Genomic DNA, 230,686 nt, shown 5'->3' on the forward strand with positions numbered 1-230,686 from the left:
CCCGAACAGAGTAGTTAAGCCCGCCTGCGCAGATGGTACTGCAGTTATGTGGGAGAGTATGTCGTCGCCTTTCTTTTAAAAACCCTATCCAATTCGGATAGGGTTTTTTGCGTTATATAAGTTTTTGTTTTATTAATAGAAATACTTACTTGGGCAATTGGTAATTGAGTATAAATCTTTTCTCTTGGATTTGATAGATAATGAAACTATCTTAGATGCAACTAGTCTGACAGGGATAGTATTTATTAGAATCGAGTAAGCAGTAGAGTATAAAATTGTAAATAAATTACGATCCATGATTATCGAAATTTTAGATAAGAGTAAAAACATTACTAAGATAAAAAGTATTAAGGAATTGCCTGAAGACTTAAGTACTATAAATAGTATTCAAATTGTTAATTATAATAAAGAGGATATCATAGCCCTTGAAAAGCTGTTTGGTATTGATGCGACGATATTGAATAATAGTGATGATATTGAAATAAGTTCACACTATCTTGAAAAAGAGGATCAATTAGCATTTAATTTTTCGTTTCCTTATTTAACTCCTCAAAATAAAATTGAAGAAATTATAGTTTCATTTATTCTGACCAAAACAATAATGTTCGCTTTTATGGATATAAATTTTGAGAGTTTTATAACTGAAAGTAAAAGGCAGGAACATTTTGATAGAACAAAGGATTTACCCTTTAACCTAAACACATTTTTGTTAATGATGGTTGGGATTATTCCTGATTATTTTGCGGACTTGACAGAAATCATAGCGAAGAATATCAAAACAATTTTTTTGAATTTGCAGAAACAGAATCATTTTTCTGAACATGGATTGAATGAAATTACAGCATTAAAATTCAATAATCTAATTGTTAAGGAATCTCTTAATGAATTTAGACGAATTATGCACTTACTTCGGAAAAGCAATAAATTAACTCCTGAAATTAAAGAAGAAATTTTATTGGAATTAAGTGATTTAGGAGTTATAAATGAATATGTTCAGAACAATTTTGAACGTTTAGACGACCTAAAGGATTATGTTTCTACTAAAATAGACTTAGAGCAAAACCGAATTTTTAAAACATTGACTATTATAACTATGTGTATTTCGTTACCCATGCTTGTGGCCGGAGTATATGGTATGAATTTTAAAAATATGCCTGAGCTAGTGTGGGAATATGGATATATTTATGCAATAGCGTTGATATTGATTTGTTTCATTGCTCCTTTGATTTGGTTTAAACGAAAAAAATGGCTGAATTAAGTTCTTAATAAATATAAAAAAATGCTCTGATCAAGTTTAAAGGAGTTGTTTTTAAAAATTGTATTTCATGCTTTTATTTAATTTATTAAGCATATTTTAAAAAAATGTCTGCTTTATCAATTTACTCCATTATGGGCATTCAAAGAATGTAATGTATTTGTCGTCTGTGGATAGAATATGTGTTCCTTTGTTAGTACACAGCCGGAGATTTTTGGGTTATATAGAGCCACTTTCATCTTTATTACTAACTTCCTAATATAAAGATCGTATTTGTAATAAGTCATCGACACAAGGTCTAATTCTACGTTCTTTCATCAGATTAGACCTTTGTAGTGGAATGCATATACTTCATTTTGATTAAAATTATGCAAAAGTGCATTGCAATTTGGATTAAAGGTTGATTTTTTGTGATAGAAAAGAATCAACTCTAAAATCCATTCTACAATTAAAATGAAATAATGGAAAAAAAGGATCAACAAATTTTAGAACGTTGATAAAAGTCTTGAGTGAAAATAAAAATAATAGTATTTTTTAATTTGAAGAATTTAGAATTCTTTGTTTTACGTGATCCATATATGATCTGCCAATTACGTATCGAATACCTTCAATTTCAACGCTGTTTCCTTCAACAGCATCAATTTTATCAATGGCTACAGTAAAAGATCTGTGTATTCTTAAAAAGTTTCGTTCAGGCAACAAATCCGTGAAATCAGATAAGGTACTGTGAATGATGTATTTGCCAGTTAAAGTGCTTATTTTTAAATAATCCTTAAGGCTTTCGATAACCAAAATTTCATTTAAGAAAATCTTCTTCATTCTTTTTTTGTCAATTTTCAAAAAGATAAAAGGACTTTCTGTACTGCTTTCCTGAAGCGGATTGTTTTTGTTTTCAAGTCTTTTACCAGCCTTGTTTAGTGCTTTCATTAACCTGGGAAATTCGACAGGTTTTACTAAAAAGTCTAAGACATCGAGTTCGTAAGTTTCTATAGCAAATTCACTGTAGGCACTTGTAATAATTACCAATGGAGGGTTTTCCAGACTTTTCAGAAAATTAATTCCATCTAGAACAGGCATATTAATATCCAGAAATAGGACATCGACGTTATTATTTTTTAGAAAATTCAAGCCCTCGATTGGGTTCGTAAAAGTGTTTATCACATCATAATTTTCAATTGGCTCCAAATAGTTTTTGATAACATTAATTGCTAATGGTTCATCATCTATAATCAAACAATTTATTTTCATTTTTGCAATTATTATTTTTTTTGAGCGAAAAAATTAAGGTAATAAAATTTAAATTCAAGTTAAGTAACTTTAATTATAAGCTTAACAACAAAAATATTCTTTTTATTCTTAAAAGAAAGATTGTAGTCCTTTTTATTATAATCTAATTCCAGTCTTTTTTTGACATTTTCAATACCTATACCACTTGACTTGTTAAAGTTATCTTTATGATGAGTAATTTCTGGCATTGGATTAGCAATTGTAAAATGCAAAAAATCACCTTTTACTTTAAAGCTAATATTGATAATTACTTTTCCAGTATTCTTATTTACACCATGTTTAAATGCATTTTCAATAAAGGTCAATAATATTATGGGAGATATTGTTTTATCATGAATATCACCGGAAATTGACATGTTTATTTCTAAGCGATCGTCATTTCTAATTCTCTCAAGATCCAAATAATTCTGAATACAAAGTATTTCGTTCTCTAAAGTTTGCTTTTTGCTTTTTGTATCGTACAGCATATAACGCATTAGTTCTGATAGCTTAAGAACAACTTTTGGAGTTTTGTTTGATTTCTCGACAGATAAAGAATATATATTATTTAAGGTATTGAACAGAAAGTGCGGAGAGATTTGAGATTTCAGGAAAAGCAATTCTGTTTCTAATTGAGATTTTTCAAGATCGGCAACTCTTTTTTGTTCTTTAAGAAAATCCAGCGTAATCTTAATTGCTGTCACAAATGTGATAACGTAGAGCTCACCAATCATCATATCGATAGTATAGTTGAGTGTTAGTTTATCAATTGTTTGAGGTCCTTCTGGCCATACGTTATGATTTATCAATAAATAAGTAAGATTAAATTTAATGATGACCATTATAAATATAGACGATAAGATGGTCAGTACGTAGAGAAGATATTTTTTTCGATAAACTAAATAAGGCATGAAAATTAAAATATTCAAATAACATAATGTCATATGAATTGGAAAGCCTAATAAATTAGTTTTGAATGAGTACCAATAATCATTAAAATAAATTCCCCAGCGAAATGTGTTGAATAAAAAGTAAGTAAGCCAAAAAAGGATATGATAATGTAATGGTACACGATAAAGTTTGCCAGAATTGAAATTCATAATAGTAGTATATTTTGTGACTTTTTTTGGTGTTTGTCTAAGTTTATATGTTGTCTGTCTAAAATAGTGTTAATAAAATTCAAATTTGTTTAAGTTTAAAGCTTAATTAAGAATGTTTTATAGTGGTTTTTTTTGCGGTTAAATTTTACTAGTAATTCTGATTGCAAGTTGTAAAATAAAAAGGTATAAAAATAATAGTCAATAAGATTTTTTATCCACTAGAAACTTCTCACAATAAATTTTCATTCAAATCAAAAATAGCTATGTTAACAAAAAAGCAATATCATATAATCAACAAGTTTTTCTTGAAAATTTTAAAATCGCTGTAGCATTAACCACTTCACAAATTAATCGTTTCCTTGAATATTCATAAAAAAATGAGAGGATTTTTGGCTTTGCTGCTAACCGAAGAAAAGTACTAAAAGCATAAATTACTATTTAACTAACTAATAAACAAATATTAAAATTAATGGATATCATTGACGTATCAATCATCGTAGCCTATATTGTGCTATCAGTAGGAATAGGAATTTGGATTTCAAGAAAAGCATCAAAAGGCTTAGATGATTATTTCCTTGGCGGAAAAACAATCAAATGGTATTTTTTAGGATTGAGCAACGGATCAGGAATGTTTGACGTTTCAGGAACTTCATGGATGATTGGAGTATTGTTTTTATATGGAGTAAAAAGTTTCATGTTTATGTGGCTTTGGCCCATTTGGAACCAGATTTTTGTAATGATGTTCCTCGCAGTTTGGATTAGAAGATCTAAAGTGATGACGGGTTCTGAGTGGATTTTAACCCGATTTGGAAACGACAAAGCCGGAAAAGCATCACATATTATTGTGGCTATTTTTGCTATCATTTCTACAATTGGTTTCATCGCTTACTTTTTTGAAGGAATCGGGAAATTTATAACCATTATTCTTCCTTGGGATTTGGCCCTTCATTACGGAGATTTAGTTGTACTTACCTCAGAGCGATCTTACGCTTTAATAATCATATTTTTAACTACAATTTATACTGTAAAAGGCGGAATGTTTTCTGTAGTTGCTACAGAAGTTGTGCAATATTTAATTATGATTGTTGCCAGTGTCCTGATTGCAGGTTATGCTTTTATTAATTATACAGATATTCAGATCAATTCAGTTATTACCGAAGAATGGAAAAATGTTTTTTTCGGATGGCAATTCGAAACACAATGGAGCGAAAAATTTCAGACCTTCAATGCCTTAATCGATTCTGAAGGATATAAAATGTTTGGCGCTTTTATCGGAATGACATTGTTTAAAGGTTTCTTTGCCAGCGTTGCGGGACCAACACCAAGTTACGATTTACAACGAATTCTATCTACAAAATCTGTAAAAGAAGCTGCTTACATGAGTGGTTTTACCAACCTGATCTTATTTATTCCTAGATATTTATTAATAACAGGAATTGTGGTAATTGCGTTGATAAATTTAGCACCAGAGTTAAACGCAAACACAGGTTTAACCGGAGCTGATTTGGAATTATTAATGCCTAAAGTGGTTAATTTATACCTTCCTGTTGGAATAAAAGGACTTTTACTAGCAGGTTTATTAGCTGCTTTTATGTCCGGGTTTTCAGCTTTTGTAAATGCAGGACCCGCTTATATTGTAAATGATATTTATAAAAAATATTTTAAACCCGTTGCAACAAATGCACACTATATAAAAGTGAGCCAAATTTCTTCGTTCATAGTTGTTGGTTTAGGTGTTTTTATGGGATTCTTTGCAGACTCAATAAACTCGTTAACCTTATGGATTACAAGTGCTTTATATGGTGGTTATGTAGCGGCCAATTTCTTAAAATGGATTTGGTGGCGTTTTAACGGATGGGGCTATTTCTGGGGAATGTTTGCCGGATTAATCGTTGCTTCTTTGCAATTTGCTTTAGGTCAAGCCAAAGGAAGTTTAGCCGAAGGATCATTTTTATATGAGTTAGCACAAGTACAGGCAATTTACCTGTTTCCGGTAATATTTGGTTTTTCAATATTGGGCTGTCTTTTAGGAACTTTCTTAAGCAAACCAACAGATATGGAAGTTTTAAAATCTTTCTACGCGAACGTAAGACCTTGGGGTTGGTGGAAACCAGTTTCTAATTTATTAAAAGCAGAAGATCCTACATTCGAAAAAAATAATGATTTCTGGAAAGACATGCTAAATTGTGTGATTGGGATCGTATGGCAGTCAAGTATGATATTGCTTCCAATTTATTTTGTTATCAGAGATTATCCAAAAGCCTTTATAGCATTATTGGTATTCTTAGTAACAATGATAATTTTAAAATTCACTTGGCTGGATAAAGTTAGAAGAATTGAAGATTAATTAAAGCATTAAACGCATAGAAACATAGATTTTTACAATTAGAAAAGAAGAATTACAAAAGAAAGTTTCCACACATAGCTATATCTTTTGAACTAACCAAAACCCCTTTTTTAAATTTTAAAAACTATGTTTCTGTGTGTTAATAATGACACAGAAAAAATAAAAAACAATAAACAAAAAATAAAAAAAATGAGCAGTATTCCTTGGCAAGACAGACCCGAAAACAGTAATGATGTAATGTGGAGATACACTGAAAATCCAATTATTGAAAGATATGCAATACCATCATCAAACAGTATTTTTAATAGTGCTGTAGTTCCTTTTGGAGATGGATTTGCGGGTGTTTTTAGATGCGATAACAAAGCCGTTCAAATGAATATTTTTGCCGGTTTTAGTAAAAACGGGATCGATTGGGACATCAATCACGAACCAATTGTAATGCAGTCAGGAAATACTGAGATGATCGAATCGGCTTATAAATATGATCCTCGTGTTGTTTTTATAGAAGATCGTTACTGGATTACCTGGTGTAACGGGTACAACGGACCAACAATTGGTATTGGATATACATTTGACTTTAAAGAATTTTTTCAATGCGAAAATGCTTTTTTACCCTTCAATAGAAATGGAGTTTTGTTTCCGCAGAAAATAAACGGAAAATACGCTATGTTAAGCCGTCCAAGTGATAACGGACATACGCCTTTTGGAGATATTTGGATTAGTTACAGTCCGGATATGAAATATTGGGGAGAACACCGTTTAGTAATGAAACCAACACCTTTTGAAGATAGTGCCTGGCAATGTACAAAAGTTGGAGCAGGACCAATTCCTATTTTAACAAATGAAGGATGGTTGATGATCTATCATGGAGTTATCAATACCTGCAACGGTTTCCGTTATGCAATGGGTTCAGCACTTTTAGATGTTGATGCGCCAGATCAGGTAAAATACAGAACACAACCTTATTTACTAGGTCCAGCAGAACTTTATGAAATGGTTGGAGATGTGCCAAACGTAGTTTTCCCATGTGCAGCATTGCATGATACAGAAGAAGATAAATTGGCAGTTTATTATGGTGCAGCAGATACAGTTGTTGCTATAGCATTTGGTAAATTAAGCGAAGTAATTCAGTTTACAAAAGATAACAGTTTATAGAAAAAAGATGGTTTTAAAACTTAAATGGTTTACAGTTGCTTTAGGGTTAATTTCGATAATTGGATATTCGCAGTCAAAAAAAACAGTTGTGCCCAAAACATATGTGGCCGCAAAAACGAAAACGCCAATTGTAATTGACGGAGACGAATCTGATGTTTCGTGGAGTAAAGCAGATTGGACAGACCTTTTTGAAGATATCGAAAACGGTGTAAAACCAAAGTATGCTACAAAAGTAAAAATGCTTTGGGACGAAACCAATTTCTATATATTAGCAAAAATGGAAGAACCGCACGTTTGGGCAAACTTAAAGCAACGCGATACCATTATTTTTTACAACAACGATTTTGAAGTTTTTGTCGATCCGGACAACGATACCTTCAACTATTACGAATTAGAAATAAACGCCCTAAATACTGCTTGGGATTTGTTCCTGACAAAACCATATCGTGAAAGCGATATTGTAGTAGCAAACGATTGGAATATTCCAGGATTAAAATCAGCTGTAAAGGTTAACGGAACACTTAACAATCCAAATGATACAGATGAAGGTTGGGTTCTGGAAATGGCAATTCCGTGGGCAGCTTACAGAACCACATTTTTCGATCAAAATGTTCCTGTAGATAAATTTTGGAGAGTCAATTTTTCAAGAGTAAACTGGCAGCATAGTATTAAAAATGGAACTTACGAGCGAAAGAAAGACGCCCAAGGAAAGTTTTTACCAGAGTACAATTGGGTTTGGTCGCCAATGGGTGTAATCAATATGCATGAACCCGAAAAATGGGGTTATGTTTATTTCTCTTCCAAAGAGGAGAAAGACACCTTTACAATTCCACAGGACGAAAAAGTAAAATGGGAATTATATACTTTATATCGTGCCCAAAAAGGATATTTTGAAAAACACAAAACCTGGGCGAAGTCTATTGCAGATCTTACCAAAACAAGCATAATTGTCGATGGTAAAATTTTAAAACCAACAATAGAAAACCATTCATCAGGATATAATATTTTAGTAAAAAGTCCATTCTCTAACACAACCTATGTAATAAGGCAGGATGGGAAAATAACCACAAAATAAACCACTATGAAACTACCAAAATTATTACTTTTTTTATTAGCATTGACTATTTTTTCATGTACTAAAAAAGAAGAACAAACCACTTTTAAATTTGGAGTATGGACAACAGCCGATGCCAAAAAATCAGATGCAGATTATACAAAAGAATTTAAAAAATACAAAGACGGAGGAATTGATGAAGTGCTTATAAATACCTCAACAGATCCAAAACTTTTAAAAAGACTAGTACCATTAGCCACAAAAGAAGGACTAAAAGTACATGCATGGATTATGGCAATGAACAGGCCCGGCGATTCAATTGCATTGCAACATCCAGAATGGTATCAGGTAAGCAAAGAAGGGAAATCCTGCTTTGATACCCGTCCATATGTAGATTATTACCAATGGTTATGTCCAACCAGAAAAGAATCCAGAGAGCACGTTTTAAAATTAGTTGAAGAATTGGCAAAAGTAGACGGAATCGAAAGTGTACACTTAGATTATATTCGTTTTCCGGACATCTTTTTACCAATTAGCTTATTGCCAAAATACAACTTAGTTCAAGATGTAGAATTACCTCAATTCGACTTTTGTTACTGCGATGAATGTGTGAAAGCATTTGAAAAAATCCATCATAAAAACCCAAAAGAAAGTCACAACACTTCGATCGATATGGAGTGGAAAAACTTTAGATTAAATGCCATTCAGGCAGTGGTTAATGATGCTTATGAAATTGCTCATAAACACAATAAAAACTTAACAGCTGCTGTATTTCCATATCCTGAAATGGCAGATCATATGGTACGTCAGCGTTGGGACAAATGGAATATTGACCAAGTGTATCCAATGATTTACAATAGTTTTTATGATGAAGAAATTGACTGGGTTGGATACGCAACTAAACAAGGTGTAGCCGATTTAAAAGACAAGAAAACTAAAATCAATACTGGAATTTACGTTCCGGGTTTAAAGAATGATAAAGAACTAAAAGAAGCTATTTTGTATGCCAAAGAAAATGGAGCAGTAGGAGTTTCATTCTTTGATGGAAATGCTTTATCTGAAAGTAATTTTAAAACTATAAAAGAAACAAAAGCCAGTTTAAAATAACAGTGTATTTTTACTTTAAAGAGATATAGATTTTGTTTTTTAACTTACTATAAGAAAGCTATGTGTTTTATAGTAAGTGAAACGCCTTTTTTTAAGTTTTAAAATCTATGTCTCTATGTGTTTAAAAAACAAGAGAGAGTGTAAACCAACCAAGAATGAAAAAATCAATATCCATATTATCATTATTAGCAACCTCGATTTTAACTGTAAATGCGCAGGAAAAAGTTCCGTTTTGGCAAAACGAAAAAATCAATGAAGATAATCGTGAACCCATGCACGCCGCTTATTATGTTTTTGAAAATGAAACATTAGCAGGCAAAAACGAATGGAGGCAATCGAAAAATTATCTGGATATTAATGGAGCGTGGAAATTTAAATATGTTGACAATCCAACCTTACTTCCAAAAGATTTCGAGAAAACCAATTTTGATGATAAAGCGTGGGATAATTTTAAAATTCCAGCAAGTTGGGATGTAAATGGTTATGGATATCCGGTATATGTCAATACAACCTACGATTTTGATTATTTAATGGCGCCAAATCCGCCGTTTGTACCCACAAAATACAATCCAACCGGAGTTTATAGAAGAGAAATAACAATCGATAAATCGTGGGAAGGAAAAGATATTTTGCTGCATATTGGTACAGCAAAATCAAACCTTACCGTTTGGGTAAATGGTGTTTACGTAGGTTATGGTGAAGATGGAAAATTACCGTCAGAATTCAATCTGAATAAATATGTAAAAACCGGTAAAAACACGATTGTACTGCAAGTAATGAAATGGAATGACGGTTCGTATTTAGAATGTCAGGACATGTGGAGAATGAGCGGAATTACCAGAGATTCTTATTTGGTTGCCCGAAATAAAGCCCATTTAAACGACTTTGAAATTATTCCGGATTTAGATGCAAATTATGTAAACGGAACACTAAAAATTTCAACTCAATTTTCCAATTTAGATAAAAAAGACAATTATACCTTAGACGTTCAGCTAAAGGATGGTGACAAGATTATTGCCTCAAAAGTTATTTCCGCTTTAAGCGAAAAACAAATATTTGAATTTGCAGTAAACAACCCAAAAAAGTGGAGTGCCGAAATTCCGAATTTATATCAGGTAAGTTTTGTTTTAAAAGATAAAAAAGGAAATGTTGTCGAAGTAATTAATCACAATACTGGTTTTAGAAAAGTAGAAATAAAAGACGGACAGCTTTTAGTAAATGGAAAAGCAATTTACATAAAAGGTGTAAACCGTCATGAAGTTGATCCAATAACCGGACAAACAATTTCGAGAGAAAGAATGGAAGAAGATATTAAATTGATGAAACAATTTAATATCAATGCTGTAAGAATGTCGCATTATCCAAATGATGAATATTTCTACGAATTATGTGATAAATACGGAATTTATGTTGTCGACGAAGCCAATATAGAATCGCACGGAATGGGTTACGATATTACCAAAACACTGGGCAATAAACCAGATTGGGAGTTGGCACACCTTCAGCGTATGCAGCGAATGATCGAAAGAGATAAAAATCATACCTCAATCATTATTTGGAGTATGGGGAACGAAGCCGGAAACGGTTACAATTTTTATAGAGGATATTTGTGGATAAAAAACCGCGATAAATCAAGACCAATTCAGTACGAAAGAGCAACTGCGGGAGCTTGGGACGGAAAAGATTTAAAATTTGAATGGGATTCTGATATTATCGATCCAATGTACAGTTCGCCCAATAAAATGGAAGAATATATCTTGGCAAATCCAAATCCGTCAAGACCTTACATTCAGTGTGAATATGCACATGCAATGGGAAATTCGATGGGAAATTTTAAAGATTATTGGGATGTGTATCGTAAATATCCAAACTTTCAAGGCGGATTTATCTGGGATATGATCGATCAATCAGTTTATAAAAAACTAAATAACGGAACTACAATTTTAGCATACGGAGGAGATTTTGGACCAAAAGATGTTAAAAGCGACAACAACTTTGTAAACAACGGAGTATTTACAGTAGACAGAAAACCAAATCCGCATGCATTTGAAGTAAAAAATGTACAACAAAATATTCTAACATCTTGGGAAAATCAAGAAACAGCAACGATTAAAGTATACAATGAATTCTCGTTTAAAGATTTGAGTAATGTAACCTTAAACTGGAAATTAATTTTAGACGGAGTTGTACAAGAAACAGGAACTATCCAAGATTTAGCAATCATTGCAAATAAGTCTAAAACATATACTTTACCAATTAAATTAGGCGATAAAAATTTTCAGGAAGCTTTTATAAACATCAGTTATCAGCTAAAAGAAGATGAACCATTTTTACCAAAAGGTTTCGAAATCGCAACAGAACAATTGGCGTATAAAGGAACTTGGAAAAACGATGTAAAAATCGAAGGTTCTGGAAAAATGTCGGTAGAGAAAAAAGCGAATAGTACCGTTTTTAAAAGTGATAAAGCCGAAATTACTTTCGACAAAAAAACAGGATTTATTAGTGGTTATTCATTCAATAATCTACCAATTATAAAAGACGGATATCAATTGCGTCCCAATTTTTGGAGAGCACCAAATGATAATGATTTTGGAGCTAATTTTCAGAAAAACTTAATAGCGTGGAAAGCAGCTACAGAAAATCCAGTGCTTATAGATTGGAGTTATACTGCTACGAAAGACAATAAAATTCAAATAAAAGCGACCTATAGTTTACCACAGGTTTTTGCAAAATTAGGATTGAATTATGAAATTAATAGCAACGGAGAATTGCTTGTAAAAGAAGAATTAAATATTGATAAAGCAATTGAAACGCCAATGTTACCAAGATTTGGTATGGAAGTAATTGTTCCAAAAGATTTTAGCAATATGAAATATTATGGACGTGGCCCGCATGAAAACTATGTCGACAGAAATTACAGTTCGAAAGTGGGACTTTACACGCAAACAGTTTCAGAGCAATACTATCCATACATTCGTCCGCAGGAAACAGGAAATAAAACAGAGGTACGTTTCTTAGAATTATCTGGAAATCAATTGAAATTAACCGTAATATCCGATAGTTTATTAGCAATTACTGCCCTTCATTTTTTTAATGAAGATTTAGACGACGGACTCGAAAAAGACCAAAGACACGCAGCCGAATTGAAAGAAAGAGATTTAACCAGTTTAAAAATCGATTCTAAACAAATGGGAGTTGGCGGAATAGACAGTTGGCAAGCTTGGCCAATGGAAAAATATCTATTAAAAGATAAAAATTATCAATATCAATTTAAAATAACACCATCTTTAAAATAATAATTATGAGAACATTAAAACCCTTATTCGTCTTAATCTTCTTAGCAGTTTTAAGTTCGGGTTATAGTCAGAAGAAAGTTTTTACAGACAAAGACATTCAGATAATCCCAAAACCAAATCAATTATTGATTCAAACAGGAAGTTTTGAGTTTTCTAAAAATACCGTTTTTGTTGCTACTACAGATTTTCAGAAATATATCTCGAACGCCTTAATTAACAAGTTTGGTGCAGCTGCAGGCTGGCGCCCGATTTTAGGAGCAAAAGTGCCACAACGCAATTATATTCAATTTAAAGTCGATTCAAATCTTCATAAAGAAGCTTATAAATTAGAAGTAAACAACAATAGTATTACCGTTACAGCAAACGGAAATGCAGGTTTTATCTACGGTTTAGAAACCATTAGACAATTACTTCCTGAGGCTATTGAAAGTAAAACTACTCAAACAGTAGCAAAATGGGAAATTCCGAATGTGACCATTACAGATGAACCACGTTTTCAATGGAGAGGATTAATGTTAGATTTATCGCGTCATTTTTTTGATAAAAGCTACGTAATTCAAACCATCGATCGTTTGGCAATGTTAAAGATGAATGTGTTGCATTTGCATTTAGTAGACGACCAAGGTTGGAGAATTGAGATTAAAAAATATCCAAAATTAACCGAAGTTGGAGCTTGGAGAGTCGATCAGGAAAATGCTGCCTGGAACGCAAGGCTTGTTACAAATCCTGATGAAAAAGGAACTTACGGAGGCTTTTTGACACAAGAAGAATTAAAAGAAATTGTAAAATACGCAGCCGCAAAAAACATCGAAATCATTCCGGAGATTGAAATGCCGGCACACGTAAGCTCTGCAATAGCGGCTTATCCAGAATTAGCATGTTTTAATCAAAGAATTGGAGTTCCATCAGGCGGATTATGGCCCATTACAGATATTTATTGTGCAGGAAAAGAAACAACATTCGAGTTTTTAGAAAATGTAATTGATGAAGTTATAAATATTTTTCCATCAAAATACATTCATATTGGTGGTGATGAAGCAACCAAAACCAATTGGGAGAAATGTCCGCATTGTCAAAAAAGAATGAAAGAACATGGCTTAAAAAATGTTCATGAATTGCAGAGCTATTTTGTAAAAAGAATGGAAAAATACATCAATTCTAAAGGCAAAAAAATAATTGGCTGGGACGAAATATTAGAAGGTGGTTTAGCTCCAGAAGCAACAGTAATGAGTTGGAGAGGAACAAAAGGAGGAACCGAAGCAGCAAAGCAAGGTCACGACGTAATTATGTCGCCGGAGTCACCTTGTTATTTTAACTTTTATCAAGGACCTCAAAACGAAGAACCTTTGGCTTTTGATGCCTATAATCCGCTAAATAAAGTGTACGAATTCGATCCCGTTGTTGAGGCAATGACACCACAAGAAGCCAGCCATGTTTTAGGCGGACAGGCCAATTTATGGGCAGAATTTCTAACAAGTCCACAAGCTTCAGAGTACATGATTTTCCCAAGATTAGCAGCTTTGTCAGAGGTTTTATGGAGTTCAAAAGAAAATCGCAATTGGAATAGTTTTACCTCCAGATTACCTTCTTTATTAAAAAGATATGATTATTTAGGAATCAATTATTCAAAAAGTGCTTATTTAGTTTCGGCTTCATCTACAGCAGATTTAGCTAAAAAAGTGATTAATGTTACCTTAAAAAACGAGTTCCCAAATCCGGATATTCGTTATGTTCTGGGAGATAAAAGTATAGATAATAATGCTGTAAAATATACAAACCCAATTCAGTTTACAGGAACAACAGTTCTAAAAGCATCGTTGTTTCAAAATGATAAACCAGTTGGAAAAACATTTACAGATACAATCGTGTTTCATAAAGCCGTGGGTCATAAAGTAAAATATCTAACGCCATATAATGACAATTATAAAGGAGATGGACTTTTTGGAATGGTAAACACTATTCGAGGATCAAAAAACTTTCACGATGGTCAATGGCAAGCTTGGTTAGTCAATGATATGGAAGTTGTAATTGACCTTGAAAAAGAGCAAGGTATATCGCAAGTAGCCATTGGAACTTTAGAAAGTCAAGGAGCAGGAATTAACTTTCCAACACAAGTAAAAGTTTTAGTGTCAAACGACAGTATTCATTATAAGGAAGTTGGCAAAATAATACGTCCGTATGCGAAGAATGTAAATTCTGAGTTGAAAGATTTTAAAATCAACTTCGAAAAGCAAAATGTAAGATTTGTAAAAGTAATTGCAACCAACTTAAAAAAGAGCCCAAAAGGCGAAAGTTCATGGTTGTTTGTCGATGAGATTTTAGTGAATTAAAATTGTTGAGTGTATTTATTTTAAACACATAGAGACATAGATTTATATTTAGTAATGAATAAGAAAAATATAAAAAGAAACTAGTTTCTCACACATAGTCCTGATTCCGAATCGTTAGCATGTGTTGTACTTATTTAGATAAAACGCATTTTTTGTCATTCCTCGTTCCCTGAGATGACAAAAAAAAGTATCTATGTGCATTAAGACAAGTGAAACGCCTTTTTTTAAGCCATAAAAAACTATGTCTCTATGTGTTTTAAAAAAAAACAAAAACCAAAATCAAAAACCAAAAAATAAACTAACTATGAAAAGAGGAATATTCATAATTGCAATTTTATTTTCAGTTCAAATGTTTTCGCAAGCCATTTATGAAGATGAACGGTATGTGCCGGAAACAGATCCGGTCGTATTGAAAAACTTAGACGAGTGGCAAGGCAAAAAGTTTGGATTATTGATGCACTGGGGAACTTACAGCCAATGGGGAATCGTAGAATCGTGGTCGATTTGTCCAGAAGATTACGGATGGTGCGAACGTAAAAAAGGAAGTAATCCTAATAATTACAACCAATACGTAAAAGAGTATGAAGGTTTGAAAAAATCATTCAATCCCGTGAAATTTGATCCTGAAAAATGGGCAAAAGCAGCAAAAACCGCCGGAATGAAGTACATGGTTTTTACGACAAAACATCATGACGGATTTTCGATGTTCGATTCAAAATATACAGATTATAAAGTAACAGACGCAGCATGTGCTTTTAGCAGTAATCCAAAATCAAATATTGCAAAAGAAGTTTTTAATGCTTTTAGAAAAGAAAATTTATCAGTTGGTGCCTATTTTTCTAAACCAGATTGGCATAACGAGAACTATTGGGATCCTTATTTTCCACCTTTTGACAGAAACGTAAATTATGATCCGTCGCTTTATCCTGAAAAATGGCAAAAGTATGTTGACTTTACGCACAACCAAATTTTAGAATTATTGACTGATTACGGCAAAGTTGATATTTTATGGTTAGACGGTGGATGGGTTAAAAAAAGAGACCAACAAAATATCGATGAAAATTATAAAGAGAAGTTTGCAGAAAATACTTCTAAAAATGGATTTATAAAACACAGAGTTGTTGACCAAGATGTAAAAATGGACGAATTGGTTGTAAAAGCACGCCAAAAACAACCAGGATTAATTGTGGTAGACCGAGCAGTTCACGGAAAAAACCAGAACTATTTAACTCCTGAAAACCGTGTTCCCGAAAAAACGTTACCTTATCCTTGGGAGTCTTGCATTACATCAGGCGGTGGATGGTCGTATACTCCTGATGCTAAATATTTAACAGGCAGAGAAGGAATTCATATGCTTATTGATGTAGTAGCAAAAGGCGGAAATTTATTGTTGAATGTTGCTCCAAGTCCGGAAGGTGAATGGCAACAAGGCGCTTATGATTTATTGGCAGCTTACGGAGATTGGATGAAAGTAAATAGTACTGCAATTTATAATACAAAACCAATTGCGCCATATAAAGAAAACAATATTTGCATGACTCAAAATAAGGCAGGAAACGTGTTCTTGTTTTATTTGGCTAAAGACGGAGAACAGAAAATTCCTTCAGAAGTTGTTGTAAAATCAATCAATCCAAAAAAAGGAACAAAAATATCGATGTTAGGTTTTAATAAACCATTAAAATGGACGAAATTAGCCGAAGGATTTAAAGTTGCAATTCCGGAAAGTTTAGTAAATAATTTACCTTGTAAAGAAGCGTGGACTTTAAAGATTGAAGCCATTAACAGATAGAAGATTAAAAATGATTTTTAGTAACAGAATAACAATACAAGCAGCATGTTTTTTGAGCATGCTGTTTTTTAGCATAATTACTTTTGCACAACAGCCGGCTGATTTTGTAAATCCGCTTATTGGAACTTCCAATTACGGAGCTACTTTTCCGGGGCCAATTGCACCAAGAGGAATGGCAAGTATTAGTCCGTTTAATGTGGCGGGACCTCAAAATCCGTTAGAAAAAGACAGCCAATGGTTGTCAAATCCTTATGTCAATGAAAATAAATTTTTAACCGGATTCAGTCAGGTAAATTTAAGTGGCGTTGGTTGTCCGGATTTAGGTGTTATTTTGTTAATGCCAACAACAGGAGCAGTTGAAATCGATCATTTAAAATATGGATCTACTTATTCTAAAGAAGTTGCTAAAACGGCTTATTATAGTGTAGATCTTGATAAATATAAGGTTAAAGGAGAATTTACAGCTTCAAAAAGAGTGGGAGTAAGTAGATTTACTTTCCCAAAAGGGCAATCTAATATTTTATTGAATCTTGGTTTAGGATTAACAAATGAAGAAGGTGCAATGGTAAAAGTAGTTTCGTCTACAGAAATAGAAGGAATGCGTTCTGTTGGATCATTTTGTTACAATAGTCCAGAAGATGCTTATCCGGTTTATTTCGTTGCTAAATTTTCAAGACCGGCAGACCATTTTGGCGTATGGAAAAATACAACAAAATATAAAGGTGTTGAAGCACAATGGATGGGCTATAATGGTAAAACCCGAATAATGAAAAATACAGTTAAAACCGTTGTTGGAGACAGCATTGGAACTTATTTTTCGTATAATTTTGATAAAAAAGAAACAGTCGAAGTTAAAATTGGAATCTCGTATGTAAGTATCGAAAATGCCCGCGAGAATCTGGAAAAAGAAACAGGTTATAAATCATTTGATGATGTTTACAAAGAAACATTTAACGAATGGAACGAAGAGCTGTCTAAAATTTTGGTAGAAGGTGGGTCGTATCAGGATAAGGTTATTTTTTATACGGCGTTGTATCACACTTTAATTCACCCAAATACATTAAATGATTTAAATGGCGAATACCCCAAAATAAAAAGAACCAAGATTGGACGAACCTATGATACGCGTTATACAGTATTTTCGTTATGGGATACCTATCGAAATATGCATCCTTTAACATCTTTAGTGTATCCTAAACAGCAATCTGATATGATAAAAAGCATGTTAGAAATGTACGATGAAAACGGCTGGTTGCCAAAATGGGAATTAAATTCAACCGAAACATTTACAATGGTTGGAGATCCGGCAAGTATAGTTATAGTAGACGCGTGCTTAAAAGGAATTCAGGATTTTGATATTTACAAAGCTTACCATGCAATGTTAAAAGGTGCAGATCAAATTGAAGATAATCCGTTGCGTCCCGGGCTTAAAGAATACATTCAAAAAGGGTATTTATCAACCAATTATCATGGTTCAGTTTCGACTACAGAAGAGTATAATGCATCAGATTATGCGATTTCACTTTTGGCAAAAGCCTTAGGTGAAAAAGAAGATTTTAAGCGTTTTTCTAAACGATCATTATCGTATCAAAAATTATTTGATAAAGATTTAAAATTACTTCGACCACGAACAGCAGACGGAAAGTGGTATGAACCTTTTGATCCTAATGCAGGAGCTAATTTTCAGGAAAATGTTGGTTTTATAGAAGGAAATGCTTGGCAATATGCTTTTATGGTACCGCATGATATGAAAGGATTGATAAAATTAATGGGAGGCGATAAACCTTTTTCAGATCAATTGCAAAAAGTTTTTGACATCAAACAATTTGATATGGCAAACGAGCCGGATATTGCCTATCCTTATTTGTTTAATTACATAAAAGGAGAAGAATGGAAAAGTCAGGAAATGGTGAAGAAATTGGTGAGAGAATATTTTAAAAATGAACCAAAAGGATTACCCGGAAATGACGATACAGGAACCATGTCGGCTTGGTTAGTATATTCTATGATGGGAATTTATCCAATATCTCCAGGAGAACCAATCTATACTATTACAACACCAATGTTTGATAAAGTAACGATTAAATTAGATTCCAGATATTATAAAAAAGACAATATTGTAATTGAACGAGAAGTAAATACAGATGGAAAAATCAGAGAAATTCAAATAAACGGAAAACCTTTGAATAGTTTCTTTATCTCGCATGATAGTTTTGTAAATGGAACAACATTAAAAGTGATTCAAAATTAGAATCAAAGAATAGGTTATAAAAAAAGGAGTTAATTCGATTGAATTAACTCCTTTTTTTGTGGGATTAAAGCTGTGTTTTATCTTTACCTTATAGAAAACCCGACAGGTTTCAAAAACTTGTCGGGTTTCGTTATAAGCGATAAAAACTAAACCCTATCCTCTTATTTTACAGTTTTTACACCCAATTCGGCAACAGAAACATAATTTCCTTCTATACTGCTTTTACCAATAAACTTGATATATCTCGCTTTTGTTGCTGTTTTTAATGTAATGTTTTGCTCAACAGGATTACTTTTGATATTTGCAAATTCACCCTCGGCAACAGTTATCCAATTTTGATTATCTGTACTTACTTGCCATTCGTAATTTTTTACAATTCCACCCGTTCCGTTTTTACGAGGTAAATAAGATACGGAAGCAATAGTCATTTCCTGATTCATATCAATTGTTATGGATTGAGGAAAAGCTATTGCAAGAGAACTATCTATAGTGCTCCAAACGGTTTCGGCATTTTCATCGATTGCATTTAATGATATTCCTTTTTCTGGATTCTCAAAAGTAACAGCAGCTATTTTCCAGTCTTTTTTTGAAACATTAAATGATTGTATGGCAGTTTCACTCGATTTCATATCAGCACCAAATGATTTCGCTTTTATTTCACCAGAATTTAAGAAGGTAAAAGGCGCTTGATAAACAGGAGATTTTAAGGTTGGTTCAGTTCCGTCAGTTGTATAATGAATTTGATTTACAGCTGATTCGGTTACAATCGAAACCATTCCGTCTTTGCTTCTTTTAATTTTTGGTACAGCCAATTGTTCCGGTTCTTTAAATACACCAATATCACTTAAAGCAATAGAAACAGGCGATTCTACGATACGAATTCTCAATTTTGAAGTTGAGATATAATTTGGTAAGCGCACCAGTCTGTTGGCACCAATACTGGTAGCCTCGCTTATTTTTTTCCATTTTCCATTCATAAAAGCATCAATTTCGACTTTTTCAATACGTTGTCCCAATTTGATATTTTCTCTAAGGCGAATGATGTTAAACGTATGCTCTTTGTCCCATTCTAAAATTACTGAAGCTTTTTTTACCTCATCGCTTGTGGCCCAATAGGAGTAACGATCGTTATCAGTTAGATTTTTAGTTCCGTAAAATATTTGATTTTCACCTCGAATTTCCGAAGCAGTAATCACAGCAGATTCTGCAAGGTTATTAGAGAACGTTTGTTTTAGGAAATCTCCAAAATCTTTCAACGCTTTAACGTCATTATTGTGTAATAAACCATCCGTATTTGGTGCAATACCGATATCCATACAAGCTCCTCTTCCTACAGATTTGCAATAGATTTCAAATAACTCCGAAACTGATTTTACTTTATCATCCTGATCTGCATGATAGAACCAACCGTCTCTAAGCGGAACATCACACTCTGCAGGCTTCCAGTATTTGCCATTTCGGGTTCCGCCTTGTGCTTTTTCGTAATTAGTTTCTCCGGGAACAGCAACCGTTTTTCCGGCAATTGGTTCAGGAGTAAAAGTAGCCCAAGAAGTTTCGTCAGCAAAACCTCTTTCGTTACCCACCCAGCGTACTTCGCCATTATCTGAGAAAATAACAGCTTCGGGTTGTAATTCTTTAGAAATCGCCCACGTTTTATCCCAATCATAATAAGTAGCACGATCTATATTTCTATTTTCTCGTTTACCGCCATAATAGCCATCGCCACCATTGGCACCATCAAACCAGGTAATAAATAATTTCCCATAGTTGGTGTACAATTCTCTTAACTGATTTCGGTATTTTTCTACATATTCTGGTTTACCATAATCTTCATTATTTCGATCCCAAGGCGAGCAATAAAGACCAAATTTCAGTCCCGCTTTGCGTACTGCAACTTCAAATTCTTTTACCATATCACCTTTTCCATCACGAAACGGGCTTGCGCTAATGTTGTAAGCCGTTGTTTTGGTTGGCCATAAACAAAATCCATCGTGGTGTTTGGCAACAAAAATGACACCTTTAAATCCACCAGCTTTTGCAGCGTTTACAATTTGATTGGCGTCGAATTTTTTTGGATTAAAAATTTTAGGATCAGCATCGCCATATCCCCATTCTTTGTTTTGAAATGTTGTTGGTGTAAAATGAACTAAAACATACTGTTCTGTTTCCTGCCAGCGCAATTGTGCTTCAGTTGGCAAGGCTCCGTAAGGTGCAGGAGCGCTTACTTTTTGAGCGGTCACCGAGAAAAAGGTCAAACATCCCAAAATTGTTATTAATTGCTTTTTCATTTTTCTTATTTTAATATCTTCTTTCTTCGTATTACTAACTCACTTTAATTACGACAGCTTCCTGACTTGCTAAAGTAGTTCTTAGTTCTTGCGGAATCGTAACGATAATTCCTCCATCGACTTTTTTACTGGTCAATTTTTGTTTTGTCCCCAATAAGGAAGCTTTTAAACTGCCTTTTTTATCCGTTTTAATTGTGATTGTTGCCGGTAGTTCTTTTTCGTCTTTTCCAGGCATATAAATACCGTAAATAGCATTTGCTTTTTGAGTGTAACCTACTTTTCCATCTAAGTAAGGAGCAACTGGTTTAGTATCATAAATCGCTTCTCCATTTGCTGTTAACCATTTACCAACGCCGGCCAAAGTTGTTTCAATTTTTGGATCAAATTCTCCTTTGGCATCAGGACCTACACCAAGCAGTAAATTTCCTCCTTTTACTACAATGCTCGTCATTAATTGTACCACTTCTTTAGATGATTTGTAGTGATCATTTGCAACCCATCCCCACGCACCGCCAAGAGTAATACAGCTTTCCCAAGGCACCGTTAAAGGTTTCTCTGGAGTTTTTTGCTCAGGTGTTAAATAGTTCTCGTATTCGCTAGGAACCCAACGATCGACAACAAGCATTCCAGGTTGCTTTTTACGAGCAGTTTCAGAGATTAATTTCATATCAATATCCATGTCATATGGATATTTACAAAACTCTTCTACCTTTTTATTAATGCTTGAAAGTGGTCGAACCCAGCAACCGTCAAGCCATAGAATATCAACCTTACCATAATTTGTAGTCAATTCATTTAACTGATTTTGAGTATATTCGACATAACTTTTCCATCTTGCAGGATATTTAGTAATGTCATAAGTTGGATTTCTGTCCTTTGGAGGATAATATGACCACCAAAAGTTTTGAGTAGTCCAGTCCGGTTTAGAGTAATAAACTCCTACAGCCAATCCTTCTTTTCTGGAAGCATCGAGAACATCTTTTAAAACGTCGGCTTTTGCATTTTTAGCGTAAGGCAATTCAGGATTTGTAATTTTAAAATCGGTAAATTTTGAATCATACATACAAAAACCATCATGATGTTTAGAGGTAAATATCATGTATTTTGCACCTGCATTCTTGAACATTTTCGCCCACTTTTCTGAATTTAGATTCATAGGGTTCAATTTGTATTTGGTATTTCTGTAATCAGTCGCGTATTTGTAATAATCGTCATAACCATCTCTGGTAACCCAGTCTTCAGGAGCCAATCCCCAGGATTCTACTGTTCCTAATTGGGTATAAAGTCCCATATGAATTAATACACCAAATTTGTAGCCTTGCCATTTCTCTAAATTTGCTTTTACTAACGGATCTTTTGGAGCGATATATCCTGCTTCTTCAGATTTGTTGGCTTCCATGCTAAAATCGCCTTGAGCATGCAGCGAAAATGCACTGGCACAAACCAATGCTGTAAACAGTAACTGGATTTTATTTTTCATTTTGGTTTCTTGTTAAGTCTTTTTTTTTGGTTTTGATAGTTCATTATTTGATATAAAAATCGGGATCGATTAAACGATTTCCGGTTTCGTCATACACTGCGTAGTTAAAACCGCTCTGAACGCAATAAGAACCGTAATCGCCTTTTTTATTCAGTGCAATAAACCCAACTTGAATATCTTTTAAGTCTTTTTTTCTGTTTTTCATCAGTTTTACCACTCTTAAAACAGCTTCTTCACAAGCTTTTTGAGGCGATCTTCCTTGACGCATTAATTCAACAACCAAATGGCAGCCGGCAATTCTAATTACTTCTTCGCCATGACCTGTTGCGGTTGCAGCTCCAATTTCGTTATCAACATATAAACCAGCTCCAATAATAGGAGAGTCGCCTAAACGTCCGTGCATTTTAAAAGCCATTCCGCTAGTTGTGCAGGCACCCGATAGATTTCCTGCTGCATCCAGAGCAATCATTCCAATCGTATCGTGGTTTTCGATATTAGCAATTGGTTTATATTCAGATGTTTTTAGCCATTCTTTCCATTCTCTTTCAGAATCTGGAACCAATAAATTTTCTTTAGGAAAACCTTGCGATAACGCAAATTGCAACGCTCCATCGCCTACAAGCATAACGTGAGGTGTTTTTTCCATCACGGCGCGCGCAACAGAAATAGGGTGTTTTATAAATTCCAGACAACCTACAGAACCAATATTAGACATTTCGTCCATGATGCAAGCGTCTAATGTTACTCGTCCGTCTCTGTCAGGTCTTCCGCCATAACCAACACTTCTTTCCTTTGGGTCAGCCTCAGGAACTTTTACACCCGCTTCTACAGCGTCTAAAGCACGACCGCCATTTTTTAATACTTCCCAGGCAGCTTCATTAGCTTGCAAGCCAAAACGCCATGTCGAAAGTACAATTGGTTTGCGCACCTTTCCGTCAGGAAGTTCGTTTTGTTCTTTAAGTTCTTCTGCTCGTCCTGCAAAAGAACCAAAAGCAACAGCAGCTGATGCCATTGCTGTTTTTTTTAGAAAATTTCTACGATTTGTCATATCATTTATTTTAAGCCTCATAAAGTAAACTTGCAGCTCCTAATAAAGCAGTAGTTTCATTATCTGTTGAGAGTATTAGTTCAATTTCAATTCCTGATTGTTTTGCTTTTTCTCTAAAAGAATTCAAAAATAAATCTCCGGCATTCGCTACTTTTCCTCCAATAACAAGCATATTAGCATTAAAGCTTTTTAACCACGGAAGAATAATCTCTGCCAAATCTTCTCCAAATAAATTAAAAGCTTCTAAGGCTTTTTTGTTCCCGTTTATAGCTAAAATGTATAATTCGAGTCCATTATTTGCTTGAATGCCGCTTAGGCTTTTATAATTAGAGAGCAAACCTCTCAATGAAACAGCATCTTCAGCCATGCCATTTTTGTATGGAAGATCCCATATTTCACCATTTTTTGGAACGGTAATACCTGTACTTACAATTTTTCCGTTTTCGATAAAGCAGGCACCAAGTCCCGTACCCAAAGTAATAGCCATTACATTTTTCGGAAGATTTTCCATGTTTTTATAAACTTCACCTTTTCCGAAACTTTTAGCATCATTTTCAAAAACAATTGGAAAATCCAGATCAAAATCAAAACGTTCTCTCAATAAATCTTTGATATTAAGTCCGTAGAAATTATCGTATTTGTCCTGATCTTTAATCCAACAAGTTCCATCTTCATAATCAAAAGGTCCCGGCACAGCCATTGCTATTCCGGATAATTTACCAACTTCTGATTTTTCTAATAAAGTCCGAATGGCATTTTCCCAAAAATCCATTACTTCTGCGGTTGGTAAATTAGAATTAAAAGAAACCTTAAAAACGGATTCTTTAAAGACTTTCATTTCACTTAGATCAACAATTGCAGAAGTAATATGAGAACCGCCAACATCCATAGCTATTGCAAATCTTTTTTCCATCTTTTACTTTTATTCTTTTATTATTGGTTGTTAAAAGCTTGATTTTTTGTTTGTAAACCAATATTGTTTGTTTGAATTTCGATCTTTTTGTGTTAAAAGTAATTGTTTTTTGTTGAAGTGCTAAATCGTATTAGTAAATTAATGTTAAACACTCTGTTTGGAGTATTAAATTACGATTTTACCATTTTTAGGGCCTTATTTTTTATTATTACAGATTGAATTCTAATGTTTTAGGAGACCAGTTGTTATCAAAGAAGCCACTTACTTTCATATTTGGCAAACCATTCAAAAGTAAATCGGCTTTAAAAATCATGACATCAGGAAAACCAGTAATTCCTGAAATGTAATTGTTAGCCCAAGTTGCTTTCATTCCTTTTTCAGAAGTTCCGGCCACAACACCCACAAGAGCTGTTTTACTGTCTTTTCTTGGTAAAATAAAATAGGCAGCCAGATCATTTCCTTTTAATACTTTGTCGCCAACTTTTATTTGTTGATTATCAATTTGAATAGGAGCGTTTTCTAATAATAATTTCCATGCACGATTGTTAGACGCATTTCCGTAAAGCACCACATTTCGATCTTTATATTTGTCTAATGAAAATTCAGTGTCGGCAATCACATCGATACTTCCGTTTCCTTTATATAAAAAAGTTTCGGCATCAAAACGGGCTCTGTTCAAATACCATTCGCGCTCTGAAGCCGAACCTGCTGTAGCGTAAACAAAAACAACATTATTGTTAAAAGCAAACTTAAATCCGCCTTGACGTTCTGCGTATTTTTCGGTTGTATTTATAGCATCAATGAATCCCCATTTTCCTTCTTTTAGAGCCAAAATAGCTTTCTTGTCAGAAGTCGTTTTTAAGGTTTGATCGTTGATAATGATGGTAACTTCTCCTTTAAGATCTAATGAAGGCAAATCAATTTCCATAATCGAAACATTTTCTGTTTTAACGGTAATTTGCTGTTTATCCAGTTTTGCATTAATGTTAGAAAAGTCAAATGGACGAATTTGCTGTTGTAATTTTAACCAATAATCGGTTGCAGAAACTGCGGGAGTAGCGGTATGAAAATCGATTTCTTTGACTTGTTTATTCGCAGGAATGGTTTGACGTTTGAAGAATTCGAAAATAGGGAACCAATCTACAGAGTGATCTCCATACCAATGTTCTCCGCCCGGATATTCGTAATAACAAAAGTTAGGATGAAAAGTACCTAGAATTTGACGCATTTCTCTTACTTGCGAAATTGGCACAGTCGAATCGGCATCACCGTGAAGTATATAAACGCCAGATTGCTTTAGGTTTTGTACCAAGCTTTTAACTCGGCCAGAATTAGCCGAACGCTTGATAGATGCATAAGCTTTAAAAATATCGTGCATTTCGTCGCCTTTGTCAGAGCCATAAGTTGAGATATCCGGATAAGAGGCGCAAGGAGCAATTGCAGCAAATTTATCAGGATAAGTGGTTCCTAAAAACCAGGTTCCGTGACCGCCCATCGAATGACCAGTTAAGTACGTTTGTTCCGGAATGGTATTGAATACTTTTTTGGCCTCGGCAAGAACTTCGAGTGCATCAATTCGTCCCCAATCTTCCCAATTAAATCCAAAAGGACGACGATTTGTAGCGGCAACAATATGCGCCCAGTCTTTTTGTTTGTAAGCTCTTGCTTGGTTACGTGCCTCTACAGAAGCACCATGAACCGAAAGAATTAAAGCTTTTTGTCCAGTTCCTAATGCGGGAGCAATGCTATAATATTGCACACTATTATCGACCTTACTTAAAAAAGTGCGTTCATGATGAATGGTTGCTGAGCGTTGCTGAATTGGGAATTTTGTTTTGTCAATTACTTTTCCGCTTTTATCAGTAAGCGTAAGTTCTATTGTTAGTTCGCCTGAATAGTTTGCTTTTGCTGCCGGAACTTTAAATTTTACCTTTCTAACAAACAGCGGCATGATGTCATCTGTTGTATAAGTTGTCGCTTCTCCACTAGATAATTTTGCTGTGATTACAAGGTTTTTCAGGTCTTTTTCGGTTGCATTGATAACACGAATCGAAGCCCATTTTTCGTCTTTTTCACCATTAATTACATCCGGAAGAGTTAAATCGCGTTTGGTAAACTGAATGCTTTTTGAAGGCACTATAATTTTCGATTTCACGCGACCAAAGCGCCCTTTTGTATAAACAAATTCGTTGATGCCTTTGTGAAGCTTAAACGGAATCAGAGTATATCCAAAATCATAATGATCGCCTTCGTGCGGAAAACCGTTTATGTATGTTCGCGTTCCGCCAGTGGTTTCCAAAAGTACAATTTGTCCTTTTGAAGCCTTGTATTCGGTAAATAAAAAAGCCGATTTCATTTCTTTTCCGCTGAAAACCCCAACCGAATCTACTTTTATAGGTTGCCAATCTCCTTTTTGTTTATTCGGATTTACGAATTTTCCAACGGCGTATTGCCACGCAACCGCATCTTGTCCGTTAAAAAGTGTGCCGGATCTTTTGTCGGTTGCAAGAGTATAACCGGTAATAAAATTGTGCAAAACTGTACCCTCAGCAGTTGTAGTAATTTTTTCTTTTCCAAAATATTCGACTACATTTCCGGTAGTTTTGGTTTGAGAAATTGACTTTGTGCACAAAGCAATGAAGAAAATTAGAAGGCCTTTTTTCATGTTTTTAGTTTTAGTTTTTTCAATTTTATCTCATTATTTTAATTGAAACTTTATTGGCAATTAAAATATTAGAAGTAAAAAATGACGAATTGCATGGTATTAATGAAAGGTTTCATTTTAAAAAAATGGCCCTTCTTTATTTTATTTGCAATTATTTTAAATTGTTTTTTGAGAAATCTCTGCCTAATTAACGACAGTTATTTTTTTAGATAAATACTTCAATTTTATCCTGATTTTTTTGTGTACTTAGCCAATAAATCAAGGCAAAGCATAGAAAAAAAACGAGTCTTTTTTTAGGAAAAATTGAAAATTAATCATTCGTTTTTGTATTTGTTTTTAGTTTTTTCAAACTTAGTAAAACGATTTAGTATTGTCATATGAATTTTTTGTTATTTTTGTTTTTTGGGAAATTTAAAATTATATCTAAAAAAAATAAGCGATTAATTCGATTTTATCCTTATTTAATTATTAATTATCATTACTATTCTTAAAATGAAAATTGTAAAGACTAACATTGCTTCTTATACGAATACATCGCTTTCTGTATTCTCGCGTGAAGAATCTTTTTTTCAGTCGCCTTTTCATTCGCATCCGGAATTTGAGCTGGTTTACATTTTAGAAAGTCACGGGAAAAGAATTATCGGAAATGCCGTAGAATCATTCGAATCTGGTGATATGGTTTTTCTGGGCGATGATATCCCGCACGTTTGGCTTAATGATGAAATTTTTTATAAAGGAATTAATAGTTTAAAGGCAAAAGCGATTGTAATTTATTTTAGCAGAGACCTCTTTGGAAACTCGTTTTATGAATTACCGGAAGCGCAAGATGTTAAAAAGTTTTTTTCTCAAGCCATAAAAGGAGTGTCTATATCGGGGCAAACCAATGCTATGGTTTCTAAAAAAATGGAAAAATTACTCAAAAAGAAAGGATTCGAAGTCGTTTTGGGATTGATTGAAATTTTATTTCTCTTGTCGAAAAGTAAAGATCTAAGGTATATCAATGATAATTCTTATGTGTCAGCTAGTGACGAAAATAAAAACGACCGACTTGCCGAAGTTTTTCAATACGTCAAATCGAATTATAAAGAGGATATATCTCTTGATGAAATTTCAAAAATTGCTAATTTAACTCCTACCTCTTTTTGTAGAATGTTTAAAGCAAAAACTAAAAAACCCTTTGTAGAATATCTAAATGAAATACGAGTTTCAAATGCGTGCAAGTATTTAATAGAAACTGATTTAGGGATTTCTGAAATTGCCTACGAATGTGGCTATAAAACGGCCTCAAACTTCAATAAGTTGTTCAAGAAACTAATAGGAACAACTCCTAAGGAATATCGAAAAAAAGCCTTTGTTTAAAGAATTTTCTTCATTATAATATTTCAATACAAATAGTTGCTATTGTCTTTTAAGTTCTTTTTTGATTAAAAATAATTCGTAAGATCCGGAAAGCTAAAATCTTTTTTTTAATCTATATATATTTAAAAAAGCCAATTAGTTTTTTGAGCTGATAGGTCTAGAATAGTTTATGTTTTTTTTGAATTAGTGCACGATATAGAAAATGCTATATATTATGTGTTTTTTTATGAAATTAATTATTAAGATAATAAAAGCTTAATTAATGATAATTTTGAAGTAAAATATAAGGTATTTATGCAATAATTTTATTTTTTTGAAATTGTAGTAAAATGCCGTTTCAGGAAATATAAAACGATTTAGTTGATTTGCTCGTTTTTGCCGAACTTAAGAGATAATATTGTGCTATTAACGTTGTGAGTATAATTCATTAAAGAAATATTAAACACATAGAAACATAGGTTTTATGTCTCAAAAAAAGAAGTAAAATAGAAATACATTTCTAGCACATAGAAGTCTATGTGTATTTTAAATAAGTGAAGCGCCTTTTTTAAAGCAACAAAGCTATGTTTCTATGTGTTAAATATAATTATGCGCACCGAATTCTAGTTAATTAAATTTCAAGACAAATAGTTTTTTATCAATAATCATAGTTTTAGGTTTTTTAACCTTCAATTTTAACCACAATAATATGGTGACTCAAAAATATTGTCTTGCATTAGATTTAAATGAAGACCCGACATTAATGGCTGAATACAAAAAGTATCATGAAAAAATTTGGCCGGAGATTACAGAAAGCATCGTTAATTCCGGAATTGAAAATCTTGAAATCTATTGTGTAGGCAACAGATTGTTTATGATTATTGAGGCTAATGAAACTTTTACTTTTGAAAGAAAAGGCGAAATGGATGCCAATAATCCTGTGGTTCAGAAATGGGAAGAACTAATGTGGAAATACCAAAAGGCATTACCTGGGGCAAAAGAGGGCGAAAAATGGCTGATGATGGATAAAATATTCGATTTGCATGAAAATAGATAGTCATCAACATTTTTGGAAATACAATCCAGTAAAAGACGCCTGGATCACCGAAGAAATGAAAGTGATACAAAAGGATTTTTTACCTACAGATTTAAAACCTTTATTGATAGAAAATCAAGTCGATGGTTGTGTGGCAGTACAGGCCGACCAAAGTGAAAAAGAAACACGTTTTCTGCTAGATCTTGCCAAAGACAATGATTTTATTAAAGGAATAGTAGGTTGGGTTGATTTATGTGCCGAAAATATTGATGAACGTTTAGAATATTTCTATAAATACAAAAAACTAAAAGGATTCAGACACATTATCCAGGCTGAAGAAGATCTTGATTTTATGTTGTCTGAGAAGTTTTTAAAAGGAATTTCGAAATTAGAAAAATACAAGTTTACCTACGACATTTTGATTTTTCCAAAACATTTGGAAAATGCAGCAAAACTTGTCGAAAGGTTTCCGAACCAAAATTTTGTTATAGATCATCTGGCGAAACCGGATTTTAAAAATAAAGAATTTAATGAATGGGAAAAGGGTATAAAAGCTATTGCAAAATATCCAAATGTAATGTGTAAAGTTTCTGGTTTAGTAACTGAAGCCGATTGGAACAATTGGACAGTAACAGATTTTACGTATTGTTTAGATGTCGTGACAGAAGCATTTGGAATTGATCGCCTAATGTTTGGCAGTGATTGGCCTGTGAGTTTATTGGCAGCTTCTTATGCCGATTCTTGTGACATTGCCGAACAGTATTTTTCAAAATTCTCTAAAGGAGATCAGGATAAATTTTGGAGCAGGAATGCTATTAACTTTTACCAGTTGCATGAATAATTTGAAACTTGGATAAAATATATAAAACACATAGAAACATAGAATTTAAAAGTCAAAAAGAATACAAAAAAGAAACTTGTTTCTTCAACATAGTGATTACGTAAGAGTCTATGTGTTTTTTTTAAAAGTGAAACGCCTTTTGTTAAGAGTTCAAAAACTATGTTTCTATGTATTTAAATTGAAATTGAAATTAACAGATTTCGCAAAAAACTAACTACCTAATTAACCAAAATAAAGAATAAATGAACCTTAATCTTAAAGACAAAATAATTATTGTAACCGGCGGAGCGAAAGGAATTGGACTCGGAATCTGCAAAGTTTTGGCTGCCGAAGGCGCTGTTCCTGTAATAATTGGAAGAGACGATACTGACAATCAAGCTGCTATTAGAGAAATTGAAGCCGAGAACGGAAAAGCTTTGTCTCTTGTGGCCGAATTAACGAAACCTGAAGCTTGTAAGACTGCCATAGATCAAATTATTGCTTTATACGGACGCATTGACGGATTGGTAAATAATGCCGGTGTAAATGATGGTGTTGGTTTAGAAAGTGGAGATTATGAGAAATTTATAGCATCAGTTCATAAAAATTTAGTGCATTATTATTTAATGGCGCAATACGCTTTGCCAGAGCTTAAAAAAACAAAAGGTGCAATTGTCAATATTGGTTCAAAAACTGCCGATACCGGACAAGGAAATACTTCTGCTTATGCGGCTTCAAATGGTGGGCGCAATGCTTTAACCCGCGAATGGGCTGTAGAATTGCTGAAATACGGAATCCGTGTAAACTCAGTTATTGTGGCCGAATGTTACACGCCGTTGTATGATAAATGGATAAAAACACTTGAAAATCCGGAGGGAAAGTTAAAAGAAATCACAGCTAAAATTCCGTTTGAAAATAGAATGACAACTGCCGAAGAAATCGCTAATATGACCGTTTTCTTATTGTCAGACAAATCGAGTCATACCACAGGGCAATTAATATATGTTGATGGCGGATATACGCATTTAGACCGTTCCTTGTAACGCAAGAAAGAGGCTTTAAAAATACCAAACCAAACCAGAATAACTAAATAAACCAAACATGAAGAAAAAGATATCTTCACTAAATACAAGTCTTACTGTACTATTTTTTTTATTGATAGGATCGTCTGCATTTTCGCAGAATACTGCAATAAAAAGAATGGGTTCGACAGATACGCAGTCTTTTGATGATAATTGGCTTTTTTCAAGATACGGATCTCAACCTGACGGATTGGTAAAAGAAGAACCAAAAAACTTAGAAGCTGTAACTACAAATGAAACCAATTGGGAAAAACTAAATCTACCACACGATTGGGCGATTAAAGGACCTTTTAGAATTGAATTAAGAGGCGAAACAGGAAAATTACCTTGGAAAGGAATTGGATGGTATCGCAAACATTTTACAGTTCCAAATTCAGATTCAGGAAAACAAATTTTTGTTGATTTTGATGGTGCAATGGCAAATGCCAAAATTTATTTAAATGGAAAGTATGTTGGAACGTGGCCTTTTGGTTATAATTCATTCCGCATGAATTTGACTCCATTTTTAAAATTTGGACAAGAAAATATTTTAGCCGTTCGTTTGGACACTGAAAATTGGGATTCGCGCTGGTATCCCGGAGCAGGAATCTACCGTCATGTTTGGTTAGTAAAAACCAATCCGGTACATGTTGGACATTGGGGAACTTATGTAACAACACCAAATATTACCAAAGAAGCTGCCAATGTCAGAGTATTGGTAAACGTAGACAATGCTACAAACAAAGCGGTTAAAGCGGTTGTTACAACAGATTTATACGAACTGGATAGTAATGATATTCCTAAAGTAAAAGTAGGATCGTTAATTACGGCAACGCTTGAAATTAAACCCAATAGTACAGAGGAAGCCGAAACACATTCGATTATAAACAATCCTAAATTATGGGATTTAAAAACACCAAATCGTTATGTAGCGCAAACCAAAGTTAGCGTTGACGGAAAAGTTGTCGATACTTACAACACGCCTTTTGGTATTCGAACTATAGAATTTACACCAAGAAACGGATTCCTTTTGAATGGAAAAAGAGTAGAAATCTTCGGAACTTGTAATCACCATGATTTAGGTGCTTTGGGAGCTGCTATAAATACATCGGCATTAAAAAGACAATTGGTTATGCTAAAAGATATGGGATGTAATTCTTTACGTACTTCTCATAATCCGCCAGCGCCTGAATTGCTGGAATTGGCTGATAAGATGGGATTCTTAGTTTGGGATGAAGCTTTTGACGCCTGGAAAATTGGAAAGAAAAAATTAGATTACAATACCATTTTCGATGAATGGCACGAAAAAGATTTAGTGGCATTAGTTCGAAGAGACAGAAATAATCCGTCGGTTTTTATTTGGTCAATTGGAAATGAAGTTCCAGATCAGCAAAACGTAAAATTGACAAAAGAGCTGGCGGATATAGTTCGCCGAGAAGATCCAACGCGTCCAGTGTCAAACGGATATAATGATCCCGATGGAGGAAGAGGTTCTGGAGCAGCCGTTGCGCTTGACGTTATGGGAGTAAACTACTTTTTTGACCAACAGCCAAAATGGGATGTTGATCCAAGATATAAGAATAAACCAACATTGGGCAGTGAAACTGCTTCGACCGTAAGTTCGCGTGGAGAATATTTTTTTGATGATAAATTCGATAAAGCTTCTTGGCAGATTTCATCTTATGATGATGCATTTCCGGGCTGGGGCTGTTCGCCTGACACGCAATTTCGTACCAACGCAAAATATCCTCATTTGTTAGGCGAATACGTTTGGACAGGTTTTGATTATTTGGGTGAACCAACACCTTACAATTCTGATGAAACAAACTTGTTGAACTTTAGAACAGATCCTTCTAAGCAAAAAGAACTAGAAGCAAAATTGGCAGAATTACAAAAAAGCAATCCACCTTCCAGAAGTAGTTATTTTGGAATTATCGATTTGGCAGGATTCCCAAAAGATCGTTATTACAGCTACAAATCGCATTGGAGACCAGATGTTCCAACGGCTCACATATTACCGCACTGGAATTGGCATGAAAGAGTTGGAAAAGTTGTTCCTGTACACGTTTACACATCAGGAACCGAAGGCGAATTGTTCCTTAACGGAAAAAGCCTTGGAAGAAAGAAGATGGAAGCAGGAAAAGATTTCCGTCTTACTTGGAATGATGTTGTTTATGCACCGGGCGAACTAAGAGTAGTTTGCTATAAAAACGGTAAAATTTGGGCAATAGATATTGTTAAAACCACAGGAAAAGAAACAAAACTAAAAATGTCAGCAGATCGAACAGAAGCTTTGGCAGACGATGTTGACTTGGTTTTTGTAACAGTTGATGTAACCGATAATAATGGTTTGGTAGTGCCTCGTTCAAAACCTTTAGTGAAGTTTTCAATAGAAGGAGCGGGAGAAATTGTGGCGACAGATAATGGAGACGCTACTAGTTTTGTGCCTTTTCAAAGTACCGAAAGACCTGCTTATAACGGAAAAGTTTTAGTAATTGTTAAAGCGAAGAAAGATCAAAAGGGACAGTTTACGGTAAAAGCCGAAAGTGCAGGATTACAAGGAGCATCAATACCGATTAGAATAAAATAATAAACAACCCGTTGGGGTGAAAAAAAATTTTAACACATAGAAACATAGATTTTGTTTTAAAAAGAATGCAAAAAAAGAAACTTGTTTCTTTCACATAGGTAAAACTATGTGTGTTTAAAAAAGTGAAATGCCTTCTTTCGAGCTTCTAAAAACTATGTCACTATGTGTTTAAATTAATAGCAAACAGCATAATAAACAGTAAAAAAAAAATAGAAATGATTAAAAAAATAATTTTAGCAGCCTTATTCGCAGGAACTACTTTTACAAGTGTTGCGCAGAACAAAATTGCTGCAAAAGATATTGCCGAAAAAATGAAATGGTTTGAAGATGCCAAATTAGGAATCTTTATTCACGCCGGAATTTATTCAGTTGCCGATGTTTCTGAATCATGGAGTTTTCACAACGGAAAAATTTCTGTAGAAGATTATATGAAACAGCAAAAAAGCTACACGCTAAGTAAATACGATCCTGCGGCTTGGGCTGATATGATTGAAGATTCCGGAGCAAAATATGCCGTGATTACTACAAAACACCACGATGGTGTGGCAATGTATGATACCAAACTAGGTAAATTGAGTTCGGTAAAAACTACTCCTGCCAAAAAAGACATGATAAAACCATTCTTTGAAGAACTACGCAAAAGAGATATAAAATGCGGCGCTTATTTTTCTTTAATCGATTGGACACACGACGACTATCCGGGATTCTTGAAAGATAAATCTCGTTATGATATTAAAAAAGAACCAGCTCGTTGGGCGCGTTTTCAAAAGTTTTTTCAAGGACAAATCAAAGAAATTTCAGATTGGTACAATCCGGATTTATGGTGGTTTGATGGAGATTGGGAACATAGTGCAGATGAATGGCAAGCTGAAAAAACGCGTAAAATGATGTTAGACAGAAATCCTAACACAATTATCAACGGACGTTTACAAGGTTATGGAGATTATGATACACCAGAACAAAACTTCCCAGTGGTTCGTCCAGCATTTAAATGGTGGGAATTGTGTATGACGATGAACGAAAATTGGGGATACCGTGTGAGCGATAACAATTGGAAAACGCCTTATGAAATCATCACTATTTTTGTAGATGCAGTTTCAAACGGAGGAAACTTATTGTTAGACATTGGACCAAAACCTGACGGAACATATCCGGAAACTGTTGTTTCGACTTTAAAAGAATTAGGAGATTGGAACAGAAGAAACGGAGAAGGTATTTTTGGAACAGTTCCAGGAATTCCGTTAGGACATTTTTACGGACCAACTACACTTTCTAAAGATTCAAAAACACTTTATTTATTTGTACACGGAAAAACTTCGGGACAATTAATGTTAAAAGGGCTTGACAATAAAATTCAGGACATTACAGTTTTGGGTTCAAATGTAAAATTGACACACAAAATAGTAGGTAAAATTTCATGGAGTGCAGTTCCGGGATTAGTGTATATCGATCTTCCGGAAAATACTTCAGATAAATATGTAACCTGTATCAAAGTTACATTAGACGCACCAATAAAATTATACAGAGGTCAGGGAGGTTTCCTTACCAACTAATAGAATATAAAATGTCATCTTCAATTTTGGAGATGATATTTTTTTATCATTCTATTTAAACGATTTAGTAAAAAATCTAGAGAATAGAATTAATACAATAATTTAAGCTTAAGTGGCAATTCAAAAGCACAATCATGAATAAAAAGGCACTTTTAATCGGTTTATTTCTTGGAACACAACTATTGTTTTCGCAAAATATTCCAAAGTATAAAAATTCAAAACTTCCCGTTGAAGAACGCGTTCAGGATTTATTATCCAGAATGACGGTGGAGGAAAAATTTTGGCAGATGTTCATGATTCCCGGTGATTTGTCTGATGGCGCAGAAAATTATAAAAACGGAATTTTTGGATTTCAGGTAAGTGCTAAAGGAAGCACCGATGCAAGTAACCAAATTTTAGATTACAGTGCAGCAAGTAACGCTAAAGAAACCGTAAAATTAATCAACAAAATGCAAAAGTATTTTGTCGAAAAAACACGTTTGGGAATTCCTATTATTGCTTTTGATGAAGCATTGCACGGATTAGTAAGAGATGGAGCAACAGCATTTCCGCAGTCAATTTCGTTGGCAGCAACATTTGATCCCGGTTTAATGAAAAGAGTTTCAACGGCGATTGCATTAGAATCTAAAAGTCGCGGAATTCGTCAAATTTTATCGCCAGTTGTCAATATCGCTTCAGATGTTCGATGGGGAAGAGTAGAAGAAACCTATGGAGAAGATCCTTTTCTTTCTTCAAAAATGGGAGTCGCTTATGTGTCGTCTTTTGAAGAAAGAGGAGTCATCACAACTCCAAAACATTTCCTGGCAAATAGCGGAGACGGTGGACGTGACAGTTACCCGATCGATTATAATGAGCGTTATTTAGAAGAATATCAGTTTCCTCCATTTCGCGCCTGCTTTAACGAAGGCGGAAGCCGAAGCGTGATGACTTCTTACAATACTATAAACGGAAGTCCTTGCACGGCAAACGATTGGTTGTTGAATAAAAAACTGAAAGGTGAAATGAATTTTAAAGGATTCATTATCTCAGATGCTAATGCTGTTGGTGGAGGAAATGTATTGCACTATACCGCAAAAGATTATCCGGAGTCGAGTGCAAATGCGATCAATAATGGTTTAGATGTTATTTTTCAAACTGCTTACGATCACTACAAATTGTTTCAACCGCCTTTCTTAGACGGAAGAATTGATATGAAAAATATCGACGAAGCCGTAACGAGAGTTTTGAGATTGAAATTTGAATTGGGATTGTTCGAGAATCCTTATGCCGATGAGAAAGAAACAAATAAATGGAACGGAAATCCGGCTCATAAATTACTATCAAGAGAAGCTGCCGAAAAAGGAATGGTTTTATTAAAAAACGATAACAATGTTTTGCCTCTTAAAAAATCAATACAATCAATTGCCTTAATAGGAAATGATATTACCGAAGCCAGACTAGGTGGTTACAGTGGTCCCGGAAACGGAAAAGTAAGTATGCTTGACGGGATAAAAGCGAAGTTAGGTAAGTCGGTTGTTATTAATTTGGCTGAAGGCTGTGCAAGAAGAAATAAAGAATATACCACTGTTCCATCGGCTAATTTATTCAGCGTTGACAAAGGAAAATCGGTAAACGGATTGTCTGCTGAATATTTCAATAATGTGCAATTAAGCGGAACTCCTGTTGTAACAAGATTAGACAATGCCATAAATTTTGATTGGACATTATATTCTCCAGATCAGGAAAAAATTAATTATGATTTTTATTCAGCAAAATGGACTGGGAAAATCAAATCGCCGGTTACAGGAACTTACAAAATTGGTTTTGAAGGCAATGATGGTTACCGTTTGTACTTGAACGGAAAACTAATAATAGACAATTGGAAAAGCCAAACCTATTCAACAAAACTGGTTGATTTTAATTTTGAGAAAGACAAAGAATACGATATTAAAATAGAATTTTTTGAATCGCAAGGTTATGCTAAATTCAAATTAGTTTGGAATATTGGAGTAAACAACGATTGGCAAAAGAAAATTGAAGAAGCTGTTGCAGCTGCAAAGAAATCTGATGTTGCTGTAATTGCTGCCGGAATCGAAGAAGGAGAATTTAACGATAGAGCTTATTTGGGTTTATTAGGACATCAGGAAGAATTAATTAATGCTGTTGCTGCAACAGGAAAACCAGTTGTCGTAGTTCTTGTTGGAGGTAGCGCCATTACAATGGACAAATGGATTAATAATGTGCCTTCGATTTTGGATGTTTGGTATCCTGGAGAAGATGGCGGACATGCTGTTGCCAATATTTTATTTGGAGATAAAAATCCGGCAGGACGTTTGCCAATTACTTTTCCGGTTTTTGAAGGACAGTTGCCATTAATCTACAACCATAAACCAACAGGCCGTTCAGATGATTATACAAATTTAAACGGAGCGCCTTTATTTCCGTTTGGTTACGGATTAAGTTATTCGACTTTTGAATACAGCAATTTACGATTTGACAAAAAACAACTTAGAAAATCTGAAACGACAAAAGTGTATTGCACTATAAAAAATACCAGTAAAGTCGATGGTGATGAAGTGGTTCAGTTGTATGTGAGAGACCTTTTATCGTCTATTGCACAGCCCATAAAACAAATGAAAGGCTTTCAGAGAATTTCGCTTAAAGCAGGAGAATCAAAAGAAATTTCGTTTGAGATTAACAAAGAAACCCTACAAATGTTAAACGAAGATATGAAATGGGTGGTAGAACCTGGCGATTTCAGAATTATGATCGGAGCATCTTCAAGAGATATTCGACTAAGAGAAATTATTACAGTTACAGAATAATTTAGAGTTTTAATAAAAAAGATACAAAAGAAATTTATAGCATATGAGAAAAATAATTTTTGCAATACTGTTGAATACGTTACTGTTTAGTAATCACATTACAGCGCAAAAAGTTGAAATTTTTAATCAGGTTAGAGTGCAGCACGACGAAAAATGTAAAGACTTTTCGACGGATGTTAGTGGGAATGTTTTTTATGGCGGTGGGCAATACGTTTTCAAAAAAGTAACGCTTCCAAAGCAAAAAATAAATACAAAATATGAAATCAATGTAAGCGTCGTTTCAGGTGGAGACCGCTATGACAGAGCGGGATCTATTTTTGTACTTCCGGTAGATAAAAACAATTCGTTGGAAGATGTTGTAAAAGGAAAAAAGTTTGCCTCGAATGAATTTACAAAAATAAAATCGATAGTTCCGGAAGGTAATTTTGCGCCAACGGTAGAATTAATGCGCTTTATGACGACTTTTGGGATTGGTTTTTTTAGTAATGATTCGTTACAACGTAAGCCAGTTTATATTCCGTATTGGGAAAAAGAAGTGCGCTGGAAAGAAGATATTTCTCAATTTTCAACCGTTTTGCAAGGTGAAGTTTGGATAGGTGTTCATATTGGCAATTATACCAAAGGCGGACATATCGTTAATGCAACAATTAATTTGACTCCGAGCGAATTGAGCTGCGATCTTCCAAAAAACAAAATTATAGTTCCTATTTTAAACACAGAACCTTTTGGAACCAATCAAGGAAATGATGAATTGTTTGCTTATAAGGATTTTCAAGTAGAATTCAATTTACCAAAAGGGGCAAAGAATCCAAAATTATATTACATCACAACAGGTCACGGAGGTCATGGTGAAGGTGATGAATTTGTTAAAAAGCAGAATATTGTCAAAATTGATGGTAAAAAAGTAATCGATTTTATTCCATGGAGAGATGATTGTGCGAGCTTTCGCCGATTTAATCCGGGTACCGGAGTTTGGTTAAAGAAAAGAAAAGCACCTTATATTCAGGATGACAAAGGAACTTATGCCGTAAAAGAAATTGAAGAACCGATAGCAAGCAGTGATTTAAGTAGATCTAATTGGTGTCCGGGAAGTAACGTTCCGCCAATGATCGTTCCCGTAGAATTGAATGAAGGAAAACATATGGTAATTTTTAGTATTCCTGAAGCGCAAAAAAATGCCAACGGAACTTCAAATCACTGGATGGTAAGCGCCTATATCGTGTACGAACTTTAAAAAAAATAAGCATTTGAAATGGAAAATGAAACGAATTGGTGATTAAGGATTCAATTGAGTGTATTATTTTAAAAATTAGTAAGGATAATTATTACGTAATGCATATAAAAGGAGCTATTTAAGCGAAAATTTTGTAGGATTTAAGTATCTGTAAAAAGCATATATAAAAAAAAGCTTACAACTTTTAAAAAGCAGGAAAAAAACAAGAAATTGAGATCAGAATTTATTACATAATTGATCTCAAATTAGAAGAAAAAAATAGAAATGATTTTCGAAGAGAATTGTGAAACAGGAGAAAATGATAATTTGTTTAATTTATTAATGTTAACATATATTTATGTTAAATACTTTGCAATTTTATAGGTTTTTTGATGCTTTTATTTGAGATTTTAATTTTTTTTAAATTTAAGTAAAAAATTACCGTTTGTCAGAAAAATAACATCAGTTTTTATTGGTGTATTTGTTTTATTTATAGGCTATTGGGATTATATTTTTGGATAATTCTTTTTAAATGTTAAAATGTATAATTTGGTTTAAAAAAAAATACTAAAACGTTTTTGTAAATCGTTTTATTAAATATATATTTGCTTATAACATATTAACTTAGATTTAAGATAAACTTAACGTTTCATGAGTAAAAAGATCACTATTAAAGATATCGCCAAAGCTGCAAATGTATCTGTCACTACAGTTTCATTTGTTCTTAATAATAAAGGTGAGAAGATGGGGATCAGCAAAGAAGTGATTAAGAAAGTTTTTAAGGTTACTGAGGAAATGAAGTTCAGACTCAATATGATTGCAAGTAGTTTGAGAACTGGTAAAACAAGATCTATCGGACTTATTGTAGAGGATATTTCGAATCAGTTTTTTTCTGATTTGGCAAGAGTAATTGAGAGAGAAGCGATAGACTTAAATTATAGAGTTTTTTATTGCAGTACCGGCGGAAATGATGAGCGTGCAATAGAGTTGGTTAATAGTTTATTGCAGGCAAATGTTGATGGTTTTATCATCACGCCTACCAAGAACATGAAGGCAACCATTGATCGATTGATGGAACTTCAATGTCCGGTAGTTTTAGTTGATAGATATTTTGAAGAACAAAATGTAAGTCATGTGGTGCTGGATAATTTTGAAGGAGCAAAAACAGCGACTAATTATCTTTTGGAAAAAGGATTTAAAAAAATTGCTTTTGTGACCAATTCTTCAGAATTGATTCAGATGAATTTGAGAAAACAAGGATATATAAATGCACTTAAAGAAGCGGATTTATATGATGAATCTAAAATACTGGATCTTGAATACCATATTAGTGAAGATGAACGAATAGAAAAGATCTCTGACTTTTTGAGTAATACAACTGAAATTGATGCTGTTTTATTTGGAGCAAATTATTTGCTGCTGGCAGGTTTGCAGTCCTTTAGAAAATTGGGATTAAAAATTCCAACAGATAAAGCAGTCATAAGTTTTGACGATCACGATAGTTTTAGATTGCATTCGCCTTCTATTACAGTTTTATCGCAGCCAATCGAAGAAATGGGAAAAAAAACGGTACGCTTATTAATGAAGCATATGAATGAAGGAAACAATTATGAAATTGAGAAAGAAAAGAAAAAAGGGAGTCTAACTATAAGGGAATCAGTTTAGAAATTGTGTTCCTTTTTTTTAAAACAAAACACTAAAACGATATAGTGAATCAGAAGATAAAACAAGTGAAATATAGACCAATTATTAAACAAAAAAAGTGCTTATGATGTAAAAGAAGTAAAGATGTGTTAAACAAGAAACTTAATTATTATTAAATTCTTTTGAAGAGAATAATAATAAAAAATTAAAGGTTTTAGTGCTCATTTTTAGGAAATCAGAACCCTTAATTAAAAAAATTAAAAACCAAACCAAACCAATATTAATTATGAGAAAACTGTTATACGAATCACTATTAGTCTTTCTAATGGTAATGTGCTTCCAAGGGGCGAAAGCACAAGACAAAACAATCTCCGGAGTAATTACAGACAATGCAAATCTTCCTGTGCCTATGGCTATAGTTAGAGAAAAAGGTACAAAACAAGAAACGGCTACAGATGAAAATGGAGTGTTTAAAATTTCGGTAAAAGAAGGAGCAACTCTAGTTGTTAGTTCGATAGGGTTCAAAACAACAGAGTTAAAAGCTGTTGATGGTATGAAAGCGAAATTAGCAAGTGCTACAAATGAACTTGATGGTGTTACAGTTACCGCTTTAGGTCAAACAAAAAAGAACAAATCAATTGGATATGCTACAAGTATAATTAAAGCAGATGCGATTACAAAAACGGCTTCGCCAACAATCGCAAACTCTTTGTATGGTAAAGCGCCAGGTGTACGTATTAGTTCTACGCCGGGTGGGGCAGGAGCAATCAATATCCAAATTCGCGGTATAAACTCTATTACAGGTAGAAATCAGCCACTTATCATTTTAGATGGTGTGCCTATTCGTGACGGAGAGGTTAATAACAATGATTATTGGAATCAGCAACGTGTTAAAAATAATGGTCTAGCAGATATTAACCCTGAGGATATCGAAAACATTTCGATTCTTAAAGGAGCTTCTGCAGCTGCATTATACGGTTCTGAGGCTGTAAACGGAGTTGTATTAATTACATCTAAATCTGGTAAAGGAAAAAAAGGTCTAGGTGTTGATTTTAGTACTAGTTATTCTGGGAACGAAATTGCATACATGCCAAGATTTCAGTATGAAAGAGGTCCGGGTTGGACAAATGCAAATTATACTACAGGATTTTTAGCGCCAGACGGGTTTGCTCATTATGACACGAATGGTGATGGAGTTGCTGATACAAGAGGAGTTTCGAATAGTACTAATAACTTTGGTCCTTGGTTTGATGGTAAACCTGTTATGACTTGGGATGGAGTTATACGTCCGTATTCTGCTCAAAGAGATGGATACAAAAACATGTTCCAACAAGCTTGGGATGGAACAACAAACTTTGCACTTACCAATAGTACTGAAAACAGTAATATACGTTTTTCTTATACACATATAGAATCTGAAGGATTAAGTATGGGGAACAACAACAAAAAGAACAATTTTAACGTAAATGCATCTTTCAAAACTGGAAAACTGAAAACAGATGTTATTGTAAGTTATATGAACCAAAATATACATAATCGTACATTTGCTATGGATCGTTTGGTAAATAACTTTACAGGTATGCTAAGCCCATTTGATAATGGTGATTGGTACAAAGAAAAATACAAAACTAGTTTAGGATACAAATACGTTACAGGTCAAGGTACACAGAGTTTAACGCCAAATGAAAATATTTATCGTAATGGTTTTAGATCAGATATTGCAGATTATTTCTGGAATATAAATGCTAAGCAACAAGACGAAATTACAAATCGTTTAATTGCCAGTGTTGCTGAAACACTTACAATTACAAAAGATTTAACGTTACGTGGTCGTGCTTCTACTGATTTAACTTCGGTAAACACAGAAAGTAAAAGCCCTGTAGAGATACCTTTAGTGTACCAATTTGGAGGAAATGGTGATACTTCTGGTTCTTTCATGATGGAATCTCAGGATTACAATATTCTTTATGGTGATTTATTATTGACTTACAATAAAAAAATTAACGAAGATTTTGGTGTAAATGCGCTTCTTGGTTATCAAGGTTCGCAAGAAACTGGTAGTTTCTTATCTCGTTCTACAAATGGTGGTTTAAGTGTTGAAGGATGGTATGATATGAATTCATCTATTGGTTTAGCGACTAGTACTTCTACAAGATATAAAACTGTTAAAGATGCCGTATATGGTACTTTAAGCGGAAGCTTTAGAAACTATTTGTTCATTGAAGGAACAATCAGAAAAGACCGTACGTCTACAATGAATCCAAATAGTAATAGCTTTACTTATCCTTCTGTAAATACAAGTTTTGTTTTATCAGATGCGGTTAAATTGCCAGAGGTTATTAATTATGCAAAATTGCGTGGTTCTTGGGGTAAAGTGGGTAACTATCCGGATCGTTACAGAGCAAACGTAGCATTTATTCAAACTACTTTGGGAACTCAAGGAACAGCAAATCCGGTTTTAATTACAAATTCTCAGGATTTATACGGAAACGAAGGAATTAAACCTGAAATGAAAACAGAATTTGAAGTTGGTTTCGAAACAAAATTCTTTGACAGAAGATTAGGTTTAGATTTCTCATACTATAATGCAGATATTAAAGATCAAATTCTTGATTTAAGTTTGGCACCAACAACAGGAGCAAGTAAAATATTAGCTAACGTAGGGGAGCTTAATAATAAAGGATTTGAGATCGCATTGACTGCTTCTCCTTTTAGAACAGAAAATTTTTCTTGGGATCTTACTTTAAACTGGGCAAAAAATACCAACAAAATTGTAAAATTAGCTAACGGTGCAAGTGAATTATTGCATATGGACTATGATGGATCTGCAGCTCAATTAAAATCAGTAGTAGGTGACCCAATGGGAGGTATTTATGCTCATCCTGTTAAAACAGATGACAAAGGAAATAATATGGTTGACTCTGATGGATATTTAATGATCGACGGAGACAAATGGGTTAAATACGGAAGTGCTATGCCAAAAGGAGTGGGAGGTTTGTTAAACACATTTACCTACAAAAATTTCACATTAGATGTAAATATCGATTATTCTTACGGTGGTTATTTAATGCCGACAGGTATTAACTGGATGATATCAAGAGGTTTAACTGAGGAGTCATTGAAGTATAGTACAAATGAGCGTGGTGGTTTGACTTACTACATGGACAATAATGGTAAAGGTGTTCAGGTTCCTAATAGTTCAACAGCCGGACCGGGCGGACAAACATTATTCCGTGATGGTATGTTGATGACTGGAGTTACTGCAGATGGTGCAAACAACACAAATGTAATCTCTCAGGCAGGTTATTACAACATGACTTACAACTGGGGAGGGCCACAATATAGTAGTTCTCGTTATGAATTATACATTCAAAAGAATGACTATGTTAAATTAAGAGAGTTATCTCTAGGGTTTAATGTGCCAGCATCTTATGCTAGTAAAATTGGAGCAACTAAATTAAGTTTTTCTTTCTTCGGACGTAATTTATTTTACATCTACAGAACAATTAAAGATATGGATGCTGAAGCAACAACTGCTGGTTCAAGATGGGAAAAAAACGTAAACAATGCAGGATTGACTCCGTCAACAAGAAGTTATGGAGTAATGTTGAGAGCATCTTTCTAATTGGATAAATTATAATTAAAAAAATACAACATGAGAAAATTATTATATATATCACTAGTATCGGCGTCAGTTCTTTTGAACTCTTGTTCGAAGGACGATTTTGCAGAGGCATACAGAGATCCGTCTACAGTTACAGAGACAACCGTGCCTAAACAATTTGCCGGGTTCATGAAAATTAACTTCGAGGATGTAATCCCATCTTATTGGAATTATTTTACAGTAATAAGAACAACTTCACTTAGTTTTACTCAGGCTCACGGTTTTCTTAACTCATCAGGTCGTTATGTTACGGGAGCAACTATTAATGACAGATGGGTTAGGTATTACAAATTTGTTACTCAATTTAGAGAGTTAGAAAAAGTATACGCATCTTTACCTGCAGCTGATCAGGCAGCAAATAGAATCTATATGATCACTGCAACTATTTACTTGTACGATCATACAGCAAAAATGATCGATAATGTAGGAGATATTCCATTCTCTCAGGCTGGTAAAATTAGTATGACAGGAGGAGATTATTCAAAAGCAACGGCTAAGTACGATAATCAAACAGAGCTTTATATTAAGATGTTAGATGAGTTGAAAGCTTTTTCAACAGAATTGAATTCAGTTACTTTGAATGCTGGAGTAGAAACAGTATTTAAAAATCAGGATTTAATTAATAAAGGAAGTCTTGTTAGCTGGAAAATCTATTGTAATTCTCTACGTTTAAAGTTATTAAACAGAGTTTCTGCAGTTCCTGCTCTTACAGCAAGAGCAAATTCTGAAATGGCAGAAATTATTGCTGAAGGAAAAATCGTTGACGAAAGTACTGAGAATATTGCATTTAGAGTATATACTCAGGATGTTGATTTGGATACTTCAGGATTTTTTGACGCTTTAGAGTCAGGAAACAACAACATTGCCCCAAAACCAATGATTGACCACATGAATGCTAATAGCGATCCTCGTGAGCCTTGGTTGTTTGAAAAAGGAGCAAATGCAACTGCTTATGTAGGACTTGACCCAACATTGTTATCAGGAGCTCAGGAGCAATTAATTGCTGATACTAAAATTGCAATTTATAACAGATCAGTAATTAGTAAAAACAAATGGTTGCCAGGTACATTAATAAATGCTGCCGAAGTAAACTTGATTCTTGCAGAGTACTATTCTAGAAATGGTAATGGAGCTTTGGCAAAAACATATTTCGAGAAAGCCATCAGACAATCTATTGAATATTATGTAAGATTAGGTGATAAAGCAGATGTTTTAACTTGGAAACCAACTGCAGAACCAACTGTTGCAGAAGTGAATGCTTATATCACTAAAATTAATTTTGCAGGAGCTACAACAGCAGCAGATCAATTGAAGTTAATTGCTTTTCAAAAGTACATTCACTACAATATCATGCAGGCTGATGAATCTTGGGCAGAACAAAGAAGATTAAAACTTCCTGTGTTCACTTTCATGGAAGATGAAACAAGTACAATTAGAAAAACTCCACCAACTCGTTTCACGTACCCAAATTCTGAAAGAGTTTATAATACAGATAATTATAATACGGTTAAAGATAAAGATAACCTAAGTACTAAAATTTTCTGGGACGTAAAATAATTTCATTTTTAAATGTTTTGTTAGTAATTGGTAGACCCCGGATTCAGGATATTTCTTGAATCTGGGGTTTTCCATTTACAGACGTTTTTTATCAAATGAAAAGAAGCGTCAGTCTGGGTTGTATAAGTAAACCCAAAAAAAATCGGCAAACTAGCAGTTAATTACACTGTAGTTCGCCGATTTTTGTTTTGTTAGACTTCGTCTTTAGTTTCTTTTAATCATATCGTAAAGAAGCTATAAAAGAGAATTTTAAATCATTTTAATTTTGTTTAATAAAAGTTAACGGCTGTTCGTAATTGGCAATAGAAACTAAAGCATTATAAATGTATTTAGAAACTAAAGCACCGCCTTCGCTGTTAATTAAAGCAGTATCATCTTCGGGAGTGTGATATTGCGGATGTCCGCCCGTATGCAAACCAATTGCCGAAATATCATTTTTATAAAAAGTAACATGATCAGAACCGCCCACATCACCAGCAAAAACAACCGGATTAAGTCCGCTACCTTCACCTAACTTTTTCATCAGTTCTACTCCGTCAGGAAAAGTTCCCGCTCCGCCCATATAAAGTTCTTTTTTATCATTTAATCTTCCTACCATATCCATATTGATCATTACTTTTACAGCATTCTTAGCTACAGGTAAGTGATTCACAAAGTATTTAGAACCCAATAAACCTTCTTCTTCGGCACTGAACGAAATAAAAATAATACTTCTTTTAGGAGCAATTTTATTATGATGAAGTTCTTCTAATATCGACAAAAGCGCTGAAACTCCTGAAGCATTATCATCGGCTCCATTATGAATAGCAATCGCTTCTTTTTTCTTGCTGCCTGAACCTTTTCCACCCCATCCCCAATGATCGTAGTGCGCGCCAATAACGATGAATTCCTTCTTTAAATTTTCATCAGAACCTTCAATATAACCAACAACATTTTGTGTGGATACACTGTCTGATTTAATTTTATTAATATCAGGTTTCATGAATATTTTGAAAGGCTGATAGTAGCTATCATTGAATTTTTTTAACCCAAATTTTTTAAAATATTTTTTAATGTAAGCCGCAGCTTCATTATTGCCTTTTGTTCCCGCAAGACGACCTTCCAGTTTATCTGAAGCTAGGTAAGTGTCGTGCTTAAGGAATTTCTCAGCAGAAATCGTGGTTTGTGCAGTTCCTTTTTCAGCTGCAATAAAGGCAACTGCAGAAAAGAGAATAACTTTTTTTAACATTTTTGTAATAATTAATTTTTAGGATATTGAATATTAGCTCACAACATTTATTGATTTTGTGAGCTAATAGAATTACTGGATTTGCATTTCGATTATGGTATCAATTGCATCTATTTTTACGCCATTCAAATACACGAATGTTCCCTCAGGCTGTTGTTTGAATTTCAGTTCTTTTTTGCCGTTCATCAAATAACATTTTTTAATTTTTTGCTTCATTTCGGGAATAAAAATATAATCATTCTGATTTGGAGTCTTGATAATGTGTGCAAACAAGGTTTTATCTTTAGCAGTAAATACACCCCAATCCTGCGGTTTCATTACATTGCCTCTAGTTCCGTAAATTGTATTTCCGTTTTTATCCATCCAAACACCAATTTCTATTAAAGTTTCTTCAAACTCCGGCTGAATAGTTCCGTCTGCCATTGGTCCCACGTTCAAAAGGAAATTAGCATTTAAACTTGCTGCATTAATTAAGTAATGAATTAAATCTTTAGTCGATTTGTATTTTCGGTCGTTGATATTAAAACCCCAGGAATTGTTCATTGTTTCGCAAGTTTCCAAAGGCAATTGCGAAATAGATTGTCCACCAAATCCTGTAGAATTTCCGCCTGGTAAATCTTTCTCAAAAGCTTGAAAATCTTCTCCTTGAATTGGAGTCAGATGATGATTATTTGAAATCAAACAATTAGGCTGCAAAGTATGAATCAACTTGTAAATTTCATCATAATGCCAATTAACTTTAGATTGCAATGTTTTGTCAGTATCATTGTCCAATTGATCCCAATGACCGTCAAACCAAATCCCTTCAATTTCTCCATAATTCGTTAGTAATTCAGTCAATTGACCTTTCATAAAACGAATGTAGCTTTCCCAGTCGCTTTTTTGAGTTCGGCCGGTTCCTCTACCTGTTTTACCTGTTTCGTATTGATAATCAGATCTCGTCCAGTCTAAAAGCGAATAATAGCAAAATAATTTAATCCCTTCTTTATGACATTCGTCAGACAGTTCTTTTAATAAATCTCTTTTGAAATGCGTATTAGTAATTTTCCAATCAGACAATTTAGTGTCAAAATTGCTAAAACCATCATGATGGCGTGTGGTAAAAGTGATATATTTCATGCCAGCCGCTTTAGCAATGCCAACCCATTTTTTAGCATCAAAATCCTGTGGATTAAAAACAGTAAGCAATCTTCCGTATTCAGTTACTTTAATGTTTTGGTTGTTCATAATCCATTCGCCATTGCCCAGAACACTATAAGGACCAAAGTGAATGAACATTCCAAATTTGTCATCCTGAAATTCTTTTCTGTTTTTCAGATTTCCTTCAGTAGGAGTGTAGTTTTGAGCCATTATTGCTGTCCAGCTCATCGAGAAAAACAGCAGACAAAGTGTGATTTTTTTCATGTTTTTTGAAGTTAGGTGGTTTGAGAGTAAAGTCTTAAATAGTAAAGAATAGAATTAACTTGTTTGGCGTAATTGTTTTAACACATAGAAACATAGTTTTGGAGTACTTAAAAAAGGCGTTTCACTTATTTAAAATGCATATAGTTGTTCTATGTGAAAGAAATGTATTTCTTTTTTGTCACCTTTTTTAGATGTAAAATCTATGTTTCTATGTGTTTAATTTTTTTAGGAGTTACATCCAATGAGTTAATTTTACTTTTTTTTTGAAACTTAAATATATAAAGACTTCCGTTTAATCAATAAGTCGATATTATCTAAATTTAATTATCAATTACCTTTCTCCAATTAAAAATCCTGAAACATTCCATGCGCTGCTGCTCGTTCCTTCTGGTTTTCCCATTGGGATAGAAACGCGAATAGTATGTTTTCCTGGCGCAAGACTTCCTAAATCTATTAAATTAGGATTAGTAGTTGTTCCCGGGCACCAGTTTGAGCGGCTTAAATCTGATGAGGATAAACCATTGCCAAAATTACCCGAAGCAGGATTGCTCAATCGGTATGAGCCACAATCGGTACGCCAGGGAGTAAATCCAAAAACTTCTTTACCATCAATAAAAATAGTGTTCTTTTTCTGCAAAAATTCATCGCCGTTTTCCCAGCCGCCATGGCCAGTTGTAGTATAGCTCAACTTGAAGTTTTTGTATCCTTGCGGAACTTCAAATGACATTTCCAGACCTTTTTCATTATCAAACATTGTTGCATAATCTTGTCCGGCCATTTCCATTACATTAAGCGTGTTGAATAATGGTAAAATAAAATCGCCTTTCTCATTGTTATCTTCACCTTCATGAATCGAAATATTCAAGCTCGCTTTGTGTCCGCCCGCGTCATAATTGCCAATAAACATCCCAATGTAAACTTCCTGATTACTCAATTTTGGCTGTAAAAGTGAAATGTCCTGACGATAAAAAACACTATCCTGCCAAACCTTGTTTTTAAGCTGTAAATAGTTGAAATGTTTTACGCCAAAAGGAGTAAAAAAGCGCATCAATTCTAATAAAGGAGTATATTCATTCGTTGCCACAACACCTTGGTATTTTTTACCATTTCCGTTTTCATAAACAGGTAATGTTTTCACACCAGATTTTAATCCGTCAAGGAAAGAGCTTTTTTTATCCATTGGAATCATAAAAACAGAGCCGGTTCTGTCGTAAGCATCACCATTAGATTGCTGAGTTACATCTACAAAAATGGCACTTCCGTTTTTTATTTCAGGAAATTTTACTTTTCGAACAATAATAGTACCGCTTGCAAAACGGAGAATGCTGTCATTTGATTTTGAATCAGATGAAAAGTTAATTTGCTCTTTGTTGAAAACAGGAATGTTCGTGAAACGACTTTTCCATAGTAAATCTTTATAAGTTAACTGATCAACAGATTGTACAGCCGGTATTTTTAAAATGGAAGGAATCGTTTTTAAAATTTCAATTTTTGAAGCCGTAACAATAGAATTACCATTACGATTGGTCTCTAAAACCAAGCCTAAATCCTGTCCAAGAACACTTGGTCCGCCTTTTAATCCTAATTCATTCGTATACCAAATTTCAATTTTATTGGAGTTTACAGATGTAGTGGCTTTTTTGCAGGTATAATTCAGAATTTTTTTTGTTTCGTTGCTAAATTCAAATTTTTGCTTTGACAAAGCTTCGTTATCCTGACCAACAATAGATTTATTTGTTTTAAGCTGTGCCCATTGTAAAATAGTTTTAGTATTAAAATCGACAAAAGTCTGCTCGAAAGGCAAATTTGCTTTTTGCTGAATGATTTTGTCAGATGTTATTAAACTCAATTCTTTAGAAGCAAATAAGAGTAAAGGATCTTGGTTTTCGCTAATTTTTCCATTGTAACTTCTTTGGTAAGTAATTTTAATTGCCTTTGGTGCTTTTTGTGCAAAAGAAAGGGAGATTATACAAAAGGCTAAGAATACAAAAAGTTTTTTTTTCATGTTGAGGTATTGTTTGGTTTGGCAGTCCTTCGAATTTCATTTTGAAGGAACAGAGAGGTTAATTATGAAAAATTCAAAAAAAACGAATTAATTTACTAAATCGATTTTGTTAAAAGCAAATATAAAAAAAAATAACTGTAAATTTGAAAATGCCGGAGAGCAATAAAGTAGTGGAAATTAATAGAGTAATTATCATTTGTTTGTAAAAAAGGAGATCGTTTTTAGAATTTAGTGAAAGGTAATTGATAATTAAATTTAGATAATATCGAATTATAATATAAACGATAGTAGTTATATATTTCAATTTCTAAAAGAATTGGAATTTAATAGAAAATCTACAAGAATAACTCTTTGTCTCTGAGGGAAAGGAGTTGTTTTTATGGGGGTGCTATTTTTAATTTTTACAGTAAATTATCTCGCTTTTATATAATTAAAATACATCAATAATGAATTGTTCAGTAAGTTGCAGATTTGTAATGTTTTTTTGTTTCTGTATCGGAATTACTTCTGCACAGCAAAAAACATATCCCTATAAAAATCAAAATTTATCGATAGATAAAAGAGTAGACGATTTATTGAAAGAACTAACGATTGAAGAAAAAATCTCTTTATTAGGATTCGAAAGCAAAGCCGTAAAACGATTGGATATTCCGCAGTACAATTGGTGGAATGAATCGCTGCACGGAGTAGCAAGAGCAGGAAAAGCAACCGTTTTTCCACAAGCTTTAGGAATGGCTGCATCTTTTAATGATAACTTATTGAATGAGGTTGCAAATGCCATTTCAACAGAAGCGAGAGCCAAAAATAATATGGCTGTAGCTAAGGATCGTCGTTTGCAATATATGGGATTAAATTTCTGGTCACCAAATATCAATATTTTCAGAGACCCACGTTGGGGAAGAGGACAGGAAACCTATGGCGAAGATCCATTCTTAACTGGAAAAATGGGAACTGCCTATGTAAAAGGTTTGCAAGGAACAGATCCAAAATACATGAAAGCGGCAGCTTGCGCCAAACATTTTGCAGTACATAGCGGTCCTGAAAAAAACAGACATTCTATTGATGTTATTGTAGACGAAAAAGATTTGAGAGAAACTTATTTATACGCTTTCAAAAAATTAGTCGATGCAAAAGTAGAAACCGTAATGTGTGCTTATAATCGCGTAAATTCAGAACCTTGCTGTACAGGTAAAACATTATTAAAAGATATTTTACGTAACGAATGGAAATTTGGTGGTCACGTCGTTACCGATTGTTGGGCGTTGCAGGATATTTATGATAGTCACAAAACTTTACCAAATAGTGTGACCGTCGCAGCAGCGGCAATCAAAGCTGGAGTAAATATGGATTGTAGCGGATTATTGCAAAAAGATGCGATCAATGCGTTGAATCAAAAAATGATTACCCAAAAAGATATTGATGATGCATTGGCGCCAACTTTGCGAACGCAATTCAAATTAGGATTTTACGACAAAGCTGAAGATAATCCGTATAGAAAATATGGTATCGACAGTATTGCAAATACGTATCACAGAAATCTAAGCCGAAAAATGGCAGAACAAAGCATGGTTTTGTTGAAGAATGGTGAAGTAGGAGAAACGAAAGCAAAATTGCTTCCGCTGAAAAAAGAAGATTATAAATCGATGGTTGTGGTTGGACCAAATGCAGCTTCACTAGATGCTCTATTAGGCAATTATCACGGAATCACAGATAAAGCCGTAAATTTTGTAGAAGGAATTGCAGGAGCTGTAGATCCTGATACCCGTGTAGAATATGATATGGGTTGTGATTTTACCGATACCAAAAATTTTGGTGGAGTTTGGGCAGCTTCTATGGCCGATTTGACGATTGCCGTAATTGGTTTTACGCCAGTTTATGAAGGTGAAGAAGGCGATGCTTTTCTAGCCGATGGAAAGGGAGACAGAAAAAACATGGATTTACCGGCTTCGCATATCGCATACATAAAAGCACTTCGTAAAGGAACGAAATCGCCACTTGTAGCAGTAGTAACAGGCGGAAGCGCAGTAGATATTTCGGCAATTGAACCTTATGTTGATGCGATTGTTTTTGCTTGGTATCCAGGAGAACAAGGCGGAACAGCTTTGGCTAATCTTCTTTTTGGGAAAGTTTCTCCATCAGGACATTTACCGGTTAGTTTTTACAAATCTTTCAGCGATTTACCGGATTATAACAGTTATGCAATGGCAGGCAGAACCTATCGTTATTTTGATAAAGAAGTGCAATATCCTTTTGGTTTTGGATTAAGTTACAGCACTTTTGGCTACAATTGGGTTCGACGACCTAAGACTGTGAAAATGAGTTCAGACAAAATTTCAATGCAAATCGAAATTTTTAATACAGGTCAATATGATGCAGATGAAGTTGCTCAGGTGTATGTCGAATATCCAACTGTGGATAGAATGCCGTTGAAAGAACTGAAGGCTTTTAAACGTGTTTCGTTGGCTAAAGGAAAATCAAAAACAATCACACTGGAAATTCCATTGGAAGAGCTTCAAAAATGGGATGATACTACAAAACAATTTAGAATCTATGAGGGAAACTACACATTGAAAATTGGTTCGAATTCTAGAGATGCAATGTTGGAAGGTAGTTTTGAGATTGAGAAGTAGAAGAGAGAGATTATAGAAGCAAGATTATAGAGTAAAGATTAAAGATTATAGAAGCAAGATTAAAGAGTAAAGTGCTCAAGTTTGCTCCGCTTGAAATTAGTGCAATTCGTGGCAAAAAACTTTTTAAGATGTTACCACAGATAGATCAAATCAAAAAAATATGAATAAAAATTTAAAATCAACATTTTTTGCAATTTTAGGCCTTTGTTGCCTGCAAATGCAAGGGCAGACTAATAAGCAAAATTTAACGCAATATGTAGATCCTTTTATTGGGACAGGATTTCACGGACACGTTTTTATGGGTGCAAATGTTCCTTTTGGAGGAGTGCAGTTAGGACCTGTAAATATTTCACAAGGTTGGGATTGGTGTTCGGGTTATCATTATTCTGATCCGACTATTATTGGATTTTCGCACACGCATTTAAGCGGAACCGGAATTGGAGATCTTGGAGATCTGCTTTTTATGCCAGCGGTTGGTAAAATCAACTTGAAAAAAGGAACTGCCAAAGACATGGATAACGGATATATTTCAGGTTTCGATCATAAAGATGAGGTTGCAAAACCAGGATATTATTCGGTTATTTTAAAGAAAAACGGAATCAAAGCCGAAATGACAGCTTCAGAAAGAGTTGGTTTTCAAAAATATACTTTTCCTGCTTCAGACAAATCACATATCGTTTTAGATCTGGTAGAAGGAATTGGATGGGATAAAGCGGTTGATACTTATATCAGAGTAAAAAATGATACTTTGATCGAAGGATACCGTTTCTCGAAAGGCTGGGCGCCAGATCAACGCATTTATTTTGCAGCAATTTTATCAAAACCAGCTAAAAAAATCCAATTGTATAACAATACAAGAGAGATGATTAACAAAGTGGTTTTGGGAGATAGTGCCAAAGCAGTACTTCAGTTTTCGACTTTAAAAGATGAGGTGATTAAAATTAAAGTGGGAATTTCGGCAGTAAGTACGGAAAATGCTTTAATGAATATAAAAAAAGAAATTGCGGGCTGGAACTTTGAAAAAGTTGCTGCTCAGGCAGATGAAAAATGGAACAAAGAGTTGAATAAAATACAGGTAAAATCGAAAGATATTGCCAAAATGAGAACATTCTACACCGCTTTATATCATACCATGATTGCACCGTCGACTTACAATGACAGCAATGGCGATTATTACGGATCAGACAAACAAGTGCATAGAGCAGCAGGATTTACCAATTTAACCACATTTTCGTTGTGGGATACTTACAGAGGAGCAAATCCATTACTTACCTTAACACAAACAGATAAAGTATCGGATATCGTTAATTCGATGTTGGCGATTTACAAAGAAACAGGTCATCTTCCGGTTTGGCATTTAATGGGGAATGAAACCTACTGTATGCCTGGAAACAGTGCTATTCAAATTGTTGCCGATGCGTATTTAAAAGGCATTAAAGGCATTGACGGAGAATTAGCTTTTGAAGCGGTAAAAGCAACCGCAATGCAGGATGATCGCGGGGTTAATTTTGTAAAAAAGTTGGGGTATATTCCGGGAGATAGTTTGAGGGAATCAGTATCTTATGGTATGGAATATGCAATTTCTGATGGCGCTATTGCAATGATGGCAAAAAAAATGGGAAAGACAGAAGACTATAATTACTTCTTTAACCGTTCAAAAGCGTATAAAAAATATTACGATCCTTCAGTTGGTTTTGTACGTGCAAAGCTAAGCGATACAGAATGGAGAACACCATTCGATCCCTTTAAGTCGATACATGAAAAAGGTGATTTCTCTGAAGGAAATGCATGGCAGTATACCTGGTTAGTACCTCAGGATGTCGAAGGGCTTATTGCAATGCTTGGTGGAGAAAAAACATTCACAAAAAAGCTTGATACTTTGTTTAAAATCACGGGTGATATGGGAGCAGAAGCTTCAAGTGATATCACGGGTTTAATTGGTCAATATGCACACGGAAACGAGCCAAGCCACCACATTACATATTTGTATAATTTCGTAGGACAACCTTGGAAAACAGCAGAGAAAGTACGTTACATTGTGGATAATTTATACAGCGATAAACATGATGGATTGTGCGGAAATGAAGATGTTGGACAAATGTCGGCTTGGTATATTTGGAGCGCAATGGGAATGTATTCTGTAAATCCGTTCAACGGAATTTATGTTTTTGGAAGCCCAAGTATGGATGAATCCACATTGAATTTAGCGGATGGAAAAAGCTTTACTGTAAAAGCTTTAAACAACAATTCGAAGAATATTTACATTCAAAAAGCAACTTTAAACGGAAAACCTTATACGCAAAGTTATATTCTTCATTCGGACATTATGAAAGGTGGAGAATTAATTTTTACTATGGGAGATAAGCCTTCTAAAATTTGGGGAGTTGCTGCAAAAGACAGACCTTATTCAGTCAAATAAATATTGAATCGCTAGGTGTAAATAATTTTAACACATAGTCCCGACGCTTCGGGATAGATTAAGAGTTCTTGAAAAAGGCGTTTCACTTTTTTAAAGTATACATAGGTTGCTATGTGTATGAATAGCGTCCAGCTTCAGCTGGATGTAAATAGTAAAAATGATATTTAGGGCTTTAGCCAAAATTTAAAAGTTTGGCTAAAGTCCTTTTTGTTGCCAATTTATTCCTCCAGTTAAAACAGGAGGCTATTTAATCACACAAAAAAATAGATTTTAAAATAAAATCTGCTCAATCTGCTAGAGAAATTATAACACACAAACTACAAAATGAAAAGAAGAGATTTATTAAAATACATTGGATTAACAGCCGGTACTGTAGCTTTAACTGGTTCAACTTCTATTATTTCTGCAGCAGAAAAAAACAATAAATCCAAAAGAGTTTTACGCATTGCACATATTACCGATGTACATATTCGTCCGGAAGAAAATGCACAAGATCGATTTGAGAAATGCTTAGAAGAAATCAAGAAACACAAAGTCGATTTTTTTCTCAACGGTGGAGATTCCATTTTTGCAGCAGATTATGATAATATTACTCGCGAAAGAGTAAATGAATTATGGAAAATTTGGAATCATACAACCAAGGGAATTAGCGGTTTTGAAATGCACAGTTGCCTCGGGAATCATGATATGTGGTGGGTTGCCCCAAACAAGCAAGATAAAATGTATGGGAAAGATTATGTTGTAAAGCAATTAGGAATCCCAAATCGTTACTATAGTTTTGATAAAAAAGGATGGCATTTTGTAATCTTAGACAGTAATAATGGCGGAGGTTCATTAGACGATGAGCAGCGTTTATGGCTAGAGAAAGATTTACAAAGTATTCCTGTAGGCACGCCGGTTGTTTGCATGAGCCATTATCCTATTCTTGCGGTATGCACACATGTTGATGGAGGAAACCATACCGATTCGAAATACATCAGTGATCTTTTTTACAAGCACAAAGACAAAAAAATAACCTGTTTGAGCGGACACATTCATTTACTGGATGAAGCCATTTACAACAATGTACATTATTACTGCAATGGTGCTTTGAGCGGTTTTTGGTGGGAACCGGGAGATAAAGACTCAGCAGGAAAAACATATTACAAACAAACACCTCCAGGTTACGCTATTATAGATCTGTTTGAAGATGGATCAGTTGTAAACCAATACTTTCCACATTCTTTTTAAATGTACCTTTTTTGTTTAAAATTATCATAATAGACAATTAATAATTAAACAAGGGTAATATTGAATTAATAATTATACTTTAAGTATTATATTTTTATAATCGCAAAAAAGTATAATTTTAATAAAAAGCATATGGCATTAATAACGCAGTTGGATGTTCAAAAAGAGGCTGGTACGAAAGAAAATAAGAAATGGCTTTTTCCTTTTATATTAGTTACCAGTTTATTCTTTTTCTGGGGATTTGTACACAATCTAGATCCAATACTTATTCCACATTTACGAAAAGCATTTAATCTTACAGACTTAGAATCGTCTTTAATAGATTCTTCTGTGTTTATAGCCTATTTCGTCATGGCGTTGCCAGCGGGTTACATCATGCGAAAATACGGTTATAAATCTGGAATAATGATTGGGTTAATACTGTTTGGTATTGGTTCAATTTTGTTTGTTCCAGCCGCCAACTCACTACAATATATTTACTTTTTGGGAGCTTTGTTTGTTATAGCCTGTGGGCTTACTTTTTTGGAAACGGCAGCCAATCCTTATGTAACGATTTTGGGGCCGTCTGAAACAGCTACCAAAAGATTGAATTTTTCGCAATCGTTTAACGGATTGGCTGCTTTTATTGCTCCAGCTTATATTGGACCAATGATTTTATCCGGAAAAAATCTAACTCAGACTCAAATGGATGCCATGGCACCTGCAGAATTACATGCTTATGTTTTAGAAGAAGCAGCGAGTGTAAAAATGCCATATTTAATTTTAGGACTAATTATTTTGACAGTAGCAGTTTTGTTTTATTTTACCAATATGCCAGATGTAAAAGACGAAGATAAAGAAGGAGCAGATGGAGCAAGTTTTGCAGGAGCTTTAAAATCAATGCGTTTAAGATGGGGAATATTAGCACAGTTTTTTTATGTAGGAGCACAAGTTTGCGTTGCAAGTTTTTTTATTAAAATGGCAACCACTTCAGCAGGTCTTGAAGAAGGTGTTGCAGCCAAATATTTAGGCTTTTTTGGATTAGCATTTATGCTGGGACGTTTCGCAGGAACATTCTTTATGCAATACATTCAGCCTAGAAAATTATTAATCATTTATGCCATAATTAATATTTGCTTATCAATTCTTGCCATCGTAGGAACAGGAATGATTGTAGTTTATACTTTAATTGCAATAGCATTTTTCATGAGTATCATGTTTCCAACTATTTTTTCAATGGGAATTGATGGACTTGGACACAACACAAAAATTGGTTCTTCATTGATCGTAATGTCAATTGTTGGTGGAGCATTGCTTCCTCCGGTTTTAGGATTGATTTCGGATATTACAGGAAGTATTCAGTACGGTTACATAGTTCCGTTAACCTGTTTCTCAGTAATTCTATTGTTTGCATTTAACGGACATAAAACAAATAAAGCATAAATTCTATTTATATAATATGTTAGAAAACGGAAGTAAAAGATTGGTTATAAAAATGCACCCAGATGATAATGTACTGGTGGCTTTAACAGATTTGTCTAAAGGAGAAAGCGTAGTTTTTGAAAACGAAACTTATATACTGCAAGACAATATAAAGGCAAAGCATAAATTTTATACAACCAATTTGAGAGCGGGAGATGAAATTATTATGTACGGCGTTTTGGTTGGAAAAGTACAATGTGATGTTGCAAAAGGAAGTTTAATGACAACCGAAAATCTTAAACATGCAGCAGAACCGTATAAGTATCGTCATGTAGATTTTGAATGGCAGGCACCAGATGTTTCTAAGTATAAAGACAGAACTTTTAACGGATATAAAAGAAATGACGGTCGTGTAGGAACTGCCAATTACTGGTTATTTGTACCAACAGTATTTTGCGAAAACAGAAATCTGGATGTCATACGCGAAGCTTTACACAACGAGTTAGGATATTCCGTAACCGATAAATATACGCAATATACACACGCTTTACTTGAAGCTTATAAAAACGGAAAAAGTTTGGACGCAATTGATGTTCAATTAACTCCAGAGCCTTATACAAACAAAGTTTTTAAGAATGTAGACGGTATAAAATTTTTAAATCATCAGGGAGGCTGCGGAGGTACACGCCAAGATTCGGCTACATTAAGTGCCTTACTAGCATCATATGCAAACCATCCAAATGTAGCAGGAATAACCGTGCTTAGTTTAGGATGTCAGCATTTACAAGTACAGGATTTTACAAACGATGTCAAAAAACAAAATCCATCTTTTGATAAACCTTTATATATTTTTGAACAACAACAATCAAAAAGCGAAGAGCAATTAATTGCAGATGCCATTAAAAAAACATTCGAAGGATTAATCGAAATAAACAAACAAGAACGAACTCCGGCACCATTAAGCGAATTATGTTTAGGAGTTAAATGTGGAGGAAGTGATGGTTTTAGCGGCGTTTCAGCTAACCCGGCTGTAGGTTACACATCAGATTTATTGGTCGCTTTAGGCGGTAAAGTATTACTGGCAGAATTTCCGGAATTGTGTGGAGTAGAGCAAAATTTAATTGATCGTTGTACATCCGAAGAAACAGCAAAAAAATTCATTGATTTAATGCAATCATATGATGCATTGGCACATAAAGTAGGTTCAGGATTTCATATGAATCCGTCACCGGGAAATATCAAAGACGGTTTAATAACCGATGCGATAAAAAGTGCCGGTGCAGCCAAAAAAGGAGGAACTGCACCAGTAATTGATGTATTAGATTATACAGAACAAGCTACAAAAGCAGGTTTAAGTTTAGTTTGTACACCAGGAAACGATGTAGAAGCCACAACAGGAAAAGCAGCATCGGGAGCAACACTAATATTGTTTACGACAGGATTAGGAACTCCAACCGGAAACCCAGTTTGTCCAGTAATCAAAGTAGCTACAAATTCGGTTTTAGCAAAAAAAATGAGCGATATAATAGATATTGATTGTGGTCCAATTATCAGTGGAGAGAAAACCATAGAAGAAATGGGCGAGGATATTTTAGAATATTGTATCAGAGCTGCCAGCGGTGAAATAATTCCAAAAGCAGTACTATTAAATCAAGACGATTTTATTCCGTGGAAACGTGGAGTATCATTGTAGTAATTATGAGTTGTAAATAATAACTCTGAACACCTAAAAGTCTAATAATCTAAAGATCTAAAAATCTAATAATATGTTTTCATTACAAAATAAAAAAGCAGTTGTTACAGGAGGCGGAAGCGGGATTGGAAAAGCCATTTCGGTTTTATTTGCAAAACAGGGAGCTGAAGTTCATATTGTCGAATTAACAGAAGAAAGTGCAAAAAGCGCTGTTGATGAAATAAAAGCAAATGGAGGAAAAGTATTTTCGCATGCTTGTAATGTTGCGAACCAACAAGAAGTAACAGCAACATTCGAGAAAATCGGAAACATCAATATTCTGGTAAACAATGCCGGAATCGCTAACGTGGGTAAAGTAGATACGACACCCGAAGCCGATTTTGACCGAGTGATGAGCGTGAATGTAAAAGGAGTTTACAATTGCTTACATGCTGCAATACCACAATTTAGAAGTTCTGGCGGAGGTGTTATTGTAAATATGGCTTCTATTGCTGCATGGGTAGGAATCTCTGATCGATTTGCTTATTCTACAGCCAAAGGAGCTGTAATGGCAATGACCTTATCAATAGCGAGAGATTATATGAGCGAGAATATTCGTTGTAATTCTATTTCTCCTGCTCGCGTGCATACGCCATTTGTAGACGGATTTATTGCTAAAAATTATCCTGGTCAGGAAGCAGAAATGTTCGAAAAATTATCAAAGTCACAGCCTATCGGGCGTATGGCAAAACCAGATGAAGTTGCAGCTTTAGCTTTGTTTTTATGCAGCGATGAATCTGGTTTTGTTACCGGTTGCGATTATCCTATAGACGGAGGTTTTATAAAACTAAATAATTAAATTAGAATGAAAGTTGCCTTATTCATACCCTGCTATATAGATCAGTTTTATCCCAATGTGGGTATTGCTACGCTGCAATTATTAGAAAAGCTGGGGTGTGATGTTGCTTTTCCTTTAGAGCAAACCTGTTGCGGTCAGCCAATGGCCAATAGCGGTTTTGCCAGTTTAAGCAAAGGCTGCGATAAAAATTTCGTTAAAAATTTTGCAGGATTCGATTATATAGTAGCTCCATCCGGAAGTTGCGTTTTACACGTAAAAGAGCATTTACATGATGAAGAAAATCCGCAAGAGGTATTACAGATTCGTAACTCAGTTTATGAACTTACAGAGTTTTTAACAGATGTTTTAAAAGTAGAAAGTATTAATGCCAATTTTCCTTTTAAAGTAGGATTGCACAATAGCTGTCACGGACAAAGAGGTCTACATCTTTCGTCAATGACAGAAAGAATGCTGCCTGAATTTTCAAAACCAGAACAATTACTGAAAATGGTAAAAGGCATTACGTTAAGCAAACCAAAACGAAATGACGAATGTTGTGGTTTTGGCGGTACTTTTTGTGTATTTGAAGAAGCGGTAAGCGTAAAAATGGGTAAAGACAGAGTAAAAGAGCACCAAGATAATGAGGTTGATTATATTACCGGAGGAGACACCAGTTGTCTGATGCATCTCGAAGGTATATTAAAACGACAAGGAAGTAAGACCAAAACGATTCATATTGCCGAAATATTGAATGGTTTTTTATAAAAAAAGAATAAAACTGTTGATTGTAGTTTGAACAGATTTTTTTTAACCTGTGTTTCTATGTGTTTTAAATCATAGCCACAGATTAAAGAGAGAAAAAAAAAATCTGCTCAATCTGCAAAATCTGCGTGAAAAAATATCTCATAGATTTAATTTGGAAAGCAACACAGAATCTATGCGTTAAAATAATTATACTCAACAGGGTAGAATAAATATAAAAGTATGACGGTAAAACATGCTGCATTAGCGGAAAAGTTTATAGCAGACGAGCCTAGAACCAATTGGCACGACGAAACCTTGTGGTTTGTTCGTGAAAAAAGGGACAAGGCAGCGCATGGTTTACCGGAATGGGAACAATTAAGAGAGTGGGGTTCGCAGATTAAAAATGCGACACTTTCTAATCTTTCTAATTATTTAAAAGAATTTGAAGAGAAAGCTACAGCCAATGGTATAAAAGTTCATTGGGCTTCAGACGCCAAAGAACACAATGAAATTGTTCATAAAATCATCAAAAAACACGGTATTCAAAAAATTGTGAAGAGCAAGAGCATGCTTACCGAAGAATGTCATTTGAATGAATATTTACAGCAAAATGGTATAGAAGTGGTCGATACTGATCTTGGAGAACGCATTGTTCAATTTCGAAAAGAACCTCCAAGTCATATTGTGTTACCGGCAATTCACTTAAAAAAAGAAGATGTAAGTGCCACTTTTCATGAGCATTTACAAACAGAAAAAGGAAATAATGATCCGCAATATTTAACCGAGGCGGCGAGACAACACTTACGAAATAAGTTTATAGAATCGGATTTAGCGATTACCGGAGTCAATTTTGCCATTGCAGAAACTGGTGGATTTGTAGTTTGTACCAATGAAGGAAATGCCGATATGGGAGCACACACAGCACCTGTACATATTGCGTGTATGGGTTTTGAAAAATTAATTCCAAAAGCAGAACATTTAGCTGTGTTTTTGAGATTATTAGCGAGAAGTGCCACAGGACAGCCAATTACAACCTATTCAAGTCATTTTCATAAACCGAGACCCAATCAGGAAATGCACATTGTGATTGTAGATAATGGTCGCAGTAAACAATTGGGAAGAGAAGATTTTAGAAATTCGTTAAAATGTATTCGTTGTGCAGCCTGTTTTAATACTTGTCCGGTATACCGCAGAAGTGGTGGACATAGTTATCATACCGCCGTTGCAGGACCAATTGGTTCTATTTTAAATCCAAATTTAGATATGAAAGCCAATGCCGATTTGCCTTTTGCATCAACATTATGTGGTAGTTGTACTAACGTATGTCCCGTAAAAATCAATATTCATGAGCAATTATGGAAATGGAGACAAGTAATTGTCTCAGAAGGTTATGTTGCAGGAAGTAAAAAAATAAGTATGAAAGGAATGGATTTTCTGTTCTCGAATCCTAAAATCTATCGTTTGATGGGAAAAATGGGAAGAAAGAGTATGCAGCTATTCCCTTTTATGGTCAACAATAAATTTAATGTTTGGTTCAAACAAAGAGAAATGCCAGTTCCTCCAAAAGAATCTTTTAGAGATTGGTATTTAAAAAATAAGAAAAGCCAAAATTAAAACTATGGATAACTCGTTAAGTTTAATTCGTGAAAAAATATTAAACACATAGAAACATAGATTTTATTTGTAAAAAAGAAGATAAAAAGAAATATATTTCTTGCACATAGATAGCTATGTGTTTTTAAAAAAGTGAAACGCCTTTTTAAGTAAACAAAATCTATGTTTCTATGTGTTAAACAATTTTACCTAACAGGTTAGCAGATAACAATAAAAAATGAATGCAAGAGAAAATATATTGAATGCCATAGCAATGAATCAGCCTGAATTGGTTGAACTTCCTGTTATTGATGTTGCGGCAGTTATTCATTATGAAGATGCTTATGCACAGTTTAAAACGGTGTTGGAAAGCATTGGTGGTAAAGTAGAATTGATTTCGGATTTAGCGGTGCTTAAAAATCAATTAATTGCTGATAAAACAAACGGTAATTTTGTTGTAAATACGATAGCTTCACTAGGAAATGTTGATGAACAAGTAACTTCTTTATCGGCTTTAGAATTAGAAAAAGTAGAAAAAGCCTACGTTGAAGGAACAATTGGAGTAGCCGAAAATGGTGCTGTTTGGGTTTATGAAAGTCAAATGATAAACAGACTTATTCCTTTTATATGCCAGCATTTGGTTTTAGTAATAGAGAAAAAGAACATTGTGAACACTTTGCATCTGGCTTATGAAAAATTAGATGTTTCAAAAGAAGGATTTGGTGCTTTTATAGCTGGGCCATCTAAAACAGCCGACATAGAACAATCATTAGTAATTGGGGCTCATGGAGCGAGAAGCGCAGTGATTTATGTAATTGAATAAGTGATAAAATAATTAATTGAAGAAAGAAGACGAAGTATAATATATTAAATAAGAATAAAATGAAACTAATACGATTTGGAGAAGCCGGTAAAGAAAAACCAGGTATTTTAATTGACGAAAAAAGATTTGACGTATCATCAATTGTTACAGATTACAATGAAGCTTTTTTTGAAGAAAACGGATTAGAGAAATTAAAAAAAGCATTAGAAAGTAATCCAGAATTGCCAGAAGTTGATGCAAATGTACGTTTAGGTTCTCCGGTGGCACGACCTTCAAAAATAATTTGCATTGGTTTAAACTATGTAGATCATTGTTTAGAAACCAATGCGCCAATTCCGGCTGAGCCAATTATCTTTTTTAAGTCAACAACTTCCTTATGTGGACCAAATGATAATTTGATTATTCCGAAGAACAGCGAAAAAACAGACTGGGAAATTGAGTTGGCTTTTGTAGTAGGAAAAAAAGCAAGTTATGTCGAAGAAGCTGAGGCATTAGATTATGTTGCCGGTTATGCTTTGCTTAATGATTACAGTGAAAGAGCTTTTCAGATTGAGCGTGGCGGACAATGGGCAAAAGGAAAAGGATGCGACACATTTGCTCCACTTGGACCATTTTTGGCAACTCAGGACGAAATTGCAGATGTCAATAATATACCAATGTGGTTAACTGTAAACGGGAAAAAGTTCCAAAACAGTAATACCTCAAATCTGGTATTCAAAATTCCATTTTTAGTACATTATTTAAGCCAGTTTATGACATTACTTCCGGGTGATATCATTAGTACAGGAACTCCTCCTGGTGTCGGTTTAGGAATTAAGCCAGAGCCAATTTACATAAAAGCAGGAGATGTAATCGAATTAGGAATGGATGGTTTAGGCAGCAGTAAACAACACGCTGTCGCTTATACAAAATAGATTTAAGTAACTCGTAATTATAGCACTTAGTCCCGAAGTCCAAGACTTCGGGAACAAAGTTTAAACACAATAGTGTCATTTCGACGAAGGAGAAATCACACTAGTAATTCGACATAGATTAATAATATTAGGCGTAGAGTTTCGTATGTGATTTGCTTCGCCTGTTCGCTATCACTCGAGTCTCCTTCGTCGAAATGACAAAAAATGAGCAGACCAATTTTGGTCTAAAATTTATCCCGTCCCTATTTTTCGGGATCGGGATTAAAATATTAGGTAAATTTATTATGCTTTGTTTTTAAGGTGTTATCGTACACACGGCAGGATTTATAGTTTTAACAATAATTAATTCAATAGAAAATATGGTGAAGTCATTTCTCTTTTCGCTTCTATTATGCAGCACATTGTCGTTTGCACAAGAAGTAAATATCATTCCGCAACCGGTTAAAGTGGTTAAAAATGTGGGAAATTTTGTGATTAATGCACAAACTAGCTTAGTGGTGACCAATAAAGAAGATAATGCTTCGGCTACTTTTTTAAATGGTTATTTGTCCGATTATTATGGTTTTGTATTGCCAGTTGTTAAAAAAGCAAGTAAGAACTATATTAAACTAGGAAGCCTTAAAAATATTGCAGGACTTAAAGGCGAAGGTTATAGCTTAGTATCAGATAAAAATGGTGTAGAAATTATTGGAAACTCGGCAATAGGAACTTTCTACGGAATGCAAACACTTATTCAGTTATTGCCTGCAGAAAAAAGTAATAGCCTAGCTATTGCATCAGTAACAGTTAAAGATGAACCTCGTTTTGCTTACAGAGGAGCTATGCTGGATGTTGGACGTCATTTTTTCTCAGTAGCATTCGTTAAAAAGTACATCGATTATTTAGCATTACATAAATTGAATTACTTTCATTGGCATCTAACCGAAGATCAAGGCTGGAGAATTGAAATAAAAAAGTATCCTAAACTTACAGAAATTGGATCTAAAAGAAACGGAAGTATCATAGGCAGATATCCGGGTAAAGGAAGCGATAATACACCAGAAGGTGGTTTTTATACACAAGAAGAAGTAAAAGATATTGTAAAATATGCTTCTGACAGATTTATTACTGTAATTCCAGAAATCGAAATGCCGGGACACAGTGGTGCTGCAATTGCTGCTTATCCTGAGTTAAGCTGTTTTCCTAACGAGAAAACCAATCTTCCGGATAATATGATTTCTAATAAAAGTAAGCAAGAAATGGCAAACGGAAGAAATAAGATCGTTCAGGAAACTTGGGGCGTACATGCAGATGTTTTTGTTCCGACGGAGAATACATTTAAATTTCTAGAAGATGTTTTGGATGAAGTGATTGCTTTATTTCCGTCAAAATACATTCACATTGGAGGAGATGAAGCTCCAAAAGACGCTTGGAAAAAAAGTGAATTTTGCCAAAAAATGATAAAAGAAAAAGGCTTAAAAGATGAACACGGTTTACAAAGTTATTTTATTCAACGCATCGAAAAATATGTGAACGGAAAAGGAAGAACCATAATAGGTTGGGATGAAATTTTAGAAGGAGGTTTGGCACCAAATGCAATCGTAATGAGCTGGCAGGGAGAAGCGGGAGGAATAGCTGCTGCAAAAGAAAACCATCAGGTGATTATGACGCCGGGAAGCCACGTTTATTTAGATCATTCGCAAACCAAAAACGAAAAAGAAGTTACCATTGGCGGTTTCTTGCCATTAGAAAAAGTGTACAGTTACGAGCCAATTCCTAAAGAGTTGAATGAGCAACAAGCAAAATATGTTTTGGGAGCTCAAGGTAATGTATGGACAGAATATATGGCAAATCCTGCGAAAGTAGAGTATATGATATTCCCACGTTTGAGTGCTTTAAGCGAAGTATTGTGGTCGCCAAAAGAAAGCAAAGATTGGTCTCAATTTCAAACAAAAATTGAAATTATGAAAAAACGTTACATCATGTGGGGAGCCAATTATTTTAAAGAGTAATAATACCGCGAAATAATAAAGGCAGTTCAATTTGGGCTGTCTTTCATTATTTGTTTAATTCAAAAATTCACTTTTGTAAGTTGATTGCAATTCGTAAAAAAATATAAAACACATAGAAACATAGATTTTCTGTGTAATAATTAGAGAGGTGAAAAGAAACTAGTTTCTCAAACATAGAACTATGTGTTTTTAACGAAGTGAAACGCCTTTTTATGGCAAACAAAATCTATGATTTTATGTGTTTACAAAATAACCACAAAGTTTTAACTTTTAGCTAATTATATCAAATAATGAAAACCAAAAAAATAACCACAAACTTAATTTTAGCTGTTGCATTAGTATTTTCGATGCATTTGCAAGCACAAAAATCGGTTCATATAATACCAAAGCCCGTAAGTTTAGAAATCAGAGAAGGCAGTTTTTCTTTTGATAATTCTACCGTTATAAAAGTAGATAAGAAAGACAAAGAGGCTGAGAAAGTTGTACATTTTTTTAAAGAATACGTAAAACGAGTTACAGGATTTGAATTAAACAATACAAAAGCAAGCGGAAAAGAGATTGTATTTAGTATCGAAAAAATCAATGAAATTGGAGACGAGGGATATTTACTTTCTGTAAATCCAAAAGCAATTCATATCAAAGCTAATACATCAAAAGGATTGTTCTACGGTGTACAATCGTTGTTGCAGACATTGCCTTTTAGCCGTACAAACGATTTGGTTGAAATTCCTAGCATGGAAATAAAAGATTATCCACGTTTTCGGTGGAGAGGAATGATGCTTGATGTGAGCCGTCATTTTGCTTCTCCGGAATTGGTAAAAGAATTTATTGATTTACTGGCAGCTTATAAAATGAATGTTTTTCATTGGCATTTAGTGGATGGAGCAGGATGGCGTTTAGAAATTAAAAAATATCCTAAACTTACCCAACAAGCGGCTTGGAGAGTTAATGATTGGGGAAAATCGTGGAATTGGGCTGAAATAGAATTTAACGCCGACAGGAGTAAATCGACTTACGGCGGATATTACACTCAGGAACAAGCCAAAGAAATTGTGGCTTATGCCAAAGCAAGAAACATTACAGTTGTACCAGAGATAGAAATGCCAGGGCACTCAGAAGCTGCAATGGCGGCTTATCCGGAACTATCTTGTAATTCTAAAAATAATTTCGCACAATCTGGAAATTTCTTAGCCAGTAAAGTCGAAAGTAATTATTGTGCTGGAAACGATCAGGCCTTTACATTCTTGCAAGATGTATTAACAGAAGTGATGGCAATTTTTCCTTCAAAATATATTCATATTGGAGGAGATGAAGTAGACAAAACAAGCTGGAAACATTGTGCTAAATGTCAAGCTAGAATGAAAACTGAACAATTAAAAGATGAGAAAGAATTGCAAAGCTATTTCATTCGCAGAATGGAAAAATTCTTGGTCGCGAATAACAGAAAAATGATTGGTTGGGATGAAATTCTAGAAGGTGGATTGGCACCGGAAGCAACTGTTATGAGCTGGCGTGGTGAAGCTGGCGGAATCGAAGCGGCCAAGATGGGACATGATGTAGTGATGACGCCTGGTTCGCCCTATTATTTTGACCATTATCAAGGTGATCCTGAAACGGAACCTCTTGCGATTGGAGGATTTAATACCCTGAAAAAAGTATACAATTATGACCCAATTCCGGTAGAATTAACCTCTGAGGAAGCTAAACGAGTTTTGGGTGCGCAAGCCAATTTATGGACAGAATATATCACTACAGCAGAACATGTAAAATATATGATTCTCCCTCGAATGCTGGCATTAGCAGAAGTATTGTGGTCTAAAAAAGAACAGCGTGATTGGAACAATTTTGCCGAACGCTTACAGCCACATTTAGTAGGTTTTGAGCAAAGAGGAATTCGTTATTCAAAAGGGAATTTCAAAGTTGATATTAAGCCAGTAGTCGAAAACAATAAACTTTTTATTGAACTTGATACAGACCAAGTAGGTGCCGTAATTTATTATACAACTGATGGAAGTGCTCCGTCGATAAACAGTATTAAATATGAAAAACCATTTGTAGTAAATAGTTCTATGACAGTAAAAGCAATCACGGTTTTAAATAACAAAATACTGAGTGCAAAACCAGCAGAGCAATCCTTTACTTTTAATAAAGCTACGGGAAAAACAATAAGTTATACAAATGCCAGCAGTACTCATTATCGCGCTAATGGAGTTAATACCTTAATTGATGGTTTTAGAGGCACAAAAGACATAGGCAAACAGTGGCACGGATTTAATGAGAATGATTTAATTGCCACTATAGATTTGGGCGCAAGCACATCAATAAGCAGTATTACTTTGGGCTGTATTCAAAATTGGAGCCAATGGATATTTTTACCGCAATATGTAAAATTCGAAATATCTCAAGATGGCATTACTTTTAAAGAAGTAAAAACAGTTACAAACGCTATTGCAGCTTCTGAAAAAGATATTCAAATAAAAGACTTCACAGCTCAGTTTACAGAGCAAAAAGCCAAGTTTGTGCGTGTTACAGCCAAGAATTTAGGTCAGTGTCCAAAAGGTCATCCTGGAGAAGGACAATCGGCATGGTTGTTTGTGGATGAGATTATGGTGGAATAAATTAATCATAATTTAGTATTCATTTTTAGATAAACTTCGGCACTTAGTAGATTTTGATACCTGGTTATTAATTGCATTAATTTTTGAAATTTATCATTTAAAATTGATCAAGGCACTTAGATTTATCAATTATATTTTATTTTCTTAATAAGAAAACCTCGCAATTGCGAGGTTTTTTGTTTATATTCTTTAGCGGTTATCGTTGTGGTTGAGAAATTATTTCTTTATGAATTTATAATTTTTGTTTACCCTATTTATCTTTAAAATATAGGTGCCACTAGGTAAAGTACCTACATAAATTGCACCTGTTACATTCTTGAATTCCCGAACAATTTTTCCCGTTAGATTTAAGATAAGAATGTCTAGTTTCTCATTTTGTTTGGGAGTTAAAATATTCAAATAATCGGTTGTTGGATTTGGATACAAACTAATTTCTTCGATGTCAAGTTCCGATATCAAATCAGTTTCTTTATTTTTATTTTTTGCAGGTTTACCAGTTATTTTTAATGCTTGTGCAACAGGTAGAGCCATATCATATATGTTATTACCCAGTTGTGAAGCAGTAATTATACAGGTTCCTTTGTCAAGAATAATTACCGTATTACCATTTATTGTAACCATATCAATGTTGGAACTGGTGTAAGTTATAGGTAAACCAGATGAAGTTGTGGCCATTAAGTTAAATGGCGAATCATCAGTTTTTTTCTTTGGTATTTCATTAAATACAATAGTTTGTGCAATGGGCTGTACTGTTAATGTTTTTGTTATTTGTTCGGCAATGTCATACCTGTTATTACCCAACTGCGAAGCCATAATTGTACTTGTACCTTTTCCTGTAATAGTTACTGTGTTGTCAATTATAGTGGCTACGTCAGTATTAGAACTCGTATAACTAACAGATAAACCAGATGAAGCTGTAGCGGTTAAATCAAATGGAGAATCCGATGTTATTTTTGTTGGTAATGCAGTAAAATTTATAGTTTGTGGAGTAAGATCAACTGTTAATTTTTGTTCAGCATCTGTAGCAGCATCATATATATCGTCACCAAGCTGCGAAGCTGTAATTGTACTTGTACCTTTCCCGATAATAGTTACAGTACTTCCGCTAATTGTAGCCACAGCAGTATTAGAACTGGTGTAACTAACCGGTAAAAATGAAGTGGCTGTAGCATTTAAATCAAATGAGGAATCACTGGTTGTTTTTGTCGGGATTGCATTAAAGGTTATGGTTTGTGGTGTAAGTACTCGTGATAATAGAATTTCTACAGGTAGTCCATCAACCACTGTAAATTGTACGGTGGTTTGGCCGTTTGCTGTGCCTGTAATACTCGCATTAGTATTAGGTTGTGAAATTTGCCAATTTGTTCCCTTTATGGTGATGTTTATTTGTTTGCTTACAGATGGAGTAAATTCTCTATATTTAAATCCTAAATCTGGATTATTTACGGCTATTTTAAGATTCTTTTGCACCGAATCATATTGTGACATAACCAAACAAGGGTAATCAACAGCGGTCAAATATCCTGTGTTGTTCATTCCTGAAAGTGCTTCAAAGAAAGCATATCCAAAAATAGAATTTGACGCAGGGGTAGGTTTGTATTCTAAGATGTGAGCAATATTATCTTTTTGAAGAACTGTATATGGTTTGTTTCCGGTAGTAATCTGACTGTCTAAATTGGTCATGTCAGTACTTGTGGCTTGCGGTATACACACATATTCGTATCCTTTGTTTGACGGAGCAGTTCCATGATCAATGTAGCCTATAGCGTAATTCCCGGTTGGATTGGCGGAAATATTTTGAGCAGCGATTGGTATGTTGTGCTGTGGAGTTTGTTGATCGGCCCTTGTCAATTTAATCGTACCGCTTCCTGCTAATACATAAAAACCGGTGCTGAAGTTGTCCACAATCCAGTGATTATTAGTATCAGTATAAGAATTGTCATAAGAGCTTCCCTGCAGCAAATTGCTGTCCACGCTTACGTCCTCTTTTCCTGTTGTAGCCTTGCGTTGATACAATGTTGTTAATGTATTATTTGTCGCATCGTTGTTGCCGATATTAGACCCAAGACAAATTAACATATTGTCAAATGTAAAAACGGATTTTTTGAAAACAAATGTTGCGTTATGATTATCTACAGCAGAATAAGTGTTGGATCCCCAAGCTCTTCCCTGTGCCTCCTGAAAGTCCATGGCAAACATTCCGTAAGTACCGTGAATTGCTTTTAGATAATTGCTATTTTTATTTATGAAACTCAAAGAGCCCGCAAATTTTTTCTGTTGTCTTTCATCAATACTGGTTTTCTCTGCATGAAGTTTATCCCATGGAAGTCTTATAACCGTGGTACCAGGGTTGTAATTCCAGTTCCAGGTAGTTACATCATATCCGTTTCCTGTGAGGGCATCTCCAGGATAAACGATATTAACGGCACCGTAACTTTGATAACGTCCAAAACGGTTCGCATCTGCATAAGTCTCTGTGCCAAACATATTATCATTAAATCCTTTGCATATTGCCAGCCATCCGTTTTTACGATAAACGCCTGCTATACTATGATTGAACTGAAAATATCCCTCGTTGAAAGAAGCTTTTGTACCATCAGCAAATGGTGCATAACCGCCCCATAGACGAACATACATATTGGCCATAACAGGATCAGAAGCTCCGGTACCAAGAATGCTTCCACCAGCGACGGCCATATTACGGAAATCATATCTGCTTATGTTAGTAGCGACTTCTTCGGGTTTCCTTCCTGCCATGGTCAGGAATCGGGTAGTGGCATCATTGGTAAACATTAGTTGAGCCATGATTGCATCTCTATAACGCAGATAGCCAGAGGTACTTATCTCGAAAGAAGTTTCTTTTAAGTCATATATTATATTTGCTGCATAACTTAGATCATACATATAAGATGGATAGGATGCCCAATGATGAAATCCGGAACCGTCTGGTTTTATTCCATCATAAGTTCCTGGAGTATAAGAGGTAAAATGATCCATCATACGCTTAAATGCAGTCATGTAGCGAAAACGTTCATCAGCAGCGTCTATCCATTTTACGTAGGCCATAGTAACAACTCCTGAATTTCCTATATGATCTATATTGATCCCTCCAACATAATTTGTTTCCCATATATGGTCAAAATTATTTTGTTGATATAGTACATTATCAAACAAGCTTTTTACATATGAGTTCTCTTTAATACTTGGTATAAGTATGGCAGGTTGTGCAAAATTTCTATAGGAATATTGGTTGTAGTCCAGAGGTAATGTTCCTTTACATACACGGTCTGATACTAACCATACTGTGTAAAGGGCTTTTATGTATATGTTAGTAGTGTCCTCGGGATGGAATTTTAGATATTGGGCAAAGGTTTTTAAAAACGATACCTGATTATAGTCGGTAACATTTGTTGTTGCGGTAATGTTGTATCCGTTTACTGTAATGCCAAGTGCATTGTAACTTGCGATGGCACTATTTAAAGCTGCGGTTGTTGGTTCGGTAGTGCCTAAATAAGAATCGGAAAAACGCTGATATATTGTCTCTATTTCTGCTTCGACCGTTGTGTTAGAGGCTACCAATGGTAAGTCAGGTGTTTGAGTGTAGGAGCAGGCTGGAATTGGTGGTGGCGATGTTAATACCTGATAGCGTACTTTTCCAGCAGGATAGCTTACAGCGTTGGTATAGCCAGTTGTAGATTGAATTGTTCCAAAGCTTCCCGTGATGGCTCCAGTTGATTGTACGAAATCAAATTGTGATCCGGCTTGAGTTGAATTAATGAAATTAACGTTTAGTGTTGTCGGAGTTCCTATATTAGTGGCTCCTGTCACGTTTAATTGATCATAATCAGTGCCGGGAGTTGATGATCCTTTAACTTGCACGCGAATACTGCCATTATTGTTTAAAGTAAAATTACCGCTTACCTGTAGAATTCTAGTATTGTTTATGCCGGTGCTGGTGCCAAATTGCAATGAATTTAACGTTAAATTCCCGTTTATAAATACATTTCCTGCTGCTGTTGCTAAGAAAGTGTTGTCAATATTAAGTTGATTAAGTACTGCTCCGCTAGGATCAAAATTAATTACAGTAGTATTGTTTCCATCCGTAGAAAGTAATCCTGTTGTTGCAGAGATTGTAAGGTTAGATGTGGCAGAACCTTTTATTAAATTGTATGGACTAACGCCTCCTTGTTTGATCGAGGATACCTGTAAGTTAAAGCCAGCCAGATCAAGTATAACAGGATTGGCTTGGGTGGCGTTAACAAATAAAACAGGACTATATAGTTTACAGTTGCCTGATAATAAGCGATTTTTTGTAAGTATAAGACCAATACTTTGACTGGCTTTATTGATAACGCCTGTATTGAGCTGGACGAGATTAATGGTTTTTCCAATACCGCCCAAATAGACGCCCCTGTTGCTGGCATTATCATGAATGGCTGTACTTCCGGTGACATCTCCATTAGCATTGAAAAAATTACTACCGGATGTTGCGGTCAGTGTTTTAATGGTTCCGTTCCAGGTTAAAAGCCCCGTAATATTAAATGAAGCTCCAGTAGCGTTATTATTATGGATGATTTTTCCTCCCTGATTAATAGTCAGAGCTGTAATAGACATTGCAGTTGTGGCGGTAATACTGACTGTACCACCATTCAAAATAATCAGATTGTCTGTTGCGGTAATCGTAACTGTGGTTAATCCTGTAAATCCATCCGGATTGGTAGTCCAGTTGGTATTAACCGTTCCGGTATTTCCTGCTAGTGTTGCAGATGCAGATGCTGTGTAAAAATCCGTAGCAAGAGCTTTAGGTACGAAGCTGCAGAAAATCAGCAACATATAAAAGAGGTGTAGTTTTGCTTTCATGTTTTTTGGTTAGATTGTTAATACTGGTTTCAAACAAAGTTATTTTGATATGAATTTTTAAAAGGGAATAATCTTCCTTATTAAGGTTAAAAACCTCCTTATTTGGTTGGTTTGTAGATTTAAATTTCCCGATTTAATTATTTTTGTGAAGCTTCCTTCTGATAAAAACGAAGGCTAAATTTTAAACCGTATTACATTTTTCTTGTAATTTTTTTGCAGGTGATACAATTTGTTTTTTTAATTGAAGATGTAATATGTTTGATTTAGTCTCTTACCATAAGAGGCAGATTTCCAATAATTTTAACCATAAAAAATGAAAAAAAATATCCTTTCTCTATTTTTTGGATGCAGTAGCGCTGTAATGTTGGCTTCGTCTTTATCGTTTATGCCATGTTCAACTTCAAAAGTTTGGACTGATTCGACATTTGTGAATAAAAATCCCAATATGAAGCAAGTCTATAAAACAATCACAGACCGACTAGTTGAGGATTTGACCCTAGGATATTCTAGTAATAAGGTAACAATCAAAAATATTAGCAATATAGAATCAGACGGAAGCTGGCCAGAGATAGATTATGCCAGTAAAGCCATTACCGTTTGGCCTCCAACCGAACATTTGGAAAAGCTGGAAACTTTGGTTAAAGCATACATCACAAAAGAGAGTGGCTTTTATGGTGATGATAAAGTATTTGAACAGATTAATAATGCATTTCAGTATTGGTGTAAACTTGATCCCAAAAGTGATAATTGGTGGTTTAATGAAATTGGAACTCCTCAAACTTTAGGCGAATTGCTTATCATGATGAGTCATGGCAACAAAAAACTTGATAAAGATTTACAACTGCAGCTTATTGAAAGGATGAAAAGAGGTGTTGTCGAAAAACAGGCAGGAGCCAATAAAACAGATATTGCGCTTCATTATTTTTACAGAGCCTTGTTAACAGAAGATGATGGCTTGCTGGCGTTATCTGTTAAGGAAATTTTTAGTCCAGTTCGTTTGGTTTATAACGAAGAAGGTTTGCAGTATGACAACTCATATATGCAGCACGGGCCCCATTTGTATATAGGTGGTTATGGGGATGTATTTATTAACGGAGTTTTTAAAATGGCGAGTTATTTAAGAGAAACTCCTTATGCTTTGGCTCCTGAAAAATTAATGCTTTTGTCGAACTATTACGAGAATAGTTATCTTAAAACAATTCGTGGAAAATACAGTGACTTTAATGTTTATGGTCGCGGAATAAGCAGGCCTAATAAATTAAACGCTCAGGGAGTAACAAAACAATTGCTAATTGCTAAGATGATTGATCCTGAAAAATCTGCTGATTGGGACAACGCTATTGCCCGAATTGATAGTACAGTTACACCTTCCTATAATATCGCGCCAACGCACACTCAATATTTTAAGGCCGATTATACGCTACATATAAGACCAAACTATTCGTTTAATGTGCGTATGGTAAGCAAACGTACCAAGCGTTGTGAAGCAGGTAATAATGAGAATGTCTTAGGACGATATTTATCAGACGGAGCGACTAATATTCAGGTAAATGGTCCCGAATACTATAACATTATGCCCATTTGGGAGTGGGATAAAATTCCGGGTACAACCAGTAGAGATTATGTAACCGATAAACCAATGACAGTATTTTGGGGTGAACAGGGAACTAATGATTTTGCAGGAGGAGTAAGCGATGGCGTATATGGAGCAAGTGCCTATGCGCTTGATTATGACAATCTTCAGGCAAAAAAAGCATGGTTCTTTTTTGATGATGAAATAGTGTGCTTAGGTACAGATATTAAGAGTGATACACCAGAAAATATTACCACTACTATTAACCAGAGTTGGTTTAGAGGAAATGTTATGAATTCGCTGGAAAAAAATGCAATTGTAAATGATGTGACGATCACAGGTAAAAGAAAATTTAATACATGGTTTTTGCATGATAATGTTGGTTACTATTTTCCACAAGGAGGCGATATTACATTGAGTACAAGTCAGCAAAAAGGAAATTGGTATCATATTAATGATTCTTATTCTAAAGATGAGATTACTGGGAATGTATTTAAACTATGGCTTAATCATGGTGCAAAACCAATAAATGCCAATTATGCTTATATCGTGCTTCCAGATGCAAAAAGCGCGGCTGATATGAAAAAGGTTAAAGCTAAAAAAATACAAATAGCCGCTAATAATTCAAATGTACAAGCAGTTTACCATAAACCATTAGAAATAATACAGGCTGTTTTTTACCAACCTGGTTCTCTAAAGATTTCATCATTAGAAATTAAAGTCGATAAAGCCTGCATAGTGATGATAAAGAATTTTAAGGGAGAACCTATAGTTTCTGTAGCAGATCCTTTATACAAAGAAAAAAACGCAACCTTAACTATTACAAAAACTAGCAGCAGTAAGGTAAAAACCTTTAACATTGATTTTCCTCAAAACGAATATGCAGGATCAACCGTTGAGGTAAAGGAATCAAAATAATGAAAAAAAGATTGTAAACAAAAAGGCCGAACAAAAGTTTTGTTCGGCTTTTTTTATTTCCTTTTATAAGATATTAATCTTCATTTGATGGTTTTCCAATAGTTGCAAGTATCCCACCATCAACATACAGAATATGTCCGTTTACAAAATCACTTGCTCTTGAAGACAAGAAAATTGCAGCACCTTGTAAATCATTAGGATCACCCCAACGATTTGCTGGAGTTCGACTAATGATGAAATCGTTGAACGGATGCCCGTCTACTCTAATGGGAGCTGTTTGGCTGGTTGCAAAATATCCTGGTCCAATTCCATTAATCTGTATGTTGAATTTGGCCCATTCAGTAGCCATATTTTTTGTTAGCATTTTCAAACCTCCTTTTGCAGCAGCATAAGCACTTACAGAATCTCTGCCTAATTCACTCATCATAGAGCAGATATTTATAATTTTTCCTCCACCACGCTGAATCATTCCTTTGGCAACATTTTTCGAAACAATAAAAGGACTGATTAAATCTACATTTATTACGGCTGCAAAATCTTTGACTTCCATTTCAATAATTGGAGTTCTTTTTATAATTCCGGCGTTGTTAATCAAAATATCGATTGGGCCAACTTCGGCTTCGATTTTTTTTATGTTTTCGATTACAGCTGCTTCATCGGTTACATCAAAAATATATCCGTAAGCTTCAATTCCTTCAGCTTTATATTCTGCAACAGCATTGGCAACCGCCTCTGTTGATGAAAGATCATTTACTACAATTTTAGCACCTGCATGTCCAAGCCCTTTTGCCATTGCCATTCCAAGCCCATGAACTCCGCCTGTAACAAGCGCTGTTTTTCCAGTTAAATCAAACAAGTTTACTGACATTTTTTTGGTTTTTTTTATTAATAGTTATTCTAGTTTTTTTAATCGCTTTATTTCTCGCAAGTATTCTAAGTTTTTAATGAGGCGTGTTATTTTACACTTACAATTAAAGGCTCGTTTATCTGCTGATAAAAATTATTCAGATAGTTTTGCCATTGTTTGGCATTGGTAATTTTTCCTGCTTTGTCCCAGGCTGCTCCTGCATAGTAAATAACAGGAACATTATTTTTCACTTCTGTTTTAGCTAAAATTTGCTTTTTAGTAACCATCATATTGCTTACAGGCGTGGTTAACAAAGTTCCAACACCAGTTGTACCATCTTGACCATGAATAGGCTCCCAGTATCCCATAATACCTTGTTGTTCGTTTAATGTTATGGTACCAGTTTCAGGTCTTTTGATTATTCCCACCACTACAGGTAATGGTTTTTCACTGTCAAAAGAATACACATTTTCGATTCTGTTAAGCTGAGAACCCGCATCAAGCGAAATAGTTTTTGTGGCTTTAACGTTTATTCCGTTAACATTCCAGGTATCGTATGTCAATTGAAATGTACTTCGTAAAGGACCGTTATCCAGTACTTTCCATTGATGATAATTTGCCGAATAATAAATAGAATCGTTTACGTACGGTGCCATATTTCCTGCGCCTAATGAAAAACCTACATGATAATAATCCATTCCGTCGCCGTGATCTATATGATATTCATTTCGCTTATATCTTTCATTGATTACAAGTTTATCAGTACGTTTAACCCACACATCCAAACCATAAGCATCTTCTTTTGATTTTTCTATTGCTTTACCGTAAGTGCGAAAAGCGATTTTGTCATTTTCCCATGCAAAATCATCTTTGCGTTCCGGTACATAACGGCAATAGGTTTTTGCAACGAAAGTTTCCGGTTTTCCTTTTTGTATCAGAATATTGAACGATGATTTGGCTTTAACATCTACTTGTACCAGCAAATTTTGAATTGCCGGTAATCCGCGATGCTCTAATTGAAATGGAACTTGCTTTTTGGTAACCGAATTAAGAACAACAAAATTAGCCGTATCTATTTGAGGGTAATTTGAAATGACAGTTTTCCATGGTATCGAAACAACAGTTTCTTTTCTTTCCAAATCTGAATTGTTTTGGACGGAAACAGTTACTTTGTTTTGTGCTAAAATGGTTAAAGGCAAAAGAATAAAAGTAAAGCCTAAAAATATTTTTATAGTTTTCATTCGTAAATTTATTTGTTATTTGTCATATGTGTTATGCTTTGCCTGCTCTATAAGTAGGCTTCGAAATTGGAATAGAATACAGGTAGTCTGAAAGATCTTTAAAATAAGTAAAACAATATCGATCCTATTGTTTCTCTACTACAAATGCATCTCCGGTTTTTTGTAGCCATTGATTTAAAACAGGCTCAAGTTTTTTGACCATTTTATGGTTGGGGTCATAAATGTTATTCATTTCAAAAGGATCGGCTTTCAAATCAAATAAAACAAATTCTGCTTTTGCTTTTTTTCTTACATAGGCGAATTTGTAATCAGCGGTGCGAATGCCTCTAAAACCTGAATTTATCTTTGCGTTATTACTTAAAATTGCTCCAAGTATATATTGTTCAGATGGTTTTGTCCCAGTCCCGTTGAGGTAATATTGGGCGTAACTTTTGCCGTCTATTTCTTTAGGAGTTTTGTTTTTTAGCCCCATTAAGTCCAAAAGAGTAGGGTAGATGTCAGGAATGCTTCCTAAAAATTGATTGTCTTTTCGTGGCAAAATATGACCTTTCCAATACATTATAAACGGGATTCTTAATGACTCTTCATAAATATTATTTTTCGAAACTTCATTGTGTTTGCCTAAGCAGTTTCCATGATCAGACATGATAAGTACGATAGTGTTATCGTCTATTTTTTGATCTTTTAATCCTTGAATGATTCGGCCTATTTGTTCGTCGATTCCAGTAATATTAGCATAATAATAGCGAACATCTTTTCGGTATTCATCACCGCTTTTTGTTCCTGCTGCTGGAATGTTTGGATCTTTTACTAACGAGTCTAAAGGCACGTCTTTGTATAAATCGTAATAATTTTGGGGAACCAATTGGTATTCTGAGTGCGGTGGATTCATTGAAACAACTAATGAAAAAGGAGCACCTGCTTCGCGAAGTTTTCCATCTTCATTTTTCAAATAAGCCAAAGCTTTGTCGGCTTCATGAATAGGCCCCCATTGGTTCACGTATTGAAAATTATCTCTTGTGGCATTCGTATCCCAATACATTGGTTTATTGTGCACATCGTAGGTTCCATAGGCGTACCAATAGTCAAAACCATGTCTTCTGTCCGGTGAGGTCCACTCATTCCATGCTACATTTCCTATGTTATTTGAAGTTGGGACATAAGGCTTATACGGAGAATCCAAATGCCATTTTCCAATATAACCATTCGAATATCCGTTGGCTTTTAAAACATCCGACCAACAAATTGCGTCCTTTTTCAATTCGATACCGTCTGGTGCTGAGCTTGAATTTACATTGCTGTAAACATGGTTCTTAATTGGGTATTGTCCGGTCATAAGCATAGCTCTGGCCGGAGAACACACAGGATAATTACTGACCATTTGCTCCATTACCAGGCTCTCTTTGGCAAATTTATCCAGCTGAGGTGTTTTTACAGGTTCTTTTCCCTCAAAACCAACTGCCTGACCTCGCCATTGATCTGCTATAATAATCAATAAATTGGGTTTTGTTTTTTGCTTAAGCGCAGTTTGGGCATTGGTTAGAGTACCTGCTATTAGTACTCCTAACACCATTATTGAGCGTTTAATCATAGTTTTTAGTTTAATGGTTTTATCTATTTAAAATTTACGTTCAAGTGTTTTAAGCCACTCGGGTATTTTTTTTAGTCTTAACTTTAATTGAGCTTCATAAAGAGAAGCCGGTTCAACAGGTTTACCAAACGATTCTGACTGACCTAATTGCTCCATTTTAAAAGTTGTACCTTCACTTGTATAGCCCACAATTATTGGATTTGGTATTTTAAACCATTCATATACTTTTGATGGAGGCCAAAACTCAAAGTCTTTTCGAGGTTTATTGGTTTGCTTGTAATTCCAAAGTACTAAACCCTGCATATGATTGGGCATATTTTCTAATGCTCCACCCGCACGATCATTCAGTAAACCGCCTTGAACGCCATCAAGCAATGTATTTCTTGGCTGGCTGGAATGTGATTCAAAACAGGAAGTAGCAGGATAAGTACATTTCCAAATTACAGTATTCATAGAGCCGTGTGAAGAACCAAACGAATGCCATTGTGAGGCTTCATCGACACAATTCGCAATCAATACATTGGTAGATCCATTAGCGTTTATAGCCTGATGTCCTGCGTTGCCGTCAATTTTACAGTTTAAGACTGATATATTAGCACTTTGCGCGATTGTTGCTGCAACACTGCAATCTGTAAAACGGCAATTTTTCATCCATGAATTGGTACTTCTCCTAAAATTAAACATACTAAAACCACTATCGTCTTGCCACGAACGATGATGCACAAATTTCTCTTTCCAGTTACCCACAAATGCGATGTCTTCTATTCCAATTTCTTCACTGTTGGCAAATTTATAAACATCCCAATTGTATTTTGGATCAACATTATAAGAGATTGGTGCATAAAGCGTTAGTGTATTGTTTTTTATGTTTTTAATTTGATAAAAAACCTTAACATCTATTCCTTTCTCAATAAGATAAGTCCATTCAGGTTCAACTTTATTATCTTTTAATTCTGATGCGATTAAGTCTTTATCGTTGTTTAATACTCTTAAAATTATCCAGTCTCCTTCTTTTAATCCTTCAGTTGTATTTAATTTTAAAGCAAATTCACCAACAGCTGCTGCTGCGGTGACTTGTCCTATTTTTTTATCAGTACCGCCGCTGCCAAAAATAAATAATGGTGGAACAGTCCACATTTTAGCGGGATCAGCTGGCGGAAGAACATTTTTCATAAATAGCTCAGTACCTTCAGTACCAGAACCGCTTCCTCTGAAAATAATGTGCCCCTTTTTTGAAATTATAGAAGTAGGGGCATCATCATTTTCATTCACCAAAAACCTCCCTTTAGGAAAAAAAACAATTCCCGAACCATTTTTATTTGCAGCTTCAATAGCTTTTTGTATGGCTATTTTATCTGAAATAGTATCATTAGGTTTTGCGCCAAAAGAAGTGACGTCAAAAACTTTGTAATCAGTAACATTAGGAATTCCCTTTTCTCCCTGATGGTACCCAACGTATGAGAAATCAGGCAGCACTTTCCTGTCTTTTTTATAATCCTGAAATATTTTGGATTCATTTTGAGCAGATACCGATATTATAGCAAACAGATTCAAAATAGTAATGAGCCTTTTTTGAAGCTGTATTTTATTGTAATTGTTCATTTTAATATATTTTAATTAAGATATCAAACATTACTTTTTCTTGTAGTATAAAAATATTTTGAACATAGAAACCTAAATTTAGAAAATAGGTCTCTATGTATTAAAAATAGTTGTGCTACAAGTTTATAAATACCATTTTTTGTATCGTAATAATGCCTCTAAAAAATAATAATCAGCATAAGTAAGCGGTACATCTATCTCGCTGTCATGCGGAATTGATCCCACACTATGCATTAAAATATAGCCGCCATTAGTTCCTAACTCAGCTCTGTATTTAGGAGTTGATAATGATTTTAGAATAGTTTCGGCTACATTTACATACTCCGTTTTTTCTTTACCTGTTGTATATTGACCAAGTTCTAAAAATGCCGATGCATATACCGAAGCTGCTGAAACATCTCGCAATGCATTTGGAATTTCAGGCGCGTCAAAGTCCCAATATGGAATCTTGTCACTTGGTAAATTTGGATTATTCAATATAAATTTAGCAATACCACGTGCTTGTTTTAGATAAGCTGGGTTTTTAGTAAATCTGTACATCATTGTATAACCATATAAAGCCCATCCTTGCCCGCGACTCCAGGCGCTTTCATCTGCAGCTCCCTGAGCAGTAACTTTTTTAAGAACTTCTCCTGTATTGAGATTGTAATCTAGTACATGATAGCTGCTGTAATCAGGGCGAAAGTGATTTTTTATAGTAGTATTGGCATGGGTTTCTGCAATAGTAGCAAAGGATTTATCATTGCTGTTTTTACTGGACCATTCCAACATTTCGAGATTCATCATGTTGTCAATGATAACTGGTCCCATGAACTTTTTCTTTTTTAATCCTCCATCCGTAACATCCCATGATTGAATTACTTTAGCATTTGGACGATAACGGGTAGATAATGATTTGGCCGATGTCAGGATTACATCTTTGTAGACAGGATCATTTAAAAGGCGGTAAGCATTTCCATAACTGCAATACATCATAAAACCCAAATCATGGTTTTTAGTGAATGTTTTAACCGGTTCCAAAATGGCAAGACGTTTTTTTGCAGTGGTTAAAACAGTTGGGTTTTTGGTATATTCATAAATATATAATAATGTTCCTGGATAAAAACCACTACACCACCAGTAAACATCACTGTTAACATTATGTTTTTTTTCATATGTTCGAGGCATAGAATCCTGAGGAGTATTTTTTTCCAAAAGCTTATATTGCTTTTCCGCAAATTCAAAGTTTTCTGAAATTAAATTTTTCATGGCCGTATTATTTTTTGTTTTTTGAGCCAAAGCACAAAGGCTGGAAAAGCATAGGAAGATAAGAATGAGTTTTTTCATTTTTTAAGGCATTAGATTGTATTTCGCCGAAAATATTGTTTCGAGCGAGACAGTAAAAAAAATTATAAATAACCTGAGACGATATTCTCTGGGCTTTTTTTGATGGTTACCAACCTTTATTTTGTGTCATCAGGGTATTTGATGATATTTCTAAAGAGGGAATAGGGAACAATAAGTGTTTTTCAACAACATTTTTTCCACCTAAACCGCCATACTGTTGGTTTCCAGAAGTTAATGTGCCTGTTGTTGGAGCGGCTGCCATATCTGCACCCACTGTATTCATGGTAGTAACAAATTTGTTCCATCGAATTAAGTCTGAACGGCGTGTTCCTTCAAAACATAATTCACGCATACGTTCATCTTCAATAAACAACTGAAAAGAAGGTTTAGAAGAAGCTGCTACGGTTGTTGCCGCATCTGATAATGCATAAGCTGCTGAAACATTCGTTTGTCCATAACCTCTGCGACGTACTTTGTTGACAGCTTCAATAGCACTGGCACTTGGTCCGTTTACCTGATTTTCGGCTTCAGCATACATTAAAAGTACATCGGCATATCTCAAGATTGGATAATTGATTGGCGTATAATTTTTATTTTTTGGAGTAAGCGTTTCATATTCTCTTCTCCATTTCCCACAGTCTCTGCCATATTGAATTGTTTTGGCAAGATTGGCTCTGGCTCCGGTACTATTATTTAGAGTGTAAGTTGTTAACACCCAGTCACGACGCAAGTCATTTCCTGCTGGATCATAGCTTCTGAATAATTTTCCTGTTCCTTTTAAGAAACCATAACAATGTCCCATAGAAGCTACCAAAGGACTAGTTGCTGCTGGCGAAAATGTAATACCGATATTATTTCCTAAACGGCCACCTTCAACATAAGAATCCGAAGCACGATTTCCTGTAAACTCAATTTCCCACATAGACTCATTTGTATCATAAGCGTCTTCACCGGCATTTATAAATATTTGACGGTAGGCATTATTTGGAGTATTAGCAGCAATTGATGGATTAAAAGTATTATAATAAGTTGCAGGTTGTCCAGTGGGTGCAATGGTCTTAAAACTAATGTTTAATTGATGTTGTCCTGAATCTATTACTTTTTTAGACCAAGCCAATGCATCTGCATATTTTGTATTATCCATTAAAGGATATCCTGCCATTTGTAAACAAACCCTTGCCAGAATTCCCTGAACGACTGTTTTATAAACACGGCTTGCCGTTAATGGTTTAGTTGCGCTAACTTTTGCTTCGGCTTCTGTCATATCTTTCAATATTTGAGCATAAATCTCAGTCGAAGGTGTTTTGGCTAACGCAGCCTGATTTGGGCTTGTGGTTGGTGTCAATCTTAAAGGCACATCACCAAATTTGCTTACCAATAAAAAGTAATAATATCCTCTTAAAAACAGGGCTTCACCTAATATAACTTTTCGCTTATCTTCGTCCATTGTTGGTAAATCGATATGTGCGATCAAATCATTGGCTCTGTTAATTCCGTTATAAAGTTCATACCACATATTTGAAACGTTTACATCAGTAGCATCAAAGCTATTAACAGACGGTCCTGATATTTGTGTGTTTCGGGCATAGTATCCTTCATCTGTACAAATTTCTAAGTTAAAAAACAGCTGGTTGCCATATAAAGTTTCCTGACCTAACGGATCATATACTCCGGCTAAAGCAGAAGTTAAACCTGCTTCATTAGTATAATATTGCTCAATAGCAATTTTCTGAACAGGTTCGGTATCTAAAAAATTCTCACAAGAACTGGTGGTAAAGGCCGCCAATACTAATATTATATATATCTTTTTCATTTTTTAAGTATTTTAATGTTGTTAAAATGTAATGTTAGTAGCAAAGAATACTGTACGTGCACGAGGGTAAGCAGAGAAATCAAACCCTGGAGTTAATGCAGAGTTATATGTGTTTACCTCTGGATCTGTACCTGAATATTTTGTCCAAGTGAATATATTCTGTGCCGAAAGTGCAAATCTTAATGATTTAAGGTGCATTTTTTTAACAAACTTTTGATCGAAAGTATAACCTATTGCTGCTGACTTTAATCTCAAATAAGAGCCATCCTCAACATAAAAAGAAGAATATCCAACTGCTGATCCTACTAAACCTTTTGTTCTGAAAACATCAGAATTTGGATTTGCTGCTGACCAACGATCTTCATAGCTCGCAAATTGATTTAAACCTTCCTGTCCTTTTTGATTTCCTTCAAATAGAATACGATTTGCATTTAAAATATCGTTACCATACGACCATTGAAAAAAGACATTTAAGTCAAAATTTTTGTAAGTGAAATTATTGCTAAATCCGCCTGTATGAACCGGTAAGCCATTTCCAATTTTAGTATAATCGCTTTTATTTATAGTCCCGTCACCATTTAGATCTTTATATTTAACATCACCAGGCTGAATATTTGCTCTCGTGTTTCCGTTAGTAGCAATTTCCGGTTTTAAAGTATATACCGTTACACCACTACCATTAACGGAAGTATTAAAATCATTGTATTTATAAGTTCCTTGATATTCAAAACCATACATGTCACCTAAAGATTCTCCTTTTTTAGCCACATAAGTACTTACGGTACTCCAGTTAAAATCCCAAGGAATAATAGTTTCTAACTTGTCTTGTCCTTCGGCTAAGGCTAACAGTTCGTTTTTATTGAAAGCGATATTAAAACTGCTGGTCCAAGTAAAATTATCAGTAATAATATTTTTTGTTACCAAACTTAATTCTAAACCTCTATTTCGTACACTACCAATGTTTTTATATGCTGTGGTGAATCCTGTAGATAAGGGAAGTTGCGCTTTAAGTAATAAATCTTTAGTTGTTTTTTGATAGACATCTGCAGTGAAAGTAATTCTTTGATTAAAGAAACCTAAATCAATACCTGCATCAACCTGTTCTGTCGTTTCCCACTTTAGGTCAGAGTTTCCAAGTTTTGTAGCCGCAACTCCAACAACATAATTCTTGTCAAAAGTATAGGTTCCAAATAAAGGATTTGCCGGATTGTAATAGGTGGTAAGATAATCAAAATCTCCTACACGATTGTTACCGGTTTGTCCATAGCTCAATCGTATTTTACCTTCAGATAGTTTTTTAAAATTTTTCAGAAAATTTTCTTCATTAAATTTCCATGAAACAGCACCCGACGGGAAATATCCCCAATGGTTTTTTGAAGGAAATTTAGAAGATCCATCTGCTCTGAAAGAAGCGGTAACCATATATTTAGAATTGTAATTATAGTTTACTCTTCCTAAAAAAGAACTCATTGTCCAAAGTGATTCACTTGGATCTATCCTTACCTGAGTTCCTTGATCAAAGCCGTCAAACATTATGTCTTCGTTTGGCAACTGATTTGCAGCTCTACCGCTAGACCAAGTTTTTTGTTTTTGAACAGTAAAACCTCCTAAAGCACTAAATTTTGATTTTGCTCCTAACTGTTTATCCCAAGTAAGGGTATTTTCATTCAGCCAATTGTTATAATTGTTTTGCATCATTCTTCCGTTTACCCCATTTGGATTCCCCGGACGTCCATAAGATGTTTTGGTATTATAGAACTCATCTCTATCAGAATGATTTTCAATAAAGCCATAAGTAGTTCTGAATTTTAAATCTTTGGTAAACAAGTATTCAAGATATCCATTTATAGCAATATTTTTAGTAGTCGTTACATTGTAAGTATTCTCAAGATTTAGAACAGGATTTACTCTGTAATCATTTGCTGAATCAATATTTGGGTCCATAAAAAGATCCTCAGGATTTTCAACATCAGGAGTATACGGACGAGATCCCCAAACAGAAGTCATAAGATTTGTGGTACCGCTGCCGCTAGTAGTCGACTGTGTAGGATCAAGACCTGTTTGTTTCAAATAGCTATAATTTGAATTAACTCCGATTTTTAACTTATTAGTGATTTTATAATCAACATTTGCACGACCTTGATATCTTAAATAATTTGAGTTTAATAATATACCATCCTGGTCAGTATATGATCCAGATAATGAGTATTTTATTTTTTTAGTTCCGCCGGAAATAGAAAGATTATTGTTTTGAAACAAAGCAGTTCGGGTAACTAAATCCTGCCAATCTGTGCTTCCCACATTTCTATAATCTTCAAGTGTTTTTCCCGGACCGGTAAGATAAATTTCCGTTGGAGTTTTTGATTGCCCTTGCGCACTAGTTAAATTAGTATTGTTTTCTAATTGATATTTTACGAATTCGTAAGTGCTCATTACATCCATTTTGTTGGCGATTTGCTGAATACCAATAGAGCTTGAAAAAGCAAAAACAGTTTTCCCTTCTTTACCTTTTTTGGTTTGAATTACAATAACACCATTTGCTCCTCTGGAACCATAAATAGCGGTAGCCGATGCATCTTTTAAAACCTCAATAGACTCTATATCACTTGGATTGATTATATTATTATTTGGATCCTCAATCAAGAAACCATCAATCACATACAATGGGCTATTTGATTGTGTAACCGAGTTGTTCCCTCTAATTACGATATTGGTCCCAGAACCTGGTCTACCATCTGATGAGGTTACCTGAACTCCGGCAACACGACCTGCTAAAGCTTCATCGAAAGAACGAACAGGAGATTTATTAAAATCTGACATTGATACACTTGAAACTGATCCTGTTAAATCTTTTCTTTTTACAGATCCGTATCCAATAACAACAATCTCATCCAGATTACTGGTTGTAGACTTTAGAACAACATTTAGTGAAGTTTTATTTCCCACTGCAACTGTAGCAGTTTCAAAACCCATATAAGAAAAAATTAATTGATCTTTTGAATCGGCCTTGATTTTATATTGACCACTATAATCCGTTACTGTGGCATCTTTAGTTCCTTTTACAAGGATAGAAACACCGGGAAGAGGATCTTTCTTTTCATCCTGTACTGTACCAGATATTATGTTGCTTTGTGCCTGAGCAAAAACCGGTGTCATTAATACGAACATACCAACAAATAAATGTATTAGCGTTTTATTAAACGGATGGTATTTCAAATTCAGTTTTTTCATAGTTAATTCTTGGTTATTAGTTAAATGTTGGTTTCGTTTACATAAAATAAAATATCAATTCGTAAAGAGCACACTATTTAAACACAGGCTATAGAAACAAGCATTCAAGTTATTTAAAAAAATGTCAACTTTAGTGTTTTTTTATTCCTTATGATTTGTACTGTTTGTTGGTTTCAAAATTATTTCGAAATCGTTTTCTTTGAGTAGAAAATCATCCTTTTCGGGAGGAAAATATTCCTTTTAGTTCTGTTTTTTGTATTAAAGGTTATTATTGTTTGATTTGAATGTCCTTAATTTGAGGGTTATATGTATTATTTCGAGCTATTCCGGGGCCATTTCATTATTTTTAATAATTGTGCCGCTAATGCTTTGGTTTTTTCAGGCATTTCTGCTGCTAAATTCTTTTCTTCTTTTGGATCTTTACTTAAATCATAAAGCTGAGGTGATTTTTGCAGGCCTGATGCGACATTTTTATTCATCAGCCAATCCGGAGTAGTTTTGCTTTGTGCCGCAATATATTTCCAGTTATCTTCTCTAATACTCATGGTAAAAGCTTCTTCGATCAGATATTTTCGTCCTTTATTGCTTTTTCCCATTAATACATCAAGCATATCGAAACTATCTGTTGCAGTTTCTTTATTTTGTATTTTGACCCCGATTAATTTTGCAAATGAAGCTAGTAAATCTACCTGACTGAATAATGCATCACTTTTAGAGGGTTTAATTTTATGTGGCCAATATATAATTGTTGGCACGCGTGTGCCTGCTTCATAAGCACTGTATTTCCCTCCTCTAAATTGTCCGGAAGGTTTATGGTTTCCTATGTTTGTTAACGATTTATCGGCATAACCATCATTTAAAACGGGACCATTATCACTACTAAAAAAGATAATGGTATTGTTTTCTATTCCTAACTCTTTCAGCTTTTTAACAATTTGACCAGTCATCCAATCCATTTGTACAATTGCATCGCCACGAGGCCCCAAATTTGTTTTACCTACAAATTTTGGATTTGGTGCTCTGGGTACATGAATATCAGGTATTGAAAAATACAGGAAAAACGACTTACCTTTATTATCTGTAATAAAATCAGCTGCTTTTTTGGTGAGAACATTAGGAAACTCTTCGTCTTTCCAATATGCTTTATGGCCACCGCTCATATAACCAATTCGGCTTATTCCATTGACTAAAGTGCCGCTATGTTGAGGATCTGCGTATAGTTTTAAAATTTCTTCATTTTCTAAACCAACAGGATCTGTTCCAATTCTCTTATCATAACTAACTGTTATAGGGTCATTCGGATCCAAATTAGCAACTTTATGGTTTTCAACAAATACGGTAGGAACTCTGTCTGGTGTTGCCGGAATTATGAAACTATAATCGAAGCCAAGTTCTAGTGGTCCGGGCTTAATTTCACGATTCCAATTCAGGTTGCCATTTCCTAAACCTAAATTCCATTTGCCTATTACTGCAGTGGTATAACCACCTTTTTTAAATATATCTGCAATGGTTTCTTGCTCCGGCTTTATAATTAATGGTGTATCTCCACTTAGCATATTCACATTATTTCTAAAAGGATAACTTCCTGTAAGCAGGGCAAATCTTGATGATGTACAGGTGGCAGCAGCACAATGTCCATCAGTAAATTGTATACCTCTGGCAGCCAAATCGTCTACATTTGGAGTTTTTACTGCTTTTGCTCCATAACAGCTTACATCGCCATAACCTAAATCATCAACATAAATAAAAATGACGTTAGGCTTTTTAGCAGTTTCATTTTTCTGTACGTGCGAACATGAGGCTATTGCCATTACTGAAAAGGTATAATATATAAGATATATTTTTTTCATAAGGTGCTACATAATCGGAATGCTTAATATTCAAAAAATAGTTTTTGATCACTTTTCCGATTTCAAATCTAATTCGACATCATTTTCAAAAGTGGTATTATCTTCCTTTTTTAGGTTAAAATCTTCCTGTTGCAGTGATTTTGTGCATTTTGAACTGTTTTTCATGAATTCTATAATCTAATTGTGTCACGATTCAAGACAATGAGTAAACTTAAACTTGTTAAAATTCACTATTTATCAAAAAATGTTGCGAATATCATATTTATAAAGTCTTAAAGAGGTATAAAAATTAGTATATTACAGATTTAAATGAATTTATTATTTTCAGACTTATGAATTTTCTATTACATTTGACAACCCTTTGTAATCTATTTAGAGCGTGTTATTGAACTGTTACTTTATACTTCGTACTTGTAAGTTTGATTACTGCATTGTATTTTAATTGATTACCTCATTTTATAAACCTTAAAAATCATTTTAATGACTTTTAAAAATCATAGCCTGATATTTCTGTTTTTTTGGATTTGTTTCCTAAGCTTGTTTTCTGTTTCAAAGGGTTTTTCGCAATCTAAGCCGATATCATTTAATCGCTTAGATGTTACGAATGGTCTTTCCAATAACTCGGTTTTGTCTATTAATCAGGATTCAACTGGATATATTTGGTTGGGTACAAAATATGGTTTAAACCGTTTTGATGGCCGAACGTTTAAAATTTTCAAAAAGGATCCTGAAAGCAAAACAAGTATATCGTCAAATGGTTTTATCAGAAAGTTAGAGCTTGATAATCATAATAATATGTGGGTAGCGTCTAGCGGATTGGATTTGTACCATCCTGAAGATAATTCCTTTGAATCTTTTATACCGCAAGGAGAAGATATTTTAAAGGTATTACAAGATGTTAAGGGCAATTTATGGGTAGGTTCATTGTCACAGCTTAAATTTAAAGCTGTAAACAGTAAAAAAATTATTCCTATTCAAATTGCAAAAGAGAACTTACAAGTTTCGGAACTTTTTGAAGATAATGAAAAACATATTTGGGTTGGAACCTCTGCTGGTTTATTTGAATTATTCTTCGCACACAAAAAACTTGTTGTAAAAAGACATTTTGGTTCGCTATTTAAAAGCGGGGCTACTGTCGATCAAATTACCAGTATTGTACAAGACGAAAGTTTAAAATACTGGATTGGTACAAAAAGCAACGGTATTTATCTTTTTGATAAAAAAACAGGAGAGCTGCGTCATTTTATAAAAAATAGTAGTGACAAAAATACATTGGTAAATAATAATGTTCGTAAAATTATACGTCATAAAAATGGAAGTCTCTGGATTGGAACTCAGGACGGTCTGTCTATTTTGAATCCCTACACGCATCTCTTTATCAATTACCAACACGATTCTACAAACCCGCACAGTTTAAGTCAAAATTCTATTCATGAAATTTTTCAGGATAAAAATGGTTCTGTTTGGATAGGTACTTTTTTTGGAGGAGTAAATGTCGTTTATTCAGTAAATACGCCTTTCACTATTTATCAAAACAATACCGAAAAAAATAGTATCAGCAGCAATGTAATTAGTGCAATTCTTGAAGACAATAAAAATAATTTATGGATAGGCACTGAAGCTGGAGGATTAAATTATTTTAATAGAAGCAGCCAACAATTTATCTCCTATAAAAACAGTATTACCAATAAAAATAGTTTAAGCTCTAATTTAGTCAAAGCGATTGCTATTGATAAGGACCAGAATTTATGGATAGGTACAGCTTTAGGAGGCTTGAATTTTTTTAATCCCAAAACTTCCGATTTTACGGTATATAAACGGAGTGCCAAAAACGGCAATAGTATCGCTTCAGATAATGTTAACTGCTTATTGCTTAGTAAACAAAATAAATTATTTATTGGAACAGAAATAGGACTTAATATTTATGATATTGCACAACAAAAGTTTAGTTTTTATGCCACTAGTGCCAATAAAGTGTTTCTCGAAAAACAAGTTACGGCATTATTTGAGGATAAAAAAGGTGCTGTTTGGATAGGTACTCCTATTGGAATTCATGTTTATAAAGATTCAAAACTGCTGTACAAAAAAATCAAAGACAGCGCAAACAAGCCATTTAACTACAATGTTAACTGCTTTCATGAGGATAGTCAGGGTAATATGTGGGTTGGCACTTACCATAACGGTTTAGCACTACTCAATCTAAAAAAAAACACCTTTAAAATTTTCAGTATTAGCGACGGTTTACCCAGCGATAATATATTGGGTATTACAGAAGATAACGATACCAATTTATGGATCAGCACTGATAATGGTCTGGTAAAATACAATCGGAATTTAAATACTTTCAGAAGTTTTAATATTGTAGATGGACTACCGGATATTCAATTTAATACCAATTCTTTTTTAAAAGACAGTCAGGGAAGAATGTTTTTTGGAACTTATAATGGCTTAGTTAGTTTTTTGCCTAATAACATAGAGAGAAATACGGTAGCACCGGATGTTGTGCTGTCAAATCTTAAATTGTTTAATATACCTGTTAGAATTAATGATGAAACAGGGCTTTTAAACGAAGATATTAATGTTACCAATACTTTAACTTTTGATCATAATCAAAATATTTTCTCTATTGAATTTTCGGCATTAAACTTTATAAAATCAAGTAAGAATAAGTATGCATACAAACTTGATGGTTTTGAAAAAAACTGGAATTATGTCGATATTCCAACGGCAACCTATACGAATTTACCTGCGGGGAAATATCAATTTATGATCAAAGCCGCAAATAATGATGGTATTTGGAACAAGAATTCAAAGAATATTAATATAGAGGTACTTCCGCCGCTCTGGAAGACCTGGTGGGCATATTTAATCTATTTTATAACAGCTTGTGTAGTAGCATACTATATTATTCAGTTTTTTAATGCCAGAGCAACGCTTAAGCAAGAGCTTTATTTTGAGCAATTAGAAGCTGAACATCAGCAAAAAAGCTATCAAATGAAGTTGGATTTTTTTACCAATATTTCGCATGAAATCAGAACACCATTAACGCTTATTCTTGGGCCAATTGAAAAATTAGAGCAATTAACTACGGCAAACACAACAGCAAATAAATATGCGCTCAGTATAAAAAAGAATACAGAACGACTGTATCGATTGGTGAATGAGTTATTAGATTTCAGAAAAGCAGATTCGGGGAATTTACGTATGTATTTCTTCGAAGAAAATATTGTGAGTTCGTTAAAAGAAATCTTTGATTATTTTCAAACGCTTGCCGAATCAAAAAATATTCAATACACTTTTAAAAGCAGCCATCCTCAAATTTTGGTGTATTTTGATAAGGATCAAATGGAAAAAGTTTTTTTTAACTTGCTTTCGAACGCTTTCAAGTTTACGCAAAACCAAGGTAAAATATCCTTAGAAATTATATTAAAAAATCAGCAGGTAAAGATTACTGTATCAGATAACGGCAAAGGAATTGCAATTGATAACATTGACGATATTTTCAATAACTTTTATCAGGCAGATCAAAGTATGGGTACAGGAATTGGCTTGGCACTTTCAAAAAATTTGATAGAACTTCATAAAGGTAAAATAAAAGTAAAAAGCAAACCAAGTAAGGCGAACAAAACAGGAAAAACCACTTTTACAGTAGTATTGCCACTGGGGAAAAAACATTTAAACGAGATTGATATTGTTTCTGCGTCAGAGATTGAAAGCGCAATTTATGAGGAAGTTGATCATTATACATCAGAAGACTTAATTGACAGTCCTGAAGTTATGGATAATAAAAACAAAGAAGCTCATATTTTAATTGTAGAAGATAACGATGAAGTAAGAGATTTTATCAAACAATCGTTAGAAAATCAGTATCATGTTCATGTAAGTGAAAATGGGCTGGAAGGCTGGAAAAATGCTATTCAGACTCTTCCGGATTTAATTATTAGTGATGTAATGATGCCGATCATGGATGGTTTGGAGCTTTGCAGAAAATTAAAAACAGATGCACGAACTTCTCACATACCTGTGATTATGCTGACAGCAAAGTCGGCTCCGATACATCAGATACATGGTTTGCAACATGGTGCGGATGCGTATGTTACAAAACCTTTTAGTGATCAGATTTTGCAATTGAATATACGTAATCTCTTGTCTTTAAAAGGATCGATGCAAAAGAAATACAGCGAACAATTATTAAAATTGCCAATTATAGAAAGTATAGAATCGTCGCAGGATGAAAAGTTTTTACAGAAACTACATCAGATTATCGAAAATAATATTGCCAATACTAATTTAGACCTCGCTTTTATTACTTCAGAAATCGGGATGAGTAAATCTGTTTTGTACAAGAAATTTAGTGCACTTACCAACTTATCACTAAATGAATTTATTAAAACACAGCGCCTAAAGCACGCAGTCGAGTTTTTTCAAAAAGGAGAAACTTCTATTGTGTCAGTTGCGATGCAAGTTGGTTTTAATGATGCAAAATATTTTAGCCGTGAATTCAAAAAAATATACGGTATTACGCCTAATGATTATATAAAAAAAGGGGAGGGCCTGACTTAATTTTTTTTCATGCAATGACAGTTTTGTCGTAAAAATTAAATCGTTAAAGTTTTAGAACATTTTATTTAGTTTCTATAATTCCTAATTTAAATCAAAAACTCGCACTGCTGTGCGAGTTTTGAAATGGTTTGTTCCATAATTTTATGTTAGTCACAAGATTGTAAAAACCTTCTAAACTTGAAGTAATTTGAATTATACGAAGTTATTTTTATATCATCATTTAAAACTTATTTTCAACTTCTGCAGCCTGCAGCATTAAGTAGTGCAAGTCTGTGTTTTTTACAAAAGGTTTTAAAAGTTCACTTCCAGGACCAAACATTGCGAGTTCTACATAGTCGGCAGAATGATCCATACTGATCCAGCCAACAGAATTTATTTTCCCCTGCATTTCTGCAAAAGCTTTGTAGGGAAGTTTTTTGTAATTATATAAACCATCCTCTTTATGAAGGTCTCCATAATACTCTAAGACTATTTTTGCATCGGCATCGGAAACAGAGTGTCCATTTGCTTTTTCAATAATTTCCTTTACCTGCGAAATGGAGGATTCAGGTTTTATTTGATTCAGAATCCATTCGTTTGTTTGGGTATATTTCTGAATGCTATCAAAGTTATCATTGGCATATTTCCCGTAAATAATCCCAGGATTTGCATTTCCGTGATCTGTAGTGATAATCACTAATGTTTCTTTGTCTTTTTCTGCAAAGTCTATAGCGATTTTTACTGCTTCATCAAATTCAATCTGATCGTTAATCAAGCCTGCAATATCGTTACCATGTGCTGCCCAATCTACTTTTCCGCTCTCAATTTGCAAAACAAAACCATTTTTATGGCTCTTCATTCTGTCAATTGCTTTTTGTGCCATTTCACCTAGACTAGGAACAGTATTCTTTAAATCTTCATCACTGTTTCTATCTACATAGTACGGAAGCCCGTCTTCTGCAAACACGCCTAAAATAGGTTGCGTAGTAGAAGCAGCCTCCATTTCAGATCGTGTTTTTACAACCTGATATCCTTTAGCTTTAAAAGCAGCAAACATGTCTTTTTTATCTTTTCTAGCTTCTGGACTGAAATAATTGGCTCCGCCACCCATCATAATATCAAAACCCAATTCTAAGTACTGTTCAGCAATGTCATCCTGCGCATTTCTGCTTTTGCTGTTAACACAAAAACCAGCGGGAGTAGCATGTGTTATTGGGACTGTTGTCACACAACCTGCCATTTTTCCAGCTTTCTTGAACTTCTGCCAAATAGGTAAATTGGGTTTCCCGTCCGGACTTACATTCAGTACTCCGTTATTTACACGAAAACCTCCTCCCCAAGAAGAACTCGCTGCCGATGAATCGGTTACTATAGAATTTGCTGAGGCCGTGTCCATTAATGCTCTGGAAACCCTGTTGTCTTTGTATAATTGTATCCAGTTAGAACCTTTACCAGTTTTTCTGTTCAGAAACAAATCAGTCATGTTTAATGTTCCTGTACTCATCCCGTCACTAACCAATAAAATAATATTTTTTGCTTTCTTATTTTTATTAACTGATTGTAAATCTAAAATATTAGCAGAACCCTGAAAAGGATTCATAACTACTGCTCCTAATGTAAATAAAGAGCCATTTCTAAAGAACTTTCTTCTATTCATTATTATATTATTTATTAGTATTTTTAAAGATAATCAGAAACCCGAAAATTACAAAAACTAAAAACATTGTAAAGTAAACACAGTTCCTTTCAGTTTAAGGTTACATTAAATTTTAATTCCGGAAATCCGTAAGAAGTACTGTGGTTTCATAAAACACACACAATACATTAGTGTTGCTTTATATCAAAAGTAAACTTTTATAATAAGTTTCTACATCTTTCCAATGGTAATAAGGGGCAATATCTGTTTGAATTGTTGGAACCAAAACTTCTTTTTCGTGAAGAAGGAATTTGACAAGTACATCATCTGATTTAGGCTTTCTAAAAAATACAATTTGAATATTTCCGGCCATTGGTGCTATTTTGAAATTACTCCAAACTTCGTAAAACTTCGCCGGATCTGAAATACTGTTATAGCTTCCTTCTAAATGTAGCAGCATTGCAAGCGGAACTAAATTTCCATCATGAGCAAAACGAAGTGTAGCTCCATTGCCTTTTGATGCAATTACTTTATTGGCATTTTCCAGGATATTTTTTAATGTTGGCTTTTGATTTTCAAACATAATTCCGTTGTTAAGAGCAGAGTTTGCATCGTTCACATACACACGATAGTTTCCGCATTGCCACAAGTCGAAAAGTTCTTGTTTTTCGAATAAATCGTAAAGAGATTGCTTTGTTTCTGTATTTTGCATTCCTCCAGCAATGGAGAACAAGTGTTCCATAAACTCTGATGGGTTTACTTTTTTGACAATATAACTGCTATCAGAAAAAAGAGAATTAACCAAACGATCCGGATTGGTATGTTTTGCTTCAAATTTAAGATATTCTTCTTTCCAGGTATCCTTTGCTGATCTAAAAACGATTGCTTCTGGTGTATGATGGTTTAGGTATCGCTGCCATTTTATACCTGAATTTCTAGTAAGCTGTAAACTCGGATTTAGCTCTTTAAGGCGTTCACAAAAAGCATCCATACTTAAAACCACACGCACTACTGTTGTAGCACTTGCATCTACTTTTGCCTCTTTTGTAAAAACATTTGGATACTGTTTAAACATACGTTCTGCAATACCTCTTTGTTCTCTTTCTCCCAAAGGGGCAAGATCTCCTCCACGAAATTCAACTTCTTTCCATAATTGTTGTAATCGCTTTAAGACATCTTTGCCTAAATCAGAAAGTGCTCCGTTTTTATTGGCATCTTCCAATTGATCTATTACAACTTTATAATCATTGTCACTTATTAGATAACGAGAACCATGACGCCCAAAATGACTTATATAAAACGCTTCATATCCTTTTGGAATGGCCGTGGTAGCAACAATATCTTTGGCAGGATAAGCATAATTAACTCCAGCTGTTTTCTCTGGAGTATCAAACATTTCTTGTTGGGTTGTTTGAGCTAAAATAATCGACAAATTAGCTAGTACAAACAATAGTGATAAACGGATTTTTTTCATCTTTTTTATTTAATTTTTGCAAAAAAAATATTCTAAACACCAACAAATATATGCTGGTATTTAGAATATAAATAATTAATACCTTATTTGAAATTAGGATTTTGTGTTAGATTAGGATTCACCGTAAATTCATCTTGAGGTATTGGGAATAGTTTGTATTTGTCATCTACATCTTTTCCGATATAATTACCCGCAGATCCGTCACTTCCTTTCCAGTCCCAATTATATCCTTTTGTGAATTTATTAAAACGGATAAGATCTGTACGACGCACTGATTCTGTATGCAATTCACGAGAGCGTTCATCTAATATAAAATCCAGCGTTAATTCGCTATCGTTTATTTTTCCGGAAACTCCTGTACCATATGCTCCGGACATGTAAGCTCTGTCTCTAATCTCATTAACATAAGCTAAAGCTTCGCCACGTCCACCGCTGGCACCTCTTAAAATAGCTTCGGCAGCCATTAAATAAGCATCGGCAGTACGAAACATTGGATAATCAATAGAGGCGTAAACGGTACCATCTTTTGCAATGTCTTTTCTGTCTTTGGTTTTATTACGCCATTTTATAGTAGCGTAACCGTTTTTAAAATCATTAAGAAACGCTTTTCCATTTGTCCAGGTTTCTTTGGTATGACCAATGGTATAAAACTGAGCGCGTTTGTCTTTTTTATTATCTCCCCAAGGATCATTTATGTCAAAAAGCTGGTCGGTAGGATCAAATTTATTTACCAATTGCGTTTTAAGTCGCGCATTTCCCCATCCGCCACCTGCAATACCAATTAAAGATGCCATAGAACCATCTGTGAGTGCTTTTATGGTGAAATTTGTTCCTGCACTATTTATCGTATTCTGACTGTCTTGTGGCAATGGCCAAATGATTTCTTTGCAAGTATTATTATCTGCCAGAAAAATATAACGATAATCTGGCGCTAATGGATATTTCCTTGAATCGATTATTTTCTTTGCATTTTGATACGCATTTTCATATTCATTTTTACCAGCCCATACCTGAGCATTTAAATAAACACGAGACAATAAAAACCATGCTGCCGCTTGATCAACACGCGCATATTCATTTTCTCCCGGGGCTTTTAGTTTATCTTTAAGATCTTCTGTTTCTGAAACTACAAAAGCATAAATTTCCTGACGTGTTTTTTGATGTGGAATAGTTCCTACTGGCATTGTTTCATCAACAAAAGGACCTGATCCGTAAAGATCACAAATCATACTATAACAATACGCACGAATAAAACGAGTTTCTGCACGATAATATGGCATTTCGTTTTTTAATTCATCGTACAAATTTCTCTCTTTCAACTTACTATCTGTTGATTCGCGTAAAAATTCGTTACAATAACTTATAGTCATGTAAAGACGATAGTAAGAATACATATTAATTGAAGTTGATTGATTCCACGACACAAACAAAAGATCTCTTGAACCTTGCGAACTACCGGAATGCAACGCTATTTCGTCTGTTGTACATTCTTGCTGATAAAATATAGCTCTTGTATATCCGCTATAGCCTGTATCGTAACCACTAAGATCTCCGTCTTTATCAGGACCAGATTGACCATTAAGTATTAGCGATCCGTAACATTTGGCTAGAACTGCTTTATAACCTTCTGAGGTATTATAAACTTTATCACTCGTTAAAACATTTTTGTTTAGAGGCAATGTGTTCAAATCGTCTACACAAGAACTAAAACTGAAAAGCAAAAGAGTAATTGTTATATATTGAAATAATTTCGTTTTCATAAATTATTTTGTTTTAAAAATTAGCATTTAGTGATAGGGTATAAATTCTTGGTCTTTGATATGTGTTACTGTCCAAACCATTAAATACTTCAGGATCGATACCCTTATATTTGGTTATTGTTGCAACATTTTGCATACTAAAAGCCAATCGAAGCGATTTTAAAGCTGTACTTATTTTATCTAATGTAAAACCGGCAGTTATATTATCGAATTTAAAGAATGCTCCGTTTTCTAAATAAATATCAGAAAAATATTGCGCCTGTGTAAATCCTTTGTCCAGAGCTGCCTCAGAAATATTGCTCGAAATACCACTTGCACCATAAAGAGAACTAAGAGATTGTTGTGCTTCCTGATAGTTAAATACATAATTTCCAAAACTTCCGTGACCATTGATACCAAAATCCCATTTTTTGTATAATAATCTCGTTGATAAACCGTAATAATACGGTGTTCTTGAACTTTTTCCTGTGATGTATTTATTGGTATCTGTAGTGCTTGTTGTAACAGAACCATCTTTTCCGATGTATTTACCATCTAATGGTTTTCCGTTGTCATCATAAGCTTGGTGTAACAAGAAAAATGTGTTTGGAAGTTCTCCAACTTTATTTATTTGAAAATCATTTCTACTAACAGAACCCGTTTTTACATAAGAATCCTCTCTGTCGATAATGTTTAATTTTGTGATCTCAGACATACTGTAGGTAAAGTTTCCGCTAAAGGTCCATTCCAAATCCTTCGTTTTTACCGGAATCACATTTAAACCAAACTCCATTCCTTTCCCTTTCATATTACCAATATTGGTTTGTATTAAATTGGTAAAATTACTTCCGGCAGGTACCGCAATGTTATTTAACAAATCTGAAGTATATCGCTTATAAACATCAATAGTACCTGAAACGCGATTATTAAAAAAACCGTAATCTAAACCAATATTATAAGTAGTTGTAGTTTCCCATTTAATGTTGGGATCGTATCCGTTTGGTCGGTACATGTTTACCCAATCGCTTCCAAATTGATAACGAGCCTGATCTTGAGAAACGGTGTAAGTGGCTAAATAGGGATGATATCCTCCAATATCCTGTTGACCGGTTTGTCCATAACTCAAACGAAGTTTAAGATTCGATATTGATTCGATATTTTTAAAAAAACTTTCTTCTGATAATTTATATCCAACCGCAACTGATGGAAAATATCCCCATTGATTTTCAGGAGCAAATCGAGACGAACCGTCGGCTCTTAAAGTTGCTGTTACCAATAACTTTTGATCGAAAGAATAATTTACACGTCCAAAAAAAGAAAGCAGATACAATGCATCTTCATCTTGATAAGCCGGCGTAGGATATCCTTTGATAGTCTGGTCATGATTTTCATATCCAAATTTCTGCCACTCATATCCAGCCATCGCATTGATATTGTGTTTTTCGGTAATATCTTTTGTGTAGTTGGCATACGACGAAAAGATATAATTCTTATTATTATCCTGCTTTTGATATTCTCTTCCTGTACCGTCATTGTTGTTAGAGGTATACATAGACGGTGCTTTATCTGGAGTAAACTCACTATAATCTTTCTTTAAAACGTCGTAACCTAAATTCAGATTTAAGTGAAGATCTTCAAATCCGTGAATTTTATAATCCAAAATTATATTTCCTATCGAGCGTTTTGTTTTATTTAGTTTGTCTGTTAAAACCAAATTTGACACAGGATTAATTGAAGATAACGGGATTGCTTTTCCGTTACTATCAAGCCACATATAATATCCTAAACCCATATCATTTGGATAATTGGCATGTACAGGACGCGTTGGGTCAAATGAAATGGCTCCTCCAATTTCGCCAGTCGATGCCGGATCTTCATTTTCAACGCTGGCTTTTACATTCACATCAACAGATAAATGTTTGTCTAAAAATTTTGGAGATAAACCAACTCCTACTGTGTAACGCTCGTAGTTATTTTCTCGTAAAACGCCTTCCTGATTAAGATATCCTCCGGATATGCGATAAGGGATTTCTTTTATCGAACCTGTAAAAGACAAATTATGATCCATACCAAAAGCCGTTCTGTAGATTTCTTTTTGCCAGTTTGTATTACTATTCCCTAATTTGAAACTAGCCGGAACACCAATAGCGTGAGTAGAAAATGCATCGCGATACTGATCTCCGCTAAGGTTTTTATAATAACCGCGTACTTCACTTTGTGTAAAATTAGAGTTATAAGCAATTCTCATTCCTCCATTCTTACTTCCTTTTTTAGTTGTAATAATAATCACTCCATTTGATGCTCTGGAACCGTAAATTGCGGTTGCCGATGCATCTTTCAATACGGTATAAGTCTCAATATCGTTTGGATTAATAAAACTCAACGAGGCACTTTCGACAGGAACGCCATCAATAACCACTAACGGATCATTATTTGCCGATAAAGAAGCTCCCATACGAATACGAATCGTACCCACACTTCCCGGAGCACCGCTACCTGGAACAATATTTACGCCCGAAACTTTACCTACTAATGCGTCAAGAACCGTAGCCTGCAGCCCTTTGTTTAAAGCATCTGGTTTAACGGTAGTAAAGGAGCCTGTACCATCTTTCTTTTTAGTAGTACCGTAACCAATTATGACAACTTCTTCCATTTTTTGTCCTTGCTGCTGTAATACAACCACAAGATCACTGCCGGTAATTTTAACTTCCTGAGATTCCATTCCAATAAAACTCACGATTAATGTGGTAATATCGTCAGATAATTTTAATGTAAAATTTCCCCCTGCATCCGTTTGTGTAGAAATATTACTTCCTTTAGCTTTTATATTTGCTCCTTCAACGGGTTGGCCTTGGTCATTGATTACCGTTCCTGAAACACTTCTTTGAGCCTTAATTAAGTACAATTCGGTTTGCTTAGCTGGCGCAATAGTTTGATTCTTCTGCTCTTTAAGAGTCAGAATAATGTGTCTGTTTTCATACAGTTCAAATTCTATTTTGGTATCTTTAAATAATCGCTTCAGAACATCTTTTACAGTTTCTTTTTTTACATCAAAAGAGATTTTTCGATCAAGATCAATTTCTTTATTACTGTATATAAATCTATAGTCTGTTTTTGATTCAACTTCTTTTAGAACAGTTTCTACACTAACATTCTTCAAATTCATAGAAATTTTGGCGTTCTGAGAATAGCCGCTGGCATGCATTTCAAAAAGAGAAACTACCAACAATAATGTTGTAAATTTCATTTTTAAGCTAATTTTAGAAAGGATTGGACACACCAAACCCGGTTTGGTTATTTTTTTCATATTTTTGTTTCGTTATTTAATTTAGCGATTAGATTTTAGTTGAATTAATATCAATTCTATTCAGGGGATGTACCAGATTCCCTGAATTTTGATAAAATTCTTTTTTTGTTTTGGTTGATATTTTTTTTCTTTTTTTACTTCATATTTTTTTCTTTTTGAATTAATTAATAATAATTGTATTGTCTTTTATGATGTAAGTAAAATGATAGATTTTACTTAAGTAAAGCATTATGTTTTCGATTTTATCAATATCCTGATTAAAAGAGGCGCTAAACACCTCATTATCCAAGTCTTTATTATTGTTGACAATTGACACATTATAAGTTCTCTCTAATTTTTGAGCAATTTTCTTAAATGACATTCCTTTAAAAATCAATTGCCCATTCATCCAGGCGGTATAATCACTAACATCAACTTTTTTGATCGTAACCTGATTATTTGATTTTGTCCAAGATGCTTTTTCTCCGGGAACCAGAATAGATTTTTGATTTGTAATATTCTTTTCAAAGACCTGAACAGATCCTTCCACTAAAACCGTATTAATGTTTAGGTCTTCTTTATAAGCCGAAACATTAAATTTAGTTCCTAATACTTTTACATTCATGTCGTTGGACTGTACAATAAAGGGATGAGATTTGTCTTTTGTAACTTCAAAAAAGGCTTCTCCGGTTAAGTACACTTTTCTATAATGTCCTTTTATAAAGGTGATAGGGAATTTTAAAGATGAACCCGAATTAAGATGAATTTTGGTCCCATCAGACAATATAACCTGGAATTTTTGGCCAAACGGAATCTTTAATTCATTGTAAGCAAGCTGGTCTGATTCTGAGTTTTTTTCGCAAACCAGAACATTGTTTTTTTGCACATTCATCAAATTTCCGTTAGCGGTTTTTATTTCCTGATCTTTGTGTAAAACAAGTGTTTTGGTTTCTCCATTTGCTAAACGAAGGGTAATAATATTTTGATTAGAAATTGGTTTCGGAGAATCAAACATATTAAAATGATCTGAAACAAAATACGTAAGACTCAATAAACAAACCAAGATAGCTGCATACCTAAAAACAGACTGATTTCTCTTATAGAAAGACTTTTCACTTTTCTGTTCTATCTTTTCTAATACAGACTGCCATGCTTTATCAGCGTCAATAGTATTATAACTTTCTATGTTCTTATTTATGTACTCAAAGTCTACCTTTTTTGCAAAAGGATATTTAGTCTTTAATTTTTTTAGTTGTAGCTTTTCAGACTCTGATAGAAACTTTAATTTCTTCTTTATAATTAGTCTTGAAATAGTGAAAATTGCTTTCATTACAAGTTGTTTTCTTTATAGAACAACTAAAAATATAAACGGTACTATTGAAAAGTGATTTTTTTTAAAATTTAATTTATCCGTTATGGATGCACAAATAAATAAGGTGACTGATATCTTTAAATTTCGTTCTTAAAATGGCATAAGATTGCGATTTTAAAGTTTTTACGGTTTGTAGCTTTATATTTAGAATTTCAGCTATTTCAGCATTTTTAATTCCTTTTAAACTCAGTTTAATAATTTCTTTTTTTCTTTCGGGAAGAATTTCTATCGCTTGATGTAATTCTCTTACAATCTCTTCTTCTAGTACTTGTTTCAAAAATAAATTATCATCTTCTAGCGATTGCAGAGCGTTAAAAGCATAATCCTGTTCTACTTTTTTATGCTTAATACTATTGTAACATTTGTTACGAGTCGATTTATACAAGTATATTTTTAAGGAAATTGCATCTGGAAAAGTAGTTTTATTTTCCCAAATAGAAATAAAGATATCCTGAATCAAATCTTCACATTCAGCTAATGAAGGTAAAAATCGATTGGCATACATTAAAAGCGATTTGTAATACAAATCAAATACTGCTTTTAAATCCTTTTCATTAAGAATGGTATTATACTGGTTCACTTTATTTATATTCAATTAACAGTCGGAGAGATTTTTAATTGATTTGGGGAAAATTAATTAATTTATATATTTATCAATTACTGAATTAACTAAAAGCTAGTTATAATTTTGAGCAATATATAAAAATTATGCTAACTCTTTGGGTATAATAAAAAAAAATACTGAGCTATAATCTGTTTAAGAGTTATGAAGATTCCAAAAACTATATAATTTTATCCAAACAATAATTTAAAGTCAATAAAGAGTTCACAGAACTAACAATATCATATTTTTGAAACTAACTTGATTTTTTTAATGTTTTTATACTGTTATTTTCTACGCTTTGCATTTAAGGTTTTAATTGTAAAATTGATTGTTTTGATTATTGTAAATAATTACCCTACAAGTTTCTAAAGTACACACATTAACTTTTTATGTCAAAAAAGATATAATGTTCATGATCTGACGTATTTTTTTGCAATACTCCACTCAGTCCTATCGAATTCCAAATCAAATTACTACTATACCAATTGGCCATACTTTATGCCACGATCTATCCTTACATTGCTTATTAAATTGAGATTAGAATACTATTTTATTATTTGAAACTAATTAATAAAACAGAAAGAATTTCATGTTTAAAATTTGAGCGATGGCAGATAAAAGGAACTATTTTTCAAAAGAAGATAATTTAAAAATGACGGAGGCTTATGAACAAGCGCAAAGCACATTCAAATATTTTTGGAGAGAAGTATCTTGGGATTATCGCAGAATAGTACCAGCCTTAGATCTGTCGTGTGTGAAAGTTGCGTTTTCTGAAAGTTTTGAAGACAGCGATGAAACAGTCGTTGAACATATGTGGATTACAGATGTTGAATTTGATGGAGACGTGATAAAAGGGATTTTGATTAATACTCCAAATGATCTAAAAAATATTAGTAACGGAGATATAGTTAAGATTGAACTGAATCAAGTTAGTGACTGGCTATTTTCTATAGCAGGCGAAACTTATGGAGGTTTTACCATTCATGCGATGAAAACTGAAATGAATGACGAGGAAAAGGCGGAATATTACGATGCCTGGGGATTAGATTTTGATGATTGTAGTACTATAAAAATTGCTCATAAACAGGGGGAAAAACCGGAGAATATTATAGAACACCCGATGAGTATAAATATGAAGGAAAGCTTGATTGATTTTTTAACTCAAAACCCAAATGAACTATTAAGTGATCAGGCTGGTTATAATTTTCTTCATAGAGAAACAATTGCGGGTAATTTAACCTTAGTTAAAGTTTTGCTGAATTTAGGAATAGATAAAAATATACGAACCAAACACGGAAAAACAGCCCTGGATTTTGCAAAACAACTTAATTGGGAGCATATTATTCCAGTACTTGAAAGTTAAAAAAAACTTTTCGTATGCTTTTAAAATCTCTTTGGATATTTAAAAGAATGGATCGATTTTGTAGCACCTAAATGTATTTTAAAAATTGAAAAGTTTTATTTGAACCTGAAAGACTACAAGTTTATTCACTTATCAAACAATGACTTATTGATAAGAAGGCAGTAAACCGGCGGAAGCAAAAAAACTGGTATTAGGTGCAATCGAATATTACTATAATAGAGGCATTGTCTCTGCTATTTCTTTAGTAGCAACCATTGATGAAGATTTTAGAGAAAGATTACGCTCTTTAAAATTCAACTTTTTTAATATTGAAATTTTTTACCAAAAAACAGTACAAGAACAATTTGCAAGTTTTAGAGGTTTGCGATTTCATTTTAATATGGATAGCATTTTCAGGCTTTAAAAGTACGGACACATCTATTTTTTAATAATCTTCAAAAATAAAATGATATGAGAGAAAACGCAGAATTTATTTATGAGTTAATCTATTCTCAAGTTAGAATGGGATTTTTTACTGCGGATGAAATAAAAGAAAATATTCTTCAGGAAATTGAAGCTAACGAATTTAATGAAGAAATTTCAGAAGAATGGGTAAATGAAATAGTGGATGAGGAATATCAGCAATTATTAATAGAAAGCTTGTTTTGGGATAAGCCAACAGATACAGAAAGATTAATAAATGCTTTTGATGAATTATGCAGGATGAATATTATTGCCTTACATAATGTAGGTTATACTAGTAGAGAAGGCAAATATGAGGTAATAGATGTTGAAGCAGAACTAAACAACTACAATAAATTTTCAGATGGATATTGTTTTTATCATGAACGTGATTTATTACGAGTAATTGCTTTAGAAAATTCAGGTCTGCAAATTTCCTTTCAAAAAATTGATAATTACCAGGATATTGTCACGATCAATGTTGGTAGGAAAATTGTCGAAGTTTTAAACAAAAATAATTTTACGGTTGTTTGGGATGAGAGTTCAACATCAAAAATTGAAATTCAAAATTTTAAATGGCAGTATATCTTCGGCATGAACAACAGAGACTTGCAGGATTATGGGGCAGTTGTTGATTTGATTTTGAAAGGTTAGCTAAAAAAGTGGAATTAATAAAATACAATATTTTTTTGATGAAACGAATTTAGAAGGGGATAATTAATTTCCAAAAAAAATATTTATATGAAATTATTAAAGCTAATAAAATGAGATTTTTTAAAAGATTATTCGAAGAAAACGATAAAATCTATCAAAATAATGCGACAAAATTGAGACGTAATTTAAGACCCTATAAAACTAAAAATGAATTAATAGAAAGATATGGAGGAGAGGGATTGGATAAACAGATTGATTTTGTTGGGATTATTGGTGTTAAGAGCTGGTGTACTAATTTAGAAAAAGCAGAAATTTGTTTTGGAGAGAATCTTGTTTTTCCAATTCAGGTTATTGGAACATTTTCGCATTCTACAAGTACTTGGTTGTGGGCCTGGGCGGATAAAGAGTTTGAATTTTTGACTAATATAAAACAACATGCGCTGGAACTTAAAAAATACGGAGAAGAAAATGAAATTGATTTATTGATTGATGGTAAGTTTGATGTTCAAAAATCAGATATACATTTAATTGGTCTTATAGCTTCAGGAATATTCACTTCAAGTGGTTATTATATTGCTAATTCGGGAGACAGAAGTATGGTTGTAACGATTAAAAGCAAAAAAATAGACAGGGCTCGTAAAGACAATCATCAGAGAATATTTACTGTTTTTCCGCAGTTAATTTCTCTTTTTGAAATGAATCATAATATTGCTTTCATAAATTATTTGATAGCGAGAGGTTATACAGTATCCGAAAGTAAAAATAAGCTGACAGGTACAAAAAATGGCAATGTAATTATTGCAAAATTCGATGAACAATCACGATTAATAAAATTGGAAGGATCTAAAAATGAAAAGTAAGATTAATTTTAAATTTAGATAAAAAATCTCCGCTTACCATTTCATACTTATAAAAAGAGCGTATTCAATGTTATTTTTTTGAGCGAATACAAACTAAAAAGGGGTGAATACAAATTGATATTCAGCGACATTTTTTTTAATCAATAGTATTGTAGTCTTATTTAATTCAAAAAAAAATAAACCTACGATGAAAAAAAAAATAATATTATCAGCTTTTATCTTAATACTTAGCTTCTTTACCAATATTGCAACAGCACAATCTGATGAAACCCGCAATCAGATACAAGTCACAATTAATTTTGAAGGAAAAGTAATCAATACTGAATTAAGGACTTTTTCAATATCAGCATCGCGAGACAACGATTCTGATCCCAAGAAGCAAAAGAAAGAAGAAACTAGATTTTATTTGTATTTTGAATTGAAAAAAAATGATACTGAATTTCTGCGTATTTTTTCTAAAAAACAAACAAAGGTTGATGGGACAGTAGTTCTGGCAGATAACTATGGAAAGAATTTGCCAAGAATCATTGGATTCAGTAAAGCTTCACTTACTACCTATAATGATCAGTTGAATTCATCCAGTTACAATGAAAGTTCCGGTTTGATATCAATAGCATTGATATGCAGTGAATTAATTGTTGATGGTATTCAGATAGAGTAGTACTTTATTTTATATCTTAGTCTTTCAGATTAGATTTAAAATTATTCAAAACAGTATGAAACTACAGAATTGTATTCCTGAAAAAATAGTAGTGATTATCTGGTTTTTCTTTTTTTCTTTTTTTTCAATTAAAAGTTATAGTCAAAAAACAGTTGCAGAGCATCTAATTGAACAGAGTACTTACGCATACAATCTTCGATTTGCAGATACAACAGCTAGTATAACACTACAGCAAAATATTATAAAAAAAGCTAAGGAGGAAAAACTAGGTGAAGTTCAGGTTGTTGGTTATGCTAATCTTGCCCTTACGTACAGAAGACTTTTGCATGTTAAGGAATTTGCTTCTAATGCTGAAATTAGCTTCGAACTTTCTAAAAAAATAAAAACTTTAAGGTCTGTTGCATATGGTAATATGGCAAAAGGGATGCTTCATAGTTATTTTGATGAAAATACAAAAGCGCTTAATTATATGTTAATAGCATATGATGCTTTTGAAAAAATCAATAACAATGAATATTGTGCGAGAATTGCTTCTGAAGTATCCTATATGTTTGCCGATCATTTACAAGAGAAAGCGCATCAATATGCTTTGATGGCGTACAATCATGCATTAAAAACAAAAAGAGCGGAGAGTATATTATTTGCTCGTTTGGCCTTAGGAAGTCAGATGGTTCATAATATGGAATCTGATAAAATTTATAAAAAGAAGTCTTTAGTTAATTTTTTTAAGCAGACTGTTAGTTTAGCTGAAAAAAATGAAAATGAAATTATAACTAAAAGCAATATTGGTGTTGCTTATATTAATCTTGCAGAACTATATCTTGATAATGATCTTCCGAATAATGAAACTGCTTTTTTAGAATGTATCGATAAAGCATTAAGAATTGGAAAAAAATACAATATAAAAAATGTTTATAGAAGTTCGTTAGGTCTAAAAGGTCTTTTTTACACGCAAAAAAAAGAATATACTAAAGCTAAAGATCTCTTTGATGAGGGTATTGCTTACCAAAAATCATTACCATATGCAGATAATAGTATGTTGGCCATCTTTTACGACTCATTAAAAGAGCTTGCAGTGCTTCAGGGTAATTACAAAGATTATTATAGATACGATACTATTTTTACCAGATACAATAAAATAAAATATGACGAAGCTGCATTACGAATACTACAAAATGCTGATGCTAAATTCGAATCAACAAAAAAAGCAGTAATGATTAAACAATTGGAGCAGGAAAATGAGCTTCAACGTAAAAACAAAATTATGGGTTACGGAATTGCCGCTTTATTATTTATGGGATTAATTTTTATGTTCTATTCGTATTATTATCGTCAAAAATTTTATTTGCAGCGCGAAGCTATTCTAAAAGAGAAACAGTATAGCGGTGAACTGAAGATGCAGCTTTTGGAGCAGGAAACACTTGAAAGTCTTGCTCAAAAATTAGCTTTAGAAAGAAGACTCCTGCAGTCACAAATGGATCCGCATTTTATTTTTAATGCACTTGGGAATATACAAAGCATGGTTTTGCAAAAAGATACTGACTTAGCTGCCACTTATCTAAGTCAATTTGCGAAACTTACCCGTCAGATTTTAGAACAATCCCGTAAGGAATTAATTGATATAGATGAAGAAATAGATACATTAAAAAACTATATTTCATTGCAGCAACTGCGGCTTAATAATAGTTTTAAGACCGTATTTCATCTTGATCCGGATCTTGACCATACGATTCAGATACCACCATTATTAATTCAGCCTTTTATTGAAAATGCAATTGAACATGGCTTAAAAGATTTGCCTTCAGATCAGGAAGGAAAGCTAGATATTTATTTTAGAGAAGATAAAGATAAAAACTGCCTGATATGCACTATTATTGATAATGGAGTAGGGATTGAAGAATCATCGATTAAGGGGCAAAATAAACAGCACCAATCAATGGCAACAAAAATTACAAATGAACGAATAGAACGCATGCTAAAAGATAATGTTTTTGCAGGTTTTGAAATATCAAAACCAGATACAGATGTTATTGGTAAGGAGGGCGGCTGTCAGGTAATAATTAGTATTCCAATATCTTAAAAAAAAAATATTATGTACAGAGCGGTAATTATCGAAGATGAAAGCAGATTAAGAGAGGCTCTTTTTTTAATGCTTCAAAAAGCAGTTCCGGATCGGGTAAATATTGTAGGTTTTTCAGATAATGTTGAAGAAGCATTGGAGGTAATCGAGACAATGAAGCCAAACCTGGTTTTTATGGATATTCAGCTTAAAGGAGGTACAGGATTTGAAATATTGGAACGGCTTAACTATAAAAATTTCCATCTTATTTTTACAACTGCGTACGAAGAGCATGCTATAAAAGCATTTAAATACAATGCTTTAGATTATCTTTTAAAACCAATAGATTCTTTAGATTTAAAAACTGCTATAGTTCGAATAGAAACATTGCAGAATAGTTTTCTGCAGGATGTACAGATTGAAGGTTTAACAGAACATTTGGCAAGCAAGCAGGAACGTGTTATTTTGCCAACACAGGAAGCAATACATGTTGTTAAACTCACGGATATTATAAGATGTGAAACTTCAGGATCTTATACCACTTTTCACGTTGTGGATGGCAGAAAAATTATGGTATCAAAATCGCTCAAAGATTATGATGACCTGCTCTCGCCTCCAAATTTTGTACGTGTTCATCAATCACACACAGTAAATTTAAGTTTTGTCCTCAACTATTCAAAAGAAGGGTATCTGCAGCTTAAAGATAAAACGACCATTCCGATCTCCCAACGAAAAAAAGAGGAGTTTATAAAATGGCTAAAATGATTTGATTAACAGCTACTTTACGTAGAATTTTTAGTCTGGATTGCGAATACCAATTCAAATCATGCAGTTACAAATTGAAAGCTAATATCTTTTTATTCTGTTTCTACTTTTGCTCAAAATATATATAACTATGAGCAATAAAACACTTTCTATCTTATCTTATGTCACCATCATTGGTTGGTTAATTGCATTTGTATTAAATAATGACAATAAACCTTCAGACAGTCTGGTTCGTTATCACTTAAAACAAGGTTTTGGCGTTTTTATCGTCTCCTTGTTAATTAATGTTCCTCTAACAATAATCTCGTACATTATGCCATCGTTGTCTTTCTTAGGATTGATTGGTTATGTATTTATTATTCTATGGGTATTTGGAATTATCAATGCGATCAACGAACAGGAAAAACCACTTCCTATAATTGGTAAATTCTTTGAGGATAAATTTGCCTTTATAAAATAGAGATTACAAAGTTTTAAGGTCTTTATAAAAATCAGATAAAGTAATATCGTGATTACTACGATGAGTAATAAAGGTATAAAAACGGAATCATTTTAGGACAGAGACACATTGTTCATGCTGTAAAAATGAAAATCAACTTGTGGTAATTTTAGGTATAACCTTAGATTTTAAATCTGAGGTTATACATATTTAAAGAAAATACGTCTTAAATAAATTATTGTTATTACAGCAAATAAAACGTTAACATGTCATTTGGTAAGTCAAATGTATCTAGATGTTGTAGCTGTAGAACGTTATAAAATAATAAATGACAAAGATTTTCCAAACGACAGAAGACTAGTTTTTTTATGTTCTGGACATAAGATATTGTTAAGGTGTTTACAGTCAGAGCGTAAGCTAGTAGTCTGCTTTCCTGAAAATACTAGATGCTTAAAAGATATAGAAAGCATCAAGCTATAAATTCATTTAAAAATCGCACTTCGAAAATTGAAAAGATTGAAATGGCTAATTAAAGAATAAGAAACACGAATTATGATTTCTTGCAGCCTTTCTTTTCTTGTAAATATCCATGTTGTGTTTTAAGCAAAAAAAACAGCAATATAGCATCAGTTTGATGTAGAAATAATTCTACAAAAACAGCGGTTTGTGTTCTACGGTTTGTTTGCGCTGTTAAATATATTTTTGCTAAAACTATTCATAGAGGATTATACGATGAATCTAGAATTGAAATCATTACGCAGGATTCCCCAAATTCTAACTTAAGATTATTACACTACTAATTGAAATGGTATTATTTCTAAAATTTGAAATGATCCAAAAAAGAAATCAATAAAAAGGGCAAAATGTGAGAAGCTTTTTTTGTTTTAATTATTGGATTGCATTTTCGCCTTTTTGTACAAACATCTCGCTATTTAAAAGTGACAATTAAATAAATCGAGAATTAAGAACGTAACACAAATACCAAACAATGAAAGCAAAAATTACTTTATTACTCCTATTTCTTTTAGGATGTGTAAATGTTGACGCACAATCTTTTCTTGTTAGTTTTCCTAACCATGCAACTGCACCTGTGCAGAATCCAAGGAATCTAACAGTTTGCAACTCGTCATCTTCTCTGCAAGTTCGATTAGATGTTGCAACAGCTTCTACAACAGGAGCAAATGTAACTATTCAATTACCTCCGGGTATTGAGTATTTACCCGGGACTATTTTAAAAACATCCGGAACAGCAGCTCTTGTCATTACCGAGAATGGTGGGACAGCAAATGCGCCGCAATTTAAACTAGGGCCAAGTACACTTACAGCTGGTGATTATATTGTTTTTACAATAGATCGAAAAGCAACTTGTAATGCAAGAACAAGTGCAATATCAGGAACAGCCTTTAAGGATGTAGTTACCGGAACAATTACAGGACAAACCGCAAGTTCAGGAACTTCTTCTCCTTATCAGGTTTCGTATCCTGTATTTGCTTTTACACAGCCTGCAACACAAAATAATGCTGTTGTCGGCCAAACTTATTCAAGAACTTTTACGATTACCAATGGTGGTAACGGATGTACAAATGAAGTTTATTTTAGTATTGATTATCCTTCAAATGGAATTAAACAAACAAGTCTTACTCTTGGTGGTGTGGCCATTACGCCAGCATCTACTGTAGGTACTACTTCTTATTATACTATTGATGCATCAAAATTGCCTGGTGGTGATTTTTGTTTTGGCGAATCTTTAACTTTTACAGAAACTTATGTTGTTAAAGCATGCAATGGTGCAACAAATTATGCTGCAGGTTGGGGATGTGGGTCAACTCCGGCTGCTTGGTGCCAAACGGTATCGGGGAGTGGCGGTGTTACTATGAATGACGGTTCAGCTTCTTTAGCTTCGTTTACTGTTGCTAAATTAAATTATGTAAATGATTGTACACCTTTTCAATATACTTTTAAATTTGTGACAGCAGGTGCTAATACATCAAATGCTTCTGCTATGTTTGATGCCGTTTTTAGAGTGGGAGGTTCTAGCTCAACCATAATGGGAAATGCTCAAATTTTATTTAATGATCTTTTTAAACTGAGTAATCTTAATTATAATGGTAAATCAATACCGGTTGTGTATGCTAGTCCGGGTAACCATTTGCGTATAGTGGTAAAAGATCTTTTTACTTCTGATCCTGATGGTGCAGGGGTAGGTTTTGAAGATTTAGATGGTGATGGTTTTTATGATGATTTGCTGCCAAATTCTACTATCATTTTTACTACAGATGTAAATGTAGTCTTAACCAAAAGTTGTCCAATAGCACTTTCCGGATATTGGGGATATAAAGGTGATCTATTATATGCGAACATGTGTAAAGAAGCTAAAGCTACCAGTATTGTTTCAGACACACATAGAGGGTTAGACGCAAACACTTTAGCTTCAACTACCGTTTCTGAAATTCTTCAACAAGCAGATAATAGCTACTCACCTGCAAATGTTTATGGTGGAGTGCCTTTCCGTATGCGTTTTGCTGAGAGTTGGTATTCAATGGGAACAATGAATTACAATCCAAAACAGCGATATGAATGGCAGGTAGTATTGCCTGTTGGTGTGGAGCTATCAGGGACTGGTAATGTTAAATGGGCAAACGGTAAAGATGTTGCAGTAACCCCTACATTAACAGCAACCTATTCTTTCAATCCTGCAACCAGAGTTTTAACAGTATTATCACCAGGAGTTGATATGGGGATGTTTTATTTAGACTTGGTATATGATTGCGCCACAGGACCAAGTGGTGTGGTAAATATTCCTTATACCATTCATTATATAAATGATTATTCAGCGAATTGCCGTACGTACTCACCTATGTTTTGTGGTACTACACAATTGGCAAATGTAATGTGTACAGCTGTTTGTCCAGATGGTGGAGTTAGTGCTTCTTTTGTAAAAGTAGAGCGAGAAGACAATTCTCTGGGGTGGACAAATAGTTCGTTAACGACACACCAATTAAGAGCAAACATATCAAGTTCTGATTTGTCAAAAGCACTTTATTTGGATGACTTTTTTATTCAGGCAAATGGTGTTCAACAAACTTTTGCTTCAGATAATCTCTATTTAAGAACAACTATTAAAAAGGTGGTAAGCCAATCTACAGATATTGTCTCCATTAAAACAATGGATGTGGTTATAAAAAGAGGTACTACTACTGTTTCTTCAGGTGTACTTTCATCTTCTTTTGCCTCAGGTACTGGTAGTTCTAATGCTATTCAGTCAATTACATGGAATTTAACTTCTTTAATTCCATCTGGAGGAATGTTACCTGGAGATATAATTGAAACTAAATCTCATTATAGTGTTATTGCAAGTGATGGAAAGCTTCCAACCACTGATATTCAAACAGGAGAGTCTTTAAAAATGTACAATCTTGTAGCGGGAGTAGAGAAAAGTTGTAATGCGCTGGTTCCGGAAATGTATTTAGTTGGAACGTTTTATAACTATTATCCTCCTTCAGGTTCAACAGTGAATGGTTGTACTCAATTTGGTTTTAGTTTATCAGCTTATAGAAATTTTGCTGCAGCCGGAAATAAGTATATTAATGAGTATCGTCCTGCGTTTTCATATACAGGTTTAGATATTACATTGCCAACCTCACTAACACTTGTTAGTTATGGAACACTTACACCTACATCAGTTACTCCAGTGGCTGGTGGTACGTTATATCATTTTGATTATCCATCTGCTAGAACAACTGAAATTTTCACAGGTCTAGGTAATAATGGAATAACAGGTTCTCTTGTTATCGCAGGAAGTTGTAATCTTGAAGCAACTAATGCAATTCAATTTAAGGCTTACGGTCAAGATTATTTATATCATTATAAAGATTTATCAGGTACTAATGTACATACAAACTCTTTTGTAAATGGTACTGCTACAGCTACTAGTGATACAGTACTTAAAGCGGCTATTAGTATCAGTAATCAAACAGGAACTATTCAAGCGAGTAAGCCAACTGAAAGTGCTATAGTGAGAATATCATCTACGGGAGGTTCAACTGCACCATACATATGGTTAAAGGTACCTACTCAAAGTGGTGTTACTGTTACCCAGGTTGTGAATGTTGCAACTAATGCAGTTTCGACACCAATACCGTATTCAGGAGGAGTTTGGTTTAAAATGTCAAACCTTGGTATTGCACCGGGTAATAATGCTGATTATCGTTTAGATTTTACTTACACGACTTGTACATCATCTGCTATACATGTAGAAGCTGGCTGGAATTGCACAGGATATCCTGTTACACCAGACCAATACATTTGTACGCCTGTAGCTGTTGATTTACCATTTATTCCGCAAACTGCTGAGGTGCAAATTATCACTGTAAAACAGCCAACAGCACCTGTAGATTTATGTACACCAATCCCGTTTGAGTACAGAATGAATTCTGCAGGAGCAGGAAATACGGTTAACAACAAGTTTATAGTCGATTTGCCTGTCGGAATGTTATATGAAAGTGGTTCACTTCAAGCAGAGTATCCTGCAGGTTCAGGTAACTGGAGTCCGGTTACATCCTCAACTTCAGGAACAAGAACGACTATCGATTTGAGTTCTCATCCAAATTACCCGGTTCAGGGGTTACCTGGAACATTAAATGATGGAGGAAACAATAACCTGCGATTAATAGGACTTCGTTTTTCATTAAATACAAATTGTGATTTCGTAGCAGGTTCAAATATCAATATATTCGCTAATGCCAATCGTTCATGCGGTGCAGCGGCAACAGGAGATGGAGTAGGTTCAGCCTCATTATCTATCAATGCTAATGGAGTAGCACCAGGTTACTTTGTAGTAAGTACCTTAACTCCGGTATCTGGATCATTCAATAATTGTAATAGTCCGGTAACTTTTAGTGCAAGCCATACAATTGTTTCTTCTGTTGCTACAGGTTCAACAGGGTCAGCACATATTATTTTGCCTCCGGGATATGGATACGTAGCAAATTCATTTGCTTGTATCGGTTCTCCATGTGCAACATTCAAAGGAATTGCAACCAATGGAGCAGGTCAGAGTTATATCGACTTAGGAATTCCAGCAGGAATGAATTCAGGAGATAAACTGAACTATACATTTGCGGTTGAAAAAACAAGTCATGTGGCATGTTCAAACTACAGAGTGATTTTGCAAACTGTTGACAATATTGCAGGTATAGGTTGTAGCTCAGCTCCGGGAGGAGTTTGTTCGAATATTGCTATCCAAACAGGAAGTACTTCTTACGAATACACAATTTCCAATCCAACGTTAGGAATTAGCAGTTTCAAAGGCACTTATAATGCAGGAAATTATTCAGGTTCAATATCAGTTAATAATACAAGCGCATTAAATCAAACGAATGCAAGTCCGGCCAATCCGGTTAAAATAGGATTTTATTGTGCTGATGCATCAGGAAATCCAACAGGATCATTGCTAGGATCATATACAATGACAGGTTCAATTGCTGCAGGAGCAACAGTTACGGAGAACTATACTTTATCTGGAGCAAGTGCGTGTGGACTTGGAAAAATTGTAGCTGTAATTTCTACAGATGATAACTGTATATGTGAAACAGTTACTAAAAGATTAGATTTATTGCCAGTTGCAACAAATGATTCAGCTTGTTATACGCAGGGAGCAACTTCTACTGTAATCAATGTACTTTTAAATGACACAACCGGAGATACAATAGTTCCAACTTCAGTAAGTTTAATTGCACCATCCGGAGCAACTGGAATTATTACAGACGGTAATGGGGATATTGTAAGTATGACTATTGCTTTAGAAGGAACTTGGGGTGTTAATCCAACAACTGGAGAAATTACTTTTGTTCCGTTATCAAACACAATAATGAATCCAACACCAATACAGTATACAGGTCGTGATAACGAAGGAAATGTATCTAACGTTGGAACTGTAACTGCTAAAACATCTGTTATAAAAGTTGGAACAGAATCAACTACTTGTGCTGCCAATGGATCAGGATATACTTTAAATTTAGAAGTAAAAGGACTGGCTCCATATACTGTCACCGGAACAGGAGCACCTGGAACATGGTCAGGAAATATTTGGACTTCAGGCTCGATTGCCAAAGGAACAAATTATAATGTAAGTATTCAGGACGCTAATGCTTGTAACAGTGTAGTAGTTTCAGGTACAGCACCATTGTGTTGTTTATTTGAAGTGACCAATCCAACATTTGCTTCGACTAGTATTTCTTGTTATGCGCAATTGCCAACTGCAACAACATTAACTAAAACAGAATTTGAAGCTTTAGGAAATGCAAATGGATTTATTGGAGCTAACCCTTGCGGAGTAATTGTAGTCACAGCTTCAAACGGACCAAATCCGGTTTGTAACGGAAACGTTATCAGAACCTATACGGTAACAGAATATGTCGATACAAATAGTAATAAAGTACGTGATGCGGGAGAAAATGCAGTTTTAAATACTTTAAATTTTACTCAAACATTTACAATAGATCAAGCAGATTTCACAATGCCAGCCAATCAAGGTTCGACTGTAGCTTGTGCATCAGCTATTGTAGCGCCAACAGTTCCGGTTGTGAAAGACAATTGCGGAAATACTTTAACGGCAAGTGCGCCAGTTATTTCTGCAGCGCCAACTTGCGAAGGAGATGTAACTTATACATACACATTTAAAGATTGTGAAGGAAATACACACAATTGGGTTTACACCTATACAATTGAAAGTGCAGATTTCGTAATGCCAGCCAATCAAGGTTCGACTGTTGCTTGTGCATCAGCTATTGTAGCGCCAACAGTTCCGGTTGCAAAAGACAATTGTGGAAATACTTTAACGGCAAGTGCGCCAGTTATTTCTGCAGCACCAATTTGCGAAGGAGATGTAACTTATACGTATACATTTAAAGATTGTGAAGGAAATACACACAATTGGGTTTACACTTACACAATTGAAAGTGCAGATTTCACAATGCCAGCCAATCAAGGTTCAACCGTTGCTTGTGCATCAGCTATTGTAGCGCCAACAGTTCCGGTTGTGAAAGACAATTGTGGAAATACTTTAACGGCAAGTGCGCCAGTTATTTCTGCAACACCAACTTGCGAAGGAGATGTAACTTATACGTACACATTTAAAGATTGTGAAGGAAATACACACAATTGGGTTTATACTTATACAATTGATGATACGATTGCTCCGACAGGAACAGCTCCTGCTGATGTAACGTTAGAATGTATCTCGGAAATTCCTGTGGCAGATGTAAATCTGATAAAAGATGAAGCAGATAATTGTAACGGAACTGTAGCTGTAACAGTTACAGAGACTAATAACGGCGGATCTGGCGGAATCAATAAGCCATACATTGTAACGAGAACCTATACTTTAACAGATTGTAGTGGACTTACAACTAATTTGGTTCAAACCATTACAGTTAAAGATACTCAGGCTCCACAAACACCAGTTTTGGCTGATGTAACAATTGGAGAATGTAGTGGAACACCTGTTGCACCAACAACAACTGATAATTGTTCAGGAACAATAACAGGAACGACAACAACAGTTTTCCCAATTACAAAACAAGGAACAACAGTAGTAACCTGGACTTTTGATGATGGTCACGGAAATACAACCACAGCGAATCAAAATGTAATTGTAAAAGATACAAAAGCTCCGGTAATACCTGTTTTAGCAGATGTAACAGTTGGAGAGTGTAGTGGAACACCGGTTGTTCCTACTACAATTGATACCTGTTCAGGATTGATAACAGGTGCTACAACAACAGTTTTCCCAATTACAAAACAAGGAACTACTGTAGTAACCTGGACTTTTGATGATGGTAATGGAAACATAAGCAAAGCCAATCAGAATGTAATCGTAAAAGATAGAACAGCTCCGATTGCGCCTACTTTAGCCGATGTCACTTTAGAAGGATGCAGCGGAACACCTGAAATTCCAACAGCAAACGATGCTTGCTCAGGAACAATAATAGGAACAACAACAACTGTTTTCCCATTAGTTAAACAAGGAACTACTGTGATAATCTGGACTTTTGATGATAAAAATGGTAATGTAACCACTGTGAATCAGAATGTGATCATGAAAAACACAATTGTGGCTCCTGTAAGTGCAGGTGATCAAACAGCATGTGCGGCAGACCAGGTACAAACATTAACTGCAAAGGCAAGTACACCAGAGGGAACAAAAGTAGTTTGGTACAATTCAGCTACCGCGGGAAGTATTGTGTCATCGCCAACATTAAATGCAGTAGGAACGATTACTTATTATGCTGAAACTGTAAATACAACTTCTGGATGCAGCAGTTTAACCAGAACACCGGTAACCTTGACATTATACAATTGTTCAATTGGAATCATCAAAACAGTAGTTTTTGATGATAATAATGGCGATGGCTTTGCACAAGCAGGCGAAACATTAAGCTACAGTTTCGAAATTGAAAACTTAGGAAATGTACCGTTAACTAATGTAAGCGTAAGCGATATCAAAGAAGGATTGGTTTTAAATGGAGATCCAATAAACTTAGGAGTAGGAGAAACCAATACAACAGGATTTACAGGAATCTACAAATTGACACAATCAGATATTAATTTAGGAAAAGTTAGCAATCAGGCGACTGTAACAGGAACGACACCTTTAAATACACTTGTTAGTGATATTTCTGATGACAGTTCATTTTTAGAAGATAAACCGACAGTATTAGATGTAACAGGATGTGTAATCGAGGTATTTAATGCGGTTTCACCAAATGAAGACGGAAAAAATGATGCCTTCTATATCCGCGGACTTGAGTGTTATACCGATAATACTGTAGAAATCTACAATCGTTGGGGAGTTTTAGTATTCGAACGTGATCATTATAATAATGTCGACAGAGTGTTTAAAGGAATATCTGAAGGACGAACTACTATAAACCAGTCAAGTGAATTACCTGCAGGAACCTATTTCTATATTCTAAAATATAAAGATTCTGATAACGGTATGCATGAAAAATCAGGCTATTTGTATATAACAAGATAAATTTAAATTCCGGGAGAGCGATCTCCCGGAATCTTAAAACTAAAACACATGAAAACAAAAATAATAATCTTGGTATTGATTTTCACATCTATTACTAATTATGCACAACAAGATGCACAGTTTACGCAATACATGTATAATACCATTAGTATAAACCCCGCTTATGCCGGTTCAAGAGGAGCGATGAGCATTTTTGGTTTATATCGTACCCAATGGGTAGGTCTTGACGGAGCTCCTGAAACGAGCAGTTTTTCATTAAATACGCCCTTAAACAATAGTAATTTAGGATTGGGAGTGTCGCTTTTAAATGACAAAATCGGACCAACAAACGAGAACACATTATCAGCCGATTTGTCCTATACTGTTCCTACTTCAGAAACTTTCAAACTCTCTTTTGGAATCAAGGCAACTGCTAATTTGTTTAATCTGGATATCAATAAACTAAATCCGGAACATCAGGGAGATCCACAGTTTCAGGATTTAAACAGTAAATTTTCACCCAATATTGGAGCAGGGGTATATTGGCATTCAGACAAAGCTTATATCGGTTTATCAGTTCCGAACTTTATCGAAACCAATCGTTATAGTGACAATGATATTGCCATTTACAAAGACAAAATCAATTATTATTTAATTGCGGGATATGTTTTTGATCTAGATAAATATCAATACATAAAATTCAAACCTGCTATACTTACTAAAATGGTCGAAGGTGCACCCTTACAGGTTGATGTTTCGGGTAACTTTATGTTCAATGATAAATTTGTAGTAGGGGTTGCCTACAGATGGAGCGCAGCTGTAAGTGCTATGGTAGGATTTCAAGTCACAAAAGGTTTGTATTTAGGTTATGGATACGATCATGAAACAACGAGCTTAAATAGATATAATTCAGGATCACATGAAATATTCCTTCGTTATGAATTCCTAAAAAACTACAGCCGAATAACTTCACCTAGATTCTTTTAATACTACAATCATGAAAATAAGAAAAATAGTTTATAGTGTTCTTTTAGTGTTTTTCGCAATCAAAGCAGGTGCACAGACAGGCAGAATATCCAGTGCTGATAAAGATTACGATAAGTTCGCGTATATCGATGCTATTGAAACCTACGAAAGAGTAGCTGAAAAAGGTTATAAGGACGAAAAAATGTTTCAAAAGTTAGGGAATGCATATTATTTTAATGGATTATTGTCTAAGGCAGCAAAATGGTATGATGAGTTATTCGCAATGAATGAAAATCAAGACCCGGAATACTATTACAGATATGGACAGGCTTTAAAATCGGTCGGCGATTATAAAAAAGCAGATCAGATAATGGACAAATTCTATAAAAAATTAAGCAATGACCAAAGAGGTGTACTGTTTGAAAAAAACAGAAATTACCTGGACCAGATTAAGGCAAATTCAGGACGATTTGAAATTGCCGATGCCGGAATTAATTCAAAATATTCAGACTACGGAAGTGCTTTTTTAGATAATAAATTAGTATTTGCTTCAGCCAGAGATACAGGAGGAGTTGCAAAAAAAGTATTTAAATGGACCAACCAATCTTTTACTAATTTATATGCAGCAGAATTAAAATCTGATGGAACTATAGGGAAGCCAGAGCGATTTGAGAAAAAAATAAATTCAAGATTTCACGAATCAACACCAGTCTTCACCAGAGATGGTAAGACGATGTATTTTACCAGAAATAATTTTTTGGATGGTAAAAAGGGAAAAAGTGATCAGAAAATCACCTTGCTTAAATTATACAAAGCGAGTTTAATTGATGGTAAATGGGACAACGTTAGCGAACTTCCTTTTAATAGTAATAATTACAATACGGCGCACCCTGCTTTAAGTGTAGACGAGAAGACTTTGTATTTTGCCTCAGACATGTCCGGAGGTTTCGGACAATCAGATTTGTACAGTGTAGCTGTTAATGATGGAAACTTTGGCACTCCCAAAAATTTAGGGACTGCAATAAACACCCCAGGGCGCGAAACATTTCCTTTTGTATCGGCAGACAACGAGCTTTATTTTGCAAGTGACGGTCAGCCGGGTTTAGGCGGACTTGATGTATTTGTAACCAAAATTAACGGTCAGGACAGTTTTGGAAGAATTCAAAATGTTGGAGAACCAATTAACAGTAAAGAAGACGATTTTGCTTATATACTGAACAGTGCAAACAGAAATGGTTTTTTTACCTCTAATCGTGACGGAGGAATTGGATACGATGATATTTATCGTTTTAACGAAACCAAAAAACTGGATTGTAAACAGCTATTAGTAGGTACAATTGTAGACATCGATACTAAGGCAATACTTGATAATGCAAAAGTTAATCTGTTAGATGACCATTTTAAGATCATAGGTGAGATGATTACCAATGAAGACGGAACTTATCATTTTGATGTAGAGTGTGGTAAAAGTTATTATGTAAGAGCTGCTAAGGAAAAATATCAAACCAAAGAAACGCCAATTACTATAGAACAGTCTACAGGAAAAACGGAATTGACCATAGGATTGGAGCAGCGTATTAAAACTGCTACAGTAGATACTGACTTGGCTAAAATAATGGATATATCGATTATTTATTTTGATTTAGATAAATCGAATATCACCAAAAAAGCAGCATTTGAGCTTGCTAAAATTTATGAAGTTATGCAACAATATCCAAAAATAAAAGTAGATGTTCGCTCGCATACTGACAGCCGCCAGACAGCCAAATACAATATGGCGTTATCAGATAGAAGAGCAAAATCTACTATTGCATGGCTGGTAAAAAATGGTATTGCAGCAAATAGATTAACCGGAAGAGGATACGGCGAGAGTCAGTTGGTAAACAGATGTTCCGATGGTGTAGAATGTACCGAAGAGGAACATCAGGCCAATAGAAGAAGCGAATTTATAATTGTTTCGATGGAGTAAACATTAAATCAATTAAAAGAAAACAGAGATCGTTTTTATTTATAATAGAAATGTTTCTGCGACTACTAACTAACCAATTATATTTAACTTGAAGCGAAAAAGCTAATTCAATATGAATTAGCTTTTTTTTTATAAATAGGGAATTGTAGGATGATTGTTTTTAAATTACTGTATCAAGTAGTGAAATAAATCATTTTTGCAGAATAGGATTTAAAGTATTTGTTTGTCCAAATTTCTTTATCTTAAACTAGTTGCCCTCATCAGAAAATAACTGAAAAAGTTCGATTAAACTTGCTAGATTGTCTATTTGTAATTTTTCGAAAATTCTGTATTTATAGGTACTTACGGTTGTTTTTTTGACATTTAAAGTTTCTAGAATATGTAAGTTTCCATATCCTTTTATCAATAAGCGGGCGACTTCAAGTTCTCGATTCGACAAAAGATCTAAAGGATTTAATGGTTTTTTTGAGATGTACGAATCTAAAATTCTGTCTTTTACATTTGATGTTATGTATTTTCCGGACAAAATCATAGAGCCTATTGCATTTTTCATTTCACTCTCTGAACTTTCCTTACTTAGGTATCCGGACGCCCCTGCATTTAAATAACGCATGGCATAAATACTTTCATCATAGCCGGAAAACATTAAAATTTTCACTTTTGGCTGAATAGATCTAATTTCTTTTAAAATATTTAAACTGTTACCATCTGGAAAATGGATATCTAGAATTAGTAAATCAATTTTAGTGTCTCTAAGTACTTTAAAAGTGTCTTTGAAGTTTCCTGCATGATGAACGGTGGCATTCAAAAATAGCTCTTTTATAATTAGAGAGACACCCTGTCTTAATATGCTATGATCGTCGGCAATTAAAAATTGATAGTTATCTGATGATTTCATAGTGGTTAATTTTAATTAAATTGGCAAATGGTAATAACAATAAAAGGAAGCGGTTTTGATGAATTTAACTTTTATATTTGGCTCAATATCAGATTAAACGTGACCGTTGTGCCAGATCCTTCGACACTGAAAACATTGATGTCTCCATCATATAATTCAACTATTTCTTTGCAAAGATTTAATCCTAAACCAGCTCCCAGATCTTTAAGTTTTCGAGAAGACGTTCCTTGATAATAGGATTCAAATATTTTTTTCAAGTCATTATCATCAATTCCAATTCCATTATCATGAATTTCTACACTTAAATTCCTTTCATAGTCAGAAATGTCTTGTAAGTTAATGGTAATAGAAATGATACCTTTCTCTGTAAATTTATTGGCGTTCCCAATTAAATTATAAAACAGCTGATGAATTTTTGTGACATCAGAATAGACATCGCAATTTGAATCTATGTTGGAATTAATTTCTATTTTATTTCTTTTGAGTTCAAGCAATGGCGACATTGACGAAATAATTTGATGTATTTCGTTTTTTAAATTGAATTTTTTGCATTTTAAAGTAGGCTGATAATTTTGGCCTTTAGAATATTCTAAGATTTGATTGGCTAACAGAACTAACGAATTTGTTGTAAAGTGGATGGATTTAAATGTTTCTTTTAACTCCGGATCTTTCATAGAATAACTGATCTTTTTACTGTAAATAGAAATTATATTTAAAGGAGATCTGATTTCATGACTGATCATTCCCATAATCTTGTTTTTAAAATTTAAGCTCTGACGGATTCGCTCTTTCGCTTTTGTTATTTTTTTGTCATAATCAGAAGCCATTTGGGTGAAATTTGAAATCACGAGTGTTATAATGAACATTAAGAGTATCATCATTACAGCAGTATAATTTCTAAGTTTTACGCTCGATTTGTACTCATCGCGCATTTTGTTTTTTGTGTCAAGCTGTAAATTATTTAGTGTCACACTATAAGGAATCAATATCCCGGCAACTAATTTTAATAGCTTATTATTCAATTTGACGATTTCTTGATTTTGGCTTCGTAAGGTAAAAGAGCTTCTTTTAAGAGTATTGAATTCCGGCATCTTTTGAATGTCGATTTTTCCACCAATTGCATCGGTTAGTCTGGAAAAGAGACTTTTTTTAGAAATACTGTCAGCCAAAATAAAGAAATCATTTTTTTGGTTGTTCAGCGTTTTTTTAAATTCCACTTTTTGGAATTTTGAGCTTTCTGTTTTTTGATTTTTAGAAGGTTCTATTTGTAGCGCAATGATAGAATCAATAGTGGTCTCTACTGATGCAATTTTGTATTCTGATTCCTTTTTCTCACCCAATACATTTCCGAGAGCATGATCGTCCTGATACATCTTATTAACACGATTTATGGTGTTTTTAATATCAATTAAAGACGAAGTATATTCCTTTAATGAAATTTGTCGCTGATAGTTAATATAATCATTGAAAGATGTTTGTGAGCTAATAAATGAGTTATTCGCCTTATTAGTCATTTGTGATAATTCATTAATAGCATCTAAATTTTCAAAAGCCAATGAAACTTCGGTTTCCTTTATTGATTCAGTATACCAGAGAGCTGTAATGCTGATTTCTAATAATATAACAGTTGCTACTAATGTGTAATATATTTTCTTTCTATGTTTAAAGTTTAGCTTTTTTAAACGTGAAATGTTTCCTTTAAAATACCTTCTGTTCAAAATATAATTGTTTGATAAAATCATGGGCTTAGAAAATTCTATGCTCATACAATGTTATTAATAACGAAATAAAAGTAGTACAAATACTACACTTAAAATAAACGTAATTTTAGAATTTTATTTTTTTCGATATTATTTAAAATTTTCATTAATTTAATTACAGCAGCAATAAATATCAAAAAAATATTCTTTTTTTGATAAAAATCAATGTTGATCAAGCCAGCGCAAACATTAAAAGAGTTTAGGGAGGTCTTTTAGATTGCATAAAACAATTATACAGTTAAGTTGTAACTATAAAAAATTGATTTATTTAAAATACACTTGCTTTGTTTAGAATAATTTTAAGCAAATATAATGCGCATAAACTAGGCGGTGTGTAGAACATTAAGAACTTGAATTGTAGAACGTGTTCTACTAAAATAATGTTTTTTTGCTTTCTTAAAAACGATAGTAGACGTTTTTAATTGAATTGTCTTTCAGTAAATCCTGTAAACCAACTGAGTGTAATTTTAACATAAAAATATTTAATCAATATTCTGCATTAATTTTAGAGAGCACTATTTTTAAAATTTAAGTGTAGATGATTTAAATAGTGCGTTAATGATTCTTTTTTAGCTTCAATTTTTGTTTTTTTTTCAATTCTACCAAGGTATCTGCCAAGTAAAAAATGACTGAAGCAACATTTTGTTCAGACAATCTCTAAGGATTTTTTTACCCTGCATTTAAAAATGTAAATATAATTTACTTCAATCTTCTTATAAGCGTAAATAGAAATTTGTAACCCTTATAGAAGCATAGTGTAGAATGATTACTACGATTTGTCATTTACGGTACTACGATTTATTGATTTTAGCAAAATTACTTTTGTGATATTAAGTGAATTTTAAAATTATCGTTGCTAAAAATGAAAAAGAAAATATGTTATATGATATTCTTGCTGCTGTTTGCATTTACACTTCAGGGACAATCTCTTTACGGGGGAATTGAAATTGGAAGCAAAGGGGTGAAAATGTCTGTAATCGATGTTCAAAACGTTAAGAAGGGAATTTATGAAGTAAAAGAATTCTGGACAGAAAATACTGGTATAGTTGCAGGAATCTCTATCAATGGGAATTTATTTGAAAAAGACATCGATAGTACCAGTCAAGTTGTTTTAAAAAATTACAAAAAATTATTAGTTGACTATAAAGTGCCAAATGACAATATTTTTATAGTGGCTTCATCTGGAGTTGGAATGGCAAAAAATACAGATGTTTTAGTAAATAAAATCAAAGTATTAACAAATAAAGATTTAGATGTTATTTCGGCTTCATTAGAAGTGAAGCTGCTTTTAAAAGGTTGTATTCCTCCAAAGAGTTATAAAAATTCGATACTGCTTGATATTGGCGGAGGAAATACGAAAGGAGGTTACGTAGACGTCGTAAATGGGGGAAATATCTTTTTTCCGTTTTCTTTAGATATCGGAACAGTTACATTAACTGAAAAGATAATCAGGAAAAATAAAATCAAACCGTTATATGATTTTAACGAAATCAGTTTCGATTATCTGACAACTTTAAGGAATGATTTTGCTGCAATGTATGCCATGCGACCGGAATCCATGAAAAAAGATAATATTTATTTATCAGGAGGTGCAGCTTGGGCTTTGTATACTATTTTTAATGGAAAAGCGGCTGAAAATAATCTTAATGAAATTAAATATGAGGATGTGCTTTATACAAAATTTGTTATTGAAAATAATTTTGGCAAAGTTGTAAATGCAGCCATAACCAATAAAGACGTGCAAAAAGTACTGGAAACATATTCTCCAAAAAATCTTGTTTCGGCCGGTAATTTATTGGTCATAGCGCTGGAGGATATTCCGGATATAAAAAATAAAAAAATATTTTTTGCTAAGCAAGGGCAAATCGCCTGGCTGGTAAGTTACATTGTGGACAATTCAAAGGGAGTAAAACCTGTATATTAAAATTGTTCATGAGTTTTAGTAATTTTTATAGTTGATAGTCGTAGGTAGTTATTATCGAAATTCGAATCAAAGCATCAAGAATATAGTTTATTCAAAATAATAAGAATGTATAGAACAATAATTATAGATGGTGATCAAAAGTTAAGAGAGACACTGTTTTTAATGTTACAGAAAATGGTTCCATTTGAAGTAAATGTAGTTGGCTTTTCAGAAGGCATAAAAGATTCTATTGAATTAATCGAAAGTGTAAAGCCTGATTTAATCTTTATGGATATTTATCTTAAAGGAGGTACCAGTTTTGAAATACTGGAACAAATTAGTTTTAAAAAATTCCGCCTTATTTTTACAACAGCCTGCCAGCTTAATGCTATAAAGGCATTTAAATACAATGCATTAGATTATCTGTTAAAACCAATTAATCCATTAGATTTAAAAACTGCTGTAGATAGAATTATGGTTATGCAAAATAAATTTTTGGATCATTTCGTGACAAATGAGCAGAATGATCCTTTAATTAAACATACTGAACGTTTAATACTTCCTACACAGGAAATAACACATGTGGTAAAATTAACAGAAATAATACGTTGTGAAACATCGGGATCTTATACCACTTTTCACATAGCAGATGACAGGAGAATTATGGTTTCAAAACCACTTAAAGATTATGATGATATTCTTACACCACCAAACTTTGTCAGAGTGCATCAATCTCATACAGTAAATTTGAATTTTATCGTAAATTATTCTAAAGAAGGATATTTACAGCTGAAGGATAAGACTGTGATTCCGATTTCACAACGAAAAAAAGAAATTTTTCTTAAATGGATTAAGTTAAGGTAAAGAAGATTTTAAAAAAAAAACAGACGAATTCCAGCCTTAGTTTTCGAATACCAATTAAAAGTTGGCAGATACCAATTAGTGGTCAGTGTTCTTAAAGGTTTTTATTAGATTTACTTAAATGTTATTAGTATCAGTAATAGGTTTTATTAGTTATGCTTACACTTAGTTAATGCTAGATTGTTTTGAATTGGCTAAGAAAATCATGTTGTTAAAATGGATTAAATTGCTCATGGGTTTTAAATGTTATGAAGAAAATTTCAAGACCCATTTCAATTTGTGTGTGCTTATTACTGTTTTTGTGTTGCATCAGGCAGTTGATTCTTTGTTTTTAGGGAAACAAACATGAAGGTAGATTTTGGGATTTATCAACTGTCTGAGCAACATGAATTATTTTAAAAAAAGTATTATGACAGCTGCTCAAAAATTTGCCAGAGAATGGATAGAATCCTGGAATTCTCATGATTTAGAACTTATCATGAGTCATTATACCGAAGATATTGAAATTAGCACGCCAATGCTAAAGCTGACGACTGGAATCGAAAATGATTCTCTGAAAGGAAAACAGGCGGTAGCAAATTATTGGGAGAAAGCTTTAGCGAAATTTCCGGATTTGCATTTTGAACTCGTAGATGTTACACAAGGAGTTAGCTCAGTCGCTTTGTATTACAAATCTGTTATGGGTAAAAGGGCTGTTGAAGTTATGTTCTTCAACGATGAACATTTGGTAAATAAGATGATTACACTTTATACTGATTTATGATTAAAAACAGGCCTTAATTAAGGCTGTACAAGTTATTTATTTCAAATTAATTATAAAGCAATATGATAAGTTTTTCAATTTGAAAAACTCAGATTTAGTGCAGAATCAAAAGCCTTTATAGAATAAAGCTACATGTGTTTTCTATCTACTTCATGTCAAAAAAAAGCTTTATTAAACACATACAATTATTATGAATAGGTATAATTCGACTTCTATAGTAGATTAGAATATAAAGTCGCTTGCAATTTTGTCGGATTAAAGGACTTTTGCTTGTATTTACACTTCTTTTTTGATTGAGATTATTTGAATTTACATTGTCAATTTATTGGTTTTTAGTTGCTTATATAAGTGATTAAGTCTGAAGTTTACTTCCCATTTTTTTTACAAATAATTGTAATTTAACTTTAAGAGAAATTAAATTAATAATCTAAAAACCAAGACTGCACTAGAAAGAAAATTGCAGAGATACCTAATATTAAACTTTGATATCCTAATCAGATAAAATTGACTCAAAGAAATCATTCACCCGAATTAAAATTAAAAAGAACAAAATGAAAGCGGATCATTTATAGAAATGAGTCTGCTGGGAATATATAAAACTTTACAACCTAATAACCAAGAAAATGAAATTTAAAAAGAAAAATGTCGTTGCTATTATTTTAGGAGGAGGGCAGGGTTCCCGTTTATACCCATTAACTGAAACCAGATCAAAACCAGCCGTACCGATTGGAGGAAAATATCGATTAGTTGATATTCCTATTTCGAATTGTATTAATTCAGATATTTTTAAAATTTTTGTTCTGACGCAGTTTAATTCAGCATCTCTGAATGCGCATATCAAGAACACTTTCAATTTTAGTATTTTCAGTGAATCATTTGTTGATATTCTGGCAGCCGAACAGACGCCTGATAATCCAACTTGGTTTCAGGGAACTGCAGATGCTGTAAGGCAATGCATGTCGCATTTTCTAAAACATGAGTTCGACCATGCTTTAATTTTGTCAGGAGATCAATTGTATCAAATGGATTTTAACGAAATGTTAGAAGCTCATATTGCTGCTGATGCTGCTATTTCGATCGCAACTTTACCGGTAAACGCTAAAGACGCGCCTGAATTCGGAATTCTTAAAACCAATCATGAAAGCTGTATTGAAGCTTTTATTGAGAAACCTGATGCATCACTTTTGCCACAATGGGAATCTGAGGTTAGCGCACAAATGCAGGAAAAAGGTAAAAAGTATTTGGCTTCAATGGGAATTTATATTTTCAACAGACAATTATTAGAAGATTTAATGGCTAATCCGGATACAAAAGATTTCGGAAAAGAAATTATTCCTCAGGCAGTTGGAAAACATAAAATTCTGAGTTATCAATATGAAGGTTATTGGACGGATATTGGAAATATTGAATCATTTTTCGAAGCAAATATTGGATTAACTGCTGATATTCCTGAGTTTAATTTATTTGATAATGAGAATAAAATTTTTACAAGACCAAGATTATTGCCTCCATCAAAATTTAGGAATTCAAATGTAAATCAATCCTTAATTTCTGAAGGCTCAATTATCAATGCCAAAGAAATTAAAAATTCTGTAATTGGTATTCGCTCCAGAATTGGTGAAGGAACTGTTCTTGAAAACTGTTATGTAATTGGGAACGATTTTTATCAGGATTTAGAAGAATTGAATCATGAAGCAAGTATTAATAAAATTCATGTTGGAATAGGTGAAAACTGTTTTATTAAAAATGCTCTGGTTGATAAAAATGTACGAATTGGAAACAATGTACATATCAACGGAGGAAAGCATCTTGAGAATTTCACTAACGAATTATACAGTATAAAAGACGGTATTGTTGTGATTAAAAAAGGGGTTCTTTTATCTGATAATTTCAGAATTGAATAAACTAAAAAATATTTTTTACCATAAAAAGCGAATATGTCTAAAGTAATCACGCATTCCCTATTTACTGATTTTGATATTGATTTATTCAAAGCGGGAAAACATTTCAAATTATACGAAAAATTAGGAGCGCATTTAGTTGAAGTTAACGGAATAAAAGGTGTTTATTTTGCGGTTTGGGCTCCAACTGCAAAGTCAGTTTCTGTTGTAGGCGATTTTAATTATTGGACACAAGGAGAGCATCAATTAGAAGTTCGTTGGGATTCTTCGGGCATTTGGGAAGGTTTTCTTCCGGGTCTTGAAAAAGGAGCATTGTATAAATATACAATAGCGTCTAATATTGATGGGATTGTAACTGAAAAAGCAGATCCATTTGCTTTGTATTGTGAAAATCCGCCACATACAGCCTCTGTAGTTTGGGATTTAGATTATAAGTGGAAAGACAAGAAATGGATGCAAAAGCGTCAGGGTCATAATGCTTTAGACAAGCCTTATTCCGTTTACGAAGTGCATTTGGGTTCCTGGAAACGAGGTGAAAACAATCGTTTTTTGACTTATTTGGAATTAGCAGATGACTTAGTAAATTATGTAAAAGAAACCGGTTTTACGCATGTAGAATTTATGCCTGTCATGGAATATCCTTATGATCCTTCATGGGGATATCAATTGACAGGCTATTTTGCGCCAACTTCTCGTTTTGGAAAACCGCAAGATTTTATGGTTTTAGTTGATAAACTGCATCAGGCTGGTATTGGAGTAATTTTAGACTGGGTTCCATCACATTTTCCTGATGACGCGCACGGTTTAGGCTATTTTGATGGTTCACATTTGTATGAACATCCAGATCGCAGAAAAGGTTATCATCCGGACTGGAAAAGTTTGGTTTTTAATTATGGACGTAATGAAGTTCGAGCTTTCCTGATCAGTAATGCTGTTTTTTGGCTTCAGCATTATCACGTCGACGGATTAAGAGTTGATGCCGTAGCTTCGATGTTATATCTCGATTATTCGAGAGAAGAAGGCGAGTGGGAACCTAATATTTATGGCGGAAGAGAAAATCTGGATACCATAAGTTTTCTTAAAGAATTCAATGAAGTTATTTATGCTAGTTTTGAAGGAGTTCAGACTATTGCTGAAGAGAGTACTTCATTTCCAATGGTTTCAAGACCTACTTTTACAGGTGGTTTAGGATTTGGAATGAAATGGATGATGGGCTGGATGCACGACACTTTAAAATACTTTCATAGAGAAACCGTTTATCGCAAGCACCATCAAAATGATTTGACTTTTTCAATGACTTATGCCTTTACGGAAAATTTTATGCTTCCGATTTCGCATGATGAAGTCGTTTATGGAAAAAAATCAATTGCCAATAAAATGCCCGGTGACGAATGGCAGAAATTTGCAAATTTGAGATTGTTGTACGGTTATATGTTTACACACCCGGGAACAAAACTCTTATTTATGGGGTCTGAATTTGGACAAAGTGATGAATGGAATTTTGACAAAAGTTTAGATTGGCATTTATTGCAATACGATTATCATTCCGGAGTAAAAAAACTAATTACAGATCTGAACCATTTGTATAGATCACGTCCGGCATTGCACGAAAAACAATTTACAGATGAAGGTTTCGAATGGATTAACTATTCGGATCATCAAAATGCTGTTTTATCTTATATCCGAAAAGGGAGTAACCCGAAGAAGAACCTTGTAATTGTCTGTAATTTTACTCAGATAGTAAGAGAAAACTATCGAATTGGCCTACCTCAAAAAGGAAAATTACAAGAAATTTTTAATAGTGACGCAAAGGTTTATGGAGGTAGTGGAATTGGAAATTTTAAACTAATTAAAATTGAATCTACACCTTATGACGGCAGAGAATATTCTGCCGAATTAATTTTAGCTCCATTGAGTGTCGCCATTTTTTCTTTTGGCTAAAATTGAAATTTTAATTTATTCAGCACCATTTTATTAGAAGTATATATAAACTATTTTCAATATTAAATCCATTTGTATTGAAATACATTAAGAGTTAAAATAATTAATATTACAACATGATTACAAACACATCATTAGAATATAAAGGCAATTTATATCCATCAAAAATCGTCAAACATGAGCAAGCAGGCGATTCTATTTTTTTTCACACTGACAACAATGTAATTTTAAAAGTTACTGTTTTAAGAGATAGTTTAATCCGATTTCGTTTTACTGCAAAAGGGTATTTTAGCAATGACTTTTCATATGCAATTGATAAAAAGCAGCTTCACGGCTATAATTTTTTAGAACTTACTGAAGAAGATACTTATTTCCTTATTAGAACAAGTAAAGTAAAATGTAAAATTCAAAAAGCTGATCTTCGTTTGTCGATTTACGATTTAAATGATCTTTTAATTCTTGAAGATGAACTTGGATTTCATTGGGAAGAAAGTTATGAATTTGGGGGGAATATTGTAAAAATGAGTAAATCCTCTAAAGATGGAGAATGTTTTTACGGTTTAGGCGATAAGGCTACCCAAATGAATTTAAAAGGCAAAAGGGTAGAGAATTTTGCTACCGACCAATATGCGTTTCAAAAAGATCAGGAACCTTTGTATAAAGTTGTTCCTTTTTATATTGGTTTGCACAACAAACAATCCTATGGGATTTTCTTTGATAATACGTTCAGAAATTTCTTTGACTTTTGTCAGGAAAGAAGAAACGTTACCAGTTTTTGGGCAGAAGGTGGCGAAATGAATTATTACTTCATTTACGGCCCACAAATGCAGGATGTGGTAACAACTTATACAGATTTGACCGGAAAGCCGGAATTACCGCCATTATGGGCTTTAGGATACCATCAATGTAAATGGAGTTATTATCCGGAGAGTAAAGTAAAAGAAATTACATCAAAATTTAGAGAGCTAAAAATTCCGTGTGATGCCATTTATCTGGATATCGATTATATGGAAGGTTTTCGATGTTTCACTTGGAACAAAGAATATTTTCCTGATCCAAAAAGAATGGTGGCTGAATTAGCCGAAGATGGTTTTAAGACTATTGTAATTATTGATCCCGGAATTAAAATCGACAATGATTACTGGGTTTATAAAGAAGCCTTAGAAAAAGATTATTTCTGTAAAAGAGCTGACGGACCTTATATGAAAGGGAAAGTTTGGCCGGGCGAATGTAATTTTCCGGATTATACAAATCCTGCTGTAAGGGAATGGTGGGCAGGATTATTTAAAGAATTAATTTCAGATATAGGAGTTAAAGGTGTTTGGAATGATATGAACGAACCAGCAGTTATGGAGGTTCCAAATAAAACTTTCCCGATGGATGTTCGCCATGATTATGATGGAAATCCTTGTAGTCACAGAAAAGCGCATAACATTTACGGTACGCAAATGGCGCGAGCTACTTATCATGGAGTAAAGCGTTTTGCTTATCCAAAACGTCCATTCGTAATCACAAGATCGGCTTATTCGGGCGCACAACGTTATACATCGTCTTGGACAGGTGATAATGTGGCAACCTGGGAACATTTGTGGATTGCTAATATCCAGGCACAAAGAATGTCAATTTCCGGAATGGGATTCACAGGTTCTGATATTGGTGGTTTTGCAGAGCAGCCAACAGGAGAATTATATGCACGTTGGATTCAGTTAGGAGTTTTTCATCCGTTTTGCAGAACGCATTCATCTGGAGATCACGGCAATCAGGAACCTTGGGCTTTTGATGGAGAAGTGATCGATATTACCAGAAAATTTGTTAGTCTTCGTTACCAATTATTACCGTATTTATACACGATGTTTTGGCAATATATTGAAGAAGGAATTCCAATGCTAAAACCATTAGTTTATTACGATCAGGATGATACACAAACACATTATTGTAATGACGAATTTATCTTTGGAAATCAAATTTTGGTTTGTCCAATTCTTGAGCCGAATGCAACAGGTAGACGTATGTATATCCCAAGAGGAGAATGGTATAACTACTGGACAAATGAATTTTTAACAGGAGGAAGAGAGGCATGGATTGATACTAAATTCGACGAAATTCCGGTTTTTGTAAAAGCGGGAGCTATAATTCCAAAATATCCTGTGCAACAATATGTTGGAGAATTGGAATTTGACGAATTAACACTTGATTTGTATTTTAAAAACGGGAAAGAAAAGTCGGTAGTTTATGAAGATGCTCAAGATGGTTATGACTATAAAAAAGGGCGTTACAGTTTTTTATCGTTTAGAACTATCGGAAAAGATAAAGAATTGATTGTACAGCTTCATAAAGAAGGAAAATACGATACTCCGTATACCAAGTATAAAATTAATTTAATTGGATTGCCTTTTAAAGTGACTGAAATAGAGATTGATAACGAAAAAATTGAATTCGATATAGTTGCTTTTAATGAAAATCTTTTCTTAATCGTTGATAAAGAATTTACTGATCTGCATATCAGCGGAGAATAATAACTTCTATTTATTGTAGAAAAAGGGGCAGTCCAAAATCATTTTTAGGACTGCTTCTTTGTTTTTCGAATTGCGAATACCAACTCAGATCATGCAGATACCAATTAATAGTTAATAGCGCTTAATCCTGTTTCTATTTTTACTCAAAATTTATATAATTATGAGCAATAAAAACCACTTCTTTTAATTGGTAAATTCTTTGAAAATAAATTTGAATTTATCAAATAATGACTACGAATAATGATTACGCAGTTTTTAGGTCTTTATAAAAATCACATAAAGTAATGCTATGATAATTACAACAATAAGTAATAAAGTTAATAAAACAGAACCGCTAGGAGAGGGACATCTTTGCCCATACTGTAAAAATGAAAATCAACTTGTGGTTACTTGGGTACAGCCTCAGATTTCAAATTTGGGATTTCAAATGCTTTTAAAGAAAAATGTGCCTTTGATAAATTGTGATTATTGCGGCAAATGGATAAAATACAAGAGTTTAAGTACACATACTAAAGAAGTCTTGGAAATGCAAAAAAAAGCTATACCTGTATCTTTCAAGCTAAAGCCTACAGTGTTTTTTTTACTGCTCACCACTTTTTTGGCAGGTATTTTTATTTACTTCAAAGTTATTGAACCTTACTTTAAACAAGCTGAAACTGCTAATATTCGTAAGGGAACTAAGTTGTGGGTTAGTGATTTTGATATTCGTACCGCAAATAAAACTTCAACATGGTATTTGGTAAGTCGAATAAATGGCGATACTGTAGTTCTAAAACGTCATAAAATAATAAGTGATAAAGATTTGCCGGATGATTTACCAACCACTGAAGACCAGTTTTTAGCTTCTGAATATAAAGTGTCGTTAAAATACTTGCAATCAGAGCGTAGACTAGTTGGTTTGGTTCCGGAAATACTAGATGCTTCAGGAAGAATTGAAAGCATCCAGCCATAAAAGTATTTAAAATCACTTTTAAACGTTTTCTTCTACCTCCAAATTTTGTAAAAGTTCATCAACTCATGTACTATAAATTTCAGTTTTAGATCATTATTTATCAAAGGAATCTGCAAATAAAAAACAGAGGTATTATTCCAATTTCGCCATGAAAAAAGGAAGAGTTTTTTTTTGATGACTTAGAAGAAACTAAAAATTAAAATAGTTCAGATTTTACAAATTGGCTCATAATGGATCGAATATCAATTCAAAATGCTCGAATACCAATTTGCAGAAAATATTTTTCATTTTAGTTGTTATTTTTGGTTAACCTCATCTATTTTTTTAGTTGTTTTTAGTACACATAATGGAAAAAAACATTCAGTTAAATCAAATTCTTTCGTTACAATTGACTTACAGTTTTAGAGTAAAAGTGATCACGGTTGTTCAATTTAAACCAAGTGTTCCATTTTGAAATAAAACTATTTTGCTCATGATCATATTAAAATAGATCTGCTTTAAAATTTCACAAATTAGGCAATCATTTAAACTGAGCATAAATGGTCTTTGACTTAGGAACAAAGTGATTAATGGATCTGATTTTTATCTAATAAGTTACTGATTACGTTATATTTTACATTTGCGACAACTAGAGATTTTGTTGAGTATTTTTTTGTAATAACCAATTAACCTAACCATTAATTATGACAATAAAACAATTCAACCACATCTTCATTCTGCTTTTCCTTGGAGTGCAACTTGCTTTTGCACAAGAGAGGTCAGTATCTGGTATTGTTACTGACAATGCCGGATTACCTTTGCCGGGAGTAAGCGTACTTGTGAAAGGGACCAAGACTGCAACACAAACAGATTTTAATGGGAAATATTCCATTCAAGCGAGTCCAAATCAAGTTTTAGTTTTCAATTATATTGGTGTAATACCTCAAGAAATACCTGCAAGTTCTGAGACCGTAAATGCAAAATTAATTTCTAGTACCACACAGCTAGATAATGTGGTGGTGACGGCTTTAGGCATAAAAAGAGAAAAAAAATCACTCGGTTATGCCACACAAGAAGTCAAAGGAGCCGACCTGACATCTGGAGCGCCAAGCGGAAATTTCTTAAACGAACTTTCAGGAAGAGCTGCAGGGGTTCAAATTAAAAGAAACAACAATTTTGGAGGTTCTACAAATATAGTTTCAAGAGGAGTCAAAAGTCTTACGGGTAATAATCAAATGCTTATTGTTGTTGATGGTATGCCTATCAATAATTCAAATATTAACTCAAGTACTGCTAGTCAGACAGAGGGACGAGGAGGCTATGATTACGGAAACGCCGCCGCCGATATAAACCCGGACGATATTGAAAATGTAAATATCTTAAAAGGTGCAGCCGCTGCCGCTTTATACGGATGGCAAGCCGGAAATGGTGTGGTGGTAATTACGACCAAAAAAGGAAAGTCTAAAAAAGGAATGGGAATTACTATTTCCAGTGAAGTAGTTGTTGGATTTATTGACAAATCTACTTTTACAAATCATCAATCTAAATACGGTGCCGGTGATGTTGGACCAGGTTCATTCTTATCTATGGACGTCAATGGAGATGGAATAAATGATACTGTTGCACCAACTAGCAGCGAAGCCTCTTTTGGAGCAGCTTTTGATCCAAATTTAATGGTTTATCAATGGAATGCCTTTACGCCTTATTCTGATAATTTCGGAAAAGCAACACCGTGGGTCAATGCTAAAAATGGTCCAATTACTTTCTTTGAAACGCCAGTTTCCTATAATAATTCATTTTCTATTGAAGACGGAAATGAAAAATCAAGTTTTACATTAAACTACAACAATTTTCAACAAGAAGGTTTATTGCCAAACAGTCATATGATGAAAAACAGTATTAGTGCAAAAATTACGCACCAGTTTACGGATAAATTATCTGTAACAGCTTTTTCTAGTTATACCAGAAATTCTACTGTAGGAAGAAATGATACGACTTGGGGAGACAATGTAGTTTATGGATTTAGAGATTGGTGGCAAACTAATGTTGATATTAAAGAATTAAAACAAGTTTACGAGCGCTCCGGCGGCCAGAATATAACTTGGAATATGAATGCTCCACCAAACGACTTGAGCACTTATTCGCAGGAGAACCCTTATTTCAAAAGATATAAAAGCTATCAATCTGACTCGAGAAATCGTTTTTTAGGTTACGCCAAATTAGATTATAAAATAGCAGATTGGATGACTTTATCCGGAAAAATATCTACCGACTCCTATGCTGAACTGCGCGAGGAAAGAAAAGCCGTGGGTTCTGTAGCTTCCCGTTTTGGTCTCAATAGATTAAGTGAAACATCAGGTTATCAAGTGTATGACGGGAATTTTTCAGAGCAAAACTATGAATTAATTGCCTCATTCAGGAAAAACATAAGTGAAGATATTTCGTTTAATGGATTGGTTGGAGGAAATGTTTTAAGAACAAGTTTAGTATCATCATTGGCCTCTACACAAGGTGGATTAATCGTTCCGGGATTATATAGCTTAACAAACTCTGTAGCTTCACCGCCGGCAGCAAGACGTAAAAATGACAGTTCAGGAGTAAACAGTGTTTATGCTTCTACCTCTTTTGGTTATAAAGATTTTGCATTCTTAGAAGGAACAGTAAGAAGAGATGCGTTCTCTACCTTGCCTGCAAACAATAACGCATTAGCGACTTATTCTGTTTCCGCTAGTTATGTTTTTACTAAACACATAAACCAACCTTGGTTGTCATTTGGTAAATTAAGAGCTAGTTATGCTGAAAATCCACAAGGAAATATCGACTTACATTCATTATCTGATACCTACGTGAAGTCTGATCCTTGGGGAACAAATCAATTATTTTCACTTCCGGCAACAAAAAATAATTCTGACTTGCGTCCTGTAAAAACAGCAACAGATGAATTAGGTTTAGAGATGCAATTTCTTGACCGCAGAGTTGGTTTTGATGTGAGTGTATATAAAAGTTTGAGTTCAGATCAAATTTTTCCGGTAGCTTTTTCAACCGCAACAGGTTTCGCATCTAAATATATTAACGCAGGTTCAGTTGAAAACAAAGGGATAGAACTTCAATTTAACTTTACGCCTGTAAAAACCACCGATTTTGCCTGGGACATATTTGTGAACTGGTCTAAAAATGTGAACACCGTTGTAAGTTTATCTAACGGAATAGACAACTTGCAAATTGGAGCTTTCGTAGGGGGAATCACTATAAATGCCGAAGTAGGGCAACCTTACGGAACTATAAAAGGAACAGACTTTCAATATTTGAACGGCAAAAAATTGATTGATGCTAACGGTGCTTACGTGCTAAATGGCTCTACCAATAATGTAATTGGAAATGTTACGCCGGATTATGTTGGTGGTCTTAGAAATAAATTTTCTTACAAACAATGGACTTTAGGTTTCTTGATTGACTTTCAACACGGAGGTGACTTGTACTCAATGGATCAGGAATATGGTCAGACTACAGGATTAACGCAGTATTCAGCTGGTACAAATGACTTAGGAAACCCAATTAGAAATCCCGTTACCGGAAGTAAAAACGATGGTGGAGTAATACTTGATGGGGTACAAGCAGACGGTTCAAAAAATACGGTTAGAACTCAAAGCCAATCCTATTGGAGCAACATTGATGGTTTCTTTGTAGAGCCGCATAAAGCATTTATTTATGATGCTTCATTTGTAAAACTTAGAGAAGCCAATATTACTTATGCTTTTCCAACAAAATTAGTGTCAAAGATGAATCTTACCGCTATGACATTCAGTTTAATTGGATCGAACTTATGGATTATAAGCAAAAATCTACCAGATGCAGATCCTGAAAGTGGTTTAGGATCAGGAAATTTAGCTTCGGCAAATTCATTGGCACCACTTCCTACAACTAGAAATATCGGATTCAACATAACCGTTAAATTTTAAAAATGAGAAAAATAATATACCCACTTATGTTCATAACAATGATATCGTGCTCAGACAATATCACTGACATGAATGAAGATATCATAAATCCACAGTCCACAAAACCTCAATATTTGTTTACAAATGCAGAAAAAGCATTAGTAGATCAAATGGTAAATCCCGGAATCTACAATAATGTTTTTCGTTTATTTGCGCAACAATGGTCGGAAACACAATGGATTTTTGAAAGTCAGTACAATACAACATTCGGAAAAATTTCAGATGTTCATTTTAGTATTCTAAACAGGGATGTAATTGCCAATTTAAAGCAATCTCGTAATTTACTGGATTTAGAAACAGCAGTCACACCAACCGAAATAGCAACTTTAAAGAATAAAAAAGCTATAATAGATATATTAATAGCGTACTCTTTTAGTCAGATGGTTGATACTTATGGAGATATACCTTATAGTGAGGCGCAGGATATCACTAATTTTCCATTACCAAAATATGATGATGCCCAAACAATCTATAGAGATTTAATTTTGAAATTGACTAATGCCTCTAATGTATTAAAAGATGGAGGAACTAGTTTTGGAGATGCTGATTTAGTTTATCAGGGTAATGTCTTAAAATGGAGAAAATTTGCCAACTCGTTAAAACTAAGAATGTCCTTAAATATGGCAGATATTAATGCTGTTGATGCAAAAAGATGGACAACTGAAGCAATCGCTGGCGGAGTAATTAGCGGTAATGATGAAAATTTTAACTTGAATTATTTATCATTGCAGCCCAATGCAAATCCTCTTTATGGTTTAGCAAATAGCAGCTACAAAGATTACTTCATTCCCTCAAACACGCTAGTGGACAAAATGAACGATCTTGCCGATCCAAGAAGATCAAAGTTTTATACTACAGCCCCAGACGGAACTTATAAAGGAGGAATATACGGAGAGACCAATCTTTTCTCCAGTTTTTCTCATGTAACACCAACGATAAGCGAACCTACATTTCCGGGTACTTTATTTGATTATTCAGAAACAGAATTTTTATTAGCAGAAGCTGCAGCAAGAACTTTTATTACGGATAGTCCTGAAACGCACTACGTGAAAGCTATTAGTGCCTCAATGGCAAACTGGGGTATTACAGATGCTACTGTTATATCGGCCTATTTAGCACAGCCAAAAGTAGCGTATGCAACTGCAACAGGAACATGGGAACAAAAAATTGGAGAACAAGCCTGGATTGCCCTATACAACAGAGGTTTTGAAGGATGGACCTCATACCGAAGATTGGATTTTCCAGCTTTAAAACCACCAGCTAAAACTTATTTGAATATAAATACAGTACCAAAAAGATACATGTATCCTGGAATTGAAGAAACTTTAAATACAAAAAACAATACAGCAGCAAGTGTCGCAATAGGAGGAAACTCTATGGCTACCAAGGTTTTCTGGGATAAGAAGTAATTTAATGTTCTACGGCATCGCTGGTGTCTCTTTAACTTTTAATTGAAAACTACTGACCTAAACATAATCTTTGATACATATGAAAAATATTTTTAAAGTTTTCGGAGCCTTATTGCTGCTCAGTTTTAACTCTTTGAAACAGGATGAAAATAAGGAAAAACAACAGATAAATGCCACTATCGATTCTTGGCATATTGCTGCAGCAACAGCGAATTACAATGCGTATTTCGATTTGATGACGCCCGATGCTATTTTCATTGGTACCGACGCAACGGAAAATTGGAACAGAAAAGATTTTGAAGTATTTGCAAAACCAAGATTTGATTCTCACAATGCTTGGAAGATGAAAGCAGTGGAGCGACATGTTTTTTTGGATCCAACAGGAAAAGTGGCTTGGTTTGATGAGCTTTTAAAAACCCGCTTTAGAATATGCAGAGGCTCAGGAGTACTGGTAAAAGTTGGAAGAAACTGGAAAATAAAACATTATGTTTTATCCTTAACCATTCCAGACGATGTGACAGATGAAATTGTAAAAATAAAAGCACCAATTGAGGATGTGATTTTGCAGAAATTTGAAAAACAATAAAAAATTGATTTAAATAATAGGATTATAAAGCACTGAAATAGTTGTGTAAATAAATGATTCAAATTCACTTTAAATAAAAATGAAAAACCTATTGATTACCCTCGCATTATTGATGCTTGTTAGTTTTGATTCCTTAAACGGCGACCCAATTAAAGAAGAACAAATTGTAAATGCTACTCTTGATGCTTGGCATAAAGCAGCAGGAGAAGCGCACTACGCTGCTTATTTTGATATGATGACCAATGATGCAGTTTTTATTGGTACTGACGCGAATGAATATTGGAGAAAAGAAGAATTTAAAGAATTTTCCAGACCTTATTTCGATAAAGGAAAAGCTTGGAATTTTACTCCCGTAGAACGCCATGTCTTTTTTGATAAAACTTTTGAGACTGCATGGTTTGATGAATTATTAAGCACCCAAATGAAAATCTGTAGAGGCTCTGGCGTTTTAGTGAAAATAGATGGAAGATGGAAAATAAAACATTATGTCCTCTCCATGACTATTCCTAACGATGTCTCTGGACCAATCATAAAACTAAAGACACCAATTGAAGATAGTATAATAAATAAATTTCAGCTGAAAAAATAGATTTGAACTAATGTAAATTTTTCAAAAGAAAATTGCGATGACAGTTTGAGAACGTGATGTTCAAAAACGTTGGTGATTTATCTTTTGAAAAATTTTTTTGGTTATCGCCCAACTGTAAAGTTTAATGCTTTCATTTCCAGGTATAGCATACAGTTGTTTAACAAAATGATAGATAAAAAATGAATAATTTATACAACCAGGCAGACGTAAACGCAATAATAAAAAGGTTAGAAAACCTTCAGTTAAATTCGGAGAGACAATGGGGAAAAATGGATGTGGCTCAAATGTTAGCCCACTTAAATATGGCACTTGAAACGGCAATGGCAATGAACTTCCCAAAAAGAATGTTTATTGGAAAAATCATGGGATGGGCGTTTAAAAGAAAATTTTTAAATGATAAGCCAATGGCTAAAAATTCGCCGACAGACAAAAATTATATTTTTTTGGACAAAAAAGAATTCGAAAAAGAAAAAGGTAAAGCCATCCAGCTTGTTAGAAAATTTTATAGAGATGGACCGGAAAAATGCACAAAACATCCGCACTCATTTTTTGGAAATTTTACAACAGATGAATGGGCAATTTTGCAGTGGAAACATTTTGATCATCACTTAAGACAATTTGGAGCATAAAATGAACTATTTATTAGTCTTTTTTTAGTACAAAGATAATTATTGTGATAATATTCGTTTTTGAACTACAACCTCCTTTTCTAGTATTACCGCATAAATTTGCGTAAACAAGTTGTTAATATTGCGTTTTTTTGCGTTATTCAGTTTTTATATTTAAAAAAAATGCATAAAAACGTATTTATTAAAAGTATTATGTTATTTTTGTGTTAAACAACCACTTAAAAACCAACTAACTATGAAAAAAAATTACGCACTTATTTTACTTTTTTTTATTGGAGTATTAACCAACAGTACGGCCCAGTGTACAATGGATGCCGAGTTTAGTAAAAGCAATCCAAAACGTGATTTGAGAGGAGTTTTTTTAGCCTCAGTTTACAACTTAAATTGGCCTACAAATCGATTGGCCACACCAGCAGTTCAGCAAGCAGAATTAATTGCTATTTTAGACAATGTAAAAGCAAATGGCTACAATACAGTTTTTTTTCAAGTTCGTTCAGAGTGTGATGCCTTATATATCTCAAGTATTGAACCTTGGGGATATTATTTGACAGGAACGCAAGGTTTGGCGCCAAATCCTTTATGGGATCCATTGTCATTTGTTATAACCGAAGCGCATAAAAGAGGGCTCGATTTACATGCTTGGCTAAATCCATATCGAGCAAAAACAACCTCTGCATACACTACTTCTGCCAATCATATTACGGTAACACAACCCACTTGGTGGTTTACATCATCGGTTGATTCGCAAAAAATATTAAATCCCGGCTTACCCGCAGTAAAAAATTATATCATAAGTATTGTGCAAGATATTGCGACACGATATGATGTTGATGGAATTCATTTTGATGATTATTTCTATCCTAATGGTGGAATGACTACGAACCAAGATGCTCAAACCTACATTGACAATAATCCAAATAACATCGCGACAATTGCAGATTGGAGAAGAGATAACGTAAACCAGATGATTGCGGGAACTTATGATGCGATACAGGTTATAAATACTAATTTAAATAAAAACATCGTTTTTGGTGTTAGTCCTGCAGGAATTTGGAAAAGTGGAATACCTGCCGGAATTTCTGGAAATTCAGCATTTTCGGCTCTTTATTGTGATGCAACAGCATGGTTGAACTCAGGCAAGGTAGATTATTTGGCACCTCAATTGTATTGGAAAATTACCGGAGCTCAAGATTATGTGGCGCTGTCAAAATGGTGGAATGATCAAGCCAAAGCTAGTGGTAAACAATTGTATATTAGTCAAGCTTACTACAAAATGACTGATACAAATAATTGGGCAGCAACTGAAATACAAAATCAATTTATTCAAAATAGAGCCACATCAATGGATGCTACTTTTGGACAAATAGCATACAATTACGCTAGTATAAAAAGCAATTCGAAAACGATTAATGATGTTTTAAATAGCAATCAATACAAATACAAATCATTTGCTCCACCAATTGCAGGTAAAGATGCTATCTGCCCTAATGCTCCTGAAAACATTCGATTTGTCAATTTAGCACTAACATGGGATACTCCAGCCGTAGCTTCAGATGGCGATTTACCTGTAAAATATGTTGTCTATGCTTTTAATAACGCTGCAGAGGCCATAACGAATAAAGATGATGGTTCCAAGATAATAGATATTGTTGTGGGAAATGAATTGGTTGTTTCGCAAGCCTTAAAAGACACAAAGTATTTTGTAGTGACTTCATTGGATAAAAATAATAATGAAGCAGGAAATTTCAATGCTACTTTAGGTAATCCGGATTTTGATTTCATGATAAATAAATCATACATGGTTTACTCAAACCCATTTAACAATCACTTTGAGATTGAGTTTCAAAATGCTTATTCCGATAATGTAAAAGTGTCTATTTTTGATGCAACCGGAAAACAAGTTCTGGAACAAGATTATGCTATCGCAAATTCTAAAATATCGGTAACCCCAACAAATATCCCTAGTGGAATTTATTTTGTAAAGATTAGTTTTGAAAATGGAGCTAGTGAAAGTTTTAAAATAATTAAACAGTAATAACAAAATTTAAGAAAATTAGCATTAATAAAAGAACTTCTCTTTTATTAATGCTAATAGTTGTTAAGTTACTGTTTTATAAAAAAAGATTTGGGTAATGCATCCATAACGAGGTTTTATTTTTCAATTATATGCAGGCTTATTCCTTTGACGAGTATATTTATTTTGGATTTTCTTCTTATTAAATGGAGTGTGTTATGTAGTATAATACAAAAATATTTTTTTGCATGTTGTTTATGACTAAATTATGAAGTACATTTAAAAATAAACCAGTAAAAATCACCATGTTGAAAATAAAAATTGTACTGCTTAGTATTATTTTCGCTGGATTAAATGCATGTACTGATAAAAAAGAATCCATCTCTTTTAATAATGCCGGCACTAAAAGTCACGAAGAAATTAACAAAACCCAAAGAGATACTAAATCTGTTTTGGATTCGTCAGGAACAGGAGCTTTAAAGTATTCTTCTGAACAGCTCGATAATGCTAAAGGATTATCGAACAGCTCTGTGAATTGTATTTTTCAGGATTCTGAAAATCTAATCTGGATTGGTACCTGGGACGGTTTAAACCGATATAATGCGAATGATTTTAAAATTTTCAGACCAGAATTAAATAACGAATCGAGTTTAAGCAATCAGGTAATCCTTAAAATTGATGAAGATGATAAAGGAAAAATATGGGTTTTAACGATTCATGGAATCAATCAATACGACAAAAAAACAGATCAATTTAAGCGCTATTACTTTTCCAGAGAAAATAATCCGCCATTATCAGAATCGGAGTTTAATATGGCACTTGATGCTTCAAAAAAAGTATTCTGTGCAGTAAAAAACTGGGGAATTGGCTATTTTGACGGTACTTCTTTTCAATTATTAAAAAACCAAAATCTTCCTAAAAAAGCCGTTAAGAAAATGGAGTTTTCTGCAAATGGCGAATTGCTGGTTTTATTTGAAGATGATAAACTCTACAGTTTAGATATTAGAACAGAAAAAAACAATGTAAAAACGATTTCAAAAGCAGTTTTAATTTCAGAAAACGTCAAAGATTTTGGAGCAGCAGGAAACCAAAAAGCGTTGATAATTTCAAAATTTGGAAACGCTTTTTTACATTCTTTAAAAAATAAAGAAAGCGACATACAAATCGATAAAAAACTGGTTTCGATAATAGGGCATATCGCTGAAGGAACATTAGTTTCCAGAAAATCCGGCTATTTTATTATCAACGATTCTGGAAATTATATTTCCAAATCCTGGCTGCAGCACCTTAATAATCAAAAAGTCACCACATTAATTCAAGGAACTGAAAACGTAATCTGGAGCGGGACAGATGGTGACGGATTGTTTAAAATATATCCGATAAAGAAAACTTTTAATCTCATTTCCAAAACTCAGATTCCAGATCTGGAAGGCGGTATTGTCAGGGCATTTTTAGAAGTAGAAAACAATTCCTTCTTTATAGGTACAAAAGGAAAAGGGTTATTTCGGTTTCCATCTGATTTTTATCTGAAGGATAGCAAATCGCTGCAATATCAAAACTTTAATGACAATAACAGCATTATTAATAATGCGGTTTTTGCGTTGCGCAAGGGGAAAGAAGATTTAGTTTTTATTGGTACAGACGGCGACGGAATTACGGTTTTTGACCTGAAAAAATCAAAATTAATTGATTGGTCGTCTATTGAAGGAAATGAGAAATGCGACTATTTTAAATCAGTATACGCCATTTATCAGGACATTGATGGTTTTGTTTGGTTAGGAACGAATGGTTACGGAATGATTCGCTGCAAAATTGAACGTTTGGGCGAAAAATTAAAAATAACCGAATTCAAAAAATATTTAGCCAATAGTAAAGGAGGTAAATCGATTAGCAGCAATATTATATTTTCGATTATTCCTAAAGATGACAATCAATTGTGGATAGGAACACGTTTAGGAGGATTGAATCTTTTTGACAAAAAAACAGAACAATTTCAGACTTATAAAAATGTAAAAAATGACGTTGAAAGTTTGTCTAGTAATGATATTTTGTGCCTTCAGATGGACCAGAGTAAAAAACTCTGGATAGGAACAAGTTTTGGTTTAAATATGCTTCAAGATTTAAAAAGTGACGGAAAAGCTGTTTTTAAAAGTTATACCACAAAAGACGGACTTCCAAATAATACGATTCACGGAATTGTTTTAGATAAAAAATCGAATCTCTGGATTAGCACCAACTTCGGAATATCAAATTTTAATAGCAGCACTTCGAACTTCATCAATTATACAAAAAATGAAGGACTGCAGAATAATGAATTTGCCGATGGTGCTTTTTATCATGATAGTAAAACCGACCTGATTTTTATGGGAGGCATTAAAGGATTCAATTATTTTTTGCCTCAAAAAATTGTTGAATCTTCGACTGTTCCTGATATTCTTATTGATAAAATAAGCGGCCATAATCAGGTTGTTCCTTATTATCAGGGATTGGTAATTAAACCCAATTCGGATTCTCATCCTTCGATTATATTAAAATACGATCAAAATTTCTTTGATATAGAATTGGCCGCGCTGACGTATATCAACAGTGAAAAATGCCAATATGCTTATCAGCTGAAGAATTTTGATAAAGAGTGGAATGTAATTGGCGATCGTAGAGTAATCTCTTTTACAAACGTTCCAAAAGGAAATTATTCCTTATGGATAAAATGGTCGAACAGTGACGGAGTTTGGAGCGAACCGGTTCACGCTATAGATATAAAAATCCGACCGGTTTTCTGGCAATCAAATACAGCGATGATAATTTATTTGGTTCTGATTGGACTCTTGATAATGTTCGTGCTAAGTTATTATAAAAAGCGTCAATCGTTGAGCCAGAATATATTTTTCAGAAAAAGAGAAGAAGAATTGCATGAAAACAGACTGACTTTTTTTACGAATGTAGCCCACGAGTTTCAAACCCCGTTGACTTTGATTGTTGGACCAGCCCAAAAATTAGCCGAAACAACCAATCTCGATGCAAAAAATCAGAAATTCATACAAATGATTCAGCGCAACTCTTCGCGATTGTTGTTTTTAACGCAGCAATTACTCGAATTTAGAAAAGCTGAATACGATTATCTGGAAGTAACGGTTAGGGAATTTGACTTGGTAAATCTCGTAGAACAAATAGCAGAATTGTTTGATGAATGGGCATTTGATAAAAATATCGAATACAATCTTGATGTTCCATCAACATTATTGGGATGGTTTGATAAAGATAAAACCGAGAAAATCGTGTTTAACTTAATGTCAAATGCTTTTAAATATACTCCCGTAAACGGAAAAATAGATCTTAAATTCCGTATGGAAGGAGAAGATGCTTCGACTTTGAATATTACCATTGTCAATACTGGTAAAGGAATTCCGAAAGAAAAATTAAATTCATTATTTGATCAATTCTTTCTTTCCAATTCAGATCAGGTGCTCGATAATGATATGTTTAGAACCGGAATTGGTTTGGCGTATATCAAAAAATTAGTTACCGTTTTAAGAGGAGAAATTGAAGTATCAAGCGTTACCGATGAAGAAACTGTTTTTACTATTTTACTGCCTTGTAACAAAGAATCTTTTAGTGATAAAGAACTGGATCGTGAAAAAAGCCCGGTTTTAATATCACAGCATCTTAAAAATATTCTGGAGGAAATTCCGGATAAATCAGAAGAAATTCCGAACAAGATTTCATCGCTTGAATCTCTGGAAGATCATCGGAAAAAAGTTTTGATTGTAGAAGATGAAAAAGAGATTCATCAGTTTTTGTATGATTTATTGGGAGAAAAATATAAAATTATCACGGCTTATAATGGTGTAGAAGCTCTGGAAATTCTTGAAAATGAAATTCCTGATATTATAATCAGCGATGTAATGATGCCATTAATGGATGGAGTGGAGCTTTGCAAAAAAATAAAAACAGATATAAAAACCTGCCACATTCCGTTTATTATGTTAACCGCAAAAGATTCGGTAATACACAGAATCGAAGGTTTGGAGAGCGGTGCAAATTCCTATATTCCAAAGCCATTTTATCCCGATCATTTGTTAGTTAGAATTCAGAAACTGCTGGAAGAAAAAGAGCTGATCTTAAAACATTTTTCCCAAGATACTTTAATCGAAAATTTAACTACGTTACCTATAAATAACGATGAAAAAGATTTTATTAAAAAAGTCATTGAATTAATTCGGGTCAATATTGACAATGAGAATCTTCAAAGTTTATTTATTGAAAAGGAATTAGGCATTAGTAATTCGCAGTTGTACCGAAAAATTAAGCAAATTTTTAATGTTACGCCGAGTGATTTAATTCGGACAATCAGACTAAAACATGCTGCTGAATTACTGCGTAAAAATGTGCTCACAGTTTCAGAAGTATGCTACCAATCAGGTTTTAATAATCGATCTTATTTCTATCGGGAGTTCAAAAAAGTCTATAATTTAACGCCGAAAAATTATCAGCTTAAATACAAAATCAAAAACGTAATTTAGTGTAAGTATTTGAAAATAAGTGAATTATTGAATGGTGTACACTTTTGACGAAATAGTGTACACCTTTTTTTATACCCTAAGATTACTTTTATAGGAGGATTTTTAAAATCACTCAAAAAAAACTATTAACTCATTTAAACCACCAATTTTTTATTAAGATGAAAAAAATAACCACGATTATTAACCAATTTAACACATTTCTATGATGAAGAAAAATATAATTTATCACTTATTTCTATTAGGAATAATGTTATCAGGAAGTATTATATATGGACAAACTGTAAAAGGTGTTGTCTCAGACAATAAAGGACCATTGCCCGGAGTAAATATTAATGTAAAAGGATCGTCGGTAAGTGCTACTTCAGATTTTGACGGAAACTTCATTATTAAAGCAGATGCAAATGCCGTTTTGGTTTTCACCTACATTGGATTTATCAGTCAGGAAGTTCCTGTAAATGGCAAGATTGCAGTGAACGCTGTTTTAGCAGAAGATTCTCAAAAATTAAATGAAGTAATTGTAGTAGGTTACAGCAGCCAGAAAAAAGGGTCTATAAACGGTGCTGTCACTCAGGTTGATATGGTGGATCTTTCTAAAACCAGAGTGCCAGATGTTGCTCAGGCTTTGCAAGGTCAGGTTGCGGGTGTTTTTGTTGCGGCAAATACAGGTGCTCCCGGCGATGGTATAAAACTTCGTATTCGTGGAGAAGGAACTCTGGGAAACAACGAAGCTTTGTATGTTGTTGATGGAGTTGCAACGCGTGATATCTCATTTTTAAACCAGTCTGATATTAAATCCATGACCGTATTAAAAGATGCTTCGGCAACAGCTATTTACGGATCAAGAGCAGCAGGAGGAGTTGTTATTATTACCACTAAAAGCGGCGTAAAAGGAATGACAAGTTTTGATGTAGAAGCTTTCTCCGGAATTCATTATGCGGCAAATCTTCCTAAAGTGCTAAATGCAAGTCAATACATGTCAGTAAAAGATCAGGCTTGGCATAATACAGCTGGAAACGCTGCAAATGCGGAAAGCCCTTATGCTTTTGACCGAAGAACCAGAACAGATTTGGCAGATACAGATTGGCAGAAAGCATTATTTACTACCGGAATCTCAAATAATTTTCAGGTTTCGGCCAGTGGCGCGACAGAAAATGTGCAGTATTTGATTTCTGGCGGTTATTACGGAATTGACGGAATTGTAACGGAAGATAATGATCAGTTTAAAAGATATAATTTCAGAACGAACGTAAATGCAAATATTACAGATAGATTCAAATTAGGAACGAATCTGCAGATCAGTTTTACAAAACAGGATAAATTATCTTCAAGCGGCGATGCACCGGGAATTATTCGTCATGCTTTATTGCGCGCGCCTGTAATTGGTATTTATAAAGATGTAAATGATCCTACTTATAAAGCCAATGATCCTTATACGGATTTACCTTTTTATACAGGACCAAACGACGGCTGGAGCAAAAATTACGAACTAACATCGAATCCGCTTGCTATAGTTCACTTTACAAATGATGTGCGTGAAAGATTTCAAACTTTTGGAAATGTTTATGGAGAATATGCCTTTTTAGGAGATAAATCATTAAAATTCAAAAGCAGTTTAGGAGTAGATCTTGCTTTCACTCACAATAAAAACTTTGCTGAAAATTTTGGTGATAATAATATCGCTGATACAAGTTATCAATATTACGGAATGGGAAGACAAAACCGTCCGAATAGTTTGAACGAGAATAGAGGTCAGGAAATGACTTTTACTTTTACCAATACTTTAAATTATGTAAAAACATTTAAGGAATTGCACAGTGTAAATGTTTTATTAGGTATGGAAAGCATCACTAGTAAATCATCGGCTATTGGCGGCAGCAGAAATAACTATGAAAACAGTTCACCGGAATTTCAATATTTAGATTACGGAAACAGCACGCTTAATGTTTGGAATTCAGGAAATGCAAGCAGCTGGTCTTTACTGTCTTATTTTGCTTCCGGAAATTACGGTTACGACAATAAATACTTTGCAACGGCAACGATAAGAGCCGATGCATCGTCAAGATTTGGACCTAATAACAAATGGGGATATTTCCCGTCAGTTGCTGCAGGTTGGGTAGTTTCCAGAGAAAAATTCATGGAAAAAGCAGACTGGATTTCGAACTTGAAGTTAAGAGCAAGTTGGGGACAATCAGGAAATCAGGAAATAAAAGATCATCAATGGTACAACTTGTACACCCTAGGAACAGATCCACATCTTATCCGTATTGGAAATCCTGATGTAAAATGGGAAACTACAACACAGACAAACGTAGGTTTGGATTTGAGTATCCTAAAAAATAAAGTAACCGTTACAGTAGATTATTTCTCAAAAATAACTGACAACATCTTACTTGATGTCGTTCCTCCGGGAACCGTTGGAAACTTTTTGCCAACAAGTGTAAACTCTGCTTCTGTAAGTAATAAAGGTTTTGAATTTGGAGTAAATCTTCAAAACAATGACCATGAATTCAAATATGGCATCAACGCGAATTTAGCGACATTAAAAAATAATGTAGACAGATTACAGCAAAATGTGAGCAATATTACAGATGATGCTACACACACTAAAACAGTTGTTGGTCAGCCAATAAGTTCGTATTACGGATATCAGTTTGACGGAATTTATCAAAATGCAAGCGAAGTAAGTTCTCACTTATTTACAGCTTCAAATGGTACACAACCGGGAGATATAAGATTTAAAGATCTTAATAACGACGGACAGATAAATGCTGACGACAGAACTTTCATTGGAAGCTCGATTCCTAAAGTAACTTATGGTTTTAACTTTAATGCCGATTATAAAAACTTCGATTTCTCTTTCTTATTGCAAGGAGTAGAAGGTGTTGACCGTTATAATGATTCAAAACAGATTTTAAATTATGACAGCCGTCCGTTCAATTCAACAACAGATGTTTTAAACAGCTGGACAGGAGAAGGATCAACAAACACAACGCCTAGAGTGACTTTTAACGATAACGGAGGAAGCAGAGTTTCAAGTGTATTTGTAGAAGATGCATCGTATTTGAGATTGAAAAATATTGAGTTAGGTTATACTTTTTCAAAAACAATCCCTGGCATTAATAGTTTGAGATTGTATGTTTCAGGACAAAATTTATTCACTATCACAAAATATACTGGCTTAGATCCTGAATCGACTTCATTAATTGACAGAGGTACTTATCCGCAGTCGACCGCTTTCATTCTTGGGGCTAAAGTGAAATTATAATTAATAATTTAAAGTATTATATCATGAAAAAAATATTTATAACCTTGCTTATAACCTCATTATGTTTGGTTAGCTGTCAGGACGAATTAGATACCGAAGCAACGGGATTGTCTACAAAAGAAGGATTAGTAACCGCTGCTGTAGTCGAAAACTCCATAAGTTCATCGTACCAATTACTTTCAAACAAACTGAATATTCTGGGCGAATGGAATTGGGGCGGAGGTCTGGTTTTCCAGAACGATTATATCATGCAGGATATTGCATCTGACGATATGGAAAAAAAATGGATTTCAGACGGAGATCAGCCATGGATAGATGAAATCAATAATTTTACTTTCACCTCTACAAATGGAGGTCCGAATGGTTTATGGAAATACAATTATGAGGGAATCAAAAGATTGAATCTTGGAATCGAATTATTGACAAGATCAGATATTGAAACTGTTACCGGAATTTCAACAGCAAGAAAAAATCAGTTATTAGGTGAAGCTTACTTTTTAAGATCGTTCTATTACTTTTCATTAGTAACTAATTTTGGAGACGTTCCCTTAATTGTAAAACCTGTAGAATCTCTTGAAGAAGCTTTTAAAGTATCAGTAAGAGCAGATAAAGCGGTAGTTTGGGATAAAATAAAAGCCGATTTAGTACTTGCACAAGCATTGCTTCCTAACACAAAATATTCATCGACTACAGAAAAATGGAGAGTTTCAAAAGGCGCTGTTATTGCGTTACAGGCAAAAGCGGCATTGTATACACAAAAATGGTCAGAAGTAGCGCCTTTAGTAGATCAGTTAGCAACATTAGGCTATGGTTTAGATGCTAATTATTTTGACAATTTCAGTACCTCAAAAGAATATAGCGATAACGAAGTTATTTTTTCTTATGATCATCAGTCTAATGTAACGCCAAGAAGAGGAAATGGAATTTGTGCTCCTTTAGGATGGGGATTCTTTGCTCCAAGCACTGATTTTTTAAATTCATTTGAAGCTAATGATCCAAGAAAATTATATACAGTTGATGTTACAAATCAAAATATCAATAAAATGCTGGGCAGTTTAGACGGAACCAATAAAGGAAATGATGATGCACCAAACAACAAAGTATACCTGCGTTACGCAGATGCCTTGCTTTGGAAAGCAGAAGCATTGAATGAAGGAGGAAACTATCCCGGAGCAATTGCTATAATCAATCAAATTAGATTAAGAGCCAGAACCACAATTACAGCATTGGGAACTTTACCTCCGGCAGGAACTTTACCAGATCGTCCGGCATCATCAGACAAAGCAGTGATTAAAAACTGGCTGATTGCCGAAAGAAGAGCAGAACTTGGTTTTGAAAATCAAAGAATGCTGGACTTAAAAAGATGGGGAATTGCAAAACAAGTGATGACAGCTCACGGAAAAAACTTCCAGGACAAACACATGTTATATCCAATTCCACAATCAGAAATTGATGCTTCAGCAGGAACTTTAACACAAAATGCAGGATATTAATAATTCTCATTATAAGATTAATCCAAATCTCTTTCTTGATTTGGATTAATCTCTATAAAAAATAACAACAAGTATGAAAGATATTGCAAAACGTTTTAAAGCAAACCCACTATTATCACCGGGAGATTTACCTTCAAGTACAGAAGGTTTAGAGATTACCTGCCTGCTAAATCCGGGAGTTTTTCAATTTGAGGGTAAAACATGGCTTTTAGTAAGAGTTGCTGAAAGACCGGAACAAAAAGACAATATAATTTCTTTTCCAATATTAACAAATACAGGCGCGATTGAGATTATCGAAATCCCAAAAAACGATCCGGACTTAATAGCCACAGATGCAAGAGTAATCAATTATAAAGGAGTTGATTATTTGACCACTTTATCGCATTTGAGATTATTGTGTAGTGAAGACGGAATCAAATTTTACGAACCAGAAAATTATCCGCCATTAGTTGGCGAGGGAATGTTAGAAACATTTGGTATCGAAGACTGCCGAGTTGCCTTAATTGACGGAAAGTATTATTTGACTTTTACTTCGGTATCAGATAACGGCGTTGGCGTTGGACTTCGTACCACAACCGATTGGAAAATCTTCGAAAAACACGGTATGATTTTGCCGGCACATAATAAGGATTGCGCGATTTTCGAAGAAAAAATAAATGGTTTATACTATGCTTTGCATCGCCCGAGCAGTGTAGATATTGGCGGTAATTATATTTGGATTGCCTCTTCGCCTGACGCGATTCATTGGGGAAATCACAAATGTATCATCAAAACCAGAAAAGGACTTTGGGACAGTAAAAGGGTAGGTGCAGGAGCTGCTCCTATAAAAACTGAAAAAGGATGGCTTGAAATTTACCACGGAGCTAATGACAAACACCAATATTGTCTGGGAGCATTTTTGATGGATTTGGAAGATCCTTCAAAGGTAATTGCAAGAACAGAACAACCCATTATGGTGCCATCAGCGGAGTATGAATTAAATGGTTTTTTTGGACAAGTAGTATTTACAAACGGGCATGTCGTCGCTCCGGACGGTGATACCGTTACTATTTATTATGGTGCGGCCGATGAATTTGTATGCGGAGCCGAAATATCGATAAAAGAAATATTTTCACTTTTAAATTATATCTAATGCTAAAGAAGCTCCAGACAGAAATAAGCTATTTTAAAAATCAAACTCATAATTTTCAGATTTTAATTTTTACTAATTTGGTTTATGCACTCGTACTGCCTGTAATAGACATTTTTGTTGCAGCTTATATCATGCGAAATTCAAATGATACCTCTAAAGTAGTCATTTATCAATTGGCTATTTATACCGGAATTCCCCTTACTTTTCTTTTGAATGGATTGTTGTTAAAGTATTTCAATATTAGGAAATTATATTCATTAGGAATGATGCTCAGCGGTGTTTCAATGATTATAATGATGTCATTACAAACATTAGATTTAATAGGAATAGGAATCGCCGGAATTACAATGGGATTGTCTTTTGGATTGTATTGGTCGAACAGGGATTATTTGGCACTTTCGATAACCAATGATAATAACAGAAATTATTATTACGGTTTAGAGACTTTTATTTACACCATTATTGCAATTGTTGTTCCGGCTGCAATTGGCTGGTTCATACAATCTAAAACAGGAGATGATCAAAAACATAATGCATATTTAATTATTACCGGAATTGTTTTTCTAATTACAGTTTCAGCTTCAATTGTATGCTTTCGCGGAAAATTTGAAAATCCGATACAAAAACAATACATCTTTTTTAAATTTCATCCTTTATGGAACAAGCTGCTTTTATTGGCTTCTTTCAAAGGATTAGCGCAAGGATTTTTAGTAACAGCGCCAGCAATGCTTATTTTTAAACTTTTAGGCGAAGAAGGCGCGTTAGGAAAAGCACAATCTATTGGTGCAATTTTGGCTGCAATTATCATTTATTTGATCGGACGTTTTTCTAAACCGTCAGACCGAATCAAAACATTTTCGGCAGGACTTATTTTGTTTGCTTTAGGAGCTTGCCTAAACGGATTTTTGTATGATAAAACAGGTGTAATTGTGTTTTTACTTTTACTGCTTATCGCAAAACCTTTAATGGATTTAGCCTATTTTCCAATTCAGTTAAGAGTAATTGACATCGTTTCCCGAATCGAAAAAAGAGGGGAGTTCACTTATATCTTGAACCACGAAGCAGGATTATATGTCGGAAGACTTTTTGGCGCAGGAACTTTTCTGGCTTTGTATTATGTCGTTTCAGAAGATTTTGCTTTAAGATACGCGATCGGAATTATTGCCTTATTGCAATTATGCTCTATTTTTATAAGTAAAAAAATTATTAAAGAAGGAGACAAGCTTTCGCCAGAAAACGAGCCCGAATTAGACTTAAAAGTCTTAGAAGAAGCAGCTGTGAAATTACTCTAAAATAAAAAATAATCGAATGAATAGCATTTTAAAAATAACTGTTTCATGTTTGTTGGTTTTCAATTTAAACGCAAATGCGCAGGTAAAACAACAATCGATTCCTCGTGTAGATCAAATGCCCAATTATCCAAAACCTTTTCAGATTATTGATTATAATAAACTGGCAAAGGATTTTGATAAAACCGTTTATGATTTTAATGCAAAAGGTAAATTCTGGCCAATGGTCTGGATTGATAAAAGCCACAAAAACTATCCGCAGGATGTTGTAGGTTTATATACAGCTGTTGGCGATGTGCGTCAGGGAGCAAACAACAAAGGAATGTTTCATGAAGCGCTTGGCACAATGGGAGCAACTTTAGGGGCAAGTTTAGTAGGGATTGATAAAACAAAACAGCAAAACAGAAACTATGTTGGCATGCTGAAAAATTATTTCAATAAAGATACCGGATGGGATATTATGATGAATAATACCTGTCCTGAAGTAGCTTTGTTAGGCGGCGGATACGGACGTGACTGGTGGTATGATGTTTATCCTAATTTATTGTTTTATGCTGTTTATGATCAATATCCGAAAGAACCTGAATTCGATAAAATTGCAAAAAGGATTGCTGAAAAATTCTTCAAGGCCGATTCTATCTTAAACGGAAATTACAATTACTCCTTTTTTGATTATGCAAAAATGAAACCCATGACCAACAATATTTGCGCGCAGCCAGATGCTGCTGCAGGTCATGCCTGGGTTTTGTATGCAGCTTATAAAAAATTTGGAGATAAAAAATACCTAAAAGGAGCAGTAAGCGCGATGAATGCTTTTGAAGCACAGCCAATCAACCCGACGTATGAATTATTAATGCCTTTTGGTGCTTATTTGGCTGCAAGATTAAATGCCGAGGAAGGTAAAAAATACGACACTAATAAAATGCTCGCCTGGAGTTTTGACGGAACAGCAATCTGCCGTGAAGGCTGGGGTGTTCTGGTTGGAAACTGGAACGGATTTGATATTTCAGGAACCGTTGGAAGTACAGTAGATCATGGCGGATATGGTTTTTTAATGAATACCTATGATGCCGCATGGCCTTTAGTGCCAATGGTTCGTTACGATCAGTCGTATGCACACGCCATTGGAAAATGGATGTTGAACGCAGCAAATGCAGCGCGCTTTTTTTATCCGCAATATATGCCGGATGAGCATGAAACAATTCCTGAATTGGCTGAAGTTACAAAAGGTGTTATTGCGTACGAAGGCATCATTAAAAAATCAAATCTAACGGGATATGACCACATACAAGCTCCGGTTGCACAAGGTGACGGACCGCTTTGGGTATTAGGAGAAAATCCGAGAGAATCTCAATTTAGTATTTACGGAAGCGGTCACGTTGGGATTTTTGGCAGTATCATTAGAAAAACAAATGTTGAAGGGATTTTACAATTAAATTTATTGGCAACTGATTTTTTTAGAGACAAAGCCTATCCCTCTTATTTGTATTATAACCCATTTGATGGTGAAAAAACAGTTATTATAAAAACGCCAAAAGGTAAAAAAGTTGATTTATACGATACCGTTTCCGGGAAATTTGTTGCCAGAAATGTTTCAACTTCATCGCAAATCAAACTTTCAGGTGAGAATGCAGCTGTAATTGTAATTGTCCCATCAAAAGCAAAAATTACTTATCAGGACAATAAAATGTTTGCAAACGGAATTGTGATAGATTATCATGCGAAGCTTCAAAAATAAAAACCAGAAGAAATGAAATTTACATTTAAAGTCATTTTATTAGCTTCATTTTTGATGTTTAAAAGCAATTTTGCCAAAGCTCAAAATGCAGATCAAAAATGGTGGAAAGAAGCCGTTTTTTATCAAATCTATATGCCAAGTTATGCAGACAGTAATGGCGATGGATATGGTGATTTTAAAGGAATGACAACTAAATTAGATTATCTTCAAAATCTGGGAATTAAAGGAATTTGGTTAACGCCATTTTTGACTTCTCCCAAAGTAGATAACGGTTATGATATTGCAAACTATTACGAAGTTGATCCCACTTATGGCAGCAAGGCCGATTTTGATCTTTTTTTGAAAGAAGCCCACAAACGTGGTATAAAAGTCATTATGGATATGGTTTTAAATCATAGTTCTACAGACTGTAAATGGTTTCAGGAATCCAGAAAATCCAAAGACAACAAGTATCGTGATTATTACATTTGGAAAGACAAGCCCAATAACTGGGAATCTTTTTTTGGAGGCTCAGCTTGGGAAAAAGACACGTTTACCAATCAATATTACTATCATAAGTTTGATAAAAGAATGGCCGATCTTAATTGGTCCAGTCCTGAATTAGTTGCTGAGGTTCAAAAAATCCTTCGCTTTTGGCTCGATGCCGGAATAGATGGATTTAGACTCGATGTGATTAACTTCTTAAATACCGACGGAATTACTGCTGATAATCCGATGAAAGACGGAAAGCAGGAACACATTAATGATATTGACCAAAAAGGTGTTAATAATGCCATGCGAATTATAAAAGGAACAGTAAACGAATATGAAAATCGTTTTATAGTGGGCGAAATAGGAAGTGATAAAATCGAGGTTTTAAAACAATATCAGGCGCAGGATTTACTAGATGTGGTTTTCAATTTTAATTTCGGAAGCATTAAGGATTTTTCAGCCAAACGCATTTTTGATGAATTGCAGAGCATGGAAAAAAACATGAGCAATTATCCAACTTTATTTTTCGGAAGCCATGATATGCCTCGTGTGATGAATCGTCTCGCAGATGGCAATCCTGATAGAGCTTTAGCTCTTGCAGCTTTAACTTTGACCGCAAAAGGGATTCCGTTTATTTATTACGGAGAAGAAATTGGAATGCAGAATATTACAGCAAACAGCATTCAGGAAATGGTCGATGTACAAGGTAAAACACATTATAAACTGGCGCTTGAAAATGGCAAAAATACCACCGAAGCACTTCTTGAAGCCAATGAATACAATCGTGACAAATCCAGAAGCCCAATGCAGTGGAACGGAAAATTAAATGCAGGATTCTCCACAAATAAAACATGGATTAAAATTAATTCCGATTATAAAAAAACGAATGTAGCCAATTTAGAATCTCAAAAAGAATCTATTTTAAACAAGTATAAAAAACTGATTGCATTACGTAACAAAGAAAAAATCCTGCAATACGGTCAATACGAGAATATTGAATTGAAAGACGATCAAATTTTGTTTACAAGATCTTTTGAGGGAGAAAAAATAAACGTGATAATTAATTTCGGATTGAAAAAGAAATTTGCCTTGCCAGACAATGCTGAGGTATTAATGGGAAGTAAAGATTTAGAAAGTAATAGTTTTATTATTTATAAAAATCGATTAAATAATTAAAAGGTGTTCAAACTTTACCATTCTCATTAATCGTTTTTCGAAATGTTAATGTTTTAGTAGTAATAAATCATAATTGATATGTAGTAATGATTCTACAAATTGTAACGGTTTGTTCTACGGCTTTTAATTGGTTTGTTTTTAACTTTGTTTCTGTTAAATACAATGTGTTTAAAAATTTTTGATATTAAAAAAGGCTTAAGATTTATTATAATTTTAATTGAAATTAATGTTGAAAAAATAGCGATGATAAATAAAGTGTTTATGACAAATGATTACTTTTTACACTTGTAATCTTATTTGTTCTTGAAAGCAGTTCTGAAAGTATTGTTTTTTTAATGCAGTACTTTTTCTTAAGTGTAAAATACGTTCTTAGGATTAAATTTGTTTTTGGAAATTTATTTTTTTGGCCTTTAATATTTTAGTGGTATTTAATATTAATAGCTCCTTATTGAGACTTTCTCAATTAACATTTACTTTAGTGTATTTGTAATTTTATTAAAACTGCTTTTAAGAGCTTAGATTCTACATCAATCGTTTTATCAAAAGACCGTCTCATAATAAGAGACGGTTTTTTTATATGCGGCTATGAATAATCTTTAAGAGTGTTGAATTTTTAATATCAAAATTTATTGCATAAAAAAAGTCCTAATTTTCATTAGGACTTTTAGTGGGGAGAGCAGGATTCGAACCTGCGAAGTTTTCACAGCAGATTTACAGTCTGCCCTCGTTGGCCGCTTGAGTATCTCCCCGATCTCAGCGTTAGTGCGCTTTGTTGTTCTAAGCGGTTGCAAATATAGAAACGTTTTTCATGTTTACAAACAAAAAATGAACTTAATTTTAAGTTATTTTAAAGTTATTTTTTAATTCATTGGAATTGAATAAAATAAAAAAGGCATTATTGCTGTTTTTTTTGGATTCAACTTTAAAAGTAAGGTTATTCTTCCTTGTTGTCTATTGTTTTTTGCATTGAATTAAGAACCTTATAAATCGTGAGCAGCCATTTTTTCTACTAATTCAAGTGTAAAAAATGTAAAAAATCTAAAGATCTATTTTTTAATAATTGCTTTTTAAGATTTTAAGTTTAGAAACCGAAGATCATATTAAAAACATCTACCAGAATAGAAGTTTTTAAGACCAGTGTTGCTTTATTTAAATAAAGATCAGTAATCTTTTATCTTTTTGGTTTAACTCTTTGTAAATGCCTCTAAAACTAGAATTTTTGTTCCTATAAAGTCTGAAAATTTATAATAGCAATTTTATTAAACTTTCATGATGCTAAAATTTCTTTCCTCATGATTAAGACTTGAAAAAGGAACTTTTCACGTAGAGCTGTCTACAATAGTAAATGATAGATTTATTAAAGGTCTTTTGCTTGATGTAGTTTTGTTTTAATTCACTTTTGAGGAAATAGTATGTTTTAAGTTTTTTTATGCATAGTATTGAGTAAAACAAAAAAAATCTCCACTAGGGAGATTTTTTTCGTTTTATTCTGAATATTGAAATTACTTTGCTAAAAGCTCTAATATTTTAGCTCTTAATTCCGGACCTCTTAAATCTTGAGCAACTACTTTTCCTGATGCATCAAGAATAAAAGTTGCCGGGATAGATTCTACTCCGTATTGTTTTGCAATTGGCTCTTCCCAAAATTTCAAGTTAGAAACCTGAGTCCATGTTAGACCATCTTTTGCAATAGCTTCTTTCCAGGCTGCTGCTTCTTTATCTAAAGAAACACCAACAATATTCAATCCTTTTGAGTGTAGTTCTTTGTAGATTGCTACAACATTAGGGTTTTCTTTTCTACATGGTCCACACCATGAAGCCCAAAAATCTACGATAGTTACTTTACCTAAACTTTCTTTAAGTGAAACTACTTTTCCTTCTGGATTAGGAGCTGAAAAATCTGCTCTTCAGTTTGGGCTACCAACAGCAGGAGCTGATGCACCAACTGCAGGCATTTTCAATTGACCTAGTTTTGTTTTAATTTCTTTACCAGGAGTACTGTTTTTTAAAGACTCGTCTAATGAGTTGTATAAGCTTTCAGCTTTTTTAACATCAGTACTTGGATCATTAACCATACTTTGAATAATCAAAGCAGAGATATATGCTTTTGGGTGACCTTCTGCGTAAGCTAAATATTTCTTTTTAGAATTAGCCTGAACTTCAGTTTGAAGAGTCATGTATTGTTTCATCAAACCGTTGATAGTTGCAGTATCTTGAGCTTGTTGAGCTTGTTGCATTTTTTGAGTATTCTTTTTCTGAAAATCAACTAAACTTTTTTGAGTTTTAGTCATATCCTCGTTGAATTTTGTGTACTCATCATTGTTGTAAGTTCCAGAAATTTTAGATTTATGGATACTATCTTTATCAATAGTAACAAGAATTTCTCCAGTTTCTAATATAAATGGAATTGGTCCGTTAGCACCTTGAAGGATTAAAGTATGAAAAGCTGGTTCAGTTACTTTTCCTTTTATTTCAAATTTTCCGTTTTCAACTTTTACTGTGTCAAGAGATAATGGCATTTTTGTAGTTGGGTCCTGACCTTGAAGAATGATAGTTTTTCCGTTTTCAATTCCAGTTGCAGTTCCAGTAATTAGGTATTCTCCGTCTTTAACTTTGCTGCATGAAATAATCGCTACAGAAGCAGTTAGTAAAAAAAGTATTTTTTTCATTATAAAAAATTAATTAGTTAATTGATTTGTGCAACAAAAGTATCTAAAATTATAAAACATAAAGAATTTTGTAACCTAAAATTTTGTTATAGTTTTTTTTGGTTTAATTCGCATGTAGTCAAGGTGTTTACTGGTCTTATTTAGTTTAAAACTCTTAATTATATTGTTATAATGAATTTAAATAGACAATTTTTTAATTTTAAAGCATAAAAAAAGCACTCGTATGACGGAGTGCTTTTGTGAATATTTTCGAATAAATCTATTCTTGATTTGTTTTCTTTCTCCAAGTAAAAGAGTTTAAAATGTGTCTTTTTGCGAATCTTCCAGGAGAATCAGCATTTACCATTTTCACGTAAGTTGCTTTAGGAACACTGATGTATTCGTAAACACTTCCATTAGAAAAATCGATAATTAAACGACCTTCAACAAATTTATAATCAGTAATTGATGAAGTTGCGATAGTTTCAGTATATTCAGGTAAGTTTGCTTTAATCGTCTCAGGATTAATACTTACCAAAAAGTGATAAGCCTCAATGATAGCCTTACTTTTTTCTTCTGCTTCTTTTAAACCAGCATCATCACCTTGAAATTTATCAGGATGAGATTCTTTCATCGCATTACGATAGATTGTTTTTAAATCTTTTAATTCAGCAGTTTTGTCTACGTTTAGTAACTTGCGGTATTCAACTATTTTTTTCATAAATAAAGGTAACTACTTGTCTATTAGTTTGAAATTGAAATTAATTGTTCAAAAAGACAAATTTTTTGCAAAGGTACACTTTTTTTTAACTTTTTAGTTTTGATCGAAAAAATATTCATAAAAAGTTATTTGTTACATGTTTGAGGTTAGAAGTAAAACGCAGCACGAAATAATTTTTGCCGCAAAGTGCGTAAAGTCTTTTTAATTTATGGAGTTCTAATAAAAACGCAATCCCGAGGCTTCGGGATTGCGGTTAAACTTCTCATTTCAATCTGAAACGTGAAACAAAATTATTATTTGTCTTCCGGTTTTTGATTCGCTTTATGAAAGTTTTTCGATTTCTTCGGATATTTATCATAACTAATATCGCTTGGGTTTTCGATTACAGATTTAATTGTAATTAAGTCACCTACAACATGATTAGCTTGAACCATTTTATAGTCTAACAGATAAGCTCCACAAAAATAATTATTGTTTTCATCTTTTTCTATGATGCCGGTATATACTCCTTTTTGCAACATTTTTTCTTGTGAATCTTTAGACATAACTTTTTATTTTAATAATTGAAGTTGCAAAGTTAATCAATTTATGTTTGTTTTAGGGAGTTCTTGACAATCTCAGTATATTTGCACATGCAAAAAAACTTCAAGCCACATCCTAATTCGTTCAAAAATACATTTTGTGTTTTTCATGAAGTACTTTCAAATGAAATCGAAGGTTTAAAGAAACAGTTTGAAAGTAAAGCAGGAAGTACCTATTATTATACCGAAGCCGGAATGTATCGCGTTTCGAATCATTGGGGAAGATTAGCTAATAGTAAATGGCGTTTAATAGCAATGGAGCCCGAAACTCCATCGAAAACAAAAATTGGTTTTGCAGCCTGGAATGTGTTTTATCCGGACAATGCCGAAGAAAAATTATATTACATAGAAGCCAATTTTGACAAAAATACCGTAACCTATCAGCATAAAAAAAATCCTGATTTTGATCATATAGCGGTATTACGAACAAGTTTTGAAACAACAAAACGTATCAAACAAATTAGAAATCTGCAGCAATTAACTTCATGGGCAAAACATTTTGATTATGATGACATAGATGATTTACGAAAACAAATTATCAACGAATTGATTTACACAGAGAAAACTTTAGACGAAATTAAAAGAGAAATATAATGGGACGCAACAACGAAAGAAACATTAAAAAGCACAACGACAAATTGCATAAAGCCCAAAACAAAGTGAAACAGGCCGAAATTGCAAGAAAAGAAAAGCTAAAAGAAATCATTAAAAAATTCAACGAAGACAAAAAGGAAGAATAAAAAAAAGTTTCAGGTTTTAAGTTTTTTTTTAGTTTCAGGTTTTCGAACTGAATAACTTAAAACTTGAAAATTAACTGCAAAGTACGCTAAGAATATGTTATTAATTATATAGGGAATGCAAAGTTCGCAAAGCTTTGTATTGATTAAGCTTTGTGAACTTTGTGTTTTATAAACTTTAGAAATTAAAAAAACTTTGCGCACTTTGCGGTAAATTCTCATTTCAACCTGAAACCTGAAACCTGAAACCTGAAACCTGAAACCTGAAACCTGAAATAAAAATAACAACAATAAGATTATGAGTAAATTCGAAGATTTAAAAGTAAGTGTGCAGGAAATTATTGATTTAATTGCCGCAAAAAATGATAGAGAAGCCAATAACAAACTACTTGAAGTAAATGAAACTTTAGACGAAATGTTAGATCATGCCGAAGAAGATGAAGATTTAAGAGAAATTAGCAGATATCAGGTTTTATTGAATCAGTTGCACGTTAAGATTAACGGCGAAGAACAAGTTGATGGAGAGTAAAAAATGCTTTTGCGATACAGGTTTACTGTTTGAAAGTTGTTGCGGATTATATATTAAAAATAATCAAAAAGTAACAACAGCATTGGCATTGATGCGCTCACGTTATTCTGCTTATGCAATTCATAATGCCGACTATCTTTTTGAAACAACTTATGTCTCTGAACGAAAGTATTATTCTAAAGCTGAAATCCTGAAATGGGCAACAAGCAATAAATGGCAAAAATTAGAAATTTTAAGTTTTACCGAAGACACGGTTGAATTTAAAGCCTATTTTTTAGATTCAAACAATCAACCACAAGTTCATTACGAATTTTCTACTTTTAAATTTGAAAATGGTGCTTGGTTTTACTTTGACGGAAAGTTTGAGTAATTGATATAATTATAAGGGAATTCAACCTATTTTACGTCAATACTTTAACTAAAAATTAATAAACGTTTCTTTTTTCATAATTCTAAAATAGCGTAATTTTAGAATTATGAAAAAAGAATTTAAAAAAGGTTTTTATTTTAAGACTTACGAAGCCCCATTTCAGTCTCCGTTTGAAAAACTTTTTGGTATTTTCAAAGAGCTAATCACCCATACTTCGGGCGATTTTGATGAAGCTATAGACTGGCTTCGAGAGTTGGACAAAGAGTATAAACTTACCGACGAAAACTACACAATCGATGATTTTATCGAAGATTTAAAAAAGAAAGGTTACATAAAAGACGAGGTTAAAGAAGATGGAACTGGTGGTTTTGGAATTACTGCTAAAACAGAACGCGCCATTAGGCAACAAGCCTTAGATCAAATTTTCGGAAATTTAAAACGTTCCGGAACTGGAAATCACAAAACGAAACATGCCGGAAATGGCGATGAACATACCGGAGAATTCCGTGAATTTAATTTTGGAGACGGTTTAGAACGTATTTCGTTAACCGAAAGTTTGCGAAATGCCCAAATCAATAATGGCGTTGAAAGTTTCATGCTGACCGAAAATGATTTGGTTGTCGAAGAAACACAATACAAAGCACAAATGAGTACGGTTTTGATGATTGACATTAGCCACAGTATGATTTTGTATGGCGAAGACAGAATCACGCCGGCAAAAAAAGTGGCTATGGCTCTAGCCGAATTAATCACAACCCGTTATCCAAAAGATACACTCGATATTTTGGTTTTTGGAAATGATGCCTGGACAATTCCAATAAAAGATTTACCTTATTTACAAGTTGGACCTTATCACACCAATACAGTTGCAGGACTTCAGTTGGCGATGGATATTTTGCGTAGAAAACGAAATACGAATAAGCAAATTTTCATGATTACCGACGGAAAACCAAGCTGCGTTCGTGAGCGCGACGGTTCCTATTATATGAACAGTAACGGACTCGACGAATATATTGTAGACAAATGTTACACGCAGGCACAGCAAGCCAGAAAATTACACATCCCAATTACAACCTTTATGATTGCAAACGATCCTTACTTGCAGCGTTTTGTCAATCATTTTACCGAAGCCAATCAAGGAAAAGCATTTTATACCGGACTGAAAGGTTTAGGTGAAATGATTTTTGAAGATTATGAAACGAATAGGAAGAAACGTGTTCGCTAATTTTAAGGTTCTAAGGGACTAAGAATCTAAGTTGCTAAGTTTTTTTCATTGAGACGGTTAAGGCAACGCATATCGTAGAGACGTACTGCAGTGCGTCTAACACAAAGCAATAACGCAACATTTATTATCTGCAGAAAAAAAAAATATAACAAAATACATATTTCAATAAAAATGGAAATAAACAACATAAACACATTAGGTCAATTAAAAGCCTCAGGATATAAAAGTATAAGTATCAAAGACGAATTACGTAATAATCTTCGTGAAAAAATAAAATCAGGAAAACCTGTTTTTGAAGGTGTTCACGGTTTCGAAAATACGGTGATTCCAGAATTGGAACGCGCTATTTTATCGCGACACAATATCAATTTATTAGGACTTCGTGGTCAGGCGAAAACGCGTTTGGCTCGTAAAATGGTCGAATTGTTGGATGAATATATTCCGTTTGTAGCAGGTTCAGAAATCAATGACGATCCGCTAAATCCAATTTCGCGTTTTGCAAAAGATATCATTGCCGAAAAAGGAGACGAAACTCCGATTTCATGGTTGCATAGAAACGAACGTTTCTTCGAAAAATTAGCAACGCCAGATGTTACTGTTGCCGATTTAATAGGAGATGTTGACCCGATAAAAGCAGCCAATTTAAAATTATCGTATGCTGATGATCGTGTAATTCATTTCGGGATGATTCCGAGAGCAAATCGAAGTATTTTTGTAATCAATGAATTACCGGATTTGCAGGCTAGAATTCAAGTTGCGCTATTTAATATTTTGCAGGAAGGAGATATTCAAATTCGTGGTTTTAAGTTGAGAATGCCACTGGACATGCAATTTATTTTTACAGCAAATCCGGAAGATTATACGAATCGCGGAAGCATTGTAACACCATTAAAAGATAGAATTGGTTCTCAAATTTTAACGCATTACCCAGAAAGTGTAGCGATTGCCAGAGCAATTACAGAGCAAGAAGCTAAACTTGATGAAACACAACATAAGCTTGTTTATGTGCCAAGTCTGGCCAAAGATATTCTGGAACAAATAAGTTTTGAAGCCCGTGATAGCGAATACATCGATAATAAAAGTGGCGTAAGTGCCAGAATGAGCATTACAGCTTTTGAGAATTTAATGAGTACCGCAGAGCGTCGTGCATTGAAAGCCGGAGTAGATAAAACAACTTTGAGGTTGTCTGATTTTATTGGAATTATTCCTGCTATTACCGGAAAAGTAGAATTGGTTTATGAAGGAGAGCAGGAGGGAGCGGCCGTAGTGGCTCAGAATTTAATTGGATCTGCAATTCGAACTTTGTTTCCAACGCTTTTACCTAAAATTGAAAAATTAGAAAAGCAGGGAGAAAAAACGGCGTATTCTGATTTGATTGAATGGTTTTTTGCAGAAAGTGGTTTCGAGTTATTAGATGACGCTTCAGATGAAGAATATAAAGGTATCTTAGACGAAGTAACACCTCTGGAAGTTTTAATTAAAAAATACCAGCCACAATTAGATAAAAGGGATCAGTATTTCTTCAAAGAGTTTATTTTATGGGGATTGGTAGAATATAAAAAATTAAGCAAAGACCGTTTTGCACAAGGCCATCAGTTTAAAGATATGTACGGAAGTTATATTAGTAAATTGTAACAGAAGTATTTTTATTGCAGTTTGTCATTTCGACCAAAGGGAGAAATGACAAGATTATTGTAAACCCGACAGGTTTTAATCCCGAGGCTTTGGGACTGTCGGGTTTATTATTTCTAAAAAAGCCATTACCAGTTTAATTTCATCTACCTTGCTCCGTTGGCTGTATTTGCAGTTTCCCAAAAATAAAAATGGAAAATGGTTTCGAAGATTTGATTGCAAGTTATATAGATAATAAAGTAGGTATTTCTGAACATTTTTTAAATGATGAATTAGCGAATAATCTTAAACAAAATTTACTCCATCTAAATGCTGCAAGTTTATTAATGGCTGCCGGAATTGGCAATTCTGAGAAAGTGTCTTATGATGGTGCAATTCGAAGCGATTCTATTTATTGGCTTGATAAAAAGAATAATAACGTTTTTGAAAACGAGTTTTTTGATAAAATCGATGCTTTTATTATTTATCTAAATGAAAGCTGTTACGCCGGAATTACCGGTTATGAATTTCATTATTCTTTATACGAAACCGGAGATTTTTATCTAAAGCATTTAGATCAATTCAAAAATAATCCAAGTCGTAAATATTCGATGATTAGTTATTTGAATAGTAATTGGATAGAGGCCGATGGAGGAGAATTAATGATTCACCAGGAAAATAATAATCAGAAAATTTCGCCTACTCAGGGCAAAACAGTTTTTTTTAAAAGTAATGAATTAGTCCACGAAGTTTTAGTAACTCAAAATACCAGAATGAGTATTACGGGTTGGTTAAAGAGTGATTGATTTTTTTTAAATGAGAGTTTTACCGCAGAAGAGCGCTAAGATTTTTATAGTAATACGATTAGAGAATGCTTAAAGTTCACAAAGCTTTGTGTTGAGATAGCTTTGCGTCCCGAGGCTTCGGGATTGTGTTTTTATTAAAACTGCTTAATAAAAAAACTTTGCGCTCTTTGCTGTATATTTTTAAAGCATCTTATTAATATTGACTTTTTTTAAGTATAAAAGGATAAACCTTATTTTTGATTTTATAATAAAGAATTAAAATGGAAAAAAAGTATATACTGGAACTTGATGGTAAAGATATTGGTTGTACAAAATTCGAATATGCAGATCCATCAATGGGAGTAATTCATGGGAAAATTATATTTAACGAAATTAGTTCTCCTTATGAGTTTTTTAAGAATCATTGTAAAAAATATAATGTTCAGATAAATGCAGATTTTCCTGAAGAAACGTTTATTGATACTGCAATAATTCCTCAATTAAAAATATTTTTAGAAAATGGAGATCAGCTGCAAGGTTGGGGTGGAGCTATTGCAGGTATGGATACTGATTTTGAAATTCAATTTGGAGGTATTACTTCTGAGTTAATGCAGTCAGAGTTTAATCATCATTTTGTAAAATATTATGGTCACGAATAAAATCCGAAAACAGATAAACCTTATTTTTGCATTCAAAATATGATTCTATGTTATTTCTTGTTCTAAGTATTCTTTGCAGCGTAATTGTTGGTGTTATTTTTAAGATCACTCGAAAGTACGATGCTAATCCAACACAAATTGTCGCTTTTAATTACATAACAGCTTTGGCACTTTGTTATTTTACATTTAGTCCAAATCTAAAAGAAGTTGACTCAAATGCGCCATGGAATATCTATATTGCCATTGGTGTTTTATTACCGGTCGTTTTTCTTTTTTTGGTGGCTTCGATCAAACATATGGGAATCGTAAAGACGGATGCTGCTCAGCGATTATCTCTTTTTATTCCAATTTTAGCGGCTTGGTTCATTTTTAAGGAAGAATTCAATTCATATAAAGTTATTGGACTTGCAATTGGTTTTTTAGCACTTTTATTCATCTTAAGAAAACAATCGGAGAATACTCAAAATAAATGGATTTTTCCAGCGGTTGTTTTAGTAGGTTTTGGAATTATTGATATTCTTTTTAAGCAAATAGCTATTTATACAACTTTACCTTATCCAACTTCTTTATTTGTTGTTTTTTGCATCGCCTTAGTTATTGCAATTTTTATTTCTGTTTACGAGATGGCGATAAAAAATGTAAAATTAGAAGTTAAAAATATCCTTTTCGGAGCTTTAGTGGGACTCTTCAATTTTGGTAATATTCTATTTTATTTAAAGGCGCATAAGGCTTTCGCCGAAAATCCTTCGACTGTTTTTGCAGGAATGAACATGGGAGTTATCATATTAGGAAGTCTTGTTGGTTTACTTTTCTTCAAGGAAAAACTTTCTAAATTAAATTTCATTGGACTCTTTTTAGCCTTAATTGCCATCATTTTTATTGTTGTTTCGCAATTTTAAGATCTTTTTTAGTATTTATAAAGCCTTTATTTACAGGTTGTTTTGAATTATTTTACAAGAATTTAAAAATAAACTCTACTAATTCTATAGAATTTATAAAATATATTTATAAATTTGCAGTAACAATGAAAAACTATAGTCTATATATCATCCCGTTTATGTGCAACTTCACGATGTGTTGCATGTCGAACAATGCGATGAAATGGCGTTAATAGAGAAAGTACTTGTTAGTTATTTTTTTTTTAGCCTTTCATGCACCATGAAAGGCTTTTTTTAGAACTATTAAAAAATATAGAAATGAGATCGAATAGAAATATAAATAGTATGATGCAAAGTTGTTTGATGAAAATACCGTGTTGCAGTCTTATTTACAAAACAGATTTTCAATAAGTAAAAGATAAACTAAAATAACCCCAATTTTAAAAGATATATATTATGAGTACAGAAATTATCAAACAGAATCCCTTTCAATCTATGATTGATCGTTTTAATATTGCTGCAGACATTCTTAATTTAGATGAATCAATAAGGCAAAAATTACAGCGCCCCGAGAAACAAATTGTAGTCAATTTTTCTATTACTTTAGATAATGGCGCACAGCAAAATTTTGAAGGATATCGTGTAATTCACAATACAGCTTTAGGTCCGTCAAAAGGCGGAATTCGTTATGATACTGCAGTGAATCTCGACGAAGTGAAAGCGCTTGCTGCCTGGATGACGTGGAAATCTGCAGTAACCGGAATCCCGTTTGGAGGTGCAAAAGGTGGAATTATTTGTGATCCAAGAAAACTTTCTAAAACAGAACTGGAAAAAATTACCAGAGCTTATACTAAAGCTTTAGCTGATATTTTTGGACCGGAAAAAGATGTTCCGGCTCCAGACATGGGAACCGGACCAGACGAAATGGGCTGGTTAATGGACGAGTTTTCGTTGGTTCACGGTAAAACAATTCATGCCGTTGTAACAGGAAAACATTTGCATTCAGGAGGTTCATTAGGTAGAGTAGAAGCTACAGGAAGAGGTGTGAGTATTATTACATTATTAGCACTTCAAAAACTAAAACTTAGACCTGCAAAATCTACAGTAGCGATTCAGGGTTTTGGAAATGTAGGATTGCATTCGGCTTTATTTTTATACGAAAAAGGACTTAAAGTCGTTGCTGTCAGCGACGTTTCTGAAGCATTTTATAATCCTGAAGGGCTTAATATTCCAGAATTGATTTTGTATTATAATTTGAATAATAAAAACATTAAAGGTTATCCAAATTCGGTTGCGATAAAACACGAAGATTTATTGCTACTTGATGTCGATGTGCTAATTCCTGCTGCAAAAGAAGATGTTATTACACAAAAGAATGCGAGTGATATTCGGGCTAAAATTATAGTGGAGGGTGCCAATGGACCAGTTTCTTCTGATGCTGATAAAATATTGCATGACAACAACGTTTTGGTTGTTCCTGATATTTTAGCAAATGCCGGAGGAGTAACCGTTTCGTATTTTGAATGGCTTCAGAATTCGCTTTTAGAATCGTGGAGAATTCATCAGATTAATACCCGATTAGAAGATATTTTAGAAAAAGGATTCGAAACTGTTTTTAGAATTGCTGCCAAACACAATGTAACGCCGCGTATTGCTGCTTACATAATTGCTTTGCAAAAAGTTGCCGATACTCAAGCTGTAAAAGAAGTAGCACTAGAGGCACCAAAATTTAAGCAAAACTAAAAATAGATTTTAAAAATTTAGAGATTATTTTCATTGGTTAATGAAATCATTTTGTTCTAAAAATGAGTTGTTAATCGATGAAAATATCTTTGTTTTTAAAGTTATAATGAATTGTATTTTAGTTTTTTACAAACAAATAAATTTGATTTTAAAAATGGAACATATTAATTTTCTTGCTTTCGCAATGCCTGCCTTTTTTCTTTTCTTGTTTTTAGAATTTAAATTAGCGCAACACAAAAAAAGACCGGAAATTTTTAATTATGAAAGTTCAGTTTCAAATATTAGTATTGGAATTGCAGAGCGATTAATCAACTTATTTATTGCCGCAAGTTTTTATCAATTGTATTATTTCATTTATAACAATTACAGCATATTCGATATTCCGAATAATGTATTTATATGGTTTGCCTTAATTCTGGCAACAGATTTTGTTTGGTATTGGTATCATAGGTTGGGGCATGAAGTTAATTTTTTCTGGGCGGCGCATATTGTGCACCATCATAGTGAAGAGTTTAATTTTACTGCAGCCGCCAGAATTACAACTTTTCAGGCAATTGTTAGAACTGGATTTTGGTGTATTTTACCTTTAGTTGGTTTTCATCCGTCTATGGTAATTACAATGCTTATTGTTCATGGTGCATATTCATTTTTTACGCATACACAGCTTATTGGTAGAATAAAATGGCTCGAATATGTTTTGGTAACTCCTTCGGTTCATGGTGTTCATCATGCGTCTGACGAGAAATATTTAGATAAGAATTATGGCGATATGTTTACCTTTTGGGATCGTCTTTTTGGAACTTTCCAGGAAGAGGAAGAAAAACCAAAATACGGACTAACGCATCCATTAAAAAGCTACAGTTTTTTGTGGCAGCATTTTCATTATTACTTTGAAATTTATGAATTATGGAAGCGTGCTGAAGGTTTTAAAGACAAATGGAGTGCCGTTTTTGGAAGCCCAGCACATATGGATCAGGATATTAGGCCAACATTAGAAAAACGTTTTTTGCAGGATAAAGCTAATCCGCATCAACGACTTAGATTTAAGAATTATCTCTATATTCAATTAGGAGTATGTACTTTGTTTTTAACCATTTTTACCTATTATTTTGAATATTTAAATACAGTTGATAAAGTCTTTGTTTTGTCTTTTATTTTGATCACATTGATTAACTGTGGCGCTTTACTGGAACAGCGAAAATGGATGTATTATCTTGAATATGCACGTATTTTTATTGTAACTACTTACTTTTTATACGAAGAAAATTTGATTTCCTTTTTCTTTGTTCCATTGGCCATTATGATTTTTGCTGAGCAGTTATTTTCTCTTAGTACACGTTATCAGAATGTTGTTCTTCAATTAGAAACTTCAGAATAAAGAATAAAGAATAAAGAATAAAGAATAAAGAAAATAGAATAAAGAGAATAGAATAAATAAAAAAAGAGACGCTTTGAGATGTCTTTTTTTTTATAAATTAGAAGATTTTAAAGTTTTTTATTCGAGTTGTTTTATTTTAAACAAGTCCCAACGGGACGTCATATTTATAGAAATTTATAAGTTCATTTGATAGAACCCCAGCGGGGTGAAATATATTTATAAGTCGCTAAATAAAAATGAGATGCCGCTCCTCTGGAGCTTTTACTACGTGATGAATAAATTTTTGCTATAAATATATTGCTCCGATGGAGCAACTAAAAGCAAATTTTTAATCTTTTTTTTGACAGATTAGAAGATTTTAATTCTGTGTTAATCCGTTCAATCGGTTTAAATCTGTGGACAATAATTTATATCGTTTTAATCGCCATAATCTTCTCTTCAAAAGTATCTTTAAAATCTGATTTGCTTTTTATTCTTGTTTTGTACGTATAAATTGTAGCTACAGAGAGTTCCAGAAATTCGGCCATTTGATTACTGTCCTGAATTCCTAATCTATAAAGAGCAAAAATGCGAAGTTCGGTATTTAAAAGTTCGCCTTTTTTGACAATACATTTATGATCATTCGGAAATAAATGGTTGAAATCTGCTACAAAAGTTGGAAATAATTTCAGAAAGATTTCATCAAATTGGTGAAAGAGATTTTCGCGTTCTTCCTTTACATTATAACGTTTTAAACTTGCGATAACTTCATCGGTTTTCTTGGTGATGATTTTGTGTAAAGTACTTTTCTGAATGTGATCTATTTTGTTAATGAATGCTGAAGTTGCCTTGATAAAATACGTAATATATTCTTCTTTAATGGCGTTGGCTTCACTCAAACTAACATTCATTTCTTGTAGTTGTGCGTAGGATGAAGCCATTATTTTTCGCGCTTTATTTCTTTCCTTTAATTGTTTAAATATAATAATCGAAAACAAAATAATAATCAATGTCAAAATTGTCAATAGAATGATAATCTTTTCGAGTTTGTCATTTTTATCTTTTACATTGTTGAGTTGCGCTTTTTCGATAATAGGCAATATCGATGAAATTTCAATTTTACGATGTCTGGCATTGTAAAATGTTGCGTCATCCATAGCAATATTGATGTATTCATTTGCTTTGTCCAGGTACCCCATTTTAAAGAGTTCGTTGGCTAAGTTTCTAAGTGCTACGGTTTCTTTAGTAGCATTTTTAACATCGGCAATAGCGGCAAGTGCCAAGTAGTAAATGGCCTTTTTTGTATATCCTCTTTCAGAATAAATATACCCTAAACTCGAAGTTGCTATGCCGTAATAATCTGGAGGAAGTTTATAATTATTAATCCAGTAACTAAAGGCAAATTCGGCACCACGCCAATCCTGTTGTTTTAATCGTTTTAAACTTTCGGCGGCCCAATATTCATTAGTGTTAGTACCAATTAAGGCTAATGCTTTTTGCAGGAAATGATTTCCTTGTTGTACGTAATGAATATTAAAGCGCTGGTCTTTATTATAATCGGCCAGATCATAATAGGCGCGGGCTTTTATAGAATAATATTCAAATTTATTTTTGAGATCAAGTTTTTTGTCGTCAATGACATTTAGTGTATCGATAGCTTCTTTAAAAAGACCGGACGAAAGCAATACAAAACCTTCTTTAATACGGCTTTTGGCTAGATATTTTGGTTCTTTTAATGCAATTGCCTTGATTTTGGCTTGATCTAAATAATAGTATGCCGAGTCATATTTAAAAGATTTATATTCATCGAACAACCTCATATAATTATCATAAAGCTGTTCGTTGTTTTGACTTAAAGTAAACTTAGATACATTTTTTTTCAACGCTTCTATTTTGCGATATTTCTGTTTTAAGTATATATCTTTTTTAAGAAGCACATTATCTAATTCTTCTAAAATAGGATTTGTCTCTTTAGCAGCTAGAGAAAAACCTGCAATGAAAAAATATAGAATTACTATTCTTCGCATGTTTTTGGTTTGGTTTAGGGATAAAAAATGTTTTGGTTCTGTTAGGTTTTATACTTTATTGTACTTCAAAAATAGTTTAAGAGTTGTTGATTAGCAACTTTTAAATATTGGGTAGCTTCTTTTGTAATTTTTATTTAAAACTTTGGAATATAGAGAGAAAGTAGACTCGAAATGTTAAAAGTAGTCTAATAACTTGCAATTATACAATAAAAAGCAATTAAATATATGTATAGTGAAAAAATAATATGTTTTAATTTAGATATTGTCATTTTTACCATTAAATATTTGGCTTTTTAGTCTAAACATAACCTTGATTTTTGTATTTGTTTAAATTGTGTAATTAACTGATTTTTAAATACTTACTATTTGAATTGTCTGATTTATATCTTGATTTTTTACGGATGTTTTTTTTTAGATTTATTTAACATCTAGCTTCGTACTGTCCTTTTAAAGGGATGAAAAAACTAACAAAAACCAAAATTTATGAGATGTAAAAGTATTTACTGGTTAGCTGTTATGATGTGTTTTTTTGCCATTGGCTGCGATAACACAGATGACGGAAGCTACGTTGATCCGATTACCATTTATGAGAAAGTAAATGGAAATTGGGGATTAACAAATTTGAAAATGGTTGATGAATTTGCTAAGGTAAATAAGATCGAACCAAGTGAAGAAAACTTGAGTACCTATTTCAACTACGAAGATTTTAAAATCAAATTTAATGTAGACGAAAAAAACAGCCCCACAAGTTATGAAGTTTCGGGTAATGTTCCGCCCCTTTTTGCCCCAAAGGGATATTGGAAACTGAGTTCTGATTTTCAACCTGTAAACGCAACTGGGCCCACTAAAATTTACTTGTACAGCGATGCTCAAAAAACTCAAAAAACAGACGAACTCCTAATCACATCAATTCCGGGTAAAAATGGAGAGATGGAAATTAAGTTAGCACATAGCTCTGGCGGTGTTGTGTTTGTGTCTTATGTATTTAAATTAACTACCATTAATTAAAAAGTAATATGAAAAAATTTATATATACAATTTTACTTGCCCTTTTGATGGCTCCTAATTTTATGCAGGGACAAGAAAATGTTGGAGCAGTAAGCAGTATGTCATCACTTCCTGTAGTATACAAATATGATGAAAAAGTTACTTGGTTCTTCGATCTTTCAGGAACTACTTATGCGGAAACCGAAGATCTTTATATGTGGATTTGGTCACCATCAGAACCAGATGCTGGGAATTGGGAAAACTCTTCGGATTTTGCAAAATTAACGCACGTAAAAGATAAAATATGGAGCTTTACTTTAACTCCAACGGCATATTTTTCTAAAACTCCTGCTGAAATTGCTGCAAGTGCAGGATTTTGGTTTCGAATTAAAAACAAAAATGGATCAAAACAAAGTGACGTAGGAAATATGCCTTACACTGATTTTTCTTCATTTTACACTGCTAATGAGCTGATCAGAGCTTACCCTACAAAACCAACAATCGATAAAGGTTTAAGTATTTTATTTAATGCTAATCTGGCTCCGGGATTTGCTGGTGCAACAAGTGTGCATATGCATAGCGGATTGAATGATTGGGATATAAAACAAGAATACCAATCGTGGCTTCCGGATATTGCAGCCAAAACAAAATTAAAGGATCTTGGAAATGGTTTCTATAAAATGGATTTGGTTCCAAAAGACTATTACAATGCACCTGACGGTTACGAAATGAAAAACCTGGTTTTTCTGATGGTCAAAGACGATTGGGCAGGAACGACTCCAAATCAGGTTTTATATGCAGGCGCTTATGTACCGCCACCGCCGCCAATTTTTGGTTTTTTCCCTTTGCAAATCAGTCAGAAAGATTTTCTTGGAATGTCAAGAAAAAATAATGAGTCTGGGGTGAACAAATTAATTTACACCATTACTGCAGGAAGCAAAGTAATTAACGGTGAGTTTACTGGTGGAACAGCAGAGATAAAAGGATTTGTCAATTTGGTTTCAGAGTTAAACGGTATTCCAAATTTAACAGAGATTCATGTTTTGGTAAAAGACAACAAAGACAAAACGATTTCGGATACTACAATGCCTCTTAAAATTTTAGACAAATAATTCACTATCAAATTAAAACATATGAATAGTAAAAATACAAAAATAGTCCTGCATCAAATGTGGACTACTAAATCGATGGTATTCATGATTTTCATGCTTTTTCTTTCGGCAGGAATGTTTGCTCAGGGAAAAAAGCATGTTACAGGAACCGTTTATGACAATACAGGAAATGTGTTGCCGGGAGCTTCTGTTATTGAAACAGGAACCAGAAATGCAACGACAACAGATTTTGACGGAAAATTTACGCTTGATGTAGCCGTAGGAGGTGCTATAGAAGTTTCTTTTATTGGCTCAACAACTCAAAAAGTTCCCATTACTGAAGCTACAAAAGCAAATCTGGACGTTCGCTTACAAAACGACGGTTATATGCTTGCTGAAGTTCAGGTTGTTTCTGTTGGATATGGAACACAAAAAAAATCAGATTTAACAGGCGCCATTTCGAGTGTGAAAGCCGATGATTTAGTAAAAGGAACAATCTCATCTACAGAGCAGGTTTTACAAGGAAAAGTAGCGGGATTAAACATCATTCGTCCTTCTGGAGATCCCGCTGCGGGTTCTACAATACGTTTGCGTGGAGGAACTTCATTAACAGCAAGTAACAGCCCTTTAATTGTTGTTGATGGTATTGCCGGAGTTGATATCAATATTGTTCAGCCTTCAGATATCAAATCAGTAGACGTTTTAAAAGATGCTTCGGCGACAGCCATATACGGATCAAGAGGAGCAAACGGTGTAATTATCATTACAACCAAATCTGGAACAAAAGGAGTTTCTGTAACCTACAGCGGATTATCAAGTGTGGGTTATGTGGCTGACAATTTAGATCTTTTATCAGCAAATCAATGGAGAGGATATGTGCGCAGTACCGGAAATAAAGACGCTGTTGATTTTGGCGGAAATACAAACTGGCAAAAAGCAATAGAGCAAACTGCGATTTCGCAATCACATACTTTAAGTATTAATTCAGGGAAAGCAGACGGTGGTTTTAGAACCTCACTTTCTTACCTAAACAATGAAGGTGTTATTAAAAAAACTGGTTTAGAAAGATTAAGCGGAAATATTAATGCCTATCAATATCTTGGTGATAACAAAGAGGTGAAATTTGATATGGGTTTGTTTGCCAATGTAGACAAATGGCATCCTATAGATTATCGAATTTTTGAACGTTCGTACAATCTAAATCCAACCATTCCGATATATGACTCTAATGGGAAATTTTCAAATATAATTAATACGCTTTACGAGAATCCGGTTGAAATATTAACAGACAGAACAACTGATAATGAAAGACACAGGTTGTTAGGATATTTTAAAACAGAAGTCAAATTTTTAAAAGATTTTCTTGCTGTAGCCAATATTTCGTACGAACATAATGCGGTTCAGGCGAACACCTATAAACCAAGTTATGCAGTTCTTGAAGGAGCTACAGAAGGTGGTTATGCCCAAAAAACATATTCAGAATTTGCCAATGCACAAGGAGAATTATATGTGAACTACAATAAAGTAATTGACAAACATACCATTGGAGCTCTTGCAGGATATTCTTATCTGGAGAATATTTACGAAGGTTTTGGCGCACAGCGTAGTGGTTTTGTAACTGATGCTTTTAGTTATAACAATTTAGGAGCTGGTTACAGATATCGTTTAGGAGATGTTTATTCTTATAAAGGAAAATCGAATTTAGTTTCGTTCTATGCGCGTGCAAATTATTCTTACGACGGAAAATATTTACTGACAGGTACAGTAAGAAGAGATGGTTCAAGCCGTTTTGGAGACAACAATAAATGGGGTACATTTCCATCAGCTTCAGCAGCCTGGAAAATTTCAAGTGAAGAGTTTATGAGCTCGACAAAAGGCTGGTTAGACAATCTGAAAGTGAGAGTAGGTTATGGAGTTACGGGTAATCAAGACGGAATTGGAGAGTATAAATCACTTTCGATTTTAGGTGTTGGAAATGATAGCTATTACGATCCGGTTACAGGAACTTGGAGTTTGGCTTATTCTCCACAGCAAAACCCGAACCCTGACTTAAAATGGGAATCAACAAAACAATTGAATATTGGTTTAGATTTTAGTCTTTTCAATAGAATTACAGGTTCATTCGAGTATTATTCAAAAAACACAAGCGATTTATTATATACTTACGAAGTGCCTCAACCTCCTTATTTAGTTGGAACAATGCTGGCAAACGTAGGTGAAATGTCTAACAAAGGAGTTGAACTTACTTTGAATGCAGACATTATAAAAGGCGACAAATTTTCATGGAATGCCAATTTAACTTTGGGGCACAACGTTCAAAAAATCGAAAAACTATCTAATCCTACTTATCAAACAGATGTGATTTATAGCGGATCACTGCATGGTTTATCAGGTATGTCCGGACAGTATTCTCAAATTATAGCCGAGGGTTATGCTGTTGGAACTTTCTGGGGATTCAAAAATGCGGGACTTGATGCAAATGGTAAAATTCAGTACTATAATGCAGCTGGAGATATAGTTGCAGAAAATGCTTTAGTAGATGCTGATAAAAGAGACTTAGGAAATGTTCAGCCAGATTTGACTATGGGGCTTGGAATGAATTTTACTTATGGAAATTTTGATCTTGGAATTTCAGGATACGGAATGTTTGGTCAAAAAGCATTAAATGCTACTAATATGATGTTAAACGATCCAAACAGATTACCAACTTTCAATGTTCCGGATAAGTTCTTGAATAGCGGTATAACATCAGCACCAAAATATTCAGATTATTGGATTGAAGATGCTTCTTTCTTCAGACTTCAAACTGTTTCAGTTGGTTATACGATGCCTTTAAAATACAAAAAATCAAAATTGAGAATTTATCTTATGGGAGAAAATCTTGCCGTATTTACAAATTATAAAGGTGTAGATCCTGAGATTGGTTTAAATGCGCAGGACGGAATTAATCAAACCGGAGTGATGGATCAAACCGGATTGGCAGCTCCCGGAATTGACAGATATAATAATTATCCTCGACCAACAACCATTTCTGTTGGATTAAATTTTACGCTAAACAATTAAGCGAATTAACTCAAAAATATAGAAAATGAAAATCAAAATAACAGCAGCGTTATTAGTAAGCGTGCTTTTTACGATATCATGTACCAATTTAAATGAAGATTTATATGATAAAGTAGAAGACGGAAACTTTGGAAACACGCCAAAGGAAGTTGATGCATTAGTTGGTGGAGCTTATTCTTCTTTAAGAGGATTTTCCGATAATATATCAAACAATTTTCCAACTAGTGAATATGTGTTCTTCCTGAATGAAACGGTTTCAGATGAAGCTACTATCCCAACAAGAGGAACAAACTGGTACGACGGAGGTCAATATCAGGACGCACAAAAACATACCTGGAAAGCAGATAACCGTATGATACTTTCGGCTTGGCGCTACAACTATACCGGAATCGCAAAAATCAATTCGATCATCTATCAGGTAGATAAATCATCTTTGACAGCTGCGGCAAAAGCACCAATTTATGCTGAATTAAAGGCGCTAAGAGCTTATTATTACTACAATCTTTTGGATTTATTTGGAAATGTGCCAATTGTAGTCAATTTTGAAGATACCTCTTTACCATCAAATTCTACCAGAAAACAAGTGTATGATTTTGTTGAGAAAGAATTACTAGATGCAATTCCGCACTTAACATCAAACATCGTGTACTCCAAATTGACGAAAAATGTGGCGTATTCTATATTGGCAAGATTGTATTTAAACTCTGAAGCATTTATTGGTACAGCGCGTTGGCAGGATTGTTTAGACATGTGTCAGAAAGTTGGAGGGTACACTTTAACACCAGATTTCTTTGCCAATTTTGCAACGCAAAACGAAAAATCGCCTGAAATAATTTTCGCAATCCCTTACGATTCAAAAGCCGGAACGGTAGGAAATTATATGAACTCAATGTCTTGTCACTATTTGCATAAATTAACCGTTTCTGCAATAGGTGATTATCCTTGGAGCGCCAACGGAATGTGTGCACAGCCAGGAGTTTATTCTGCCTTTGCAGATACAGACAAAAGAAAAAAATGTATGGTTGCAGGTGACCAGATTAATTTGGCAACAGGGCAGGTTATCGTAATGGATAACGGAGAACCTTTAACGTATACTGAAGAAGTAACAAGTGTTGCAGATGCCAAAGATAATCAAGGCGTTCGTTTAGGAAAGTACGAAATGAAAGCAGGCGAAACCTGGGAACGTGATCATGATTTTGTTTTGATTCGTTATGCCGAAATTTTAATGATGCAAGCCGAATGTTACGTTCGTTTAGGATCTCCAGATTTGGCAAAACCATTTTTACAACAAGTCACAGCACGTGCAGGAGAAGAAATGCCGGCAGTAATCGATCTTCATTTTATAGATCAGGAATTGCTTAAGGAATTTACTTTTGAAGGAAGAAGAAGAACAGACAACATTCGTTTTGGAACATTCTTTTTACCATGGTGGGAAAAAGGAACAACTGAAAAATACAGAGCTATTTTCCCTATTCCAAGCACAGTTTTAACGACAAATAAAAATCTAAAACAAAATCCCGGTTATCCTGTTAACTAGATTTTGAATGTCAGTTTTCCACGTTGGTTAGTCGTGGAAAGCTGACATACTTTATGCTTATTTTAAACACATAGAAACATAGATTTTATGTTTAGAAATTAATAAAAAAGAGAATAAAAAGAAACTAGTTTCTCACACATAGCTATGTGTTTTGATGAAAGTGAAACGCCTTTTCAGACTATGAAAAACTATGTTTCTATGTGTTTAAATATTTGCACAAAGTGAATTGGAAAAGCAATTCCATACGCTATAAAAAATAAATTTATATGAAAAGATCTATCACATTATTGTTTTTTGGGATCATGAATATTTTAGTCGCTGCAGGTTGCAGCAGCGATGATAAAAATTCAGATACACCTACAGAACCAGAAACACTTGCACCTGTTGCGATTGAAAAAACAAATAGCACCAAAATTTATGTTCATTATATGCCTTGGTTTGAAACCAACGAGAGTAGTGCCGATAAAAAATGGGGATATCACTGGACAATGACCAACAAAAATCCGAACAACATAGGTGCAAACAATCGAAGAGAAATTGCGTCCTATTATTATCCGTTAATTGGCCCATATCATTCAGGCGATAAAAATGTGATCGAAAATCATTTGTTATTAATGAAGTATTCAGGAATTGACGGTGTTTTAATTGACTGGTATGGCACTTTCGACGTAAACGATTATCGAATGGTAAAAGAAAATACAGAGCAACTTATTGCCATGTTAAACAAAGTGGGATTAGAATATGCCATAGTTTACGAAGACAGAGTTACAAAAAATGTTGTCGATGCGGGAAAAGCAATTTCAGTAACCGGCGCAGCCAAAACAGATTTAGCATATATGCAAGCCAACTATTTTGATGATAAAAATTACATCAAAGTAAACGGAAAACCTTTACTGCTCAATTTTGGTCCAATAGTATTGCAAACACCGGCCGAGTGGACAAACGTTTTTAATACATTAACCATAAAACCAACTTTTTTAACCCTTTGGGATCAATCTGTTGAAGCAGGTAATAATGCTTCGGGAGAATATGCGTGGGTGTATAAAAACAGCACTTATCTCACTAATTTTTATACCAATACAAAACCTAAACTTTCAGTAGCAATAGGAAGCGCTTATCCTGGTTTTAAAGATTTTTATGCTGAAGGTGGTGGTGGAGCAGCTATTGGCTGGACCATAGAACCCAATAATGGTGCGACTCTCGATGAAACACTTTCTTTAGCTAAAAACGCCAATTTAAACTACCTGCAACTAATCACATGGAACGACTTTGGAGAAGGAACAATGTTTGAACCAACAGTAGAATTTGGATACTCGTATATCGAAAAAGTTAAAGCATTTTCCGGAGTTAAAAATACCGAAACTGTTTTTCCTGAAATCAGTAAAATGTACAATCTGCGAATAGAAAAGAAAGGCAATGCCGATGCCCAGAAAAAATTAGATCAGGCTTTTAATTATTTTGTCTCAATGCAGCCCGCAAAAGCAAAACAGTTACTAAACGAAATTAAATAAGAGTTGTAATTAATACAATTAAATAATGAAAAACATAAAATATAGATACTGTCTCATTGCTTTAGCATCAATACTAATATTTGCCTGCAGTACTAAAAAAACATACAAAATTAGCTCTCCCGGAAAAAACACTGAATTGATTTTTGAATTAACGGATTCTGGTCAGCCTCAATATAGTTTTACGTCAAGCGGAAAATCGGTTATAGAGCCATCATTATTAGGATTTGAATTTCAGGGAATACAAAAAATGACAGATGGTTTTGAAGTAGTTTCCACCGAAGAAAAATCTGCCGATCAAACTTGGGAACAGCCTTGGGGAGAATTCAAAAAAGTGAGAGATCATCACAATGAATTAATTGTTCATTTGAAAGAGTCAAAAGGAGAAGGGCGTTTGGTTGATATTATTTTTAGGGTTTTTGATGATGGTTTAGGATTTAGATATGAGTTTCCAAAGCAGCCGCATTTAGACAAAGTGAAAATTTCAAATGAAATCACACAATTCACTTTCAAATCAGATAATGATGTTTGGTGGATTCCCGTGCATCGCGAAAACAGTTATTACGAAAGTACCTACCGCAAAACGCCTATTAGTAAAACCGATACGATTAATACTCCGGCGACATTAGAAACCAAAGAAAAACTGTTTGTGGCTATTCATGAAGCTAATTTAACCGATTTTGCCTCGATGACGTTGTTAAAAACAAACGACAAACAATACAAAAGTGAATTAGTGCCTTGGGCTGATGGTGTAAAAGTATATGCCGAGACACCTTTTAAAACCCCATGGAGAACTATTGTAGTAGGTAAAACTCCTGGTGAAGTGGCGACATCTACAATTATGCTAAATCTTAATGAACCTTCTAAAATTGAAGATTTATCTTGGATTACACCTTCAAAATATATTGGGATTTGGTGGGGAATGCATTTAGAAAAATACACTTGGGGACAAGGACCAAAACATGGAGCAACGACAAAAAATACAAAAGAATACATTGATTTTGCTGCCAAAAATAATTTTGACGGCGTTCTGGTCGAAGGTTGGAATGAAGGTTGGGACGGTGACTGGACTGCTGACGGATCTGCATTTAGTTTTGTAAAAGCCTATCCCGATTTTAATTTGGATGAAATTACAAAATATGCCGCTATTAAAAATGTTCGTTTAATAGGACATCATGAAACGGCTGGCGCTACAAAACACTATGAAAGCCAATTGGAAGATGCTTTTAAGTTGTATCAAAAAATGGGTGTGAATACAGTGAAAACCGGTTATGTAAATAAATATTTAGACAAAAAAGAATGGCACGATAGCCAATATGGAGCGCGCCATTATAGAAAAGTAATGGAAACCGCAGCTAAATATCATATTATGATCGACAATCACGAACCTATAAAAGGTACAGGATTACAGCGTACTTACCCCAACTTTATGTCACAAGAAGGTGGAAGAGGGCAGGAATACAACGCCTGGTCTGTTGATGGCGGAAACACTCCGGAACATTTAACGACTTTACCGTTTACAAGAATGCTTTCAGGACCTTTTGATTATACACCAGGAAATTTCAATTTTGATTATAAAACGCCTTCGGGAGCAAGAGTGCAAACCACTTTAGCTAATCAATTGGCCTTGTATGTCATTATTTATAGTCCGTTACAAATGGCTTCAGACTTGCCTGAAAACTACGAAGGAAAGCCAGAATTTCAATTCATTAAAGATGTCCCCTGCAATTGGTCAGATACAAAAGTGTTGGATTCTAAAATAGGAGAATATACCACAATTGCCCGTAAAGACTGGGAGGATAAAAATTGGTATTTAGGTTCTATTACAAATAGTTTTGCGAGAAATTTAAAAGTTGATTTATCATTTTTAGATAAAGACAAAGAATATGAAGCCGAAATTTATGCAGACGGAGCAGGTGCAAATTATAAAACAAATCCATATCCGGTTTCGATTTCAAAACAAAGAGTAAACAGTAAAACAGTATTGGATATTAAACTGGCAGCCGGCGGAGGAACAGCTGTAAAATTTACTCCAATAGAAAAGTAAGTTAATTGAGTTTATTTTGAATTAAGTTTGTGTTGAGCAATGAACCCGATGTCTTTTATGAAGATATCGGGTTTGTTATTTTTATTGTTTCAGGTTTCAAGTTTGAGGTTTCAGTTTTCAGGTTTCAAGTTTCGGGTTTTTAACCTTTGCACCTTTGCACCTCAGTACCTTAGAATCTCAGAACCTCAGTACCTTAAAAAGAAACTAATGTTTATAAAGCTTAACATGATTTCCAAAGGTATAAACCGCTGTGATAGTTGGTCCGTTGTAACCCCATTTCAAATATCCGTTTAGTCTCTCTTTTATGGTATCTACTTTAAAATTTAGACCAGTATATCCGGCAGTAAGGCTAAAATTTTGATATACATTATATGACACCGCTAAATTATAGCTGACAATTCGACCGTCTATATCATCGATTTTTACGGCGAGATAATTCGCATTCACGTACAAGCCCCAACGTTTTGCCAAAACAAATTCTCCCCATACGCCAATGTCAGGTAATGGAGCAGTGAAATTAAAACTATCTCTGTATTCTAAACTCGCTTGATTGGCATCAACACGTAAGCCCAAATCTGCAAAAAGTACGTGAGCACCAATTAATAAACCGGCTTCGAACTTTGGTTTAGATAAAAAAGCATAACCGTAAGCAATTCTTGCAATTTGAACGTCAAACATTGCAGTTACTCTTGTATTTATATTGTAAGTATGTTCACCAAAATCAATTTGCTTTTCTAAGGTTTTAGTCGAACTTCTGTCAAGAGCAAAAAACTCAAATCCCAATCTCGATCTTCTTGAAATGCGCCAGTCAAAAGTTCCCATAAATGAGCTGCTGGATTTTGAGAAGCCCAAATCATTTTCGAGGTCTATTTCCGTACCGTGATTTCCATTATTAGTACCAACCTGAATCTGAGTATTATTTACGGGAAAAAAAGCACCTGCAGTTACTTTAAAACGTCTTGCATACCAAGGTAAATCTGCTACATCATAATCTTGAGATGGAGTTTCGATATCATTTTGTAAAACAGTTAAAGGGGGTTCAACTGGTATTTCAGCAGTGGTTTGTGCCTGAATTGTAGAGAAAAAAAGGGGAACTATCAAAAAACAAAATAATTTTTTCATGTGACTTATTTTTAGATTTTATTGATAACATTTTAACACTTAAAGTTAACAAAAAAAATCATTCAATTTGACTTTTTAGTTTTATTATTTTAATAATTGATTCTGAATATCAGTTAAATACGAATTTTTATTTAATTTAGTTGACATGTCACTCTTTTTTGTAAATTTGCAATATGGATAAAAATAAAACAGATTTTGATGCCTTTAAAGACGAAATTTCAAACAGTTTTTTCTTTCAGATTCATCGAATTAAGCGCACTATTTTCCGTCATACAAACACACTCATGACGGAAGCTGGTATTAATTTGCAACAAGAACAACTTCCAATAATTATGATTTTGCAACGAAAAAGTATGTCACAACGAGAACTTTCAGACATTACGATGCGGGATAAATCGTCTATTTTAAGAAGTGTAAATGCTTTAGAAAAAAAAGCATTAATTGAAATTCAAAAAGATGAAATAGACAAAAGAAAAAATATAGTAAGTCTGACAGCAGAAGGAGTTAGTATAGCAAAAAGTATACGGTTGTTGATGAGAAAATCAGAAGATGAGGTTTTGGCTGTTTTTTCGGATCAAGAAAGAACAGAAGCTTTAGAAACTATTAAAGGTTTTGCAGATAAACTTGATGCACTTTAGTTGAATAAAAAAGTTTGCCATGAATTACACTAGTTTCTAATATAGTAAAGCAAAGAAGTTCTATTTGAATTCGTGGAAATTCGTGCAATTCGTGGCAAAGAAAAAATTAATACAAATACAGAAAACTAAAAATGAACAAAAGTGAATTATTAGAAGGTCCGATACTTTCATCATTATTAAAATTGGCAGTTCCAATTATGATTGCCAATTTGCTACAAGCCGCATACCAATTAGTTGATGCTTTTTGGGTGGGACGTTTGGGCGGAGATGCTGTCGCGGCGGTGTCTGTAAGTACACCAGTCATTTTCCTGATGATTGCTTTAGGAACCGGATTGGCAATTGCGGGATCAATACTTATTGCACAATATTTTGGTGCAGGGCAGCAGCAAATGGTCAATCATGTTGCAGCTCAAACATTATTAATGGTCATTACAGCGTCGATCGTTTTGTCGATTATTGGTTACTGCTTAAGTCCGTATTTTTTGTATTTGCTTAAAGTAACGCCGCAGGTTTATACAAATGCTTTGGGTTTTATGCGAATCGCTTTTATCGGATTGGTTTTTAGTTTCAGCTTTATGATATTTCAGTCAGTTATGCGTGGTGTGGGGCGTGTTACTTTGCCGGTTTATATTGTATTGGGAACTGTGATTCTAAATTTTGCTTTAGATCCGCTGTTTATTTTTGGATGGAATTTTATTCCGGCAATGGGGGTAAAAGGAGCTGCTTTGGCTACTTTGTCAACACAGAGTTTGGCCATAATTATTGGTTTTGCAATTTTATTTAGAGGTAAACATGGAATTCACTTGCAGTTGAAAGATTTTAGACCTGATTATAAACATATCAAAAAAGCGTTTAAAATTGGTTTTCCATCCTCAATAGAACAATCAATGCGCGCAATTGGTTTAACGGCTATTACCTTTTTGATCGTACATTTTGGAACAACAACTGTTGCTTCGTATGGTGCGGGATCAAACCTGATTCAGTTAATAATGATTCCGGCGTTGGGACTTTCAATGGCTATCGCAACTTTAGTTGGTCAAAATATTGGTGCCGGAAATATGTTACGTGCCGGAAAAATCGCAAAATTAGGTGCTTATTTAGGTTTTGGTTTATTAACCGGAATTGGAATAATAGCTTATGCGTTAGCTCCACATTTAATTGCTTTTTTTGTACCAAATGATCCACAAGTCATATCTGGTGGAACAGTTTTTTTAAGAATAACGTGTCTTTCCTGGGGATTTCTTGGACTGCAAATGTGTTTGCTGGGTGTTTTTAGAGCAGTTGGAAATACAACGCTTCCTATGATTTTAACTCTGGTTTCACAATGGGTACTTCAATTTCCATTGGCTTATGTTTTATCACATAATACACCGCTTGGAGCAACTGGAATTTGGTGGGCTTTCCCAATTTCGACCGTAATTACAGCAATTGTTACGATGCTTATTTATGCCAAAGGCGATTGGAAGAAAGAACGTTTAACCGGAAAAACAAACAAACTTATTGATAAGGTTGAAAAAGAAATTGTTAAGGAAGGTTTTGAAGTTAAGTAACGTTTTTTTGAAAAATTTAAAGGTTTGGAGAGGTAAAAGGTTCAAAGGTATTAACATAGAGACGCACTGTTGTGTGTCTTTTTTTTTGTTAGACATTTTTAACTCTCATTTGCCATTAAAAATATGATTGTCTATATTTGAGAGTAAATTCTCAATATAATTATGGACAAAAAATTAAAACAATACTTTGTAAAGTCTTTCGTAGTACTATTATTTATTCATTTAGCATATTTTTTATACGGTTATTTTACGTTTGAAGGAATTGGGAATATCAATACTACAACCGAGTTTTATAGGTTTAAATTTTTTGATGATGTTTCTATTTCGCACTTTTTTGTAAGCGGTTTGTTTTTGCTTTTTTTCTTAATATTTCTACTTAAAAATCATTCAAAACAAAATTATTCATTTGCCAATTTGCTTAAAATTGGCGGTTTACTACTGTTGATTTCATTTTTTACTTTTTCATTTTTTGTTAGTTATAGCTTTGGAATGAATGCGAAATTGAAATCAGAATTATCTGAAAAAGAGCTTAATAATGATAAAACAGTTTTGAATGTTTTACGTCCGTTTTTGTATAATTATACGTCTTACAGTTCAGAGAAATTGTTTAATCCCACAAATGTTTTATACCCAAAACCATATCCGGTTATTGAGGTTGTAGACAGCACATTGTTGTATGATCAATATTATAGTCGGGAATATAAGTATTACAGTATTGATACTTTGAAGATGTTAACAGCAGATTTAAATAAAGTTTCGGCTGCGACAAGTACGATTTTGGATAGTATAGGTTTTGGTAAAAAAGAGCTTTTGGAGCGAATAATTAAAAAGAATACCCTAAAAGATAGTACCGAAATTATTTATAAAGGCCAACAAATAAATCCGGATTACGACTCTAATATTTGCATATTTATTAAAAACAAAGCGATCTATAAACCTGTAAATGGAATTCCGATCGAGAAACAACAATACACTGCTGCAGTTAACCGATATAATTTGCTGTATAAATTTAAGCAGGATTCGTTATTACATAACTTTCAAAAGTTAGATACAGTTTTGAGGAAATACAAGATTGAAACTGGTATTGTACCTAAAGATTTGACTAAAGATGTTTTGTTTTATAAAGATCATCATGATGAACCGTTAAATGCAATTAGAAATACTTTTGACAGACCGGCTTTAACTGAAAAACTAACTACTTTAGAGCGATTATTTTACGAGCCAAATTATCTTCACTCCTCAATTGTAAGCATTTTTTTAGGCGTTATTGCTACAGTTTGGTTGATTCTTTTTTTAATTTACATTTTGTTTAATTATAGAAAGAAGGCGTTATAGATCAAGCAGCGATTGTTTGTTGATCATCTTTTTTAAACCCGATTATAATCGGCTTTCCAGTGTACAATTGCTTTTTTTATTGCATCTCCGCTAAGATTATTTTTTAGTGCATCATCCAGTAAAGGTAAAAATTCGTTATCGGGTGCAAATCGTAGTGCAAATATTTGATCGTCTGTTAATTTGTATTCGAATTCTTCAAATCGTTTTCCGGTTAAAGTAAAGTAGCGATAACGAATTTCTAACTTGACGATTCGGTTTTGTAACGTAAGCGCGTAATGCTGGCGCAACATAAATGCAAGGCAAAATAAAAACACAAAACAAACACTAATAAACAACCAAATCAGTGTATCATTTGTGGTACAGGCAAAATAAATGCTTGCTACCAAAAAGAGTATCAAAACGGGATAAAAAACAAAATGGTGCGGTTTATAAAACCGAATGTGGTTATAATAGGTTTGAATTTTCATAATTATTTTGTTTTTGGTTTGCGTTAAAAAAACAAAGCTACCCTAAAATAGAATAGCTTTTCTCAAAAATAAACTAACATAACCAATGTTTCTTTTATAATTAAACTTGTTACAGTTTTCTAAGTAGTTTTTATATTTAAAAAAGCCTCAGTCTTTCGGGCATTATTCTTTTCAATGGCTTTAACTTGTTGATGTAAAATTAGATATATTGATAAAGTGTTTTGTTATAATTTAAAGAAGAAATGTTATATGATTTCAATATTTTGAAGCAGAATAAAGTATTAATTCGTTCAATTTGTGATCTTTTTTGTTTTTATAATGAAGAGATAATACTCCATTCGTCAAGTTTAGACTGGAAAGATTTACTGGCATTTGCCGGACTTGTAGATGGCAATGTTAAAAGGTGATATGTTTTATTAAGATGAACGTATTTTTTGAAAAAAGCAGCTGCTTTTTGACCGTTAAATAAAATCGTTTTTATGTTTGAATGCTGCTTAAGAAATGCTTCAAAATCATTTGCAATTTCGTTTTTTATTGCACTATCTAAACTTCCAATTCTTTCACAGTATTGCAAAACATCCCAAACTGCAATTTTGTTTTTAATCAATAATGCTTTTTTAGTTTCGTAATCATTTGAAAAATCTTCATTGAAAATGGTAAACATAAATTTCCAGAAATTATTTTGATTGTGACCGTAATACTGATTCATTTCTAATGACTTTGTTCCTGGCATAGTACCCAAAATGAGAATTTTAGCATCTGCTGTACTAATCGGTAAGAATGAAAAACTTTTCATGGTTTTTTATATTTAGAAATATTTTGTTTTGGTTAAAATAATCATTTATAAGTAATTATAAAACAAAAGCGGAAAATTATATAACGCTTTTGAACTGCTTATAGATGAACTTTGAAGTTCAGATTTTGTTACACAAGAATACTACTTCTTTAAAAAAAATCTATTAAACTGATTGTAAAATTTTTAAATCCAAGCAAAATGAAAACAGTTGCGATACACACACAAAATGTTCAAAATTTATTTGAAGATTTGAATAGTAATATTGATGGAATAGTAACTTTTGATTTGGATGAATTTAAACTCGAAGTAGATAATAATTTTGCAAAAGGAGTAATTACCGGAGCCACCTTTAGCGATAATATTTCATATGTTCAGTTTGACGTTACTTTTTCGGATACCGTACGAATGAATATAACAAATGATGCGTCGGCACCTTTGTATTTTGGATATTGTTCAAAAGGAAATTTGTCTCATTATTTTGGCTTTACAGGTGAAGAAAGAAAAATTAGAACTTTTCAAACCGCTATTTTAGCTTCAAAACAAAACCAGGATAATGTTTTACTTTTTGAAAAAGAGGTGAAAACTAAATTTACGTTGATAATTGTTGGCGATCAGATTGCGGAAGGAAACCAAATTTTTTCTTTCAATCATCAAGTAAAGAAGGCTTTTTTTGAAAGTAATACAATGGCAAATTTCTTTCACATTGGTTCATATAATTTAAAAATAGATGAAAAAATTGAGCAGTTAAATGCCATTTCGCAAACCGGAATCGTTAGGAATTTAATGAAAGAAGGAATTCTGAGAATTATATTAGCGATGAAAATTCAGCAATATTCAGACGATTTAAAAGTTTTTTCGCAAGATGTAAATTGTCTGACTTTAAAAGAAATGGAAGAAATAAAAGAACTTTCTAAAGCGATTAAGGCAAATCCTGAAGAAGCTTTTTGTATCAAATCTTTGTGTAAAAAAACGGGCCTATCACCAAACAAGCTGCAAGAAGGTTTTAAACTAATTCACAACAGAACAGTAAACGATTACATCACACACATGCGAGTTGTAAAAGCCGAAATTCTTATTAGAACATCAGACTTAAATATTTCCGAAATTGTGTATTGTATTGGTTTTACCAGTAGAAGTTACTTCTCTAAAATCTTCAAGCAAAAATTTAATTGTAGCCCAAAAGAATATAAGTTTAATTTGAGTCCGTTGGCGATTACAGCTTAGTTTTTTTAAGTTACTAAGACACTAAGTTTTTTAGCTTCAAAAGGTATTGTAGAGGCGCACAGCAGTGCGTCTTTTTTACGTCTAAGAATTTTTCAGGAAGCTATTTCAGTTATTCGCATGTATCTTATTATTTTTAAGGAAACAATAATAAAGATGCCGATTCTATCTGGGCTAGTCATTCATTTTCAAAAAAAAACTTGGAAACTTAGTATCTCATGAACTTAATTTCTAAAAAAAGAATACATTTGCATAACTAGTTATGTAATTAATTATATATGGAATTTTTTAATAAAGTTGGTAAAGTGGCTTTAGGTAGTCGATTACGTTTAATGACAGCAATAATTACAGATGATGCGGCTAAAATATATGAGTCGTATGGTATGAATTTTATGCCAAAATGGTTTCCTGTATTTTATACTCTCATGGAAGAAAAGGAAATAACAATTACAGAAATTGCCAATGAAATTGGGCATTCGCAACCATCTGTGAGCAAGATTGTTCAGGAAATGATTGCTGTGGGGTTAGTTGAGGAAAGTTTAAAAAGCAGTGATAAACGTAGAAATATTGTAGGTCTGACAGCTCAGGGATGGGGGTTTTCTAAAGAATTAAAATTACAATTAAAAGATGTTGAAGCAGCTGTAGATGGTTTAATAGCAGAATCAAGCCATAATTTGTGGGCAGCGCTTGAAGAATGGGAACATTTATTAGAGCAAAAAACGTTGTTTAAAAGAGTTAACGAACAAAAGAAGTTGCGAGAAAGCAAAGATGTGAAAATAGTACCATTTGAACCTCAATATCTTGAAGCTTTCAAATCGTTAAATGTCGAATGGATCTCAACTTATTTCGAAATGGAAGCAGCAGATTATAAAGCTTTAGACAATCCTGAGGAATACATCTTGAACAAAGGCGGCAAAATTTTCGTTGCTTTATATCAAAATGAGCCACTTGGAGTTTGTGCTCTTATCAAAATGAATGACTCTGTGTACGATTTTGAAATGGCGAAAATGGCGGTTTCACCCAAAGCGCAAGGAAAAAATATTGGTTTTTTGTTGGGACAAGCAATTGTAAATAGTGCCAAAGAACAAGGTGCAAGCAAAATTTATCTGGAAAGTAATACAATATTAAAACCCGCCATAAATCTGTATCACAAGTTGGGCTTTCAGAAAGTTTTTGGTTTAGCAACACCTTATAAACGTTGTAATATTCAAATGGAGTTAATAATTAAATAAAGTTGCTAAGGTTCTAAGTTGCTAAGTAAAAATAGTACCAGGTAAAAAGCTTAGAACCTTAGCAACTCAGAACCTTAGAACCTTAAAAAAATGAAAAACATTGTAAAAAAAGAAAACGCGGTTTCGAGACAGTTTTTAGGAGTTGATTTTGTAGTATTGTCAATAGGACAAGATTCTATGGTTACAAAAATGCTGTACAAGTCGACAGATAATGTTCCGTTCCATAAACACCCAAACGAGCAGAGTGGCTACGTAATTTCAGGTAAATACAATTTGAAATTTGGAGGTGATGAATTTCAATTATCAGAAGGAGATACGTATTCAATTCCAGCGAATATTGAACATTCTATTGAAATTATTGAAGCCGGAGAAGTGGTAGATGTTTTTACACCAATAAGACAGGATTATTTGTAATTTAAGTTACTAAGGTTCTAAGTTGCTAATCTACTAAGTAAAAAAACTTAGAACCTTAGCAAATCAGCGACTTAGAACCTTTTTTAACGCCCAAACTTATAATACTCTAAATCCTGATTTTTTACATCGTTGATTGAATCCAAGATAGAATTCATTCCGATAACGCTAAACGTGATTCCGTTTCCTCCAAAGCCTAAAACGTAGTGTTCATTTTTTTTAGGATCAGGTTTTCCAAAATAGGGTAGACCATCTTGAGTTTCTCCAAAAGTTCCCGCCCAGGAATAATCTAATTTAAAGTCAATTTTAGGGAATTTTTTATGAAATTGTTTTAGCAGATATTGTTCTTTTTTGGGTAATAATTTATCACGTTTTATAGGATCTTTAAATTCTTCGTCGCCGCCACCCATAATAATACGATTGTCTGAAGTAGATCTAAAATACAAGTATGGCGAAGATGTATCCCAAAAAACAGCATTCTTAAAAGCAGTTGGCAAAACGGGTAAACTTTCAGAAGTAATGACAAAAGTGCTTTTTAAATCAACTACTTTTTCAGCAAGTGTTTCGGTACTTTCATAACCGCTGCAATGAATTATATGGTCAGCAAAAATGGTAAATTTATTTTCGGTTTGTGCTATGCTTTTATCTCTTAGATTTTGAATAGAGATTATATTAGTCCGATCAAGAATTTGCATTCCTTTTTTTTGACAATATTCGAGCAAATCATGGGCTAATTTATAAGGATCCATAACTGCAGCAGTTTTAGATTCTATTGCTGCCACAGCATTTAAGCCAAGTTTTTGAAGATCCCATTTTTCCAGCCAGTTTACATCAAATCCATGTTGTTTTCTGCATTCGAATTCGTTCTTTAAAAACGGAATATCTTTTTTTAGAGAAGTAAAATAGATGCTTTTCCTGAATTCAAATTTGCAGTCGCTTTTAATCGTATCAATGATATTTCGGAGATCAAAAATGGCTTTTTTTCCATTTCTATAACTGTCAACAGCACATTCTAATCCCCTAATTTTTATGAGTTCATGGAGCGAAATATCAATTTCATATTGTAATAAAGCTGTGCTGGCGGCCGTACTTCCATTGCAAACATCACGGCGATCAACCAACACTATCTTTTTTCCTTCGTTAATTAATTTATAAGCTATTAATGCACCGGTTATTCCTCCGCCAATAATTAAAATTTCAGTATTTATATCTGAATTTATGGAGGGATAACTGTTTTTCATCGCATTTTTTAGCGGCCAGAAAGTTTCGGTCGAACGTAGTTTCATTTCTTGGTAATATTTTTAGTTCGTGATTTAGTTCTGTTTTTATCCTTGCGTTCGTGCTGTTCATGCGCTTCGGCAATAGAATGAGAGTTTCTGATGCTTTCATCTTTTTTAGCCAATTCACTTAATCTGTGATAGTATTTTTGAACAATGATCATTTCTTCTTCGGTCATACTTTCAATATCGACCAAACTATTACTCGAATATTCGTTTGATGCTACTAATTCGTTTAATTTTAGCTGAATGGCAAGTGAGTCTTTATTCTGTGCTTTCTGGATCAAAAAGACCATCAGAAAAGTAATAATGGTGGTTCCTGTATTGATTACCAATTGCCAGGTTTCAGAGTAATCGAAAATTGGTCCTGAAACTGCCCAAACCAGTACAATTAAAAAAGCACCAATAAAAGCAGTGGTACTTCCTGCAGCTTTAGAAACGTTGGTGGCGAACTTTTCGAAAGCACTATTCTTACTTTGTTTTTTAGTTTTCATTTCAATCTGATTTATGGTTTACTTACTTTTTCTGCGCGAATTACTTTGTTGTGTATTTCGTCGTAAATAGCATCGTTTATTTTTTTTCCTGTCTTGCTAAAAATCTTGATTTTAGGATCTTCATGTGTACCTGTAATTACAATTGGAATTCCAATTAGACCAAAAGGAGGAAGTCCTAATCGCATTCTTAAATCCAATAATCCGTCAAAACTGGTTGTACCTTTTACGGTTGGTTTAAAACTTGCTACAGAGAATGTGAATGGTTCAATATGAATTAAATTATTATCAACGGTCGACTTAATTTCAATTCCTTTCATATCAGGATTATCCAAACCTTTTTGTCCGGTTTTAGAGCTTATTCCATCAAATAATTTCAGTCCTTTTATTTGTACATCGCGCAAGTTTAGAGTCCCGCCACCATCAAGAGATTCATAAATTGGACTCATATTTCCGTCTAAATCACCTTTTACTTTATAATCTACAGAAACAATTCCCTGTGCTTTTTCGGCAACAGAAACCATTTCATGAAACATCGGGATTTCTTTGTAAGCTTTTTGCACACTAAAATCCTTGGCAGTAAAATGGGCATCAAAATGCGCTGCAGTTGGCGATTCATCTTTGTATGTTGCGTCGATTCCTAAAATGCAGTCGATAATATCAAAAGTGGTTTTTTCTAAAAAGAAACTGCCTTTTGCAATTCCTATTTTACCAGAAAGCTTGTTTAAAACCAATCCGTTATATTCAACTTTATCGGCTGTTGCGTTTAAGGCAACATTTAGATTTTTTGGTACAATGATTACGCCGCTCATTTTCGGATGATCTTCTTTGGCGTATACTACTTCAAGATTACGGTCTGTATTTTCACCTTTTTTAAGTGCCATAAACTCATCAACATTGATCAGTTTTGATTTCATGTTGAAATCGCCACTTAAAGTTCCATGCGATTCTAAAAAGTAGTTTATGGTATTTAGTAAATAGCCATTAATATCAAAATCGGATTTCCCGTAAGAGGCATAGAATTTTTCGAACCACATTTTCTCATTTTGGAAACGGAAATTTCCTTGTTTGATAAAAAAGGCTTTAGGAAATAATTCTGATGTTGTCTTAATATTTTTTAATACAATAGTTCCGCGATTGTCAAGTTTATTATATTGTCCGTTCGTGGCATAACTTTGTTTTCCCTTAAGCGAAAGATCTGCTTTTGCATAACCCGTTACATCAAGACCTTTTTTGGAGAAAACCTGATAAATGCGGCCAACGTTAAGTTCTCCTTTTATTTTGGCATTATAGGCCAAATCATTAAAATCAGAAAGTGTGGCGTTTACATACATCGGACTTCCTTCAAAAACAAAAGATGCGGGAGCAACAGCGACAATTAAATCCTGAAATGTTCCGGCTTTGTTTAACACATTGGCAACAAAAGTTATATTTTTAATTGGGTTAGGATAAGAGTCAGTTTTTAACCAGCCATTGTGTAGCGCAATTCCGCCAATAGTTTTTGGGAACAGTTTTTTAGATGTACTAAAAGTCCCTTTTGCCTTAATATTGGTTTTTAAAATTCCTTTTAAGTCAATCGTATTTAATCCTAAAGCAGCATCAACGGTTGCTAAATCAAGTGCCCCTTTTACACTTGCATCGACAGTCATTTCATTAAAGCCTTTACTGCGTAAATAAGCCGTGAAATAGTCTTTTTCTCCTACTTTAAATTTAAAAGTCTGGAGATTAATTAGCAGTTTTTCTATATCCAGCGAAGGCAAGATTGCATTAAGATTCATCTGAAAATCGGTAAATGGAGCAGGAGCATTTTGATAATTTATGGCACCATTATCAATTTTTAAATTAAAAGCTAAATCAGGTTTTTGTTTTTTGGCAACATTATAATTTCCTTTAAAAGTAAAAAGTAAATCGCTTTTTCCTGAGATTTCAGTTTCGTCCATCCACGTTAAATATTCCGGTGGCATAACTGAAAATAAATCTTTCAAGGTTGTATTTTCAGATGCTGCTTTGATATTTATTTTATATCCATCTCTCAGAATCGTGAAGAGGCCAGTAAACTTTAAAGGTAATTTGTTGATTTTTAACTCGTTTTTTTGAAGAATAAACGAAAGAGCATGCGTGTTAATTCGGGTAATTAAATCTGCTCGAACTTCTTTTTTTCTAAGATAAGCTGTTCGATCGTAATAGAAATCAAGGTTATCAATTTTGGCATCTGTATTTAAGTCGAAAATATCTTCGCTTAAATTTCCTTTTCCAATATAATTAAAACCTTTTGCGTCTACCAGTATTTTGGCAGAGCGGTCGTTGTATTTTACATGACAATCTTCGAGATCAATTCGTTCTAAACGAATTGCCGTTCCTTCTTCAGGTTTGTTAGGGTCGTTTGGTTTTTCGTCCCGATCTTCGGGAGCAACATAAATATTATAATTGGCTTGCCCTTTTTGGTTCACCATTATATTGATTAAAGCTTTGGAAACATACAATTTATTAATTTTAACTTCATTATCGAAAATCAGTCTTTTTAAGTTGATACCAAAAGCAACTTGTTTTGCTTTAAGCAAAGTGTCATTGCGAAATGGCGCTGAACCGGTTAGTGATAAATCATCAAGCGAAACTGTTAATGAAGGAAAATGAGTAAAAAATGAAAGTTTTGACTTTGAAAAATCCATTTTAGTATCCAAACGCTCATTGGCTATTTTTTTTACTTCAGCAGCTACTGTTCCAGGAAAAAACATTGGAATCAAAAATAATAGCAGCAAAATACTTGCGACTACTATTCCTGTCACTTTTAGGGCTTTTAGGATTGTATTTTTGTACGAAACTTTCATAACATTATATTCAATAAATTAAGATTTTGCTTTTTTAGCATCTTCTTCTTTCTGCTTGTCTTGTTTTTGTTTTTCATCTTTAGCTTTTTCCTCTTTAGCTTTTTCTTCTTTAGCTTTTTCCTCTTTGGCTTTTTGTTCTTTTTCTTTATTGTTTTTTTCTTCTTTAGCCTTTTCTTCTTTAGCCTTTTCTGCTTTTTCTTGTTGTTCCTCCTTTTGTTTTTCTTTTTGTTTTTCTTTTTTCTTGAAGTATCCTTTAAGCAGGAAATTACTTTTTGCAGCTTCCATATTTTCGCTGAAACCTTTTGTGCCTGATTCTAAGTTAGAAAGCGTATTAGAAACGCTGTTTGCCATTTTATCATCACGAACTAATCTCGCCAAAGCACCGTTTCCGTTATTCATACTATGACTAAAAATGGCAAGTTCATCAGTTATTACGGCAGCATTATCAACACTTTTTTTAACGCTTTTCATTAAATCCTGCATCTCAATTCCGTTAATCGAAGCTATTGCACCGTTGTTTTCTACTACTTTGGTAGATTTAACTCCGGGAGAAATAGTCAATACTTTATCGCCCATTAATCCGTCTGAGCCTATACTGGCGCGCGCATCTGTTTTGATAAATTCCCTTACATCATCTTTTATAACCATAGAAACCACAACCGAAGAATCATTTATAAGTCTGATTTCTTCAATAGTCCCGATATTAATTCCTGAAAAACGTACATTGTTACCAACTTCTAAACCGCTGACCGTTTTAAATCGTGATGTAAGGTGAAATGTTGAACCAAATAGGTTTTTTTGTTTTCCAATAAAGTAAATCGCCATAATAAAAAGCAACAAACCAATTGTTACAAACATTCCTAATTTCCAAGTATATCCAGATTGCTTCTCCATGATTTCTAATATTTATTTTACTTTATTCAAAAAATGAGCGAACCCATTTGTCTTCGTTTTTCTCTAATTCTTTATAAGTTCCTTCTGCGTGAATTATTCCATCTTTTAAAACCATAATGCGATCGGCAGTCAATTTGGCGCAAGCCATATCGTGTGTAATAATGATCGAGGTCGTTTTGCGTTTGTGTTTAATATCCAGAATAAGTTCGCTTATTTCTCTTGATGTTATTGTATCTAATCCTGTTGTAGGTTCATCGTACAATATAATTTCCGGTTTTAAAATTAAAGTTCTGGCCAAGCCAATTCTTTTTTGCATTCCTCCTGATAATTCGGCGGGCATCTTATCAATTGCATCGCTTAGACCAACGCTGTCCAATGCTTCCATAACTTCATTTTCTATTTCCTCGGCAGTCAATTCTTTTTTGTGTTTTTTTAAGGTAAAAGCCAAATTTTCCCGAACTGACATTGAATCATACAAAGCGCCACTCTGAAACAAAAAACCAATACGAATTCTGATGGCGTTTAATTCTGGTTTAGTCAAATTCAGCACATTTTCATCGAATACTTTTATTTCGCCTTTGTCCGGTTCGATTAAACCTACAATGCATTTTATTGTAACTGATTTTCCTGATCCCGAACGTCCTAAAATCACTAAATCTTCGCCTTTATTCACGCTAAGATTTACGCCTTGCAAGACCTTGTTATCTGTACCAAAAGTTTTATGCAAATCCTTAATCTCAATGATTGGAGTTTTGCTTTTTTCTTTTGTTTTAGGTGCTGTATTTTCTTTCTCTTTAATCATTTTTAGAAGAATAAATCGGTTATTTGAACGGCAACCATATCAAGAATAAAAATGGTTAAAGAAGCTGTTACAACTGCAGAATTTGCAGCTTTACCAACACTTTCAGTTCCATTTGAAGCATTAAATCCCTTATAACATCCTATCATTCCGATAAAAAATCCAAAGAAGAATGTTTTAATAGTTGCCGGAATTAAATCCAGAAATTCCAGCGATTGAAAAATCTGACTGACATAGCGATAAAAATTGACGTCTCCATGAATATTGATTCCCACATAACCGCCAATAATACCCACGGCATCAGCAAAAATCACTAATAGCGGTACCATTAAAGTACAAGCTAAAATTCGCGTAACTACTAAATAATTGTATGGATTAATTGCCGATACTTCCATGGCATCAATTTGTTCTGTAACTTTCATAGAGCCAAGTTCAGCACCAATTCCTGACGAAATTTTTCCGGCGCAAATTAAGGCCGTAATCACCGGTGCAATTTCTCTTATTAATGAAAGGGCTACCATTCCGGGTAACCAGGATTCTGCGCCAAATTTCACTAAAGTAGGCCTCGATTGAAGCGTAAGCACCAATCCCATAATAAAACCGGTTATTGCTACCAGAGGCAGCGATTTATAACCAATAACATAACATTGTTTCAAGAACTCTCTTGTCTCATAAGGAGGAATAAAAACCTCTTTAAAAAACTGCTTAGCAAACAAAGTTGCATTTCCTATTTCGGTGAATGTATTTTTTAAAATGAGAATCAAAATAGTAAGTTTTAGAAATTAAATCAATAGCTTAAAAATCATTTGCTTATAACAATTGTTTGGCCTCGATTACCAATGATTAAAGTTATCTTAGAATGAAAGAAAAAACGTTACAAAACTTTTCTGGATATTTATATAATTAGCATTGAATCAATACAATAATTTTACATAATTTGCGTTGGCAAATAGCTGTAAACAAAAAATCCCTTCTTTAAAGAAGGGATTTTCAGGGTTAAACAGAGAATTTTGGTCAGTCTATTATCGTAGCGCTAATTATGAATTAATAGCAATTCCGGATTTAGGTTTCATTAACGGAATAACTTTAATTTCTGATATTTTCAGGTTTTCCATTAATAATCTCGCATTTAAATAACACACGGTAGATTCGGCACCCTGATTTAGATTTACGTTTTCTTTTTCGAGTCCGTCATAACCACCACCGCTTATTGGATTATACATAATTTGTCCAAGATGATTTTTGCCTAAAAACCAGTTAAAGGCTATTTTCATTTTTTGTCTGTATTCTGCAGTACCAAAAGCATTATAAAATGAATTTAGTGTATGAATTGTATAGGCAACATCAATAGGTTGCTCTCCATATTCATGCGGTTCAGAATCTTTATGTAACCATCCATTATTAGAGATTACTTTGAAAGTTTTATTCGTAAACATTTTCGACATTAAAAAGTCAAGAGAATCTAAAGCTACTTTTTTGTAAATAGGTTTATTGGTAGTTAAAAAAGCAAAAAGCATAGATTCCGGTAAAATACCATTTCCGTACGTCATGTAATTTTCAAACCATTTCCAATCATTTGTAGCATGGATTTCATAATTTGAAAGCAATTTGGCGTTTAGCTTATTGATAATCGCTGAAACATACAAATTAGGAACGGCAGTATGATAGAGATACAACCCTTTTGTAGCAAAACCAATTGATCGTGGTGATTGAATCGTTTCGGCCCATTTTAATGAGTTTAGTAAACATTGTGATGCTTTTTTAGAAATTGCTTCAGGAAGAATATCTGCATTTGAAATCACTGTTCCTAAAGCCCAGATTGCTCTTGCATTGGAATCTTCCAGGTTAACTTCGGCATTTTGCTCAATATGTTCGCGATTTTCCTGATCGACATAATTGATAAAATCTCCTTTTGGCTGTTGGCAACGAATAATAAAGTCCAAATAAATTAATATATAAGCTAAATCTTCTTTGTCCTGAGTCAATTTATAATGCATGCAAATCGCAATTAAAGCGCGTGCATTATCATCTAATGTGTATCCTGATTCTAAATCTGGAACTGATATTTTGCTGAATTGAATAATTCCTAAATCAGTTGTAAGTCTTTTGATATGTTTTAATTGAATGTCCGGATAACTGAATTTTATTTCAGCAGGATTTTCCATTAAATCTCTGTACGTATTGATATGAGTAATGGCTACATTTTCCCAAGATGAAGCGCGGGTTTTTCTGAAAGCGTTAATTCCCATTTCGGTTCTTAAATTATCATCAGAAAGTAATTTAATGGTAGCTTCTGCAAATTGATCGGCATTTCCAATATCAACTAAAATCCCCGAATCCGGAGTTAGAACCTCTCTTGTATGCGGAATTTTTGATGCTACTATAGGACAAGCACAACTCATCGCGTATGAAAAAGTGCCGCTTACAGCCTGGTTAGGATCTTTTGACGTAAACAAATAAATATCAGTCGCTTTAAGATAATCCAGAAGTTCCTCTGTGTCTAAATATTGATTGATAAAACGAACGTTATCTTTTAAATTTAAGTCTTCAACAATAGCTTCCAATTTATCGCGATAAGCATCAACTCCGTCAACTATTAAATTGGGATGTGTTTTTCCGATAATTAAATACAGGACATTAGGTTCTTTTTCGATAATTTTAGGAAGAGCCTGTAAACCGGTTTCAATATTTTTTCCTTCTCCTAAAAGTCCAAAAGTAGCAAGTACTTTTCTGTCTTGAATATCAAATTTTTGCTTAGCCTGATCAGGAGTTTCATAAATTACAATATGCGTTCCGTGAGGCATACAAGTAATAATTTCATCTTTGATGCCATAATCATTTATCAAAATTTCTTTAGATTGATTTGTCATTACAAAAACCGAATTACTATAACTCAAAAGTAATTTTACAAAAGTTTTCAATTCGTTATTCGGATTTGGGATAACACTATGAAAAGTATAGGTTAATGGCTTTTTGATTACGTTTAGAAAATCTAAAAGATAGTCGCCATAATTGCCTCCAAATAAACCAAATTCATGTTGAATATGAACCAATTTAACCGATTTGTCTTTGTTGATTTCTTCGGCAACTTTTGTATACTCATTTTTGTTTTTTGTATTTAAAGTAAAAGCTTGTGTAGGTTTTTCTTTTGGATTATCAACTAATTCACAAATTTGGCAATTTATTGATTTGCCAAAAACATCCGTAATTCCTTTAATGGTATCCTGCGTATAAGTCGCGATTCCGCATTGCGTTGGCGGAAACGTAGATAGGAAAACTATTTTTGATTTATTTGATATCGTCTTCATTGGGATTTTGCTTTAATTCGATTAATAAGTCGTTGAAGTTCAAAGAAGCCGCCGCAATTGTGTTATCGGCAGCACCGTAATAAATATATAAATGGTCGGCAAAAATGATCGTTTCTATTACAGAAGTAACATAATTTACATAACCGTGATGTTCATAATATTCAGATAGCGTAGAAATCCTTTTTAGGACCTTTATATTGAATGATAAATAAAATTATTCTTCGCTAAAAAACGTTCAGTTATGGCTAAATCCATAGCTCCGAATTTTTATCTAAAATTACTTTGAGAAAGGAGGGAGGGTTAATCCAATCGATCAAAAAATTAACTCAAAAGCATTTAGATGGAAATTTTATAATTAAAAAGAGGAATTCTAAAATTACACCAATAATTTGATTTATAGTTAATTGAGTTAATAAATTATTGTTAAGAGTTAATGTGACAGAGAGAAAAAAGCCAACTTTGAATAACAAGAAAAGAGACTTTAAAAAGTCTTTATTATGAACTTTAAAAATCAATATTATGTTACGATGGACCGTTATTTTTATTGTTTTGGCTATTATAGCCGGAATTTTTGGTTTTGGAGGAATTGCCGCCGGAGCCGCTAGTATTGCAAAAGTTTTATTCTTTATATTTTTAGTATTATTTATAATTTCACTAATAAGCGGAAGAACAAAAGTGTAGCAGTGAGATTTATTTAGACAATAAAAAAAGCGAAACTAAAATATTAGTTTCGCTTTTTTGGTTTTCAAGTTATTGACTCTTTACCGCAATTGAAAACTATTTACGTAATGAACGATATTTTTTGTGAATAAATGCAATTGGAATACCAATACAAAATATCAAAATTAGTATGGATAAGAGTAAAGGAAAATCGAAATGTTTTTCTGGTAAAACAGGGAATACAACTGGTAAAACTACTAAATTCATTACGATCCATGCAAAAACACCGTAGATTACTCCAGCTAAAAAAGTATTCTTTTTTAAGAAAGAAAAATACGGATAAACAGTAAAATAAAACCAGGCAAAAGCAAATGCGATGAAATAATGCAGTAACAAACCGTAAAGTGCCATTTGTGATCCGCCTGAGTAAGCTTCCTTGTGAAAAACACCACTTGCAATAGATTGCAAAATTTTTATTCCGGTTGTTTTATTAAGAATGACAGCATAAATGACAATTGCTGCAACGATGTCTAATGTTCCTGCAATTAGTCCGGACAAGAAAACGGCTCCGCTTTTTGATTTCATATAAATGGTTTTGTGGTTTTGGTTCTGAAAGATAAAATTTAAACCTGAGTCAACATCTTAAAAATTGAATTTAATTGATGTGTATGTCTCTGGGTATGAACGAGCGCAAAATTAATCCATTCATAAATAGTAAATTTTTCAAAACCCGGAACTTCAAAATCCAGACAAGTCACGGTTAAATCATGCGTTTCAGTAGCCTGAAGTAAATCAGATTCTATTTTAGCCAGTGCTATAATTAAGGAATCTTTGCTGTAGTTGGTTATTGCCGGCTTTAGAAAATCGGGCGCATCCATTTTGATGTTGAAGTTTAGAAAAAGACCTTCCAGTTCTTTTACATGTTCATCGTATTTTCGGATAGTTTTTTTTGTATTTCCTGCAAAGAGCTCCGGAAATCCAGAACTGGCTAGAATAATATGTTGGGTGGTTTGCCCGCCGGTCCAACTGTCTTTGTAAGGTGCAATATTAAATTCTTCTTCTGAAAAAGAAGAAAGGGTGTTATTTAATTTTTTAAATGTTTCACCAATATTCTCTTTGACTGCTGTTTTCATTTTATTGATTTTGAAGATTTAAAGTATACTCAAAATTATAATTAATTATTTATTTAGAGTTTTGATAGTCAGTTGTATAAGTGTTTTTTGGAATAATTACAAAAGTACCTCACAATGATAACCATAAGAATTAAGAAGTTCTATTATCTTTTTGTTGGAGAGAGAAGATCCGTGAATGCGCAAAATTTTATCACAATCTTCTAAATCGAAATTGATAGCACTGTTTGGAAAATGCTCAAGAAGTTTCCCCACAATCAAAATAGATTGTTCGACTTCTTGAACATTTGTTTTGAAAACTTCTATCATCAGTTTGAAGTTTTATAAAGCGATATTTTTGTAACGCTCAATTTTATGGTAATAAATATATGAAATTGCTAAAATCACTAAAAAGATTAAAGGAAAAAAGCCTTGAAAACCAATTCCGTCAACAGAGAAATGACTTATCGATGCAAATATAAAATCGAAACCAAATCCGGCGTAGGCCCATTCTTTTACATTTTTTGAAATTGATGGAATCACCAATACCAATACGCCTAATATTTTGAAAACGACTAAGGCATTCCCAAAATATTCAGGATATCCTAAATGTCTAATTCCTTCTTTTGCCATTTCAGATTGAGAAGTCAGTGCCGGCATAACGCCTTCAAATAAGAAGATAATAATTGTAGTAATCCAGAAAATAATTTTTGCTTTCTTCATAGGTTTGTTTTTTAAAAGGTTATTAGTTAATGTATTACAAACTTACGAATCTTATTTTTTTGAATAAATATGTATTTAAGACTATTTTAGGGGCATTTGAGACATTGTTTAGTTTTTTAGTTTCAGTCTCAGTTTTCAGTCTCAGTTTTTGGTGTGAGAATGAGCGGAGTCGAGGTCTCGCAACTTGAGTAACCAATGATCCTTCGACTTCGCTCAGGATGACATAAAAAGAGTGTAAAGAAAAATGATAATAAAAGCGTTATCCATGTACTATTTACTCCGCTTTCAAAATATAATTTTTAATCACAAACAAATCTTCAAATCCTAATCTGGTATAAATGTCTTTTCCCATTGCGGATGCTTGCAATAAAGCATAATCGGCTTTTAAATCAATAGCAAGATTAAGTGCAAATTTCATGATTTCTTCGGCAAAACCTTTTCGTCGCATTTCAGGAATAACGCCAACACCGTGAATTCCGATATTTTTTTGAGTTTGAAAAAGCATAAAAGTTCCAATTGGTTTTTCTTCTAAGGAAACCAAATAAAATTGCACATTATTGTGGTTGTGAATCAGGATTTCTTTGCTAATAACATAACCAAAAGCATTTGGATATAAGTCCGACCAAATTTTAGCATCTTGCTCATTAGAAACTCTTTTAAAACTAAGACTATTTTGAACTACAAATTTGTGATTTAGTTTCAATGCCATTGCAACTTGTTCGGTTTTTATATTAAAACCATAAGCATCAAGTATTTCATAAGATTTTGTTTTAAAAATATCCCAATAAGGTAAAACCAAGCCTGAATTATCTTGCATCGTTTTTTTTATATCTGGAAGATCATTTTTGGTAATATCATTACGGAACCATAATTTATTGGGCCAGTCTGAATTTTCGATTTTACAATATTCGAAAGTTTCGTTTTTGTGATAAGATAGGAAAGGAGTTCCAACAGTTTTCCATAAACCGGTTAGGTTATTTATATTGTCTTCGATGAGAATTGTATTTTTCATTTTGATAATAATTATGCAGAATATGGAACAAAGATAATTACAGCTTTTATGAGAAACCTTTACATATGTTGAGTTACAAATCTTTTTCGAGATTTTTTCTAATGCGGCTTAATTGTGTTGGTGTAATTCCTAAATGCGATGCAATGTGCAGTAACGGAATTCGCTCTGAAATATCAGGATGTTTCGATAAAAGATCCAGATATCTTTCGGTAGCATTTTCCATGACAATTGAGATTTCTCTTTGCTCTTTTTCAATTACCCAATTTTTTTCTAAATAAGCAATATAAAAGCTTTTTAAATCATCGTTTTGAAAGATCAGTTCTCGGTATTTTTTGTAGTTGATGTTGATCAAAATTGAATCCTCCAGAGCTTCAATGGCAAAATCAGAAGGAGTTTGCTGTATTAAAGAAACTGTAGAACCTGCAAAATCTCCTTCGAGAAAAATGTTTTTATTGTAAAGATTCCCTGCCGAATCAGTTATAAAAGCTCTTAAAGCGCCTTTAACGATAAAGTGAATTTCTTTTGCTACATGCCCGTTTTGCAAAAGTAGTTCTCCTTTTTTGATCGATTTTATTGCAATAATGTTCTCAATTAATTGCCAGGATTGCACAGAAACAGGAGCGTAGCTTTCGAACTTTGATTGTAAAGCATTAAGGTATTTATTTTGATCGATTGCCATTTTAGAATAATTAGTTACTATCAAAAGTATTTAATTATGATGGAATTCTCATAAAAAAAACCGCCAAAAACTCAAAAGCTTTATAGCGGTTTAATGGAAAAGTTGATATACGTTTTTCGTATATTTTTTATTTCATTTTAGGGATTAATCTGCATAATGATAAATACTTCTTTTTACTGTATTTTTTATTTTTTCCAGCGTTATTTCGGTCACACCGCCTTCGTAATTCATATCAATAGCCACTTTATCTTTTGTGATTTCATAATCAATTGAGATTAATCCGTTTTTATTAATCTCAACAGATTTTTTCTCGTTTGGAATTGTCTTTAAAAAATATTCTGATTCATCTACTTCTTTATTTTTTATAATATTTTGATAGACCTTATCAAGATCTGTATTTTTTAAGATACATTCTCTTCCGGATCCCATTTCTACTTCGATATCCTTACAATCTTCCTCTTCTACTTTTTCTTTTTTTACTACAGCATTTGTAGTTGCTGTTTTTTGTACTGGTTTTAATTCTTCATCCGAATTATTTTTTTTGCAATTTGTAAATAGTAAAGCTAAAAGTGCGATGCAAGTTATTTTCTTCATGGGTTCAATTTTAATTATGGAAATGGTATTTTTCTTCGTAAAAGTAATTTGATCAAAAATAAAAAAATAAACTGAAAAATAAAGGTTGGGATGGAAATGGTACGAGAATCTGCGTCATCCGTGTGTAAAACTTCTTATGAAACCGAATGTCCCAGCCCTGATAGTAGCGGCATCCTTTTATGGTGGGGTTCACCATAAAAGATACAGCGGATAGCGGGAAATAGCTCCCAATAAAAAAACGCCATGAAACTAAAAGTCTCACAGCGTTTTCATCTCAAAAAATAAATAATTAACGGGTATTATTTCCAACCACCGCCCAATGCACGATACAATTCGGTATTGGCAGAAAGTTGCTCTCTTTTTATGTTTGCCAGTTCTAGCTCGCTTTGCAATAGATTTGCTTGCGCAGAAAGAACTTCTAGATATTCAGCCATACCATTTTTGAATAACAAATTGGCATTTTTGATGGCTTGTTGCAGGGTTTTTACTCTTTCTTTTAGGAAAGATTCTTGCTGTTGCAATTTTTCGACTTTTACCAAAGCATCAGATACTTCGCTAACGGCTACAAGAACCGATTGTCTGAAGCTTAAAACTGCTTTTTCTCTTTCGGCAACGGCAATATTGTATTGTGTTCTTACCTTTTTGTTGTTTAGTAAAGGTTGTGTTAAACCTCCTGCAACAGTTCCGAACAATGAAGCCGGAATGTTGAACCAATTACTGGTTTCGAACGAATTTACGCCGCCTTGAGCCGTAATTTTAAGTGACGGATACAAATCGGCTTTTGTGATTCCAACATTTGCGTTGGCTACTTTAAGCGCTAATTCGGCACTTTTTACATCCGGTCTGCGGCTTACTAATGAAGACGGGATTCCGATTGCATTATTGTTTTTAACTTCAAGAGCACTTAAACGAGTTGTTCTTGTTTTAGAGTTCGGGAATGATCCTGTTAGAACACTCAAAGCATTTTCCTGAATGGCAATATTTTGCTCTAATTGAGGAATCAATTGTGCTGAAACTAATTTCTGTGCTTCAGATTGTTGAATCGCTAAAGTAGTAACCTGACCAGCATCGTATTTTAATTTAATGATATTGGTTGTACTATCATTTAATTTAAAGTTTTGTTTGGCGATTTCTAATTGTGCATCTAGCATTAAAAGATTGTAATATCCTTTAGAAACATTGGCTACGATAGTAGTCTGCAGTGCTTTTTTTACTTCTTCTGATTGAAGGTAACCTGCAAAAGCTCCTTTTTTCTGATTTTTGATTTTACCCCAAATATCAGCTTCCCACGAAAGTGTTGCTCCGGCAGAATAATCATCAATATGGTTTTGACCTAAAGCCTGACCCAAATTTTTTCCTGTAAAACTATTGTCAGAAGGATTGCTTGTGCTTGCACTTACATTTAAGTTAATCTGAGGAACATTTCCCCATTTTGATTGTGTGAATCTGTATTGTGCAATTTCAATATTTTTAGTAGCAATCTGTAGGTCATTGTTTCTGGCTACAGCGCTATCGATAAGCTGAATAATATCTTTTTCTGTAAAGAAATTTTTCCACTCCAGATCAGCAATACTCGTTGTATCTTTTGAAACCGATGCATTCCTGAAATTTTCAGGAAATGCATCTTTTGGAGTTTCAATATCCTTCGAAACTTTACAGGATATTATTGTCGTGATCAAAATGGCGATCATCACGATTTTGGTTATATAATTTTTCATTCGTTCTTTTATTAAATTTCTGTACCCGTTGGATGCAATTATTTTCAACACATAGGAACATAGTTTTTTGAATATTTTAAAAAAGTCGTTTCACTAATTTAAATACACATAGTTTAGCTATGTGTGGAAACTTGTTTCTTTTGATCTCTTTTCTAGACACAAAAGGCTATGTTTCTATGTGTTAAAGTTTCTTTTAAATTTCCCCCAAAGGGTTAGATTTCTGTACAAGTATCTTTTCTGTTATCAAGATCTCTTGAGATTTTATAAGATATATATCCGATGCCAATGATAATGGCCACCAGGATTGTCGTTATATAGTTTTCCATTTTTATTTTTCTTCGTTATGAATTGCGGCTACTGGTTTTCCAGAAACCTTTTCTTGTAAATGTTGGAAGATGATAAATAGAACCGGGATAATAAATAACCCAAGAACTACTCCTGATATCATACCTCCGGCGGCACCAATACTAATAGAGTGGTTACCTTGTGCTGATGGACCTTTTGCGCTCATCATTGGAATTAATCCCACAACAAATGCTAATGATGTCATGATAATTGGTCGTAAACGTAGTTTTGCTGCATCTATTGATGCTCTTACTAATGCCTGCCCTGATTTTCGTTTCTGGACGGCAAACTCTACAATCAAGATGGCATTTTTGGCGAGCAGTCCAATAAGCATTACCAATGCAACTTGTACATAAATATTGTTTTCGATTCCAGTTAATCCAATGGCAACAAATACTCCAAATATACCTGCAGGGATTGATAAGATTACGGCCAATGGCAATATGTAACTTTCATACTGTGCAGCAAGTAAGAAATAGATGAATATCAAACACAGTAAGAAAATCGTTGCTGACTGACCTCCAGAAGAAATCTCTTCACGAGTTTGTCCTGAAAATTCAAAACCATAACCCGCAGGTAATTGTTGTGCTGCAACTTCCTGAATTGCCTTAATGGCATCTCCGGAACTGAATCCTGGTTTCGGAATCGCATTGATCGAAATCGAATTAAACAAGTTGTATCTTGAAGCGGTTTCTGAACCATAAATACGAGTTAGTTTTACTAAAGTATTTATTGGCACCATTTCGCCAGTTTTGTTTTTAACGAAAACTCTGTCAATTGATGACGGATCAGCTCTGTCAGCAATATCGGCCTGAACAACAACTCGGTAATATTTACCAAATCTATTAAAGTCAGAAGCTTGTGCGCTACCAAAATACGTTTGCATGGTTTGTAAAATGTCTTTTACATTCACACCCAATTGGTTCGCTTTTTCATCGTTAATATCCAATTGTAATTGAGGATAATCGGCTTTGAAAGAAGTAAATGCTACTGCAATTTCAGGACGTTTCATTAATTCACCAATGAAGTTTTGAGAAATTCCACTAAACTTATCCAGTTTTCCTCCGGTTTTATCCTGAAGTACCAAATCTAGAGCTTCGACGTTACTAAATCCGGGAACGGTTGGGAAACTAAATACGAAGAAACTTCCTCCGGAAATACTTCCAAGTTTACCACGAACCTGATTCATGATTTCGTCAATATTCTTAATATCTCCACGATCTTCATTTGGTTTAAGCAATACGAAAACAACTGCTGAAGATGGACTCGTAGAGTTCGTCAATAAATTGAATCCTGAAATCGCTGTTACAAATCGAGATGCATCTAAACCTCTTAAAGTATTTTCAGCTTCAGTCATTACTTTTTGAGTTCCGTCTAAAGATGTTCCAGAAGGTGTGTTTACAGCAATTGCAATAAATCCCTGATCTTCTGTAGGGATAAATCCAGCCGGAGTTGTTTTAACCATAATAACTGTTGCTACAGTAATTAATGCCAAACCTCCTAAACTTAACCATTTTCTGCGGATTAAAAATTTCAAACCTCCAACATAACGGTTGGTTAAGGAATCAAAACTGTTATTGAATCCGGCAAAGAATTTTTCTTTAAATCCTTTTTTCACGTACGGAGCATCACCTTCATGTGCTGCATGATTGTCTTTTAAGAATAATGCAGCAAGTGCAGGACTTAAAGTCAAAGCGTTAACTGCTGAAATTACAATTGCAATTGCCATCGTAAAAGCAAATTGACGATAGAAAACTCCTGTTGAGCCTTCCATAAAACCAACCGGCAGGAATACAGCAGCCATTACCAACGTAATCGAGATAATAGCACCCGTTATTTCGTGCATTGCTTCATGAGTTGCTACTTTTGGAGACAGATGTTTGTGCTCCATTTTAGCATGCACGGCTTCGACGACCACAATCGCATCATCTACCACAATACCAATCGCCAGAATTAAAGCGAAAAGCGTTAAAAGGTTGATCGAAAATCCGAATAACTGCATGAAGAAGAACGTTCCTAAAATTGCTACAGGTACAGCAATAGCCGGGATTAATGTTGATCTAAAATCCTGAAGGAATATAAATACTACGATAAATACTAATATAAACGCTTCAAGTAAAGTATGCTGAACTTGCTCTATAGATTGATCTAAGGCAACTTTTGTACTATAAAAAATGTTGTGTTTTATTCCTTTAGGGAAATCTTTTGAGGCTTTCTCCATCAATTTATTAATGGCAACCTGAATATCATTTGAATTAGAACCTGCTAACTGAATTATACCAATTACAACTCCTTTTTTACCATTTAAACGGGTTAAACTGTTATAAGAATAGGCACCAAGTTCAACTCTTGCAACATCTTTTAAACGAAGAACAGAACCATCTGCATTAGAGCGAATCGCAATATTTTCATATTCCTCCGGTTTGGTAAGTTTTCCTTTGTATTTAATAACATACTCGAAAACTTCTTTACTTCTTTCTCCAAATTTACCCGGAGCAGCTTCCAAACTTTTATCCTGAATTGCACTCATGATTTCGTTTGGTGTAACTTTGTAAGTCGACATTTGTGTTGGATTCAACCAAACACGCATCGAGTAATCTTTTACACCTCCAAAAATACTTGCTGAACCAACTCCGGGAATACGTTTGATCTCCGGAATAATATTGATTTGTGCATAATTGGCAACAAAAGTCTGATCGTATTTTGACTCATCATCAGTATACATACCAATCGCCATGATGAAACTGTTTTGTTGTTTCGCAGTTGTTACACCTTGTTGAACAACTTCGGCAGGTAATTGGCTAGTTGCCTGAGCAACTCTGTTTTGCACGTTAACCGCTGCCTGATCTGCATTTGTTCCTAATTTAAAGAAAACTGTAATAGCAAGAGATCCGTCATTACTGGCTGTAGAACTCATGTAAGTCATGTTTTCTACACCATTTATAGATTCTTCCAGAGATGGTGCCACAGAACGTAAAACCGTTTCTGCGTTCGCTCCCGGATAAACAGCCGTCACCAAAACCGATGGCGGTGCAATATCAGGAAACTGTTGTAAGGGTAATTTCGTAAGTCCAAGTATACCCAGGATCACCAATAAAATGGAGATAACGGTAGCTAGTACTGGTCTTTGTATAAATATTTTGAACATTTTCGTAAAAATTATTTTTGATTAATTACTTGGGCAACTTTTGTAGTTGTTTTTTCAGGCTGAATTACTTGTCCTTCCTGAAGTTTGTCGATACCGCTTAATACAATTTGGTCACCAGATTTTACACCGTCTTTAATAAGGTAGTTGGTACCGCTTTTTCCGATAACTGTAATTGGCATTTTGGCAACTTTATTTTCTTTATTCACTGTGAAAACAAAAACTTTATCCTGCATTTCTACAGTAGCGGATTGTGGTACTAAAAGAGCATCATCATGTTGAAGACCTAAACGAATTTTTCCTGTATTTCCTGAACGTAAAGTTCCGCCAGTATTAGGAAAAGTTGCTCTTAAAGTAATAGCACCAGTCGTTTTGTCAAATTGGCCGTCTACCATATCGATTTTTCCGGTTTGAGGATAAGCGTTGTTATCAGCTAAAATCAAAGTTACCGGAGGCAATTTTTTTAGTTTGTCTCCTAAACTGTTACCTGCATATTGCGCTTTAAAGTTGATGAAATCAGTTTCACCTAAAGAGAAGTAAGCATAAACTTCATGAACGTCTGATAAATTAGTTAAAGGCTCAACATCAGTTGCTGAAACTAAACTTCCTTGTTTTTTAGGTAATCTGCCAATGTAACCGCTAACTGGAGCTGTAACCGTAGTATATCCTAGATTAATTTTAGCAGATCCTACCATCGCTTTTGCTTGTTCAATATTTGCAGCAGCAATTTTTTGAGAAGCTTTAGCTGTTTTTAATTGATAATCAGAAACTACTTTGTTTTGTACTAAAGGAGTTAATTTATCTACTTCTAAGTTTGCGTTAATCAATGCAGCTTCGGCAGCATGAAGATTTGCTAAAGCATTGTTTAATTGTTCACGAAACGGACGTTCGTTTATTTTAAATAAAGTTTGACCTTTACTTACATAAGCACCTTCGTCTACGTAAACTCTTTCAAGATTTCCACTTACTTGTGGGCGAATCTCAACATCAACGGTTCCTTGTATTGAAGCTGGATATTCAGCGTCTGTAGTTGTGTTTTCGCTTTTTATCGCTAAAACAGGTAATAATGGAGCCGCCGGAGCTGCAGGAGCTTGCGACTTATCTGCACAGCTACTTAGCACTAATGCCAGAATAAAACTGGTTATAATTACATTTTTCATTTTAGTATTGGTTTTAAATTGTTGGACATTCTTTTGGATTAAATTCTTTGGTATTCTGGCATTCTCGATATTCATCTTAATTATATTAAATTATCTAACGTTGTTAAGTGGTAAAGCGCAAAATTTTATATAAAGAGCCTACCCAATTCTATTTAAAAATTGGTATTAAATTATTTATCACTGTTAAGTAAAACAAGAAAAAAAGGTTCTATATTACTCTATTAAATTATTTATCGCTGTTAAGTAATAATTGCAAAAGTACTTTTTATTACCTAATTAAATCATTTATCACTGTTAAGTAAAAATGAAATTTTTTTATTGTATTGATTTGATGATACCACCAATGGCATCTTTCAGGATTTGGGCATTTATAGTTTCCAAAATATCACTTTTATTAATGATATTAATCGCAATTAAGCCATGAATAACAGAAAAGAAAGTAAAATATTTTTGTTTAATAACTTCCTCAGTTGGATTACTGTTTTTCATTATTTCAGCAATTACAGAAGTAAACAACTTGTAAGGCGCTTCGGCAGCAGAACATCGTTCAGAACAACACGTCATTTGTACACCAAACATTACCTGATACATTTCGGTATCTGTGAAGGCAAAATCCCAATACGCCATCCACATGGCTTCTAATTGATCTTCAGGTTTTTCAAATTTTGCTCTTGCTTTTTCAAGCTCTTTGCTTAACTTAATAAAACCTTTACCAGTTAATTCATTTAAAATAGCTTCTTTATTAGAGAAATACTCATAAATAATAGGAGCAGTATATTCAATTCTATCAGCAATCTTACGCATACTCAAACCATTCCAGCCGTCTTCTTTTACGATATCATAAGCAGCGCCAAGAATATTATTTCTTGTCTCTTCTTTTTGTCTTAAAATTCGATCTTTACTTGCCATTTTGATTGAGTATTAAATAATCTAACACTGTTAGGCAAATGTATGACGGTTTTTCTGATTATGAAATAATTTTGTCATAATATTTTCTTATTGTTGTATAGACAAGTATTAAAAACTGCCAAAGTCCCTTTATTATAAGGACTTTTTTAAGTTTACTTTTTTTAAGGAGCAGATCATTTATCGTTTTGTAAGACCATTTTTCCCGCTCTACACTGTATCTTTTATGGTGTCCCGATCCCGAAACTTCGGGAGGGACCACATAAAAGGATGCCGTTTCGATCGGGGCTAGGCGAGAAAACATATTTTTTATGAGATTATGATTTTGAAAAAGCGCTAAAATTGGAGAGAGATGATAAATATTTAAAATTAGACTGGACTAAAGTCCAGCCCTACAATAGTGATCATTCCTGCGGAATTTTAAAATTGGAATGCTTTCGCATTTAAAGATAAAAAAGAGCCAACGGCTCGGCCTATATTTTAGAGCTGGACTTTAGTCCAGCAAAATGAATTATGTTTCATTAAGAAACCTCATAAAGAGTATTAATTTTCTCATTTACGCCATTATAATATGGAGTTTCAATTTCATATTTACCAGCGTTTTCAATCACATAATCTACTAAAAATTGTTTCTCGGTTTGATTATGGTTTTCAAAATCCAATTGCAAAGATGATTTAGATTCAAACGGAAATTTAGTCAATAATTCTTTAGATGTTTCAATATCTTCTTTTGTCAAATTGATGTTGTTTTTACTTGCCAGCGACTGAATCTCGATCATCATATTTTCAAGAATATGCATTAGATTCTGATCTGCTAAAAGTTGTCCAAAAGTAACTTTATAAGCAGAAGTTATTGCCGCAACGGGTGCAACGAATAAATATTTCTTCCATAAAATTTGGTTGATATTTGCAACATAAGTTATGTCTAAACCACCGCTAACTAATAAATCAATTAATGGATTATTTTCTTTACCGCCTACGAAAATTTTTCCTGGTCCGCCAACATGTTGTACATATCCGGGTTTCTTAACGTTCGAAGCCACATAAATACAACCTTCCATAATTTGGCTAACTTCAGGTAAAGTCTCACGAATTATTTCTTTTGCATTTACCACGTTTTGCAAAGTGATTATTATAGTTTCAGCATTTATGCAATCTTTATAAGTAGACAATATATTGCTTATAGAATAAGATTTACAAGTAAGAATTAATACATCCAGAATCCCAATTTCACTTGGATTATCTGATGCTAAATCCGGAAATATAGTTTCTTTTACACCTTTAGATTCAAATAATAAACCTTCGTTTTGGATTGCATTTTTGGTTTCGCCTCGGCAAATGAATATAATTTTGGTGGTGCTGTCTTTGTACTTTTTTGCTAAAGGAGCTCCAACAAATCCGCCGATTCCTCCAATTCCAAGAATTCCTATTTTTATTGTATCTGAGATCATAATGTAGTCTTTTGGGTTTTAAATCTTAATGCAAAGTAAATAGGTTCATAATTATAAACCGATGTAAAAATATCGGTTATATTTGTACAAATTAAGGATTATGAAGAACACCTTTTTTATATACAAAGATTTCGAAATTTATTCTGTCGAAGAACTAACCTGGAAGAAGGAGGTTCATCGTCATAACTTTTTTGAATTACTGTATATTGAATACGGAAGTGGTAATCATACCTTAAATTCGATTCCTCATCATTATAAAGAGCACGATATTTATTTGCTTACGCCAAAGGATTATCATTCATTTAAAACGCTTGAACCTACAAAATTTCATTGTTTACGTTTTCTGCCCAATTTTTTTTCGAATAAAAAAGAAATAGAAGAGATCGAAAAGTTGTTTTATTATCACAATCAAACCAATTTAAATTTAATTTTCCTTGAAGATGAGAAAGCTTTTTGCGAAGTACTTATTTTGAAAATATTAGATGAAGTTGCTAAAACAAAAGATCAAAGCGAAATTATAATCAAAAGTTTGATGATGTCGCTGATTCAGATAATTAGAAGAAATGCCAGTCTAAACGATAGCGATTTTATTCTCCAAAATACAGAGGTTTTAAAAATTGATACAATATTAAGTTACATTAGGTCAAATATTGCTAACCCGCATTTGTTGAAGAAAAAAGAAATGGCCAGTCATTTTAATGTTTCTATAAATTATATTGGAGAGTATTTTAAAACCCATTTAAATATAACTTTAAGAGATTATATCGAGCAGACAAAACTTAAAGTTGTAACAGAAAAATTAAGTAAAAGCAATTTGACTTTTTCTGAAATTAGTAATGATTTAGGCTTTATAGATAGCAGCCATTTTAATAAATTCATCATGCGAAGCACTGGAATATCGCCATCAGAATTTAAAAAAGCATTAAGTATTTCTTAATAATCGGAGTTCGATTATGGTTATTATCAAAGTCCCAGAGGAGCGTTATATTTATAGAAATGTATGTATTGTTTTGTAGAACACCATCGGGGTGAAATATTGTTTTACGTTTAAAAACCGATATCGCTCCGCTGGAGCTTTGTTTCGAATTAGAACATTTTACATTGCTATAAATATAACGCTCCTCCGGAGCTTTTAATAAAAACTATTTTATAAAATTCATTTCGACATGCTCAATTCCTGCATCAAGGAAAAAATTATCAGTTTGCTTGAATCCGTTTTTGATGTAAAAACTGCTTGCGTTTACCTGAGCGTACAAATAAATCTTTTTTTCATCTTTTAAATCTTCTAGTATTTTGAGCAAAATTGCTTCGCCAATTCGTTTTCCTCTATAAGTATTCAAAACTGCGATTCTCTCGATTTTTGCGCCATTTTCCATCTTTCTGTATCTGGCGGCTCCGGCGGGCAAGCCATTTACAGTTGCCAAATAATGAACGGCTTCGGTATCGTCCATAGATTCACGTTCTTGCGATACATTTTGTTCTACTACAAAAACTTGTCTTCTTATGGCAAATGCTATTTCAATGAGTCTTTCCTCAGTTATTTGGTCAACTTTAATTATGTTTTCTGTTGTTGTTTGTGTAAAATTTTCTTTCGTTTCTTTAATTGCTGTCATTCGGTCAAAAAGATTTTTTGATTTTAAATTTTGATTTACTTCGTTTATGGCTTTGTACAAATCATTTTCGGTATTTGTTAGTTCAACTAAAGCTTCGGTCATGATCAACCACAGAGGCTGCAATTGTGTTATCATTTCGTTAGCCTTGTCAGTCAGAGTGATTAAACGTTTTCTTTCGTCTTTAGCATCTTTGGCAGATCCAATTAATTCCTTTTTCTCCAATTCTTTCAATAACGAGATTGTAGTAGGATGCGAGTAGCCGATTTCCTGTGATAGTTCGACAACACTTATGGCATGTTTTTGCGAAAGCACATAAATAACCGGAAACCACTTAGGTTCAAAATCTATGTTTTGACTCTTATAGAATAGCTGCGCTTCTTTTCTGAGGTTTTCATTCAAACGCTGCAAAAGATTGCCTAATACCAATGATTTTGATTTTTCTAATACCATAAAAATAATTTGTATTCAAATTTACGTAGTTAGCTACATATATTCAAAATGATTTAAAAAATTTATGATTTTTTTATAAAGATCAAAATGCGAATTTTAGTTTTTATGAGAGAATACTTTAGAAAGAAAACTAAATAGATAATTGTATTTTTTCTTTATGCCTAAAGGCAATGATGTTTTTCGAAATATGCTATGGCCATTGCCACAATAACTTCTTTGGTAGTAAAAATGTATTGAACACCATTGTTTAATGTGAATAAATCACCAAGTTTCGGATGTTGTTGTTTGTTTTCGCCAAACGATTTTTCGGCAGTCAGCCAATGATTTTGGTTTTGATCTTTAAAAGAAAATAAATGATAATTTGATGCAATAAATATGGTTCCATTGTTTGTATCCAAAATAGAAGTATAGATACTACTGTTGTATTTGCCTAAAATACTAATGTTAGAATTATAATTTTTTGATAGCAATTCATTTATTTTTTGAGTGGTTTGCATAAAAAAACTTTTATAATTTGGTGTAGTTTCGTAAATATAATAATGCGTGTTTTAATTACTTTACCCCTAAAAGTTCTTATTATAACAGAATAAGGTTAAAAATAAAGAGAAACAGAGAATAGAAAATCAGATGTAACATCGAAATACTTTAGGTATAAAATGACTTTTCTGTAATCGTATATTCTAGATTTGAAAGCGATAAAGATGTACAGAATCATAGTGTATTTATACAATTTTAAGTGAATTCATTGTATGTATCTTTGTGTTATTAGTTTAAATCAAAAGATAAAAAGTATGAAAGCAATAGGATTTAAAACCTCATTATCAATAGAAAAGGAAGATAGTTTTATTGAATTTGAAATTCCGAAACCAGTTCCGGGAGCACAAGATTTATTAATTAAAGTAGAAGCTATTTCGGTTAATCCGGTAGATTTTAAGATACGTCAGAATAGTGCTAAAGATACTGTTCTTGATACACCAAAAATCATTGGTTGGGATGCTGTTGGAATTGTAGAAGCCGTTGGTGAGAAAGTAAGTTTATTTAAGGTAGGTGACGAAGTTTTTTATGCAGGAGATCTTACCAAACAAGGCAGTAATGCCGAATATCAAGTTATCGATGAGCGTATTGTGGGTAAAAAGCCAAAATCGCTTAGTAAGGAACAGGCTGCTGTAATGCCATTAACGGGTTTGACAGCTTGGGAGATTTTGTTTGATCGAATTCGGATTAATCCTGAAAAAGACAAAGGAAAAACCATCTTAATAATTGGAGGCGCTGGTGGAGTAGGTTCAATAGCGATTCAATTGGCAAAAAAAATTGCAGGATTAACAGTAATTGCAACAGCTTCTCGTCCTGAATCTATAGAATGGTGTAAACAGCAAGGTGCCGATTTTGTGGTGAATCATAAAAATTTAATTGAGGAAGTTCGCAATGCCGGTTTTCAGCAAGTTGATTTTATTTTAGATTTTGTCGACGTTAACCAATATTGGAGCGCATTTGTAGAATTGATAAAACCTCAGGGACATATAGGTTCTATTAGTGATCCTAAAGAAAATGTAAACCTCCGTGAATTAAAAACGAAAAGCGCCAGTTTTCATTGGGAATTCATGTTTACGCGCCCCATGTTTCAAACCGACGATATGATCGAACAACATCATATTTTAAATAAATTATCCGATTTGTTAGAAGACGGTACGATTCAATCTACACTAAAAACAACATTGAATGGTTTGACAGCAGAGAATGTCAAAAAAGCGCATCAATTGCTGGAATCAGGAAAAACAATTGGTAAAATTGCTATTAAATTTTAAAGCTAAAAATAAAGTAGTCGTACTAAAATGGTCTAAAAACAAACATGCCAACTTCGGTTAGAAGTTGGCATGTTTTACAAAACTGAAAAGCGTTTTTCAGAATCAATTATTTTACAATAATTTCTTTGTTTAAATATTGAGTTCCTATCTGGAAAACAAAAAAGTACAATCCTTTAGACCAACCAGATACTTCTACCTGAGTTGGATTTGCAATAGTTTTTACTAAAGCACCTGTAACCGAATAAATTTTTACTGCATCGATTTGATTTGGAGAATTGATTGTTACAATATGACTTGCAGGATTTGGGTAAACTTTGATCGCATTATCTAAGACAACATCATTTAAACCCAAATTATATTGACAATTTGTGCTAAAAGTTGCTTTAGTATCGTAAGCCCATGTTCCAACTCGAACACTATTAAGATTATCAACTTGTATACACGTTAAATTAGCATTTCCGGTAGATTTCATTAAATTAAAGAAAAGTGTTTTTCCGTTATTTAAGTTCAAAGATTTAAGTAGATTGTTTCTACAATCTATAGAAGTTAGTTTAACGTTTAAACTAATATCTATATTCTCAATCTTATTGTTCTCGCAACCAAGGTCATAAAGTAACAGGTTTTTAGACAAGTCTAATGCAGTAAGCAAGTTATATCCGGTTCTTAATGTTTCTAGCTTAGTATTTTTAGAAAGGTTTAATGTTGTTAATTTATTAGATGCACACTCCAGATTTGTTAAGTTTACAAGTGCTGTTAAATTCAATGTTGCCAAATTATTACCATTACAATACAATGATTGTAGTTTTGTATTACTGCTAAGATCTAGCGTAGCTAAACTACCATTGTAATCGGTATTTAAACCTGTAAGGTTTATAAAAGATTCAATTCCGGCTAAATTTACAATTGATTTCCAGCTACAATCCATATAACCGGTAAAAGCTTCTGCTTCAATTTTGCTTATTTCGGTATCACCATTGGTGTTAATCGCAGTATTTGCAACTAAATAGGCCTTGAACTTGGCATCGGGAATTGTAATGTTTTGAGATTGTACTAGTGTAATTGCTAGTAAAAAGAATGTAGATAGAGTAATTTTCATTTTCATAAATTTGATTTAGGGATTATTTGTAGTGCAATTTATAAATTTTAACATTACAAAAAAAATGTTAATTCAAGATTTTAAGCGAAATTATCTTACAGTCATGCAGGCTTTTAAGTAATGAAATTTCAAAAAGATACTCGTTTTTTTTTCCTGGTTTTTTGTGATAAAAAGTGGTAATAATATTAAAATGCGAACGAAGTCGGGTGACTTCGCGAAGCATGGGGTTCTAAGAGGATTTCTGTTTCTGGTCGAAATGACAAAAATGAGATGAATGTTTGCTAAAATATAGATTTCTTATATTTGATAAGAGAAACTTATTTGTTGAAAGAAAAATCTTTCTTTTTGATTCTTTTTCCATACATTTGAAGTTCCTAATTATTACGACTTTAAATTGAACAAGATTTTGCCCTTGTATTATGTGTACAGTATCGGAAACGACTGTAAATGCTGTCGTAAGCATTAGGAACACTAATATACAAGGGCTTTTATTATTCCTAATTTACGACATTATGAGTACAAACACTTTTTCAAAAGAAGCCGAAACTAGGCTTATGAATTTTTTCAACAACAAAATCGATCCACAAGAAATGGCTAAATCTATAAGGCAGGTAAATTATGTTCTTGCTTTAGGAGCTTTGAGGCAACATGAAACACTTCAAAATGAAGCAACCAGCTTAGAAAACAGCTTTTATTGGTTAAATGAGTTAGCAGAGGTTTTAAATCCTTATTTGGATTTGGAGTAAGATTTTTTATGTATTATATTTTATAAAAGAAAACCTCGATTTTTAGAAAGTCGAGGTTTTTGCTATTCTTTGTGTTTTAGATAGCGCGGATTTGCAATCCGTGCCCACAAAGCATATCAAAATAATATCTTATCGTTGCGGGCACGGATTGCAAATCCGCGCTATCATTGCGTACATCTATGAGATCGGGTTGCCTTTTGGTATTTCAGAATTTTGTGTAATAACAATTAATTCATCAGAGAGTAAACGTTTGTAAAATTCGGCTCTATATGCCGCTTCTGTCGTTGCTTTTTGAAGAAGAGTTTCTAACGTAATAGTATTATCTATAATTTTTTGGCTATTTTTCTTTTTAAAGAGGTCAAATAATCCCATTATTTTGTGTCTTATTTTAAGGTTATTTTTAAGTTTTACGATCAGTTTTCTAAGGCGTTACTAATTTGGATTCTTTAAAATTCCATTTTTTTAATTTCTCATTATATTCAAATATGTTTTCAGATAATTGATACGCATTTGCATGAACGTATGTTATTAACCTTTTGTTTTTTACAATAAATTTTGATGGAAAAAATTCCATTTCGGAGGTTAAAAATGGATCTAAAGCAAAATTTTTATTTTTGTCCTGAATATAAAAATTATATGTTGGACCTCCATTTCCTCCGGAATCATTTTTAACGGCAAAATCTTCTTTATTATCAAAATTAAAATCTGCAATTATAAGATCTCCAAAGTCATTGTCTATAATTTCACTGTTTTTATTAATTCCGGTTGAATAAGATCTTACGGTTTTACAATTAATAAAGGTTTTTTCAAAAAGAAAACTGGATCCAAAATTAATTTCCTGTTTTTTATTTGTGATTTTGTTGTGGACTATAATTTTCACAGTATTACTATCAATCTCTTCTTTGGGATTTTTTATTTTTCTAACTTTTATTTCAAAATTAAATTCTTTCGATAAATTCTTGTGTAAGCAGGTTTGACCCAAAGCTATTTTTGGAAAAACTAAATAAATCAATAAGAGAATAATATTTTTCATTTTAATTCAAATTGTGTTATGTGTAAGTAGACAATAATCGTGCGTGTCGAAAAATTATTTCTCTCAAATGTATTTATTATTTTTTATAAATTCTATAGAATAAATTATAATGATAGTAAGACTCGAGCAAGGCGAATAGGCGAAGTAAATAGCTCGTAAAAAGCTAAGAGTTTTCATTTAATAAGAAGTGTTTAAAAAAATATGGCCACAAAGTCTGTCATTTCGACCGCAGGGAGAAATCACACTAGAAATTCGGCAAAGATTGATGCTTTTAGGATTAAAGTTATAAGTGCGATTTCTCTCCCGACGCTTCGGGATCGAAATGACAAAAATGAGAATAAAAACTTCGCGCCTTAGCGTCTTTGCGAGATTAAAATAACTCTACGAATCTCTGTCAAACCTCTCAAAACAAAAGAAAGGACGATACTATAAAAGCATCGTCCTTTAAACTAAATTGCAATCTACATTCTAAAATTAAATTTTAAAATGCCGCATTGAGCGTACAGTTTCTGGTAATCACTAAAATGAAGACTAAACGCAGGTTATTCGTTTATTGTATCGCCTTCTTTAGTTTCTTCGCTGGCAATTTTTACCAATTTATCTTTTGGGTTCAAGTCGCCAAATATTTCAATTTTATCATCGATTTCTCTACCTTTTTTTACGTCGACTCTTGTAGCTTTATGATTGATTACTTTTATCACAAATATTCCTTCGGCTGCATTTACCACTGCCGATTTTGGAACCACAAATGTGCTGTCTTTCGCGTTAAGCGGCAATAAAACTTCGGCCACCATTCCAGGTAATAAATTTCCTTTAGTATTGTGTACATCCATTTCTACACGCTCAGAACGTAGTTTTAAATCTAAAGCGCCAGACATTCTTGTTATAGTTGCTTTAAAAGTTTCGGGCAATGATTTTACATTAAAACTCATTTCGTCTCCAATATGCAAATATCCTGTATACAATTCCGGAACCGAAACGGCTAAACGTAATTTGGTTTGCTCCTGAATCGTCAATAAAGGCAAATCAGACCCTTTTCCTGCAGGACCAACAAATGTTCCTAAATTCACATTTCTTGCCGCAACAACACCATCAAAAGGAGCACGAATTTCTAGATAACCTCTCATAATTGACACTTCTTTGTGCGCTGCAACAGCGGCTTGATATTGTGCGTAATCTGAGTTTTTCTTTCCGTTGGCCATTTCTAAATCATTTTTAGAAATAGTTCCTTCAACTTTGCTTGTTTCGTACAAACGATTGTACGTGCTTTTGCTGGTTGCATAAATAGCTTCCATCGATTTTAGTCTTGACTCGGCTGCGGCCAATTGAGAACTGATTTCCGGCGCTTCTAAAACAATTAAAAGTTGCCCTTTTTTTACTTTAGAACCAATATCTACTTTAAGTAATTTTACATAACTACTTACTTTAGCATATAAATCTACTTGTTGAAAACCCGTTAATTCAGCAGGTAAGCGCAACTCAGTGGTTAATTTTTCCTTTTCTAAAGAAATGGTTTCTACTTTAGGTTCAATTTCTGCAGTTGGAGTTTCTTCTTTTTTAGAATTGCAACTTGTTAGAAAAAAGACTGCTACAAAAAATAATGCGGTCGATTGTATAATTTTATTTTTTTTCATTTTTTGGATTTAATGATGAGATATAATGGATGCTTTCTTCGTCTTCAGGGTCTAAAGAAACAGATTGTGTTGTTGCTTTTTGTTGTGCCCAGGCAAAAATCAATGGCAGAATTAATAAAACGGTAAAGGTCGAAAATAATAATCCGCCAATTACAGCTCTACCTAATGGAGAAACCTGATCTCCGCCTTCGCCATGACCAATTGCCATTGGTAACATTCCGGCAATCATTGCAACAGATGTCATGATAATTGGACGAAGACGCAACGCAGCGGCTTCACGTGCTGATTCTAATGCGTTTCCGTTTCGTTTTCGAAGCTGTTCAGCATTCGTGACTAATAAAACGGCATTTGCGATCGAAACTCCAACCGACATAATGATTCCCATATACGATTGTAAGTTTAACGTAGAACCTGTAATAGTAAGCATTAACAAAGATCCTAAAACTACGGCAGGAACTGTGGTTAAAATTACCAACGAAACTTTGAACGATTGAAAATTAGCGGCTAACATTAAGAAGATTACAAAAATGGCAACCAATAATCCGACTTGTAAACTGCTTAATGTTTCTACCAATACTTTACTCATTCCAATTGGAGTGATAAATAATCCACGAGGTAATTCTCCCAATGAACTAATTGTTGCATCAACATCTTTCACTGCTGTCCCTAAATCGGTTTGATTGATGTTTGCTGTAACGGTAATGTACGGCATAGCCCCTAAATTGTCATTTTCACCGCTTACAAATCCCGGTGTAATTTTAGCAACGTCACTTAAAACAGGACGCAGCGAGTTTTTTAATACCGGAATTTCTCCAATATCTGTTTTGCTTTTCATTTGGTTTAAAGGTACCTGAACCTGAACGTTGTATGATAATCCTGCTCTTTCGTCGACCCACATATTCTTTTCGGTATATCTGGATGATGAAGTCGAAGCGACAAGCGATCTTGAGATATCATTCATATCTACACCTAATTCGGCAGCACGAGTTCTGTCAATATCAATATTCATTGCCGGATAATGAATGGGCTGACCAATTTGAACATCTCTGAAATAAGATATCTTTTTCAGTTTCTCTACAATTTGATTGGCGTACAATTCATTTCGTTTTTTGTCTTTTCCTGCAATTCGAACTTCGATTGGAGTAGGAGAACCTTGACTCAATACTTTATCAGTAAGTTCTATTGGCTCAAACGAAACTTTTACATCTGGAAGAATCTTTTTAAGACGGGATCTAAACTCATCTTTAAAATCATCCATATCAACATGATAATCTTTCAAACTTACCTGAAACACGGCTTCATGAGAACCTGCCATAAACAAATAAATTGGGTTAATTGAGAACAAAGACGGGTGTTGCCCAACATATACTGAAGAAATTCCGATATGCTCTTTACCAACCATTTTTTGCAATTCTTTCAGTACTAAAACCGCTTTTTCTTCTGTACGCTCTAAACGGGTTCCATCAGGAGCACGCATTCTTAATTGAAACTGACTTGAATTTACTTTTGGGAAAACATCTTTTCCAATAAACGAAATAAATACAACAGCAAGTGCCGTAATTACGATTAAATACGTTAAAGTAGCTGCTTTTTTATGAGGGAATAAACGATCTAAAGTTCGCATAAAACGGATTCTGAAACGCTCAAAAGCACCAACTTTTCCATCTTGATTAGAATCTTCTCTTTCAATCATTACTTTTTTCTGAGTAATCAAATCTT

The 230,686-nt window shown here is 33.7% G+C and carries 151 protein-coding genes, 1 tRNA gene and 1 pseudogene (1 of these 153 cut by a window edge); 91 read left to right on the forward strand and 62 right to left on the reverse strand.

What is annotated here, in order from left to right:
- Positions 1 to 295: 295 nt before the first annotated feature.
- Positions 296 to 1,258 carry a CorA family divalent cation transporter gene (locus tag ACHRVZ_RS11210; protein WP_395422510.1) on the forward strand — a complete coding sequence of 321 codons (963 nt, stop codon included), beginning with the start codon at positions 296 to 298 and terminating at the stop codon, positions 1,256 to 1,258.
- Between the two features lie 531 nt (positions 1,259 to 1,789).
- Here ACHRVZ_RS11210 and ACHRVZ_RS11215 read toward each other — a convergent pair.
- Both ACHRVZ_RS11215 and ACHRVZ_RS11220 read right to left on the reverse strand, forming a co-directional pair.
- On the reverse strand, positions 1,790 to 2,503 hold the full coding sequence (locus ACHRVZ_RS11215) for a LytR/AlgR family response regulator transcription factor (RefSeq protein ID WP_395422511.1): 714 nt from the start codon (positions 2,501 to 2,503) through the stop codon (positions 1,790 to 1,792).
- Positions 2,504 to 2,562: 59 nt separating this feature from the next.
- Positions 2,563 to 3,621 carry a sensor histidine kinase gene (locus tag ACHRVZ_RS11220; protein WP_395422513.1) on the reverse strand — a complete coding sequence of 353 codons (1,059 nt, stop codon included), beginning with the start codon at positions 3,619 to 3,621 and terminating at the stop codon, positions 2,563 to 2,565.
- Between the two features lie 469 nt (positions 3,622 to 4,090).
- Between ACHRVZ_RS11220 and ACHRVZ_RS11225 the strand changes: the two genes are divergently transcribed.
- From ACHRVZ_RS11225 to ACHRVZ_RS11260, 8 genes are all read left to right on the forward strand, one after another.
- Positions 4,091 to 5,968, forward strand: coding sequence for a sodium:solute symporter family protein (locus ACHRVZ_RS11225; RefSeq protein ID WP_395422514.1), 1,878 nt, complete (start codon positions 4,091 to 4,093; stop codon positions 5,966 to 5,968).
- 189 nt (positions 5,969 to 6,157) lie between these two features.
- Entirely contained in the window at positions 6,158 to 7,123 is a 966-nt protein-coding gene (locus ACHRVZ_RS11230) for a glycoside hydrolase family 130 protein (RefSeq protein ID WP_041515602.1), read from the forward strand.
- A 7-nt stretch (positions 7,124 to 7,130) separates the two neighbouring features.
- Positions 7,131 to 8,198 carry a carbohydrate-binding family 9-like protein gene (locus ACHRVZ_RS11235; protein ID WP_395422515.1) on the forward strand — a complete coding sequence of 356 codons (1,068 nt, stop codon included), beginning with the start codon at positions 7,131 to 7,133 and terminating at the stop codon, positions 8,196 to 8,198.
- Between the two features lie 6 nt (positions 8,199 to 8,204).
- Entirely contained in the window at positions 8,205 to 9,284 is a 1,080-nt protein-coding gene (locus tag ACHRVZ_RS11240) for a putative glycoside hydrolase (protein WP_395422517.1), read from the forward strand.
- Positions 9,285 to 9,439: 155 nt separating this feature from the next.
- Entirely contained in the window at positions 9,440 to 12,580 is a 3,141-nt protein-coding gene (locus ACHRVZ_RS11245; protein ID WP_395422519.1) for a glycoside hydrolase family 2 TIM barrel-domain containing protein, read from the forward strand.
- 5 nt (positions 12,581 to 12,585) lie between these two features.
- On the forward strand, positions 12,586 to 14,910 hold the full coding sequence (locus ACHRVZ_RS11250; protein WP_395422520.1) for a beta-N-acetylhexosaminidase: 2,325 nt from the start codon (positions 12,586 to 12,588) through the stop codon (positions 14,908 to 14,910).
- A 304-nt stretch (positions 14,911 to 15,214) separates the two neighbouring features.
- Entirely contained in the window at positions 15,215 to 16,699 is a 1,485-nt protein-coding gene (locus ACHRVZ_RS11255) for an alpha-L-fucosidase (protein ID WP_395422521.1), read from the forward strand.
- A 10-nt stretch (positions 16,700 to 16,709) separates the two neighbouring features.
- The gene (locus tag ACHRVZ_RS11260) at positions 16,710 to 18,950 is read left to right on the forward strand and encodes a GH92 family glycosyl hydrolase (RefSeq protein ID WP_395422523.1); all 2,241 of its coding nucleotides are present in this window, start codon (positions 16,710 to 16,712) and stop codon (positions 18,948 to 18,950) included.
- A 161-nt stretch (positions 18,951 to 19,111) separates the two neighbouring features.
- Here the strand turns inward: ACHRVZ_RS11260 and ACHRVZ_RS11265 are convergent, their stop codons facing one another.
- From ACHRVZ_RS11265 to ACHRVZ_RS11285, 5 genes are all read right to left on the reverse strand, one after another.
- Positions 19,112 to 21,238 (reverse strand): alpha-L-fucosidase, encoded by a 2,127-nt coding sequence (locus ACHRVZ_RS11265; protein ID WP_395422525.1) that lies wholly within the window; start codon positions 21,236 to 21,238, stop codon positions 19,112 to 19,114.
- Between the two features lie 34 nt (positions 21,239 to 21,272).
- On the reverse strand, positions 21,273 to 22,718 hold the full coding sequence (locus ACHRVZ_RS11270; RefSeq protein ID WP_395422526.1) for an alpha-L-fucosidase: 1,446 nt from the start codon (positions 22,716 to 22,718) through the stop codon (positions 21,273 to 21,275).
- Between the two features lie 43 nt (positions 22,719 to 22,761).
- Positions 22,762 to 23,766: an isoaspartyl peptidase/L-asparaginase gene (locus tag ACHRVZ_RS11275; RefSeq protein ID WP_395422527.1), complete on the reverse strand. Its 1,005-nt coding sequence runs from the start codon at positions 23,764 to 23,766 to the stop codon at positions 22,762 to 22,764.
- Between the two features lie 10 nt (positions 23,767 to 23,776).
- A complete protein-coding gene (locus tag ACHRVZ_RS11280) occupies positions 23,777 to 24,679 on the reverse strand; it encodes an ROK family protein (protein ID WP_395422529.1) in 903 nt (300 codons plus the stop codon).
- A 208-nt stretch (positions 24,680 to 24,887) separates the two neighbouring features.
- A complete protein-coding gene (locus ACHRVZ_RS11285; RefSeq protein WP_395422530.1) occupies positions 24,888 to 27,344 on the reverse strand; it encodes a prolyl oligopeptidase family serine peptidase in 2,457 nt (818 codons plus the stop codon).
- Between the two features lie 492 nt (positions 27,345 to 27,836).
- Between ACHRVZ_RS11285 and ACHRVZ_RS11290 the strand changes: the two genes are divergently transcribed.
- The 11 genes from ACHRVZ_RS11290 (at position 27,837) to ACHRVZ_RS11340 (ending at position 46,624) form a co-directional block, all read left to right on the forward strand.
- Positions 27,837 to 28,703, forward strand: a complete 867-nt coding sequence (locus tag ACHRVZ_RS11290; protein ID WP_395422531.1) for an AraC family transcriptional regulator — start codon at positions 27,837 to 27,839, stop codon at positions 28,701 to 28,703.
- Positions 28,704 to 29,391: 688 nt separating this feature from the next.
- Complete coding sequence (locus ACHRVZ_RS11295; protein ID WP_395422532.1) at positions 29,392 to 29,739, forward strand: L-rhamnose mutarotase; 348 nt, start codon at positions 29,392 to 29,394, stop codon at positions 29,737 to 29,739.
- Complete coding sequence (locus ACHRVZ_RS11300) at positions 29,726 to 30,559, forward strand: amidohydrolase family protein (RefSeq protein WP_395422534.1); 834 nt, start codon at positions 29,726 to 29,728, stop codon at positions 30,557 to 30,559. The genes ACHRVZ_RS11295 and ACHRVZ_RS11300 overlap by 14 nt, the downstream gene beginning before the upstream one ends.
- A 242-nt stretch (positions 30,560 to 30,801) precedes the next feature.
- On the forward strand, positions 30,802 to 31,581 hold the full coding sequence (locus ACHRVZ_RS11305) for an SDR family oxidoreductase (RefSeq protein WP_395422536.1): 780 nt from the start codon (positions 30,802 to 30,804) through the stop codon (positions 31,579 to 31,581).
- A gap of 58 nt (positions 31,582 to 31,639) precedes the next feature.
- Positions 31,640 to 34,189: a beta-galactosidase GalB gene (galB, locus tag ACHRVZ_RS11310; RefSeq protein WP_395422537.1), complete on the forward strand. Its 2,550-nt coding sequence runs from the start codon at positions 31,640 to 31,642 to the stop codon at positions 34,187 to 34,189.
- 215 nt (positions 34,190 to 34,404) lie between these two features.
- On the forward strand, positions 34,405 to 35,742 hold the full coding sequence (locus ACHRVZ_RS11315; protein WP_395422538.1) for an alpha-L-fucosidase: 1,338 nt from the start codon (positions 34,405 to 34,407) through the stop codon (positions 35,740 to 35,742).
- Positions 35,743 to 35,876: 134 nt separating this feature from the next.
- Positions 35,877 to 38,546 (forward strand): glycoside hydrolase family 3 C-terminal domain-containing protein, encoded by a 2,670-nt coding sequence (locus ACHRVZ_RS11320; protein ID WP_395422539.1) that lies wholly within the window; start codon positions 35,877 to 35,879, stop codon positions 38,544 to 38,546.
- Between the two features lie 43 nt (positions 38,547 to 38,589).
- Complete coding sequence (locus tag ACHRVZ_RS11325) at positions 38,590 to 39,780, forward strand: peptide-N-glycosidase F-related protein (protein WP_395422540.1); 1,191 nt, start codon at positions 38,590 to 38,592, stop codon at positions 39,778 to 39,780.
- Positions 39,781 to 40,410: 630 nt separating this feature from the next.
- Positions 40,411 to 41,424 (forward strand): LacI family DNA-binding transcriptional regulator, encoded by a 1,014-nt coding sequence (locus ACHRVZ_RS11330; protein ID WP_395422542.1) that lies wholly within the window; start codon positions 40,411 to 40,413, stop codon positions 41,422 to 41,424.
- Positions 41,425 to 41,689: 265 nt separating this feature from the next.
- Positions 41,690 to 45,028, forward strand: coding sequence for a SusC/RagA family TonB-linked outer membrane protein (locus ACHRVZ_RS11335; RefSeq protein ID WP_395422544.1), 3,339 nt, complete (start codon positions 41,690 to 41,692; stop codon positions 45,026 to 45,028).
- A 30-nt stretch (positions 45,029 to 45,058) separates the two neighbouring features.
- Complete coding sequence (locus ACHRVZ_RS11340) at positions 45,059 to 46,624, forward strand: SusD/RagB family nutrient-binding outer membrane lipoprotein (RefSeq protein ID WP_395422545.1); 1,566 nt, start codon at positions 45,059 to 45,061, stop codon at positions 46,622 to 46,624.
- Between the two features lie 259 nt (positions 46,625 to 46,883).
- On the opposite strand, the gene ACHRVZ_RS11345 is transcribed toward ACHRVZ_RS11340, so the two are convergent.
- The 3 genes from ACHRVZ_RS11345 to ACHRVZ_RS11355 form a co-directional block, all read right to left on the reverse strand.
- Positions 46,884 to 47,852 (reverse strand): M20/M25/M40 family metallo-hydrolase, encoded by a 969-nt coding sequence (locus ACHRVZ_RS11345; protein ID WP_395422546.1) that lies wholly within the window; start codon positions 47,850 to 47,852, stop codon positions 46,884 to 46,886.
- Positions 47,853 to 47,924: 72 nt separating this feature from the next.
- Positions 47,925 to 49,256 (reverse strand): alpha-L-fucosidase, encoded by a 1,332-nt coding sequence (locus tag ACHRVZ_RS11350; protein WP_395422548.1) that lies wholly within the window; start codon positions 49,254 to 49,256, stop codon positions 47,925 to 47,927.
- Positions 49,257 to 49,587: 331 nt separating this feature from the next.
- Entirely contained in the window at positions 49,588 to 51,261 is a 1,674-nt protein-coding gene (locus ACHRVZ_RS11355; RefSeq protein ID WP_395422550.1) for a GLPGLI family protein, read from the reverse strand.
- 446 nt (positions 51,262 to 51,707) lie between these two features.
- Here ACHRVZ_RS11355 and ACHRVZ_RS11360 point away from each other — a divergent pair, with 446 nt between their 5' ends.
- The 12 genes from ACHRVZ_RS11360 (at position 51,708) to ACHRVZ_RS11415 (ending at position 70,134) form a co-directional block, all read left to right on the forward strand.
- A complete protein-coding gene (locus ACHRVZ_RS11360; RefSeq protein ID WP_395422552.1) occupies positions 51,708 to 53,891 on the forward strand; it encodes a glycoside hydrolase family 3 N-terminal domain-containing protein in 2,184 nt (727 codons plus the stop codon).
- 160 nt (positions 53,892 to 54,051) lie between these two features.
- A complete protein-coding gene (locus ACHRVZ_RS11365) occupies positions 54,052 to 56,310 on the forward strand; it encodes a GH92 family glycosyl hydrolase (RefSeq protein ID WP_395422554.1) in 2,259 nt (752 codons plus the stop codon).
- 324 nt (positions 56,311 to 56,634) lie between these two features.
- Complete coding sequence (locus ACHRVZ_RS11370) at positions 56,635 to 57,540, forward strand: metallophosphoesterase family protein (protein ID WP_395422555.1); 906 nt, start codon at positions 56,635 to 56,637, stop codon at positions 57,538 to 57,540.
- 132 nt (positions 57,541 to 57,672) lie between these two features.
- A complete protein-coding gene (gene fucP / locus ACHRVZ_RS11375) occupies positions 57,673 to 58,962 on the forward strand; it encodes an L-fucose:H+ symporter permease (RefSeq protein WP_395422556.1) in 1,290 nt (429 codons plus the stop codon).
- Positions 58,963 to 58,978: 16 nt separating this feature from the next.
- On the forward strand, positions 58,979 to 60,634 hold the full coding sequence (locus ACHRVZ_RS11380; protein ID WP_395422557.1) for a UxaA family hydrolase: 1,656 nt from the start codon (positions 58,979 to 58,981) through the stop codon (positions 60,632 to 60,634).
- Positions 60,635 to 60,707: 73 nt separating this feature from the next.
- Positions 60,708 to 61,472 carry an SDR family NAD(P)-dependent oxidoreductase gene (locus ACHRVZ_RS11385; RefSeq protein WP_395422558.1) on the forward strand — a complete coding sequence of 255 codons (765 nt, stop codon included), beginning with the start codon at positions 60,708 to 60,710 and terminating at the stop codon, positions 61,470 to 61,472.
- A gap of 6 nt (positions 61,473 to 61,478) precedes the next feature.
- Positions 61,479 to 62,216, forward strand: coding sequence for a (Fe-S)-binding protein (locus ACHRVZ_RS11390; RefSeq protein ID WP_395422559.1), 738 nt, complete (start codon positions 61,479 to 61,481; stop codon positions 62,214 to 62,216).
- A gap of 219 nt (positions 62,217 to 62,435) precedes the next feature.
- Positions 62,436 to 63,809, forward strand: coding sequence for a lactate utilization protein B (locus tag ACHRVZ_RS11395; RefSeq protein ID WP_395422560.1), 1,374 nt, complete (start codon positions 62,436 to 62,438; stop codon positions 63,807 to 63,809).
- A 217-nt stretch (positions 63,810 to 64,026) separates the two neighbouring features.
- Positions 64,027 to 64,611: a lactate utilization protein C gene (locus ACHRVZ_RS11400; protein WP_395422562.1), complete on the forward strand. Its 585-nt coding sequence runs from the start codon at positions 64,027 to 64,029 to the stop codon at positions 64,609 to 64,611.
- 59 nt (positions 64,612 to 64,670) lie between these two features.
- The gene (locus ACHRVZ_RS11405) at positions 64,671 to 65,525 is read left to right on the forward strand and encodes a fumarylacetoacetate hydrolase family protein (RefSeq protein WP_395422563.1); all 855 of its coding nucleotides are present in this window, start codon (positions 64,671 to 64,673) and stop codon (positions 65,523 to 65,525) included.
- Positions 65,526 to 65,884: 359 nt separating this feature from the next.
- On the forward strand, positions 65,885 to 67,516 hold the full coding sequence (locus ACHRVZ_RS11410) for a beta-N-acetylhexosaminidase (RefSeq protein WP_395422565.1): 1,632 nt from the start codon (positions 65,885 to 65,887) through the stop codon (positions 67,514 to 67,516).
- Positions 67,517 to 67,806: 290 nt separating this feature from the next.
- Positions 67,807 to 70,134, forward strand: a complete 2,328-nt coding sequence (locus ACHRVZ_RS11415) for a family 20 glycosylhydrolase (RefSeq protein WP_395422567.1) — start codon at positions 67,807 to 67,809, stop codon at positions 70,132 to 70,134.
- 216 nt (positions 70,135 to 70,350) lie between these two features.
- On the opposite strand, the gene ACHRVZ_RS11420 is transcribed toward ACHRVZ_RS11415, so the two are convergent.
- Positions 70,351 to 74,994 (reverse strand): polysaccharide lyase family 8 super-sandwich domain-containing protein, encoded by a 4,644-nt coding sequence (locus ACHRVZ_RS11420; RefSeq protein WP_395422568.1) that lies wholly within the window; start codon positions 74,992 to 74,994, stop codon positions 70,351 to 70,353.
- Between the two features lie 313 nt (positions 74,995 to 75,307).
- Here ACHRVZ_RS11420 and cslA point away from each other — a divergent pair, with 313 nt between their 5' ends.
- The gene (cslA, locus tag ACHRVZ_RS11425; RefSeq protein ID WP_395422569.1) at positions 75,308 to 77,485 is read left to right on the forward strand and encodes a chondroitinase-AC; all 2,178 of its coding nucleotides are present in this window, start codon (positions 75,308 to 75,310) and stop codon (positions 77,483 to 77,485) included.
- Between the two features lie 73 nt (positions 77,486 to 77,558).
- On the opposite strand, the gene ACHRVZ_RS11430 is transcribed toward cslA, so the two are convergent.
- The 8 genes from ACHRVZ_RS11430 to ACHRVZ_RS11465 form a co-directional block, all read right to left on the reverse strand.
- A complete protein-coding gene (locus tag ACHRVZ_RS11430) occupies positions 77,559 to 78,353 on the reverse strand; it encodes a gluconate 5-dehydrogenase (protein ID WP_395422570.1) in 795 nt (264 codons plus the stop codon).
- Between the two features lie 86 nt (positions 78,354 to 78,439).
- A complete protein-coding gene (locus tag ACHRVZ_RS11435; RefSeq protein WP_395422571.1) occupies positions 78,440 to 79,573 on the reverse strand; it encodes a DUF4861 family protein in 1,134 nt (377 codons plus the stop codon).
- A 124-nt stretch (positions 79,574 to 79,697) separates the two neighbouring features.
- Positions 79,698 to 81,164, reverse strand: coding sequence for a sulfatase (locus ACHRVZ_RS11440; RefSeq protein ID WP_395422572.1), 1,467 nt, complete (start codon positions 81,162 to 81,164; stop codon positions 79,698 to 79,700).
- 27 nt (positions 81,165 to 81,191) lie between these two features.
- The gene (locus ACHRVZ_RS11445) at positions 81,192 to 82,766 is read right to left on the reverse strand and encodes a DUF4955 domain-containing protein (protein WP_395422573.1); all 1,575 of its coding nucleotides are present in this window, start codon (positions 82,764 to 82,766) and stop codon (positions 81,192 to 81,194) included.
- Between the two features lie 123 nt (positions 82,767 to 82,889).
- Positions 82,890 to 84,014, reverse strand: a complete 1,125-nt coding sequence (locus ACHRVZ_RS11450; RefSeq protein WP_395422574.1) for a glycoside hydrolase family 88 protein — start codon at positions 84,012 to 84,014, stop codon at positions 82,890 to 82,892.
- Between the two features lie 184 nt (positions 84,015 to 84,198).
- A complete protein-coding gene (locus tag ACHRVZ_RS11455) occupies positions 84,199 to 85,905 on the reverse strand; it encodes a RagB/SusD family nutrient uptake outer membrane protein (RefSeq protein WP_395422575.1) in 1,707 nt (568 codons plus the stop codon).
- Positions 85,906 to 85,926: 21 nt separating this feature from the next.
- Positions 85,927 to 89,136 (reverse strand): SusC/RagA family TonB-linked outer membrane protein, encoded by a 3,210-nt coding sequence (locus ACHRVZ_RS11460; protein ID WP_395422576.1) that lies wholly within the window; start codon positions 89,134 to 89,136, stop codon positions 85,927 to 85,929.
- Positions 89,137 to 89,447: 311 nt separating this feature from the next.
- The gene (locus tag ACHRVZ_RS11465; protein ID WP_395422577.1) at positions 89,448 to 90,986 is read right to left on the reverse strand and encodes an arylsulfatase; all 1,539 of its coding nucleotides are present in this window, start codon (positions 90,984 to 90,986) and stop codon (positions 89,448 to 89,450) included.
- A gap of 480 nt (positions 90,987 to 91,466) precedes the next feature.
- Between ACHRVZ_RS11465 and ACHRVZ_RS11470 the strand changes: the two genes are divergently transcribed.
- Positions 91,467 to 95,549: a two-component regulator propeller domain-containing protein gene (locus ACHRVZ_RS11470; RefSeq protein ID WP_395422578.1), complete on the forward strand. Its 4,083-nt coding sequence runs from the start codon at positions 91,467 to 91,469 to the stop codon at positions 95,547 to 95,549.
- A 220-nt stretch (positions 95,550 to 95,769) separates the two neighbouring features.
- Here the strand turns inward: ACHRVZ_RS11470 and ACHRVZ_RS11475 are convergent, their stop codons facing one another.
- The 6 genes from ACHRVZ_RS11475 to ACHRVZ_RS11500 all read right to left on the reverse strand — a co-directional run bounded on the left by ACHRVZ_RS11475 (position 95,770) and on the right by ACHRVZ_RS11500 (position 105,615).
- Positions 95,770 to 97,185, reverse strand: a complete 1,416-nt coding sequence (locus ACHRVZ_RS11475; protein WP_395422579.1) for an alkaline phosphatase — start codon at positions 97,183 to 97,185, stop codon at positions 95,770 to 95,772.
- A gap of 178 nt (positions 97,186 to 97,363) precedes the next feature.
- Positions 97,364 to 98,638 (reverse strand): histidine-type phosphatase, encoded by a 1,275-nt coding sequence (locus tag ACHRVZ_RS11480; RefSeq protein WP_395422580.1) that lies wholly within the window; start codon positions 98,636 to 98,638, stop codon positions 97,364 to 97,366.
- Positions 98,639 to 98,721: 83 nt separating this feature from the next.
- Entirely contained in the window at positions 98,722 to 100,398 is a 1,677-nt protein-coding gene (locus ACHRVZ_RS11485; RefSeq protein ID WP_395422581.1) for a RagB/SusD family nutrient uptake outer membrane protein, read from the reverse strand.
- Positions 100,399 to 100,411: 13 nt separating this feature from the next.
- Positions 100,412 to 103,624, reverse strand: coding sequence for a TonB-dependent receptor (locus ACHRVZ_RS11490; RefSeq protein WP_395422582.1), 3,213 nt, complete (start codon positions 103,622 to 103,624; stop codon positions 100,412 to 100,414).
- Positions 103,625 to 103,844: 220 nt separating this feature from the next.
- Entirely contained in the window at positions 103,845 to 104,993 is a 1,149-nt protein-coding gene (locus tag ACHRVZ_RS11495; RefSeq protein WP_395422584.1) for a FecR family protein, read from the reverse strand.
- A gap of 76 nt (positions 104,994 to 105,069) precedes the next feature.
- The gene (locus ACHRVZ_RS11500; protein WP_395422585.1) at positions 105,070 to 105,615 is read right to left on the reverse strand and encodes a sigma-70 family RNA polymerase sigma factor; all 546 of its coding nucleotides are present in this window, start codon (positions 105,613 to 105,615) and stop codon (positions 105,070 to 105,072) included.
- A gap of 631 nt (positions 105,616 to 106,246) precedes the next feature.
- Here ACHRVZ_RS11500 and ACHRVZ_RS11505 point away from each other — a divergent pair.
- The 10 genes from ACHRVZ_RS11505 to ACHRVZ_RS11550 all read left to right on the forward strand — a co-directional run bounded on the left by ACHRVZ_RS11505 (position 106,247) and on the right by ACHRVZ_RS11550 (position 124,832).
- The gene (locus ACHRVZ_RS11505; protein ID WP_395422586.1) at positions 106,247 to 107,002 is read left to right on the forward strand and encodes a DUF2314 domain-containing protein; all 756 of its coding nucleotides are present in this window, start codon (positions 106,247 to 106,249) and stop codon (positions 107,000 to 107,002) included.
- 450 nt (positions 107,003 to 107,452) lie between these two features.
- The gene (locus tag ACHRVZ_RS11510) at positions 107,453 to 108,097 is read left to right on the forward strand and encodes a DUF6891 domain-containing protein (RefSeq protein ID WP_395422587.1); all 645 of its coding nucleotides are present in this window, start codon (positions 107,453 to 107,455) and stop codon (positions 108,095 to 108,097) included.
- A 110-nt stretch (positions 108,098 to 108,207) separates the two neighbouring features.
- Positions 108,208 to 108,957, forward strand: a complete 750-nt coding sequence (locus ACHRVZ_RS11515; protein WP_395422588.1) for a DUF6882 domain-containing protein — start codon at positions 108,208 to 108,210, stop codon at positions 108,955 to 108,957.
- 187 nt (positions 108,958 to 109,144) lie between these two features.
- Complete coding sequence (locus ACHRVZ_RS11520) at positions 109,145 to 109,618, forward strand: hypothetical protein (protein ID WP_395422589.1); 474 nt, start codon at positions 109,145 to 109,147, stop codon at positions 109,616 to 109,618.
- A gap of 55 nt (positions 109,619 to 109,673) precedes the next feature.
- The gene (locus ACHRVZ_RS11525) at positions 109,674 to 111,698 is read left to right on the forward strand and encodes a sensor histidine kinase (RefSeq protein ID WP_395422590.1); all 2,025 of its coding nucleotides are present in this window, start codon (positions 109,674 to 109,676) and stop codon (positions 111,696 to 111,698) included.
- Positions 111,699 to 111,710: 12 nt separating this feature from the next.
- Positions 111,711 to 112,442 (forward strand): LytR/AlgR family response regulator transcription factor, encoded by a 732-nt coding sequence (locus tag ACHRVZ_RS11530; protein WP_395422591.1) that lies wholly within the window; start codon positions 111,711 to 111,713, stop codon positions 112,440 to 112,442.
- A gap of 130 nt (positions 112,443 to 112,572) precedes the next feature.
- A complete protein-coding gene (locus tag ACHRVZ_RS11535; protein ID WP_395422593.1) occupies positions 112,573 to 112,902 on the forward strand; it encodes a DUF4870 domain-containing protein in 330 nt (109 codons plus the stop codon).
- A 967-nt stretch (positions 112,903 to 113,869) separates the two neighbouring features.
- The gene (locus tag ACHRVZ_RS11540) at positions 113,870 to 121,918 is read left to right on the forward strand and encodes a gliding motility-associated C-terminal domain-containing protein (RefSeq protein WP_395422594.1); all 8,049 of its coding nucleotides are present in this window, start codon (positions 113,870 to 113,872) and stop codon (positions 121,916 to 121,918) included.
- Positions 121,919 to 121,966: 48 nt separating this feature from the next.
- A complete protein-coding gene (locus tag ACHRVZ_RS11545) occupies positions 121,967 to 122,884 on the forward strand; it encodes a type IX secretion system membrane protein PorP/SprF (RefSeq protein ID WP_395422595.1) in 918 nt (305 codons plus the stop codon).
- A gap of 10 nt (positions 122,885 to 122,894) precedes the next feature.
- On the forward strand, positions 122,895 to 124,832 hold the full coding sequence (locus ACHRVZ_RS11550) for an OmpA family protein (RefSeq protein ID WP_395422596.1): 1,938 nt from the start codon (positions 122,895 to 122,897) through the stop codon (positions 124,830 to 124,832).
- 247 nt (positions 124,833 to 125,079) lie between these two features.
- Here the strand turns inward: ACHRVZ_RS11550 and ACHRVZ_RS11555 are convergent, their stop codons facing one another.
- Together ACHRVZ_RS11555 and ACHRVZ_RS11560 are read right to left on the reverse strand one after the other, a co-directional pair.
- The gene (locus tag ACHRVZ_RS11555) at positions 125,080 to 125,730 is read right to left on the reverse strand and encodes a response regulator (RefSeq protein WP_395422597.1); all 651 of its coding nucleotides are present in this window, start codon (positions 125,728 to 125,730) and stop codon (positions 125,080 to 125,082) included.
- Positions 125,731 to 125,801: 71 nt separating this feature from the next.
- Positions 125,802 to 127,496, reverse strand: coding sequence for a sensor histidine kinase (locus tag ACHRVZ_RS11560; protein WP_395422598.1), 1,695 nt, complete (start codon positions 127,494 to 127,496; stop codon positions 125,802 to 125,804).
- Between the two features lie 856 nt (positions 127,497 to 128,352).
- Between ACHRVZ_RS11560 and ACHRVZ_RS11565 the strand changes: the two genes are divergently transcribed.
- The 20 genes from ACHRVZ_RS11565 to ACHRVZ_RS11660 all read left to right on the forward strand — a co-directional run bounded on the left by ACHRVZ_RS11565 (position 128,353) and on the right by ACHRVZ_RS11660 (position 162,615).
- A complete protein-coding gene (locus ACHRVZ_RS11565; protein ID WP_395422599.1) occupies positions 128,353 to 129,414 on the forward strand; it encodes an exopolyphosphatase in 1,062 nt (353 codons plus the stop codon).
- A 105-nt stretch (positions 129,415 to 129,519) separates the two neighbouring features.
- The gene (locus ACHRVZ_RS11570) at positions 129,520 to 130,257 is read left to right on the forward strand and encodes a LytR/AlgR family response regulator transcription factor (protein ID WP_395422601.1); all 738 of its coding nucleotides are present in this window, start codon (positions 129,520 to 129,522) and stop codon (positions 130,255 to 130,257) included.
- 406 nt (positions 130,258 to 130,663) lie between these two features.
- Positions 130,664 to 131,017, forward strand: coding sequence for a nuclear transport factor 2 family protein (locus ACHRVZ_RS11575; RefSeq protein ID WP_395422602.1), 354 nt, complete (start codon positions 130,664 to 130,666; stop codon positions 131,015 to 131,017).
- Between the two features lie 623 nt (positions 131,018 to 131,640).
- A complete protein-coding gene (locus ACHRVZ_RS11580; protein ID WP_395422604.1) occupies positions 131,641 to 132,921 on the forward strand; it encodes a glucose-1-phosphate adenylyltransferase in 1,281 nt (426 codons plus the stop codon).
- A gap of 33 nt (positions 132,922 to 132,954) precedes the next feature.
- On the forward strand, positions 132,955 to 134,859 hold the full coding sequence (gene glgB / locus ACHRVZ_RS11585; protein WP_395422605.1) for a 1,4-alpha-glucan branching protein GlgB: 1,905 nt from the start codon (positions 132,955 to 132,957) through the stop codon (positions 134,857 to 134,859).
- A gap of 116 nt (positions 134,860 to 134,975) precedes the next feature.
- Entirely contained in the window at positions 134,976 to 137,375 is a 2,400-nt protein-coding gene (locus ACHRVZ_RS11590) for a glycoside hydrolase family 31 protein (protein WP_395422606.1), read from the forward strand.
- A gap of 289 nt (positions 137,376 to 137,664) precedes the next feature.
- A complete protein-coding gene (locus ACHRVZ_RS11595) occupies positions 137,665 to 138,327 on the forward strand; it encodes a hypothetical protein (RefSeq protein ID WP_395422607.1) in 663 nt (220 codons plus the stop codon).
- 683 nt (positions 138,328 to 139,010) lie between these two features.
- Complete coding sequence (locus tag ACHRVZ_RS11600) at positions 139,011 to 142,265, forward strand: SusC/RagA family TonB-linked outer membrane protein (RefSeq protein ID WP_395422608.1); 3,255 nt, start codon at positions 139,011 to 139,013, stop codon at positions 142,263 to 142,265.
- Positions 142,266 to 142,267: 2 nt separating this feature from the next.
- Positions 142,268 to 143,713 carry a SusD/RagB family nutrient-binding outer membrane lipoprotein gene (locus tag ACHRVZ_RS11605; RefSeq protein WP_395422609.1) on the forward strand — a complete coding sequence of 482 codons (1,446 nt, stop codon included), beginning with the start codon at positions 142,268 to 142,270 and terminating at the stop codon, positions 143,711 to 143,713.
- 79 nt (positions 143,714 to 143,792) lie between these two features.
- Positions 143,793 to 144,299, forward strand: a complete 507-nt coding sequence (locus ACHRVZ_RS11610) for a nuclear transport factor 2 family protein (protein WP_395422611.1) — start codon at positions 143,793 to 143,795, stop codon at positions 144,297 to 144,299.
- 79 nt (positions 144,300 to 144,378) lie between these two features.
- Positions 144,379 to 144,888, forward strand: a complete 510-nt coding sequence (locus tag ACHRVZ_RS11615; protein ID WP_395422613.1) for a nuclear transport factor 2 family protein — start codon at positions 144,379 to 144,381, stop codon at positions 144,886 to 144,888.
- Positions 144,889 to 145,067: 179 nt separating this feature from the next.
- Entirely contained in the window at positions 145,068 to 145,517 is a 450-nt protein-coding gene (locus tag ACHRVZ_RS11620; protein ID WP_395422614.1) for a DUF1569 domain-containing protein, read from the forward strand.
- A gap of 235 nt (positions 145,518 to 145,752) precedes the next feature.
- The gene (locus ACHRVZ_RS11625; RefSeq protein WP_395422615.1) at positions 145,753 to 147,552 is read left to right on the forward strand and encodes a family 10 glycosylhydrolase; all 1,800 of its coding nucleotides are present in this window, start codon (positions 145,753 to 145,755) and stop codon (positions 147,550 to 147,552) included.
- A gap of 284 nt (positions 147,553 to 147,836) precedes the next feature.
- Positions 147,837 to 152,051 (forward strand): two-component regulator propeller domain-containing protein, encoded by a 4,215-nt coding sequence (locus ACHRVZ_RS11630; RefSeq protein ID WP_395422617.1) that lies wholly within the window; start codon positions 147,837 to 147,839, stop codon positions 152,049 to 152,051.
- A 202-nt stretch (positions 152,052 to 152,253) separates the two neighbouring features.
- On the forward strand, positions 152,254 to 155,316 hold the full coding sequence (locus ACHRVZ_RS11635; RefSeq protein ID WP_395422619.1) for a SusC/RagA family TonB-linked outer membrane protein: 3,063 nt from the start codon (positions 152,254 to 152,256) through the stop codon (positions 155,314 to 155,316).
- 23 nt (positions 155,317 to 155,339) lie between these two features.
- Positions 155,340 to 156,809, forward strand: coding sequence for a RagB/SusD family nutrient uptake outer membrane protein (locus ACHRVZ_RS11640; protein WP_395422620.1), 1,470 nt, complete (start codon positions 155,340 to 155,342; stop codon positions 156,807 to 156,809).
- A gap of 73 nt (positions 156,810 to 156,882) precedes the next feature.
- Positions 156,883 to 157,941, forward strand: coding sequence for a glycoside hydrolase family 130 protein (locus ACHRVZ_RS11645; protein ID WP_395422621.1), 1,059 nt, complete (start codon positions 156,883 to 156,885; stop codon positions 157,939 to 157,941).
- Positions 157,941 to 159,233: an MFS transporter gene (locus ACHRVZ_RS11650; protein ID WP_395422622.1), complete on the forward strand. Its 1,293-nt coding sequence runs from the start codon at positions 157,941 to 157,943 to the stop codon at positions 159,231 to 159,233. The genes ACHRVZ_RS11645 and ACHRVZ_RS11650 overlap by 1 nt, the downstream gene beginning before the upstream one ends.
- Before the next feature lie 16 nt (positions 159,234 to 159,249).
- Complete coding sequence (locus ACHRVZ_RS11655) at positions 159,250 to 160,968, forward strand: hypothetical protein (RefSeq protein ID WP_395422623.1); 1,719 nt, start codon at positions 159,250 to 159,252, stop codon at positions 160,966 to 160,968.
- A 12-nt stretch (positions 160,969 to 160,980) separates the two neighbouring features.
- Entirely contained in the window at positions 160,981 to 162,615 is a 1,635-nt protein-coding gene (locus ACHRVZ_RS11660) for an alpha-amylase family glycosyl hydrolase (RefSeq protein WP_395422624.1), read from the forward strand.
- Positions 162,616 to 163,283: 668 nt separating this feature from the next.
- Here the strand turns inward: ACHRVZ_RS11660 and ACHRVZ_RS11665 are convergent.
- From ACHRVZ_RS11665 to ACHRVZ_RS11685, 5 genes and pseudogenes are all read right to left on the reverse strand, one after another.
- Positions 163,284 to 163,364: transfer RNA gene (locus ACHRVZ_RS11665), tRNA-Tyr, on the reverse strand.
- 753 nt (positions 163,365 to 164,117) lie between these two features.
- Positions 164,118 to 164,504 (reverse strand): annotated as a pseudogene (locus ACHRVZ_RS11670) (peroxiredoxin family protein); the annotation flags it as partial.
- 18 nt (positions 164,505 to 164,522) lie between these two features.
- A complete protein-coding gene (locus ACHRVZ_RS11675; RefSeq protein WP_395422625.1) occupies positions 164,523 to 165,284 on the reverse strand; it encodes a DUF4369 domain-containing protein in 762 nt (253 codons plus the stop codon).
- A gap of 259 nt (positions 165,285 to 165,543) precedes the next feature.
- Positions 165,544 to 165,984, reverse strand: coding sequence for a KTSC domain-containing protein (locus tag ACHRVZ_RS11680; RefSeq protein ID WP_041515768.1), 441 nt, complete (start codon positions 165,982 to 165,984; stop codon positions 165,544 to 165,546).
- A gap of 293 nt (positions 165,985 to 166,277) precedes the next feature.
- On the reverse strand, positions 166,278 to 166,529 hold the full coding sequence (locus ACHRVZ_RS11685) for a hypothetical protein (protein ID WP_041515769.1): 252 nt from the start codon (positions 166,527 to 166,529) through the stop codon (positions 166,278 to 166,280).
- 87 nt (positions 166,530 to 166,616) lie between these two features.
- On the opposite strand from ACHRVZ_RS11685, the gene ACHRVZ_RS11690 reads away from it, so the two are divergent.
- The 11 genes from ACHRVZ_RS11690 to ACHRVZ_RS11740 all read left to right on the forward strand — a co-directional run bounded on the left by ACHRVZ_RS11690 (position 166,617) and on the right by ACHRVZ_RS11740 (position 176,480).
- Positions 166,617 to 167,159 (forward strand): hypothetical protein, encoded by a 543-nt coding sequence (locus ACHRVZ_RS11690; protein WP_395422626.1) that lies wholly within the window; start codon positions 166,617 to 166,619, stop codon positions 167,157 to 167,159.
- The gene (locus ACHRVZ_RS11695) at positions 167,159 to 167,305 is read left to right on the forward strand and encodes a hypothetical protein (protein WP_089075917.1); all 147 of its coding nucleotides are present in this window, start codon (positions 167,159 to 167,161) and stop codon (positions 167,303 to 167,305) included. The genes ACHRVZ_RS11690 and ACHRVZ_RS11695 overlap by 1 nt, the downstream gene beginning before the upstream one ends.
- Before the next feature lie 295 nt (positions 167,306 to 167,600).
- Positions 167,601 to 167,831: a hypothetical protein gene (locus ACHRVZ_RS11700; RefSeq protein WP_133509342.1), complete on the forward strand. Its 231-nt coding sequence runs from the start codon at positions 167,601 to 167,603 to the stop codon at positions 167,829 to 167,831.
- On the forward strand, positions 167,821 to 168,201 hold the full coding sequence (locus ACHRVZ_RS11705; RefSeq protein WP_395422627.1) for a YchJ family protein: 381 nt from the start codon (positions 167,821 to 167,823) through the stop codon (positions 168,199 to 168,201). Before ACHRVZ_RS11700 ends, ACHRVZ_RS11705 begins: the two co-directional genes overlap by 11 nt.
- A gap of 106 nt (positions 168,202 to 168,307) precedes the next feature.
- Positions 168,308 to 169,426, forward strand: coding sequence for a VWA domain-containing protein (locus ACHRVZ_RS11710; protein ID WP_395422628.1), 1,119 nt, complete (start codon positions 168,308 to 168,310; stop codon positions 169,424 to 169,426).
- A gap of 171 nt (positions 169,427 to 169,597) precedes the next feature.
- Positions 169,598 to 171,061 (forward strand): AAA family ATPase, encoded by a 1,464-nt coding sequence (locus ACHRVZ_RS11715; RefSeq protein ID WP_395422630.1) that lies wholly within the window; start codon positions 169,598 to 169,600, stop codon positions 171,059 to 171,061.
- Positions 171,062 to 171,249: 188 nt separating this feature from the next.
- Positions 171,250 to 171,843: a 2OG-Fe(II) oxygenase gene (locus ACHRVZ_RS11720; RefSeq protein WP_395422632.1), complete on the forward strand. Its 594-nt coding sequence runs from the start codon at positions 171,250 to 171,252 to the stop codon at positions 171,841 to 171,843.
- 260 nt (positions 171,844 to 172,103) lie between these two features.
- Positions 172,104 to 172,481, forward strand: a complete 378-nt coding sequence (locus ACHRVZ_RS11725; protein WP_395422633.1) for a hypothetical protein — start codon at positions 172,104 to 172,106, stop codon at positions 172,479 to 172,481.
- Positions 172,482 to 172,528: 47 nt separating this feature from the next.
- Entirely contained in the window at positions 172,529 to 173,380 is an 852-nt protein-coding gene (locus ACHRVZ_RS11730; protein WP_395422634.1) for an EamA family transporter, read from the forward strand.
- Between the two features lie 435 nt (positions 173,381 to 173,815).
- Positions 173,816 to 175,102 (forward strand): Glu/Leu/Phe/Val dehydrogenase, encoded by a 1,287-nt coding sequence (locus tag ACHRVZ_RS11735; RefSeq protein WP_395422635.1) that lies wholly within the window; start codon positions 173,816 to 173,818, stop codon positions 175,100 to 175,102.
- A gap of 154 nt (positions 175,103 to 175,256) precedes the next feature.
- A complete protein-coding gene (locus tag ACHRVZ_RS11740) occupies positions 175,257 to 176,480 on the forward strand; it encodes a sterol desaturase family protein (protein ID WP_395422636.1) in 1,224 nt (407 codons plus the stop codon).
- A gap of 407 nt (positions 176,481 to 176,887) precedes the next feature.
- Here the strand turns inward: ACHRVZ_RS11740 and ACHRVZ_RS11745 are convergent, their stop codons facing one another.
- The gene (locus tag ACHRVZ_RS11745; RefSeq protein WP_395422638.1) at positions 176,888 to 178,486 is read right to left on the reverse strand and encodes a DUF6377 domain-containing protein; all 1,599 of its coding nucleotides are present in this window, start codon (positions 178,484 to 178,486) and stop codon (positions 176,888 to 176,890) included.
- Positions 178,487 to 178,969: 483 nt separating this feature from the next.
- Between ACHRVZ_RS11745 and ACHRVZ_RS11750 the strand changes: the two genes are divergently transcribed.
- The 6 genes from ACHRVZ_RS11750 (at position 178,970) to ACHRVZ_RS11775 (ending at position 188,719) form a co-directional block, all read left to right on the forward strand.
- On the forward strand, positions 178,970 to 179,494 hold the full coding sequence (locus tag ACHRVZ_RS11750) for a DUF5004 domain-containing protein (RefSeq protein ID WP_395422639.1): 525 nt from the start codon (positions 178,970 to 178,972) through the stop codon (positions 179,492 to 179,494).
- Positions 179,495 to 179,502: 8 nt separating this feature from the next.
- Entirely contained in the window at positions 179,503 to 180,585 is a 1,083-nt protein-coding gene (locus ACHRVZ_RS11755; protein WP_395422641.1) for a hypothetical protein, read from the forward strand.
- A gap of 21 nt (positions 180,586 to 180,606) precedes the next feature.
- On the forward strand, positions 180,607 to 183,627 hold the full coding sequence (locus tag ACHRVZ_RS11760) for a SusC/RagA family TonB-linked outer membrane protein (RefSeq protein ID WP_395422642.1): 3,021 nt from the start codon (positions 180,607 to 180,609) through the stop codon (positions 183,625 to 183,627).
- Positions 183,628 to 183,652: 25 nt separating this feature from the next.
- Positions 183,653 to 185,164: a RagB/SusD family nutrient uptake outer membrane protein gene (locus tag ACHRVZ_RS11765; RefSeq protein ID WP_395422643.1), complete on the forward strand. Its 1,512-nt coding sequence runs from the start codon at positions 183,653 to 183,655 to the stop codon at positions 185,162 to 185,164.
- Between the two features lie 266 nt (positions 185,165 to 185,430).
- Complete coding sequence (locus ACHRVZ_RS11770) at positions 185,431 to 186,675, forward strand: glycoside hydrolase family 71/99-like protein (protein WP_395422644.1); 1,245 nt, start codon at positions 185,431 to 185,433, stop codon at positions 186,673 to 186,675.
- 25 nt (positions 186,676 to 186,700) lie between these two features.
- A complete protein-coding gene (locus ACHRVZ_RS11775) occupies positions 186,701 to 188,719 on the forward strand; it encodes a glycoside hydrolase family 97 protein (RefSeq protein ID WP_395422646.1) in 2,019 nt (672 codons plus the stop codon).
- A gap of 204 nt (positions 188,720 to 188,923) precedes the next feature.
- Here ACHRVZ_RS11775 and ACHRVZ_RS11780 read toward each other — a convergent pair whose 3' ends face one another.
- Positions 188,924 to 189,841 (reverse strand): hypothetical protein, encoded by a 918-nt coding sequence (locus ACHRVZ_RS11780; RefSeq protein ID WP_395422647.1) that lies wholly within the window; start codon positions 189,839 to 189,841, stop codon positions 188,924 to 188,926.
- Between the two features lie 173 nt (positions 189,842 to 190,014).
- Here ACHRVZ_RS11780 and ACHRVZ_RS11785 point away from each other — a divergent pair, with 173 nt between their 5' ends.
- The 3 genes from ACHRVZ_RS11785 (at position 190,015) to ACHRVZ_RS11795 (ending at position 193,364) form a co-directional block, all read left to right on the forward strand.
- Entirely contained in the window at positions 190,015 to 190,479 is a 465-nt protein-coding gene (locus ACHRVZ_RS11785; RefSeq protein ID WP_395422648.1) for a MarR family winged helix-turn-helix transcriptional regulator, read from the forward strand.
- A 131-nt stretch (positions 190,480 to 190,610) separates the two neighbouring features.
- Positions 190,611 to 192,029, forward strand: a complete 1,419-nt coding sequence (locus tag ACHRVZ_RS11790; protein ID WP_395422649.1) for an MATE family efflux transporter — start codon at positions 190,611 to 190,613, stop codon at positions 192,027 to 192,029.
- A 162-nt stretch (positions 192,030 to 192,191) separates the two neighbouring features.
- Entirely contained in the window at positions 192,192 to 193,364 is a 1,173-nt protein-coding gene (locus ACHRVZ_RS11795) for a hypothetical protein (protein ID WP_395422651.1), read from the forward strand.
- 32 nt (positions 193,365 to 193,396) lie between these two features.
- Here the strand turns inward: ACHRVZ_RS11795 and ACHRVZ_RS11800 are convergent, their stop codons facing one another.
- Both ACHRVZ_RS11800 and ACHRVZ_RS11805 read right to left on the reverse strand, forming a co-directional pair.
- Complete coding sequence (locus ACHRVZ_RS11800) at positions 193,397 to 193,831, reverse strand: DUF6526 family protein (protein WP_395422652.1); 435 nt, start codon at positions 193,829 to 193,831, stop codon at positions 193,397 to 193,399.
- A 313-nt stretch (positions 193,832 to 194,144) separates the two neighbouring features.
- On the reverse strand, positions 194,145 to 194,627 hold the full coding sequence (locus tag ACHRVZ_RS11805; protein ID WP_395422653.1) for a DNA-deoxyinosine glycosylase: 483 nt from the start codon (positions 194,625 to 194,627) through the stop codon (positions 194,145 to 194,147).
- A gap of 198 nt (positions 194,628 to 194,825) precedes the next feature.
- Here ACHRVZ_RS11805 and ACHRVZ_RS11810 point away from each other — a divergent pair, with 198 nt between their 5' ends.
- The 3 genes from ACHRVZ_RS11810 to ACHRVZ_RS11820 all read left to right on the forward strand — a co-directional run bounded on the left by ACHRVZ_RS11810 (position 194,826) and on the right by ACHRVZ_RS11820 (position 197,494).
- Entirely contained in the window at positions 194,826 to 195,851 is a 1,026-nt protein-coding gene (locus ACHRVZ_RS11810; protein WP_395422654.1) for a helix-turn-helix domain-containing protein, read from the forward strand.
- Positions 195,852 to 196,126: 275 nt separating this feature from the next.
- Entirely contained in the window at positions 196,127 to 197,080 is a 954-nt protein-coding gene (locus ACHRVZ_RS11815; protein ID WP_395422655.1) for a GNAT family N-acetyltransferase, read from the forward strand.
- Positions 197,081 to 197,170: 90 nt separating this feature from the next.
- On the forward strand, positions 197,171 to 197,494 hold the full coding sequence (locus ACHRVZ_RS11820; protein WP_395422656.1) for a cupin domain-containing protein: 324 nt from the start codon (positions 197,171 to 197,173) through the stop codon (positions 197,492 to 197,494).
- A gap of 83 nt (positions 197,495 to 197,577) precedes the next feature.
- On the opposite strand, the gene ACHRVZ_RS11825 is transcribed toward ACHRVZ_RS11820, so the two are convergent.
- From ACHRVZ_RS11825 to ACHRVZ_RS11855, 7 genes are all read right to left on the reverse strand, one after another.
- Positions 197,578 to 198,777, reverse strand: a complete 1,200-nt coding sequence (locus ACHRVZ_RS11825) for an NAD(P)/FAD-dependent oxidoreductase (protein WP_395422657.1) — start codon at positions 198,775 to 198,777, stop codon at positions 197,578 to 197,580.
- Entirely contained in the window at positions 198,774 to 199,262 is a 489-nt protein-coding gene (locus ACHRVZ_RS11830; RefSeq protein WP_395422659.1) for a low affinity iron permease family protein, read from the reverse strand. The genes ACHRVZ_RS11825 and ACHRVZ_RS11830 overlap by 4 nt, the downstream gene beginning before the upstream one ends.
- An 11-nt stretch (positions 199,263 to 199,273) precedes the next feature.
- Positions 199,274 to 202,087 (reverse strand): AsmA family protein, encoded by a 2,814-nt coding sequence (locus ACHRVZ_RS11835; RefSeq protein WP_395422660.1) that lies wholly within the window; start codon positions 202,085 to 202,087, stop codon positions 199,274 to 199,276.
- A gap of 18 nt (positions 202,088 to 202,105) precedes the next feature.
- Positions 202,106 to 202,981, reverse strand: coding sequence for an MlaD family protein (locus ACHRVZ_RS11840; RefSeq protein WP_395422661.1), 876 nt, complete (start codon positions 202,979 to 202,981; stop codon positions 202,106 to 202,108).
- 22 nt (positions 202,982 to 203,003) lie between these two features.
- On the reverse strand, positions 203,004 to 203,783 hold the full coding sequence (locus ACHRVZ_RS11845) for an ABC transporter ATP-binding protein (RefSeq protein ID WP_395422663.1): 780 nt from the start codon (positions 203,781 to 203,783) through the stop codon (positions 203,004 to 203,006).
- Between the two features lie 2 nt (positions 203,784 to 203,785).
- On the reverse strand, positions 203,786 to 204,544 hold the full coding sequence (locus ACHRVZ_RS11850; RefSeq protein WP_395422664.1) for an MlaE family ABC transporter permease: 759 nt from the start codon (positions 204,542 to 204,544) through the stop codon (positions 203,786 to 203,788).
- Positions 204,545 to 204,817: 273 nt separating this feature from the next.
- The gene (locus ACHRVZ_RS11855; protein ID WP_395422666.1) at positions 204,818 to 207,088 is read right to left on the reverse strand and encodes a glycosyltransferase; all 2,271 of its coding nucleotides are present in this window, start codon (positions 207,086 to 207,088) and stop codon (positions 204,818 to 204,820) included.
- Between the two features lie 519 nt (positions 207,089 to 207,607).
- Here ACHRVZ_RS11855 and ACHRVZ_RS11860 point away from each other — a divergent pair.
- The gene (locus ACHRVZ_RS11860) at positions 207,608 to 207,769 is read left to right on the forward strand and encodes a DUF1328 family protein (RefSeq protein ID WP_029273540.1); all 162 of its coding nucleotides are present in this window, start codon (positions 207,608 to 207,610) and stop codon (positions 207,767 to 207,769) included.
- 96 nt (positions 207,770 to 207,865) lie between these two features.
- On the opposite strand, the gene ACHRVZ_RS11865 is transcribed toward ACHRVZ_RS11860, so the two are convergent.
- The 12 genes from ACHRVZ_RS11865 to ACHRVZ_RS11920 all read right to left on the reverse strand — a co-directional run bounded on the left by ACHRVZ_RS11865 (position 207,866) and on the right by ACHRVZ_RS11920 (position 220,590).
- Positions 207,866 to 208,333 carry a DUF1440 domain-containing protein gene (locus ACHRVZ_RS11865; RefSeq protein ID WP_395422667.1) on the reverse strand — a complete coding sequence of 156 codons (468 nt, stop codon included), beginning with the start codon at positions 208,331 to 208,333 and terminating at the stop codon, positions 207,866 to 207,868.
- Between the two features lie 38 nt (positions 208,334 to 208,371).
- On the reverse strand, positions 208,372 to 208,881 hold the full coding sequence (locus ACHRVZ_RS11870) for a DinB family protein (protein WP_395422668.1): 510 nt from the start codon (positions 208,879 to 208,881) through the stop codon (positions 208,372 to 208,374).
- Between the two features lie 96 nt (positions 208,882 to 208,977).
- Entirely contained in the window at positions 208,978 to 209,187 is a 210-nt protein-coding gene (locus ACHRVZ_RS11875; RefSeq protein WP_395422669.1) for a hypothetical protein, read from the reverse strand.
- Between the two features lie 12 nt (positions 209,188 to 209,199).
- Entirely contained in the window at positions 209,200 to 209,580 is a 381-nt protein-coding gene (locus ACHRVZ_RS11880) for a DoxX family protein (protein ID WP_395422670.1), read from the reverse strand.
- A 274-nt stretch (positions 209,581 to 209,854) separates the two neighbouring features.
- On the reverse strand, positions 209,855 to 210,592 hold the full coding sequence (locus ACHRVZ_RS11885) for a GNAT family N-acetyltransferase (protein ID WP_395422671.1): 738 nt from the start codon (positions 210,590 to 210,592) through the stop codon (positions 209,855 to 209,857).
- A gap of 73 nt (positions 210,593 to 210,665) precedes the next feature.
- Complete coding sequence (locus ACHRVZ_RS11890) at positions 210,666 to 211,271, reverse strand: Crp/Fnr family transcriptional regulator (RefSeq protein WP_395422672.1); 606 nt, start codon at positions 211,269 to 211,271, stop codon at positions 210,666 to 210,668.
- A gap of 144 nt (positions 211,272 to 211,415) precedes the next feature.
- A complete protein-coding gene (locus ACHRVZ_RS11895) occupies positions 211,416 to 211,865 on the reverse strand; it encodes a hypothetical protein (protein WP_395422673.1) in 450 nt (149 codons plus the stop codon).
- Positions 211,866 to 212,164: 299 nt separating this feature from the next.
- The gene (locus tag ACHRVZ_RS11900; protein WP_395422674.1) at positions 212,165 to 213,583 is read right to left on the reverse strand and encodes a TolC family protein; all 1,419 of its coding nucleotides are present in this window, start codon (positions 213,581 to 213,583) and stop codon (positions 212,165 to 212,167) included.
- 328 nt (positions 213,584 to 213,911) lie between these two features.
- Entirely contained in the window at positions 213,912 to 217,076 is a 3,165-nt protein-coding gene (locus ACHRVZ_RS11905) for an efflux RND transporter permease subunit (protein ID WP_395422675.1), read from the reverse strand.
- Positions 217,077 to 217,087: 11 nt separating this feature from the next.
- Positions 217,088 to 218,308 carry an efflux RND transporter periplasmic adaptor subunit gene (locus ACHRVZ_RS11910; protein WP_395422676.1) on the reverse strand — a complete coding sequence of 407 codons (1,221 nt, stop codon included), beginning with the start codon at positions 218,306 to 218,308 and terminating at the stop codon, positions 217,088 to 217,090.
- Positions 218,309 to 218,548: 240 nt separating this feature from the next.
- Complete coding sequence (locus tag ACHRVZ_RS11915; protein WP_395422677.1) at positions 218,549 to 219,142, reverse strand: TetR/AcrR family transcriptional regulator; 594 nt, start codon at positions 219,140 to 219,142, stop codon at positions 218,549 to 218,551.
- A gap of 518 nt (positions 219,143 to 219,660) precedes the next feature.
- On the reverse strand, positions 219,661 to 220,590 hold the full coding sequence (locus ACHRVZ_RS11920) for a ketopantoate reductase family protein (RefSeq protein WP_395422679.1): 930 nt from the start codon (positions 220,588 to 220,590) through the stop codon (positions 219,661 to 219,663).
- A gap of 100 nt (positions 220,591 to 220,690) precedes the next feature.
- Between ACHRVZ_RS11920 and ACHRVZ_RS11925 the strand changes: the two genes are divergently transcribed.
- Positions 220,691 to 221,527 (forward strand): helix-turn-helix domain-containing protein, encoded by an 837-nt coding sequence (locus tag ACHRVZ_RS11925; RefSeq protein ID WP_395422681.1) that lies wholly within the window; start codon positions 220,691 to 220,693, stop codon positions 221,525 to 221,527.
- Between the two features lie 205 nt (positions 221,528 to 221,732).
- On the opposite strand, the gene ACHRVZ_RS11930 is transcribed toward ACHRVZ_RS11925, so the two are convergent.
- Together ACHRVZ_RS11930 and ACHRVZ_RS11935 are read right to left on the reverse strand one after the other, a co-directional pair.
- Complete coding sequence (locus tag ACHRVZ_RS11930) at positions 221,733 to 222,653, reverse strand: GNAT family N-acetyltransferase (protein WP_395422682.1); 921 nt, start codon at positions 222,651 to 222,653, stop codon at positions 221,733 to 221,735.
- 161 nt (positions 222,654 to 222,814) lie between these two features.
- Positions 222,815 to 223,150, reverse strand: a complete 336-nt coding sequence (locus ACHRVZ_RS11935; protein WP_395422684.1) for a hypothetical protein — start codon at positions 223,148 to 223,150, stop codon at positions 222,815 to 222,817.
- A gap of 294 nt (positions 223,151 to 223,444) precedes the next feature.
- Between ACHRVZ_RS11935 and ACHRVZ_RS11940 the strand changes: the two genes are divergently transcribed.
- Complete coding sequence (locus ACHRVZ_RS11940; RefSeq protein ID WP_395422685.1) at positions 223,445 to 224,458, forward strand: zinc-binding alcohol dehydrogenase family protein; 1,014 nt, start codon at positions 223,445 to 223,447, stop codon at positions 224,456 to 224,458.
- 106 nt (positions 224,459 to 224,564) lie between these two features.
- Here the strand turns inward: ACHRVZ_RS11940 and ACHRVZ_RS11945 are convergent, their stop codons facing one another.
- A complete protein-coding gene (locus tag ACHRVZ_RS11945) occupies positions 224,565 to 225,554 on the reverse strand; it encodes a T9SS type A sorting domain-containing protein (RefSeq protein ID WP_395422686.1) in 990 nt (329 codons plus the stop codon).
- Between the two features lie 512 nt (positions 225,555 to 226,066).
- On the opposite strand from ACHRVZ_RS11945, the gene ACHRVZ_RS11950 reads away from it, so the two are divergent.
- Entirely contained in the window at positions 226,067 to 226,300 is a 234-nt protein-coding gene (locus ACHRVZ_RS11950) for a hypothetical protein (protein WP_395422688.1), read from the forward strand.
- Between the two features lie 177 nt (positions 226,301 to 226,477).
- On the opposite strand, the gene ACHRVZ_RS11955 is transcribed toward ACHRVZ_RS11950, so the two are convergent.
- The 4 genes from ACHRVZ_RS11955 to ACHRVZ_RS11970 all read right to left on the reverse strand — a co-directional run.
- A complete protein-coding gene (locus ACHRVZ_RS11955; RefSeq protein ID WP_395422690.1) occupies positions 226,478 to 226,672 on the reverse strand; it encodes a hypothetical protein in 195 nt (64 codons plus the stop codon).
- A gap of 49 nt (positions 226,673 to 226,721) precedes the next feature.
- Positions 226,722 to 227,333, reverse strand: coding sequence for an XAC2610-related protein (locus ACHRVZ_RS11960; RefSeq protein ID WP_395422691.1), 612 nt, complete (start codon positions 227,331 to 227,333; stop codon positions 226,722 to 226,724).
- Positions 227,334 to 227,875: 542 nt separating this feature from the next.
- Positions 227,876 to 228,967 (reverse strand): efflux RND transporter periplasmic adaptor subunit, encoded by a 1,092-nt coding sequence (locus tag ACHRVZ_RS11965; protein ID WP_395422692.1) that lies wholly within the window; start codon positions 228,965 to 228,967, stop codon positions 227,876 to 227,878.
- A protein-coding gene (locus ACHRVZ_RS11970; RefSeq protein ID WP_395422694.1) for an efflux RND transporter permease subunit crosses the window boundary here: on the reverse strand, positions 228,954 to 230,686 show its 3' portion. The gene runs 1,555 nt beyond the window's last position; only the last 1,733 of its 3,288 coding nucleotides appear in the window; the start codon falls outside the window, past its right edge; the stop codon is at positions 228,954 to 228,956. The genes ACHRVZ_RS11965 and ACHRVZ_RS11970 overlap by 14 nt, the downstream gene beginning before the upstream one ends.

The sequence above is a fragment of the Flavobacterium sp. FlaQc-57 genome (assembly GCF_044007395.1).
In the GTDB taxonomy this organism is placed as follows: domain Bacteria; phylum Bacteroidota; class Bacteroidia; order Flavobacteriales; family Flavobacteriaceae; genus Flavobacterium.

Excerpts from the sequence above, each read along its gene's own strand:
- ACHRVZ_RS11625 (WP_395422615.1), top strand. The coding sequence starts at position 145,753 with ATGAAAAAAAATTACGCACTTATTTTACTTTTTTTTATTGGAGTATTA.
- ACHRVZ_RS11440 (WP_395422572.1), bottom strand. The coding sequence starts at position 81,164 with ATGATTAAACGCTCAATAATGGTGTTAGGAGTACTAATAGCAGGTACT.
- ACHRVZ_RS11270 (WP_395422526.1), bottom strand. The coding sequence starts at position 22,718 with ATGAAAAATAAAATCCAGTTACTGTTTACAGCATTGGTTTGTGCCAGT.
- ACHRVZ_RS11615 (WP_395422613.1), top strand. The coding sequence starts at position 144,379 with ATGAAAAACCTATTGATTACCCTCGCATTATTGATGCTTGTTAGTTTT.
- ACHRVZ_RS11540 (WP_395422594.1), top strand. The coding sequence starts at position 113,870 with ATGAAAGCAAAAATTACTTTATTACTCCTATTTCTTTTAGGATGTGTA.
- ACHRVZ_RS11555 (WP_395422597.1), bottom strand. The coding sequence starts at position 125,730 with ATGAAATCATCAGATAACTATCAATTTTTAATTGCCGACGATCATAGC.
- ACHRVZ_RS11915 (WP_395422677.1), bottom strand. The coding sequence starts at position 219,142 with ATGGCAAGTAAAGATCGAATTTTAAGACAAAAAGAAGAGACAAGAAAT.
- ACHRVZ_RS11390 (WP_395422559.1), top strand. The coding sequence starts at position 61,479 with ATGAAAGTTGCCTTATTCATACCCTGCTATATAGATCAGTTTTATCCC.
- ACHRVZ_RS11495 (WP_395422584.1), bottom strand. The coding sequence starts at position 104,993 with ATGAAAGCAATTTTCACTATTTCAAGACTAATTATAAAGAAGAAATTA.
- ACHRVZ_RS11275 (WP_395422527.1), bottom strand. The coding sequence starts at position 23,766 with ATGACAAATCGTAGAAATTTTCTAAAAAAAACAGCAATGGCATCAGCT.
- ACHRVZ_RS11725 (WP_395422633.1), top strand. The coding sequence starts at position 172,104 with ATGGAAAAAAAGTATATACTGGAACTTGATGGTAAAGATATTGGTTGT.
- ACHRVZ_RS11460 (WP_395422576.1), bottom strand. The coding sequence starts at position 89,136 with ATGAAAAAACTGAATTTGAAATACCATCCGTTTAATAAAACGCTAATA.
- ACHRVZ_RS11325 (WP_395422540.1), top strand. The coding sequence starts at position 38,590 with ATGAGAAAAATAATTTTTGCAATACTGTTGAATACGTTACTGTTTAGT.
- ACHRVZ_RS11215 (WP_395422511.1), bottom strand. The coding sequence starts at position 2,503 with ATGAAAATAAATTGTTTGATTATAGATGATGAACCATTAGCAATTAAT.
- ACHRVZ_RS11715 (WP_395422630.1), top strand. The coding sequence starts at position 169,598 with ATGGAAATAAACAACATAAACACATTAGGTCAATTAAAAGCCTCAGGA.
- ACHRVZ_RS11560 (WP_395422598.1), bottom strand. The coding sequence starts at position 127,496 with ATGAGCATAGAATTTTCTAAGCCCATGATTTTATCAAACAATTATATT.
- ACHRVZ_RS11925 (WP_395422681.1), top strand. The coding sequence starts at position 220,691 with ATGAAGAACACCTTTTTTATATACAAAGATTTCGAAATTTATTCTGTC.
- ACHRVZ_RS11700 (WP_133509342.1), top strand. The coding sequence starts at position 167,601 with ATGAGTAAATTCGAAGATTTAAAAGTAAGTGTGCAGGAAATTATTGAT.
- ACHRVZ_RS11695 (WP_089075917.1), top strand. The coding sequence starts at position 167,159 with ATGGGACGCAACAACGAAAGAAACATTAAAAAGCACAACGACAAATTG.
- ACHRVZ_RS11280 (WP_395422529.1), bottom strand. The coding sequence starts at position 24,679 with ATGGAAAAAAGATTTGCAATAGCTATGGATGTTGGCGGTTCTCATATT.
- ACHRVZ_RS11235 (WP_395422515.1), top strand. The coding sequence starts at position 7,131 with ATGGTTTTAAAACTTAAATGGTTTACAGTTGCTTTAGGGTTAATTTCG.
- ACHRVZ_RS11765 (WP_395422643.1), top strand. The coding sequence starts at position 183,653 with ATGAAAATCAAAATAACAGCAGCGTTATTAGTAAGCGTGCTTTTTACG.
- ACHRVZ_RS11730 (WP_395422634.1), top strand. The coding sequence starts at position 172,529 with ATGTTATTTCTTGTTCTAAGTATTCTTTGCAGCGTAATTGTTGGTGTT.
- ACHRVZ_RS11230 (WP_041515602.1), top strand. The coding sequence starts at position 6,158 with ATGAGCAGTATTCCTTGGCAAGACAGACCCGAAAACAGTAATGATGTA.
- ACHRVZ_RS11805 (WP_395422653.1), bottom strand. The coding sequence starts at position 194,627 with ATGAAAAGTTTTTCATTCTTACCGATTAGTACAGCAGATGCTAAAATT.
- ACHRVZ_RS11880 (WP_395422670.1), bottom strand. The coding sequence starts at position 209,580 with ATGAAGAAAGCAAAAATTATTTTCTGGATTACTACAATTATTATCTTC.
- ACHRVZ_RS11720 (WP_395422632.1), top strand. The coding sequence starts at position 171,250 with ATGGAAAATGGTTTCGAAGATTTGATTGCAAGTTATATAGATAATAAA.
- ACHRVZ_RS11845 (WP_395422663.1), bottom strand. The coding sequence starts at position 203,783 with ATGATTAAAGAGAAAGAAAATACAGCACCTAAAACAAAAGAAAAAAGC.
- ACHRVZ_RS11900 (WP_395422674.1), bottom strand. The coding sequence starts at position 213,583 with ATGAAAAATTATATAACCAAAATCGTGATGATCGCCATTTTGATCACG.
- ACHRVZ_RS11300 (WP_395422534.1), top strand. The coding sequence starts at position 29,726 with ATGAAAATAGATAGTCATCAACATTTTTGGAAATACAATCCAGTAAAA.
- ACHRVZ_RS11505 (WP_395422586.1), top strand. The coding sequence starts at position 106,247 with ATGGCAGATAAAAGGAACTATTTTTCAAAAGAAGATAATTTAAAAATG.
- ACHRVZ_RS11360 (WP_395422552.1), top strand. The coding sequence starts at position 51,708 with ATGAATTGTTCAGTAAGTTGCAGATTTGTAATGTTTTTTTGTTTCTGT.
- ACHRVZ_RS11630 (WP_395422617.1), top strand. The coding sequence starts at position 147,837 with ATGTTGAAAATAAAAATTGTACTGCTTAGTATTATTTTCGCTGGATTA.
- ACHRVZ_RS11490 (WP_395422582.1), bottom strand. The coding sequence starts at position 103,624 with ATGAAATTTACAACATTATTGTTGGTAGTTTCTCTTTTTGAAATGCAT.
- ACHRVZ_RS11435 (WP_395422571.1), bottom strand. The coding sequence starts at position 79,573 with ATGAAAACTATAAAAATATTTTTAGGCTTTACTTTTATTCTTTTGCCT.
- ACHRVZ_RS11735 (WP_395422635.1), top strand. The coding sequence starts at position 173,816 with ATGAGTACAGAAATTATCAAACAGAATCCCTTTCAATCTATGATTGAT.
- ACHRVZ_RS11660 (WP_395422624.1), top strand. The coding sequence starts at position 160,981 with ATGAAATTTACATTTAAAGTCATTTTATTAGCTTCATTTTTGATGTTT.
- ACHRVZ_RS11355 (WP_395422550.1), bottom strand. The coding sequence starts at position 51,261 with ATGAAAAAAAAACTTTTTGTATTCTTAGCCTTTTGTATAATCTCCCTT.
- ACHRVZ_RS11830 (WP_395422659.1), bottom strand. The coding sequence starts at position 199,262 with ATGAAAACTAAAAAACAAAGTAAGAATAGTGCTTTCGAAAAGTTCGCC.
- ACHRVZ_RS11930 (WP_395422682.1), bottom strand. The coding sequence starts at position 222,653 with ATGGTATTAGAAAAATCAAAATCATTGGTATTAGGCAATCTTTTGCAG.
- ACHRVZ_RS11920 (WP_395422679.1), bottom strand. The coding sequence starts at position 220,590 with ATGATCTCAGATACAATAAAAATAGGAATTCTTGGAATTGGAGGAATC.
- ACHRVZ_RS11295 (WP_395422532.1), top strand. The coding sequence starts at position 29,392 with ATGGTGACTCAAAAATATTGTCTTGCATTAGATTTAAATGAAGACCCG.
- cslA (WP_395422569.1), top strand. The coding sequence starts at position 75,308 with ATGAAAAAAAATATCCTTTCTCTATTTTTTGGATGCAGTAGCGCTGTA.
- ACHRVZ_RS11685 (WP_041515769.1), bottom strand. The coding sequence starts at position 166,529 with ATGTCTAAAGATTCACAAGAAAAAATGTTGCAAAAAGGAGTATATACC.
- ACHRVZ_RS11485 (WP_395422581.1), bottom strand. The coding sequence starts at position 100,398 with ATGAAAACGAAATTATTTCAATATATAACAATTACTCTTTTGCTTTTC.
- ACHRVZ_RS11510 (WP_395422587.1), top strand. The coding sequence starts at position 107,453 with ATGAGAGAAAACGCAGAATTTATTTATGAGTTAATCTATTCTCAAGTT.
- ACHRVZ_RS11780 (WP_395422647.1), bottom strand. The coding sequence starts at position 189,841 with ATGAAAAAATTATTTTGTTTTTTGATAGTTCCCCTTTTTTTCTCTACA.
- ACHRVZ_RS11810 (WP_395422654.1), top strand. The coding sequence starts at position 194,826 with ATGAAAACAGTTGCGATACACACACAAAATGTTCAAAATTTATTTGAA.
- ACHRVZ_RS11520 (WP_395422589.1), top strand. The coding sequence starts at position 109,145 with ATGAAAAAAAAAATAATATTATCAGCTTTTATCTTAATACTTAGCTTC.
- ACHRVZ_RS11760 (WP_395422642.1), top strand. The coding sequence starts at position 180,607 with ATGAATAGTAAAAATACAAAAATAGTCCTGCATCAAATGTGGACTACT.
- ACHRVZ_RS11940 (WP_395422685.1), top strand. The coding sequence starts at position 223,445 with ATGAAAGCAATAGGATTTAAAACCTCATTATCAATAGAAAAGGAAGAT.
- ACHRVZ_RS11710 (WP_395422628.1), top strand. The coding sequence starts at position 168,308 with ATGAAAAAAGAATTTAAAAAAGGTTTTTATTTTAAGACTTACGAAGCC.
- ACHRVZ_RS11365 (WP_395422554.1), top strand. The coding sequence starts at position 54,052 with ATGAATAAAAATTTAAAATCAACATTTTTTGCAATTTTAGGCCTTTGT.
- ACHRVZ_RS11395 (WP_395422560.1), top strand. The coding sequence starts at position 62,436 with ATGACGGTAAAACATGCTGCATTAGCGGAAAAGTTTATAGCAGACGAG.
- ACHRVZ_RS11405 (WP_395422563.1), top strand. The coding sequence starts at position 64,671 with ATGAAACTAATACGATTTGGAGAAGCCGGTAAAGAAAAACCAGGTATT.
- ACHRVZ_RS11605 (WP_395422609.1), top strand. The coding sequence starts at position 142,268 with ATGAGAAAAATAATATACCCACTTATGTTCATAACAATGATATCGTGC.
- ACHRVZ_RS11290 (WP_395422531.1), top strand. The coding sequence starts at position 27,837 with ATGAAAATTGTAAAGACTAACATTGCTTCTTATACGAATACATCGCTT.
- ACHRVZ_RS11340 (WP_395422545.1), top strand. The coding sequence starts at position 45,059 with ATGAGAAAATTATTATATATATCACTAGTATCGGCGTCAGTTCTTTTG.
- ACHRVZ_RS11595 (WP_395422607.1), top strand. The coding sequence starts at position 137,665 with ATGATAATTACAACAATAAGTAATAAAGTTAATAAAACAGAACCGCTA.
- ACHRVZ_RS11745 (WP_395422638.1), bottom strand. The coding sequence starts at position 178,486 with ATGCGAAGAATAGTAATTCTATATTTTTTCATTGCAGGTTTTTCTCTA.
- ACHRVZ_RS11385 (WP_395422558.1), top strand. The coding sequence starts at position 60,708 with ATGTTTTCATTACAAAATAAAAAAGCAGTTGTTACAGGAGGCGGAAGC.
- ACHRVZ_RS11675 (WP_395422625.1), bottom strand. The coding sequence starts at position 165,284 with ATGAAAAAAATACTTTTTTTACTAACTGCTTCTGTAGCGATTATTTCA.
- ACHRVZ_RS11835 (WP_395422660.1), bottom strand. The coding sequence starts at position 202,087 with ATGAAAGTTTCGTACAAAAATACAATCCTAAAAGCCCTAAAAGTGACA.
- ACHRVZ_RS11255 (WP_395422521.1), top strand. The coding sequence starts at position 15,215 with ATGAAAAGAGGAATATTCATAATTGCAATTTTATTTTCAGTTCAAATG.
- ACHRVZ_RS11775 (WP_395422646.1), top strand. The coding sequence starts at position 186,701 with ATGAAAAACATAAAATATAGATACTGTCTCATTGCTTTAGCATCAATA.
- ACHRVZ_RS11330 (WP_395422542.1), top strand. The coding sequence starts at position 40,411 with ATGAGTAAAAAGATCACTATTAAAGATATCGCCAAAGCTGCAAATGTA.
- ACHRVZ_RS11705 (WP_395422627.1), top strand. The coding sequence starts at position 167,821 with ATGGAGAGTAAAAAATGCTTTTGCGATACAGGTTTACTGTTTGAAAGT.
- ACHRVZ_RS11240 (WP_395422517.1), top strand. The coding sequence starts at position 8,205 with ATGAAACTACCAAAATTATTACTTTTTTTATTAGCATTGACTATTTTT.
- ACHRVZ_RS11465 (WP_395422577.1), bottom strand. The coding sequence starts at position 90,986 with ATGAAAAAAATATATCTTATATATTATACCTTTTCAGTAATGGCAATA.
- ACHRVZ_RS11950 (WP_395422688.1), top strand. The coding sequence starts at position 226,067 with ATGAGTACAAACACTTTTTCAAAAGAAGCCGAAACTAGGCTTATGAAT.
- ACHRVZ_RS11445 (WP_395422573.1), bottom strand. The coding sequence starts at position 82,766 with ATGAACAATTACAATAAAATACAGCTTCAAAAAAGGCTCATTACTATT.
- ACHRVZ_RS11815 (WP_395422655.1), top strand. The coding sequence starts at position 196,127 with ATGGAATTTTTTAATAAAGTTGGTAAAGTGGCTTTAGGTAGTCGATTA.
- ACHRVZ_RS11315 (WP_395422538.1), top strand. The coding sequence starts at position 34,405 with ATGATTAAAAAAATAATTTTAGCAGCCTTATTCGCAGGAACTACTTTT.
- ACHRVZ_RS11650 (WP_395422622.1), top strand. The coding sequence starts at position 157,941 with ATGCTAAAGAAGCTCCAGACAGAAATAAGCTATTTTAAAAATCAAACT.
- ACHRVZ_RS11905 (WP_395422675.1), bottom strand. The coding sequence starts at position 217,076 with ATGTTCAAAATATTTATACAAAGACCAGTACTAGCTACCGTTATCTCC.
- ACHRVZ_RS11550 (WP_395422596.1), top strand. The coding sequence starts at position 122,895 with ATGAAAATAAGAAAAATAGTTTATAGTGTTCTTTTAGTGTTTTTCGCA.
- ACHRVZ_RS11225 (WP_395422514.1), top strand. The coding sequence starts at position 4,091 with ATGGATATCATTGACGTATCAATCATCGTAGCCTATATTGTGCTATCA.
- ACHRVZ_RS11570 (WP_395422601.1), top strand. The coding sequence starts at position 129,520 with ATGTATAGAACAATAATTATAGATGGTGATCAAAAGTTAAGAGAGACA.
- ACHRVZ_RS11265 (WP_395422525.1), bottom strand. The coding sequence starts at position 21,238 with ATGAAAAAGCAATTAATAACAATTTTGGGATGTTTGACCTTTTTCTCG.
- ACHRVZ_RS11870 (WP_395422668.1), bottom strand. The coding sequence starts at position 208,881 with ATGAAAACAGCAGTCAAAGAGAATATTGGTGAAACATTTAAAAAATTA.
- ACHRVZ_RS11320 (WP_395422539.1), top strand. The coding sequence starts at position 35,877 with ATGAATAAAAAGGCACTTTTAATCGGTTTATTTCTTGGAACACAACTA.
- ACHRVZ_RS11430 (WP_395422570.1), bottom strand. The coding sequence starts at position 78,353 with ATGTCAGTAAACTTGTTTGATTTAACTGGAAAAACAGCGCTTGTTACA.
- ACHRVZ_RS11785 (WP_395422648.1), top strand. The coding sequence starts at position 190,015 with ATGGATAAAAATAAAACAGATTTTGATGCCTTTAAAGACGAAATTTCA.
- ACHRVZ_RS11895 (WP_395422673.1), bottom strand. The coding sequence starts at position 211,865 with ATGAAGAAAATAACTTGCATCGCACTTTTAGCTTTACTATTTACAAAT.
- ACHRVZ_RS11450 (WP_395422574.1), bottom strand. The coding sequence starts at position 84,014 with ATGAAAAATTTAATTTCAGAAAACTTTGAATTTGCGGAAAAGCAATAT.
- ACHRVZ_RS11885 (WP_395422671.1), bottom strand. The coding sequence starts at position 210,592 with ATGAAAAATACAATTCTCATCGAAGACAATATAAATAACCTAACCGGT.
- ACHRVZ_RS11820 (WP_395422656.1), top strand. The coding sequence starts at position 197,171 with ATGAAAAACATTGTAAAAAAAGAAAACGCGGTTTCGAGACAGTTTTTA.
- ACHRVZ_RS11250 (WP_395422520.1), top strand. The coding sequence starts at position 12,586 with ATGAGAACATTAAAACCCTTATTCGTCTTAATCTTCTTAGCAGTTTTA.
- ACHRVZ_RS11220 (WP_395422513.1), bottom strand. The coding sequence starts at position 3,621 with ATGAATTTCAATTCTGGCAAACTTTATCGTGTACCATTACATTATCAT.
- ACHRVZ_RS11350 (WP_395422548.1), bottom strand. The coding sequence starts at position 49,256 with ATGAAAAAAATCACACTTTGTCTGCTGTTTTTCTCGATGAGCTGGACA.
- ACHRVZ_RS11655 (WP_395422623.1), top strand. The coding sequence starts at position 159,250 with ATGAATAGCATTTTAAAAATAACTGTTTCATGTTTGTTGGTTTTCAAT.
- ACHRVZ_RS11575 (WP_395422602.1), top strand. The coding sequence starts at position 130,664 with ATGACAGCTGCTCAAAAATTTGCCAGAGAATGGATAGAATCCTGGAAT.
- ACHRVZ_RS11610 (WP_395422611.1), top strand. The coding sequence starts at position 143,793 with ATGAAAAATATTTTTAAAGTTTTCGGAGCCTTATTGCTGCTCAGTTTT.
- ACHRVZ_RS11620 (WP_395422614.1), top strand. The coding sequence starts at position 145,068 with ATGAATAATTTATACAACCAGGCAGACGTAAACGCAATAATAAAAAGG.
- ACHRVZ_RS11890 (WP_395422672.1), bottom strand. The coding sequence starts at position 211,271 with ATGGCAATCGATCAAAATAAATACCTTAATGCTTTACAATCAAAGTTC.
- ACHRVZ_RS11960 (WP_395422691.1), bottom strand. The coding sequence starts at position 227,333 with ATGAAAAATATTATTCTCTTATTGATTTATTTAGTTTTTCCAAAAATA.
- ACHRVZ_RS11210 (WP_395422510.1), top strand. The coding sequence starts at position 296 with ATGATTATCGAAATTTTAGATAAGAGTAAAAACATTACTAAGATAAAA.
- ACHRVZ_RS11825 (WP_395422657.1), bottom strand. The coding sequence starts at position 198,777 with ATGAAACTACGTTCGACCGAAACTTTCTGGCCGCTAAAAAATGCGATG.
- ACHRVZ_RS11535 (WP_395422593.1), top strand. The coding sequence starts at position 112,573 with ATGAGCAATAAAACACTTTCTATCTTATCTTATGTCACCATCATTGGT.
- ACHRVZ_RS11750 (WP_395422639.1), top strand. The coding sequence starts at position 178,970 with ATGAGATGTAAAAGTATTTACTGGTTAGCTGTTATGATGTGTTTTTTT.
- fucP (WP_395422556.1), top strand. The coding sequence starts at position 57,673 with ATGGCATTAATAACGCAGTTGGATGTTCAAAAAGAGGCTGGTACGAAA.
- ACHRVZ_RS11580 (WP_395422604.1), top strand. The coding sequence starts at position 131,641 with ATGAAATTTAAAAAGAAAAATGTCGTTGCTATTATTTTAGGAGGAGGG.
- ACHRVZ_RS11415 (WP_395422567.1), top strand. The coding sequence starts at position 67,807 with ATGAAAACCAAAAAAATAACCACAAACTTAATTTTAGCTGTTGCATTA.
- ACHRVZ_RS11965 (WP_395422692.1), bottom strand. The coding sequence starts at position 228,967 with ATGAAAAAAAATAAAATTATACAATCGACCGCATTATTTTTTGTAGCA.
- ACHRVZ_RS11865 (WP_395422667.1), bottom strand. The coding sequence starts at position 208,333 with ATGAAATCAAAAAGCGGAGCCGTTTTCTTGTCCGGACTAATTGCAGGA.
- ACHRVZ_RS11515 (WP_395422588.1), top strand. The coding sequence starts at position 108,208 with ATGAGATTTTTTAAAAGATTATTCGAAGAAAACGATAAAATCTATCAA.
- ACHRVZ_RS11420 (WP_395422568.1), bottom strand. The coding sequence starts at position 74,994 with ATGAAAGCAAAACTACACCTCTTTTATATGTTGCTGATTTTCTGCAGC.
- ACHRVZ_RS11410 (WP_395422565.1), top strand. The coding sequence starts at position 65,885 with ATGGTGAAGTCATTTCTCTTTTCGCTTCTATTATGCAGCACATTGTCG.
- ACHRVZ_RS11945 (WP_395422686.1), bottom strand. The coding sequence starts at position 225,554 with ATGAAAATTACTCTATCTACATTCTTTTTACTAGCAATTACACTAGTA.
- ACHRVZ_RS11260 (WP_395422523.1), top strand. The coding sequence starts at position 16,710 with ATGATTTTTAGTAACAGAATAACAATACAAGCAGCATGTTTTTTGAGC.
- ACHRVZ_RS11635 (WP_395422619.1), top strand. The coding sequence starts at position 152,254 with ATGATGAAGAAAAATATAATTTATCACTTATTTCTATTAGGAATAATG.
- ACHRVZ_RS11545 (WP_395422595.1), top strand. The coding sequence starts at position 121,967 with ATGAAAACAAAAATAATAATCTTGGTATTGATTTTCACATCTATTACT.
- ACHRVZ_RS11955 (WP_395422690.1), bottom strand. The coding sequence starts at position 226,672 with ATGGGATTATTTGACCTCTTTAAAAAGAAAAATAGCCAAAAAATTATA.
- ACHRVZ_RS11640 (WP_395422620.1), top strand. The coding sequence starts at position 155,340 with ATGAAAAAAATATTTATAACCTTGCTTATAACCTCATTATGTTTGGTT.
- ACHRVZ_RS11470 (WP_395422578.1), top strand. The coding sequence starts at position 91,467 with ATGACTTTTAAAAATCATAGCCTGATATTTCTGTTTTTTTGGATTTGT.
- ACHRVZ_RS11860 (WP_029273540.1), top strand. The coding sequence starts at position 207,608 with ATGTTACGATGGACCGTTATTTTTATTGTTTTGGCTATTATAGCCGGA.
- ACHRVZ_RS11790 (WP_395422649.1), top strand. The coding sequence starts at position 190,611 with ATGAACAAAAGTGAATTATTAGAAGGTCCGATACTTTCATCATTATTA.
- ACHRVZ_RS11285 (WP_395422530.1), bottom strand. The coding sequence starts at position 27,344 with ATGAAAAAAGGCCTTCTAATTTTCTTCATTGCTTTGTGCACAAAGTCA.
- ACHRVZ_RS11400 (WP_395422562.1), top strand. The coding sequence starts at position 64,027 with ATGAATGCAAGAGAAAATATATTGAATGCCATAGCAATGAATCAGCCT.
- ACHRVZ_RS11345 (WP_395422546.1), bottom strand. The coding sequence starts at position 47,852 with ATGTTAAAAAAAGTTATTCTCTTTTCTGCAGTTGCCTTTATTGCAGCT.
- ACHRVZ_RS11600 (WP_395422608.1), top strand. The coding sequence starts at position 139,011 with ATGACAATAAAACAATTCAACCACATCTTCATTCTGCTTTTCCTTGGA.
- ACHRVZ_RS11380 (WP_395422557.1), top strand. The coding sequence starts at position 58,979 with ATGTTAGAAAACGGAAGTAAAAGATTGGTTATAAAAATGCACCCAGAT.
- ACHRVZ_RS11690 (WP_395422626.1), top strand. The coding sequence starts at position 166,617 with ATGCAAAAAAACTTCAAGCCACATCCTAATTCGTTCAAAAATACATTT.
- ACHRVZ_RS11335 (WP_395422544.1), top strand. The coding sequence starts at position 41,690 with ATGAGAAAACTGTTATACGAATCACTATTAGTCTTTCTAATGGTAATG.
- ACHRVZ_RS11565 (WP_395422599.1), top strand. The coding sequence starts at position 128,353 with ATGAAAAAGAAAATATGTTATATGATATTCTTGCTGCTGTTTGCATTT.
- ACHRVZ_RS11795 (WP_395422651.1), top strand. The coding sequence starts at position 192,192 with ATGGACAAAAAATTAAAACAATACTTTGTAAAGTCTTTCGTAGTACTA.
- ACHRVZ_RS11875 (WP_395422669.1), bottom strand. The coding sequence starts at position 209,187 with ATGATAGAAGTTTTCAAAACAAATGTTCAAGAAGTCGAACAATCTATT.
- ACHRVZ_RS11855 (WP_395422666.1), bottom strand. The coding sequence starts at position 207,088 with ATGAAGACGATATCAAATAAATCAAAAATAGTTTTCCTATCTACGTTT.
- ACHRVZ_RS11475 (WP_395422579.1), bottom strand. The coding sequence starts at position 97,185 with ATGAATAGAAGAAAGTTCTTTAGAAATGGCTCTTTATTTACATTAGGA.
- ACHRVZ_RS11645 (WP_395422621.1), top strand. The coding sequence starts at position 156,883 with ATGAAAGATATTGCAAAACGTTTTAAAGCAAACCCACTATTATCACCG.
- ACHRVZ_RS11935 (WP_395422684.1), bottom strand. The coding sequence starts at position 223,150 with ATGCAAACCACTCAAAAAATAAATGAATTGCTATCAAAAAATTATAAT.
- ACHRVZ_RS11910 (WP_395422676.1), bottom strand. The coding sequence starts at position 218,308 with ATGAATATCGAGAATGCCAGAATACCAAAGAATTTAATCCAAAAGAAT.
- ACHRVZ_RS11370 (WP_395422555.1), top strand. The coding sequence starts at position 56,635 with ATGAAAAGAAGAGATTTATTAAAATACATTGGATTAACAGCCGGTACT.
- glgB (WP_395422605.1), top strand. The coding sequence starts at position 132,955 with ATGTCTAAAGTAATCACGCATTCCCTATTTACTGATTTTGATATTGAT.
- ACHRVZ_RS11480 (WP_395422580.1), bottom strand. The coding sequence starts at position 98,638 with ATGAAAAAAATCCGTTTATCACTATTGTTTGTACTAGCTAATTTGTCG.
- ACHRVZ_RS11305 (WP_395422536.1), top strand. The coding sequence starts at position 30,802 with ATGAACCTTAATCTTAAAGACAAAATAATTATTGTAACCGGCGGAGCG.
- galB (WP_395422537.1), top strand. The coding sequence starts at position 31,640 with ATGAAGAAAAAGATATCTTCACTAAATACAAGTCTTACTGTACTATTT.
- ACHRVZ_RS11740 (WP_395422636.1), top strand. The coding sequence starts at position 175,257 with ATGGAACATATTAATTTTCTTGCTTTCGCAATGCCTGCCTTTTTTCTT.
- ACHRVZ_RS11840 (WP_395422661.1), bottom strand. The coding sequence starts at position 202,981 with ATGGAGAAGCAATCTGGATATACTTGGAAATTAGGAATGTTTGTAACA.
- ACHRVZ_RS11755 (WP_395422641.1), top strand. The coding sequence starts at position 179,503 with ATGAAAAAATTTATATATACAATTTTACTTGCCCTTTTGATGGCTCCT.
- ACHRVZ_RS11800 (WP_395422652.1), bottom strand. The coding sequence starts at position 193,831 with ATGAAAATTCAAACCTATTATAACCACATTCGGTTTTATAAACCGCAC.
- ACHRVZ_RS11455 (WP_395422575.1), bottom strand. The coding sequence starts at position 85,905 with ATGAAAAAGATATATATAATATTAGTATTGGCGGCCTTTACCACCAGT.
- ACHRVZ_RS11525 (WP_395422590.1), top strand. The coding sequence starts at position 109,674 with ATGAAACTACAGAATTGTATTCCTGAAAAAATAGTAGTGATTATCTGG.
- ACHRVZ_RS11530 (WP_395422591.1), top strand. The coding sequence starts at position 111,711 with ATGTACAGAGCGGTAATTATCGAAGATGAAAGCAGATTAAGAGAGGCT.
- ACHRVZ_RS11680 (WP_041515768.1), bottom strand. The coding sequence starts at position 165,984 with ATGAAAAAAATAGTTGAATACCGCAAGTTACTAAACGTAGACAAAACT.
- ACHRVZ_RS11590 (WP_395422606.1), top strand. The coding sequence starts at position 134,976 with ATGATTACAAACACATCATTAGAATATAAAGGCAATTTATATCCATCA.
- ACHRVZ_RS11245 (WP_395422519.1), top strand. The coding sequence starts at position 9,440 with ATGAAAAAATCAATATCCATATTATCATTATTAGCAACCTCGATTTTA.
- ACHRVZ_RS11770 (WP_395422644.1), top strand. The coding sequence starts at position 185,431 with ATGAAAAGATCTATCACATTATTGTTTTTTGGGATCATGAATATTTTA.